This is a genomic window from Burkholderia sp. BCC0398 (assembly GCF_902833245.1).
Lineage (GTDB): Bacteria > Pseudomonadota > Gammaproteobacteria > Burkholderiales > Burkholderiaceae > Burkholderia > Burkholderia sola.
The window spans coordinates 1-225850 of sequence record NZ_CADFEM010000009.1 but is presented as its reverse complement, the minus strand read 5'-3'; the positions used below and the strand labels follow the sequence as shown (position 1 = coordinate 225850).

Annotated in this window: 201 protein-coding genes and 5 pseudogenes; 113 read left to right on the top strand and 93 right to left on the bottom strand. The window is 67.4% G+C overall.

What is annotated here, in order from left to right:
* Nucleotides 1-184: 184 nt before the first annotated feature.
* A complete protein-coding gene (locus HWX76_RS21075) occupies nt 185-1006 on the bottom strand; it encodes an IclR family transcriptional regulator (RefSeq protein WP_050013354.1) in 822 nt (273 codons plus the stop codon).
* Between the two features lie 654 nt (nt 1007-1660).
* Between HWX76_RS21075 and HWX76_RS21070 the strand changes: the two genes are divergently transcribed.
* Nucleotides 1661-2509, top strand: coding sequence for an ureidoglycolate lyase (locus tag HWX76_RS21070; protein WP_050013352.1), 849 nt, complete (start codon nt 1661-1663; stop codon nt 2507-2509).
* 139 nt (nt 2510-2648) lie between these two features.
* Here the strand turns inward: HWX76_RS21070 and HWX76_RS21065 are convergent, their stop codons facing one another.
* Nucleotides 2649-3032 carry a VOC family protein gene (locus tag HWX76_RS21065; RefSeq protein ID WP_050013351.1) on the bottom strand — a complete coding sequence of 128 codons (384 nt, stop codon included), beginning with the start codon at nt 3030-3032 and terminating at the stop codon, nt 2649-2651.
* 275 nt (nt 3033-3307) lie between these two features.
* Between HWX76_RS21065 and HWX76_RS21060 the strand changes: the two genes are divergently transcribed.
* Complete coding sequence (locus tag HWX76_RS21060; protein ID WP_235356190.1) at nt 3308-3937, top strand: ABATE domain-containing protein; 630 nt, start codon at nt 3308-3310, stop codon at nt 3935-3937.
* Nucleotides 3938-3952: 15 nt separating this feature from the next.
* Here the strand turns inward: HWX76_RS21060 and prpR are convergent, their stop codons facing one another.
* The gene (gene prpR / locus HWX76_RS21055; RefSeq protein WP_089489880.1) at nt 3953-5941 is read right to left on the bottom strand and encodes a propionate catabolism operon regulatory protein PrpR; all 1989 of its coding nucleotides are present in this window, start codon (nt 5939-5941) and stop codon (nt 3953-3955) included.
* Nucleotides 5942-6111: 170 nt separating this feature from the next.
* On the opposite strand from prpR, the gene prpB reads away from it, so the two are divergent.
* The 4 genes from prpB to prpF all read left to right on the top strand — a co-directional run bounded on the left by prpB (nt 6112) and on the right by prpF (nt 12109).
* Nucleotides 6112-7005, top strand: coding sequence for a methylisocitrate lyase (prpB, locus tag HWX76_RS21050; protein ID WP_006480320.1), 894 nt, complete (start codon nt 6112-6114; stop codon nt 7003-7005).
* A gap of 40 nt (nt 7006-7045) precedes the next feature.
* Nucleotides 7046-8218 carry a 2-methylcitrate synthase gene (gene prpC / locus HWX76_RS21045; protein ID WP_006480321.1) on the top strand — a complete coding sequence of 391 codons (1173 nt, stop codon included), beginning with the start codon at nt 7046-7048 and terminating at the stop codon, nt 8216-8218.
* Nucleotides 8219-8299: 81 nt separating this feature from the next.
* Nucleotides 8300-10894: a Fe/S-dependent 2-methylisocitrate dehydratase AcnD gene (gene acnD, locus HWX76_RS21040; RefSeq protein WP_050013348.1), complete on the top strand. Its 2595-nt coding sequence runs from the start codon at nt 8300-8302 to the stop codon at nt 10892-10894.
* A gap of 24 nt (nt 10895-10918) precedes the next feature.
* The gene (gene prpF / locus HWX76_RS21035; RefSeq protein WP_050013347.1) at nt 10919-12109 is read left to right on the top strand and encodes a 2-methylaconitate cis-trans isomerase PrpF; all 1191 of its coding nucleotides are present in this window, start codon (nt 10919-10921) and stop codon (nt 12107-12109) included.
* Between the two features lie 58 nt (nt 12110-12167).
* Here prpF and HWX76_RS21030 read toward each other — a convergent pair whose 3' ends face one another.
* The 7 genes from HWX76_RS21030 to HWX76_RS21000 all read right to left on the bottom strand — a co-directional run bounded on the left by HWX76_RS21030 (nt 12168) and on the right by HWX76_RS21000 (nt 19681).
* Complete coding sequence (locus HWX76_RS21030) at nt 12168-13106, bottom strand: alpha/beta hydrolase (RefSeq protein WP_050013346.1); 939 nt, start codon at nt 13104-13106, stop codon at nt 12168-12170.
* 38 nt (nt 13107-13144) lie between these two features.
* A complete protein-coding gene (locus HWX76_RS21025) occupies nt 13145-14299 on the bottom strand; it encodes an acyl-CoA dehydrogenase (protein WP_050013345.1) in 1155 nt (384 codons plus the stop codon).
* 37 nt (nt 14300-14336) lie between these two features.
* Complete coding sequence (locus tag HWX76_RS21020) at nt 14337-15659, bottom strand: MFS transporter (protein WP_050013344.1); 1323 nt, start codon at nt 15657-15659, stop codon at nt 14337-14339.
* A gap of 10 nt (nt 15660-15669) precedes the next feature.
* Nucleotides 15670-16722 carry a porin gene (locus tag HWX76_RS21015; protein ID WP_050013343.1) on the bottom strand — a complete coding sequence of 351 codons (1053 nt, stop codon included), beginning with the start codon at nt 16720-16722 and terminating at the stop codon, nt 15670-15672.
* A gap of 81 nt (nt 16723-16803) precedes the next feature.
* Nucleotides 16804-17601, bottom strand: coding sequence for an enoyl-CoA hydratase-related protein (locus HWX76_RS21010; RefSeq protein WP_080334222.1), 798 nt, complete (start codon nt 17599-17601; stop codon nt 16804-16806).
* Nucleotides 17598-18818 (bottom strand): CoA transferase, encoded by a 1221-nt coding sequence (locus tag HWX76_RS21005; protein ID WP_050013342.1) that lies wholly within the window; start codon nt 18816-18818, stop codon nt 17598-17600. Before HWX76_RS21005 ends, HWX76_RS21010 begins: the two co-directional genes overlap by 4 nt.
* Nucleotides 18819-18898: 80 nt before the next feature.
* Nucleotides 18899-19681 (bottom strand): crotonase/enoyl-CoA hydratase family protein, encoded by a 783-nt coding sequence (locus tag HWX76_RS21000; RefSeq protein WP_050013341.1) that lies wholly within the window; start codon nt 19679-19681, stop codon nt 18899-18901.
* A 134-nt stretch (nt 19682-19815) separates the two neighbouring features.
* Between HWX76_RS21000 and HWX76_RS20995 the strand changes: the two genes are divergently transcribed.
* From HWX76_RS20995 to HWX76_RS20980, 4 genes are all read left to right on the top strand, one after another.
* Nucleotides 19816-20580 (top strand): helix-turn-helix domain-containing protein, encoded by a 765-nt coding sequence (locus HWX76_RS20995; RefSeq protein ID WP_050013340.1) that lies wholly within the window; start codon nt 19816-19818, stop codon nt 20578-20580.
* A 160-nt stretch (nt 20581-20740) separates the two neighbouring features.
* On the top strand, nt 20741-21793 hold the full coding sequence (locus HWX76_RS20990) for a CaiB/BaiF CoA-transferase family protein (protein ID WP_050013339.1): 1053 nt from the start codon (nt 20741-20743) through the stop codon (nt 21791-21793).
* A 128-nt stretch (nt 21794-21921) separates the two neighbouring features.
* Complete coding sequence (locus HWX76_RS20985) at nt 21922-22170, top strand: type II toxin-antitoxin system Phd/YefM family antitoxin (protein WP_048023838.1); 249 nt, start codon at nt 21922-21924, stop codon at nt 22168-22170.
* Nucleotides 22160-22441 carry a type II toxin-antitoxin system RelE/ParE family toxin gene (locus HWX76_RS20980; RefSeq protein WP_050018268.1) on the top strand — a complete coding sequence of 94 codons (282 nt, stop codon included), beginning with the start codon at nt 22160-22162 and terminating at the stop codon, nt 22439-22441. Before HWX76_RS20985 ends, HWX76_RS20980 begins: the two co-directional genes overlap by 11 nt.
* 28 nt (nt 22442-22469) lie before the next feature.
* Here HWX76_RS20980 and HWX76_RS20975 read toward each other — a convergent pair whose 3' ends face one another.
* Nucleotides 22470-22913 carry a PaaI family thioesterase gene (locus HWX76_RS20975; protein WP_050018269.1) on the bottom strand — a complete coding sequence of 148 codons (444 nt, stop codon included), beginning with the start codon at nt 22911-22913 and terminating at the stop codon, nt 22470-22472.
* Nucleotides 22914-23163: 250 nt separating this feature from the next.
* Here HWX76_RS20975 and HWX76_RS20970 point away from each other — a divergent pair, with 250 nt between their 5' ends.
* Nucleotides 23164-24783 carry a methyl-accepting chemotaxis protein gene (locus HWX76_RS20970; protein WP_050018270.1) on the top strand — a complete coding sequence of 540 codons (1620 nt, stop codon included), beginning with the start codon at nt 23164-23166 and terminating at the stop codon, nt 24781-24783.
* Here HWX76_RS20970 and HWX76_RS20965 read toward each other — a convergent pair.
* Nucleotides 24756-25865 (bottom strand): AGE family epimerase/isomerase, encoded by a 1110-nt coding sequence (locus HWX76_RS20965; protein ID WP_176016298.1) that lies wholly within the window; start codon nt 25863-25865, stop codon nt 24756-24758. The genes HWX76_RS20970 and HWX76_RS20965 overlap by 28 nt on opposite strands.
* A 113-nt stretch (nt 25866-25978) precedes the next feature.
* Here HWX76_RS20965 and HWX76_RS20960 point away from each other — a divergent pair, with 113 nt between their 5' ends.
* Entirely contained in the window at nt 25979-26677 is a 699-nt protein-coding gene (locus HWX76_RS20960; protein WP_050018272.1) for an MgtC/SapB family protein, read from the top strand.
* A 123-nt stretch (nt 26678-26800) separates the two neighbouring features.
* Here HWX76_RS20960 and HWX76_RS20955 read toward each other — a convergent pair whose 3' ends face one another.
* Nucleotides 26801-27352 (bottom strand): YbhB/YbcL family Raf kinase inhibitor-like protein, encoded by a 552-nt coding sequence (locus HWX76_RS20955; protein ID WP_124631379.1) that lies wholly within the window; start codon nt 27350-27352, stop codon nt 26801-26803.
* 213 nt (nt 27353-27565) lie between these two features.
* Here HWX76_RS20955 and HWX76_RS20950 point away from each other — a divergent pair.
* From HWX76_RS20950 to HWX76_RS20940, 3 genes and pseudogenes are all read left to right on the top strand, one after another.
* Nucleotides 27566-27842 (top strand): annotated as a pseudogene (locus HWX76_RS20950) (transposase); the annotation flags it as partial.
* Nucleotides 27843-27967: 125 nt separating this feature from the next.
* The gene (locus tag HWX76_RS20945; protein ID WP_185722712.1) at nt 27968-28876 is read left to right on the top strand and encodes an AraC family transcriptional regulator; all 909 of its coding nucleotides are present in this window, start codon (nt 27968-27970) and stop codon (nt 28874-28876) included.
* 88 nt (nt 28877-28964) lie between these two features.
* Nucleotides 28965-30254: an MFS transporter gene (locus HWX76_RS20940; RefSeq protein WP_176016296.1), complete on the top strand. Its 1290-nt coding sequence runs from the start codon at nt 28965-28967 to the stop codon at nt 30252-30254.
* 109 nt (nt 30255-30363) lie between these two features.
* Here the strand turns inward: HWX76_RS20940 and HWX76_RS20935 are convergent, their stop codons facing one another.
* Both HWX76_RS20935 and HWX76_RS20930 read right to left on the bottom strand, forming a co-directional pair.
* The gene (locus tag HWX76_RS20935; RefSeq protein WP_124631341.1) at nt 30364-31047 is read right to left on the bottom strand and encodes a response regulator transcription factor; all 684 of its coding nucleotides are present in this window, start codon (nt 31045-31047) and stop codon (nt 30364-30366) included.
* Nucleotides 31048-31171: 124 nt separating this feature from the next.
* Nucleotides 31172-31540, bottom strand: a complete 369-nt coding sequence (locus HWX76_RS20930; RefSeq protein WP_176016295.1) for an H-NS histone family protein — start codon at nt 31538-31540, stop codon at nt 31172-31174.
* 610 nt (nt 31541-32150) lie between these two features.
* Between HWX76_RS20930 and HWX76_RS20925 the strand changes: the two genes are divergently transcribed.
* The 9 genes from HWX76_RS20925 (at nt 32151) to HWX76_RS20885 (ending at nt 45394) form a co-directional block, all read left to right on the top strand.
* Entirely contained in the window at nt 32151-37511 is a 5361-nt protein-coding gene (locus HWX76_RS20925; RefSeq protein WP_176016324.1) for a YadA-like family protein, read from the top strand.
* Between the two features lie 144 nt (nt 37512-37655).
* Nucleotides 37656-38807, top strand: a complete 1152-nt coding sequence (locus HWX76_RS20920) for a DUF2827 domain-containing protein (RefSeq protein ID WP_124631340.1) — start codon at nt 37656-37658, stop codon at nt 38805-38807.
* Nucleotides 38808-39011: 204 nt separating this feature from the next.
* Entirely contained in the window at nt 39012-40127 is a 1116-nt protein-coding gene (locus tag HWX76_RS20915; RefSeq protein WP_176016294.1) for an EAL domain-containing protein, read from the top strand.
* A 65-nt stretch (nt 40128-40192) separates the two neighbouring features.
* On the top strand, nt 40193-41341 hold the full coding sequence (locus HWX76_RS20910; protein ID WP_060733344.1) for a DUF2827 domain-containing protein: 1149 nt from the start codon (nt 40193-40195) through the stop codon (nt 41339-41341).
* A gap of 26 nt (nt 41342-41367) precedes the next feature.
* Nucleotides 41368-41835, top strand: a complete 468-nt coding sequence (locus tag HWX76_RS20905; protein ID WP_050012205.1) for a DUF4019 domain-containing protein — start codon at nt 41368-41370, stop codon at nt 41833-41835.
* A gap of 162 nt (nt 41836-41997) precedes the next feature.
* Entirely contained in the window at nt 41998-42495 is a 498-nt protein-coding gene (locus HWX76_RS20900; protein WP_124631333.1) for a hypothetical protein, read from the top strand.
* A 543-nt stretch (nt 42496-43038) separates the two neighbouring features.
* Nucleotides 43039-44400 (top strand): flagellar hook-length control protein FliK, encoded by a 1362-nt coding sequence (locus HWX76_RS20895; protein ID WP_176016323.1) that lies wholly within the window; start codon nt 43039-43041, stop codon nt 44398-44400.
* A gap of 175 nt (nt 44401-44575) precedes the next feature.
* A complete protein-coding gene (locus tag HWX76_RS20890) occupies nt 44576-44731 on the top strand; it encodes a hypothetical protein (protein WP_162838117.1) in 156 nt (51 codons plus the stop codon).
* A 183-nt stretch (nt 44732-44914) separates the two neighbouring features.
* Nucleotides 44915-45394: a GNAT family N-acetyltransferase gene (locus HWX76_RS20885; RefSeq protein WP_050012203.1), complete on the top strand. Its 480-nt coding sequence runs from the start codon at nt 44915-44917 to the stop codon at nt 45392-45394.
* Between the two features lie 191 nt (nt 45395-45585).
* On the opposite strand, the gene HWX76_RS20880 is transcribed toward HWX76_RS20885, so the two are convergent.
* The 3 genes from HWX76_RS20880 to HWX76_RS20870 all read right to left on the bottom strand — a co-directional run bounded on the left by HWX76_RS20880 (nt 45586) and on the right by HWX76_RS20870 (nt 49427).
* On the bottom strand, nt 45586-48663 hold the full coding sequence (locus HWX76_RS20880) for a heavy metal translocating P-type ATPase (protein ID WP_176016293.1): 3078 nt from the start codon (nt 48661-48663) through the stop codon (nt 45586-45588).
* Nucleotides 48664-48855: 192 nt separating this feature from the next.
* Complete coding sequence (locus HWX76_RS20875) at nt 48856-49179, bottom strand: toxin-antitoxin system HicB family antitoxin (protein ID WP_050012202.1); 324 nt, start codon at nt 49177-49179, stop codon at nt 48856-48858.
* Nucleotides 49176-49427, bottom strand: coding sequence for a toxin HicA (locus HWX76_RS20870; RefSeq protein WP_050012201.1), 252 nt, complete (start codon nt 49425-49427; stop codon nt 49176-49178). The genes HWX76_RS20875 and HWX76_RS20870 overlap by 4 nt, the downstream gene beginning before the upstream one ends.
* Nucleotides 49428-49731: 304 nt before the next feature.
* Here HWX76_RS20870 and HWX76_RS20865 point away from each other — a divergent pair, with 304 nt between their 5' ends.
* Together HWX76_RS20865 and HWX76_RS20860 are read left to right on the top strand one after the other, a co-directional pair.
* Nucleotides 49732-51168: a DUF1254 domain-containing protein gene (locus tag HWX76_RS20865; protein ID WP_124679824.1), complete on the top strand. Its 1437-nt coding sequence runs from the start codon at nt 49732-49734 to the stop codon at nt 51166-51168.
* 149 nt (nt 51169-51317) lie between these two features.
* A complete protein-coding gene (locus HWX76_RS20860; protein WP_050012199.1) occupies nt 51318-55151 on the top strand; it encodes a DUF748 domain-containing protein in 3834 nt (1277 codons plus the stop codon).
* Between the two features lie 60 nt (nt 55152-55211).
* Here HWX76_RS20860 and HWX76_RS20855 read toward each other — a convergent pair whose 3' ends face one another.
* Nucleotides 55212-55433 carry a hypothetical protein gene (locus tag HWX76_RS20855; RefSeq protein WP_050012198.1) on the bottom strand — a complete coding sequence of 74 codons (222 nt, stop codon included), beginning with the start codon at nt 55431-55433 and terminating at the stop codon, nt 55212-55214.
* A gap of 239 nt (nt 55434-55672) precedes the next feature.
* Between HWX76_RS20855 and HWX76_RS20850 the strand changes: the two genes are divergently transcribed.
* Complete coding sequence (locus HWX76_RS20850; protein WP_176016292.1) at nt 55673-57331, top strand: alkaline phosphatase family protein; 1659 nt, start codon at nt 55673-55675, stop codon at nt 57329-57331.
* A 78-nt stretch (nt 57332-57409) separates the two neighbouring features.
* Here HWX76_RS20850 and HWX76_RS20845 read toward each other — a convergent pair whose 3' ends face one another.
* Nucleotides 57410-58306, bottom strand: a complete 897-nt coding sequence (locus HWX76_RS20845) for a LysR substrate-binding domain-containing protein (protein ID WP_050012197.1) — start codon at nt 58304-58306, stop codon at nt 57410-57412.
* A 161-nt stretch (nt 58307-58467) separates the two neighbouring features.
* On the opposite strand from HWX76_RS20845, the gene HWX76_RS20840 reads away from it, so the two are divergent.
* The 6 genes from HWX76_RS20840 to HWX76_RS20815 all read left to right on the top strand — a co-directional run bounded on the left by HWX76_RS20840 (nt 58468) and on the right by HWX76_RS20815 (nt 63173).
* Entirely contained in the window at nt 58468-59319 is an 852-nt protein-coding gene (locus HWX76_RS20840) for an ABC transporter permease subunit (protein ID WP_050012196.1), read from the top strand.
* Nucleotides 59320-59326: 7 nt separating this feature from the next.
* Nucleotides 59327-60370 carry an ABC transporter ATP-binding protein gene (locus HWX76_RS20835; RefSeq protein WP_176016291.1) on the top strand — a complete coding sequence of 348 codons (1044 nt, stop codon included), beginning with the start codon at nt 59327-59329 and terminating at the stop codon, nt 60368-60370.
* A gap of 26 nt (nt 60371-60396) precedes the next feature.
* Entirely contained in the window at nt 60397-61485 is a 1089-nt protein-coding gene (locus tag HWX76_RS20830; protein WP_050012194.1) for an extracellular solute-binding protein, read from the top strand.
* Nucleotides 61486-61495: 10 nt separating this feature from the next.
* A complete protein-coding gene (locus HWX76_RS20825) occupies nt 61496-62326 on the top strand; it encodes an ABC transporter permease subunit (protein WP_050012193.1) in 831 nt (276 codons plus the stop codon).
* 76 nt (nt 62327-62402) lie between these two features.
* The gene (locus tag HWX76_RS20820; RefSeq protein WP_089490019.1) at nt 62403-62858 is read left to right on the top strand and encodes a TIGR00725 family protein; all 456 of its coding nucleotides are present in this window, start codon (nt 62403-62405) and stop codon (nt 62856-62858) included.
* Nucleotides 62859-62978: 120 nt separating this feature from the next.
* Nucleotides 62979-63173, top strand: coding sequence for a YqaE/Pmp3 family membrane protein (locus tag HWX76_RS20815; protein ID WP_034206306.1), 195 nt, complete (start codon nt 62979-62981; stop codon nt 63171-63173).
* 212 nt (nt 63174-63385) lie between these two features.
* Here the strand turns inward: HWX76_RS20815 and HWX76_RS20810 are convergent, their stop codons facing one another.
* From HWX76_RS20810 to HWX76_RS20800, 3 genes are read right to left on the bottom strand one after another with little or no spacing between them, the layout of a single operon-like run.
* Nucleotides 63386-63565, bottom strand: coding sequence for a hypothetical protein (locus HWX76_RS20810; protein ID WP_050012191.1), 180 nt, complete (start codon nt 63563-63565; stop codon nt 63386-63388).
* Nucleotides 63537-64544 (bottom strand): cytochrome d ubiquinol oxidase subunit II, encoded by a 1008-nt coding sequence (gene cydB, locus HWX76_RS20805; protein WP_050012190.1) that lies wholly within the window; start codon nt 64542-64544, stop codon nt 63537-63539. The genes HWX76_RS20810 and cydB overlap by 29 nt, the downstream gene beginning before the upstream one ends.
* Nucleotides 64545-64573: 29 nt before the next feature.
* Nucleotides 64574-65986, bottom strand: a complete 1413-nt coding sequence (locus HWX76_RS20800) for a cytochrome ubiquinol oxidase subunit I (RefSeq protein ID WP_176016290.1) — start codon at nt 65984-65986, stop codon at nt 64574-64576.
* Nucleotides 65987-66372: 386 nt separating this feature from the next.
* On the opposite strand from HWX76_RS20800, the gene ltaE reads away from it, so the two are divergent.
* Complete coding sequence (gene ltaE / locus HWX76_RS20795; protein ID WP_176016289.1) at nt 66373-67386, top strand: low-specificity L-threonine aldolase; 1014 nt, start codon at nt 66373-66375, stop codon at nt 67384-67386.
* A 113-nt stretch (nt 67387-67499) separates the two neighbouring features.
* Here ltaE and HWX76_RS20790 read toward each other — a convergent pair whose 3' ends face one another.
* The 4 genes from HWX76_RS20790 to HWX76_RS20775 all read right to left on the bottom strand — a co-directional run bounded on the left by HWX76_RS20790 (nt 67500) and on the right by HWX76_RS20775 (nt 70484).
* Nucleotides 67500-67712, bottom strand: a complete 213-nt coding sequence (locus HWX76_RS20790; protein WP_034205979.1) for a DUF1059 domain-containing protein — start codon at nt 67710-67712, stop codon at nt 67500-67502.
* 159 nt (nt 67713-67871) lie between these two features.
* Nucleotides 67872-68777, bottom strand: a complete 906-nt coding sequence (locus tag HWX76_RS20785; RefSeq protein ID WP_050012187.1) for an HTH-type transcriptional regulator ArgP — start codon at nt 68775-68777, stop codon at nt 67872-67874.
* Between the two features lie 103 nt (nt 68778-68880).
* Nucleotides 68881-69750: a DUF3037 domain-containing protein gene (locus tag HWX76_RS20780; protein WP_124638912.1), complete on the bottom strand. Its 870-nt coding sequence runs from the start codon at nt 69748-69750 to the stop codon at nt 68881-68883.
* Complete coding sequence (locus tag HWX76_RS20775) at nt 69747-70484, bottom strand: HipA family kinase (protein ID WP_124638911.1); 738 nt, start codon at nt 70482-70484, stop codon at nt 69747-69749. The genes HWX76_RS20780 and HWX76_RS20775 overlap by 4 nt, the downstream gene beginning before the upstream one ends.
* A 498-nt stretch (nt 70485-70982) precedes the next feature.
* Between HWX76_RS20775 and HWX76_RS20770 the strand changes: the two genes are divergently transcribed.
* Both HWX76_RS20770 and HWX76_RS20765 read left to right on the top strand, forming a co-directional pair.
* Nucleotides 70983-72053 (top strand): MBL fold metallo-hydrolase, encoded by a 1071-nt coding sequence (locus HWX76_RS20770; RefSeq protein WP_176016288.1) that lies wholly within the window; start codon nt 70983-70985, stop codon nt 72051-72053.
* 125 nt (nt 72054-72178) lie between these two features.
* Nucleotides 72179-72838, top strand: a complete 660-nt coding sequence (locus HWX76_RS20765; RefSeq protein ID WP_176016287.1) for a glutathione S-transferase family protein — start codon at nt 72179-72181, stop codon at nt 72836-72838.
* A gap of 102 nt (nt 72839-72940) precedes the next feature.
* On the opposite strand, the gene HWX76_RS20760 is transcribed toward HWX76_RS20765, so the two are convergent.
* Nucleotides 72941-73633, bottom strand: coding sequence for a phosphatase PAP2 family protein (locus HWX76_RS20760; RefSeq protein WP_124631325.1), 693 nt, complete (start codon nt 73631-73633; stop codon nt 72941-72943).
* A 428-nt stretch (nt 73634-74061) separates the two neighbouring features.
* Complete coding sequence (locus HWX76_RS20755) at nt 74062-75294, bottom strand: MFS transporter (RefSeq protein ID WP_176016286.1); 1233 nt, start codon at nt 75292-75294, stop codon at nt 74062-74064.
* 101 nt (nt 75295-75395) lie between these two features.
* On the opposite strand from HWX76_RS20755, the gene HWX76_RS20750 reads away from it, so the two are divergent.
* Nucleotides 75396-76379: a LysR family transcriptional regulator gene (locus tag HWX76_RS20750; protein WP_176016285.1), complete on the top strand. Its 984-nt coding sequence runs from the start codon at nt 75396-75398 to the stop codon at nt 76377-76379.
* Between the two features lie 30 nt (nt 76380-76409).
* On the opposite strand, the gene HWX76_RS20745 is transcribed toward HWX76_RS20750, so the two are convergent.
* Both HWX76_RS20745 and HWX76_RS20740 read right to left on the bottom strand, forming a co-directional pair.
* Nucleotides 76410-77048: a 2-hydroxychromene-2-carboxylate isomerase gene (locus HWX76_RS20745; RefSeq protein WP_089489866.1), complete on the bottom strand. Its 639-nt coding sequence runs from the start codon at nt 77046-77048 to the stop codon at nt 76410-76412.
* A gap of 145 nt (nt 77049-77193) precedes the next feature.
* Nucleotides 77194-78012 carry an IclR family transcriptional regulator gene (locus HWX76_RS20740; RefSeq protein ID WP_050012180.1) on the bottom strand — a complete coding sequence of 273 codons (819 nt, stop codon included), beginning with the start codon at nt 78010-78012 and terminating at the stop codon, nt 77194-77196.
* A gap of 172 nt (nt 78013-78184) precedes the next feature.
* Here HWX76_RS20740 and HWX76_RS20735 point away from each other — a divergent pair, with 172 nt between their 5' ends.
* From HWX76_RS20735 to HWX76_RS20720, 4 genes are all read left to right on the top strand, one after another.
* Entirely contained in the window at nt 78185-79171 is a 987-nt protein-coding gene (locus tag HWX76_RS20735) for a hydroxymethylglutaryl-CoA lyase (protein ID WP_124638908.1), read from the top strand.
* Entirely contained in the window at nt 79168-80460 is a 1293-nt protein-coding gene (locus HWX76_RS20730) for a CaiB/BaiF CoA-transferase family protein (RefSeq protein ID WP_176016284.1), read from the top strand. Before HWX76_RS20735 ends, HWX76_RS20730 begins: the two co-directional genes overlap by 4 nt.
* A gap of 83 nt (nt 80461-80543) precedes the next feature.
* Nucleotides 80544-81851 carry an MFS transporter gene (locus tag HWX76_RS20725; RefSeq protein ID WP_050012177.1) on the top strand — a complete coding sequence of 436 codons (1308 nt, stop codon included), beginning with the start codon at nt 80544-80546 and terminating at the stop codon, nt 81849-81851.
* A gap of 1 nt (nt 81852) precedes the next feature.
* Nucleotides 81853-82968, top strand: a complete 1116-nt coding sequence (locus HWX76_RS20720) for an amidohydrolase family protein (RefSeq protein WP_176016283.1) — start codon at nt 81853-81855, stop codon at nt 82966-82968.
* 15 nt (nt 82969-82983) lie between these two features.
* Here the strand turns inward: HWX76_RS20720 and HWX76_RS20715 are convergent, their stop codons facing one another.
* From HWX76_RS20715 to HWX76_RS20705, 3 genes are all read right to left on the bottom strand, one after another.
* Nucleotides 82984-83460, bottom strand: a complete 477-nt coding sequence (locus HWX76_RS20715; RefSeq protein WP_176016282.1) for an SRPBCC family protein — start codon at nt 83458-83460, stop codon at nt 82984-82986.
* 119 nt (nt 83461-83579) lie between these two features.
* Complete coding sequence (locus tag HWX76_RS20710; protein WP_124555264.1) at nt 83580-84065, bottom strand: SRPBCC family protein; 486 nt, start codon at nt 84063-84065, stop codon at nt 83580-83582.
* A complete protein-coding gene (locus HWX76_RS20705; protein ID WP_124555265.1) occupies nt 84037-84402 on the bottom strand; it encodes a metalloregulator ArsR/SmtB family transcription factor in 366 nt (121 codons plus the stop codon). Before HWX76_RS20705 ends, HWX76_RS20710 begins: the two co-directional genes overlap by 29 nt.
* Before the next feature lie 219 nt (nt 84403-84621).
* Here HWX76_RS20705 and HWX76_RS20700 point away from each other — a divergent pair, with 219 nt between their 5' ends.
* Together HWX76_RS20700 and HWX76_RS20695 are read left to right on the top strand one after the other, a co-directional pair.
* The gene (locus HWX76_RS20700) at nt 84622-85152 is read left to right on the top strand and encodes a GNAT family N-acetyltransferase (protein ID WP_124679813.1); all 531 of its coding nucleotides are present in this window, start codon (nt 84622-84624) and stop codon (nt 85150-85152) included.
* Nucleotides 85153-85177: 25 nt separating this feature from the next.
* A complete protein-coding gene (locus HWX76_RS20695) occupies nt 85178-85756 on the top strand; it encodes a hypothetical protein (RefSeq protein ID WP_176016281.1) in 579 nt (192 codons plus the stop codon).
* A 48-nt stretch (nt 85757-85804) separates the two neighbouring features.
* Here HWX76_RS20695 and HWX76_RS20690 read toward each other — a convergent pair whose 3' ends face one another.
* Nucleotides 85805-86383, bottom strand: coding sequence for a TetR family transcriptional regulator (locus HWX76_RS20690; protein WP_176016280.1), 579 nt, complete (start codon nt 86381-86383; stop codon nt 85805-85807).
* A 342-nt stretch (nt 86384-86725) separates the two neighbouring features.
* Here HWX76_RS20690 and HWX76_RS20685 point away from each other — a divergent pair, with 342 nt between their 5' ends.
* Complete coding sequence (locus tag HWX76_RS20685; RefSeq protein ID WP_089489858.1) at nt 86726-87430, top strand: SDR family oxidoreductase; 705 nt, start codon at nt 86726-86728, stop codon at nt 87428-87430.
* Between the two features lie 62 nt (nt 87431-87492).
* Here HWX76_RS20685 and fabV read toward each other — a convergent pair whose 3' ends face one another.
* Entirely contained in the window at nt 87493-88695 is a 1203-nt protein-coding gene (fabV, locus tag HWX76_RS20680) for an enoyl-ACP reductase FabV (RefSeq protein WP_089437238.1), read from the bottom strand.
* 162 nt (nt 88696-88857) lie between these two features.
* Between fabV and HWX76_RS20675 the strand changes: the two genes are divergently transcribed.
* The 6 genes and pseudogenes from HWX76_RS20675 to HWX76_RS20650 all read left to right on the top strand — a co-directional run bounded on the left by HWX76_RS20675 (nt 88858) and on the right by HWX76_RS20650 (nt 94026).
* On the top strand, nt 88858-89391 hold the full coding sequence (locus tag HWX76_RS20675) for a MarR family transcriptional regulator (RefSeq protein WP_050012168.1): 534 nt from the start codon (nt 88858-88860) through the stop codon (nt 89389-89391).
* An 88-nt stretch (nt 89392-89479) separates the two neighbouring features.
* Complete coding sequence (locus tag HWX76_RS20670) at nt 89480-90799, top strand: SDR family oxidoreductase (RefSeq protein ID WP_050012167.1); 1320 nt, start codon at nt 89480-89482, stop codon at nt 90797-90799.
* Complete coding sequence (locus tag HWX76_RS20665; RefSeq protein ID WP_089489857.1) at nt 90796-91266, top strand: DUF2269 domain-containing protein; 471 nt, start codon at nt 90796-90798, stop codon at nt 91264-91266. The genes HWX76_RS20670 and HWX76_RS20665 overlap by 4 nt, the downstream gene beginning before the upstream one ends.
* Nucleotides 91267-91411: 145 nt before the next feature.
* A pseudogene (locus HWX76_RS20660) lies at nt 91412-91834 on the top strand (DUF393 domain-containing protein); the annotation flags it as partial.
* Nucleotides 91831-93330: a TIGR01777 family oxidoreductase gene (locus HWX76_RS20655; RefSeq protein WP_050012164.1), complete on the top strand. Its 1500-nt coding sequence runs from the start codon at nt 91831-91833 to the stop codon at nt 93328-93330. The pseudogene HWX76_RS20660 and the gene HWX76_RS20655, both read left to right, overlap by 4 nt.
* 72 nt (nt 93331-93402) lie before the next feature.
* Nucleotides 93403-94026, top strand: a complete 624-nt coding sequence (locus HWX76_RS20650) for a glutathione S-transferase (RefSeq protein WP_050012163.1) — start codon at nt 93403-93405, stop codon at nt 94024-94026.
* Between the two features lie 78 nt (nt 94027-94104).
* Here HWX76_RS20650 and HWX76_RS20645 read toward each other — a convergent pair whose 3' ends face one another.
* A complete protein-coding gene (locus tag HWX76_RS20645; protein WP_050012162.1) occupies nt 94105-95523 on the bottom strand; it encodes a serine hydrolase in 1419 nt (472 codons plus the stop codon).
* Nucleotides 95524-95758: 235 nt separating this feature from the next.
* Here HWX76_RS20645 and HWX76_RS20640 point away from each other — a divergent pair, with 235 nt between their 5' ends.
* The 5 genes from HWX76_RS20640 to HWX76_RS20620 all read left to right on the top strand — a co-directional run bounded on the left by HWX76_RS20640 (nt 95759) and on the right by HWX76_RS20620 (nt 99922).
* Nucleotides 95759-96178 (top strand): HIT domain-containing protein, encoded by a 420-nt coding sequence (locus HWX76_RS20640; protein ID WP_050012161.1) that lies wholly within the window; start codon nt 95759-95761, stop codon nt 96176-96178.
* Between the two features lie 263 nt (nt 96179-96441).
* The gene (locus HWX76_RS20635) at nt 96442-96606 is read left to right on the top strand and encodes a hypothetical protein (protein ID WP_162838116.1); all 165 of its coding nucleotides are present in this window, start codon (nt 96442-96444) and stop codon (nt 96604-96606) included.
* 156 nt (nt 96607-96762) lie between these two features.
* Nucleotides 96763-97422 (top strand): isoprenylcysteine carboxylmethyltransferase family protein, encoded by a 660-nt coding sequence (locus tag HWX76_RS20630; RefSeq protein WP_124594348.1) that lies wholly within the window; start codon nt 96763-96765, stop codon nt 97420-97422.
* Nucleotides 97423-97801: 379 nt separating this feature from the next.
* Nucleotides 97802-98239, top strand: coding sequence for a hypothetical protein (locus HWX76_RS20625; protein ID WP_050012159.1), 438 nt, complete (start codon nt 97802-97804; stop codon nt 98237-98239).
* A gap of 846 nt (nt 98240-99085) precedes the next feature.
* Complete coding sequence (locus tag HWX76_RS20620) at nt 99086-99922, top strand: bifunctional allantoicase/(S)-ureidoglycine aminohydrolase (RefSeq protein WP_050012158.1); 837 nt, start codon at nt 99086-99088, stop codon at nt 99920-99922.
* An 81-nt stretch (nt 99923-100003) separates the two neighbouring features.
* On the opposite strand, the gene HWX76_RS20615 is transcribed toward HWX76_RS20620, so the two are convergent.
* A complete protein-coding gene (locus HWX76_RS20615) occupies nt 100004-100417 on the bottom strand; it encodes a hypothetical protein (RefSeq protein WP_050012157.1) in 414 nt (137 codons plus the stop codon).
* A gap of 248 nt (nt 100418-100665) precedes the next feature.
* The gene (locus tag HWX76_RS20610; protein ID WP_176016279.1) at nt 100666-101460 is read right to left on the bottom strand and encodes an aminoglycoside phosphotransferase family protein; all 795 of its coding nucleotides are present in this window, start codon (nt 101458-101460) and stop codon (nt 100666-100668) included.
* Nucleotides 101461-101700: 240 nt separating this feature from the next.
* Here HWX76_RS20610 and HWX76_RS20605 point away from each other — a divergent pair, with 240 nt between their 5' ends.
* Together HWX76_RS20605 and HWX76_RS20600 are read left to right on the top strand one after the other, a co-directional pair.
* A complete protein-coding gene (locus HWX76_RS20605; protein ID WP_176016278.1) occupies nt 101701-103830 on the top strand; it encodes a PBP1A family penicillin-binding protein in 2130 nt (709 codons plus the stop codon).
* A gap of 8 nt (nt 103831-103838) precedes the next feature.
* Complete coding sequence (locus HWX76_RS20600; protein ID WP_050012154.1) at nt 103839-104450, top strand: trimeric intracellular cation channel family protein; 612 nt, start codon at nt 103839-103841, stop codon at nt 104448-104450.
* Between the two features lie 31 nt (nt 104451-104481).
* On the opposite strand, the pseudogene HWX76_RS20595 reads toward HWX76_RS20600, so the two are convergent.
* From HWX76_RS20595 to HWX76_RS20550, 10 genes and pseudogenes are all read right to left on the bottom strand, one after another.
* Nucleotides 104482-104870, bottom strand: a pseudogene (locus HWX76_RS20595) (VOC family protein).
* 96 nt (nt 104871-104966) lie between these two features.
* On the bottom strand, nt 104967-105797 hold the full coding sequence (locus HWX76_RS20590; protein ID WP_050012153.1) for a heme ABC transporter ATP-binding protein: 831 nt from the start codon (nt 105795-105797) through the stop codon (nt 104967-104969).
* A gap of 19 nt (nt 105798-105816) precedes the next feature.
* Nucleotides 105817-106905, bottom strand: a complete 1089-nt coding sequence (locus HWX76_RS20585; protein ID WP_050012152.1) for an iron ABC transporter permease — start codon at nt 106903-106905, stop codon at nt 105817-105819.
* A gap of 15 nt (nt 106906-106920) precedes the next feature.
* Nucleotides 106921-107838 carry a helical backbone metal receptor gene (locus HWX76_RS20580; RefSeq protein ID WP_050012151.1) on the bottom strand — a complete coding sequence of 306 codons (918 nt, stop codon included), beginning with the start codon at nt 107836-107838 and terminating at the stop codon, nt 106921-106923.
* Nucleotides 107835-108926, bottom strand: coding sequence for a hemin-degrading factor (locus HWX76_RS20575; RefSeq protein WP_050012150.1), 1092 nt, complete (start codon nt 108924-108926; stop codon nt 107835-107837). Before HWX76_RS20575 ends, HWX76_RS20580 begins: the two co-directional genes overlap by 4 nt.
* Nucleotides 108927-108975: 49 nt before the next feature.
* Nucleotides 108976-111252, bottom strand: a complete 2277-nt coding sequence (locus HWX76_RS20570) for a TonB-dependent hemoglobin/transferrin/lactoferrin family receptor (protein WP_050012149.1) — start codon at nt 111250-111252, stop codon at nt 108976-108978.
* A gap of 233 nt (nt 111253-111485) precedes the next feature.
* On the bottom strand, nt 111486-111713 hold the full coding sequence (locus HWX76_RS20565; protein WP_012339294.1) for a hypothetical protein: 228 nt from the start codon (nt 111711-111713) through the stop codon (nt 111486-111488).
* 186 nt (nt 111714-111899) lie between these two features.
* Nucleotides 111900-112283 carry a DUF6232 family protein gene (locus HWX76_RS20560; RefSeq protein ID WP_050012148.1) on the bottom strand — a complete coding sequence of 128 codons (384 nt, stop codon included), beginning with the start codon at nt 112281-112283 and terminating at the stop codon, nt 111900-111902.
* 124 nt (nt 112284-112407) lie between these two features.
* Nucleotides 112408-112668: a DUF2866 domain-containing protein gene (locus HWX76_RS20555; protein WP_011548992.1), complete on the bottom strand. Its 261-nt coding sequence runs from the start codon at nt 112666-112668 to the stop codon at nt 112408-112410.
* Nucleotides 112669-112889: 221 nt separating this feature from the next.
* Nucleotides 112890-114050 (bottom strand): porin, encoded by a 1161-nt coding sequence (locus tag HWX76_RS20550; RefSeq protein ID WP_050012147.1) that lies wholly within the window; start codon nt 114048-114050, stop codon nt 112890-112892.
* Between the two features lie 310 nt (nt 114051-114360).
* Here HWX76_RS20550 and HWX76_RS20545 point away from each other — a divergent pair, with 310 nt between their 5' ends.
* Nucleotides 114361-115167, top strand: coding sequence for a MetQ/NlpA family lipoprotein (locus tag HWX76_RS20545; protein ID WP_050012146.1), 807 nt, complete (start codon nt 114361-114363; stop codon nt 115165-115167).
* Between the two features lie 151 nt (nt 115168-115318).
* Here HWX76_RS20545 and HWX76_RS20540 read toward each other — a convergent pair whose 3' ends face one another.
* The 4 genes from HWX76_RS20540 to HWX76_RS20525 all read right to left on the bottom strand — a co-directional run bounded on the left by HWX76_RS20540 (nt 115319) and on the right by HWX76_RS20525 (nt 119596).
* Nucleotides 115319-116434: a succinylglutamate desuccinylase/aspartoacylase family protein gene (locus HWX76_RS20540; protein WP_050012145.1), complete on the bottom strand. Its 1116-nt coding sequence runs from the start codon at nt 116432-116434 to the stop codon at nt 115319-115321.
* Between the two features lie 224 nt (nt 116435-116658).
* The gene (locus tag HWX76_RS20535) at nt 116659-117441 is read right to left on the bottom strand and encodes an ABC transporter substrate-binding protein (protein WP_050012144.1); all 783 of its coding nucleotides are present in this window, start codon (nt 117439-117441) and stop codon (nt 116659-116661) included.
* A 226-nt stretch (nt 117442-117667) separates the two neighbouring features.
* Nucleotides 117668-118588 carry a LysR substrate-binding domain-containing protein gene (locus tag HWX76_RS20530; protein WP_050012143.1) on the bottom strand — a complete coding sequence of 307 codons (921 nt, stop codon included), beginning with the start codon at nt 118586-118588 and terminating at the stop codon, nt 117668-117670.
* Nucleotides 118589-118648: 60 nt separating this feature from the next.
* A complete protein-coding gene (locus HWX76_RS20525; RefSeq protein WP_050012142.1) occupies nt 118649-119596 on the bottom strand; it encodes a helix-turn-helix domain-containing protein in 948 nt (315 codons plus the stop codon).
* 105 nt (nt 119597-119701) lie between these two features.
* Here HWX76_RS20525 and HWX76_RS20520 point away from each other — a divergent pair, with 105 nt between their 5' ends.
* Nucleotides 119702-120010: a DUF3817 domain-containing protein gene (locus tag HWX76_RS20520; protein WP_050012141.1), complete on the top strand. Its 309-nt coding sequence runs from the start codon at nt 119702-119704 to the stop codon at nt 120008-120010.
* Nucleotides 120007-120408 carry a CopD family protein gene (locus HWX76_RS20515; RefSeq protein ID WP_176016277.1) on the top strand — a complete coding sequence of 134 codons (402 nt, stop codon included), beginning with the start codon at nt 120007-120009 and terminating at the stop codon, nt 120406-120408. Before HWX76_RS20520 ends, HWX76_RS20515 begins: the two co-directional genes overlap by 4 nt.
* Before the next feature lie 10 nt (nt 120409-120418).
* Here the strand turns inward: HWX76_RS20515 and HWX76_RS20510 are convergent, their stop codons facing one another.
* The 3 genes from HWX76_RS20510 to HWX76_RS20500 all read right to left on the bottom strand — a co-directional run bounded on the left by HWX76_RS20510 (nt 120419) and on the right by HWX76_RS20500 (nt 123744).
* Complete coding sequence (locus HWX76_RS20510) at nt 120419-121012, bottom strand: hypothetical protein (RefSeq protein WP_124631315.1); 594 nt, start codon at nt 121010-121012, stop codon at nt 120419-120421.
* A gap of 214 nt (nt 121013-121226) precedes the next feature.
* Nucleotides 121227-122615, bottom strand: a complete 1389-nt coding sequence (locus HWX76_RS20505; protein ID WP_124638899.1) for an NCS2 family permease — start codon at nt 122613-122615, stop codon at nt 121227-121229.
* 451 nt (nt 122616-123066) lie between these two features.
* A complete protein-coding gene (locus tag HWX76_RS20500; protein WP_176016276.1) occupies nt 123067-123744 on the bottom strand; it encodes a TetR family transcriptional regulator in 678 nt (225 codons plus the stop codon).
* Nucleotides 123745-123792: 48 nt separating this feature from the next.
* Between HWX76_RS20500 and HWX76_RS20495 the strand changes: the two genes are divergently transcribed.
* Nucleotides 123793-124458: an O-methyltransferase gene (locus HWX76_RS20495; RefSeq protein WP_124555285.1), complete on the top strand. Its 666-nt coding sequence runs from the start codon at nt 123793-123795 to the stop codon at nt 124456-124458.
* Nucleotides 124459-124579: 121 nt separating this feature from the next.
* On the opposite strand, the gene HWX76_RS20490 is transcribed toward HWX76_RS20495, so the two are convergent.
* The 7 genes from HWX76_RS20490 to HWX76_RS20460 all read right to left on the bottom strand — a co-directional run bounded on the left by HWX76_RS20490 (nt 124580) and on the right by HWX76_RS20460 (nt 130881).
* Complete coding sequence (locus HWX76_RS20490) at nt 124580-125098, bottom strand: DUF3455 domain-containing protein (RefSeq protein ID WP_176016275.1); 519 nt, start codon at nt 125096-125098, stop codon at nt 124580-124582.
* 138 nt (nt 125099-125236) lie between these two features.
* Complete coding sequence (locus tag HWX76_RS20485; protein WP_089489846.1) at nt 125237-126202, bottom strand: cyclase family protein; 966 nt, start codon at nt 126200-126202, stop codon at nt 125237-125239.
* Between the two features lie 19 nt (nt 126203-126221).
* Nucleotides 126222-127337 (bottom strand): alkene reductase, encoded by a 1116-nt coding sequence (locus HWX76_RS20480; RefSeq protein WP_050012133.1) that lies wholly within the window; start codon nt 127335-127337, stop codon nt 126222-126224.
* Nucleotides 127338-127406: 69 nt separating this feature from the next.
* Nucleotides 127407-128213, bottom strand: coding sequence for a 2,5-didehydrogluconate reductase DkgB (gene dkgB, locus HWX76_RS20475; protein WP_050012132.1), 807 nt, complete (start codon nt 128211-128213; stop codon nt 127407-127409).
* A 149-nt stretch (nt 128214-128362) separates the two neighbouring features.
* Entirely contained in the window at nt 128363-129313 is a 951-nt protein-coding gene (locus HWX76_RS20470; RefSeq protein ID WP_050012131.1) for an LLM class oxidoreductase, read from the bottom strand.
* Between the two features lie 13 nt (nt 129314-129326).
* Nucleotides 129327-129650, bottom strand: coding sequence for a hypothetical protein (locus HWX76_RS20465; RefSeq protein WP_050012130.1), 324 nt, complete (start codon nt 129648-129650; stop codon nt 129327-129329).
* 28 nt (nt 129651-129678) lie between these two features.
* The gene (locus HWX76_RS20460; protein WP_050012129.1) at nt 129679-130881 is read right to left on the bottom strand and encodes an MFS transporter; all 1203 of its coding nucleotides are present in this window, start codon (nt 130879-130881) and stop codon (nt 129679-129681) included.
* Nucleotides 130882-130982: 101 nt separating this feature from the next.
* On the opposite strand from HWX76_RS20460, the gene HWX76_RS20455 reads away from it, so the two are divergent.
* The gene (locus HWX76_RS20455) at nt 130983-131924 is read left to right on the top strand and encodes a LysR family transcriptional regulator (protein WP_050012128.1); all 942 of its coding nucleotides are present in this window, start codon (nt 130983-130985) and stop codon (nt 131922-131924) included.
* 61 nt (nt 131925-131985) lie between these two features.
* On the opposite strand, the gene zwf is transcribed toward HWX76_RS20455, so the two are convergent.
* Nucleotides 131986-133461 (bottom strand): glucose-6-phosphate dehydrogenase, encoded by a 1476-nt coding sequence (gene zwf, locus HWX76_RS20450; RefSeq protein ID WP_050012127.1) that lies wholly within the window; start codon nt 133459-133461, stop codon nt 131986-131988.
* A gap of 201 nt (nt 133462-133662) precedes the next feature.
* On the opposite strand from zwf, the gene HWX76_RS20445 reads away from it, so the two are divergent.
* From HWX76_RS20445 to HWX76_RS20425, 5 genes are all read left to right on the top strand, one after another.
* The gene (locus HWX76_RS20445; protein WP_050012126.1) at nt 133663-134241 is read left to right on the top strand and encodes a TetR/AcrR family transcriptional regulator; all 579 of its coding nucleotides are present in this window, start codon (nt 133663-133665) and stop codon (nt 134239-134241) included.
* 152 nt (nt 134242-134393) lie between these two features.
* Nucleotides 134394-135269, top strand: a complete 876-nt coding sequence (locus HWX76_RS20440; protein WP_050012125.1) for an SDR family NAD(P)-dependent oxidoreductase — start codon at nt 134394-134396, stop codon at nt 135267-135269.
* Nucleotides 135270-135536: 267 nt separating this feature from the next.
* A complete protein-coding gene (locus HWX76_RS20435; protein WP_050012124.1) occupies nt 135537-136154 on the top strand; it encodes a glutathione S-transferase in 618 nt (205 codons plus the stop codon).
* Between the two features lie 99 nt (nt 136155-136253).
* Entirely contained in the window at nt 136254-138323 is a 2070-nt protein-coding gene (locus tag HWX76_RS20430) for a pyridoxamine 5'-phosphate oxidase family protein (RefSeq protein WP_176016274.1), read from the top strand.
* A 50-nt stretch (nt 138324-138373) separates the two neighbouring features.
* Nucleotides 138374-138853, top strand: a complete 480-nt coding sequence (locus HWX76_RS20425; protein ID WP_176016273.1) for a nuclear transport factor 2 family protein — start codon at nt 138374-138376, stop codon at nt 138851-138853.
* Nucleotides 138854-138928: 75 nt separating this feature from the next.
* Here the strand turns inward: HWX76_RS20425 and HWX76_RS20420 are convergent, their stop codons facing one another.
* Nucleotides 138929-139834: a LysR family transcriptional regulator gene (locus tag HWX76_RS20420; protein WP_050012121.1), complete on the bottom strand. Its 906-nt coding sequence runs from the start codon at nt 139832-139834 to the stop codon at nt 138929-138931.
* A 50-nt stretch (nt 139835-139884) separates the two neighbouring features.
* Nucleotides 139885-140922 (bottom strand): AraC family transcriptional regulator, encoded by a 1038-nt coding sequence (locus tag HWX76_RS20415; protein ID WP_124638925.1) that lies wholly within the window; start codon nt 140920-140922, stop codon nt 139885-139887.
* 65 nt (nt 140923-140987) lie between these two features.
* Here HWX76_RS20415 and HWX76_RS20410 point away from each other — a divergent pair, with 65 nt between their 5' ends.
* Nucleotides 140988-141524, top strand: a complete 537-nt coding sequence (locus HWX76_RS20410) for a carboxymuconolactone decarboxylase family protein (protein WP_050012119.1) — start codon at nt 140988-140990, stop codon at nt 141522-141524.
* A 54-nt stretch (nt 141525-141578) separates the two neighbouring features.
* Here the strand turns inward: HWX76_RS20410 and HWX76_RS20405 are convergent, their stop codons facing one another.
* Entirely contained in the window at nt 141579-142409 is an 831-nt protein-coding gene (locus HWX76_RS20405; protein ID WP_176016272.1) for an IclR family transcriptional regulator, read from the bottom strand.
* A gap of 113 nt (nt 142410-142522) precedes the next feature.
* Here HWX76_RS20405 and HWX76_RS20400 point away from each other — a divergent pair, with 113 nt between their 5' ends.
* From HWX76_RS20400 to HWX76_RS20385, 4 genes are all read left to right on the top strand, one after another.
* A complete protein-coding gene (locus HWX76_RS20400) occupies nt 142523-144871 on the top strand; it encodes a cytochrome P450/oxidoreductase (RefSeq protein ID WP_176016271.1) in 2349 nt (782 codons plus the stop codon).
* 67 nt (nt 144872-144938) lie between these two features.
* Entirely contained in the window at nt 144939-146270 is a 1332-nt protein-coding gene (locus HWX76_RS20395; protein ID WP_050012116.1) for an MFS transporter, read from the top strand.
* Nucleotides 146271-146466: 196 nt separating this feature from the next.
* Entirely contained in the window at nt 146467-147657 is a 1191-nt protein-coding gene (locus tag HWX76_RS20390; RefSeq protein ID WP_176016270.1) for a M20 aminoacylase family protein, read from the top strand.
* A 56-nt stretch (nt 147658-147713) separates the two neighbouring features.
* The gene (locus HWX76_RS20385; protein WP_089489820.1) at nt 147714-149036 is read left to right on the top strand and encodes an MFS transporter; all 1323 of its coding nucleotides are present in this window, start codon (nt 147714-147716) and stop codon (nt 149034-149036) included.
* A 34-nt stretch (nt 149037-149070) separates the two neighbouring features.
* Here HWX76_RS20385 and HWX76_RS20380 read toward each other — a convergent pair whose 3' ends face one another.
* Nucleotides 149071-149991 carry a LysR family transcriptional regulator gene (locus tag HWX76_RS20380; protein WP_050012112.1) on the bottom strand — a complete coding sequence of 307 codons (921 nt, stop codon included), beginning with the start codon at nt 149989-149991 and terminating at the stop codon, nt 149071-149073.
* Nucleotides 149992-150127: 136 nt separating this feature from the next.
* Between HWX76_RS20380 and HWX76_RS20375 the strand changes: the two genes are divergently transcribed.
* Together HWX76_RS20375 and HWX76_RS20370 are read left to right on the top strand one after the other, a co-directional pair.
* Nucleotides 150128-150901, top strand: coding sequence for a transporter substrate-binding domain-containing protein (locus HWX76_RS20375; RefSeq protein WP_089489818.1), 774 nt, complete (start codon nt 150128-150130; stop codon nt 150899-150901).
* Between the two features lie 60 nt (nt 150902-150961).
* Nucleotides 150962-152077, top strand: coding sequence for a succinylglutamate desuccinylase/aspartoacylase family protein (locus HWX76_RS20370; RefSeq protein WP_050012110.1), 1116 nt, complete (start codon nt 150962-150964; stop codon nt 152075-152077).
* A gap of 229 nt (nt 152078-152306) precedes the next feature.
* On the opposite strand, the gene HWX76_RS20365 is transcribed toward HWX76_RS20370, so the two are convergent.
* Nucleotides 152307-153092: an IclR family transcriptional regulator gene (locus HWX76_RS20365; protein ID WP_050012439.1), complete on the bottom strand. Its 786-nt coding sequence runs from the start codon at nt 153090-153092 to the stop codon at nt 152307-152309.
* A gap of 227 nt (nt 153093-153319) precedes the next feature.
* Here HWX76_RS20365 and pcaF point away from each other — a divergent pair, with 227 nt between their 5' ends.
* Nucleotides 153320-154522, top strand: a complete 1203-nt coding sequence (gene pcaF / locus HWX76_RS20360) for a 3-oxoadipyl-CoA thiolase (RefSeq protein ID WP_124555307.1) — start codon at nt 153320-153322, stop codon at nt 154520-154522.
* A 158-nt stretch (nt 154523-154680) separates the two neighbouring features.
* Here pcaF and HWX76_RS20355 read toward each other — a convergent pair whose 3' ends face one another.
* Together HWX76_RS20355 and HWX76_RS36725 are read right to left on the bottom strand one after the other, a co-directional pair.
* Nucleotides 154681-155241, bottom strand: coding sequence for an N-acetyltransferase (locus tag HWX76_RS20355; RefSeq protein ID WP_124594377.1), 561 nt, complete (start codon nt 155239-155241; stop codon nt 154681-154683).
* Between the two features lie 83 nt (nt 155242-155324).
* Nucleotides 155325-155456: pseudogene (locus HWX76_RS36725) on the bottom strand (SAM-dependent methyltransferase); the annotation flags it as partial.
* A gap of 311 nt (nt 155457-155767) precedes the next feature.
* On the opposite strand from HWX76_RS36725, the gene HWX76_RS20350 reads away from it, so the two are divergent.
* Nucleotides 155768-157312 carry a PAS domain-containing methyl-accepting chemotaxis protein gene (locus HWX76_RS20350; protein ID WP_176016269.1) on the top strand — a complete coding sequence of 515 codons (1545 nt, stop codon included), beginning with the start codon at nt 155768-155770 and terminating at the stop codon, nt 157310-157312.
* A gap of 411 nt (nt 157313-157723) precedes the next feature.
* A complete protein-coding gene (locus HWX76_RS20345) occupies nt 157724-159268 on the top strand; it encodes a PAS domain-containing methyl-accepting chemotaxis protein (protein WP_089489812.1) in 1545 nt (514 codons plus the stop codon).
* Nucleotides 159269-159383: 115 nt separating this feature from the next.
* On the opposite strand, the gene gabD is transcribed toward HWX76_RS20345, so the two are convergent.
* Complete coding sequence (gabD, locus tag HWX76_RS20340; protein ID WP_176016268.1) at nt 159384-160853, bottom strand: NADP-dependent succinate-semialdehyde dehydrogenase; 1470 nt, start codon at nt 160851-160853, stop codon at nt 159384-159386.
* Between the two features lie 90 nt (nt 160854-160943).
* Nucleotides 160944-162227, bottom strand: coding sequence for a 4-aminobutyrate--2-oxoglutarate transaminase (locus HWX76_RS20335; protein ID WP_124681046.1), 1284 nt, complete (start codon nt 162225-162227; stop codon nt 160944-160946).
* Nucleotides 162228-162353: 126 nt separating this feature from the next.
* Here HWX76_RS20335 and HWX76_RS20330 point away from each other — a divergent pair, with 126 nt between their 5' ends.
* From HWX76_RS20330 to HWX76_RS20315, 4 genes and pseudogenes are all read left to right on the top strand, one after another.
* The gene (locus HWX76_RS20330) at nt 162354-163862 is read left to right on the top strand and encodes a PLP-dependent aminotransferase family protein (protein ID WP_050017342.1); all 1509 of its coding nucleotides are present in this window, start codon (nt 162354-162356) and stop codon (nt 163860-163862) included.
* A gap of 145 nt (nt 163863-164007) precedes the next feature.
* Nucleotides 164008-165072 (top strand): selenide, water dikinase SelD, encoded by a 1065-nt coding sequence (selD, locus tag HWX76_RS20325; protein ID WP_080334371.1) that lies wholly within the window; start codon nt 164008-164010, stop codon nt 165070-165072.
* An 81-nt stretch (nt 165073-165153) separates the two neighbouring features.
* Nucleotides 165154-165419, top strand: a pseudogene (locus HWX76_RS20320) (hypothetical protein).
* 231 nt (nt 165420-165650) lie between these two features.
* Nucleotides 165651-166730, top strand: a complete 1080-nt coding sequence (locus tag HWX76_RS20315; protein WP_176016267.1) for a purine nucleoside permease — start codon at nt 165651-165653, stop codon at nt 166728-166730.
* A 223-nt stretch (nt 166731-166953) separates the two neighbouring features.
* Here the strand turns inward: HWX76_RS20315 and HWX76_RS20310 are convergent, their stop codons facing one another.
* Together HWX76_RS20310 and HWX76_RS20305 are read right to left on the bottom strand one after the other, a co-directional pair.
* Nucleotides 166954-167247: a DUF4148 domain-containing protein gene (locus tag HWX76_RS20310; protein WP_089489810.1), complete on the bottom strand. Its 294-nt coding sequence runs from the start codon at nt 167245-167247 to the stop codon at nt 166954-166956.
* Nucleotides 167248-167632: 385 nt separating this feature from the next.
* Nucleotides 167633-168319 carry a response regulator transcription factor gene (locus HWX76_RS20305; RefSeq protein ID WP_176016266.1) on the bottom strand — a complete coding sequence of 229 codons (687 nt, stop codon included), beginning with the start codon at nt 168317-168319 and terminating at the stop codon, nt 167633-167635.
* Between the two features lie 332 nt (nt 168320-168651).
* On the opposite strand from HWX76_RS20305, the gene HWX76_RS20300 reads away from it, so the two are divergent.
* Both HWX76_RS20300 and HWX76_RS20295 read left to right on the top strand, forming a co-directional pair.
* Nucleotides 168652-168969 (top strand): H-NS histone family protein, encoded by a 318-nt coding sequence (locus HWX76_RS20300; protein ID WP_176016265.1) that lies wholly within the window; start codon nt 168652-168654, stop codon nt 168967-168969.
* A gap of 266 nt (nt 168970-169235) precedes the next feature.
* Nucleotides 169236-169943 (top strand): hypothetical protein, encoded by a 708-nt coding sequence (locus tag HWX76_RS20295; protein WP_176016264.1) that lies wholly within the window; start codon nt 169236-169238, stop codon nt 169941-169943.
* Between the two features lie 18 nt (nt 169944-169961).
* Here the strand turns inward: HWX76_RS20295 and ceoR are convergent, their stop codons facing one another.
* On the bottom strand, nt 169962-170966 hold the full coding sequence (ceoR, locus tag HWX76_RS20290; RefSeq protein ID WP_089489807.1) for a putative multidrug efflux transcriptional regulator CeoR: 1005 nt from the start codon (nt 170964-170966) through the stop codon (nt 169962-169964).
* A gap of 174 nt (nt 170967-171140) precedes the next feature.
* Here ceoR and HWX76_RS20285 point away from each other — a divergent pair, with 174 nt between their 5' ends.
* From HWX76_RS20285 to opcM, 4 genes are read left to right on the top strand one after another with little or no spacing between them, the layout of a single operon-like run.
* Nucleotides 171141-172001, top strand: coding sequence for an alpha/beta hydrolase (locus HWX76_RS20285; RefSeq protein ID WP_050017334.1), 861 nt, complete (start codon nt 171141-171143; stop codon nt 171999-172001).
* 32 nt (nt 172002-172033) lie between these two features.
* Nucleotides 172034-173251, top strand: a complete 1218-nt coding sequence (gene ceoA / locus HWX76_RS20280; protein WP_050017333.1) for a multidrug efflux RND transporter periplasmic adaptor subunit CeoA — start codon at nt 172034-172036, stop codon at nt 173249-173251.
* Between the two features lie 45 nt (nt 173252-173296).
* On the top strand, nt 173297-176482 hold the full coding sequence (gene ceoB, locus HWX76_RS20275; RefSeq protein ID WP_050017332.1) for a multidrug efflux RND transporter permease subunit CeoB: 3186 nt from the start codon (nt 173297-173299) through the stop codon (nt 176480-176482).
* A gap of 10 nt (nt 176483-176492) precedes the next feature.
* On the top strand, nt 176493-178028 hold the full coding sequence (gene opcM / locus HWX76_RS20270; protein WP_176016263.1) for a multidrug efflux transporter outer membrane subunit OpcM: 1536 nt from the start codon (nt 176493-176495) through the stop codon (nt 178026-178028).
* Nucleotides 178029-178220: 192 nt separating this feature from the next.
* On the opposite strand, the gene HWX76_RS20265 is transcribed toward opcM, so the two are convergent.
* A complete protein-coding gene (locus HWX76_RS20265; protein ID WP_124681040.1) occupies nt 178221-179111 on the bottom strand; it encodes a LysR family transcriptional regulator in 891 nt (296 codons plus the stop codon).
* Between the two features lie 101 nt (nt 179112-179212).
* Between HWX76_RS20265 and HWX76_RS20260 the strand changes: the two genes are divergently transcribed.
* Nucleotides 179213-179653 carry a PACE efflux transporter gene (locus tag HWX76_RS20260; protein ID WP_176016262.1) on the top strand — a complete coding sequence of 147 codons (441 nt, stop codon included), beginning with the start codon at nt 179213-179215 and terminating at the stop codon, nt 179651-179653.
* Nucleotides 179654-179746: 93 nt separating this feature from the next.
* Here HWX76_RS20260 and HWX76_RS20255 read toward each other — a convergent pair whose 3' ends face one another.
* The 5 genes from HWX76_RS20255 to HWX76_RS20235 all read right to left on the bottom strand — a co-directional run bounded on the left by HWX76_RS20255 (nt 179747) and on the right by HWX76_RS20235 (nt 185954).
* The gene (locus HWX76_RS20255; RefSeq protein ID WP_176016261.1) at nt 179747-180598 is read right to left on the bottom strand and encodes an alpha/beta hydrolase; all 852 of its coding nucleotides are present in this window, start codon (nt 180596-180598) and stop codon (nt 179747-179749) included.
* 239 nt (nt 180599-180837) lie between these two features.
* The gene (locus tag HWX76_RS20250; protein WP_176016260.1) at nt 180838-181167 is read right to left on the bottom strand and encodes a DUF3579 domain-containing protein; all 330 of its coding nucleotides are present in this window, start codon (nt 181165-181167) and stop codon (nt 180838-180840) included.
* Between the two features lie 25 nt (nt 181168-181192).
* Nucleotides 181193-182554, bottom strand: a complete 1362-nt coding sequence (locus HWX76_RS20245) for a sigma-54 dependent transcriptional regulator (protein WP_124555324.1) — start codon at nt 182552-182554, stop codon at nt 181193-181195.
* Complete coding sequence (locus tag HWX76_RS20240; RefSeq protein WP_050017326.1) at nt 182544-184430, bottom strand: ATP-binding protein; 1887 nt, start codon at nt 184428-184430, stop codon at nt 182544-182546. The genes HWX76_RS20245 and HWX76_RS20240 overlap by 11 nt, the downstream gene beginning before the upstream one ends.
* A 159-nt stretch (nt 184431-184589) precedes the next feature.
* Entirely contained in the window at nt 184590-185954 is a 1365-nt protein-coding gene (locus HWX76_RS20235; protein WP_050017325.1) for a 2-hydroxycarboxylate transporter family protein, read from the bottom strand.
* 434 nt (nt 185955-186388) lie between these two features.
* On the opposite strand from HWX76_RS20235, the gene HWX76_RS20230 reads away from it, so the two are divergent.
* Genes HWX76_RS20230 through HWX76_RS20205 form a run of 6 tightly spaced genes read left to right on the top strand, consistent with a single transcriptional unit; the run spans nt 186389 to nt 192611 of the window.
* A complete protein-coding gene (locus HWX76_RS20230; RefSeq protein ID WP_176016259.1) occupies nt 186389-187228 on the top strand; it encodes a MetQ/NlpA family ABC transporter substrate-binding protein in 840 nt (279 codons plus the stop codon).
* A 10-nt stretch (nt 187229-187238) separates the two neighbouring features.
* The gene (locus HWX76_RS20225; RefSeq protein WP_176016258.1) at nt 187239-188657 is read left to right on the top strand and encodes an LLM class flavin-dependent oxidoreductase; all 1419 of its coding nucleotides are present in this window, start codon (nt 187239-187241) and stop codon (nt 188655-188657) included.
* 18 nt (nt 188658-188675) lie between these two features.
* Nucleotides 188676-189860 carry an ATP-binding cassette domain-containing protein gene (locus tag HWX76_RS20220; RefSeq protein WP_050017322.1) on the top strand — a complete coding sequence of 395 codons (1185 nt, stop codon included), beginning with the start codon at nt 188676-188678 and terminating at the stop codon, nt 189858-189860.
* Complete coding sequence (locus tag HWX76_RS20215; protein ID WP_050017321.1) at nt 189853-190509, top strand: methionine ABC transporter permease; 657 nt, start codon at nt 189853-189855, stop codon at nt 190507-190509. Before HWX76_RS20220 ends, HWX76_RS20215 begins: the two co-directional genes overlap by 8 nt.
* Nucleotides 190510-190560: 51 nt before the next feature.
* The gene (locus HWX76_RS20210) at nt 190561-191403 is read left to right on the top strand and encodes a hypothetical protein (RefSeq protein ID WP_050017320.1); all 843 of its coding nucleotides are present in this window, start codon (nt 190561-190563) and stop codon (nt 191401-191403) included.
* Entirely contained in the window at nt 191400-192611 is a 1212-nt protein-coding gene (locus tag HWX76_RS20205; RefSeq protein ID WP_176016257.1) for an acyl-CoA dehydrogenase family protein, read from the top strand. Before HWX76_RS20210 ends, HWX76_RS20205 begins: the two co-directional genes overlap by 4 nt.
* An 87-nt stretch (nt 192612-192698) precedes the next feature.
* On the opposite strand, the gene HWX76_RS20200 is transcribed toward HWX76_RS20205, so the two are convergent.
* Together HWX76_RS20200 and HWX76_RS20195 are read right to left on the bottom strand one after the other, a co-directional pair.
* Nucleotides 192699-194426, bottom strand: coding sequence for a YadA family autotransporter adhesin (locus tag HWX76_RS20200; RefSeq protein WP_050017318.1), 1728 nt, complete (start codon nt 194424-194426; stop codon nt 192699-192701).
* Between the two features lie 534 nt (nt 194427-194960).
* A complete protein-coding gene (locus tag HWX76_RS20195) occupies nt 194961-195806 on the bottom strand; it encodes a helix-turn-helix transcriptional regulator (protein WP_050017317.1) in 846 nt (281 codons plus the stop codon).
* Between the two features lie 256 nt (nt 195807-196062).
* On the opposite strand from HWX76_RS20195, the gene HWX76_RS20190 reads away from it, so the two are divergent.
* Together HWX76_RS20190 and HWX76_RS20185 are read left to right on the top strand one after the other, a co-directional pair.
* Nucleotides 196063-197016 carry a DUF2167 domain-containing protein gene (locus HWX76_RS20190; protein ID WP_050017316.1) on the top strand — a complete coding sequence of 318 codons (954 nt, stop codon included), beginning with the start codon at nt 196063-196065 and terminating at the stop codon, nt 197014-197016.
* Nucleotides 197013-197738: a site-2 protease family protein gene (locus tag HWX76_RS20185; RefSeq protein ID WP_050017315.1), complete on the top strand. Its 726-nt coding sequence runs from the start codon at nt 197013-197015 to the stop codon at nt 197736-197738. Before HWX76_RS20190 ends, HWX76_RS20185 begins: the two co-directional genes overlap by 4 nt.
* Before the next feature lie 66 nt (nt 197739-197804).
* Here the strand turns inward: HWX76_RS20185 and HWX76_RS20180 are convergent, their stop codons facing one another.
* Nucleotides 197805-199190, bottom strand: a complete 1386-nt coding sequence (locus HWX76_RS20180) for an MFS transporter (RefSeq protein WP_176016256.1) — start codon at nt 199188-199190, stop codon at nt 197805-197807.
* A 246-nt stretch (nt 199191-199436) separates the two neighbouring features.
* Between HWX76_RS20180 and HWX76_RS20175 the strand changes: the two genes are divergently transcribed.
* Nucleotides 199437-201014, top strand: a complete 1578-nt coding sequence (locus HWX76_RS20175; RefSeq protein WP_089489802.1) for an aldehyde dehydrogenase (NADP(+)) — start codon at nt 199437-199439, stop codon at nt 201012-201014.
* A 127-nt stretch (nt 201015-201141) separates the two neighbouring features.
* Here HWX76_RS20175 and HWX76_RS20170 read toward each other — a convergent pair whose 3' ends face one another.
* Both HWX76_RS20170 and HWX76_RS20165 read right to left on the bottom strand, forming a co-directional pair.
* The gene (locus HWX76_RS20170; protein ID WP_176016255.1) at nt 201142-201513 is read right to left on the bottom strand and encodes a type II toxin-antitoxin system VapC family toxin; all 372 of its coding nucleotides are present in this window, start codon (nt 201511-201513) and stop codon (nt 201142-201144) included.
* Nucleotides 201510-201707, bottom strand: coding sequence for a type II toxin-antitoxin system VapB family antitoxin (locus HWX76_RS20165; protein WP_006752328.1), 198 nt, complete (start codon nt 201705-201707; stop codon nt 201510-201512). The genes HWX76_RS20170 and HWX76_RS20165 overlap by 4 nt, the downstream gene beginning before the upstream one ends.
* A 185-nt stretch (nt 201708-201892) precedes the next feature.
* Between HWX76_RS20165 and HWX76_RS20160 the strand changes: the two genes are divergently transcribed.
* Entirely contained in the window at nt 201893-202447 is a 555-nt protein-coding gene (locus tag HWX76_RS20160) for a hypothetical protein (protein WP_050017310.1), read from the top strand.
* 116 nt (nt 202448-202563) lie between these two features.
* Here the strand turns inward: HWX76_RS20160 and kdgD are convergent, their stop codons facing one another.
* Nucleotides 202564-203478, bottom strand: coding sequence for a 5-dehydro-4-deoxyglucarate dehydratase (gene kdgD / locus HWX76_RS20155; RefSeq protein ID WP_089489801.1), 915 nt, complete (start codon nt 203476-203478; stop codon nt 202564-202566).
* Between the two features lie 229 nt (nt 203479-203707).
* Here kdgD and garD point away from each other — a divergent pair, with 229 nt between their 5' ends.
* The 4 genes from garD (at nt 203708) to HWX76_RS20135 (ending at nt 207044) form a co-directional block, all read left to right on the top strand.
* Complete coding sequence (garD, locus tag HWX76_RS20150) at nt 203708-205261, top strand: galactarate dehydratase (RefSeq protein ID WP_124555333.1); 1554 nt, start codon at nt 203708-203710, stop codon at nt 205259-205261.
* Between the two features lie 225 nt (nt 205262-205486).
* On the top strand, nt 205487-205879 hold the full coding sequence (locus tag HWX76_RS20145; protein WP_050017307.1) for a nuclear transport factor 2 family protein: 393 nt from the start codon (nt 205487-205489) through the stop codon (nt 205877-205879).
* 79 nt (nt 205880-205958) lie between these two features.
* A complete protein-coding gene (locus HWX76_RS20140; protein ID WP_176016254.1) occupies nt 205959-206414 on the top strand; it encodes an RbsD/FucU family protein in 456 nt (151 codons plus the stop codon).
* 192 nt (nt 206415-206606) lie between these two features.
* Nucleotides 206607-207044, top strand: a complete 438-nt coding sequence (locus tag HWX76_RS20135; protein WP_176016253.1) for a DoxX family protein — start codon at nt 206607-206609, stop codon at nt 207042-207044.
* Between the two features lie 113 nt (nt 207045-207157).
* Here the strand turns inward: HWX76_RS20135 and HWX76_RS20130 are convergent, their stop codons facing one another.
* Together HWX76_RS20130 and HWX76_RS20125 are read right to left on the bottom strand one after the other, a co-directional pair.
* Nucleotides 207158-208468, bottom strand: coding sequence for an MFS transporter (locus HWX76_RS20130; RefSeq protein ID WP_176016252.1), 1311 nt, complete (start codon nt 208466-208468; stop codon nt 207158-207160).
* Between the two features lie 321 nt (nt 208469-208789).
* On the bottom strand, nt 208790-209926 hold the full coding sequence (locus tag HWX76_RS20125; protein ID WP_050017345.1) for a branched-chain amino acid ABC transporter substrate-binding protein: 1137 nt from the start codon (nt 209924-209926) through the stop codon (nt 208790-208792).
* A gap of 622 nt (nt 209927-210548) precedes the next feature.
* On the opposite strand from HWX76_RS20125, the gene HWX76_RS20120 reads away from it, so the two are divergent.
* Nucleotides 210549-211343, top strand: coding sequence for an AraC family transcriptional regulator (locus HWX76_RS20120; protein ID WP_050017303.1), 795 nt, complete (start codon nt 210549-210551; stop codon nt 211341-211343).
* 86 nt (nt 211344-211429) lie between these two features.
* On the opposite strand, the gene HWX76_RS20115 is transcribed toward HWX76_RS20120, so the two are convergent.
* Nucleotides 211430-211693, bottom strand: coding sequence for a hypothetical protein (locus HWX76_RS20115; RefSeq protein WP_050017302.1), 264 nt, complete (start codon nt 211691-211693; stop codon nt 211430-211432).
* A 280-nt stretch (nt 211694-211973) separates the two neighbouring features.
* Nucleotides 211974-213866, bottom strand: a complete 1893-nt coding sequence (locus tag HWX76_RS20110) for a sugar phosphate isomerase/epimerase and 4-hydroxyphenylpyruvate domain-containing protein (RefSeq protein WP_124639762.1) — start codon at nt 213864-213866, stop codon at nt 211974-211976.
* 286 nt (nt 213867-214152) lie between these two features.
* Here HWX76_RS20110 and aroQ point away from each other — a divergent pair, with 286 nt between their 5' ends.
* The 3 genes from aroQ to HWX76_RS20095 are packed head-to-tail and all read left to right on the top strand — an operon-like array spanning nt 214153 to nt 216840.
* Nucleotides 214153-214608, top strand: coding sequence for a type II 3-dehydroquinate dehydratase (aroQ, locus tag HWX76_RS20105; RefSeq protein ID WP_050017300.1), 456 nt, complete (start codon nt 214153-214155; stop codon nt 214606-214608).
* Nucleotides 214605-215459, top strand: a complete 855-nt coding sequence (locus HWX76_RS20100) for a shikimate dehydrogenase (RefSeq protein ID WP_050017299.1) — start codon at nt 214605-214607, stop codon at nt 215457-215459. The genes aroQ and HWX76_RS20100 overlap by 4 nt, the downstream gene beginning before the upstream one ends.
* 37 nt (nt 215460-215496) lie before the next feature.
* Nucleotides 215497-216840: an MFS transporter gene (locus HWX76_RS20095; RefSeq protein ID WP_050017298.1), complete on the top strand. Its 1344-nt coding sequence runs from the start codon at nt 215497-215499 to the stop codon at nt 216838-216840.
* 102 nt (nt 216841-216942) lie between these two features.
* Here HWX76_RS20095 and HWX76_RS20090 read toward each other — a convergent pair whose 3' ends face one another.
* A complete protein-coding gene (locus HWX76_RS20090; protein WP_050017297.1) occupies nt 216943-218052 on the bottom strand; it encodes a 2-aminoethylphosphonate--pyruvate transaminase in 1110 nt (369 codons plus the stop codon).
* A gap of 260 nt (nt 218053-218312) precedes the next feature.
* On the opposite strand from HWX76_RS20090, the gene phnS reads away from it, so the two are divergent.
* Genes phnS through HWX76_RS20055 form a run of 7 tightly spaced genes read left to right on the top strand, consistent with a single transcriptional unit; the run spans nt 218313 to nt 225607 of the window.
* A complete protein-coding gene (gene phnS / locus HWX76_RS20085) occupies nt 218313-219404 on the top strand; it encodes a 2-aminoethylphosphonate ABC transporter substrate-binding protein (protein ID WP_050017296.1) in 1092 nt (363 codons plus the stop codon).
* A 34-nt stretch (nt 219405-219438) separates the two neighbouring features.
* The gene (gene phnT / locus HWX76_RS20080) at nt 219439-220542 is read left to right on the top strand and encodes a 2-aminoethylphosphonate ABC transport system ATP-binding subunit PhnT (protein WP_050017295.1); all 1104 of its coding nucleotides are present in this window, start codon (nt 219439-219441) and stop codon (nt 220540-220542) included.
* On the top strand, nt 220520-221440 hold the full coding sequence (gene phnU / locus HWX76_RS20075) for a 2-aminoethylphosphonate ABC transporter permease subunit (protein ID WP_027806028.1): 921 nt from the start codon (nt 220520-220522) through the stop codon (nt 221438-221440). Before phnT ends, phnU begins: the two co-directional genes overlap by 23 nt.
* On the top strand, nt 221430-222290 hold the full coding sequence (phnV, locus tag HWX76_RS20070) for a 2-aminoethylphosphonate ABC transport system, membrane component PhnV (RefSeq protein ID WP_050017294.1): 861 nt from the start codon (nt 221430-221432) through the stop codon (nt 222288-222290). The genes phnU and phnV overlap by 11 nt, the downstream gene beginning before the upstream one ends.
* Nucleotides 222287-223597 carry a phosphonoacetate hydrolase gene (gene phnA, locus HWX76_RS20065; protein WP_089489799.1) on the top strand — a complete coding sequence of 437 codons (1311 nt, stop codon included), beginning with the start codon at nt 222287-222289 and terminating at the stop codon, nt 223595-223597. The genes phnV and phnA overlap by 4 nt, the downstream gene beginning before the upstream one ends.
* Nucleotides 223594-225048, top strand: a complete 1455-nt coding sequence (phnY, locus tag HWX76_RS20060; RefSeq protein WP_089489798.1) for a phosphonoacetaldehyde dehydrogenase — start codon at nt 223594-223596, stop codon at nt 225046-225048. The genes phnA and phnY overlap by 4 nt, the downstream gene beginning before the upstream one ends.
* A gap of 4 nt (nt 225049-225052) precedes the next feature.
* On the top strand, nt 225053-225607 hold the full coding sequence (locus HWX76_RS20055; RefSeq protein WP_089489797.1) for a phosphonate degradation HD-domain oxygenase: 555 nt from the start codon (nt 225053-225055) through the stop codon (nt 225605-225607).
* Nucleotides 225608-225850 lie beyond the last annotated feature (243 nt).

The window sequence follows — 225850 nt, the reverse complement described above, 5'->3', positions numbered from 1 at the left end:
CGGCCGCGACAACCGGCCGCCGTAGTTTTTGAGAGGGCCGCTATTCTAGCGTAGCGCCGCGGGCGCCCGATGCGGCATCGCGCATCGGGCGTCGCACGGGCATCGTGGATGCGGGACCGGGACCGGGACCGGGACCGGCGCCGCTGCGCCGCGGCCTGTGCGCGTTGCCTGGAACCCGCGCGTGTCAGCAGGTCTCCGTGCGGCACATCGACAGACGGGCGGCCGTGCCGCGCAGTGCGTCGACGACCACGTCGACGGACGGCGCGAGGTGCGCATCGATCCGGCGCATGTACGGGCACGTCAGCACCGCGATCGCATGGCCGGCCGGCCCGAGGATCGGCACGGTCAGGTCGGTCACGCCGTACGCCTGGCGGCTGTCCTGGCGCAGATAGCCGGACTGCCGGATCGACTGGCACGCGTTCGCGAGTTCCTGCTCGTTCAGCGGCGCTTCGCCCTTCACCTTGCGATGCTCGGCCAGCATGTGCGCGCGTTGCTCGGCGCTCTGGAACGCCAGCATCATGCGCCCCGACGCCGTGTCGGCGAGGCCGACGCGCGAGCCGAGCCGGACCGACACGCCCCACGGGCCGGGCCCGTCCACTTGCGCGATCACGAGCAGGTTGCCGCGATCGTAGACGGACAGGTGGCACGACTGCTCGGCGGCATCGGCGAAGCGCTGCATCGGCGGCAGCGCCTCGGCGATCAGCCGGTTCATCGGCGGATGCCGGTGCGCAAGCGCGAACAGCTTGAGGCTGAGCGTGTAGCGATCGCCGCCGGTCGAACGCATCACGTAGCGGCGCGCGACGAGGCGTTCGAGCATCCGGTAGATTTCGCTCGCATTGCGGCCGAGTTCCTTCGTGATTTCGGTGCGGGTGAGTCCTTCCTTCTGCTCGGACAGGAGTTCGAGAATGTCGAGGCCCTTGTCGAGCGCGGGTGCGCGATAGCGATCAAGAGCGGCCATCGATTCCCGTGCGTCGCAGCCGGGAAGCGGGTCGTTGGTTGTCTGCATTGTCGATGTGAAGTTGGGGGATTACCGTCGATCGGTGGGCGACGCACGCTGGCCGGTTCTGCTCCGCGTATGGCAATGAAAGCCGTCCGTACGAGCTTAGCAATAAACATACAGTGTGCAATGCAGCGTCTTTTTACCGATCATTACCCGACAAGAACGGATGGGCAAACGTTTTCGATGACAGGGGCACCCCGAATAGCCAGTATTCATGCCTCGATGGCAGGCGCGCCTGCGCATGACGGCCGGTCGATCGACGTGGGCGCGGCGCGTGTTGCGAAGCAGCTTCGGCAGTCGCACCAATAGTCGGTATCCGTCGCGTGTCATTTCACGGCGCGCGACCGGTGGTACAAAGGCTTGCGGGCCAGCGACGGCGCGGCCGCGCGTGCAGCCGGCCGGCATGGGCCGGCACGCGTCGCGGATGCCGGGCCGTCGTCGCCGATGCGCAGACCGGCGGCCGCCCGTTCGATGCGTGCCGTACTGCAGTACGGCGCCACGATCGCTGCGCCCGCGCGACGCTCGCGCGTCGACGGCATGCCGCACGCGGCGCCGACGCGTGCAATTGACGATCGACGATCGACGACCAGTCCGGCGCGTGGCTGCGAAAGGCCGCGTCGGCCGGTATCCTGTCCCATTCGACAACAGAGGTTAAGCACGATGAAACTGCTTCGCTACGGCCCGTCCGGCCAGGAAAAGCCCGGCATCCTCGACGCAGCCGGCCGCATTCGCGACCTGTCCGCGCAGGTGCCGGATCTTGCCGGCGATGTGCTGTCCGACGCGGGTCTCGCGCGGCTGCGCGCGATCGATCCGGCCACGCTGCCGCTCGTGTCCGGCGAGCCGCGCATCGGTGCATGCGTCGGCCAGGTCGGCAAATTCATCGGCATCGGCCTGAACTATGCCGATCACGCGGCCGAAGCCGGCATGCCGGTGCCGAAGGAGCCGGTCGTGTTCGGCAAGTGGACGAGTTCGATCTGCGGCCCGAACGACGGCATCGACATCCCGAAGGGTTCGGTCAAGACCGACTGGGAAGTGGAACTGGGTGTCGTGATCGGCGCGAAGTGCAAGGACGTCGACGAAGCGCGCGCGCTCGATTACGTCGCGGGCTACTGCGTCGTCAACGACGTATCCGAGCGCGAATGGCAGATCGAGCGCGGCGGCCAGTGGGACAAGGGCAAGGGCTTCGACACGTTCGGCCCGATCGGCCCGTGGCTCGTCACGCGCGACGAAGTGCCCGATCCGCAGCGTCTCGACCTGTGGCTCGACGTCGACGGCCATCGTTATCAGAACGGCAATACGCGCACGATGGTGTTCACCGTCGCGCAGCTGATCGCGTATCTGTCGACCTGCATGACGCTGCAGCCGGGCGACGTGATCACGACCGGTACGCCGCCGGGCGTCGGGATGGGGATCAAGCCATCGCCGATATACCTGAAGGCCGGCCAAACGGTGCGCCTCGGGATCGAAGGACTCGGCGAGCAGTTGCAGAGCACACGCCACGCACAATAAGCGCGTGCGCGGCGCGGACCGGCCGGAGGATGCAGCTACCCGCGCGCAGCGAACGGCGACGTAGCCAAAAACCAGGGGCCCGATTCCGCGCGAGGCGGAATCGGGCCCTTGTCGCTCGTGCGTGTCCGGACGAAGCGGATCACACGACGTTGTCGAGTTCGCAGTGCGCTTCGAGCCGATAGCCGTCGGGGTCGACGACGAACGCCGCGTAATAGCCGGGGCCGTAGTGCTCGCGCTTGCCGGGCCCGCCGTTGTCCTTGCCGCCGTGCTCGAGCGCGGCGCGGTAGAACGCGTCGACCTCGACCGGCGACGCGGCCTTGAACGACAGGTGCAGCCCGGAATCGGGATCGGCGACGACAGGCCGGGCCGCGTGCTGCAACCACAGCTCGGGCTCGGTCGTGCCGTAGCCGAGCGCGCCGTCGTCGCTATACAGGCGCTTGTAGCCGAGTGCGCCGAGCGCGCTGTCGTAGAAGGTGCGGCTGCGATCGATGTGGGCAACGCCGAACGAAAGGTGGTCGATCATCTGTGACTCCTTGAACTGAGGGGGACGTCAGTGCGGCAAACCTGCTTACAGGCACCATGCCAGCCGCTTGTAGCGCAGCGCGCCGAGCGTGCTGTCGTCGTACCTGCGGCCAGTGGAGGTGTGGATAACGCTGAACGAAAAGCGATCGATCATCTGTGTCTCCTTGGATTGAACCGGCATCGGTGCGGCCAACCAGTTTTTAACCACCATGCCGGTTATGTTAGAAATCGCTCGGACGCTTGTCAACCGGCATGGTGGTTAGATACGATCGCGTCATGAGCAAAACGCAACCTTCCGTCACAACGGACTGCCTGATCCCGGCGCCGCCCGAAACGTTGAGCCTCGATTTCGCGAACACGCTGTATTGGCGCGGCAGCGACCCACCGACGGAAACCTTCGGCACGATGGACGACCTGTTCGCGTGGTGCCGCGAGCAGGCGGGCGTACCGGCCGGGCTGGCCGACGCGTGTCGTGAGCAATACCTGAACCTGAAGAAGAATGACGAACCCGCGATGCTCGCGCAGGCGCTCGCGTTGCGCGAGGCGCTATACCGGCTCTTTCACGCGCAGGCGGAGCAGCGCGAGCCGCAGGCCGAGGATCTCGCGCTGCTCGGCGGCTTCCTGGTGGAAGCATCGCCGCGCGTTGCGCTGGTGCGCGTCGACGGCCGCTATGCGTGGAGGATCGACGCGTCGGGCGCGACGCTCGCGCGCCTATTGAGCCCGGTGCTCTGGTCGGCGATCGACCTGCTCGGCGGCGCGCGGCTCGCGAAGGTCAAGCGCTGTGCGAACGACGCATGCCAGTGGCTGTTCATCGACGACAGCAAGAACGGCAGCCGACGCTGGTGCTCGATGTCGTCGTGCGGCAATCGCGCGAAGGCGTATCGCCACTATCACAAGGCCGAATGACGGCGCGGACGGAACCTATTTCGCCGACAACTTCCGCCACAGCGTCGTCTTGCTGATGCCGAGCATCGCGCACGCGCGATCGCGGTCGCCGCCGCACGCGTCGAGCACCGCGCGGATCTCGTCGGCTTCCGCGCGACGGCGCCGCGCGTGGAGCGTCCGTGCCTCGTCGCCGCCGGCGCCGGCCGCATCGGGCGGCGCGGCGAACAGCTCGGGCGCGATCACTCGCAGCGCGCCAGGGGCGAGCGCCGCGCACGCGGCGGCCGGATCGTTTTCGTCGACTTCCTCGGCCAGCTCCACCGCGATCCGCTCGACCACGTTCTGCAGTTCGCGCACGTTGCCGGGCCAGCGGTAGCGCGCGAGCGTCGCTTGCGTCGCGGCGAGCACGCGCAGCGCGTCGTCGGCGTCGCGCATGCGGTCGGCGAGACGCGGCTCGCGCCGCGCGGCCTGCACGAGCAGCGTCGCCGCGAGCGCGGGGATGTCGGCCGCGCGCTCGCGCAGCGGCGGCAGGCCGATGTTCAGGATGTTGAGCCGGTAATAGAGATCCGCGCGGAACGTACCGGCCTCGACGGCCGCGAGCAGCGGCCGGTGCGTCGCGGCGATCACGCGCACGTCGATGCGGATCGGCTCGGTCGAGCCGAGGCGGATCACCTCGCGCTCCTGCAGCACACGCAGCAGCCGGCTTTGCAGCGACGGCGGCATCTCGCCGATTTCGTCGAGAAACAGCGTGCCGCGGTGCGCGGCCTCGAACAGGCCGGTCTTGCCGCCGCGCCGCGCGCCGGTGAACGCGCCTTCTTCATAACCGAACAGCTCGCTCTCGAGCAGCGCTTCCGGAAACGCGCCGCAGTTGACCGCGACGAACGGATAGCTGCGCCGCGCGGACAGCGCATGCAGGCTCTGCGCGATCATCTCCTTGCCGGTGCCGCTTTCGCCGAGCACGAGCACGGTCGCGTCGGATTTCGCGTAGCGGCGCACGAGGTCGCGCACGCGCGTCATCGGCGCCGACGCGCCGACCACGTCGTCGAGCGCGTAGCGCGCGGCGAACTGCTGCGTGGTGGGCTGCGAGCGCAGCGCGCGATCGAGCCGTTCTACCGCGCGCGATTCCTGGAACGTCAGCACGCTGCCCGACGTGACGCCGCGATCGACCAGCGGCCCGCGATGCACGACGTAGCGCACGCCGCGCACGGTCGCGAGCGCGTCGCCGTCCTCGCCGCGCAGCGTGCGCAACTCGGGCCGCAGGTCGACGAGCGCGCGACCGACGGCCGCCGCGGGTTCGACCCCGAACGCCGATGCGAGCCGTTCGTTGATCGCTTCGACGCGGCCGTGTGCGTCGAGCGCGACCACGCCGTCGCGCAGGTGCTGCAGCAGCGTGTCGAGCCGCTGGCGGCGGAATGCCTCGGCGTGCGTCGCATACGCGACTTCGAGCGCCGTCTCGACGGCCCTGCGCACCGACGCATGCGAATACAGGAATACCGCGCCCATGCCGACGCTGGCGGCGAGATCGGTGACGAGGCCCGGGCCGACGATCGTCTCGATGCCGCGATCGCGCAGGTCGTGCACGCAGGCCTCCGCTTCCTGGGCGGACTGATATGACGCAAACTGCACGTCGAGGCCGTACGCGGCGACGAAGCGGCGCACTTCGGGCGGCGTCTCGCCGGCGCTGACGAGCGCGATCCGCGTCGCATCGCGCCGCGCGCGCGCGAGCGCCTGCATCACGTCGAAGCCGGTCGGCGACACGACCACCACCGGCACCTGCGCGCGCGTTTTCAGGAAGCCGCCGTTTGAGCCGGCCGCGACGATCACGTCGGGCCGCGCGGCGCCGGCCTCGGCGATCGCGCTCAGCGCATCTTCATAGGCGCGCGTGACGATGCGCACGTCCGCGCGTTCGTCGAATTCGCCGGCGATCTCGCGAAACAGCTCGCGCAGCCGGCTGATACCCATCGCCCAGATGCGCGGGCGCACCGTGCGGTCGGCGGGGCCGACGGGCTTGGTCGAGGAGAGGTCCATGACGGCCGATTATGCGCGCGCGATTTCATTTTTGAAACATGAAATCGCTAAATTGAAATCGCCGGGCGGTACCACACCCACGGCGGTCGCTTAAGAATCAGTGAGTTAGCGACGTTCCGCAAGCTGGCCCGGTCCTTGCTGTTATCGGGCATTCCATCAGGAGGCCGTTCATGAGCAATACGCATCTTCAGAGCGCCGGCGCGAAGTTCCGCGCGGCAGTCGCGGCCGAGCAGCCGCTGCAGGTGGTCGGCGCGATCACCGCGTACGCGGCCAAGATGGCGCAGGCCGTCGGCTTCAAGGCCGTGTACCTGTCGGGTGGCGGCGTCGCCGCGAACTCGCTCGGCATTCCCGACCTCGGCATCAGCACGATGGAGGACGTGCTGATCGACGCGACCCGGATCACCAACGCGACCGACCTGCCGCTGCTGGTCGACATCGACACGGGCTGGGGCGGCGCGTTCAACATCGCGCGCACGGTCCGCTCGTTCATCAACGCCGGCGTCGCGGCCGTGCACCTCGAGGACCAGGTCGGCCAGAAGCGCTGCGGCCACCGTCCGGGCAAGGAAGTCGTGCCGATCGACGAAATGGTCGATCGCGTGAAGGCCGCGGTCGACGCGCGCACCGACGACCAGTTCGTGATCATGGCGCGCACCGACGCGGCCGCCGCGGAAGGGATCGATTCGGCGATCGAGCGCGCGGTCGCGTACGTCGAAGCCGGCGCGGACATGATCTTCCCGGAAGCGATGAAGACGCTCGACGACTACCGCCGCTTCAAGGCCGCCGTGAAGGTGCCGATCCTCGCGAACCTGACCGAATTCGGCTCGACGCCGCTGTTCACGGTCGACGAGCTGCGCGAGGCGAACGTCGATATCGCGCTGTACTGCTGCGGCGCGTATCGCGCGATGAACAAGGCCGCGCTGAACTTCTACGAGACGCTGCGCCGCGACGGCACGCAGAAGGCGGCCGTGCCGACGATGCAGACGCGCGCCGAGCTGTACGACTTCCTCGGCTATCACGAATACGAGCGCAAGCTCGACGAACTGTTCGCGCAGGGCAAGAAGTAACGCGGCCCGCACCCCCCGATACCCATTGGAGAAGGAAAACATGAGCGAGACGAAAGACGCAGCAGCACCGGCCGCCGCAGGCGCATTCAAGCCGAAGAAGTCGGTGGCGCTGTCGGGCGTGACGGCCGGCAACACGGCGCTGTGCACGGTCGGCAAGACCGGCAACGACCTCCACTATCGCGGCTACGACATTCTCGACGTCGCCGAATCGTGCGAATTCGAGGAAATCGCGCATCTGCTCGTGCACGGCACGCTGCCGAACCTGACCGAACTGGCCGCGTACAAGACCAAGCTGCGCGCGCTGCGCGGCTTGCCGAGCGCGCTGAAGGCCGCGCTCGAACAGATCCCGGCGTCGGCTCACCCGATGGACGTGATGCGTACCGGCGTGTCGGTGCTCGGCACCGTGCTGCCGGAGAAGGACGACCACAACCTGCCGGGCGCGCGCGACATCGCCGACCGCCTGATGGCGTCGCTCGGTTCGATGCTGCTGTACTGGTATCACTTCTCGCACAACGGCAAGCGCATCGAGACGGAAACCGACGACGACTCGATCGGCGGCCACTTCCTGCACCTGTTGCACGGCAAGACGCCGTCGAAGTCGTGGGTCGAGGCGATGCACACGTCGCTGATCCTGTACGCGGAGCACGAATTCAACGCGTCGACGTTCACCGGTCGCGTGATCGCGGGCACGGGCTCGGACATCTACTCGGCGATCACCGGCGCGATCGGCGCGCTGCGCGGGCCGAAGCACGGCGGCGCGAACGAAGTCGCGTACGAGATCCAGAGCCGCTACAGCTCGCCGGACGACGCCGAAGCCGACATCCGCCGCCGCGTCGAGAACAAGGAAGTCGTGATCGGCTTCGGCCATCCGGTCTACACGATCTCCGATCCGCGCAACAAGGTGATCAAGGGCGTCGCGCACAAGCTGTCGAAGGAAGCGGGCGACACCAAGCTGTACAGCATCGCCGAGCGCCTGGAATCGGTGATGTGGGACGCGAAGAAGATGTTCCCGAACCTCGACTGGTTCAGCGCGGTGTCGTATCACATGATGGGCGTACCGACCGCGATGTTCACGCCGCTGTTCGTGATCTCGCGCACGTCGGGCTGGAGCGCGCACATCATCGAGCAGCGCATCGACAACAAGATCATCCGCCCGAGCGCGAACTACACCGGTCCGGAAGACCTGCAGTTCGTGCCGATCGAGAAGCGCTGATCGTCCGCCGCATGCGCCGGCGCCCGTGATGCGGGCGGCCGGCGCACGCGGCACGTCTTACCCCGAATTCCGCCCCACATCATGAATACCGCCAACCGCAAACCCCTGCCCGGCACGTCGCTGGACTATTTCGACGCGCGTGCCGCGGTCGACGCGATCGCGCCCGGCGCGTACGACACGCTGCCGTACACGTCGCGCGTGCTCGCCGAAAACCTCGTGCGCCGCTGCGATCCGGCGATCCTCGCCGATTCGCTGAAGCAGATCATCGAGCGCAAGCGCGAACGCGATTTCCCGTGGTTCCCGGCGCGCGTGGTGTGCCACGACATCCTCGGACAGACGGCGCTTGTCGATCTCGCGGGCCTGCGCGACGCGATCGCGGACGGCGGCGGCGACCCGGCGAAGGTGAACCCGGTCGTGCCCGTCCAGCTGATCGTCGACCACTCGCTCGCCGTCGAATGCGGCGGCTTCGATCCGGACGCATTCGCGAAGAACCGCGCGATCGAGGATCGCCGCAACGAGGATCGCTTCCACTTCATCGAGTGGACGAAGAAGGCGTTCGAGAACGTCGACGTCATCCCGCCGGGCAACGGCATCATGCACCAGATCAACCTCGAGAAGATGTCGCCGGTGATCCAGGTGCAGGATGGCGTAGCGTTCCCGGACACCTGCGTCGGCACCGACAGCCACACGCCGCACGTCGATGCGCTCGGCGTGATCGCGATCGGCGTCGGCGGGCTCGAAGCCGAGAACGTGATGCTCGGCCGCGCGTCGTGGATGCGCCTGCCCGACATCGTCGGCGTCGAGTTGACCGGCAAGCGCCAGCCCGGCATCACCGCGACCGACGTGGTGCTCGCATTGACCGAGTTCCTGCGCAAGGAGAAGGTGGTCGGCGCGTACCTGGAGTTCCGGGGCGTTGGCGCGGCGAGCCTCACGCTCGGCGATCGCGCGACGATCTCGAACATGGCGCCCGAATACGGCGCGACGGCCGCGATGTTCTTCATCGACGGCCAGACGACCGACTATCTGCGCCTCACCGGCCGCAGCGACGAGCAGGTGAAGCTGGTCGAGACCTACGCGAAGGCGGCGGGCCTGTGGGCCGATACGCTCGCCAATGCGCAATACGAGCGCACGCTGACGTTCGACCTGTCGAGCGTCGTGCGCAACATGGCCGGCCCGTCGAACCCGCACAAGCGGCTGCCGACGTCCGATCTCGCCGCGCGCGGGATTGCCGGTCAGTGGGAAGAGAAGCCGGGCGAGATGCCCGACGGCGCGGTGATCATCGCCGCGATCACGAGCTGCACGAACACCAGCAACCCGCGCAACGTGATTGCCGCGGCCTTGCTCGCCCGCAACGCGAACGCGAAGGGCCTGACGCGCAAGCCATGGGTCAAGAGTTCGCTCGCGCCGGGCTCGAAGGCGGTCGAGCTGTATCTGGAAGAAGCGAGCCTGCTGCCGGAACTCGAGAAGCTCGGCTTCGGCATCGTCGCGTTCGCATGCACGACCTGCAACGGGATGTCGGGCGCGCTCGATCCGAAGATCCAGCGGGAGATCGTCGAGCGTGACCTGTACGCGACCGCCGTGCTGTCCGGCAACCGCAACTTCGACGGCCGCATTCACCCGTATGCGAAGCAGGCGTTCCTCGCGTCGCCGCCGCTCGTGGTCGCCTACGCGATCGCCGGCACGATCCGCTTCGACATCGAGAAGGACGTGCTGGGTCACGATCAGGACGGCAAGCCCGTCACGCTGAAGGACATCTGGCCGACCGACGAGGAGATCGATGCGATCGTCGCGTCGAGCGTGAAGCCCGAGCAGTTCCGCAAGGTCTACGAGCCGATGTTCGCGCGCAGCGCCGACGCAGGCGAGCGCGCGGCGCCGCTGTACGACTGGCGTGCGCAGAGCACGTATATCCGCCGCCCGCCGTACTGGGAAGGCGCGCTGGCCGGCGAGCGCACGTTGAAGGGCATGCGTCCGCTCGCGGTGCTCGGCGACAACATCACGACCGACCACCTGTCGCCGTCGAACGCGATCCTGCCGGATAGCGCGGCCGGCGAATACCTCGCGAAGATGGGCCTGCCGGAAGAAGACTTCAACTCGTACGCGACGCACCGCGGCGACCACCTGACCGCGCAGCGTGCGACCTTCGCGAACCCGACGCTCGTCAACGAGATGGCGGTCGTCGATGGCGCGGTGAAGAAAGGTTCGCTCGCGCGCGTCGAGCCGGAAGGCGAGGTCATGCGGATGTGGGAAGCGATCGAGACGTACATGAATCGCAAGCAGCCGCTGATCGTCGTGGCCGGCGCCGACTACGGCCAGGGCTCGTCGCGCGACTGGGCCGCGAAGGGCGTGCGGCTCGCGGGCGTCGAGGCGATCGCCGCCGAAGGTTTCGAGCGGATTCACCGCACGAACCTGATCGGGATGGGCGTGCTGCCGCTCGAGTTCAAGCCGGGCACCAACCGGACGACGCTCGGCATCGACGGCACCGAGACCTTCGACGTGGTCGGCGAGCGCACGCCCCGCGCCGACCTGACGCTCGTGATTCACCGCAGGAACGGCGAACGCGTGGAAGTGCCGATGACGTGCCGGCTCGATACGGCCGAGGAAGTGTCGATCTACGAAGCGGGTGGCGTGCTGCAGCGTTTCGCGCAGGACTTCCTCGAATCGTCGCAGGCCGCCTGACCGGCGCACATTGGGAACACAGACATGGCTCACATTCCTCAAATCAGGATTCCCGCCACGTACATGCGCGGCGGCACCAGCAAGGGCGTGTTCTTCCGGCTGCAGGACCTGCCGGATGCCGCGCAGACGCCGGGCGCCGCGCGCGACGCGCTGCTGCTGCGCGTGATCGGCAGCCCCGATCCGTACGGCAAGCAGATCGACGGGATGGGCGGCGCGACGTCGTCCACCAGCAAGACGGTGATCGTGTCGAAGAGCACGCGGCCCGGTCATGACGTCGACTACCTGTTCGGCCAGGTCGCGATCGACAAGGCGTTCGTCGACTGGACGGGCAACTGCGGCAACCTGTCGGCGGCGGTTGGCCCGTTCGCGATTGGCGGCGGGCTCGTCGATCCGGCGCGCGTGCCGCGCGACGGCGTCGCGACCGTGCGGATCTGGCAGGCGAACATCGGCAAGACGATCGTCGCGCACGTGCCGATCGTGAACGGCGCGGTGCAGGAGACGGGCGACTTCGAACTGGACGGCGTCACGTTCCCGGCCGCCGAAGTGCAGCTCGAATTCATGGACCCGGCCGCCGAGGAAGAAGGCGCGGGCGGCTCGATGTTCCCGACCGGCAACCTCGTCGACGATCTGGCCGTGCCGGGCATCGGCACGCTGAAGGCGACGATGATCAACGCGGGGATCCCGACGATCTTCGTCGACGCGGAAGCGATCGGCTATACGGGCACGGAATTGCAGGACGCGATCAACGGCGACCCGAAGGCGCTCGAGAAATTCGAGACGATCCGCGCGCACGGCGCGCTGCGGATGGGCCTGATCGACACGCTCGACGAAATCGCGACGCGGCAGCACACGCCGAAGATCGCGTTCGTCGCGAAGCCGGCCGACTACGTCGCGTCGAGCGGCAAGCGCGTGAACGCGGGCGACGTCGACCTGCTGGTGCGCGCGATGTCGATGGGCAAGCTGCACCACGCGATGATGGGCACGGCGGCGGTCGCGATCGGCACGGCCGCGGCGATCCCGGGCACGCTCGTCAATCTCGCGGCGGGCGGCGGCGAACGCAATGCGGTGCGCTTCGGGCATCCGTCGGGCACGCTGCGCGTCGGCGCGCAAGCGCGGCGCGAAAACGGCGAATGGGCCGTCACGAAGGCGATCATGAGCCGCAGCGCGCGCGTGCTGATGGAAGGCTGGGTGCGGGTGCCGGGCGACGCGTTCTGAGCGTCGTCGTCGGGATCGACGCGGATGCGGGCGGCTTCGGCCGCCCGCGTCGTTTTCGTCAGCCGTGCAGGAAGCGGCGCAGCGCGTCGTGGCTCAGGCGGCGCGCCGTTTCCGAGACCCGCGCGCCGGGTACGAGGTCGAATCCGTGTACGCCGCCGGGCAGCACGTGCAGCTCGGTCGGCACGCCCGCGCGCAGCAGGCGCTGCGCGTAGTCGAGATTTTCGTCGAGGAACAGGTCGAGCGAGCCGACCGACAGGAACGTGGGCGGCAGGCCGTCGAGTCGCGTGGCGCGCGCGGCGGCCGCGTACGGCGACACGCCGTCGATGCCCGGCGCGTGACCGAGCAACGCGGTCCAGCCGAACCGGTTGTTGGCCGCATGCCAGATAAATTCGCCGGCATGCGGATGCGGCGTGCGCGTGCAGGTGCGATCGTCGAGCATCGGATAGATCAGGTGCTGGAACGCGAGCGGGAATTCGCCGCGGTCGCGGGCCAGCAGCGCCAGCGCGGCGGCGAGCCCGCCGCCCGCGCTTTCGCCCGCCGCGCCGATCCGCGCGGCGTCGATGCCGAGCGTGTCGGCGTGACGGAACACCCAGCCGAGCGCCGCGTAGCAGTCCTCGATCGCACCGGGAAACACGGTTTCCGGCGCGAGACGGTAGTCGACCGAGATCAGCGCGCAGCCGAGCTGCGTCACGAGCGACCGGTGCACCGCTTCGAGCTCCTTCGCCGCGCCGCGCACGTAGCCGCCGCCGTGCAGGTGGACGATCGCCGGCAGCGGGCGCGCATGGCCGTCGGGCAAATAGACGAGGACCGGGACGTCCGGCGCGCCGGCAGGACCGGGTACCGTGCGGCGTTCGAGCGTGCTGCCGGCCGGGTCGGGCGGCGGCAGCGGCAGCACGCGCTGGCGCGACTGTGCGAGGTTGTCGGCGCTGAGCGTGACGGTCGGCCAGGTCTCGAGCAGCGGGCGGATTTCGGGATCGACGAGAGGCAGGGTGTTCAACGCAGGGCTCCATCGTGGAAGTGGGCGGTGCGCCGCGGTCAGAGCACGCTGCGCGCGACGACCCAACGGTGCACCTCGGTCGGGCCTTCGAAGATGCGCATCAGCCGCGCTTCGCTGGCCATCTGCTGCAACGGCATTTCCTTCGTCATGCCCATCGCGCCGAGCGTCTGCATCGCATGATCGATGACGGTCGACGCCATTTCGGTCGCGAACACCTTGACCATCGAGATCTGCGTGCGTGCATCCTGCCCGGCATCCACGCGCGCGGCCGCTTCGTAGGTCATCAGGCGGCACGCATGGATCTGCGTGAGCGCGTCGGCGACCCACCACTGGACCGCCTGGCGCTCCGCGAGCGGCACGCCGAAGGTCGTGCGCTGTTTCGCATGGTCGCACAGCAGCGCGACCGCGCGCTCGGCGCGGCCGATGCACCATGCGGCCATCTCCAGCCGCCGGTTCGCGAGCCGGGCCTGCATCGGCGCGAAGCCGGCGCCTTCCCGGCCCAGCAATTGCGCGGCGGGAATGCGGCAGTCTTCCAGCACGATTTCGTAGGTCGACAGGCCGCCGATCATCGGGATCCGGCGCTCGATGACGAAGCCCGGCGTGTCGCGCTCGACGATGAACGCCGACATGCCGCCGCGCTTGCCCTTGCTGCGATCGGTCAGCGCCATCACGATCGTCCAGTCGGCTTCGGCCGCGTGGCTGATCCAGATCTTCCGGCCGTTCAGCACCCAGGTGTCGCCATCGCGCACGGCCATCGTCGACAGCGCACCCGGATCGGAGCCGGCGCCCGGCTCGGAGATCGCCATTGCCGCGCGCGTGGCGCCGCGTGCGTACGGGTCGAGATAGCGCGCACGTTGCGCCGCATCGGCCGCATCGCACAGCATCCGCAGGTTCGGCGAGTCGGGCGGCAGGATGTACGGGGTCACGGTCGTGCCGATCGCTTCGTTCACGCCGACCATCGCGACGGCCGGCAGGTCCGAGCCGCCCACGTCGAGCGGCGCGTCGAGTCCCCACAGGCCGAGTTGCCGCGAGCGCTCGTCGAGGTGCGCGCGCTCGTCGGCGAGCAGCCCGAAACGCTGGCCGTCGGCCTCGCGCGCCATCACCGCCGCTTCGAGCGGAATCAGTTCGTCCTTCACGAAACGTGCGACGAGGTCCCGGATCATCCGGTGTTCGAGTTCGAGGTCGAAATTCATGAGGGTGGGTCCGTACAGGGGGGAAGAAGGCGTGCCGTCAGCCGACGTTCGCGCGCGCCGCCGCGCGGGCGCGCAGCGTGCCGAGCAACGCGAACGCGCCGGCCGCCAGCAGCGCGGCATTGAAATAGAGGCCGCCGCGCATCGACCCGGTGGCCGTGTTGAGCACGCCCATCAGGAACGGGCTCGCGAATCCGCCGATCGCGCCGGTCATCGTGATCGCCGCGATCGCGACCGCCATCGAGCGCTTCGGCAGCGCGAGCCCCGGCAGCACCCAGAACGCGGGCAGCGCCGCGGCGTGCGTGGCGACCGCGATGCACAGCGCGATCATCAGGTGCGACGTGCCGGCGCTGCTCGCGAGGCCGGCGAGGGCCGCCGCGCACGCGAGCATCGCGACGGCGCCGTGCTTGCGCCATTCGCGCCGGCGCTCGGTGCGCCAGCCCATCGCGAGCATGCCGACGATGCCGCACAGGTACGGCAGCGCGGACAGCAGCCCGATCTGCATCGCGCCATGCAGGCCGCCGCGATGCAGGATCACGGGCATCCAGAACACGAGCGCGTAGCCGGCGGCCGCGATTGCGAAATTGGCCGCGCACAGCAGCCAGAAATCGCGATGTGCGAGTAGCGGTCGCGCTGCGTTCGCGGCCGGCGTACCGGCTTCGGCCTGCGCGTGCGCGGCGCGCAGCGCGGCCTTGTCGGCGTCAGACAGCCAGCGTGCGTCGTCCGGCCGGTCGTCGAGAAAGCGCAGCGCGACGAGGCCGAGCGCGCTGCTCGGCAGCCCTTCGACGACGAACAGCCATTGCCAGCCGCTCAGGCCGGCCACGCCGTCGAAGTACGACAGGATCGCGCCCGACACGGGGCCGGCGATCAGCCCCGCGAGGTACAGCGCGGTCATGAACAGCGCGAACGCCTTGGCGCGCTGCCGCGGCGGATACCACGCGCCGAGATAGAACAGGATGCCGGGGAAGAAGCCGGCCTCGAACACGCCCAGCAGAAAGCGGCACGCGTAGAACTGCGCGGGCGTCGCGACGAACATCGTCGCGGCCGAGCCGAGGCCCCACAGCACCATGATCCGGGCGATCGTCCGGCGCGCGCCGATCCGCGCGAGCCACGCGTTGCTCGGAATCTCGAACGCCATGTAGCCGATGAAGAAAATGCCCGCGCCGAGCCCGTAGACGGCGTCGGAGAAGTGCAGTTCGGCGGCCATCTGTGCGTGCGCGAAGCCGATGTTGATCCGGTCGATGAACGACAGCGTGTAGCAGAGGATCAGGAACGGCAGCAGCCGGCGCGAGATTCGGCGGTAGAGTGCCTGTGTCGCGCCATCGTCGACGGCGGCCGGGTGGATCGAAAGGGTCGGGGTCATGGGCACTCCGTCAGAAGCGGTGAGTGACGCCGAGCGCAAACACCTGCTCGGTGCCGCCCGGTTGCGGTGGCAGACCGGCGACGACGGTATTGCGGGCGTCGCCGCCGTTCTTCATGCAGAGATAGCGTGCGTAGAGCGATGTCCGCTTCGACAGCGGATGGTCGTAGCCGACGCCGAGCGCGGTCGCATCGTTCGCCGAACCCTTCACGTCGCGGCGCACCACCGACACGAGCACGCGATCGAGCGCGCCGACGTTGATCGACGCACCGACGCTCGCGGTCGAGAACGCGGGCAGGCGCGCCGCCGTGCCGACGCCATACAGGAACGCGGCGTACAGCTTGACGCGCGCGAACGCGTAGTTGGCCGCGAACACGTAGTGGCGGGTCGTCGACGGGGAGACGACGGGCGCCAGGTTGCCGGCCGACGTATCGCCCTGGAAGCCGGCGCCGACGTAGAGCCCGCCGATCCGGTACTGAAGCCCGGCGCCGTAGTTGCGTCCGGCTTGCGTCGAGAGTGCGTTCGGCGTCGGAAAGCCGTACGTGGCCATCACGCGCAGGCCGTTCCAGTCGGGACTCAGATACGACGCCGCCTGGTTGAAGCGCGGAATCGGCGGGGTCGTGTTGCTCGTGATCGTGTCGGTCGACGTTGCGAGCAGCGCGAGCGGCGACATCCGCTCGTTGAGTCCGAACGGATCGCCGTCGTACACGACGTAGAACGCGGGCGTGTATTGCCGGCCGAGCCGCAGGTCGCCGTAGCGCGTGTTCTGCAGCGATACATAGGCCTGTCGGTAGAACAGCGTGCCGCCCTGGAACGATCCGTCGGCTGGCGAGAAACCGCTTTCCAGCACGAATTTCGTCGATGTGCCGCCGCCGAGATCCTCGACGCCCGTCAGGCCGAAGCGGCTCGTCGACGCGCCGCCGCCGCTTTGCCGCAGGGTCGACAGACTGCCGATGCGATCGAATTCGACGTAGCTGTCGACGATCCCGTACAGCGTGACCGACGACGCGTGCGCCGGCGTGGCGCACAGCACGCACGCGCCGACCAGGAATGCTTTCCGTTGCATGAAGGTGTCTCCGTCCATGTTTTTTGGGCGCGCCCGCGTTCTGGGAGCGGTGCGCGCGGATGCTGCGGTGCGGCGCCGGGCTCAGCGGCCCTTGAACACCGGCTTGCGCTTCTCGAGAAACGCGCGGGCGCCCTCGATCCGGTCCTCGCTCGCGTAGACGTCGGGGCCGACGTCCAGCCGCAGCGCGGCGGCCACCGGCAGCCCCTGGCTGCGCGTCGCGGTTTCCTTGATGCGGCGGATCGTGAGCGGTGCGTTCGCGGCGATCGTCTGTGCCAGCTCGCGCACGGTGTCGTCGAGTGCGGCGCCGGGCACGACGCGGTTCAGCAGGCCGGCGCGTTGCGCTTCGTCTGCGTCGAAGCGGCGGCCCGTGAACAGCAGCTCCATCGCGATCGCGCGCGGCAACATGCGCGGCAGCAGCACGCTCGCGAAGTTCGCACCCATGCCGACCCGCGCTTCGGGCAGCGCGAAGGTCGCGTGAGCGGCGGCGATCCGCAGGTCGCACGCGAGCGCGATTTCGCAGCCGCCGCCGATCGCGTAGCCGTTGATGGCCGCGATGGTCGGCTTGCGCAGCTCCAGGATCAGCTCGTGCACGTTGCGTGCGAGCCCACGCATCGGCTGCATTCCGCGGATCTCGGGGTCGCCGAGATCGACGCCCGCGCTGAATGCGCGTTCGCCCGCGCCGCGGATCACGACGACGCGAATCGACGGGTTGTCGTCGAGCGTGACGAGCGCGTCGCACAGGCGGCGGATCGCGTCGGCGGACAGCGCATTGGCGACGTGTGGGCGATGGATCGTCAGCCACGCGATGCCGTCGGCGTCGTCGCGCAGGATAGACGGGGCATCGTCGCCCGCCGGTGAAGAAAAGCGCTGGGTGGTCATGACGCGCTCCCGGCCACGTCCGCCCGCGTGTCGTGCAGCACGCCGGCCTGCCGCAGCGCGTCGCGGCGCGCCGCGTCGATCCCGAACGCGTCGAGCACGGCGTCGGTGTCGGCGGCAAACGGTTGGGGCGGCCGGCGTATCGAGCCGGGCGTGCGGGACAGTTTGGCGGGAATGCCCGCGCCGGTGTACGTATCGGTATCGACGAACATCGCGTTGCGCGCCGCCTGCGGATGGCCGAACGCATCGGCCACAGTGTTCACCGGCCCCGTCGCGACGCCGGCGTGCATCAGCCGCTCGACGACCTCGTCCGCCTGCAGTTCGGCGGTCAGCTGGCCGAGCAGCGTGTCGAGCGCTTCGCGATGCGCGACGCGCTGCGCATTGGTCGCGAAGCGCGGATCGCGCGCCAGTTCGGGCACGCCGAGCGCCTCGACGAGCCGCGCGAACGTGCGGTTGTTGCCGGCGCCGGTCGCGACCGGCTTGTCCTTGCACGGATAGACGCCGTACGGCGCGATCGCGCCGTACACGTTGCCGGTCGCGACGGGCACGTCGCCGGTCGCCATCCAGCTCGTGCTGACCGGATGCAGCATCGACAGCGCGGTGCTGAACAGGTCGATGTCGACGTGCTGTCCGAGGCCGGAGCGCGTCCGCTCGACCAGCGCGACCAGGATGGTGGAGACGGCGCTCAGGCCGGCCGCATGATCGACGACCGGAAACGGCACCTTGAGCGGCATGCCGCCCGGCTCGCCGTTGATCGACATGAAGCCGGCGAGGCCCTGCGCGACCGCGTCGTAGCCCGGAAACCGCGCGAGCGGGCCGTCGGTGCCGTAGCCGGAAATCGAGCAGTGGACGAGGCGCGGAAAGCGTGCGCGCAGGCAGTGTTCGTAGTCGATGCCCCAGCGTTCGAGCGTGCCCTGCTTGAAGTTGTCGATCAACACGTCGGCCGTTTCGAGCACGCGCAACAGCACGTCGCGTCCGTCGGGATGCGACAGGTCGAGCGCGAGATTGCGCTTGTTGCGGTTGAGCCCCCAGTAGTAGCTGGAGATGCCGTTCGGCATCGCGGGCCCCCAGTCGCGCGTTTCGTCGCCCTGCGGCGGTTCGATCTTGATGACGTCCGCGCCATGGTCGGCGAGCGTCTGCGCGCAGAACGGCCCCGCGTAGACGCGGCTCAGGTCCACCACGCGCACGCCTGCAAGTGCGCCTTCGTTGCTGCTGGTCATGACGATGTCTCCTTCGATGTGGATTCGACGGGCCGGCAGGCCGGCATGCGTCGGCTGCACGGCCGCGATGCGTCGCGGGTTCAGCCGCGCGAGGCGAACAGCGCGGTGACCGCCGCGCGATGCTCGGGGCTGGCGTGCGCGAACGCCTGGTACGACGCCGACAGGTCGAGCAGCGTGTCGAGGCTCGCGTGGCGGCCTTCGCGCAGCAGCCGCTTGGTCAGGCGCAACGCGGTGCCCGAATGACGGGCGATGCGGCCGGCCAGTTCCTGCGCATGCGCGAGGAGGTCACCGTCGGGCACGACGCGCGACACGAGCCCGCAGCGCAGCGCGGCCTGCGCGTCCAGCGCATCGCCGGTGAACGACATTTCCGCGGCGACCGCGGCGCCGACGATCTGCGGCAGGAACCACGCGCCGCCGTCGCCCGGCACGAGGCCGAGCGCGATGAAACTCTCCGCGAAGCGCGCGCTGTCGGCGGCGATGCGGATGTCGCACATGCACGCGAGGTCGGTGCCGGCGCCGATGGCAGGGCCGTTGACTGCCGCGATGGCCGGCACTTCGAGATGCAGGAACGCGTGCGCGAGCCGCTGGATGCCGCGCCGATAGCCGGTCCGGATCGCGGCAGGGTCGTGCGGGCCCGATTCCATGAACGTGCGCATCGTCTTCACGTTGCCGCCCGACGAGAACGTCGTGCCGGCGCCGGTCAGGACCAGCACGCGGATCGATTCGTCGCGGTTCGCTTCGTCGCAGCATTCGGTCAGCGCGTCGATCGCATCGGTGTCCGAAATGGCGTTGCGGGTGTCGGGACGGTTCATCGTGACGGTCAGGATCGCGCCCTGCCGTTCACGGTTCAAAAAAGCTGCCATGGTGTCTCCGTGTATTCGGTGCCGCGGGACTTCACGCCGCGGCCCGAAGCCTAGTATCGTCACGACGGTCGGCGGCGGGAAATTCCGTTCCACATACGTGGAAGGCCCGTGCCGGTCTCTGCGGAGAAGGCGGGATGAGCGGAAACGTGGTCAAGAGCGCAGCGCGCGTGTTCGAGGTGCTGGAACTCTTCAGCACCTTGCAGCGGCCGCTGAGCGTGCGCGAGATCGCCACGCGGTGCGGGTATCCGGGATCGAGCGCGGCGGCGCTGCTGACCAGCATGAAGACGCTCGGCTACCTCGCATACGACGACTCGACCCACGCGTATGCGCCCACCGCGCGGCTCGTCAATCTCGGCGAAGCGCTGGTCGATTCGGCGGCCGGCAGCCGTCGGCACTGGCATGCCGTCGCGAAGCGGCTGGCGGCGCGCACGCACGAGGCGGTCGTGGTCGCGGTGCAGAGCGACCTGTACGTGCAGTACATCGATGCGGTCGAAGGCTCGCATTCGATTCCGGTGCAGTTCTATGCGCCGATCGGCACGCGTCGCGAGATCTGCATGTCGGGCCTTGGCTGGGCGCTGCTGAGCCTCCAGCCGGACAGCACGATCCGCCGGCTCGTGTCGCGCAGCATCCGCCGGATCGGGAAGTCGGGCAGGACGATCGACGAGGACGTCGTGCTCGACAAGGTCGAACAGACCCGCCGGCTCGGCTATTCGTATTCGGCGCATACCGTCACGCAGGGCGCCGCGATGATTTCGATGGTGATCGCGGACGGCTGGAACGGGCTGCCGCTGGCGATGGGCGTGGCCGGGCCCGTCGAGCGGATCGACCCGCATCGGGACGCGATCGTGCGCGCGATGCGGGCGGCGCTCGCCGAGCGTGCGTGCGACGTGGTCGGCTAGGGAACATTCCGCTGTTTGGAGAAATTCATTCGTGAGGCCAGCGCAAGCCCGTTATTCGCGTGAACAGGTCCTAACCGCGCGAAACCGGCGCGCGCAGGCATTCACATAGAATCGGGACGTTTCGCCGCTCCTGTCCCGACTGCATTTCAGCGAGGCCGCCATGCCATTAAACGCGCCGCTTTCCGGCATCCACGTCATCGAATTCGAAGGTCTCGGCCCCGGTCCGCTCGCGGGCTGGATGCTTGCCGGCATGGGCGCGCGCATCACGCTGGTCGCGCGCCCGTCCGGCCGCACCAGTGCGCCGGACGCGCTGCGGGCCCGCGACGGCGACCTGCTGCGCGAAGGCAAGACGATCGTCGAACTCGACCTGAAGGCGCCAGCCGGGCGTGACGCCGCGCTCGACCTGATCGCGCAAGCCGATGCGCTGATCGAGGGCTTGCGGCCCGGCGTGATGGAGCGGCTCGGCCTCGGGCCCGACGTTTGCGCGCGCCGCCATCCGAAGTTGGTCTACGGGCGCATGACGGGCTGGGGCCAGCACGGCCCGCTCGCGGCCGCGGCGGGGCACGACCTGAACTACGTCGCGCTGACCGGGCTGCTGTCGCTGTCCGCGCCGCGCGACGGCCGGCCGGGCGTGCCGCCGACCGTCGTCGGCGATGCGGGCGGCGCGCTCGGGCTCGCGTTCGGGATCGTCTGTGCGTTGCTCGACGTGCGCGGCGGCAGGCCGGGGCGCGTGGTCGATGGCGCGATCGTCGACATCGTGTCGATGCTTGGTTCGCTCGCGCTGTGGGCACGCGCGAACGGGCTGCTCGACGGCGCGCAGCCGAGCCTGTTCCACGACGCGCCGTTCTACGACGTGTATCGCTGCGCGGACGGCGAATGCGTGACGATCGGCGCGCTGGAACCGCCGTTCTATGCGCTGCTGGTCGAACGGCTCGGGCTGACCGACGTCGATCCCGCGTCGCAGTACGACCGGGCGCGCTGGCCCGCGCTGAAGGCGCGTTTCGCTGAGGTGTTCGCGCAACAGCCGTCCGCGCACTGGCGCGCGCTGCTCGAAGGCACCGACGCGTGTTTTGCGCCGGTGCTGAGCGTGGCCGACGCGGCCGTGCATCCGCACAATGCGGCGCGCGGCATCTATCGGACGGATGAGCACGGGAACGTGCGGGCGCGGGTGGCGCCGCGGTTTTTGCCGTTGGCGGGGGATGACGCCGACTAGGGCCGTCTTTCAGGAGGCTGCTTCCGCTCCTCGACGGTCGAGTGCCCAGCGCATCCGAGAACTAATTTTGATGCTAAATTTAGTATCAAATGAAGTGCAATCGACGCTCGATCGAAAAAGGAGCAGACATGCCCCACACCATTCTGGCGAGCGTGACGGCGAGCGTCTCGGAGCTGAAGCGGAATCCGATGGGAACCGTTGCCGCAGGCGAAGGTTTTCCGGTCGCGATCCTGAATCACAACGAACCCGCGTTCTACTGCATTCCCGCGAAGACGTGGGAGGCGATGGTCGAACGTTTGGAAGACATCGAAGACAATGCGTTGGCCGATTCGCGCGCCAAGGAGAAGGTCGTCAAGGTCAAGCTGAATGACCTTTGAACTCGCCTTTCTCGAACCTGCATTGAAGGAGTGGAAGAAGCTCGATCGCACCGTGCGCGATCAATTCAAGGCCAGGCTCGCGGAGCGGCTGGAGCATCCCCGCATCCCGTCAGCCAAATTGCATGGCCACCCGGATCGCGACAAGATCAAGCTGCGTGGTGTCGGCTATCGCCTCGTCTACGAAGTGCGCGACGCGGAAGTCATCGTGCTGGTGGTCGCGGTGGGCCGCCGCGAGCGTGATGCGGTTTATCTGGCTGCGATGAAACGCTAGCGCGGCATCAACGCTCGGCCTCGGCAACTCACGCCGTTTCCGCCGGCGCATCCGGCATCTTGCCGTCGCCGACGCGGTTGATCGTGCCTTGCGCGATCGCGACGAGCCGTTCGTGGTCGCCGTCGATGACGAACACGTGGCACTGGCAGGTCGCCTGGTGCCGGCCCGCGTAGACGAGCTTCGCGCGGGCGACGAGCGTGCCGTTCACGGCCGGCCGCAGGTAGTTGATCTTGTATTCGGCGGTGATCACGCGCGGGCCGAGCACGAGCGCGCCGGCGAACGTCAGCGCGTTGTCCGCGAGATAGCTGATGACGCCGCCGTGCACGAAACCGTGCTGCTGCCGCAATTCCTCGCGCACCGGCAGACACAGCGACACTTCGTTGTCGCCGATATGCATCAGCTGCGTGCCCAGCAGCATGCTGAACGGCTGCGCGCGCAATGCGCCGCGCGCGTGGTCCGTGATGTCGGTCATTGAACGTCCTTGGAAATGAGTGCCCGCTTGCGCTGAACTCTAGGAAGGGGGCTCCGGATAAGCAAGGAAATTCGTCCGCGTTTCGTGCAAATCCCGGCGCGATGCGACGCGATTATTGTGCCGAATACGCAAGATCTCCGCGTTTGCGGGCGATTCGCCTGCATTGGCGGCCATTCCGCCTAAAGTCCGACGAAGAAATGCCGCTAATGCCGGGGCATCGCCTCATCGTCCGCTCTTCAGGAATTCCCCCATGTTCGGAAAAATCAAGCTCGCGTCGGGTCTGCTCGGCGTGTTGACCGTGTTCTGCCTCTTCCTGTTCGCGATCGAAGCGCTCGGCTTCTGGACGCTCGCGTCGACGCGCCGCGGCGTCGACGATCTGTCGAACGTCGCGATCTCGCAGGTCGACGCGGCCAGCCGCGCGACCGAGCAACTGCTCGACGCGCGCATCAACCTGTCGCGGGCCGGCACGCGGATGGTGCGCGGCGGCCCGAAACCCGAAGACATCATCCGCCATGCGGGCGCGTCGCTCGCGGAAGCGGACAAGGCGTTCGCGGCGCTGACGGCCGCGCAGCCGGTCGACGACACCAACCGCACGCGCGTCGCGGCGCTCACCGAGCGTTATCGCGCGCTGCGCGGCGCGCTGGGCGAACTCGTGCAGTTCCTCGACGCCGACAACATCCAGGCGTTCCTCGACCAGCCGACCCAGGGCTTCCAGGACGCGTACATCGCCGAACTGCATCGCTTTACCGACTACGGCGGCACGTCGAGCCGCGCGGCGCTCGACACCATCGACGGCGGCATGCTGTGGTTCAAGTCGGTCGGCATCGTGCTGCTGGTGGCGATGCTCGCGGCGAGCGTCGCGATCTACGCGGCCGCGCGGCGCGCGGTCGTCGCGCCGCTGGAGCAGGCCGGCCGCCATTTCGAGCGGATCGCGCAGGGCCGTCTCGACGAAGCCGTGCAGGCGGGCGGCGTGTTCGAGATCGACCGGATGCTGCGCGGCCTCGCCACGATGCAGACGAGCATCGCGGGCACCGTGCGCACGGTGCGCCAGGCGTCCGACGCGATCCATCTCGGCGCCGGCGAGATCGCGGGCGGCAACGCCGACCTGTCGGCGCGCACGGGCACGCAGGCCGCGTCGCTCGAGGAAACCGCCGCGAGCATGGAGGAACTGACCGCGACTGTCCGCCAGAACACCGACAGCGCCCGCGCGGCGAGCGCGCTGGCCGACGCGGCGCTCGAAGCGACGAGCCACGGCGGCGGCGTGGTCGACAGCGTGATCGACCGGATGCGCGGCATCGCGCAGAGCTCGGGGCGCATCGCGGAGATCATCTCGGTGATCGACGGCATCGCGTTCCAGACCAACATCCTCGCGCTGAACGCGGCGGTCGAGGCCGCGCGGGCCGGCGAACAGGGGCGCGGCTTCGCGGTGGTCGCGGGCGAAGTGCGCTCGCTCGCGCAGCGCAGCGCGCAGTCGGCGAAGGAGATCAAGGCGCTGATCGAGGATTCGGTCGCGCAGATCAACGGCGGCGCGGCGCTCGTCGAGCGCGCCGGCGACGCGATGCGCACGGTGTCGGCGTCGATCACGCGCGTCGTGCAGACGATGTCGGAGATCACGGCGGCGTCGGTCGAGCAGAGCGTCGGGATCGAGCAGGTGAACCAGGCCGTCACGCAGATGGATCAGCTGACGCAGCAGAACGCCGCGCTGGTCGAGGAAGTCGCGGCGGCGGCCGCGTCGCTGAACGACCAGACCGCGCACCTGATGCAGGCGGTGTCGGTGTTCGAACTGGGCGACGGGCGCGCCGCACGCGGCGATCGCGCGGCGCCGTCGTTCGCTGCGACGGGTTACGAACCGGCCGGCAGCGCCGCGTAGGCGGTCGCGAGGTGGTAGGGCGTCGTCGACGGCATGTCGGCGCGCGACACCTGCCCGTCGGCCGTCTTGCACTCGAACCAGCCGCGCGGATGCAGGAAGCGCGCGGCGAACCGCTCGATCTGGCGTGCGAGCGGCGCGGAGGCCGGCGTGCCGCCGTGCGTCGCGAGTGCGCGCAGGTATTCGGTCTGCGCCCAGATCCGCTGCGTGCCGTCGATGCACGCGCCTTGCGCGTCGAGCGCCGCGCACACGCCGCCCGTCTGCGGATCGACGCCGTATTGCTCGGCGAACGCGAACGCGCGCGACAGCGCGGCGGGGAGCCCGGTCTGCGCGAGCCGCGCACCGGCCGCGTCGACCAGATAGAACCACTCGAACTGATGGCCGGGCTCGAAACGGTTGTCGGCCGCCCCGAGCGGCAGTTCGGCCACGCAGCCGGTCGCCGCGTCGACGAACGTGCGCTCGACGGCCTGCGCGGTGCGCGCGAGCGCATCGTCGAACGCCGGGTCGCCGAACGCATCGGCGGCCGCGAGCCACGCTTCGGTCAGGTGCATCAGCGGATTCTGCAGCGCGCCGCTGCCGGATGACGAGAAATCGGCGTGGCGCGCGGCATCGAGCAACGCGTCGCCGTGGCGCGGCGCGAAGCGGTCCTGGATCAGCGCGGCGGTGGTTTCGGCCACCGTGCGCGCAGCGGCGTCGCCCGACGCCGCATGCCATGCGGCGCACGCGAACACGATGAACGCGTGCGTATAGAGATCCTTGGTCGTATCGAGCGGCGCGCCCTGCGCGTCGACGCTGTAGATCCAGCCGCCGTGGCGCGCGTCGCGAAAGTGCCGGCACAGCGCGTCGAACAGCGTGGCCGCGTGCGCGGTGTCGCCGGCCTGCGCGAACACGAACAGTTGCCGGGCGCACGCCATTGCGCGATAACGGGTCACGGGCAGCGGCGCATGGGTGGCCGGATCGACGGCCTCGAACGGCAGTTGCAATGCCGGGTCGAACCCTGAACCCCGCCAGATCGGCAAGACGACGTGCGCGAAATGGTGGCGCAGTTGGGCGGCCTGGGCGGAAGCGGAGTCGGAAACGGGCATGGCGGGGTTGAGCGCTTGGATCGAAACGTGTCGGCGGCCCGGAGAATCGGCGCGGCCGGGGCCAAGGATAAAACATTCCGCGCGGCCGGCACCAAAAAAAGGAGATAAATCGGATGCTCAGCAACCTGGAACTCGTGATGCGGCTCGTTCTCGCGGCGGCGCTCGGGAGCGTCATCGGCTTCGAGCGCGAGCGCCTGTCGTGGGCGGCCGGCCTGCGCACGCACATGCTGGTGTGCGTCGGCTCGACGCTGATCATGATCGTGTCGGCGTTCGGTTTCGCCGACGTGCTCGGCACCAGCGACCACGTCGTGCTCGATCCGTCGCGGATCGCCGCGCAGGTCGTGTCGGGCATCGGCTTCCTCGGCGCGGGCTCGATCCTGCTGCGCGGCGAGATCGTGCGCGGGCTGACGACGGCCGCGAGCCTGTGGTCGGTCGCCGCGATCGGCCTCGCGGTGGGCGGCGGGCTCTATGTCGCGGCGATTTCGGCGACGATCATCATTTTGATCATCCTGGCCGGCATCAAGCCGCTGGAGCGGCGCTATTTCACGGTGCGCCAGCGGCGCCAGCTCGCGTTGACGGTGGCGAGCGGCACGCTGACGTTCGATTCGCTGCACGCGGCGCTCGGCCCCGACAGTGCGCGCGTGAAGCAGTTCATCGTGCAGCGTGCCGACGACACGGGCGAGCAGGACGAGGTGCGCATCGCGCTCGCGCGGGTGTCGGAAGGCGAATACAAGGCGATCTGCGACAAGCTGCGCGCGCTGCCGGGCGTCACGCGGTTCGACGGCGGGAACGGGCTGGGGGGCGACGAATAGCAGGCCTGTCAGCACGAATGCGCTGGGCGGAGGGAGTCGTCGGTCCGGGGCGTTGGTTGATGCCGTCGAGCGCGACGGCAACCTGGACGTCGCTGGTGGAATGTCGTTGGCGTAATCCAACCGTCAATCGGTAGTGGAGACGCGATGATATCTGGCAACGTACTTTGCCTGAGCGATGATTTTCCCGTGCATCTGATAAGCGACGACTGCGGGACTTGCCGCCGGCGCCACGTCGATTTTTGCCACGTTCAGGGCGGACGCCGTCACGACATATCGATGCGACGCCCCCTGAGGCGGGCAGGGCCCACCGTATCCGGATTCGCCAAAATCCGTCAATGTCTCGACAGCGCCGCTCGGCATGAGCTTCGGATTGCCGGAAGCGCCTTTTTCGATCGACGACGCCGAAGGTGGAATATTGACGATTTCCCAGTGGGTCCAGCCGAGCCCCCCGGTCGGCGCATCGGGATCGAAGATCGTCACGACGATGCTCTTCGTGCCGCGCGGAACGTGAGCCCACGAAATGCGCGGCGAAACGTTCTGACCGTGACAGCCGAAACCTCCGTACACGTGTTCGTTCGTAAAGTGCCCGCGATGGAGGTCATCGACCGTGATCGTGAACGGCTCCGCGCTGGCTCTCGCCGGGATGAACCCTAATGCCGTTGAGGTGAATAGCATCGCGGACAAAAAAAATCCTCGGTCGCATGACGTTGCTCCGTTGATGGGTGAGAGTTCAGTACAACGGTATCCACCGTATCTTGTAGCGATGCGCCCCGGAAGGCGCATTCGCGAACCACGGTGTTGCCTTGGCTGCAACGTCGACGCGTAGCTACTGTCAACGTTTCTCTCGACCTGTTAGCCCTGAGCCGTCGCGACAGCCGGATCAAGGAGATGGGCAGACGGATCATTGACGACGCGTTGTGGAACCTGATCGAGCCACTTCTACCACCGGCCAAGTCCCCGTCGGTTCAAGTATCCGCGTCGCAAGCCCGTGCTGAATCGCGCAGCGCTGACGGGCATTCTGTTCGTGCTGAAGACCTGCATTCGCTGGCGCGATCTTCCTGCCAAAATGGGATGTGGCTCGTGCGTGAGTTGCTGGCTGCTGCCGCGGGACTGGCAAGAGGCTGCAGTCCGGGATGCATTTCACGCGTTGCTGTTGACCAAACTACTGCGAATCCCTGTCGATCCTCGCTTCCCTCGAGGCCGGGCCTTCGCACTGCGAATCAATACTCGCCTTTATGGTCGAAACATGTTCCAATTATTGCAACATTGCATGCCACTTTTGATCCGATCATGGACGCCAATCCGGCCACGCAGTTTCCGTGTTCCAACGCCTCTCCCTCAGAGGGTCGCATCCTGACAGCGCTACCAGATACATGGAAAAGCGCACCAGTGGCGTCACCGTGGGATGGGATTCAAGTGCATAACTATCAGATCCGCGAAGAGGGGGAAGTCCGGGATTTGCGATTCGAATCGAACCTGCTTCTTTGCTTGTATCGAAAGCCTCACGAGCGGGTTGAGAGCCTTAATCGATTCGGCCGCTGGCAGCACGCCGACGCTTCAGATAGCAGTGTGGCGTATGGTCCACCTAATGCGGCGTTGAATTATCGATGGGGCGTCAACCTCGAGCAAAGCCATCTCATTATCAATATCGATTGGCTTCAGGGTACCTCCGGCCGGATGCCGATCCCGCTCCATGGGTGGTTTGCGGGTATCCACGATCGCATACTGGTGCAACTCATTGACGAGATCGTGCGGGACGCGTCATCGGGCACGCCTACTGGCGTCGAACATGCCGAGTGGTTGGCGCTCTCGGCGCTTTACCGCTTCACGGCGCTGGCCCGAAATACCACATGGGAGTGCAACATGGGGCTCGCGGATGCGATTATGGACCGGGCATTGCAATTCATTCACGCTGGGCTGGATTCAACGCTTCGAGTCCGAGAGATCGCTAGTGCCGCGGGCTTCGAGTCAAATTTGTATGGTTTCATGCGCCTGTTCGGAAAGTACACCGGTTTACCACCACATCAATATGTGATGGAAGCTCGCCTCGAGCGTGCGAAGAATCTGTTGCTTCAGGGGCACGGGAGCGTAACCGACGTAGCGCTGGCATGCGGATTCAACAATATGAGCCATTTCTCGACCGCTTTCAAACGCCGATGGGCTGCGTCACCATCCCAGTTGATCAAAGGAAGCCGATGATCGCCACGGCGAGATATCACGTCGAAATCCTGCTCCCGGTCGGGAACGACACACCTTCCGCCCCGTAGGCCGCCTGTACGGAAAATTTATGAAACAAGCCTACAGCCTGCGCTGGTGGGTCGTGGCGCTCGGCTGCCTCGGTACCATCATCGATTATCTGTCCCGCAACGCGCTTGGGGTGATGGCGCCGGAACTCAAGTTCATTTTGAACATGAGTACGCAGCAATACGCATACGTGGTCGGTGCATTTCAGGCGGGCTATTTAGTCATGCAACCGATATGCGGGCTGGTCATAGACTTGATCGGCTTGCGGATTGGCGTTGCCATATTCGTAGGCATCTCGTCATTTGCGGGTATCTTGCACGGCGTGGCCGGTGGATGGCTATCGCTGGCTGCACTGCGTGCGGTAAAAGGCGCCGCCGATGCTGTCGCGATTCCCGCCGGGATGAAAATCGTTGCCGAATGGTTTCCAGATCACGAAAAATCGGTTGCGGTCGGTTATTTCAACGCTGGCACATCACTCGGCTCACTTTTTGCACCGCTGGTCGTCGTGTTCCTGTCTCGCGAGTATGGCTGGCAAAGCGCGTTCACCATTACCGGCGCGCTGGGTTTCGTATGGTCGGCAATTTGGTATTTTGTCTACCGCTCGCCAGGGCAATACCAGGGGCTGGCCAAGACGAAACACGTCGAGCCTCCCGGTAAGCGAATGTCAGTCCGCACCGAGTGGCATGAAGGAATCCGGCGCATATGGAAGGTGCTTGGAATGCGCCGTTTTTGGGCAATAGCCCAGGCGCGCTTCTTTGCCGAGCCCGTCTGGCAGACCCTGATTTTCTGGGTGCCGCTGTATCTGGCAACGGAACGGCACATGGACCTGAAGCAGATTGCACTGTTTGCATGGCTACCCTTTCTCGCAGCCGACCTGGGTGGCCTTTTCGGCGGATACTTGTCGCCTTTCCTGATCAACCGCTTTCACGTGCGGCTAATCGGATCGCGCGTCGCCGGCGTAGCGCTCGGAGCCGTTTTGATGTTCGGGCCCGCGTGTATTGGGCTAGTCGCTACGCCGCTTCAAGCAATCGTTCTGTTCTGCATGGGTGGTTTTGCACATCAGATGATCTCCGTACTTCTCAATACGCTGTGTGCAGACGTCTTCGAACCGGATGAGGTAGGTACTGCAGCGGGACTGGCCGGTATGGTGGCCTCGATTGGAGGTCTTGGATTTTCGTTGCTGTTGGGTTCGACTGCCGACCGGTTTGGATATGGGCTTCTCTTTGGAGCATTTGGAGCCTTCGATCTGATTGGGGCGACGATACTCTTCATCCTTTTGCGTGGCGTGACGCGCCGGGCTCCGGTCGCCACGGAAGACAGGACCTTTCAATAGTTGCATCGATCGCAGAGTCCGGCGGCTCCGTCCGCCAACGAGCGCCGCATTCCGCCATGCGCAGCCCGGGAAGTAGACGATGCAACGGGCTCATGACTGGGCGTGCTGCTTAAACCTTCTCGAGTCTATATCCGAAGGTGTACACCGACTGCAGCCGGAGGCCATGCTCCCCATTCAGTCGCAGCTTGTTTTTCACGCGATAGATATGGGTGTCAAGCGAGCGCGAGGACGTGTCGCCTGCGTCTCCCCAGACAAACGTTATTAGGTGGTCGCGGGGAACGACGCGCCCGACATTTCTGAAAAGCGTGGCGATGATCTCGAACTCCTTCCTTGTCACTTTAACTGGCTCGTTGTTGACGAAGATATTTCGACCGCCGCGTGGAACCAGGTAATTTCCGACCAAGACGGAGTCATCTGATTCTTCAGAGATGTTCGTGCGTCGGATTACAGCATTCACTCTGGCGATAAAATCTTCTTTGCTCATCGGCATGCGGATCCAGTCATCTGCGCCAGCGTTGAGTACATCCGCGGTGGAACAGTCCGACAATACGCCGGACAAAGCCAAGACGGGAATTTGCTTGCCGAGGTTATGCCGAACCCAGCGGATGAGGTCGAGCCCCGGCATGGCCGGCACAGTCAATTCCAAGATAACGAGATCGAACATCGCTTGTTGAAGGGCGCGCACAGCCTGGGCGCCGTTCTTGACGGCGACCACATCATTTTCGCGTTGCTGACAGAGGAGGCGCGCGAGATCACCATATACTGCTCGCTCGTCCAAAAACAAAATCTTCATATATCGTTCGTGTGAAGCGAATATTTCACCTTTGTGTGGTGAAAATCAACCACCTTCGGTTGAGGTGTGGTTCTGATTCTGAGTTAATCTGATGTGTTTCAGGATCAAGTGCATTTCTGAAATGCTAATCTAGTAACGTGTGATCGCGACCCATTTGAAGGGGCGACAATAACTCACCGGAGCGGAGGCTTCTCTGAGTCTCATCGTGCGCGACCGGGCTCAGCAAAAATTCTTTCCGGTTTTTCCCTTTAATCCAGTGCGGCTCGCGACCGACTCCTGACCACGTGCATCCGGACACCGGATCGTAGTATTTGGCCCTTCTTTTTCGCTGGCGTTGATGTTCAGGGGGGAATACGTCGCGTGCGGTCAAGTTGAACAATTTCACGCACATCCTGATCTCTGATATCACGGCGTCAATCATTTTCAATTTCTCAATCTCAAGTTCGTGATCGAGCCGCTTCTTCAAATCGAGATAATTTTGATAGGTCTGCATTGACGTGTCCTAGAAAGGTGGAAGCAAATTATCTACACGGCTGACGCTTCCTCAAGCAATGGCGAGAGGTGGCGGGGCATTCTCTAAATTCACCCGGACGCCACTGCTATCAGTGCGGCCGGATATAGCAGGTGCGCATACTCGCTCATTGACTACTCCGTGCGATCAGATGTTCGTCCATGGATGTCTGTCTTTCTGAAATATTGTCACGCTTCGCCGTGCCGTGCTTTTTGAATTTTTGCGGGCCTCGTGGACGCGAAAAAAATTTGAAAACATCAGACAGAGCTACTGCCACCCGGAGAAAAGGCGGGGTTGGCGTGACGTATGGTCAGTCATTTTGGAGCGGTCGTTTGTTGCCATCGAGCGCCAATAAATTAAACGGCAGGCGATATTCGATCTGACGAACCTTGACACATATTCACCGGATTGGTGCATTTTCGTGAAAATTGTTCAGCCCTGGGCCGGGCGGTCAATTGGAAAATCGACGCTAGCCGGTGAGTGGGTTTGGCATTTAGCTCGCCGTTGAAAGGTCGACAATTTTTTAATTTGTCAGATTTATGCGGAAGATGTCTGTGACGGAAGTCGCGGCTCGATATCGACGGGGATCTAAATGAACAAGAATTACAGGACAATTTGGAACGAGGCGCTTGGCGCCTGGGTGGCCGCCTCAGAAAACGACTCGGCTCGCGGAAAGCCGAACAAGAGGAGCGTAGTTGCGCTGATGGCCGTTGCACTGATTGCGTGCCCACATACTGTTCTGGCGCAATATTCGGCTGGCCTCGGAGCGGCCGCTCAGACAGGTGCGATCGCAATTGGTGGTAATAATGGGGTAACCAATGCATCTACCGCTGGGGATATTGCAATTGGTTCAGCTGCTACAGCGAACTCGGGTTCGAGCGTACTTGGGACAATGGGGCCGGCAGTTGCCATCGGCTGGGACACTACCGCTTCGGGTCTATATGCGACAGCGCTTGGTGCGTTCACGTTTGCCAGCGCAGCGAACGCCACGGCAATTGGTGCGCATGCTACTGCGACATCTCAAGGCGCCACTGCAATTGGTTATGGAGCTACAGCTAATGCTGTTAACTCTGTGGCTTTAGGGTATGGGTCGATAGCCGATGGTATGGCTACCCCAGCGCTGGGCACGACAATTAATGGTGTCCAATATACTTTTGCCGGGATAAGCGCCTATGGGATCGTTAGCGTGGGTTCCCCTGGTGACGAAAGAGTCATCACCAATGTTGGTGCAGGGCAGATATCGTCCACTAGCACTGACGCGATTAACGGATCGGAGCTTTATGCGACGAATCAAGCGATTACTGCCGTCGCTTCGAGCGTGACAAGCCTGTCTACTGCGGCTGCTGGTGCTGTATCCGCAAGCAGTTCAATTGCGTCGCTCTCGACGGGACTCAGTTCAACCAACAGTTCCGTGACTTCGCTGTCGACGTCAACCTCCACCGGGATCAGCACCGCGCAAAGCGGCGTCACTTCGTTGTCGACAAGTCTGAGTTCGACCAAAAGCACGGTGACCTCGCTGTCGACGTCGGCGTCGACGGGGATCAGCACGGCTCAAAGCGGAGTGACGTCGTTGTCGACGGGCCTGAGCGCGACGAATAGCACGGTGACCTCGCTGTCGACGTCGGCGTCGACGGGGATCAGCACGGCTCAAAGCGGAGTGACGTCGTTGTCGACGGGCCTGAGCGCGACGAATAGCACGGTGACCTCGCTGTCGACGTCGGCGTCGACGGGGATCAGCACGGCTCAAAGCGGCGTGACCTCGTTGTCGACGGGTCTGAGCTCGACCAATAGCTCGGTGACCTCGCTGTCGACGTCGGCGTCGACGGGGATCAGTACGGCTCAAAGCGGAGTGACCTCGTTGTCGACGGGTCTGAGCACGACGAATAGCACGGTGACCTCGCTGTCGACGTCGGCGTCGACGGGGATCAGTACCGCGCAAAGCGGAGTGACCTCGTTGTCGACGGGTCTGAGCACGACGAATAGCACGGTGACCTCGCTGTCGACGTCGGCCTCGACCGGGATCAGCACGGCTCAAAGCGGAGTGACGTCGTTGTCGACGGGCCTGAGTTCGACGAATAGCTCGGTCGCGTCGCTGTCGACGTCGGCTTCCACCGGGATCAGCACCGCGCAAAGTGGCGTCACTTCGTTGTCGACCGGTCTGAGCTCGACGAATAGCACGGTGACCTCGCTGTCGACGTCGGCCTCGACGGGGATCAGCACGGCTCAAAGCGGCGTGACCTCGTTGTCGACGGGTCTGAGCTCGACCAATAGCTCGGTGACCTCGCTGTCGACGTCGGCGTCGACGGGGATCAGTACGGCTCAAAGCGGAGTGACGTCGTTGTCGACGGGCCTGAGCGCGACGAATAGCACGGTGACCTCGCTGTCGACGTCGGCCTCGACGGGGATCAGCACGGCTCAAAGCGGCGTGACCTCGTTGTCGACGGGGCTGAGCACGACGAATAGCTCGGTGGCCTCGCTGTCGACGTCGGCGTCGACGGGGATCAGCACGGCTCAAAGCGGCGTTACTTCGTTGTCGACGGGTCTGAGCGCGACGAATAGCACGGTGACCTCGCTGTCGACGTCGGCGTCGACGGGGATCAGCACGGCTCAAAGCGGCGTGACGTCGTTGTCGACGGGCCTGAGCGCGACGAATAGCTCGTTAACCTCGCTGTCGACGTCGGCCTCGACGGGGATCAGCACGGCTCAAAGCGGCGTGACCTCGTTGTCGACGGGTCTAAGCTCGACGAATAGCTCGGTGACGTCGCTGTCGACGTCGGCGTCGACGGGGATCAGTACGGCTCAAAGCGGAGTGACGTCGTTGTCGACGGGTCTGAGCACGACGAATAGCACGGTGACCTCGCTGTCGACGTCGGCGTCGACGGGGATCAGCACGGCTCAAAGCGGCGTGACCTCGTTGTCGACGGGTCTGAGCTCGACCAATAGCTCGGTGACGTCGCTGTCGACGGGTCTGAGCGCGACGAATAGCTCGGTAGCGTCGCTGTCGACGGGCGTAGCAAATTCTGTGCAGTATGACAACGCAGCGCATACGTCGGTGACGTTGGGTAGTGTCGGCGCGACTACGCCGGTCACATTGACTAACGTCGCCGCAGGCGTGAATCCAACCGACGCGGTGAACTACAGTCAGTTGAGTTCACTGTCGACATCAGCGTCAACGGGCCTTTCGTCGGCGACCAGCTCGATCACGTCGTTGTCGACGTCGACCTCGACGGGCATCAGCTCGTTGTCGACCGGGTTGAGCACGACCGACAGCACGGTGACGTCGCTGTCGACGTCGACCTCGACGGGCATCAGCTCGTTGTCGACCGGGTTGAGCACGACCGACAGCACGGTGGCATCGCTGTCGACCTCCACGTCGACGGGCCTGTCGTCGGCCAACAGCTCGATCACGTCGCTGTCCACGTCGACTTCGACCGGCATCAACTCGCTGTCGACCGGCCTGAGCTCGACCGACAGCACCGTGACGTCGCTGTCGACCTCGACGTCGACCGGCTTGTCGTCGGCCAATAGCTCGATCAGCTCGCTGTCCACGTCGACTTCGACCGGCATCAACTCGCTGTCGACTGGCCTGAGCTCGACCGATAGCACGGTGGCATCTCTGTCGACTTCCGCGTCGACGGGCCTGTCGTCGGCCAATAGCTCGATCAGCTCGCTGTCGACGTCGACCTCGACGGGCATCAGCTCGTTGTCGACCGGGTTGAGCACGACCGACAGCACGGTGGCATCGCTGTCGACCTCCACGTCGACGGGCCTGTCGTCGGCCAACAGCTCGATCACGTCGCTGTCCACGTCGACTTCGACCGGCATCAACTCGCTGTCGACCGGCCTGAGCTCGACCGACAGCACCGTGACGTCGCTGTCGACCTCGACGTCGACCGGCTTGTCGTCGGCCAATAGCTCGATCAGCTCGCTGTCCACGTCGACTTCGACCGGCATCAACTCGCTGTCGACTGGCCTGAGCTCGACCGATAGCACGGTGGCATCTCTGTCGACTTCCGCGTCGACGGGCCTGTCGTCGGCCAATAGCTCGATCAGCTCGCTGTCGACGTCGACCTCGACGGGCATCAGTTCGTTGTCGACCGGTCTGAGCACGACGGATAGCACGGTGACGTCGCTGTCGACGTCGACCTCGACGGGCATCAGCTCGTTGTCGACTGGCCTGAGCACGACGGACAGTACGGTGACGTCGCTGTCGACCTCGACCTCGACGGGCATCAGTTCGTTGTCAACTGGCCTGAGCACGACGGACAGCACGGTGACGTCGCTGTCGACGTCGACCTCGACGGGCATCAGTTCGTTGTCGACTGGCCTGAGCACGACGGACAGCACGGTGACGTCGCTGTCGACCTCGACCTCGACGGGCATCAGTTCGTTGTCGACTGGCCTGAGCACGACGGACAGCACGGTGACGTCGCTGTCGACCTCGGCCTCGACGGGCATCAGCTCGTTATCGACTGGCCTGAGCACGACGGACAGCACGGTGACGTCGCTGTCGACCTCGGCCTCGACGGGTATCAGCTCGTTGTCGACTGGCCTGAGCACGACGGACAGCACGGTGACGTCGCTGTCGACGTCGACCTCGACGGGCATCAGTTCGTTGTCAACTGGCCTGAGCACGACGGACAGCACGGTGACGTCGCTGTCGACCTCGACCTCGACGGGCATCAGTTCGTTGTCGACTGGCCTGAGCACGACGGACAGCACGGTGACGTCGCTGTCGACCTCGGCCTCGACGGGTATCAGCTCGTTGTCGACTGGCCTGAGCACGACGGACAGCACGGTGACGTCGTTGTCGACCTCGACGTCGACAACCGTCAACTCGCTGTCGACGGGATTGAGTGCGACCAACAGCAACCTGGCATCGTTGTCGACGTCCACGTCGACGGGCATTGGCTCGCTGTCGACCGGCCTTAGCGCAACCGGGAGCAGCGTCGCGTCGCTGTCGACGGGGCTGAGCACGACGAACAGCAACGTGGCGTCACTCTCGACATCCGCATCCACCGGCGTCAGCTCACTGTCGACGGGCCTGAGCACGACCAACAGCAGTGTCGCGTCGCTGTCGACGTCAACGTCGACCGGCCTCAGCTCGACAAACAGCAGTATTACCTCGTTGTCGACGGGATTGAGCACGACCGACAGTAACGTGACGTCGCTCTCGACCGGACTGTCCACAACCAACGACAGCCTGGCATCGCTTTCAACCGCAGTGGCGCCCCTCACGTCGATCAAGACCCAGACGACGGACGGTAGCACCGCCATCGGCACCGGGGCCACCGCGGCACCGAACTCGACGGCCGTCGGTCAAGGCGCATCCGCGTCCGGAGCGAACTCGACCGCGGTGGGTGAAGGCGCGGTTGCATCCGGGCAAAACTCGACTGCAGAGGGGCAGGGCGCGATCGCCTCGGGCGCTAACTCGAAGGCGGATGGTCAGGCCGCAGCCGCGACAGGAGACAACTCGACTGCATTGGGCCAGGGATCGACTGCTTCGGGAGCCAATACGACTGCGGTAGGACAGGGCAGTGTCGCGAGCGCTTCGAATGCCGTGGCAATCGGTGCGGGTTCGGTGGCTTCGCAGCCCAACACGGTGTCGTTCGGATCGCCCGGCAATGAGCGTCGGTTGACGAACGTGGCGCCTGGCATCAACGGAACGGATGCAGCGAACATGAACCAGTTGTGGGGTGTCCAGTCGACCGTCAATGAGGTAGCACGTCGTGCCTACTCCGGGATCGCCGCGGCAACCGCGTTGACCATGATTCCCGAAGTCGACCCCGGGAAGACGATTGCGGTGGGGATCGGAGGGGGGAGTTACCAAGGGTATGCAGCGACTGCGCTCGGGGTATCCGTTCGCTTCAGCGACAACCTGAAAGCGAAGATCGGGGTAGGGATCAGCGGGAGCGCCAGCACTTATGGCGCTGGCGTCTCATATCAATGGTAAAGCGTTGATTTGAGCTCCGGGCGGATGCCGATCCTGTCGGCATCCGCCCGGAGATTTCCCTGCTCAACCGCTAATAATTTTGCCTCGTCAAGTGGGGCGTTTTATGGATAGCTTTCAACTACGCCACGCATTCCGGGTGGAACCATGAGGCATTCTCCGCTCGGATGTTCCCTCAACCACAATCGCAAAAGGCTGCGCCCAGGTGTGGGCATCTCGCTGTTTGCGCGCGACGGCCAGTCGTTGTGGGAAAACGGCATTCACCAGAACATCGCGTTCCTTGCGATGATGCTCAAGCACTCGGACCGCATCGGCCCCGTCTATTTCCTGAACGGCGGGGACGCGAACGCGCTGCCGGCCGGTCTCGACCTCGACGGCCTCGACATCCCGCTCGTGAAACCCGTCGACGTCGCGCATGAGCTCGACGTCGTGATCGAGATGGGTGCACAACTGCCGGCCGAATGGCTCAGGCACGTGAAGGCGCTCGGCACGAAGCTCGTCGCGTGCTACGTCGGCCATACGTACAGTGGCCTCGCCGAAACGCCGATCTTCGAGAAGCCTTCGGGACACATCTTCAACGGCACGCAGTTCGACGAAGTGTGGGTACTCGAAAAATCGCAAAAGATCGACGTGCCGCTGCTGCGCACGCTCACGCGCGCGCCGGTCCATACGATTCCGCATCTTTGGTCGCCGTACTTTCTCGATCGCCGTATTGCCGCGCTGGCGAGCGAAGGAATGACGTTCGGCTATCGGCCCGGTCGCCGCGCGTGGTGTCTCGCGACGCTCGAACCAAACATCTCAGTTGTGAAGTCCTGCCATTACCCGATGCTTGTTTGCGACGAGTTCTACCGCGCGCATCCCGAGGCCGTGCAGCATCTGTTCGTCGTCAATTCGATACACATGAAGGCACATTCTACCTTCGTGCATTTCGCGAACAGCCTAGATCTCGTACGCCGACATAAGGCGACGTTCGAACCGCGCACCGACCTGCCGGGCTTCATGGCGCGCCATGCGGATGCCGTCGTGTCGCACCATTGGGAAAATCCGCAGAACTACCTGTACTACGACGTGTTATATGGCGGCTATCCGCTGATCCACAATTCGACGCTGCTCGGAGATGCCGGCTACTACTACCCCGACTTCGATTCCGTCGCGGGCAGCCAGGCGCTGCTCGAAGCGTGGCTGCATCACGACGAGCGGCTTGACGACTATCGCGCGAAAGCTGACCGGTTGCTGCGATCGGTCTCGATCGACAACCCCGCCAACCTGGACGCGTTCGTTGAGCGCCTGGCCGCATGAACCGGCCCATACGCGTGTCGGACGCCCATGTGCGTCCAGCGCCCGGCGAGGGCGAGCGCTTCGTCGTCGGTGTATCGCCGTTCATGCATCGCACCGGCCCGTGGCTGCGGGGCGACAGGATTTTTCGGAGCCTCGGGTTTCTGTGCCGGTTTTCGCCAAGGTTCGCGGGACGCCACGTTTTTCGTCCGAGTGTATGACGACGACATGAGCTACTGCACGAAGGCGATGGTGCAATATGCCCTTGCACGGGATACAGGATCTTACGGGACGCCGGACCTGAGAACGGCCGCCGTAGTGCTGGCTGCGACAGCTTGCGATCAATTGATGCTGTGCGCTCAGCCGATCTTGAGCGTACAAGATGGTGAACGGGTTTTGTATCACGAATGCCTGGTGCGACTTCGCGGCACCGACGATCAACCGATCACATATCCGTCGGCGTTTATTCCCAGTCTGGAACGGCTTGGACTCATGCGCTTCCTGGACCGCTATGTCATTGGCATGGCCATCGAGTTCCTGGAGTCGAACTTCAACATTCGATTGGGCGTCAATATTTCCGCGCAAAGTGCGAATGAGATCGGAGGATGGGCATCGGTTCTTCGGCTGCTTGAAGGCAGACCGGACATAGCGTCTCGTCTTGTGGTGGAGATTACCGAAACTACGCAGTTGTCACCCGTAACAGGTCGAGTATTTGTCGAGCACCTGCGGCGTATCGGCTGCAGTATCGCCCTGGACGATTTTGGCGACGGGTTCAGCGTGGAGAATCGCGCGGTGATTTCTTCGCCCGAAATCATCAAGATTTCTGGTCGAATGTTACCGACGGGCGAATACGACGCGATACATCTCGAGCAGTTCAAGAAATTGGTGACTAGTGCCCGAGACCAGGCATCACAGGTGGTGGTGGAGGGAATAGAAAGCGCCGACGCATTACGCACCGCCTCGCTGGCCGGGGCTCACTGGGTGCAAGGCTACTACACTGGCAAGCCGAGCCGGTTGAGAATGACAGAGCAGTCCGCAGGTGGATCGGTAGGGCGCTCGATGCAGCAATTCGAGCGTATCGCCAATGCGGTGATCGATCCGCACATGGACAGAAAGATACACGGCGACGCGAGGCGTGCCTTTTCGGCCGGACTTGCAAGCGCGTTGTATGGCAGGCGTTCCGCTATCGCAACGAGTATGCGCAGTTACCTGACGGACGCGATGGAAAAACAGGCGGAAACACACAATACATCATCAGTGCGACTGCTTCGGTGTTTTGCCATGCTCGGTCGAATCAATGGCCAGGAATTGGCACGCTCGATGAAATCGGGAGTCGACTTGTGAATGGTCGATATCGGAATTCTCAAGCGCCAAGCGCCCAGCGGTTCAACCTGGAGGAATAAACGGAAATGGCGACCACCAGACCAGTATCTCGCGCCCGCGGACGCCTCGTCGTCGGCGTGTCGCTGTTCGTGCGCGGCGCCGGCCAGTCGCTGTGGGAAAACGGCATTTTCCAGAACTGCCTGCTGCTGATCCTGCTGCTGCGCCAGTCGCCGCTCGTCGCGGATGCCGTGATGGTCAACGGCGGCGAACAGGTCGCCGATCCGCAGATGATGCTCGGCGAGTGGAACGTGCCGCTGCTGTCGATGGACGAAGCGCTCGAGCGCTGCGACGTGCTGATCGAGATGAGCGCGCAATTCGGCGCGGACTACCTGCGCGCGTTCCGCGAGCGCGGCGGCAAGGTCGTCACGATGCGCGTCGGCAACGACTACGTGATCGACATCGAGCGCGCGATGTTCGACAAGCCGTCGGGCTTCCTGTTCTCGGGCGCGCCGTACGACGCGGTGTGGACGATTCCCGAATTCGAGCGCTCGTGCCTGCACTACTACCAGACGGGCTTGCGCGCACCGGTCACGATCGTCCCGCACATCTGGCACCCGATGCTGTTCGACAAGGCGCGCGCGACGCTCGGCGCCGGTTTGTCGTTCGGCTATCAGCCCGGCAAGCCCCGGTGGCGCGTGACGATGTTCGAGCCGAACATCTGCATGGTGAAGACCAGCATCATCCCGATGCTCGTGACCGAGGAAGCGTATCGCGCGAAGCCGGCGTTCCTCGAATTCGTGCGCGTATGCAACACGCTGCACCTGAAGGAACATCCGACGTTCGTGCACTTCGCGAAGAGCCTCGACATCGTGAACCACGGGATCACGACGTTCGAAAGCCGCTACGCGGTGTACGAATTCATGGCCGCGTACGGCGACGCGGTGGTGTCGCACACGTGGGAGAACGCGCAGAACTACCTGTATTACGAGTTGCTGTACGGCGACTATCCGCTGATCCACAACTCGCCGTTCCTCGGCAAGGCCGGGTATTTCTATCCGGACTTCAATTGTCAGGAGGGGGGATGGGCACTCTTGCAGGCATTTTCAGAGCACGACGCGAACCTCGACGAGTACCGCGGAAAATCGAAATACGTGCTCGACTCGGTCAGCATCTACAACCCCGAGAACGTCGCGGCCTATACGGATGCAATCGCCGTTCTCTATCGCGACGCGTAATGCGCAGACCTTTCCGGACCCCGACAATGAACCCACGCCCGACCCTTACCCGCGCAAAATGGCTGAGTGGCTGCGCCGCCGCATCGATCGCGATCGGCGCACACGCGCAATCTTCCAGTGAATCGGCCGACACGCTGCTCCGCGATTCCGATGCGGTATTCAAGCAGCTCGATTCAGGCCTGTACGGCGCGGTATGGACCGACGCCGCACCCTTCCTCAAGGCGCGCATCAAGCAGGACCAGTTCACGGCGCAGATGCAGCAAGCACGCCAGTCGGTCGGCGCGGTCAGCCATCGTGGCTGGGCGCAGGTCGCGCGCATCCGCTACGAGCACGCAAGCGGGATGCCCGACGGGCTCTACGCGAACGTCGATTACGCGACGACGCTGGCGAGCGGCGCCACGATGTTCGAGAAGCTGAGCTTCCGCCTCGAACCCGACGGCCGCTGGCACTTGACTGGCTACGTACCGCGAATAGAGCAGAATTTTATCCAGTAGATCGTTGATCTTCGTGGACGGATAGATCGCTTCCCATCTGTCCCGGCGATCGAACTCGCGAAGCATCACCCGTCACGTCGACCAGAAGCCGGGAACAACTTGGGTCGCTTGCTGCATGACGCCGGCCGCCTGAGCGAGGCCGTCGCGTGTCTGAGACGTGCGTTGACGCTCGATCCTGGCCGTGTACCGACGATATTCAACCTGAACCCTGCTCCTGCTCGCGATGGGGCAGTACGAGGAGGGCTGCGGCTTTACGAGGCCGCTACCAACTCTCGTCGCATTGGGGCGCTGATGCATCGAATCACGTTACGCCGGACCTGCCTGCGCCGCGGCGGGGGCGAGACGCTCGACGGGAAGTCGCTCATCGTCTGGCCGGAACAGGGGCTCGGCGATGTCGTGCAGTTCGCGCGGTATCTGCCGATGCTGAAGCGGCGCGGGCTGGCGACGCTGACGGTTAGTGTGCCCAGCTGCGCTGACGCGCCTGTTGCATCGGTCGACAGGGTCGATCGTTGCGTAACGCTCGGCGATGTGGCTACATTGCCGGCGCACGATTATGCGTGTCGAATCATGAGCTTGCCGATGCTGTGCGAGACGACGGTCGACACGATCCCCGCGACGTTTCCGTATTTACACGTTCCGGCGCCGCTGGTCGAGCGGTAGCGCAGCAACGTGCCGGCCGCAGGCTTCAAGGTTGGGCTAGTGTGGGCTGGCGATCCGCGAGCCGGTCAAGCAAGTGCGCACGCGACGGACCGTGGGCGCTCGCGGTCGGCGACCGCGAGTGATCGTCGATACAACGGTAATGGAAAATACGTGGATATTTGCGACTAACCGAATGCTTTTTTGCCTGCCAGCTGGGATTGCCGATCGGCACGTTCGTCGCTTCAGCGATGGAGATTTCAGGGTACGTGCCGAGGCCTGCGTCGCTTGCCAGTCACACGGCGAGGCCCACTTGCAGCCCGATTTCGTTGGAGTGAGCAGCAGTCCAGTCACTTTGCCGTCGAAGACGGGTTTGTCGCTTGGTTTGAGCGCTTTGGCTTGTTTGTCGGTTAGCATCGGTTTTTGGCCCATCACGTAGCCCATCGGGGATGGCTGGACAGGCTGGATGGAGTCAGAGCAAATTGGATGGATTGAAGACGCAAGTTATTGATTTGTTGAAGAACAATAGGATTTCACTGGATGTCCCTGGACGATAATCTGGCAGACGTGACCGAATCCGTTTCCACGCCTCGCTCCCGTTCCCGTTCCGCCCGTTCGTCGGCCCGTTCGCGCCAGCGCTCGGCCGCTGCCGCAGGCAGCACGTCCGCCAGGGCGACGGCGCGATCCGGCAGCGCAGCGGCCGGCGACGCGCCGCGCGACGAACGGACGCTCGACCTGTTCGGCGATCCGGTGCTCGAGCCCGGCGAACGCATGCCGGTTGCGGTGCGCGATGAAGCGATCGTGGGAGCCGATGAGTCGGCCGGCGCCGACGACGGGCGACAGGCCACGCTGGACGGATTCAGCCCGCCGGCGGATGCGGCTGCCGCGGGGCTGGCGGAAGCTGAAGGGGCGGCGACGCTCGATGTGGCGACCGTGGTCGTTTCGACGCCTGAAGGCGGTTTGGCCGCGAACGTCAACGGTACATCTGCAGGGGATCGTGCAACGGAGGCAGCGGATTTGCCTGCCGGCGATCGCGTCGTCACGCAGGTCGACGTGCCGGTGATCGATGGCGCCGCGAAGGCGAAGACGAACACGACACTGCAAGCTGCCGATGGCGAGGCGGCGCAGGCGGCGGAATCGCAGGCGACAGACGGCGAAGTCGCGAAGCCTGCCGTCGAGGCGGCGGGCGTCAAATCCCGCGAAGGGAAATCCTCCGGTGATACCGCGAAGGAACGCCGTTCGTCTTCGGGCGGCAAGCGCCGGGCGGCTGCCGGCGCAAGCGAAGCGACGGCGACGCAGGCCGCACCGGTTCCGACGCGCATCGATTCGAAGCCGGAAGCGGCTGACTTGAACCCGCCGCCGGTCGTCGCTGCACGGGTCGAGCCGCAGACGCCGGCAGAGCCGTCCGAACCGGCGATCACCCCGCATTCCACGAAGCCCCGCGACACGACCCGGCATCCCGACGCTTCGCCGTCGCCGGTCACGCAGCCGGTGGGCTCCGCCGCATCGTTCGTGACCAAGCCCTCATCGGAGCGTACGCAACCGCCCACGCCGGCCTTCGATCCGGACACGCACCTGCGCCCGCTGACCGACCGGATCGCCGCGCTGCAGTCCGACGTGGACGGCCTGACGCGCGCGGCCGATCGCGAGATGCGCCGCGTGAACCGCCTGCTGCTCGCGCTGGCTGTCGTCGTGCTGGCGGGGCTCGTCGCGCTGGTACTGCAAACGCGCCAGATCGCGCACCTGAAGCAGGACGTCGCCACCAAGCAGCAGCGGATCGATCGCCTCGCGGCCGATCTGTCGACGCAGCAGGCCACGCTGATGACGCTCGAGGAGCACCACGAAGCGCTTCTGTCGCAAGTCGACCGGCTTCAGCGCAACGCGAACCGCGAGGCGGCCGTCGGGAAGCGGGCTCACCGCGCGCGCTGATCGTTTCGACCCCATCCTGGAAGCCCGACGCAGCAAGGATCGCCGTTCCGCGCCGGCGATCGGCTGTCGCGCGCCTGCGGCAAACCGGTGCAGCTCACTGGCAGAGTTAAGGGAAAACCCTTAGAATGGAGGTCATCCAAGGGAAAACCCTAGCTACGTCTATCAGGAGTCTCACATGAGCTTCATCTTCGCCCTGCTGCAAAAAATCGACGACCTGTTCGTCTCCCCGCACCTGCCGCTCGACGCCGAGTACTCGTACGCTGCGCGTCATGCGGAAGCCGAGCGCGTGCGCCGTGCGCACCTCGTGCCGATCGTCCTGTACCGTCGCTGATTCGCTGATTCGCTGATTCGCTGATTCGCTGATTCGCTGATTCGCTGATTCGCTGATTCGCTGATTCGCTGATTCGGCGCGGCGTTCGCCGCACCTGCCTGCCCGTTCTCCACCGCCGCATCGCGCGCCGGTGCGACTGTCACGCTACACTGGAAGTCCGCTTCCGTTCACGGCGACCGGGCCATGTTGCAGATGCGGCCGATGACGGCCGGCGAATTCCGCGCGTACCGCACGCGAGCCATCGACGGCTACGCGAGCGATCTCGTTTCCTCCGGACAAAATGCTGTCGAAGACGCGGCCGATCGTGCGCGCGCCTGTTTCGACACGCTGCTGCCGGACGGCCTGCTGACCGCCGGCCAGACCCTCGTCACGCTCATCGACGGCGCCAGCGGCGACACGGTGGGCGGCCTCTGGTACGCGATCGTCCCCGAAGGGCCGAACCGCACGCTGTTCATCTACGACCTCGACATCGTCCCGTCCCGGCGCCGCCAGGGCTGGGCCACGCGCGCGCTCGGCGCACTCGACGCCGAGGCGCGCCGCTACGGCGTCACCGAGATCGGGCTGTCGGTGTTCAATCACAACGCGGCGGCGCGCGCGCTGTATCGCGCGTGCGGCTTCGTGCCGATCACCACGACGTTGATCAAACCGGTCGTGTCGGACTGAATCCGCCGGCCGGCGATGCGTCGTCACATGCGGCCGGTTCGGCACGCCGCGTCGCCGGCCAACGTCGGCATGCGTCCCTATCCTCCCTGTTGGTCGAGCGTCGACCGCCGAACGGCCCATCCGGCCATCCGCCATTCACCGCTCACCGCTCACCGCTCACCGCTCACCGCTCACCGCTCACCGCTCACCGCTCACCGCGCGCGGCCTTTCCATCTCCGCAGCAGCAACGCGTTGGTCACGACGCTGACGCTGGAAAACGCCATCGCCGCGCCCGCGATCACCGGGTTCAGCAAGCCGAGCGCCGCGAGCGGCACGCCGACCAGGTTGTAGACGAACGCCCAGAACAGGTTCTGCTGGATCTTGCGGTACGTGCGTTTGGAGATGTCGATCGCGTCGGCGACGAGCGCCGGGTCGCCGCGCATCAGCGTGATGCCGGCCGTGTGCATCGCGACGTCGGTGCCGGTCGCCATCGCGATGCCGACGTCCGCCGCGGCGAGCGCGGGCGCATCGTTGATCCCGTCGCCGACCATCGCGACGATCCCGCCGTGCGTGCGCTTCAGCTCGGCGACGACGCGCGCCTTGTCGTCGGGCAGCACCTGCGCATGCACTTCGCCGATGCCGAGCGCCGCCGCGACGGCCGCCGCGCTGCCGCGGTTGTCGCCCGTCACGAGTGCGCTCGCGACGCCGCGCGCCGCCAGTGCCGCGATCGCGTCGCGGGCGCCCGGCTTCACGGTGTCGCCGAAGGCGATCAGCGCGAGCACCGCGCGCGGCGCGTCGGCACGCATCAGCCACGAGATCGTGTTGCCGGCGCGCTCGAGTTCCGCCGCGCGGGCGTCGAGCGCCGGCGGCACCGCGATGCCGAGTTCGTCGCGCCAGCGCGTGCTGCCGAGCGCGAGCCGCTGCCCGCCGACGTGCGCTTCCACGCCGCGCCCGGCCACCGCGCGCGCATCGGTCGCGACGGCCGGCTCCGCCGCGCCGACTTGTGCGGCCACGTCCGCTTCATGCGCGGCTACCACGGCCCGCGCGAGCGGATGGTCGCTCTGCCGCTGCACGGCCGCCGCGAGCGCGAGCGCCTCGCCGCGCGGCACGCCGACGGCGTCGAACGCGGTCACGGACGGTTTGCCTTCGGTCAGCGTACCGGTCTTGTCGAACGCGATCACGGTCGTGCGCTGCGCGAGTTCGAGCGCCTGCGCGTCCTTGATCAGCACGCCGTGCCGGGCCGCGACGCCCGTGCCGGCCATGATCGCGGCGGGCGTCGCGAGACCGAGCGCGCACGGGCATGCGATCACGAGCACCGCGACCGCGTTGAGGATCGCGGTTTCCATTCCCGCGCCGGCGATCAGCCAGCCGACCAGCGTCAGCACGGCGATGCCGAGGATCGCCGGCACGAACACCTCGCTGACGCGATCGACGAGGCGCTGGATCGGCGCCTTCTCGGCCTGCGCGGATTCGACGAGGCGGATGATGCGCGCGAGCGTCGTCTCCGCGCCGATCGCGGTGGTTTCGACGACGAGCGCGCCTTCGCCGTTGATCGAGCCGGCCGTGACCGCATCGCCGTCGTCTTTCGGCACGGGCAGGCTTTCGCCGGTGATCAGCGATTCGTCGATGTGCGAGCGGCCCGACACGATGCGGCCGTCGACGGGCACGCGCTCGCCGGGCCGGATGCTCACGTGCGTGCCGACGCGCACCTGCGACAGCGGCACGTCGCGTTCGACGCCATCCTCGACGACGCGCGCGCGGTCCGGCCGCAGCGCGTTCAGCGCGCGGATCGCCTCGGTGGTCTGGCGCTTCGCGCGCGATTCGAGCCACTTGCCGAAGCGCACGAGCGTGACGATGACGGCCGACGCCTCGAAATACAGATGGCCGGGATGCGCGGGATCGCGCAGCAGCATCCACAGGCTCAGCCCGTACGCGGCCGACGTGCCGAGCGCGACGAGCAGGTCCATGTTGCCGGTGCGCGCCTTCACCGCATGCCAGGCCGCGCGGTAGAAGCGCGCGCCGAAGCCGAACTGCACGATCGACGCGAGCACGAGCTGGAGCCAGCCGGGCAGCATCAGGTCGATGCCGAACGGCGCGGCGAGCATCGGCGCGACGAGCGGCGAGCTCAGCATGGCGGCCCCGATCACGAGGTTGCGTTCGCGGATCGCTTCGCGGCGCTTGCGGGCGTCCGGGTCCTGCGCGGGGCCGGACGGTTGCAAGTCGGCGCCGGCCGGTGCGCCGGCGGGCGACGCGGCCGGAAGCGATGCATGGTAGCCGGCTGTGGTGACCGCCGCGATCAGCGTGGCGGCGTCGAGTGCGCCGGCGCCGTGCACCGACGCACGTTCGGTCGCGAGATTGACCGTCGCGCGCGTGACGCCCGGCACGGCGGCCAGCGCTTTTTCGACGCGGCCGGCGCAGGACGCGCAGGTCATGCCGCCGATGTCGAGTTCGACGACGGTGGAAGCAGGCGTGGCAGCGGAAGTGGCGGGCGGAGCCGCGACGGCTGCCGGTGTCGCGCCGTAGCCGGCTTGCTTCACCGCGTCGACGAGCTGTGCGGCGGATACGGCGTTCGACGCGTCGACGGTCGCGCGTTCGGTCGCGAGGTTGACCGACGCGCGCGTGACGCCCGGCACCTTCGCGAGCGCCTTCTCCACGCGCGACACGCATGACGCGCAGGTCATCCCGTCGATGTCGAGTTCGATGCTTGTGGGCGCGGTGGGCAATGCAGTGGCGGCGGCCGGGACGACGGTGTCCGACGCAGTTGGCGTCGCACCATAACCGGCCTGTCTCACGGCGTCCGCCAACTGGGTGGCCGAAACACCGGCCGACGCATCGACCGTCGCGCGTTCGGTCGCCAGGTTGACTGACGCTCGCGTAACGCCCGGCACCTTCGCCAGCGCTTTTTCGACGCGCGACACGCAAGACGCGCAGGTCATCCCGTCGATGTCGAGTTCGATCGTCGCAGCAGCGGGAGGAAGCCCGGAAGCCGCGGACGGCGTTTCGTCGCGCGACGCGTGCGCCGAATGCGTGGCCGCGCCGGCTTCGATGGCCGCTTCGCGCACCGCCGCGCGATAGCCAGCCTCCCGGACGGCGCCGACGAGCTGGCCCGCCGCGACGGTGTCCTGCGCCGTGACCGTCGCCGCATGCGTGTCGAGATCGACCGCCGCATCGACGACGCCCGGCACGGCGGCCAGCGCGCGCTGCACGCGGCCCGTGCAGCCGCCGCAATGCATGCCGTCGACGCTCAGTTCGATCGTTTGCAGCGCCGCGGAGGCAAGTGGTTCAGTCATGTCGGATTTCCCAAAAGCGCGGTTCGTACCGCGAATGGTTCCAGTATCAACATTCCCATGATGGTAAGGTCAAGCGTCGGCGACGATGCGACGCATGCCGATGCACACAGGGTGTCACAACGCGGAAAAAGCGAGCGCCCGGCTTCCGGACGGACAGCCGGGCGATCGTGGCCGGGGCGGGTGGGTGCGTGCTCAGGCGCAGAGCTTGGCGCTGGCGAGGCGATTGAGACTGACGCCCTGCTCGGCGGCCTGGATGACCAGCGCGCGGTGCGCCTGCGGCGGGATGCGGACCTTGAATTCACCGCTGTAGGTTCGGTCGGCGATCGGCTCGGGCACCGTCTCGCCATTCGCCGTCATCTCGTGCACGACGTCGGCGACGAGCCGCCGAATACCGACCAGCGCGCCCTCGGGCGTTGCATCGAGCCACGAAAGAGACGGGAACTCCGCGCAGAGGCCGACGTGCTCCCCGTCCTCCGGGGACCACGTTACGCGGTACGTAAAGTGGTCTTGGTTCATGATTTCTGTTCCTTCAGTCGATCGATCGCGTCGAGAACCTGCCGCACCGGATAGGCCTTTGCCTTCCCGCGATCATTCTGGATATTCACTCGAGGATCGCCTTGCCACGGTGTCTTGAAAATAGCATGGCTGGAACCGGATTGACGGGCCGCTCCGAAGTGGGCCTCGCAGATCTTGAACAGATCGTTGAAGCGCACATTCGCGGGCTCGCGCCTCATTTGGTCGAGGATCTTCCATTCGCTTGCCATAGCCTATGGTGTCAATAGTGACACCATTTGTCAATCCTCGCCGACGATCTTCGCCTGCCAACCGTTCCAGATTTTTGCTGAATCCCATGAAATATTTCAGAATCGTTGACGGTTCGGCTAGCGTTTTACCCGTTATTCGGCATATTGGGGGATGCCCTTAGGCGCTATGATACCGGCCTGACATCAGCGCCCACCGTTACGAAGCGTCACGAACGGTCATCCGGGCACGCTGGGGTGCCTTGCTTCGCCGTTCGCGAGACGAACAAGGCGTTGACTGAAAAGAACGATATTCGGCCAGTAATCGATGATTGAAAACCAGCGAGAATCAGTTTCTCTGCGACGCGCGTGCGCGTCGCTGGCCATTGCGGCGTTGCTTGCAGGATGCGCGTCGCAACCGGATGCGATCCAGCGCAAGACCGGCTGGATGCGCGCGGAAGTCGCCGACTCCTATATCTATGCGTATCCGCTCGTGCTGATGGACGTCGCGAAGGAAGCGGCGACGGGCGGCGACGGCGCGCAACCGGGGCAGGCGCCGCTCAACACGCTGCGCCACGCGCAGGCGCTGCCGCCTGTCGGCGCGGTCAATCCGCCGCTGCCGGGCGTCGACACGCTCGACTCGACCGGCTGGCTCGACGTCGCCGCCGAACCCGTGATCGTCACGCTGCCCGACACGCGCGGCCGCTATTGGGACGCACGCGCACTCGACATGTGGACGAACGTGCTGTGGTCGTCGTCGAGCGTCGCGGCACGCGGTACGCGTGGCGCCGGGCGATCGCAAACGATTGCCTTCGCCGCGAAGGCATGGCAGGGCACGCTGCCGAAGGGCGTGGTGCGCGTCGACGTGCCGTCCGCCAATGCGTGGCTCGAAGTGCGGCTGCAGACGAGCGGCGGGCGCGACCTGACGAACGTGAAGAAACTGCAGCGCGCGATCCGCGTGGTGCCGCTGTCGGTCTACACTGGTGCCGAGCGCGGCGCGTCGGTCGCGGTCCACGCGGGCAGCGCGCCGTCCGAAGCGGTGGGCGGCGGCACGCCGGCCGAGCAGGTGGCCGCGCTTGATCCGAAGGCGTTCTTCACGCGCTTCGCGCGGGCGCTGCAGGACAATCCGCCGCCGGCCGACGATGCGCACGCGCAGGAATCGCTCGGCGACATCGGCGTGACGGCCGGCTATCCGGTGCTGTGGACGGGCGACCGTCTCACGGCCGCGACGGCCGGCGTGGCCGAGGCGCGCGCGCGGCTCGCGACGCCGCCGTCGAACCTGCTGAACGCGAACGGCTGGACCTGGATCGGCGATACGGCCGGCAAGTACGGCCAGGACTACGCGCTGCGCGCGTACGCCGCCTTCACGCAGTTCGGCACCGCGACGCGCGACGACGAGACGCTCGCGGTCACCCGCGTCGATAGCGACGGTCATGCGCTGAACGGCGCGAACCGCTACGTGCTGCATTTCGCGCCGGGCGCGCTGCCGCCGGTACGCGCATTCTGGACGCTCACGCCGTACACGACCAACGGTGCGCTGCCCGACGTCGGATCGGCGCGGCGCTCGCTCGGCGATCGCGACCGGCTGCGCCGCAACCGCGACGGCTCGATCGACATCGTCGTATCGGCGTCGCCGGGCGGCACGCATGCGGCCAACTGGCTGCCGGCGCCGCGTACCGATTTCGCGCTCGCGTTGCGGCTGTACGCGCCGAAGCCGCAGGCGAGCGACGGGTCGTGGATGCCGCCCGTCGTCGTCCGGAAATGAACGGTTGGCCGCCGCCGTTGTCCGACCGGCGGGCGCGGCGGCGCCCGACCGCCGTACCGTCACCTCCTGAGCCTATACTTTCGGGATAGCGTGCGCGGCCGCCCGGTTGGTCCGGTGCGGCCCGGCATCCATTCCCGAGGCATTCAAGCATGGCAAGCGCAGACAAAGAAACCCTACCCTCGACCCTCCATGCCCTCGGTGGCGTTGCACGCTCGCACCGGACCCGGCGTATCGGCATCGGCCTGCTGATCTTCGTCGTTTTGTTTGGACTGCTCGGCTTCTTCGCGGCGCCGCCGCTGATCCGCCATGTCGCCGAACAGCAGTTGAGCAAGCAGCTCGACCGGCCGGCCACGATCCAGCGCATCGCGCTGAACCCGTACACGCTCAACCTCGAAGCCGACGGCATCCATCTCGGCGAGCGCGGCGGCCAGGGCGACTTCATCGACATCGGCAAGCTCGTCGTGAGGCCGTCGTGGTCGTCGCTGTTTCGCGGCGCGCCGATCGTCAACGAGATCCGGCTCGACTCGCCGCGTTTTCACGTCGTCCGCTACGACGCGCAGCGCTTCAACTTCACCGACCTGATCGAGAAGTTCTCGTCGCCGTCGCCGACACCCGATAGCAAGCCGACGCAATTCTCGGTGTCGAACATCCAGGTCAACGACGGCCGGATCGATTTCGACGATCGCCTGCTGAACGAAAAGCACGTGGTCGACAACTGGACGCTCGGCATTCCGTACATCGCGACGCTGGCCTCGAAGACGGACATCTTCGTCGAGCCGAAGCTGCGCGCGCGCTTCGACGGCAGCCCGATCTCGATCGACGGCAGGACCAAGCCGTTCGCGCAGTCGCGCGAATCGGAGATCGTGCTGAAGTTCGACCGCCTCGACGTGCCGAAGCTGATCTCGTACGTGCCGGCGAAGCTGCCGGTGGCCGTGACGAGCGGGCTGCTGAGCAGCAACCTCACGGTCAATTTCGTGATGAGCGGCGAAACGCCCGCGCTGCGCGTGTCGGGCACCGTCGACCTGAACGACGCGAAGGTGACCGACCGCGCGTCCGCGCCGCTGTTCGCCGCGCGCGGCGTGCACGTCGCGGCGGCCGGGCTGGAACCGCTGCGCAACGCGATGCACTTCGACGAGATCCGGCTCGACCAGCCGGTGGTCGACCTGTCGCGCGACAAGCAGGGCGTGCTGAACGTCGAGAAGCTCGTCGCGCAACCGGCCGCCGCGCCGAAGGTCGAAGCCGGCAAGCCGGCCGCGTCGGCCGTCGCCGTTTCCGGAGCGTCCGCGGCGTCCGGCGCGACCGTCGCCGCGGCCAGCGGCGCCAGCGGTGCGAAGGCCGAAGGCGCCGCCGCGAAGGAAACGCCGCCGCTCGACCTGACGATCCGTCACGTCGCGATCGACGGCGGCACGATCAACGTCGACGACCGCGTGCCGGCGACGCCGACCGCGCTGTCGCTGACGAAGCTCGCCGCGACGCTCGACGGCTTCACGCTGCAGGGCAAGACGCCGGCGAAATACACGCTGTCGACGTCGCTGTCGCGCGGCGGCGACGTGAACGCCGAAGGCACGTTCAATCTCGCGGTGAAGCAGGCCGACACGAAGCTGACGGTCGCCGCGCTCGCGCTGCCGGCGCTGCAGCCGTACCTCGGCGAGGCGACGCGCGCGCGCGTGCTCGACGGCACGCTCGGCGCGACCGTCAACGCGAAAACCGACTGGGGCAAGACGCCGCTCGCCGCGGAAGTCGCGGACAGCACGGTGAGCCTGAAATCGCTGAAGATCGCCGCGCCGGACAACAAGGCGCCCGCGATCGTGCTGCCCGACGCGAACGCGAAGATCGCGAAGGTCGACGTCGCCGCGCGCACCGCGGAAATCGCGAGCGTCGACGCGACTGGCCTCGCGCTCGACGTGAAGCGCCTGAAGGACGGCAAGATCGATCTCGCGGCGCTGGGCGAGCCCGCGCAGGCGGCCGTGCCGCCGCGTACGGTCGCGCGCAAGGCGCAGGCCGCCGCGCCGTCGTGGCACTACCGGATCGACGCGCTGAACGTGAAGGACGCGTCCGCGAACTTCACCGACCTGTCGACGCCGCGCCCGGTGAAGCTGGCGATCAAGCCGCTCGACCTGTCGGTGCAGAAGGTGAGCGACGACCTGACGAAGCCGCTGCCCGTGCAACTGAAGGCGACGCTGAACCGCAAGGGCTCGCTGAACGTGACGGGCGACGTGACCGCGCAGCCGCTGAAGCTCGGCCTGAAGATCAACGGCAACCGCCTCGACGCGGCCGCGTTCGAGCCGTACTTTGGCAGCGCGCTGAACGCGACGATCGCGAGCGCGCTGCTCAACGCGCAAGGCAACCTGACGTTCGCGCAGGCGAAGGACACGCCGCGCGCGACCTACCGCGGCGACGTCGCGCTGGTCGACGTGCGGATGCTCGACAAGGCGACGTCCGACCCGTTCGCCGGCTGGCGCTCGCTCGCGCTGTCGAACCTGAAGGCGAACTATGACGAGAAGGGCACCGACGTCGACGCCGCGCGCGTGACGTTCTCGAACTTCTACGGTCGCGTGCTGCTCGACGCGCAGGGCCGGCTGAACCTGAAGGACGTGGTCGCGAAGGAGACGGGTCCCGCGCAGTCGCTCACGCGCGACGCGAGCAAGGGCGAGCCGGTGCCGCTGTCGCCGGGCGTGACGCCGCCGGCCGCCGCGCAGGCCGCCTCGGCCGCAGCCGCGCAGCAGGCGTCCGTGCCGGCCGCCGCGTCGGCGACGGTGGTCGTGAAGGCCGCGCCGCAGCCGCAGAACCCGGTGCGGATGCACTTCGGCGAACTGGTGCTGCAGAACGGCCGCGTCACGTACACGGACAACTTCATCAAGCCGAACTACACGGCGAACCTCGTCGCGATCAAGGGCACGGTCGGTGCGTTCGGCACGGATTCGACGACGTCCGCGCCGGTCGACGTCGCCGCGAACCTCGCGGGCAACGGGCCGATCTCGATCAAGGGCACGGTGAACCCGCTGATCGAGAAGCCGGCGCTCGACCTCACGGCCACCGCGCACGACATCGAGTTGACCAACCTGACGCCGTATTCGGCGAAGTACGCGGGCTATCCGATCACGAAGGGCAAGCTCAACGTCGACCTGCACTACCAGCTCGCGAACGACCAACTTTCGGCGAACAACCACATCTTCATCGACCAGCTCACGTTCGGCGATCACGTCGAGAACGACACCGCGACGAAGCTGCCGGTGAAGCTCGCGATCTCGCTGCTGAAGAACACGCGCGGCCAGATCGACGTGAACCTGCCGGTGTCGGGTTCGCTGTCGAATCCGGAATTCAGCGTCGGCGGGCTGATCTGGCACGCGGTGCTGAACCTGATCGCGAAGGCGGTCACGTCGCCGTTCACGCTGCTTGCGAATGCGTTCGGCGGCGGTGGCGGCGAGGATCTCGGCTACGTCGAGTTCGCGCCGGGCTCGTATGCGCTGACCGACGCGCAGCAGAAGAAGCTCGACACCGTCGTGAAGATGCTGACCGAGAAGCCGTCGATCCGCCTCGACCTGATCGGCCGCGTCGATCCGGCGCAGGACACGCCGGGGCTGCGCGACGCGTACGTCGAGCGGCTGGTGCGCCAGCAGAAGCTGAAGGACGTGATCGGGCAGGGCGAGAGCGTCGATCCGATGTCGGTGAAGGTCGACAAGGCCGAATACTCGAAGTACCTGACGCGCGCGTACAAGGCCGCCGACTTCAAGAAGCCGCGCAACCTCGTCGGCCTGCAGAAGACGCTGCCCGATGCGGACATGAAGCAGGCGCTCGCCGATCACGCGCCGGCCGACGACAACGCGCTGCGGGCGCTCGCGCAGCAGCGCGCGCAGGCCGTGCGCCAGTATCTCGACGGCAAGATCGACTCGAGCCGCATGTTCGTCGTCGCGCCGAAGCTCGACGCGAAGGGCATCTCGGACAAGGGCGCGACGACCCGCGTCGACTTCGGGCTGCAGTAAGCGTTACCACCATCCGTGATCCGCCGCCGCGCCCGCACCCGCCGGGCGCGGCGGTTTTTTTCAGCGGCTGGCGACGGCCGGCTCGCGCTTGTCCAGCTCCTTCCTCGCGGCCAGCGGCAGACGCGCGTCGTCCCACTGCGTCAGCCATTCGACTTCCTTCGTGGTGAACACCGGTCCGTGGTTGCGCAACGCGTACTGCAGCGCGTCGACGACGTGATGGCGAATGATTTCGGGGGTACGTGCATCGTCCAGCACGAACCGGAGGGCTTCCAGGGTCGACATACTCGTGCTCCGGGTCAGGGAAAACCCTTTATGCCACGCCAATAGTCGCGGGCCAACCCGAAAAAAAATCCCGGCGCACGCGACGGCCGCGCATGGCGACCGCTTCGTGTCATTTGCGATTGGTTACGTTTGACAGAGAACAGAAAGCCCCGCTTCATCCGACCGCCGCACGATCCGGCGATATTTTGCGCGCCTGATGGCAAGTCACGTAGTTCAACATCAATCGGTGAGGTGGGGTGATGATTTCCAGGTTCATCAAGCAACGGAAAACGGCGGTGATGGTGGCGGCTGCGCTGGCGCTCGTCGGCGCGGGCGTGCATGCGGCGCAACCGGACGGCAACGGCCGCGCGAGCCGCGTCGTGAAGCACGTGCTGCTGCTCAGCATCGACGGGCTGCACGAACAGGATCTCGCGCGCTGCATCGGCGCGAATACGTGCCCGAACATCGCGGTGCTCGCGAAGAGCGGCGTGACCTACGCGAATGCGTACACGCCGGGGCTGTCGGATTCATTCCCGGGCCTCGCCGCGCTGGTGACGGGCGGCTCGCCGAAGACGGCCGGCCTGTTCTACGACGTGTCGTACGACCGCAACCTGTACGCGCCGAGCGATACGACGTGCTCGGGCAAGCAGGGCTGGAACGTCGTGTTCGACGAGACGACCGGCATCGACGCGCAGAACGGCGGTGCGCTCGTGCACCTCGACGGCGGCGGCGCGTTCAATCCGCAGGCAATCCCGCATGCGAAGGTCAACGGCCAGTGCGTGCCGGTCTATCCGCACAACTACGTGAAGACCAACACGGTGTTCGAGGCCGTGAAGGCCGGCGTGCCGAATGCGCGCACCGCGTGGGCCGACAAGCACGCGTGGGGCTACGACTGGCTGAACGGCCCGTCGGGCACCGGCGTCGACGACCTGATGCGCACCGAGATCAATTCGATCGACCCGGCGACGAACACCGCCTACACCGACGTGTATTCGCACACCGCGCGCTTCGACAACCTGCACGCGCAGGCGCTGATCAACCAGATCGGCGGCCGCGATTCGACCGGCACGAAGACCGCGCCGGTGCCGACGCTGTTCGGCGCGAACTTCCAGACGCTGAGCGTCGCGCAGAAGGCGCCGGTCGCAAAGGGCGGCGGCTATCTCGACGCCGACTTCACGCCGAACGGGCAGGTCGCGAATGCGATCACGTATGTCGACGACGCGATCGGCCACGTCGTCGCGGCGCTGAAGCAGGCGAACCTGTATACGTCGACGGCCGTGATCGTCACGTCGAAGCACGGCCAGTCGCCGAGCGATCATACGAAGCTCGTGAAGAACGGCGACACGCTGACGAAGCTGCTCGAAGCGAACGACTTCATCGACCCGAACGGCAACTTCGGCCAGAACAACACGACGACGGGCAACCTGAACGACGGATCGGGCCTGGTCGGCACGGGCTTCGTGCAGACGGACGACGTCGGGCTGATCTGGCTGCGCGACCGCGGCCAGCGCACGGCCGTCGTGCAGGCGCTGAAGGCGAATTTCGGCTGCAACGCGCCGGGGATCTGCGCGGACGGCCCGCAGGCGTACGTGCTGTACGGCGCGGCGCTGGCCGACCGCTTCGGCGATCCGGCCAACGGTCGCGCGCCGGACATCGTCGTCCAGCCGAATCCGGGCGTGATCTACACGTCGAGCACGAAGAAGGACGAGGAGCACGGCGGCAACGCGCCGGACGACAGCCACCTCGGCCTGCTCGTGTCGTATCCGGGCATTCGTCGTGCGCGCACGGTGAACGATCTCGTCGGCACGAAGCAGGTCGCGCCGACGATCCTCGCGCTGCTCGGCGCCGATCCGCGCCTGCTGCAGGCGGTCGTGGCCGAGAACACGCGCGTGCTGCCGGGGCTCGGTATCGGGCGTTGACGTTGCAGGCCGGATGCCGCCGGGGGCGGTGTCCGTCGGGCTAGGGGCGCGCGCAGCCATGCGACGGTGCGCGTCGCCTTACGCGCGCCCGGCCTCGTCCAGCATCCATTCCCTGAAGCGCCGCAACGCATCGCTCGTGTCGAGGCGCTCCGGCGCGTAGCACAGGTAGTGTCCCTGCGCGGCCACGTCGACCGGCGCGTCGAACGGCTCGACCAGCGTGCCCGCCGCGAGATTGTCGAGAATCAGGAAGCGCGGCACGAGTGCGATCCCGAGTCCGGCCTGTGCGGCCTGGATCAACACCGAATACTGCTCGAAGCGCGGCCCCGCCAGCGCGTTCATTTGCGCCGCGCGATGACGTTCCGCCCATGTGGACCACGCGATCTCCGCCTGCTCGTGCACGAGGCGCGGCGCCGCCGCCGCGTCGGCGGGCACACGCAGCGCATGCCGGTCGGCGAATTCGCGCGAGCAGACGGGCACGAAGGTCCGCCCGCCGAGATAGTCGCTTCGCACGCCCTCCCATCCACCGTCGCCGTAGCGGATCGCCGCGTCGAGCCCGAACGGAAACACGTCGCCGGGCGCGAGATGACGGCGAAAACTCAACGTGACGCCCGGCGCGGCGGCGAGAAAGCGCGTGAGGCGCGGCAACAGCCACTTCGTCGTAAACGTCGGCACGCTGGCGATCGTCAGCAGGTCGCTGTTCTCGCGGGCACTCAGCAGTTCGATCGACGCGTTGCCGATTTCGCGCAGCGGCCCGACGACGCGCGCGTGATAGACCTGACCGGCACGGGTAAGCGCGAGGCCGCGCCCCTCGCGCACGAACAGCTTCACGCCGAACAGCGCCTCGAGGTTCGCGATCTGCCGGCTGACCGCGCTTGGCGTCAGGCCCAGTTCGCGCGCCGCGTACGAGAAATTCAGGTACTTCGCGGACGTGGCGAAGGCATGCAGCTCAGCCACGTTCGGATACAGATGCTTCATCGCGAGCTGTTCCGTCCTTGCACAGGTCGATGCGGGCTTTTTACGTTTTTTTCATGACGATGCCATGTCGAAACCGCACACTGCGCCGGCTTCGACAACGCCTGCGGGCCCGGCCGGCGGGCGTTGCGCGAGGTTTTTCCCGATCGTCAGCGAGTGTCTTCATGTCTGAGTCAACCGCCCCGGCCATCGCCGACGGTATTCCGATTCGTCGTAACAAACCGGCCCGGCCGCCCGTCGGGCGCCTGCTGCTGCAGGCGCTGCTCGCGGTGTTCGGCCTCTACCTGCTGTTGCCGATCGCACTGCTGCTGATCGGCGCGGTGGGCGAATCGTGGACGAACACGTTGCTGCCCACCGGCGTCACCGGGCACTGGTTCGCCGACCTGGCCGCGAACCGGAGCTTCACGCGCGCGTTCGGCGTGAGCTTCATGGTGGCGCTCGCGTGCTGCGCGCTCAACGCGGTGATCGGCCTGCCGCTCGCGTATGCGCTCCACCATCGTGCGCAGGCCGGCGGCGGGTTCGCGACGCGCGTCGTGATGCTGATGCCGGTCGCCGTGCCGGCGCTGACGCTCGGCTTCGGCTACATCGCGATCTTCAGCGGCGACACGTTGCCGTGGCTCGGCACGTTGCCGCTGATGATCGCCGCCCACGCGGTGCTGACGCTGCCGTATCTGCTGCAGACGCTGCTCGGCGACCTGCGCCACCTCGGCCTCGCGCGGCTCGAGGCCTGCGCGGCGACGCTCGGTGCGACGCCGCTGCACCAGTTCGTCACGATCGTGCTGCCGAACCTGCGGCACAGCCTGTTCTCCGGCCTCGTGATGGTGGCCGCGCTGTCGATCGGCGAATTCCAGATTTCGAACCTGATCGCCGGCTTCCGCTACCGGAACTATCCGATCGTGCTGCTGCAGGCGTTCTACGGCGCGACGGGGATGGCGTGCGCGGCCACCGTCGTGCTGCTCGTGCTTGCCGTGCTCGCGACGCTGGTCTCCGTCGGTACCGTGCAACGTCTGAAGTGAGTCATCCATGAGCCTCGAATTCGAACACGTCAGCTTTCAGTATCCGGGCGCCCGTCATGGCGTCGACGACATCACGCTGTCGGCCGCGCAGGGCGAACTGCTCGCGGTGATGGGGCGCAGCGGGTCCGGCAAATCCACGCTGCTGCGGCTCGCGGCCGGGCTGCTCGACGGCTGGCGCGGCCGCATCGCGATCGGCGGCGACGACGTGGCCGGCGTGCCCGTGTGGCGGCGCGAAGTGGGGATGGTGTTCCAGCACTACGCGCTGTTTCCGAACCTGTCGGTCGTCGACAACGTCGCGTACGGGCTGCGGATGCGAGGCGTCGCGGCCGACGTGCGGCGCCGGCGCGCGCTGGACATGCTCGAGCGGGTCGGGTTGTCCGCGCATGCGACGCGCGGCATCGCGATGCTGTCCGGCGGACAGCAGCAACGCGTCGCGCTCGCGCGGGCGCTCGTGATCGAACCGAAGCTGCTGCTGCTCGACGAGCCGCTGGCGGCGCTCGATGCCGGCATCCGTCATCAGTTGCGCGATGAGATCCGCGCACTGCAGCGCGCCTGCGGCGCGACGACGCTGTTCGTCACGCACGACCAGGACGAAGCGTTGAGCATGGCCGACCGCGTCGCGATCGTCGACGGCGGCCGCGTGCTGCAGGCCGGCACGCCGCGCGACCTGTACGAGCGCCCGGCGACCGCGCAGGTCGCGCGCTTCGTCGGGCATTCGACGCTGCTGCGCGGCCGTGTGCTCGCGCACGGCACCGTCGACGTGCGTTTCGCGACGCTGCGCGCGGAAACGGGCGAGCACCGGCCGGGCGCGGAGATCGAGGTGCTGGTGCGACCCGAACACGTGCAGGCCGATCCGCCGGGGCACAGCGCGAACCGCATCGACGGCCGTCGCGGGGACGTGCGCTATTTCGGCGCGACGCAGCGCTACGACTTCATTCCGGACGGCTCGGCCGACGTGCTGCTGTGCGAAGGGCGCGAGCCCGCCTCGCGCAGCATCGCGATCGACCCTCGCCATCTGCTCGTGCTGCCGGCGTCGCCGGCCGCGCAATGACCTCTTTCGTTCAACGGAGATTCACGATGCTTGCAGGCTCCCTTTTTGTGAAGGCCATGCGCGCCCGCGTGCTGGCGCTGTGCGCGCTCGCGGCGCTTTCCTGCGCGGCGGCGCAGGCCGCGCCGCTGTATCCGGGCGAGGACGCGCTGTACGCGAAGGCGGCCGACGAAGGGCTCGTCGTGTCGTTCGACACGGGCCCCGAATGGGCGAACTGGAAGGCGCTGTTCGCCGAATTCCGCAAGCGCTACCCGAAGGTCGAGATCACGTACAACGACATCGGCTCGGCCGCGACCGTCGTCGCGCTCGACAAGTCGCGCCGCCGTCCGCAGGCCGATACCGCGTACTACTTCGCGGCGTCGGCGCTCGATGCCGCCGGCAAGGACGTCGTCGCGCCGTTCCGGCCGGTCAACTTCGACAAGCTGCCGGGCGTGTTCCGCGCGCCCGACGCCCGCTGGTTCGCCGTGCATTCGCTGAACATCGCGTTCCTCGTCAACCGGAAGCTCGTCAAGAACGTACCGCAGCGCTGGTCCGACCTGCTGAAGCCCGAGTACCGCAACGCGGTGGTCTATCTCGACCCGCGCTCGACCGGGCAGGGCCAGGTCGCGGTGTTCGCGGCCGCGTATGCGAACGGCGGCAGCGTCGAGAACCCGAAGCCGGGCGCCGACTTCTTCGGCAAGCTGAAGCAGGCCGGCAACGTGCTGCGCGTGGAGGGCACGACGCCGTACGCGAAGTTCGTGAAGGGCGAGATTCCGATCCTGATCGGCTACGAGAACGACGGCCTCAAGGCGAAGTACGCGGACGGCATGGGCGACGCGGCCGACGTCGTGATTCCGCAGGACGGCAGCGTGTCGGCGCCGTATGCGATGAGTCTCGTGAAGAACGGCCCGAATCCGTCCGCCGCGCAGCTCTGGCTCAACCTCGTGATGAGCGACGTCGGCCAGGCGCTGTTCGCGCAAGGCTATGTGCGTCCGGCGGTGCCGGGCACGCCGGTCGCGGCGGACGTGGCGGCGAAGCTGCCGAACGCGCCGCAGGTGCGCCCGCTCGATGTCGCGAAGGCGGCGGCGCGCAAGGCCGAGGTCGACCAGTTCTGGTCGCAGGCCACGCTCGGCCAGTAAGGGGCGCGGGATGCAGGCTTCCTTACCCGAGCGCGGCGTGCTGCGCCGTTTCGGCGCGCTGCCCGCGGCCGCATTGCTCGCGGTGTGCTTCGTGCTGCCGCTGGCCGCGCTCGTCGATGCGGCATGCGCGGGCGGCGGCCGCGCGTTCGCGGCGGTGTGGCGCGATCCGCTCGTCGCCGATGCGATCGCGCGCTCGCTGGCGCTGGCGGTGGGCGCCGGCACGCTGTCGGTCGCCGTCGGCGTGCCGGTCGCGTTCGCGCTCGCCGGACAGTCGCCGGCCCGTCGCCACTGGTCGCTCGCGCTGCTCGGCGTGCCGCTGGCGTTTTCCGGGCTGGTGATCGCGTACGGGTTCATCCTCGCATTCGGCCGCGCGGGCTTCGTGACCACGCTGCTGGCCGCGCTGGGCGCCGATCCGACCGTGGTCGGCGGCGCGATCTACACGATGCCGGGGCTCGCGGTCGCCTATGCGTACTACCTGATCCCGCGCGTCGCGCTGATGATCTACCCGACGCTCGCGAATCTCGACCGGCGGCCGCTCGAGGCGGCGCTGACGCTCGGCGCGCGGCCGTGGCGCGCATGGCTCGACGTCGCGTGGCGCGAGCTGTGGCCGTCGGTCGCGTCCGCGTGGTGCCTCGTGACTGCGATCGCGCTCGGCACGTACGGCACGGCGCTCGCGCTGGCCGGCACGCAGATCAACATCCTGCCGCTGCTGATGTATTTGAAGCTGTCGGACGGGCAAACCGATTTCTCGCAGGCGGCCGTGCTGTCGATCGTGCTGACGGCCATCTGTACCTGCGTTCTTGCACTGGGGGAAGGCCTTGTTCGGCAACGGCGTCATTGAAAGCGTGTGGTCCGAACCGGCGCGCGACGCGCTCGCGCGACTCGCGCAACGGCAACGCGGCACGCACCGGCACCGGATGCCGGTCGGCGTGATCGGCCCGCGCGACGCGACGGATGAACAGATGCGCGTCGCGGAACGGATCGCGCACGCGGTGGCGGCGACGGGCGTCGCGCTCGTCGGCGGCGGCAAGCAGGGCGTGATGGAGGCCGCCGCGCGCGGTGCGCACGCGGCCGGCGGCTGCGCGATCGGGCTGTTGCCGGAAGACGATGCCGCGCTGGCGAATCCGTACCTGAGCGTCGCGCTGCCGACCGGGCTCGGCATCACGCGCAATGCGCTGGTTGCACGTGCGTCGGTGTGCCTGATCGCGGTCGGCGGCGGGCTCGGCACGCTGTCCGAAATCGCGCTCGGGTTGCAGTGGGGCAAGCCGGTGTTCACGATTTGCGGTGCGCCGCAGGTCGCGGGCGTCGAGTGCTTCGACGAAGCAGATCGGCTCGTCGCGCGCGTCGCGCAGTGGCTGGCCGATTCGGCGTAGCGAGGGGGATCGGCACGGGGTTTCGCGCGACGAGCGTCGTGGCCGGGCTTGAAACGGGGCGCGCAACCCGCCATATTGGCCGGGTGTCACCCGTTCAACGACGTACCGAGAGGATCGTTCATGCGCCTTTTGCTTGCTCTGCTGCTCCCGTGGTTCCAGTTCTTCACGATCGGCCGCCCGATCGCCGGGATCATCTGCCTGCTCCTGCAACTCACGATCATCGGCTGGCTGCCGGCCGCGATCTGGTCGGTGTATGCGCTGAGCCAGTACAAGACCGATCGCAAGATCGAAGCGGCGTTGCGCGGGCGGGGGTAGACGCGCAGTGCGCGGTGGGGTGATTCAGCCGCGTGGTTCGTATTTCGGTAGAAATCTATATATTTCGTTCACATCGGCGATGTGATTTGTATGGATTTCTGCCTAAATGGCGGATTCATGCGTTGTTCGGCTTGATGCATCCGGCTGAAGCCGCAGCCATCCACGACAAAACGGCCGCCCGGTCCATCGTTCGACCCGGGCGGCCGCTCCGCCTACTTCACCGCAAACAGCGTCAGGTTCATGAAGATCTTGAACGCATAGCCGAGCGTGACGGCGCCGATCACGCCGCCCGCCCACAGAACGACGAACCACATCCAGCCGCGCATCCGCGGCCGCGGCGCGCCGGGCTGGCCGGCGGTGGAATCAGTGGTGGTAGTAATGCTGGTCTTCATGGCGCACCTTGCCTCGGAATACCCAATAGCCCATCGTCGTGTAGGCGATGATGATCGGGAGGATAACCGCTGCGCCGACCAGCGTGAAGGTCTGGCTCGAACGCGGCGCCGCCGCTTCCCAGATCGTCATCGTCTGCGGAATCGCATACGGGAACAGCGTGACGAGCAGGCCGACGTAGCCGAGCAGCACCAGCGCCAGCGCGAGCACGAACGGCGTCATGTCGTGCCGGTCGCGCACCGCGCGCCGCATCCACGCCGCGCACGCGGCCACCAGGAACGGCACCGGCAGCAGGCGCCAGAACAACCCCGAATCGAACCAGCGCTGCGCGATGGCCGGATCCTGCAGCGGCGTCCACAGGCTGATCACCGCGATGAAGCCGAGCAGCACGACGGTCAGCGGCCACACGACGCGATGCAGGCGGCGCTGCAGGTCGCCTTCGGTCTTCGCGACGAGCCAGCAGCAGCCGAGCAGCGCGTAGGTCGCGATCAGGCCGAGGCCCGTCAGCAGGCTGAACGGCGTGAGCCAGTCGAACGCGCCGCCGGCGTACACGCCGTCCTTCACGTCGATGCCCTGCAGGAACGCGCCGAGCGCGATCCCCTGGAACAGCGTCGCGCCGGCCGAGCCGCCGATGAACGCGAGATCCCACAGCTGCTTCGTGCGCCGCGCCTTCGCGCGGATCTCGAACGACACGCCGCGGAAGATCAGGCACACCAGCATGAAGATCAGCGGCAGGTACAGCGCCGACAGCACGGTCGAATAGACGACCGGGAACACCGCGAACAGCCCGGCGCCGCCGAGCACGAGCCACGTCTCGTTGCCGTCCCACACGGGCGCGACCGTGTTCATCATCAGGTCGCGTTCCTGCTCGTCCGGGAAGAACGGGAAGACGATGCCGATGCCGAGGTCGAAGCCGTCGAGCACGACGTACATGAAAAGCCCCAATGCGATGATCGCGGCCCAGATTACGGTGACGTCCATAGGTTTTCTCGTTTGCGAATGGGGTGGGCTCAGACGGTCTCGATCAGTTCGTCGACGGCCGACATCGGGCGGCGCGCGGTGTGATCGGGGCGCGTATCGGGTTTGTCGTCGTGCTTGACGTCGGGCAGTGCGGGGCCGGCCTTCATCAGCTTCAGCATGTAGTACACGCCGGTGCCGAACACGAGGAAGTACACGATCACGAACGTCATCATCGACAGGCTGACCTGCTGCACCGACAGCGGCGACACGGCCTGCGCGGTGCGCATCACGCCATACACGACCCACGGCTGGCGGCCGGCTTCGGTCGTCACCCAGCCCGCGAGCAGCGACACGAAACCGGTCGGGCCCATCACGAGCGCGAAGCGCTGGAACCACTTCGATTCATACAGGCGGCCGCGGCGGCGCAACAGCCAGGCGAGCGCGGCGAGGCCGATCATCGCGAAGCCGAGGCCGACCATGATCCGGAAGCTCCAGAACACGACCGTCGAATTCGGCCGGTCTTCCGGCGGGAAGTCCTTCAGCCCGCGGATCTCGCCGTCCCAGCTGTGCGTGAGGATCAGGCTGCCGAGGTGCGGCACCTTCACCGCGTAGCGGGTCGTTTCCGCCTTCATGTCCGGAATGCCGAACAGGTTGAGCGCGGTGCCGCCCTTTTCGGTTTCCCACAGCCCTTCGATCGCGGCGATCTTCGCGGGCTGGTGCTTCAGCGTGTTGATGCCGTGCTGGTCGCCGATCACAGCCTGCAGCGGCGCGAGCACCAGCAGCAGCCACAGCGCCATCGAGAACATCTTCTTCACGCCCTTGTCGCGGCGGCCCTTCAGCAGGTGCCACGCGCCCGTCGCGGCCACCACCAGCGCGGCGACGATGAACGCGGCGATCGCCATGTGGAACAGGCGGTACGGGAACGACGGGTTGAAGATGATCGCGAACCAGTCGGTCGGCACGACGCGGCCGTCGACGATCTCGAAGCCCTGCGGCGTCTGCATCCAGCTGTTCGACGCGAGGATCCAGAACGTCGAGATCAGCGTGCCGATCGCGACCATCAGCGTCGCGCCGAAGTGCGCGCGCGGGCTCACGCGGTTCCAGCCGAACAGCATGATGCCGAGGAAGCCGGCTTCGAGGAAGAACGCGGTCATGACCTCGTACATCAGCAGCGGGCCGGTGACGGCGCCGGCGAAGCTCGAGAAGCCCGACCAGTTGGTGCCGAACTGATAGCTCATCACGACGCCGGACACGACGCCCATCCCGAACGCGACCGCGAAGATCTTCGACCAGAACAGGCAGAGGGTTTTGTAGTACTGCTTGCCGGTCTTCAGCCACCGATATTCGAGCACGGCGATGAAGCTGGCGAGGCCGATGCTCAGCGCCGGGAAGACGATGTGAAAGGAGACGGTGAACGCGAATTGCAGGCGGGCCAGATCGAGGGCCGAAAGTGCGGTGTCCATACCAGATGACCGAGGCTGACGATACCCGCCGGCGGGTGCCGGCGGCCCCCGGCGGACGGGCGTCGGGGTTGGCTGGAGTATGGGCTGCGATGTTGCACCGCGAAATGCGCCAACTCGTCGCAGATGTCCAGCCCGTCGTGCGTTGTTTCGCGATAAATCGTTGATTCGTATCAAGAAGGCCGTTCGCGGCGCATGCGGCCGCGGCGTGGCGGCCTGCCGCACGTGCGGCAATATGGCGCGTCGCGTCATCGGAACGACGTCGCGCGTGCGGCATCGCGGTGCGCGGCGTCGGCCGGCAGGCGCCGCCCGAATTGCGTACACTCTCAGTCTCGTTTCGGCAGGGCCGGGCGCATCGGTTCCGGCTCGCGTTTACTCAGGGCACAGCGATGATCGATTTACGCAGCGATACCGTGACACGTCCGAGCCAGGCGATGCTGGCCGCCATGACCGCCGCCGAAACCGGCGACGACGTCTGGGGTGACGACCCGACCGTCCTGCGCCTGCAGGCGGTGACGGCCGAGCGGGCCGGCAAGGAAGCCGGCCTGTTCTTCCCGAGCGGCACGCAGAGCAACCTCGCCGCGCTGATGTCGCATTGCGAGCGCGGCGACGAGTACATCGTCGGCCAGCTCGCGCACACCTACAAGTACGAAGGCGGCGGCGCGGCCGTGCTCGGCAGCATTCAGCCGCAACCGATCGAGAACGCGCCGGACGGCACGCTGCCGCTCGCGAAGATCGCCGCGGCGATCAAGCCGCTCGACAATCACTTTGCCCGCACGCGCCTGCTCGCGCTCGAAAACACGATCAGCGGCCAGGTGTTGCCGGAAGGCTATGTGCAGGAAGCCGTCGCGTTCGCGCGCAGCCGCGGGCTCTCCACGCACCTCGACGGCGCGCGCGTGTGCAACGCGGCCGTCGCGTCGGGGCGCCCGATCGCCGAGCTGTGTGCGCCGTTCGACACCGTGTCGATCTGCTTCTCGAAAGGGCTCGGTGCGCCGGTCGGCTCGGTGCTGGTCGGCAGCCGTGCGCTGGTCGAGCGCGCGCAGCGCTGGCGCAAGGTGCTGGGCGGCGGGATGCGGCAGTCGGGCATTCTCGCGGCGGCGTGCCTGTATGCGCTCGATCACAACGTCGAGCGGCTCGCGGACGATCACGCGAATGCCGCGCATCTCGCGGCCGGCCTCGCCCGCATCGATTCGGTGAAGGTGCTGTCGCATGCGACGAACATGGTGTTCGCGCAATTCCCCGAAGCCGATTGCGCGCCGCTCGAGGCGTGGCTGAAGGAACGCGGGATCCTCACGCAGATGCTGTATGCGTCGCGCTTCGTCACGCATTGCGACGTGTCGCGCGCGGATATCGACACCTTTATCGGCGCGGTCGGCGCGTATTTCGCGCAGCGTCGCGCATAACGCGTTACGCGGAATGCGCCGGCCGGCGACGGGCCGGCGCGGCGTGGCATCACGCAAGACGCAGAGGAGTGACGCGCGCGGCGCGTTGCCGGCGACCCTGCCGTGCCGGCGGATTACGCTTGCCGCGGCATGTCGGCGGGCGGTGTGCCGTCGTGAAACAGCGATTTCAGTTGCGTGCGCAGTTCGGCGCTGTCGGTGTGCTGGTGCACCGAGACCGCATGCTGAACGGCGGCCTCCAGCAGTTCGTTGTCGGAGTCGGCGGAGATTGCGACCGAGCAATGCGTCGCGCTGGGAAACTCGCGGCAATCGATATAGCGGCGGGACATGATGTTCTCCTCACATGAAAGGGAACGGCCGGACCTGGATGAGCGGCCGCGCGGCGCGTTCGCGAGGCCGATGGGAAAAGTATAGGCGGCGCGGCCGACTTTCTCGTCGCCGTGCGTACCGCGCCGGCAGCGTCGCTCACCCGCGCGCCCGCCGGCGCATTACGGCAACGGCGCGAGCAGCCTGCGCGCTGCTTCGACCACCCGCGCGGACAGCGACGCCATCGTCGGCGACTGCACGGTCCACGCGTGCCAGTACAGCGTGACGTCGGTCGGATGCGCGGGCGCGAGATCGACGAGCCCCTGCGCATCGAGCGGCGCGGCGCCGATCAGCGGCTCCGGCACCATCGCGTAGCCGAGCCCGTGCCGCACCGCCGCGAAGTGCGAATGCGTGCCCGGCACGTAGTGGCACGGGTACGCGCCTTCGGGCAAGCCGAACTTCTCCTTCAGGAATGACGATTGGAGCGTGTCGCGCCGCGAATACGCGACGACGGGCGCGTGGCGCGCGCTCGTGCGGTTCAGCCCGCGCGGAAACCAGCGCACCGCGAACGCGGCGGCCGCGAGCAGCCGGTAGCGCATCGTGCCGAGCGGCGTCGCGATGCAGCCGCGCATCGGCTTCGGCTCGGTCGTCACGCAGCCGACCGCCATCCCGCTTTCGAGCAGCGCGAACGTGTGATCCTGATCCTCGACGATCAGTTCGAACAGGATCCGCTCGCCCGCGAGCACCGACGTCAGCGCCGGCAGGAACCATGTGCCGAGGCTGTCGGAGTTGAGTGCGATCGTCACGGAAATCGGCGATTCGCGGTCGGCCGCGAGCGTGCTTTGCAGGTCGGCCTGCAGCAGCGCGACGCGGCGCAGGTGCTGCAGCACGCGCTGCCCGGCCACCGTCGGGCGGCATGGCCGCGTGCGCAGCACGAGCGGCGTGCCGAGGCTCGCTTCCAGCGCGCGGACCCGCTGCGTGACGGCGGACGCGGTCACGTGCAGGCGCACGGCCGCCTGCTCGAAGCTGCCGGTGTCGGCGACGGCCAGCAGCGCGGCGGCCTGCTTCGGATCGATCGTCATCGACATGTATTAGACAAGAGAAGGTCGGACATGAGATCCCGGCTTGGCGTCGCCAGCCACGTCTCGACATATGAGAAGCCCCGCACTGGGCGGGGCTAGTTGACAGTGGTTAGTCAGAATCGCTGGTCTCAAGGTCGGGAGTGTCTCCCGCAAACGCGAGAATACGACTGCGTTCTGTTTCACGGGCCAAGGCAATATTGCTGAGTTTCAGTTGCTCGCTGATTTCTGCGTAGGCCGCTGCCCGTGGGCCGAAGCTTTCTTTCGGGGCTTCGGCGGCAAAGAGAACATCACCCACTAGAGTCTGATCGCGCCGCAGTTTCCTGATTTTTCCAATCCAATCCCAACCATGGTCGTACAGCCGCGTTGGATCGTCATGGGCCAAGAAAATTGGCTTAATAGCTCTTACGGCATCGCCGGCAGCGTTGACGCGAACGAAGGGCAGGCGTGCCTTGTAGGTATCGTCCTTGCCTAAGGTGCGTTCCCGGTAGAGGCCCGTCAGATCTGCCGCTCGGAGGATTTGGTGAATCCTCTTCTCAACGAATCGCTCTTGATACGCTTTCGTCGCAAACGATCTACCGACATAGTGATCGAAAAGTTCTTCGAGCTTTTCGCTGGGAGGCCCATCTGTCATCACTACCCGGTCACCTTGAGCAATCACCAACCCTTCTCGCGGTTTTACGAGTTCCCGGAACGCGAAGTTTGCGAAGTCCGCACTCGGCCCCATGCTTGCTTCCGCAAATGCTCGCTCGATCGATTGTGCAATGCGGACCAACTCGGTCGCGTACACCTTTCGTGCCTTACGAAAAATGTTTGCATCGAGCTCTTCAAAGAATGCGGTGATCCGAGATACGCGCTCAATCAGCTTGTATCCGACGTACTTGGCCGTCGGACTCATCAGAACGATGCCGATGTTTGCGAATTCGCCAGTCTCTGGGTACGGCATGAAGCGCACGATGGTGTATCTGCAAGCATGTTTCATCGGCGACTCCAGAAGTCAGGCAGGTACTCCGTCAGGATTGAACGTGCGTCATCTTGGCTGAAATTGAGGGGAAGATCGTCGTCAAGCCACCACCAAGAATCGGGCATTCTATCGCAAATGCCCTCCAGTTTGCCGAGGGCGGCATGAAGCCGATCTTCATAGTGTTGGCGCTCGATCAAGTCCTCAAAGACATGATCCCACGATTCGGCGAACGCATGTGACGAAAAGAAGGTGTCGCAATCGAAGTCCGTATCAAACGCCTGATTGAAGTCAATGACGACAAGTTCCTTGCGTGTCGGGTCCCAAAGCAGGTTGGGATTGCCTCCGAGATCTGTGAGTATGCGGTCCTGATTCCTCACCCAGTAGTCGAAGATGAGGACGTCGCTCCGCACAACTAGCGGGACTTCTTGTATGTTCAGCCAAGTAAATTCCATTACGCTTTCGGCCCGTCGGGAGAGGAACACGTAGCCGGCGCCCAGGTCGGCTAGCTCAGGAGCTCCAAACTGGACGATCGCGTCGTCCACCTCGCCGACAGCGAAGGGCGCGATCGGGAGGCCGAATTCACGTGCGAGTGAGCTTCCGAGCCATTCGGATACCAAGCTCTTGCGGCCAGCAGCCCGGCCCTTTGCGTAATAAAGCGCACCATCGTCGCCTCGACACAGGAATGGTTCGGTGATCCCTTGAGGCGTTCTTCCGAGGACCTCCATCACTTGGATCACGTGATCGTTAATCATTGTTTCGGACCAGTATGGGCGGGCTCAGCGGCGGCGCTCGTAATGGTCTCCGGTGCGAGCGTTCTTGTACTTGCCTCCCTTATGGGATGACCCGTGACCACCGGCATAGTGCCCACCCCGTGCAAGGCTGATCGTAGGGGCTGCCAAAGCGATGCAGAGCAGGATTGCAGCGATTCTTTTCATATTATGGTCTCTCTCAGTATGTGTCTCTTTGCACCGACAGTCCTGGCGCGGCTAAAGCGCAACCACGCGATTATAGCTAGGGCTCGTGGTGTATGTCCCCCGGGCTAGAGTGAGAGCTGTCCGTCACAGATCGCGTGTACTCGTCATCGATATATCTACAGAATCGTCGTGCAAGTACGGTTTGAATTCGCTATTCGCTCATCATCCGCGGTACACGTTTTGATCTACGCTTTAAAGACGCGCGGTACGGGCGATACGGCCATGGCGTGCCCTTTTCCTGGCAGCCGGGGTCAACCGACAACGGAGCACCGAGCCATGATCTTCCGGCAACTTTTCGACCCGCAATCGTCGACGTACACGTATCTGCTCGCCGACGCCGCATCGCGCGAAGCGCTGCTGATCGATCCCGTGTTCGAGCAGGTGCGCCGCGACGCTGCGCTGCTCGACGAACTCGGGCTGCGGCTCGTCGCGACCGTCGACACGCACGTGCATGCCGATCACGTGACGGGCGCGTGGCTGCTGAAGCAGCGCACGGGCAGCGCGATCGCGATCTCGGCCGCGAGCGGCGCGCAAGGCGCCGACCGCTACCTGAACGACGGCGAGCGCTGCGCGTTCGGCCCGCGCTACCTGACGGTGCGCGCGACGCCCGGCCACACGAGCGGCTGCGTCAGCCTCGTGCTCGACGACGAATCGATGGCGTTCACCGGCGATTGCCTGCTGATCCGCGGCACCGGCCGCACCGACTTCCAGCAGGGCGACCCGCGCGCGCTGTATCGCGCGGTGCACGGCCGGCTCTTCACGCTGCCGGCCACGTGCCTGTTGTATCCCGCGCACGACTATCGCGGGCTCACGGTGACGAGCGTCGGCGAGGAGCGGCGCTTCAACCCGCGCCTCGGCGGCGATCTCAGCGAAGACGATTTCGCCGGCTACATGCGCAACCTCGGGCTCGCGCATCCGCGCCAGATCGACGTCGCGGTGCCGGCGAACCTGCAATGCGGCGTCGCCGCGAACGCGCCCGATGCGCAGGCGGCCGCCGACTGGGCGCCGCTCGTCTACACGTTCGCCGGCTTCTGGGAAATCGATCCGCAATGGCTCGAGGATCATCTGCCGGCCGTGCAGGTCGTCGACGTGCGCGAACCGGACGAGTTCGCGGGCCCGCTCGGCCATCTGCCGGGCGCGACGCCGATCCCGCTCGGCGAACTGGCCGCGCGCACCGGCGAAGTCGCGCGCGACCGTCCGGTCGTGACCGTGTGCCGGGCCGGCGGCCGTTCCGCGCAGGCGACGGTGATCCTGAAGAAGGCCGGCTTCGACGCGGTCGCGAATCTTGGCGGCGGGATGCTGCGCTGGCGTGCCGAAGGGCGCGTCGTGATGGACGGTCGCTCGTAGGGGCCCAGGCGGTCCGTCGAAAAAATATCGGGCCGATGTCGAAACGGCCGGGCGCCGAGCGTCGTCAAGGTATCCGATCATGCGGCGCCGCCTGACGCGGCGCCGAAACCCCAGGAGCCTCCACGATGATGCCGACGCTTTACGCCCATCCGTTTTCGTCCTACTGCCAGAAAGTGCTGACCGCGCTGTACGAGAACGGCACGCCGTTCGAGTATCGCGTGCTCGCGCACGACGATCCGAAGCCGATGCAGGAACTGACCAGGCTGTGGCCGTTGAAGCGCTTCCCGGTGCTCGTCGATGCGGGCCGCACGGTGATCGAGGCGTCGATCATCATCGAGTATCTCGGCCTGAACCATCCGGGCCCCATGCGCCTGCTGCCCGACGATCCGCACGCCGCGCTCGAGGTGCGGACGATGGACCGCTTCTTCGACAACTACGTGGCGACGCCGCAGCAGAAGGTCGTGTTCGATGCGCTGCGGCCGGAAGCCGAGCGCGATGCGCGCGGGGTGGCCGACGCGCGCGCGACGCTCGACACGTCGTATGCGTGGCTCGACAAGACGATGGCCGATCGCGAATGGGCGGCCGGCGACCGTTTCAGCCTCGCCGATTGCGGCGCGGCGCCGTTCCTGTTCTATGCGGACTGGACGCACCGGATCGATCCGGCGTTCGCGAACGTGATCGCGTACCGCAAGCGTCTGCTCGTGCGGCCGTCGTTTGCGCGCGCGGTCGACGAGGCGCGGCCGTATCGTTCGTTCTTTCCGCTCGGCGCGCCCGATCGCGACTGACGGGCGCGGCCGTCGCACGGCGCGCCGCGGCCGCGCATGGCCGGCAGCGCGCGCCGGGGCGACGGAACGACAGCAGCAGCGGCAGCATCGCGCGTCTGCCCGTCACATCGTGCGCGTGGCCGACTGCGCGAGCGTCAGCAGTTCGTCGAACTGCGTGATCAACTCGAAGCACAGCAGGAACGCGAGCGTATAGGCCGGCGCGGGGAAGCGCCGGATCATCTCCAGCACCTGCGGGGCGAAGCGCGCGCGGATCGCGTCGCGCGTCAGCAGCCACGCGATCGCGATGCCGATCGCGGCGCCGGCGATCAGGTCGGTCGGATAGTGAAAGCCGAGATACGCGCGCGGCAGGCAGATGAACACGACCGAATACAGCAGCGCGACGATGCCGACGCGGCGCGCGATGATGAAGATGCCGGTTGCGATCGCCATCCACAGCATCGCGTGATCGCTCGGAAACGAACTCCAGGTCTGCAGCGTCGCCGCGCGCAGTCCGGCCGACGGAAAGTGCAGGTGCAGGTCGGGGTTGTAGATCGGCCGCACGCGGAACGGCAGCACTTGCGCGAGCACGCGGCCGACGGCGAGCGCGATGAGCCCGCTCGCGATAGTGGCGACGACCAGCTCGCGTTGCCGCTCGCGGTTCGGGCCCCGCTGGAACCACAGCCAGCACAGCACCGGAACGAGCACGAAGCCCTTGAACGTGTAGAGGCCGGCGATCACGCGGATCGCGTGATTCATCAACGGGCCGAACGTCATGTGAGTGAGGAAGACCTGGATCGTCGTGTCGAAATTGTTCATGTCCTGTGCGACCCGGGCGAACGCGCAGCGCATGACAGGCGGCCGGCTGGATCGGAAAGCGCGCTCGCACGGAGCGCAACGGGGGGCAAGTATGTCACCCGTTATTTCGAAGAAAATGCGAAAAAATACCGGGATTCCCCTGATAAAACGGGGTTCGGTGGAGGGGCCGGATGGGAGCGCGCCGGGTGGTGCGGCAGGGACGAATCGTCCGACGTTTGCGTGCGCGCGTGCACGGACGCCGGAAAAATATTTGGGTGAACTGGACAATTCGGTCAGTCGGCGCGGACCTTGCGCCGGATGAACGATTGCGGCGTTACAGCCGCGCGAATCTGCCGGGCGGCGCAGCGTCATGCGCGCGCCGATCAAAAAATAAAAAAAAGCGGGCAAGCCCCGTGGGCCTGCCCGCCGATGTTACGCGATGCCCGACTTCAGTTGCGCCACACCCGCACGGCGAGCGCGGCCAGCGACGTCACGACGGCCAGCGCGGTCACCGCGTTCCAGCCCAGTTGCGCGAGCAACAAACTGCCGATCGCGGCGCCGGCCGCCATCCCGATGAACATGCCGACGAACAGCACCGCATTGAGGCGGCTGCGCGACGCGGGATCGATCCGGTAGACGATCGACTGGTGCGCGATCAGCGTGGCCTGCACGCCGAGATCGAAGCCGATCGTCGCGACCGCGAGCAGCACGAGCTGCGCATGCGGCGACATCAGCGGCGCGGCGGCCATCGACGCGAACGACACCGTTGCGATGCCGATCCCGATCCGCGTCACGCGCTCGGGGCCGTGATGGTCGGCCAGGCGCCCGGCGATCGGCGCGGCCAGCGCGCCGGCGGCGCCCGCGAGGCCGAAGGCGCCGGCGGCCGCGCTGCCGAGGTGGAACGGCGCGCCGTGCAGCATCACCGCGAGGGTCGACCAGAACGCGCTGAACCCGACGGCCAGCAGCCCCTGCGCGAGGGCGGCGCGGCGCAGTGCCGAATGCTCGCGCCACAGCGCGCCGAGCGAGCCGATCAGCGCGCGATACGGCAGCCGCGTGGTCGGCTCGAAGCGCGGCAACCCGCGTGCGGCCACGGCGCCGATCGCGGCGACGCTGGCGGCGGCGAGCGCGAACATCGCGCGCCAGCCGGCCGTCTCGGCGACGAATCCGGCCACGACGCGCGACAGCAGGATGCCGAGCAGCAACCCGGTCATCACCGTGCCGACGATGCGGCCGCGATGCATGTCGTGCGCGAGCGTCGCGGCGGCCGGCACGACGTCCTGCGCCATCGTCGCGGCGAGGCCGATCGCGAAGCTCGCCGCGAGCAGCAGCCCGAGCGACGGCGCGACGGCGGCCAGCAGCAACGCGGTGACCAGCGCCGCGGCCTTGATCACGATCACGCGGCGCCGGTCGAAGCGGTCGCCGAGCGGCGCGAGCAGCAGGATGCCGAGCGCATAGCCGAGCTGCGTGAGCGTCGGCACGAAGCCGATCGCCCGCGCCGACGCGCCGAGATCGGGCGCGAGCGCGCCGAGCATCGGCTGCGCGTAGTAGAGCGGGGCGACGCCGAGGCCGGCGGCGGCCGCGAGCAGCAGCACGAGCCGGCGATCGGGCATCGAATGGGCGGCCGGACGGGCCGGAGCGTGCGCCGTGCGGGGCGCGGCGTCGAGACGGGTCGGGGTGGACATCGCGTACATCCTGGGTTGAAGAATGGGATGGACGCGAGTGTGGCGGTACGCGGCCGGCGACGGTAGTGCCACCCGGCGCAGATTTGTTATACGCTCGACGAATGACCGAAAAATCCTCTCCCTCTCCCGCTGCTGGCGGGTCTCGGCGCATTCAGGCGGTGCCGGTGGACGGCGCTGGCTATCGTTTCGAGCTGATGGAAACCTTCGTGCGCATAGTCGAGGCCGGCAGCCTGTCGGCGGCCGCCGTGCAGTTGCACACGACGCAGCCGACCATCAGCCGGCGGCTGCGGGCGCTGGAAAATTCGCTCGGCATGCGGCTGCTGCAGCGCACGACCCATACGATGCGGCTGACCGTCGACGGCGAGCGGTGCTTCAAGCAGGCGAAGGAGCTGCTGGCGAGCTGGGCGGCGTTCGAGGCCGATTTGCGCGGCGCGCAGGAGGAGCCGGACGGGCTGCTGCGCGTCGCGGTGCCGCACGCGTTCGGCCAGCAGCGTTTCGTTGCGCCGCTCGCGCAGTTCCTGCGCGACTACCCGCGCGTGTCGGTCGAGTGGCTGCTGCAGGACGAGGTGCGCGATTTCGTCGGCAGCGGCATCGATTGCGCGATCCAGGTCGGCGAACCGACCGATCCGGGCGTGGTCGCGATCCGGCTGACGAAGGTGCCGCGCTTCGTGGTCGCCGCGCCGTCCGTGCTGAGCGGCGCCGACGTGCCGGCCGATCCGGACGCGCTCGCCGCGTTGCCGTGGCTCGCGTTGCGCACGTACTACCGCACCGAACTCGCGCTGACGCATGCGACCACCGGAGACACGCGACGCATTCCGATCCGCCCGCGCATCACGACCGCGAACCTGTATGCGTTGCGCAGCGCGGCGCTGCTGGGCGTCGGCGCGTGCGTCGGATCGTCGTGGATGCTGGCCGACGATCTCGCGCGCGGCGATCTCGTGCACCTCGCGCCCGAATGGCAGGCCGCGGCGCTGCCCGTCTACCTGACTTATCCGCATGCGCAGTTCTATCCGTCGCGGCTCGTGCGGTTCGCCGCGATGATGCGGGAGGCGGTGCCGGCGCTCGTCGAAGGGCGCGACGGCTGAAGCGGGCGGCGCGGTGGCGGCGGCTCGCCGTCAGCCGCGCCGGATCCCTTCGGGCAGCGCGCTGATGCGGCGCACTTCGGGCGAATCGAGCCACGCGCGCGACGTCGCGCAGTCGACGAACATGTCGGTCGCGTCCTCGCCCCAGAACAGGTCGCCGTCGAGCGCGAAGGTCGGCACGCCGAACACGTTCTCGGCGATCGCGCGATCCGTGTTCGCGCGCAGCGCGTCCTTGACCGGCTGAGCCTCGACGGCCGTCACGCCTTCCGGAAAGCCGACCGCTTCGCACAGCGCGGCGAAGCCTGCGGGCGTCGACACGTCCTGGCCGTCGCGCCAGATATGCCGGAAGATCCGCCGGATCGCGTCGCGCGAGCTGCCCATCGCGATCGCGAGACGCAGCGGCTTGATCGGGTTGAACGGGTGCGCGGGCGGCATCCGGAACGCAATGCCCAGCTTGTCCGCCCGGTATTGCGCATGCCGATAGGTGAACACGCGCTTGGCCGCGATTTCCGCCGGCGCTTTCTGGCCCCAGTGCGCGAGCAGCGCGCCGAGCACGATTGGCCGAGGCTCGAACGCGGCGGCGGGCGGCAACCGGTCGAACTGTTCCTGCTGCAGATAGGCGAACGGCGAAACGAAATCGAAATACCAGCTGGCGGTGCGCGCGGCGTTCATCGCGGGGGTCTCCTCGGGCGGGTCCGGTGGTCGGTTGCACGCATGGTGCGTCGCCTGAGAACGGCGCGCTGCGCGCATCGGCGGCCAGTGTCGCATGCGGCCGTCTTTCGCGCTGCCGTATCGCGTGCCGCGCGCAACCGGCTCCCTACGACCGGGCGGCGTCGTCTGCCGACGATGCGAGCCGCGCGAGACTGTCGCGCACGGCCGGCGCGTCGTAGCGCGCGCCCGCGCCGCCGAGTGCGACGGTCGCCTTTTGCGCGAGCGGCAGCAGCATCGCGAGCGCCGCCGTCATCGCCGGCGCGGCGGCGAGCCGCGACTTCGGGCCTGATACCGTTAGCGCACCGACGCATTCGCCGGCCGCGCCGAACACGGGCACGGAAGCCGACGCCGTTTCCGGGTCGCGCTCGCCGTACGACGCGGCCCACAGCTGTTCGCGCACGTCGTTCCAGCGGGCGTCCTGCGTGTCGGTGAAGGCCAGCAGCACCTTCCCGGATGCGCCCTGGCCGACCGGAAACTCCTCGCCGACGCGGATCGACACGCGTACCGCCCGTGCGGGCTCGACGCGATACAGCACGGAGCGCACGTCGCCCTGGCGCACATAGAACGATGCCGTTTCCCCGAGTTCGCGGCTCAGCGTCTCGAGCAGCGGCTCGACCACCGGGCCGACGCGGAACGAACGCTGGTACAGCGCGGCGAGCCGCTGCGGCTCGTGCCCGATCGCGTACTGGCCGTCGTCGAGCTTGCGCATGAAGCCGCCATGCTCGAGCGCCGCGAGCAGACGCAGGATCGTGCTCTTGTACAGCCCGGTGCGGCGCGACAACTCGGCGAGCGACAGCCGGTCGTCGGTCTGGCCGAACGCACGGAGGATCGCGAACGCGCGGTCGAGCACCGCGACGCCGCTGGACGCCTCTTCCGTCGCCGGATCGGCTGCGTCGCCGGCGTGATCTGCTGGATTCCTGGGCACGGCCTGATTCCTTCGAATGATGGTCGGCGGACTATATCGTTCTATCTGACAGAACTCAAGTTCCAGAAAAACGCGATTCCACGGGTATACCCCGCTTATCGCCCATTCGACACACGCTTAAAGTTCTGTCAAACAGAACTATGTTCTTTCAGATAGAACGATGGGATATCGAATGAAGGTTTCAGAAAACTCGAAGGTGTTGGTCAGCGAGGTCGGCCCGCGCGACGGGCTGCAGAGCATCAAGACCGTGATGCCGACGGCCGCCAAGCTGCGCTGGATCACCGCGCTGGCCGCGGCCGGCCTGCGCGAGATCGAGGTCGGGTCGTTTGTGCCGGCCACGCTGTTGCCGCAGATGGCCGACGTGCGCGAAGTCGTCGCGCACGCGCTCGCGATTCCCGGGCTGCACGTCGCCGCGCTCGCGCCGAACCTGCGCGGCGCCGAGGGTGCGTTCGACGCGGGCGTGCACAAGCTGACGCTGCCGGTCTCGGTGACGCAAGCGCATTCGCTGGCCAACATCCGCAAGACGCCCGCGCAGATGATCGACGAGGTGCGCGCGATCGTCGCGCTGCGCGACGCGCGGTTTCCGTCGGTGCAGATCGAGGCCGGCGTGTCGGTGGCGTTCGGTTGCACGATTGCCGGCGCGGTCTCCGACGACGAGACGATCGCGATGGCCGTCGCGATGGCCGAATGCGGCGTCGACGAAATCGGCCTGTCCGACACCAGCGGTTATGCGAATCCCGCGCAGGTGCGCCGGCTGTTCACGCGGCTGCAACGCGAAGTCGGCGACAGGGCCGGCGGCGCGCATTTCCACAACACGCGCGGGCAGGGGCTCGCGAACGTCGTCGCGGCGCTCGACGTGGGCGTGACGACGATCGACGCGAGCCAAGGCGGCCTGGGCGGCTGCCCGTATGCGCCGGGCGCCACCGGCAACATCGTCACCGAGGATCTCGTGTTCCTGCTCGAGGCGATGGGCGTCGACACGGGCGTCGACGTCGACGCACTGCTCGCCGCGCGCGCGATCCTGCATGCGGCGCTGCCGTCCGACGCGCTGTACGGCCACGTGCCGGACGCCGGGCTGCCGAAGGGCTTTCGCTATGCGGATGGCCGCGTGCCCGCGGCCGCGCAGCCGGAAGGATGCGTGGCGGGAGTCGCACGATGAACGATCGGCAACCGGCTTCCGCACTGCCGTACGCAGGCGTGCGCGTGATCGAGATGACGCACATGGTGATGGGCCCGACGTGCGGGATGCTGCTCGCGGATCTCGGCGCGGAAGTGATCAAGATCGAGCCGATCGCGGGCGACAGCACGCGGGCGCTGCGCGGGTCCGGCGCGGGCTTCTTCGGGATGTTCAACCGCAACAAGAAGAGCGTCGCGGTCGACGTGAAGGATCCGCGCGGGCTGGAGATCGTGCGGCGGCTCGTCGCGACGGCGGACGTCTTCAGCGAGAACTTCAAGAGCGGCACGATGGACCGGCTCGGGCTCGGCTACCCGCAGCTGGACGCGCTGAATCCGCGGCTCGTGTACGTGTCGCACAAGGGCTTCCTGCCGGGGCCGTACGAGCATCGCACCGCGCTCGACGAGGTCGTGCAGATGATGGGCGGCCTCGCGTACATGACGGGCCCCGAAGGGCGGCCGCTGCGTGCGGGCGCGAGCGTGAACGACATCATGGGCGGCATGTTCGGCGCGATCGGCGCGATGGCCGCGCTCGCGCAGCGCGAGCGCACGGGCCGCGGCCAGCAGGTGCAGAGTTCGCTGTTCGAGAACAACGTGTTTCTCGTCGCGCAGCACATGATGCAGTTCGCGGTGACGGGGCAGGCCGCGTCGCCGATGCCGAGCCGGATTTCCGCGTGGGCCGTCTACGACGTGTTCTCCGTCAAGGATGACGAACAGATTTTTCTGGCGGTCGTGTCGGATACGCAGTGGGCGCTGTTCTGCGATGCGTTCGGCCTCGCCGCGCTGAAGGACGACCCGCGCCTCGCGACCAACAACCTGCGTGTGCAGGCGCGCGAATGGCTGTTGCCGGAACTACGTTCGCGGCTCGCGCCGTACTCGGCCGCGGAGATCGGCGCGATCTTCGAATCGACCGGCCTGCCGTATGCGCCGATCACGAAGCCGCAGGACCTGTTCGACGATCCGCATCTGCTCGCCACGGGCGGCCTCGAAGCCGTGACGCTGCCAGCCGACGCGAGCAGCGCCGGGCGGCCGATCGACACGCGCACCGCGCTGCTGCCGCTGACGCTCGCGGGCGAACGCCTGCGGCTGCGCTCGGCGCCGCCTGCGCTCGGCCAGGACACGTGCGCGCTGCTCGGCGAGCTCGGCTACACGCCGGACGACGCGCGTGCGCTGATCGATGCCGGCGTCGTCGCGGGGCGGTACGGCGCGGACGTCGCCGTGCACGGCGACGGACCGGGCGGTGCGCCGTCGGCGAACGAAGTGGCGAGCGCGTAGCGCAGCCGCGATTCATCGAACGAACAAAGGCGTCCCGGCCGCGCGCCGCGCGGCAGAGGATCGCCGCATCCACGGAGACAACCATGACATCCGCTTCCCCGGCGCTGGCCGCCGATCGCGACACCGACGCGTCGATCGAGCAACGCGCGGTGCGCAAGGCCGCGTGGCGCTTCATCCCGCTGCTCGCGCTCGCGTACTTCTTCAACTATCTGGATCGCACGAGCGTCGGGTTCGCCGCGCTCACGATGAACCGCGATCTCGGGCTGACGGCGACGCAGTTCGGCTGGGGCGCGGGGATCATGTTTGCCGGCTACTGCGTGTTCGAAGTGCCGAGCAATCTCGCGCTGTACCGCTTCGGCGCACGTCGCTGGCTCGCCCGCATCATGATCACGTGGGGGCTGATGGCGGCCGCGACCGCGCTCGCGACCGGGCCGACGAGTTTCTACGCAATCCGGCTGCTGCTCGGCATCGGCGAGGCTGGATTCTTTCCCGGCGTGATCTTCTTCCTCGCCGTGTGGTTTCCGGCGAGCTACCGCACGCGCGTGCTCGCGTGGTTCACCGTGTCGACGCCGCTGTCGTCGCTGATCGGCGGCCCGCTGTCGACGTGGCTGCTGCAGCTCGACGGCACGCTCGGGCTCGCCGGCTGGAAGTGGATGTTCATCGTCGAAGGGCTGCCCGCGTGCGCACTTGGTTTCCTTGTGCTGAAGCTGCTGTCCGATTCGCCGGCGAATGCCGCGTGGCTGTCGGACGACGAACGTGCCGCGCTGCAGCGCGCGTTCGAGCGCGACGGCGCGGCGGCCGGCCGCAAGAAGCGCTTCGGCGTCGCGCTGCGCGACGTGCGCGTGTACGTGCTCGCGCTGATCTCGTTCGGCTTCACGATGGGCTCGTACGGGATCGGCATCTGGTTGCCGCAAATGCTGAAGGCGCACGGGATGTCGACGATGCAGACCGGCTGGCTGTCCGCGGTGCCTTACTTCTTCGCGACGATTGCGCTGCTGTGGTGGGCGAAGCGGGTGGACCGTCGCGGCGGCCCGATCGCGAACCTGGCGATCGGCTTGTTCATCGGCGCGGTGGCGCTCGGCGTGTCGACGCATTTCCTGACGCTCGGGCCGGCGCTCGTCGGCATCACGCTCGCGCTGATCGGCACGATTGCCGGCCGCACGATCTTCTACACGCTGCCGTCGCGCTTCCTGTCCGGCCAGGCCGCGGCCGGCGGGCTGGCGCTGATCAATTCGATCGGCGCGCTCGGTGGCTTCGCGGGCCCCTATCTCGTCGGCTACCTGAAGGACAGCTTCGGCACCTTCACGGCCGGGATGCTCGGCCTCGCGATCGTGCTGGCGATCACGACGCTGCTCACGCTGTCGCTGTATGCATTCGACCGGAGCGAATGACATGACTTTTTCGATCACGCGGCGCCGGTTGATCGGCGCGGCCGCCGCATCGTTCGCGCTGCCTGCGTTTGCCGACACGGCGGCCCATGATGGAGCTTCACGCATGACGCAAAGCAACTACCTCGCGGTTCGTCCCGACTGGCTCGCGTCGGCGCTCGAACCCGCGCTCGAGCCCGACCTGCCGATCATCGATGCGCATCATCACTTCTATGAACGGCCGGGCTGGATCTACCTGCTCGACGACTATCTGCAGGACGCGCGCTCGGGTCACAACATCCAGGCGTCCGTCTACATGCAGGCGCAGACGCGTTATCACGATTCGGGCCCGGCCGAACTGAAGCCGGTGGGCGAGACGGCCTATGTCGCCGGCGTGACCGAGCCGCTGCAGCACGGCCCGGTGGCCGTCGCGAAGGGCATCGTCGGTCACGCGGACCTGCGGCTCGGCGAACGCGTGCGCGACGTGCTGGAAGCGCATGTCGAAGCCGGGCGCGGACGGTTTCGCGGCGTGCGGCACCTGAGCACGTGGGATGCCGATCCGACGCTCGCCAATCCGCTGTCGGCGGTGCCGCGCGGGATGCTGCTCGATTCCGCGTACCGGGCCGGCGTCGCGCAGCTCGCGCCGCTCGGGCTGTCGTACGACGCGTGGCTGTTCTTCCCGCAGTTGCCCGAATTGTTCGAACTCGCGAAAGCGAACCCCGACACGCGGATCATCGTCAATCATTGCGGCGGCGTCGTGCGGATCGGCAGCTATGCGGACAAGCGACCGGAGGTGTTCGCGCGCTGGTCGGCGTCGATGCGCACGCTCGCGCAATTGCCGAACGTGTACGTGAAGGTCGGCGGCCTCGGGATGCGCATCAACGGGTTCGATTTCGAGAAAGGCGCGAAGCCGCCGTCGTCGACGCAGCTCGCCGACGCGTGGAAGCCGTGGATGATGACCTGCATCGACGCGTTCGGTCCCGGGCGCTGCATGTTCGAGGGCAATTTCCCGGTCGACAAGGGCTCGTATTCGTTCGTGAACGGCTGGAACGCGTTCAAGCGGCTGACCGCGCAGGCCGGCGCGGACGAGCGCGACGCGCTGTTTCGCGGCACGGTCACGCGCGCGTACCGGCTCGGCTGACGCGCATGCGCGGCGTCAACCGGCTTCCACCAGCGCCGCGAGCCGCGCCAGCGCCATCTGCCAGCCGGTCTCGTTGTCGGCGGCCGGCACGCCGGGCGGTACGCCGTCGTGCACCGCGTCCACGCGCGTGCCGCCCGCCTCGTCGGACAGCGTGATCGTGATCGTCATCGCGCCGCGCAGCATCGGGTCGTTGGTTTCGAATACATCGATCTCGACGATCCGCTCGTCGGGCACGAGCGTGACGAAGCGGCCGTGATAGGTGTCGGTGTGCGCGGTCGTCTTGCCGGCGCCGCCCGACGGCGCGTCGTAGCTCAGCGACACGCGCAGCGCGCCGCCTTCGCGCGTGTCGTACGCGTGCACGCGGCACGTCATGCCGTCGGGCACTTTCCATTGCTCGACCGCGTGCGGGTCGAGCAGCGCGCGGTAGACCCGCCCGCGCGGCGCGTTCAGGTGCCGGCTGACCCGGGTCGAGTGCGTGTGCGTGTGCAACATGTCGCCTCCCGCGAAGCGTGCGAGACGGTGCACGCCGGCGCCCGACGTGTCGTCATGCTTCCTTCAGGAATCCTAGGCGCGAGCGCGGCGGCATGCAATGACCGCACGCGCAGCGGCGTTCAGCGCAGGGTGGCGGCGAACGCGTCGAGCTGCGTGATGCAGGTGTTCCAGCCCTCGAAAAAGCCGAGCGCTTCGTGGCGCTCGCGCGTCGCGGCGTCGGGATGCATCACGCGCGCCTCGTAGCGGCTGCCCGCGTCGTCGTCGGCCATCGTGACGATCGCCGTGAAGCCCAGCCACGGCGTCTGCGGCCGCCAGCCGCCCGCGAGCATCGACGTGAACGCGATGTGCGATTCCGGCACGATGTCGAGGAAGCAGCCGGGGTTGTCGCTCGTGCCGCCGTCGGGGCCGCGCATGAACGTATGGAAAGCGCCGCCCGGCCGCAGATCGAATGCGCGCACCTCGGTGGTCCATGGTTTCGGGCACCACCATTCCTTCAGCAGTTCCGGGTCGGTCCAGGCGCGCCACAGCGCGTGGCGTGGTGCGCGCAGCGTGCGCGTGATGACGAGATCGTGGGCTTCAGCGGGGTCGACGTGGCTGGCTGACATCTTGCTCCTCCTGGTGACGGCGTTCGACGAATTCGACGAGACGATCGGATCGCGCTTCCCACTGCGCGCGCTGCGCGGCGAGCCATGCCTCGGCCTCGGTCAGCCGGCTGCCGACCAGCGCGCAGGTGCGCGAGCGGCCGGTTTTCCGGGTCTCCACGAGGCCGCTGCGCTCGAGCACGGCGACATGCTTCATGAACGACGGCAGCGCCATGTCGAACGGCGCGGCCAGCGCGGAGACGGTCCGCTCGCCATGGCCGAGCGCGCTGACGATCGCGCAGCGCGTCGGATCGGCGAGCGCATGGAACACGTCGCTGATGTGGAGGGGAAGGTTATCCATTCGGCTAAGTGTAGGCGATGTCGACGCCGGTGCAACGACAATTTTCGTCGCGTACGATGATGGGGCGGTAACGCGCGCCGACCGGGCACGGCGTTGCCGGGCGTCTGTCGCGGGCCGCCGTGGTGCGCGCCTCGACACCCGGCCGGCGTTCGTTCCGATCCCGCCCCATGCCGAACCCGCGCGTGCGGCCCACCTGACTACCTGATTACCGGAGATGGCATGACCGAACCTGTTACCGTCCGTCGCGTCGGCGCGAGCGAAGCGATGGCCTGTGTCGATGCGCTGGCCGACGTGCTGATCGATTGCGTCGAAGGCGGCGCATCCGTCAGCTTCATGCTGCCGATCGAGCGGGCGACCGCCGTCGCGTTCTGGACGCGCGTGGCCGAAGGCGTCGCGAACGACGAGCGCATCCTGCTCGTCGCCGAGGACGGGGCCGGGCGGATCGTCGGCACCGTGCAGGTCGTGACCGCGCAGCCCGAGAACCAGCCGCACCGCGCGGACATCGCGAAGATGCTCGTGTCGCGGCACGCGCGCCGGCAGGGCGTCGCCGCGCGCCTGATGGCCGCGGCCGAAGCGGCCGCGCGCGACGCCGGCAAGACCGTGCTCGTGCTCGACACGGTGACGGGCGGCGACGCCGAACGGCTGTACGAACGGGCCGGCTGGCAGCGCGTCGGCATCGTGCCGAACTACGCGCTGATGCCCGACGGCGCGCTGTGCGCGACGACGTATTTCCACAAGCAGCTCGCGTAACGGCATCCGTCAAACCGCTGCCTCGATGAAACGCTCCCATGTCGCTTTCGCCCTCACGGGCCTGCTGGTCGCGCTGCCGATTGCCGCGTATGCGCTCGTCAAGCCGCTGCGCGTCATCGCGCCCGCGCTGATTCCCGGCGTGTCGTGCCCGAGCGCCGACATCTGCACGGACGATGCCGCGAAGCTCGACGACGCACGGCAGCTCTATCGCGACGGCTACGCGCGCGCGGCCGCGGCCGTCGGCGCGTTCCGGGCTTCGCCGCGCGTCGTGTTCTGCTCGACGCGCGCGTGCGCCGATGCGTTCGGCCTCGGCTCGCGCGCAGCGCTGGCGCTCGGCGATTTCGGCGTGGCGATCGCACCGCGCGGCTGGCAGACCTACTTTCTCGCGCACGAGCTGATCCATCACCGGCAGGCGGAAGTGCTCGGCAACGTCGCGGTCGTGACGAAGCCGCGTTGGCTGATCGAAGGAATGGCGTATGCGCTCAGCGACGATCCGCGTCATCCGCTCGCGCAACCGTTCGAATCCTGGCGCACGCAGTTCGCCGCGTGGAATGCGGCGCGCGGCGCGCAGCCGCTGTGGGACGCCGCGCGGGTGGTGGAATAGCGGGAATGACGGCAATGACGATCGCGCGCGACCGGCCCCGCCATGCCGCTACGCCGGCACGGTCGGATCGTCCGGCTGCCCCACGAGCGTGCGCCGCCCCGCGTCGAGAATCTCGTCGGCCAGCGCCGGATCGGTGCCGGCAATCGCGCGCGACAGCACGAGCGCGCCGATCATCTGGCTGAAGACGGCGAGCGCGTCGCGGCGCGCGTCTGCCGAGCCTTCGGCGGCCAACGTCCGCTCCAGCCGGTCGAGATAGCCGGCGACGCCGCGCGTGTAGCAGGCGCGCGCCGCGTCGGTCAGCCGCGGCGCATCGCCCGCGAACCCCGACAGCGGGCAGCCGCCTTCGACGTTGTCGCGATGCGCGGTCGACAGGTAGGCTGTCACTTGCTTCGCGACGCTGCCGGCACTCGGCGAATCCGCGCGGTCCTGCATGGCTTTCTCCATCACCGCGGCGACCAGCGCATGTTTCGATTTGAAATGGTTGTAGAAGCCGCCCTGCGTGAAGCCGGCTTCCTTCATCAGTTCCGTCAGCCCGACGGCCTCGACGCCGCGCACGCGAAACAGCCGCTCGGCGGCCGCGACGATCGCGTTGCGGTTTTCCGCGGCCTGTTGTCTCGAGACGCCCATCGATCCCTCCCTCTTTCCCGCAATTGCGTCGATTGAAAAACACAATGGTGATCACCATTGACGTGTCGACCTCGCGCTGGCACCATGCTTCGCAAAGACGATGGTGATCGACATTGAGATTCAAGTGTAGCCGACTTCGCGGACGAAGCGAAGCAACCCGGCGCAGCATGGATCGAAGTCGGTCGGCGTCCAGGGTGCGGCGAGGCGCGGGCGGCGGGACGGCCCGGCTGGCGGCACCGGCGGTGCAACGGTTCGGTACGCGATGGCAGCGTGGTTTTTCACCGGATTCCGGGCGTGTGGCGAACCGGCGCGCACGGGATTCAATCTCCGAAAGGAAGGGTCATGAAGATCGAAGGTGCAGTCGTTTTCATCACGGGCGCGAACCGCGGGCTTGGCCTCGAGTTCGCGAAGCAGGCGCTCGAGCGGGGTGCGCGCAAGGTCTATGCGGGCGCACGCGATCCGGCCAGCGTGACGCTGCCGGGCGTCGTGCCCGTGAAGCTCGACGTGACCGATCCGGCGGCGGTCGCCGCGGCCGCCGAGGCGGCGCGGGACGTCACGCTGCTGATCAACAACGCCGGCATCGCGCGGCTCGGCAGCCTGACCGACGACGGCGCGGTCGATGCATTGCGCGCACACCTGGAGACCAACGTGTTCGGGATGCTGGCGATGTCGCGCGCATTCGCGGGAACGCTCGCGGCCCACGGCGGCGGCGCGATCCTGAACATCCTGTCGGTCGCGAGCTGGACGAACCGGCCGATCCTGTCGGCCTACGGCGTATCGAAATCGGCCGCATGGGCGCTGACCAACGGGCTGCGCCATTCGCTGCGCGAGCAGCGCACGCGGGTGATCGGGCTGCATGCCGGCTTCATCGATACCGACCTGACGGCCGGCCTCGACGTGCCGAAAGCGACGCCGGCCGACGTCGTGCGCCAGGCGTACGACGCCATCGAGGCAGGGGCGGAGGAAGTGTCGACCGACGAGTTCACGCGGCAGGTGAAGGCCACGCTGTCGTCGGGCGTCTATCTGGAAGAACCGGCGCCGCGTTGACGGTGCCGGTCGTGCGAATCCGCCACCCCGCGCCGAGAGCGCGGCGGCGGCGGATCGACCCGTCAGACCGTCGTGTCGATGATGCCCGGGATCTTCACGTCCGGGTTCACGTCCGCGTCATAGTCGACGCCGGCGATCTCGAAGCCGAACAGGCGCAGGAACTCGGTCTTGTAGCCCGCGAAGTCGGTCATCTCGTACAGGTTCTCGTTCGTCACCTTGTCCCACATCGCGACGACCTTCGCCTGCACCTGCGGATCGAGCTCCTTGTAGTCCGCGCGCAGGCGGCCTTCTGCGTCGACGTGCGGCGTCGCGCCGTACAGGCTGTCCTTCAGGAGCCCGTACACCTGCTCGATGCAGCCTTCGTGCGTGCCCGTTTCCTTCATCACCTTGAACAGCAGCGACAGGTACAGCGGCATCATCGGGATCGCCGAGCTGGCCTGCGTGACGACGGCCTTCAGCACCGACACGCGCGCATCGCCGCCGTGCGCGGCCAGCTTGTCGCGGATCGACAGCACCTTCTTGTCGAGATCCTTCTTCGCTTCGCCGATCGAGCCGTTCCAGTAGATGTCGTGCGTGATCTGCTCGCCGAGGTACGTGAACGCGGTGGTCTTCGCGCCGTCGGCCAGCACGCCGGCGTCGGCCAGCGCGTCGATCCACATCTGCCAGTCCTCGCCGCCCATCACCGCGACGGTGCCGTCGATCTCTTCCTGCGTCGCCGGCTCGAGCGACACTTCGCGGATCACTTCCTTGTCGGTGTCGAGCCCGCGGAACGTGACGGCCTTGCCGACCGGCTTGAGCGTCGAGCTGATGGTTTCGCCCGTCTTCGGGTGCGTGCGGCGCGGCGCGGCGAGGCTGTAGACGACCAGGTCGACCTTGCCGAGATCCTGCTTGATGGTATCGATCGTGACCTGCTTGACCTTGTCGGAGAATGCGTCGCCGTTGATGCTGCGCGCATACAGCCCCTTTTCGGCGGCGAATTTCTCGAACGCGGCGCTGTTGTACCAGCCGGCCGTGCCGGGCTTCGTTTCGCTGCCGGCGCGCTCGAAGAACACGCCGAGCGTGTCCGCGCCCGAGCCGAATGCGGCCGAGATCCGGGCGGCGAGGCCGTAGCCGGTCGACGCGCCGATCACGAGCACCTTTTTCGGGCCGTTGGCGATCGGGCCGTGCGAAGTCACGTAATCGATCTGTTCCTTGACGTTGGCTTCGCAGCCGACCGGATGAGTCGTCACGCAGATGAAGCCACGCACGCGCGGTTTGATGATCATGGGAGAACCTCTAGTCAGAAAGGCGGGGACGGCCTGAAATCGGAAAAATCCCGCGCATTGTAAAGGAAGCGGCCGATCGCGGGCGGGCACGGACGGCAGGCGTCGGATCGCCCGGTTATTTCTCTCTTGACAGAAATAACTGAAATAACTAAATTCCCCACCATGGAACTCACACCGATTGCCGAACGATTCATTCTCCACTGGGGCGAAATGGGCTCGCGGTGGGGCGTCAACCGTACTGTGTCGCAGATTCACGCGCTGCTCTACCTGGCCGGACGGCCGGTTGCGGCCGACGAGATCGCCGAGACGCTCAACGTCGCACGCTCCAACGTCAGCACGAGCCTGAAGGAGCTGCAGGCGTGGCGGCTCGCGAAGGTCGTGCACGTGCTGGGCGATCGCCGCGACCACTTCGAGACGTCGACCGACATCTGGGAGTTGTTCAAGCTGATCGTCGAAGGGCGACGGCAGCGCGAGATCGAGCCGACGCTCACGGTGCTGCGCGATTGCCTGACGAATCCGGACATCGCGAACGAGAGCCGCGAGACCGAGCAGCGCATTCGCGACACGCTGCAGTTCGTCGAGACGCTCACGACCTGGTCCGACGAAATGCTGCGGCTCAAGCCCGATACGCTGATGAAGGCGCTCGGCATCGGCGCGAAGATCAGCCAGACGGTCAGGCGCAAGCCGTCGAAGTAAGCGGTAACGGCGGAGCGGGCACGCAGCCCGCTTTTTTCGGGGTTGATATTTCTGTCTGTACAGAAATAACTGTAAATATAGGATGAGCATGAACGCAGTCTTGCCGTCTACCTCCCCGCCCGATCGCACCGGCGCACGCGGCATGACCGTGCTCGTCTGCGGCGCGAACGGCTTCATCGGGCAGGCGCTGTGCGCGCGGCTCGAAGCCGGCGGGCATCGCGTGTTGCGCGGCGTGCGCCGCGCGGCCGGCCCGCACGACGTCGCGATCGACTTCGCGCAGGACGTCGATCCGCAAGCGTGGCTCGCACGGCTGAAGGGCGTCGACGTGGTGATCAACGCGGTCGGCATGCTGGCCGATCGACGCGGCGCGACGCTCGATGCCGTGCATCGCGCCGCGCCGTGCGCGCTCTTTACCGCGTGCTGCCTGGCCGGCGTGCGGCGCGTGATCCAGATCTCGGCGCTCGGCGTCGAACGCGGCGATACGCGGTACTTCGCGAGCAAGCGTGCAGCCGACCGTTTCCTTCAGACGCTGCCGATCGACTTCCGCATCGTGCGCCCCGCGCTCGTCTACGGGGCGGCCGGCGCGTCCGCGCGGTTTTTCCGGATGCTCGCGAGCCTGCCCGTGCACATGTTGCCGGCGGGCGGCCATCAACGGCTGCGCCCGGTGCATGTCGACGATCTCGCCGAAGTCGTGGCGCGGCTCGTCGTACAGCCGGGCGATTCGCGGGCGGCCGACAGCCGGGTGATCGACGTGGTCGGCAGCGACGAAGTCGAATACCGCGAGATGCTGGCCGGCTACCGCGCCGCGCTCGGATTTCCGCCGGCGGCCCGCGTGACGCTGCCGGGCCCGCTGGTCGGCGCGGCGGCCGCACTGCTCGGCACGCTGCCGGGGGCGATGCTGACGCGCGACACGTGGGCGATGCTGCGCGGCGGCAACACCGGCGACCCGACGGCCGTCACGGCTGTGCTGGGCCGGCCGCCGCGCGGCCTCGGCAGCTTCATCGGCGCGGAAGCCGGCGCATTGCGCCGCGACGCGCTCGCGATGTGGCGGCGCCCGGTGCTGGTGGGCGCGCTCGCGATCGTGTGGATCTGGACGGCGATCGCGAGCGCGTTCATCCATCCGCTGCACGCGAGCCTCGCGCTGCTGGCGCCTGCGCACCTGACGGGCCTGCCCGCGCTGATTGCGCTTTACGCGGCCAGCGCGCTGGATTTCGCGTTCGGCATCGCGACCGTCGTTGCGCCGTCGCGGCGCCTGTGGGCCGCGCAGGCGGCGCTGATCGTCGCGTACTCGGCGGTCATCGCGGTCACGATGCCGGGCCTGCTGGCCGAACCGTTCGGCCCCGTGCTCAAGAACGTGCCGATCCTCGCCATCCTGTTGATCCTCTATTCAGAAGAAGAACACGCATGAATACCTATCTCGTCATCAAGGCGCTTCATATCCTGTCTTCGGTGCTGCTGGTCGGCACGGGGTTCGGCACCGCGTTCTACCTGTTCTTCGCGAACCGCACGCGGTCGGTGCCCGCGATCGCGGCCGTGTCGCGGCTCGTCGTGCGCGCGGACTGGTGGTTCACGACGCCGGCCGTGATCTTCCAGCCGGCATCCGGGCTGTGGCTCGCGCACACGGCCGGCTGGCCGTGGCATACGCCGTGGCTGCTCGCGTCGATCGTGCTGTATGCGGTCGCCGGTGTGTGCTGGCTGCCGGTCGTGTGGCTGCAGCTCGAACTTGCATCGATGGCGAAGCTCGCGCACGCGAACGGCGATGCCGCGTTGCCCGAGCGCTACTGGCGCTATGCGAAGCGCTGGGAACTGCTCGGTTATCCGGCGTTCTTCGCGATGCTGACCGTGTATTTCCTGATGGTGGTCAAGCCGATGTAAGTCTGTCGCCGTCGCGCGGGAGCGGCGGCGTACGCGGGACAGCAGTCAATCGATCGATTCATGATGCTTGCAATAACAAGCAGGAGTGCGAAGCATGGGATCAAGTGAAATGGTTCTCCACTTCGATGGGCGATGTCCGCTCACCCCGCGCCGCATCGTCGTGCGCTGGATGTACGCAGCCGCGATCGCGCACCTGCTGGTCGGCGCAGCCGCTCCGTGGATCGCCGGCGCATCTTGGCTCGACGCGTATCACCGCGACATCGAGTGGCATTTCTGGACGGGAGCCGCGCCCGAAGCCGCGCGCGCCCAGCAGGTCTGGTGGATGTCGCTGCTCGGCGCGACGGTGCAGTGCGCGTCGGTCTGGATGCTCGCGCTCGTCCATCTCGGCAACCGGCTGCGGAAACGGGAAGTGTGGGGCTGGCTGCTGGCCGGCCTGTCGGTCTGGGCGCCGCAGGACATGCTGTTGTCGTGGCAGGCGCAGGTGTGGAGTCACGTGGCGATCGACGTTGCCGCACTCGTCGCGATGGCGCCGCCGCTCGTCTGGCTTTGGAGGAGGGATACCGCATGAACACGTTGCCTGCTTTCGACTGGGCGCTCAACCTGCTGATCGTGCAGGGCGCGATGGGCGCATTCGACACGCTTTATCACCACGAACTCACGCAGGACCTGCCGCATAGCCCGCGCGCGCGGCTCGAGCTGGCGATTCATGCGGTGCGATCCGTGCTGTACGGCCTCGTGTTCGCGTCGATCGCGAACGTCGCGTTTCACGGCGCGTGGGTCGCGGCGCTCGCGACGGTCGTGCTCGTCGAAGTGGTGCTGACGTTGTGGGATTTCGTCGTCGAGGACCAGAGCCGCAAGCTGCCGGCGACCGAGCGCGTGCTGCATACGCTGCTGGCCGTCAACGGCGGCGCGCTGTTCGGAATGGTCGCGATGCAGCTCGCCGTGTGGGCGCACGAACCGACCGCGCTGCACGCGATCGACGTCGGCTGGCGTGGCTGGTTGCTCAGCCTGTTCGCCGTCGGCGTGACGCTGTCGGGCGTACGCGACGGGATCGCAGCATACCGCATCGCGCCACGCGCGCCGGCCGCCAACCCGTTCGCCCGGCAGCGGCCGGGCAACGTACTCGTTACTGGCGGGACCGGCTTCATCGGCGAAACGCTCGTGAACCAGTTGCTCGATGCCGGGCATACGGTCACGTTGCTGGCACGCGATCCGTTGTGCGCGGCTTACCTGTTTCAAGGCCGCGTGCGCAGCGTGACGTCGGTCGAGCAGCTGCAGCCGCACGAGCGCTTCGACACGGTGATCAATCTCGCCGGCGCGCCGGTGCTGGGCGCACGCTGGAGCAAGCGCCGGCGGGCGCTGCTGCTCGCCAGCCGCGTCGGCGTCACGCAGGCGCTGATGCGCTGGGTGGAAACCGCCGAGGTCAAGCCGCGCACGTGGATCCAGGCGTCCGCGATCGGCTACTACGGCGTGCGGCCGGGCGACGAACGGCTCGACGAGGGCAGCAGTACCGGCGCCGGCTTCATGTCCGAGCTGTGCCAGCAGTGGGAGGCGGCCGTGCAACCGCTCGAGCGCCACGGCGTGCGCGCGGTGGTGCTGCGGCTGGGCATCGTGTTCGGCCCGGGCGGCGCGTTGCGCCCGATGCTGCTGCCGCATTACGTCGGGCTGGGCGGCCGATTCGGCGACGGCGCGCAGGTGATGAGCTGGATTCACCGCGACGACGTGCTGCGGATCGTCGCGCGAGCGATGTCCAATGCGGTGATGCATGGCGTCTACAACGCGGTCGCACCGGTGCCGCTGACCCAGCGCGCGTTCGTGCAGGTCGTGACGAAGGTGCTGCGCCGTCCGGCGTTCCTGCACGTGCCGGCCGCACCGCTGCGCGCCGCGATGGGCGAGATGGCCGAGCTGCTGCTGGACGGGCAGCGCGTGGTGCCGGCACGGCTGCATCAGGACGGATTCATGTTCCGGTTCCCGACGGCCGAGCACGCGCTGCGCGACCTGACGAACCGGCCGCACACCGATTTCGCGCCCGCGGTCTGCCGTTTCCCGCGAGGTCGTGTATAAATTCGGCGTGAACGCGTTCGGCGTGTGCCGTGCGCGCCGAACGCTCCGCACCCGACCTCACAAGGAGACTGCATGCTGCACGTCCTCGGCAAGATTCCGTCCATCAACGTCCGCAAGGTGCTGTGGTTGTGCACCGAACTGAACCTGCCGTTCGAACAGGAAGACTGGGGCGCGGGCTTCCGCACGACCCACGATCCGGCCTATCTCGCGCTGAATCCGAACGCGCTCGTGCCCGTCATCAAGGATGACGATTTCGTGTTGTGGGAATCGAACACGATCATCCGCTACCTCGCGAACCGCTACGGCGGCGATGCGCTGTATCCGGCCGAGCCGCAGGCGCGTGCGCGCGTCGACCAGTGGATCGACTGGCAGGGCTCGGACCTGAACCGCTCGTGGGTCGGCGCATTCCTCGGCCTCGTGCGCAAGTCGCCCGACCATCAGGATCCGGACGCTATCGCACGGTCGATCGCGGGCTGGACGACGCACATGCGCGTGCTGAACGCGCAGCTCGACAAGACCGGCGCGTACGTGGCCGGCAACACGTTCACGCTCGCGGATATCCCGATCGGTTTGTCGGTGAACCGCTGGTTCGGCACGCCGTTCGAGCATCCGGACCTGCCGGCGGTGTCGCGCTACATCGAACGCCTCGCGACGCGCGAAGGGTTCAAGCAGTACGGCGGCAGCGCGAATCCGTAATGCAGCGCGGATAGCGCGTGAAGCGGCGGCGTCGTCACGGCCGCCGCCGTAGCGCGTGCGGCGGGCAAGCGCCCGTCGTCACGCACCGGGGGCCGGCACCGCGTCGAGCACGCGCGCGAGAAACGCCTCGTGATTCCACGCGGCTTCCGGCCGCGACAGCCCGAGCCGCACGATCACCAGCTCGCGGCTCGGCACCACGCTCACGAACTGACCTTCATGGCCGACCGCATGAAACGCGTCGACCGGCATCGCGCGCGCATGCGGATCGGGATCGTTGAACGGCTCCGGCACCTTCACCCACAGCTGCGCGCCGAATTCCTGCCGCGTCGACTGCGGCGTCGCGCGCGTCAGGTAATGCACCCAGCCTTCCGGCAGCAGCCGCTGCCCGTTCCACACGCCGTCCTGCAGCAGAAGCTGACCGAAGCGCGCCCAGTCGCGTGCGCTCGCATACAGGTACGACGCGCTGACGAGCGTGCCGGACGCATCGGGCTCGAACACCGCGCTGCGCATCCCGAGCGGCGCGAACAGCGCGCGGCGCGGAAACGCGAGGTAGTCGGCGTCGCTGCCGCCCAGCGCTTCGCGCATCACGCGCGCGACGATCGCGCTCGTGCCGCTCGAGTACGACCACTGTGCGCCGGGCGTCGCGGCAAGCGGCTTCGCCGACGCGAACCGCGCGGTATCGGGCTGCGTGAACAGCATCACCGCGACGTCGGACAGCGGGTCGTCGTAGTCCTCGTTGAATTGCAGGCCGCTCGTCATCCGCAGCAGCGCGTCGAGCGTGATGGCCGCGCGCGGATCGCCGCGGCCGCGCCATTCGGGCAGCAGCGCCGACGCGTCCGGCGACAGCTTGTGCCGCGCGACCAGCGTGCCGACCAGCGCGGCGGTCACGGTTTTCGTCATCGACCAGCCGGGCAGCGGCGTGTCGGCCGTGAAGCCGCGCGCATAGCGTTCGGCGATCACCTGGCCGCGCCACATCACGACGACCGCGCGCGTGCGCCGCGGCCGCGCCGGATCGGGTTCGTCGAACGCGCGGTCGAGCGCGGTCTGCAGCTTGCGTGCGTCGATGCCGGCGGGCGGCATGGCCGGTGCGGGTGGGTCGGGCGGCGCGACCGGCGGATCGGGGAGGGGCGGCAACGCGGCCGGCAAGGTGGCCGCCGCACCGGTCGGGGCCCCGAGTGCGAGCGTGCAGCCGAGCCCGGGTCGGAAGTCGGCTTCGCGTTCGGCGAAGCCGGCGAAGGTCGCCATCGCGCGATGATGGTCGGGATCGAGCGACGGGCGTACCAGTTTCAGCAGCGGATGGACGCCGGCCATGATGTCGACGTCGATCACGGACGCGGCCGGGCGGCCCGACACGAACACGCCCGAGCACAGCGCCTTGGCCGCATAGCCGGTTGCGATCGGCGCGAGCCGGGACAGCATGTAGCCGGTGTAGCCGATAGCGGCCACGAGGGCGAGCGCGACACCGCGCAGAATCAGCTTTTTGAGGGGGATCGTCATGCGCGAGCGTCCTCGGTGGCGTGCCGGCCGGCAACGATCCGGCAGTGTCGCAGGTTCGGGCGATGCGTTGCAATCGCGGCCGCGTGACGCGTGACGACGATCGCATGCAGTCGCGTTGTCGCCTGCTCGACGATTCGGCGCGCGTCGCGCGAGTTGATATCGGGCCGGCCGTCGGCCGATAATCGTCCGGCATTGCTGTCCCAGTCCCACTGTCCAATCGAGATCGGAAAACGCCATGTCCTACGACAACAACAACCCGTTCGCCAAAATCCTGCGCGGCGAACTGCCGTGCGTGAAGGTCGCCGAAGACGACGCGACGCTCGCGATCATGGATCTGATGCCGCAGGCCGACGGTCACGTGCTCGTGATCCCGAAGGAGCCGGCCGCGCAGATCTTCGAGCTGTCCGGCGACGCGGCCGCGGCCGGCATCCGCATGGCGCAGCGCGTCGCGGCGGCGGTGCGCGCGGCGCTCGAGCCGGACGGCGTGTTCATCGGCCAGTTCAACGGCGCGGCAGCCGGCCAGACGGTCCCGCATGTGCATTTCCACGTGATTCCGCGCTGGGAAGGCGCGGAGCTGCGGATGCACGCGCGCGACATCGCCGACGCCGCGACGCTCGAAGCGCTCGCGCAGCGCATTCGTGCCCGCTTCGTGTAACAACCCGTCCGCACCCGGCGCGGCGGCCGTCCACCGGCCGGCCGCTGCGCCGCCAGAGCCTGTTTCAGCGGTCACACCAGGTAACACGTGTAACCGCCCGGGAAACTCGGCCGGCCGGGCCCGGCGCTAGACTCCGCGCATTGTTTCATCGAGCGACAGGAGGGGCGGATCGCCTCTTCGTGCCGGCCGTCGCGTGGTGCGGCGACACGCGGCGGCGCGGTCTTCGCGAGATGCCGTTCGTCTTTCGCGCCGGGAACCGAGCCATGTCCAGACTTCTCATCACGCTTGCCCTGATCGGCGGCCTGTCCGGCTGCTATGTCGCGCCGCCGTACGGCTACGCGCCCGCGCCGGCCTACTACGGCTATGCCCCCGCGTATTACGCGCCGCCCGTCACCGTCGGCATCGGCGGCCACTTCCACATCCGCTGATCCGTCGCAGCACGCCGGCCGCGGCCATACCGGCCCGGTCGGCTGCCGTTGGCCGGACGATGCCCGCGCGTTCGCGCGCCGCATCACGGTGCTGCACGGCGCGCGGGCTGCGCGGTTCCTATACTTCACAGGAATGCGTATCCCCGCGAGGCCGTCATGACAGCCACCCCCAAGGTCATCGTTCTGTCGAGCCTGTCCACGCTCGTCTATCTCGGGCTCGCCGTGCTCGGCATCGGCGGGTTCGCTGCATTCTTCTCGCATCCCCAGCTGACCGTCGTCGCGCTCGCGACGCTCGCGATGGCCGTCACCGCGCTGTTCACCGAAGGCAACCTGAGCAGCGGCGAGCGCGAGCGTCGCGACAACCGCTGGGTGCTCGCGGCGTTCGCGGTGAGCGGCTTCCTGCTCGCGTACCTGCCCGCGCTGACCGACCGGCTCGACGTCTGGACGTTCGGCGGCGACACGGTGCGCTGGATCGGCGTCGCGCTGTACCTCGCGGGCGGCGTGCTGCGGATGTGGCCCGTGTTCGTGCTCGGCAAGCGCTTCAGCGGGCTCGTCGCGATCCAGCCGGGCCATACGCTCGTGACCGGCGGCATCTACAGCCGCATCCGCAATCCCAGCTATCTGGGCCTGGTCGTCAATTCGTTCGGCTGGGCGCTGGCGTTCCGCTCCGGCGTCGGCGTGCTGCTGGTCGTGCTGACGCTCGTGCCGCTCGTCGCGCGGATCCGCTCGGAAGAGGCATTGCTGCGTTCGCAATTCGGCGCCGAGTACGACGCGTACTGCGCGCGGACGTGGCGGTTGCTGCCCGGCGTGTACTGACCCTCTTCATCTTCTCCCTGACCGTCGTTCGGAGGCCCACGCCGCGGCATGTGCAGATGTGTTGCCACGTGTGTCTCGAATGTGCGGCCGCTTGCATCACCGGCCTGTCGCGATGCGGGGCCAGAACCGTGCCGAAGCCAATGCCGGCAAGGGTTTCAGCCGGATTCGGCGGGTGCGTTTATCGTCTGTTATTCGTAAACAACTTGTTACCACAATGTCCACGGCAGGAATGCGGGACCGGTGCTATTCTTCGCCGCAAGCTCGTTGAAATGAATTGGTCCGCGGTTCGGCACAATGCCTGCCCCGACGTCGATCGATTCAGATCGTCGTACCGAGCGGACCTCGATAACCAGAATTGCGAACAAGGAAGAATACGGGAATGTGGAAGAAAATCGCCCCCGCTCTCGTCGTCGCCGCGTTGACCGGCGCGACTGCACTGCCGGCAATGGCCGGTGACTTGAACAACGCGCTCGGCGGCGCGCTCGGCGGGGTTGCCGGCGCAGCGGTCGGCGGCGCGGTCGGCGGCAGCACGGGCTCCGTCATCGGCGGCGCGATCGGCGGCGGCGCCGGCGGCGCGGTGACGTCGAACCGTCGCGAGCGCACCGGCGCGATCATCGGCGGCGCCCTCGGCGGCGGCGCGGGTACCGCGGCAGGCAACGCGATGGGCGGCCGCACGGGCGGCCTGCTGGGCGCGGCCGTCGGCGGCGGCGCCGGCGCGGCACTCGGCGGCAACATGTCGCGCAGCTCGTACGATCGCGATCACGGCGACCGCGGCTACCATCGCCGCAAGCATCGCCACCACCGCGACTGGGACTGATCGCCGCTGGCGCGGCCCGGTGCGCGACCCGCGCACCGGCGCGCCGACGGCGTCGGCATCCCGACGCGAGCCTCAGCCCGGCGCGCTGCCGGGCCGCTTCGCCGGCCACGCCGGCGATTCTCCTCCGGCTTCATCAGCCGCTGCCATGTGCCCGATCGACGGGCCGGCAATTCTCCTTCCGCTGTTTTCTCCGTTTCTCGACGACACCCGTTGCCGCGTCCGAATGTGCGCGGGCAGGGTCGGTCGAATGCCGTCCACTTTTCCTTCGACACGTCGGCTCGTTCTGACCTGACCGTATCTCGCGGCCCTGCCGCAGCGGTCCGCTGTCGCGCACGTTTCGACTGCGTTCGATCCGCGTAACGGGATGCATCGAGACCGGCGCTTTGCATGCTGCGTTGTCGTGCACGGACCCATCGCGCGAGCGTTCGCAACCGTCAGGATTTCCCCGATAGCCGGCGCGCCCCGCAACGCTTCCCCACCGCGCATCGCGGGCGCCGGTGGGTAGTGCGAAATCGAATGCATGTCATCGCAACATTTAATTGGTCGATCGAGATCGACTTCGCTATCGTCGGCGATGCTCGCGTACCGAGTCGAACCGTGCCGCCATCCGCGCCTCGCTGCATGATCGCGAGGGCCGCGGCCTGACCGCCGGCCCGACCATCCGGGCCGCCGCGTCCGCTCGACGGACGGACCCGATGCGAAGCCTGGCCGACCGACCGAAGGCGCATGCGCTTTCAAGCCACCCCGGCAACGACGTCCCGCCGTCGTCTGCGCGTTTCACGCGCAGGCGAACCGCCCGACGCCGTTTGCGCCCGGGGCCGGACCAACCCATTGCCTGGATGCACTATGTCTAAGACAACGTATTACGCGCCGCATGGCGGCCACCCGCCGCAGACGGATCTGCTGACCGATCGCGCGATGTTCACCGAGGCGTACGCGGTGATCCCGAAGGGAGTGATGCGCGACATCGTCACGAGCTGGCTGCCGTTCTGGACCCACACGCGCCTGTGGGTGATCGCGCGCCCGCTGTCGGGTTTCGCGGAAACCTTCTCGCAGTACATCGTCGAAGTGAATCCGGGCGGCGGCAGCGACAAGCCCGAGCAGGACAAGCACGCCGAAGCCGTGCTGTTCGTCGTCGAAGGCGAAGCGGAGCTGACGCTGCAGGGCAAGCAGCACACGCTGAAACCGGGTGGTTACGCATTCATTCCGCCGGGCGCGGACTGGACGCTGCACAACGTCAGCGATGCCGCGGTGCGTTTTCACTGGATCCGCAAGCACTATCAAGTGGTCGACGGCATTCCGCTGCCGGACGCGTTCGTGACGAACGAGCAGGACGTCGAGCCGATTCCGATGCCGGGCACCAACGGCGCATGGGTGACGACGCGCTTCGTCGACATGAGCGACATGCGTCACGACATGCACGTGAACATCGTGACGTTCGAGCCGGGCGGCGTGATTCCGTTCGCCGAAACGCACGTGATGGAGCACGGCCTGTACGTGCTGGAAGGCAAGGCCGTTTATCGGCTGAACCAGGACTGGGTCGAGGTGGAAGCCGGCGACTTCATGTGGCTGCGCGCGTTCTGCCCGCAGGCATGCTATTCGGGCGGGCCTGGGCGGTTCCGTTATCTGCTGTACAAGGATGTGAACCGTCACATGAATCTGACGCTGAACCCGGCGCGCTGAAGGCACGGCGCAGGTCGGATATGAAAGCCCGTCGGTGTTTGCCGGCGGGTTTTTTTTCGCGTTCAGCGTAGGGTCAGACAGTCAGCGGATAGGCTGTCCGACAACCCGAGCCCACACCGCCCGAAGGCGTCGCGCGCGGTCTTCGAAGAGATATGACGCCGCAAGCGCCAAGAGACCTGAAATCGCACCCGTCACGATGTGCTCGACATAGGGGATGCGGTAATGACTCGTGTGCGAGTAGGCGTCGCCCAACGTCGTCAGGACGCCAACGATCAGCGCATTGCCGTATCGATGCGCGTAGAGTTTCGAGACGGGCGTGAAAGTCAGAAGTATCGCCAGGAGCCCGGTCAGCAGACCCGTATGAAAGGCGATAGTCCAGTGGGTAACGCTCATGACGTTTCCCCAGCTCCCGGGCATGCAGGTCATGCACGCGCTGGTCGGCTGCCAGAAGCGCTGGATAAACAGTCGGACGCGGTGCTTCCACTCGGTTGACATGATGCGTTTCCATCAATGCCGTCGTCACGGCCGTTGCCACTATACGTAGATGGGTCGGCGGTGCGCCGTAGAGGCCGGGTAATCACCTCGATATCGGGGAATACTACTCCACGATCGGACGGCCGCGGTTTCAAACGAGCCCGGAGTTCAGCGCTTGCGTCTATCTGTGCGGCACCGTCCGTCCGGTGGTCTTCGCCGCTTCCCCGCAGACATTCGCGATGGGCTGTTTTCATGGTCGATGCGTATCGCTACAGCCCGAGCGCAGCCGCCGCAAGCATCGCAACCTGCAGCCGCGTATCGGCCGGCTGCTCGTCCTCCATCAACCACACCGCCGACAGCCCGGCCCACGCGAGTATCCACTTCAACAACCGTCCCCGTTCGAGCCGCGCCGCATCGGCCACGACCACGACACGCCGCTCGAAACGCACCGGATCGACCGCGATCTCATGCGCAGGATTGCAGAACAGATTCGCGTAATCGAACGCGCGCTCGCCGCGCAACCCTTTCGGGTCGATCGCGTGCCAGCCGCGATCGCCGAAATGAAGCATGTTGTCATGGTGAATGTCGCCATGCAGCACGACTTCGTCGACCGACGGCCCCGCCAGCAACTGACGAGCGACCGCCGCCGAACGGCGCAGCGCGTCATTGTCGGCATCGCTCGACAGCAACGCATAGAACCAGTCATGCAGCGGCACGACCTGCGGCACCTGCGGCGCACGATGCGCGTGCAACCGAGCGACGACGTCGCACGCGATGCGCATCGTGTCGTCATCGTGGCCCGCGGCCGACAACACGGCGAGCGTCGGCGTCGGCTGCGCGCGTTCGAGCAGGATCGCGTCGCCGTCGTGCTGCCACACTTGCGCAGCGCCTTGCCCGTTCCACCACGCCATTAGCGCATTTCCGCGCCGCTCTTCGTCGCAAGTGGCGACTTTCAGCATCGCGGGCCGCGCATGCCAGACGACCGGCAGCAGGCCGCCGCTTGCGGTCAGGATTGGGCCGCCGTCGGGGACGAGGCTCCACAGGTCGAGGTATCGATCGAACATCCGACGATGGTACAAGCGAACCGGCTCGCGCGCCCGGCGCGCTCGTCGCGACGAATGCCGCAAACCCGCATACACGGGGCGAGCGGGCTCCAAAGCGCTTTCCTAAATAAAATTTAGCCAGCCAAACTTTGGCTAAAGAATGTTCCGGTTTCATGCCATCCCTTCGACAATGCGCGCCTTTCGTGACCGATCGGCGCGTGTCTCGCGCCGGCCGTCGCGGCACTGAAGAAGGAGCCCGACATGACCGACCCCACCGCCAATCCGCCTCCGCCGCCCGCGCCGCCCTCCACACCGCCGCGCCGCCGCCGCGTATGGCGCACGCTCGCGGGCGCGCTGCTCGGCCTGACGCTCGCATGCGCGGGCATCGGCGCCTGGACGATCGATCGCATCTGGACGCAACTGCCGTCCGTCGAGCACCTGGCCGTCTATCGTCCCGCGTTGCCGCTGCGGATCTTCTCGCGCGACGGCGACCTGCTGGCCGAATACGGCGTCGAGCGGCGCGAGTTCGTGCCGCTCGAACGCATCCCGCCGCTGATGCGGCACGCGCTGCTCGCGGCCGAGGACGCAAAGTTCTACGAGCACGGCCCGGTCGATGTCGGCGGCCTCGCGCGCGCAACGTTCGCGAACGTCGTCACCGGGCAGCCGGGGCAGGGCGGCAGCACGATCACGATGCAGGTCGCGCGCAACTTCTACCTGACGCGCGACAAGGTGCTGAGCCGCAAGCTCGCCGAGATCCTGATGGCGGCCAAGCTCGAACGCGCATACAGCAAGAACAAGCTGCTCGAGCTGTACATGAACGAGATCTATCTGGGCGAGCGCGCATACGGCTTCGCGGCCGCCGCGCACGTGTACTTCGGCAAGCCGCTCGACGCGTTGAGCGCGGGCGAAGCGGCCGTGCTCGCCGGGCTGCCGAAGGCGCCGTCCGCGTTCAACCCGGTCGTCAATCCGGCGCGCGCGACCGCGCGGCGCAACTACGTGCTCGGCCGGATGCATGCGCTCGGCCAGCTCGACGATGCGGCGTATCGCGCGGCCGTCGACGCGCCGATCGCGCTGGCGACCACGCCGCCGCCAGGCATCATCGCGGCGCCGTACGTCGCCGAGCGGGCGCGCCGGATGATGGTCGAGCGGTTTCATGACGACGCGTACACGCTCGGCCTCGACGTGACGACGACGATCTCGATGCGCGACCAGCGCGCCGCCGAGGCCGCGCTCGAGCGCACGCTGAGCCGCCAGTCGCGCGCGACACGCGATGCGCGCAACGGCCTCGAAGGCGCGCTCGTGTCGCTCGATGCGGCCACCGGCGACATGCTCGCGCTGGTCGGCGGCGCAGATTTCAATCGCAACGTGTTCGACCATTCGCTGCAGGCGTATCGGCAGCCGGGGTCGAGCTTCAAGCCGTTCGTCTATTCGGCGGCGCTGGAGAAGGGCTACTTCCCCGGCGTGCTCGTCGACGATACGCAGCGCACGCTCACACACGCGGAAACCGGCGCGCGGCCGTGGCGTCCGCGCAATTTCGCGAACAACTACGAGGGTTTCATCCCGGTGCGGAGAGGGCTCATGCGCTCGAAGAACCTCGTCGCGGTCAGCCTGATGCAAGCCACCGATGCGCGCTACGTGCAGCAGCACGCGGTGCGTTTCGGCTTCGATGCGCATCGCAATCCGGCGTCGCTGCCGCTCGCGCTCGGCGCGGGCGCCGTGACGCCGCTCGAACTCGCGAGCGCATACAGCGTGTTCGCGAACGGCGGCACGCGGATGGAGCCGCGCCTGATCCTGTCGGTGAAGCAGCGTCACGGCGGCGCGATGTACGAGGCGACCGTGCCGGCGGGCGAGCGGGTCGTGTCGGCGCGCAATGCGTTCGTGATGGACAGCATGCTGCGCGACGTCGTGCGTGCCGGCACCGCGCGCGGCGCGCTCGCGCTCAGGCGTGACGACGCGGCCGGCAAGACGGGCACGTCGAACGGGTCGAAGGACGTATGGTTCGCCGGCTATTCGTCGGGCATCGTCGCGGTCGCGTGGCTCGGCTACGACACGCCGCGCCCGATGGGGCGCGCGACCGGCGCGACGCTTGCGCTGCCGGTCTGGCTCGACTACATGAAGACGGCCGTCGACGGGCGCACGCCGGTCGATGCGACGCCGCCGCAGGACGTCGCGCTCGTCGACGGCGATTTCGTCTACGCCGAATACACGCGCGGCACGTGCACGGCCGACGTGCCGGCGTATATCCGCAGCCGCTTTGCGTGCGGCGGCGCGGCGGCCGTCGATGCGCCGGATGCATCGGCCGACCACGGCCAGCGCGACGAACCGATGCCGGCCGCCGTCGATGCGGCCGAGCGCGAACGCGTGCTCGACCTGTTCCGGACCGACGACTGACGCGCGCGATGCATACGCTCTATCTGATTGCGATCGTCGCAGAAGCGATGTCGGGGGCGCTGATGGGCATGCGGCGCGGGATGGACCGCTTCGGGCTTGCGCTCGTCGGCGCGGTGACGGCGCTCGGCGGCGGCACCGTGCGCGACGTGCTGCTCGGCCACTATCCGCTCGGCTGGATCGCGCATCCCGAATACCTGGTGATCACGCTCGTCGCGGCGACCGTCGCGTCATGGGCCGCGCGGCACGTCGCGCGGATGAAGACGCTATTCGTCACCGTCGACGCGATCGGCCTTGCGGCGTTCACGATCATCGGCTGCGACATCGGCGCATCGACCGGCACGGCGCCGATCATCGTCGTGCTGGCCGGCGCGATCACGGGCGTGTGCGGCGGGATGCTGCGCGATTTACTCTGCAACGAGATGCCGCTGATCCTGCGCGAGGAACTGTATGCGAGCGTCGCGTTCGCCACGGGCGCGCTGTATGTCGGGATGCAGCATGTCGACATCGATGCGGGATTCGCGACGCTCGTCGCGCTGGCGGCCGGCTTCTCGATGCGGATGCTCGCGGTGCGGCTCGGCTGGAAGATGCGGACCTTCGGCGCGGCGGACGTCGAGCATTGAGCGTTCGTGCTCATGCCTGCCGTGCCGGCATTCAGTCCGGCTGCATTACCTGAAAGACGTTCCCTTCCGGATCGACGCCGTCATACATTCGGAACGGGAAGCCATCGTAGCGCTTGGGATCGCGCACGGTCACGCCATCTCGGGCGAGCCGGTCGCGATGCGCGTCGAGATCGGCGTCGATCCTGAATACGAGTTTCACGTTGCTGGTGGTTGCGTACGCGTTCGTGTTTGCGAATGCGGCCGCATCACGGAACGCCGGCCCGGCCCGATGCAGCGCGAGTGCGATCGCGCCTGCGTCGAGCACGACCCATTCGACGTCGATTTCCCGATGACGGGCAGTGCGAAATATCGTTGGTAGAACGCCTTCAGCAACGCGACGTCGCGGACGTACAGGATGATGCGGGTCATCGGAAGCGGCACGGAGGTTTCCTCGAAAAGGGGCAGACGAACGATCTCGAGCGAACGCCGCCGCTGACGGCAGCGCACGACGCTACGATCATGCGACACACGCCCGCGCTACGCGGGCACCATCACCGGCGGCGTCCCGTCGCCGGTTTCCACCCTCTTCACCGCGAAGCCATAGCACCGCGCGATATGGGCCGGCGTCATCACGTCGCGCGGTGTGCCCTGCGCGACGATCGTGCCGTCGGCGAGCATCGCGATCGTATCCGCATGTCGCGCGGCGAGGTTCGGATCGTGGACGATCGCGAGCACGCCGAGCTGCCATTCGCGCGCGACGGCGCGTACGGTATCGAGCAGCCGGTGCTGGTGCGCGAGATCGAGCGCGGCGGTCGGTTCGTCGAGCAGCAGGTAGCGCGGGCCGGTTTCCGTCGCGTCGTGGTCCGGCCACAGCTGCGCGAGGACGCGGGCGAACTGCACGCGCGCGAGTTCGCCGCCCGACAGCGTCGTGACGTCGCGGCCGACGAGTGCGTCGGCCCCCGCGCGTTCGAGCGCGCGCCACGCGATGTCGCGATCGCGGTGCGCAACGACGTGGCGGGCGCCGCTGCGCCGCGCATGCGGATAGCGGCCGAGCAGCACGATTTCGTCGACGCTGAACGGGAACGCGGGCTGCGCGGCCTGCGGCAGCACCGCGCGCAGGCGCGCGAGCCGCGGCGCATCGATGCGCGCGAGCGGTTCGCCGTTCAGCGTGACGTCGCCCGTCACGCGCACGCCGTTCGGCGCGACGCTGCCGGTCAGCTCGCCGGCGAAGGTTTTCAGCAGCGTGCTCTTGCCCGCGCCGTTGCGGCCGAGCAGCGCGGTCACGCGGCCGGGTTCGATCGACAGCGACAGATTCCGCAGGATCGTGTCGTGCCGACGGGTGACGTCGAGGTGATGGGCAGTCAGCATGGTCGTCGTGAAGAAGGGATCAGCCGCCGAGCGCGCCGCGGTTCTTCCACAGCAGCGCGAGGAAGAACGGCGCGCCGAGCAGCGCGGTCAGCACGCCGAGCGGAATGTCGGCGGGCGCGGCGACCGTGCGTGCGGCGAGGTCGGCCGCGAGCGTCAGCAACGCGCCGAGCAACGCGGCGCCGGGCAGCACGATGCGCTGGTCGGGGCCGCACGCAAGGCGCATGCAATGCGGCGCGACGAGCCCGATGAAGCCGATGATGCCCGCGCACGACACGAGCGCGCCGACCGCGAGCGCGACCGCGACGAGCACGCGCCGCTTCAGTCGCTGCACGGGCACGCCGAGATGCAGCGCTTCGGTTTCGCCGAGCTGCAGCGCGTTCAGCGCATCGCGTTCGCGCACGAGCAGCATGCAGCCGAGCGCCACGCACGGCGCGACGGCCGCGAGCGTCGACCATTGCGCGCCGCCGAGGCTGCCGAGGCTCCAGAAGGTCAGCGAGCGCAGCTGCGCGTCGTCGGCGACGAACGTGAGCAGCCCGATCGCCGCGCCGGCCAGCGCATTGATCGCGATGCCGGCGAGCAGCAGCAGCGGCAGCGCGAGCCGGCCGCGCGACGCGGCCAGCCGGTAGACGAGCGCCGCGACCGCGAGGCCGCCCGCGAACGCGGCGACCGGCAGTGCGACCGCACTCGCGTGGGCGGCAAAGAGCGCGGGGCCGAGCACGATCAGCGTGGTCGCGCCGAGCGCGGCGCCGCTCGACACGCCGACGAGCCCCGGATCGGCGAGCGGGTTGCGGAACAGCGCCTGCATCGCGGCGCCGGTCGCGCCGAAGCCGCCGCCGACCAGCAGCGCGAGCACGACGCGCGGCGCGCGGATGTCGAGCAGCACCGCGCGCGCCTGCTGAGCGGCCGCGTCGCCGCTCAGCGCGGCCCAGGCTTGCGCCAGCGGAATGCGGTACGCGCCGACGCACAGCGCGACGACGGCCATCGCGCCCACCAGAACGGCGAGCGCGGCGAGGACGAACGGCGCGAAGCGGCGCGACGTGCCAACACGGGCGGCGCCGGCGCGCGAGGCGGGCGACGGCGCGTTGAAGGGCGAAGCGTGAGCGGGCATCGGGTCGATCCGGAATCAGGCGAGCGCATTCGACAGGCGTCGATGCAGGGTCGTGACGGCGAGCGGCAGGCGCGGGCCGAAGCCGAGCAGGAACAGTGCGTCGAGCGACACGACGCGCCGCGCGCGGCCGGCCGGCGTCGCACCGAAGCCGGGCGTCGCGAGCAGCGCGGCGTGGCCGCCGACGGCCGCCAGCCCTTCGTCGGAGATCAGCACGACGTCGGGCGCGGCCGCCGCGAGCGCCTCGGTCGTCAGCGGCTTGTAGTGCTCGAAGCCCTGCATCGCGTTGCGCGCGCCCGCGTAGCGGATCATCGCGTCGGCGGCCGTGCGCTGGCCCGCGACGAGCGCCTGGGTGCCGGTGTGGTTCAGCACGAACAGCACGCGCGGCGGCTGCGCGCCGCCGGGCGCGCGCGCGGCGACCGCGTCGCGCGCGGCCTGCCAGTCGCGATCGAAGCGTTGCAGCAGCAGGGTGCCGGCATCGCGTACGTCGAGCGCCTGCGCGACGCCGGTGATCTTCGCGCGCACCGATTCGACGTCGTGGCGCTCGTCGAACGTCGTCACCGTGACGCCGGCGCCTTTCACCTGCGCGATCGCCGTCGGCGGGCCGGCTTCCGCGGAGGCCAGCACGAGATCGGGCCGCAGCGACAGCAGCCCTTCGGCCGATAGCGCGCGCTGGTAGCCGACCTTCGGCAGGCGCTTCGCGGCGTCGGGATACGTGCACGTCGTGTCGGCGCCGACGAGCCGGTAACGCGGCGTCTCGGCGCCGCCGAGCGCGAACGCGGTTTCCGCCAGCGCGCCGCCGATCACGATCACGCGTTTCGGCGCGGCGGCAGCGACCTGGGCGAGCACGCCGGCGGGCAGTGCGCCCGCGAGCGCACCGGCCGCCGCACCGGCCAGCAGCGACCGGCGGCGCGGATCGAACGGCCGCGCGCTCACCGCGCGCCCCCGCGTGCGGCCGCCGGCAGCGTCGCGACGAGCGCGCGCCAGTCGTCGCGCTCGACCTTGCCGGGCTTGCGCTCGCCGAACAGCAGCGCGACGTGGTCGCCCTGCCGGTCGAACAGCTCGAGCGACGTGACGATGCCGTCGCTCGTCGGCTTCTTCACGACCCATGCGGCGGCGATCAGGTCCTCGCGGACATGCAGGTTGAAGCCCGGATCGAGGACGTTGATCCACGCGCCGACCTCGCGCACGTTCGCGACGGGGCCCGTATGGATCTGGATCATTCCCGCGTTGCCGACGAACACCATGATCGGCTGGCCGCTTTGCGCCGCGTGTTCGAGCACGTGGCGCAACGCATGCGCGGTTTCGACCGGATACGCGTAGTGCGGATCGGCGAGGCGCAGCGCCTGCATGCGGCTCACGCCGAAGCGCTGCGTGATGCCGAAGAACTGGTGCGTATCGGTCATCGCGTCCCATGCGGCGCGAAAGCCCGCGACGTCGATCTCGCTATCGGCGCGCTCGGGCATTTTCGGCGCGGCGGGCGCGACCTCGAGGCCCGGCTCCTGCGACTGCGCGCGCCAGCGTTCGACGAACGCGTCGTACGCGGCGTGATCGCTGTGCGCGCGCAGATAGACCTTGTGGATCGCATGGCCCTGCGCATCGAAGAACTGCAGGCTCTTCAGCGGGCCGTGCGCAGTCTCGTCGCGCACCGCGAACGCCGACACCCAGTGACGATAGAAGATGCGCAGGTCGATGTCGCCGAGCGCGAGGCCGACCGGGCCGTCGTGGCTCATCTGCGCGTATTCGCCGTCCTTTTCGTGGACGGCCGTGTCGTTGCGCGTCAGCGCCATCACGCGGCCGAGGCGCGGCATTTCCTCGAACATCGCCGGAAAGCGCGCGTCGAGCCGCACGACGTGCTCGCCGACGAACGCGGCGAGCGCCTCGCCTTCGCTGACGCCGAGCGCCTGCGCGACGTCGCGGTTGCGCAGCTGACGCTCGGTCTTGAGCTTGACGAACGCGTCGCGCAGCGCGGCGGCCGCGCGGGCCGGCGTGGCCGATTGACCGGGAAGGGCGGATTGCATCATGTCGGACTCCTTCGAGTAACGGTTGGGATGGGCGCGCGGGCGACGCGCATCAGAAATCCACTTTCATGCTGACGGCGACGGTGCGGCCGGGCGACGAATACGCGTCGAGCACCTGCGCGTCGGACGCGAGGCCGCGCACGTCCGACCAGTTCCAGTACTTGCGGTCGAACAGGTTGCGGATGCCGATCGTCGCGCTCACGTGCTTGTTGAAGCGGTAGCCGCCGTGCAGGTCGACGACGAATGAAGACGGTGGCGCGAAGCACGACGTTCTCGCCCCCGGGCACGCGTTCGCCGGGATGTCCTTGTCGCGTTTGGCGGCCTGGAACAGCAGGTCGGTCTGCACGAACCAGCGTTCGCTCGGTTCGTACCGCACGCCGAACACGGCCGAGAACGGATTGATCGTGTCGAGCGGCTGGCTGGCCGCGCCGTTGTCCTGCGTCGAGCCCTTCGTGAACGCCATTGCCGTCTTCAGCGTGATGCCGTTCGGCATCACCCATTCGGCGCGGCCTTCGAGGCCGTGGATGCGCGCGTCGGCGAAGTTCACGTACTGGAACACGAACGGGTCGACCGGCCGGCCGCTGCCGGCGATCGTCGTGCGCGAGATGAAGTTGCGGTAGCGGCCGGTGAACGCGGCCGCGCTGTAGCGCACGACGCCGTAGCCGGTGCCGGCCTTGCCGCGCAGGCCGGCTTCGAACGTGTCGCTGGTTTCTGGCTTCAGGTTCGGATTGCCGATCGACGTGTAGCCGTACACCGGGTTCGAGAAGCTGCTGTTCACCTGATCGGGCGTCGGCGCACGGAAGCCATGCGCGTACTGCACGTACGGAATGACCGCGGGCGTGATCTCGTAGAGCACGGCGACGCGCGGCGACAGTTCGTTCGCGCTCGTCGACACGGCCTTGCCGGTGAACAGCGGATCGTTTGCGGTCGGACTCAGCCGGTACGTGTCGAAGCGCAGGCCCGGCGTGACGAGCAGGCGGCCGTAACCGATCTGGTCCTGCACGAACGCGCCGAACAGCGTGTAGTCGGTGTCGGGGAACGCCTTGTTCGGAAACGCTTCGCCGACGCCCGGCACCGTGCCGTCGCGCAGGTTCGTCACGCGCGACACGCTGCCGTCCACGCCGTAGAGCAGCTTGTGTGCGAACGGGCCGGTCGCGAAGCCGCTTTCGGCGAACGCGGTGCCGCCGAACGTGCGTTCCTTGTACTGGTTGTCGCGCGAACGCGAAGCCGCCCGGCCGCGCGTCTCGAACGCGTACTGGTCCTGCTTCGCGTCCTGGTAGTAGAACTGCACGTGCGCGGTCTGGAACCAGCGGAACGCGTCGTCGCGGAAGTCGTAGTCGACGCTGAAGCGATTGCGCTCGAGCCGGTCGTAGGTCGTGAGGCCGAGCGTGGTCGGCGGGCTGATCGCCGACAGCACGTCGGTGCTCACGCGCCGCTGCACCGTTTCGGCGGTGAACTTGATCGTGTCGCGCGCGGTGGGCGTCAGCACGAGCTTGCCGAGCAGCGATTCCGAATAGACGTCCTGCGGGTTCGACGTCGTGCGCAGCGTGCTCGCCGAATTGTTGCTGCCGCGCGTGTCGACCTCGTGGCCGCGCCGGCCGTCGGCGATGATCATCCCCTGGATGCGATCGTTGCCGCCCGCGGCCGATACGGTCGCGCCGATGCTGCGGTCGGTCGAGTCGTAGCTCGGCCGGAACGAGAAGTAGTAGGGCTTTCCGTAGATCGACAGCAGGTCGCGCGGGTCCTTCGTGATGAAGTTCACCGCGCCGGTCAGGCCGTCGCTGCCGTACAGCGCCGACGCCGGCCCGCGCAGGATCTCGATGCGCTTGAGCGTGTCGAGATCGGCGTAGTCGCCGCGGCCCGCTTCGAGCGGACCGAACGAAAACGCGTTCGGCAGGCGGATGCCGTCTTCCATCAGCAGCACGCGATTGCCTTCGAGGCCGCGGATGTTGATGCTCGAATCGCCGTCGCGGCCGCCGCCGAGCGCGGCGCTGCCCGGCCGGTACGCGGTGCGGCGCACCGTGATGCCCGGCTCGTAGCGCAGCGCGTCCTTGATGTTGGTGACCTGCCGTTCTTCGAGATCCTCGTCGGTGATCACCGACACGGACGCCGCCGTGCGGCTCGCCGCAGTGGCGGTGCGGGTGGCCGTGACGGTGACGGGATCGAGCAGCGCCGCATCGCCGCGCGCGGACGCGGCGGCGGTCAGGACGGCGGAAGGCGGGTTGGCGCCTTGCGGCGACGAATCGGCGTGAGCCGGGGCAGCGGACAGGCCGAACGCGCCGAACAGCGCGGCACAGATCGGCCGCCGCGCCAGCGTATAGCAATGCACAGGTGGTCTCCCATTGACGATAACAAGCCCGAAGGCTGGCTGGGCGACGCGTTCACCTGGCTGGCCCGTTTGCGCGCGATAGGCGGCAAACGGCGATTTGAAAGGCAACTGACAACCTTGTCAGTGTAAATGAGAATTGTTATCAATACAAGAACGCAAAGCGGCTCATGCGAGTGAGCACTTGCATGCACGGCTCGGGCGAGCCGTGGCGCAAAATTTGAGAGAAACAGGCGCTAAGCCAGCGCTTCGATGCGAATCAGCAGGTTGCGCGCATGCGCGATGAACGCGTCGTGCGTCGCGCGATCGCTGTGGCTTTCGATGCCTGCCTGTTCGGCGAACGCGATCTGTTCGGTGTAGAGCTCGACGAGCGCGCGACGTGTGTCAGGGGGAAGCGCGCGGATCATCGACACGATCAGCAGTTCCTGCGCGCGAAGCATGCCGGACAGCGATTGAGCGTTCATGCTGGCCTCCTCGGACGATGCGGCGGCGAGCCGCTCTTTCCATACTAGGCGGTTGGCGTCCGCCGTGGAGGCGAGATGCGTGTGGAGCGGCGCATGGCACGCGATTCGACGGGCAGGCCGCGCACACCGACGCTCGCCGCGGGCGTGCGGCAAGCGCGAATCGAAGCGTGCACGAATGGAGTGGAATCAGCCGGCGGCGGTGGCGGACTGCGCATCGCGCACGACCTGCGCGACGCGTTCGACGAACGCGGCGTCGACGCTCGACAGCGCTTCGCGCTTGCCGTCGGGCATCTCGACCATCAGCCGATACGTGATGTCCTGCGTGGCCCACGCGAGATAGCCGACGACGACGAGCATCACGCCGACCACCAGCGCGGCGCTCGATGCGCCGATGCCGCCCGCGACGGCGACGGCCGCGCCGATCAGCGAGATCAGCGACGGCACGAGACGGTTCTTTGGAATCTTGACGACATCGACCTGGCGGATGTCACGCAGTGCGAATACCTGCCCGGCGGCCGACAGGCCGTTGCGCGTGACCATGACGCCACGTTCGTTGAATGCGTTTTCCATCGTGTGTGACGTGGACGAAAACGCGCAGCGTAGCAGGTTTCGTTGCCGCGTCAAACGAGACCGACTGCCGCACGATGCGTGCGGCGCGGCCGGCGGACGGGAAGCGGGTGGAATGGAAACGCGTTCAGAACTGCAGCCGGCCGTCGCCGTAAAGCCGGCCCGGCACGTGCGACGCGACGACCTCGGCGATCTCTTCGTCGGTCGATTCGGCCGGCACGATCTGGCGCCGCGCGGGTGCATCGAGATGCATCGTCCACTCGACGAGACGATACGGACGGCCCCATGGCCGCTGCATTTCCACCGAGACGCGGCAGCTCTGGACCGGCAGCGAGTGTTGGCACGTCAGAATCGCGTGCAGATGGCTGAAAACGGTATCTTCGATCATCGTGGCCTCCGATCCTGTCTTGTGGGCAGTTGATGGCGGTGCCGTAGGGAGTCTCAAAAAAAAAAGCCGCCGATGCTCAGGCGGCCAACAGGGGGGGTGAGAGCATCGTCTCAGCCCAGAATTAAGCGAAACTTAAAAGCGCATAAAAAAGCGCCCCGCGTGGAGCGGGGCGCTGCGTGCCGTCCTGATCCGCGCGTGACGCGGACAGTTAAGCGGATGCTTTAGAACTTGTGACGGATACCGACGCGAGCAGCCAGCTGGTTCGACGAACCGTTGCCCGACGTGTTGAAGTAGCTCGTGCTCGAACCGATCTGCGCCTGCACGTTGTTGCCCGATGCCTTCTGGTAGATGACCAGGCCGTACACGTCCGTACGCTTGCTCAGTGCGTAGTCGAGGCCCACGTTGCCCTGGTTCCAGTGCGCCGAGCTGCCGCTTTGCGTCGCGTTCGTGTACGTGTAGCCCGCTGCCGCCGACAGCGCCGGCGTGAACGCATACTTCACGCCTGCTTCGTATGCGTTGTAGAACGTGCCCGATGCGCCTGCCGCGATCGGGGTGAACTGCGTGCGCGTCCACAGCAGCCATGCCGTTGCCGGGCCGAAGACATAGCGGCCGCCGACGCCATACGTGCGCAGGTCGCGGATGTTCGTCAGCGCGATGTTCGCGATCGACGTCGAGAAGGCCGGCGTCGACTGGCTCGGGAAGCGGATGTCCGTGTACGCGGCGCCGAGCGAGAACGGGCCGTTCGCGTAGTTCAGGCCGAAGCTGTAGGCGCGCGACGAACCGGCCGTCGTCGTGGTGCCCGTCGTCGTCGACGGTGCGCCGGCGAAGTCGGTCGAGTTCGAGAAGCCGTACAACGCGCCGAACGTGAAGCCGGCGTAGTTCGCGCTCTGGAACTTCACCGCGTTGTTGATGCGGCTCGACGTCAGCTGGTCGATGTCGTTCACGTGGTAAGCGTAGTTACCCGCGACCGTGTTGCCGCCGGTCGAGTAGTTCGAGCCGAGGATGTCGGTCGAGAACGAGTACTGGCGGCCGAACGTGACCGTGCCGTATTGCGCCTGGCTCAGGCCGACGTAAGCCTGGCGACCGAAGATCGCGCCGCCTTGGCCGATCGTGCCGTTACCGCTGTTGAAGCCGTTTTCGAGCACGAAGATCGCCTTCAGGCCGCCACCGAGGTCTTCGGTGCCGCGCAGGCCCCAACGGCTGCCCTGGGCCACGCCGTCGTCGTACTTGAACAGCTTGCTGCTGCCGCCGTTGGCGGTCTTGCTGTGGTTCACGTAGCTGATACCGGCATCGATGACGCCGTACAGGGTCACGCTGCTTTGTGCGTGCGCCGTGCCGGCCGTTGCTGCGAGGGCGGCGATGGTCAACAGTTTCTTGTTCAAAGGATTCTCCGAGCGAATGAATGGCGTGTCCAGTTGCGGTTCCGGCGCTCTCTATGGAGCGCTTTCACGGACCGGCGCAACTTTATCGGCGGGCCACGTAATGAATATGACAGCGACTGTCATATGACGAATCTGTGGTGCCGATGCGACACCGAATTCTGCCCGGGTTGTATAGCGGGGGTTATACCGATTTCGGCTGAGATTCGATTCCGAACCGGAATATGCACATGAAATAAGCTTGGTTTGCCGCATCCGCGCCCCGTGCCACGATCCGTCCTCCAACAAACGACACGGGACAAGAGGACACCCCATGCGACGTTCGATTCTGACCGGCCTCGGCGCACTCGCCGCCGCGCTGGCATTCGCCGCGCCCGGCGCGCACGCCGACTCCCAAACGCTGAAGATCGGCACGATGAGCGGCCCCGACGCGCAGATCTGGACCGAGGTGACGAAAGTCGCCGCGCGCGAAGGCCTCGCGATCAAGGTCATCGAATTCAACGACTACGTGCAGCCGAACGCGGCGCTCGATTCCGGCGATCTCGACGCGAACGGTTTCCAGCACCAGCCGTTCCTCGACAGCCAGATCAAGCAGCGCGGATACAAGATCGTCAACGTGGGGCTCACCTATACCGCGCCGATGGGCTTCTATTCGACGAAGCTCAAGTCGCTGAAGGATTTGCCGGCGGGCGCGAAGGTCGGGATCCAGAACGATCCGTCGAACGGCAACCGTGCGCTGTTGCTGCTGCAGAAGTACGGGGTGATCAAGCTGAAGCCGGGCGTCGGCGCGAACGGCGTGAACGCGACGCCGCTCGACATTGCCGAGAACCCGAAGAAGATCAAGATCGTCGAGCTTGATTCCGCGCAACTGCCGCGCGCGCTGCCCGACCTCGACGCCGCGTCGATCAACACCGACTACGCAGTGAAGGCCGGGCTCACGCCGGTGAAGGATGCGATCGCGATCGAGGATCTGCGCGGGCCGTACGCGAACCTGATCGCGGTGCGCGCGCAGGACAAGGACAAGCCGTGGGTGAAGAAGCTCGTCGCGGCCTATGAATCGGACGACGTGCGCAAGTTCATCGACCAGAAGTTTGGCGGCGCGATCGTGCCGGCGTTCTGAACGTCCTTCGCGCGCAGCGCGCGGCGGCGCAGCATCGGCTGCCGACGCCGGCTCCGGAAAGCAAATCGCCCGCGCAAGCGGGCGATTTCGTTTGATGCGGCCGATGGCGTGCGATGCGCGCCGCGGCCCGGCGCGCGGGCCGCGCTCAGGCTCAGGCCGACAGCAGCGAACCGGTACGGATCGCGGTCGCGCCGGCGATGCGCGCGACTTCCATGCCGGCCGTCGCGAAGCGCACGACCTGGCGCGCGTACAGCACGCCCGACACGCTGCTCTTCAGCGTGACGACGCGATCGGTCAGCGGATCGACGATGTCGGCCACGGCCTGGCCGGCCTCGATCATCGCGCCGACCGGCGTGCGGAACACGATCACGCCCGACACCGGCGCGACGAGCGGATCGGTGCCCGCGAGCGGCGTGGCCGGATGCGCGAGCGGCGGCAGCGGCGCCGGCGTGCCTTCGACGATGCCGCGCTCGGTCAGGTAGTCGACGATCGCCTGCGCGTCCTTTTCCGCGAACTCGTACGACACGTCGCGTTCGCTGCGCAGTTCCACCGTGACGGAAATCGCGCCGTTCGGGATCGGGAAGCGGTCGCCGAAGCGGTTGCGCAGATCCGACCAGCAGAAGCTGTGGATTTCGTCGAACGGGTTGCCGACCGAATTCAGCGCGAGCAGCGACGCCTTGGCATCGAGGTAGCGCGCCAGCGGCTCGACGTCCGCCCACAGATCGGGATTCGTGTAGAGGTGCATCACCGCATCGCTGTCGCAATGCAGGTCGAGCACGATATCGGCGTCGAACGACAGCTTCTGCAGCGCAAGACGCTGCGAGTCGAGTTCGGTGCGCGGCTTCTGTTCATCGAGCGCTTCGCGCATCGCCGCGCGTACGACGGCGAGATTGCGCTGCGCGTCGTTCGTGAGGCGGCTTTCGACATGCGGCAGCACGAGCGCCGCGAGATCGTGGAAATTGCGGTTGAAGTTCTGCATCGAGCCGAGCTCGAAGCGGCCGAGGTGATCGCCGAACACGTGTTGCGACAGGCCGATCGGATTGGGCACGGGCACGATGACGACTTCGCCTTGCAGCTTGCCGGCCGTCTCCAGCGCGGCGATCTTGCGACGCAGCAGCGTGGCGACCAGCATGCCGGGCAACTCGTCCGCGTGCAGCGACGACTGGATGTAGACCTTCTTGCCGCCGCGCGGGCCGTAGTGGAAGCTGGTGATCTGGCGTTCGGTGCCGACGGCGGGGGAAATCAGCGGATGGGTCTGCGTTTGCATGATGAGGGGAGTGCGGCGCAGCCGCGAATGATCCGTGTGCGTGGAAGATCGATTGTACGTTGCCTTCCTCGCCGCCATCAAACCGGTGCCGGAGCGTTCTGTTTTCCGTTGAGAATCATCGGGTTGGCGCAGAAAAAATAACGCTGCCCGCGCCGCGCGCAAAAAAAACGGGCTCCTCGCGGAGCCCGTTCCCGTCGCGCCGAATCGCGCGTCGTTCGGCCGGATTACTTGCCGTAGACGTCGAAATCGAAGTACTTCTTCGCGATCTTGTCGTACGTGCCGTCCTTGCGCATGCCGGCGATCGCGCCGTCGATCTTCGTCTTCAGGTCGGTGTCTTCCTTGCGCAGGCCGATACCGGCGCCATTGCCGAGCGTCTTCGGATCGTCGAGGTCCTTGCCGGCGAAGTCGAAGTTCGCGCCGCGCGGCGTCTTCAGGAAGCCGATCTCGGCTTGCACCGCGTCCTGCAGCGCGCCGTCCAGACGGCCGGAGATCAGGTCGGCGTAGACCTGGTCCTGGTTCTGGTAAGGCACGACGTTCACGCCCTTCGACGCCCAGTACGTCTTCGCGTAGGTTTCCTGGATCGTGCCCTGCTCGACGCCGACCGACTTGCCCTTCAGCGATTCGGCCGTCGGCTGCAGGTTCGCGCCCTTCTTCGTGACGAGGCGCGTCGGCGTGTTGAACAGCTTCGACGAGAACGCGATCTGCTCGGCGCGCGCCGGCGTCATCGACATCGACGACAGCACGCCGTCGAACTTGCGGGCTTTCAGCGCCGGGATCATCCCGTCGAAGTCGTTTTCGATCCACACGCACTTCGCGTTGATGCGGCGGCAGATCTCGTTGCCGAGATCCACGTCGAAGCCGACGACCTTGCCGTCGGCGCCTTTCGATTCGAAAGGCGGGTAGCTTGCGTCGACGCCGAACCGCACGGTCGACCAGTCCTTCGCGTATGCACTGCCGGCCGATACGGCGAGCAGGGCCACGGTCACTGCCGCAAGAATCTTTTTCACTCGGTGACTCCTCGTTTTGTTCGATGGGTGCGCGGTTGTGCCGCGCCGTAAGCCTTCGGCCCGCCGCGGCTTCGCGTCGGACAGTCCGTTTCGCCCGCCCGATGGGGGCGCGCGACGTGCGGAAGATTATCAAGACAAAATACCGGCGGGGCGCCTAGGACAAGCCCCGATACCGGGCCCGGCGGCGGCGCGTCGGACGCGCGGCCGTTTCATACACAGGAACGATTCAGCCGAGCGTTTCGTTGACCGCGCGCTGCAGGCAGGTGGCGAAGTGCGACACGGCCGGCGTGGGCAGCAGGTCGCGCCGCGCGATGATCGACAGGTCGAAGCGCGGCATGCTTTCGTCGAGTTCGGCCGTGCGGATGCCGAGCGGCGCGACCATCGCGGCAAGCGGGCGCGTGAAGCAGCCGATCACGTCCGAGCGCGCGACGAGCCCGAGCGTCACCGCGAACGACATCGGCGAGCGCAGCAAACGTTTCGGCAGCGGCAGCCCGTGCGCCTCGAACATCCCGACCATCACGCTGTGCGGAAACTGCTCGGCGCCGACGGTGACGATCCACTCGGCGTCGAGCAGTTCCTCTAACCGGCGCGCGTGCGCGAGCGGGTGGCCGTCGCGCATCACGATCGTGAATTCGGTCGACAGCAGCGGCAATTGCGTGAAATCGCGGTCGAGCGCGGGCACATGGTGCATCGCAGCGATGTCGAGCGTGCCGTTGCGCAACTGCGCGAGCGCGTCCGGCACCGTCACTTCCTCCAGATGCAGGCTCACGTTCGGCATCGACCGGCGAAACGCCGTCACCGCGTGCGGCAACGCGGTCAGCGCGATCGACGGCATCGTGCCGACCGCGACGCGGCCCGACATCTCGCCTTTCACCTGTTCGACGGCTTCGACCGTGCGGCGGACGTCGCCGAGCAACTGCTCGGCGCGCGGCAGCAGCGCCTCGCCGCAGGCGGTCAGTTCGACGCCGCGCACGCTGCGCACGAGCAGCTCCGCGTTGAGCGCCGTTTCGAGCTCGCGGATCGTGTGCGTGATCGCCGGCTGCGTGACGCCGAGCTCGCGCGCGGCGGCGCGCAGGCTCTTCAGATGCGCGGCGGAGACGAACGCCTGGAGCTGCGCGATGTTCAGGGGATTGCGGATGCGGGTCATCGGTCGGGTCCGGTTGGCGCGAACGGGGGCGGCGGGTTCAGGCGGCGAGCCCGATGAAGGTCACGCATCGGCGCGTGTGCGGAACGCCTGCCGATAGCGCTGCGGCGACGTGCCGACGATGCGCGAGAAGCGCTCGCGAAACGCGCTGACCGAGCCGAACCCGGCTTCCGTCGCCACATGTTCGATCGACAGTTCGGTCACCTCCAGCAACTGCTGCGCATGCCTGACGCGCGCGGTCTGCAGCCATTGCCCCGGCGACGTGCCCGTCTGCTCCTGGAAGCGCCGCGTCAGCGTGCGCACGCTCGTCGATGCCTTGCGCGCGATCGCGTCGAGCGTCAGCGGCTGGCGCAGGTTCGCGTGCAGCCAGTCCATCAGGTCGTGCAGCCCGTCGCCGCCGGCCGGCCATTCGGGCGCGATGAACTGCGCCTGGCCGCCTTCGCGCACGCGCGGCGCCACCGCGTTGCGGGCCGCGTCGACGGCGACGGCCGCGCCGTAGTCGGCCTGGATCATGTGCAGGCACAGATCGAGGCCGGCCGCCGCGCCGGCCGAGGTCAGGATCCGGCCGTTGTCGACGAACAGCACGTTCGGGTCGACGTCGACGGTCGGATAGCGGCGCGCGAGTTCGGCGGCCGCGAGCCAGTGCGTCGTCGCGCGCAGGCCGTCGAGCAGCCCGGCTTCCGCGAGTACGAACGCGCCGCTGCAGATCGACGCGATCCGGCGCCCGCGCGTGGCCGCCGCGCGCAGCGCGTCGAGCACGCGGCGCGACGTCGGCGCGAGCGGCACCGACGTGCCGGGCACCATGATCGTATCGGCGTCGGCCAGCGCGTCGAGGCGAAACGGCGGGCGCAGCTCGAACAGGTCGCCGCCGACGCGCGGCTGTTCGCTGCACACGCGTACGCGGTACGCCTGTTCGACATGGGAGGCCCGCACGCGCACGAACGTGTCGCAGGCGACGCCCAGATCGAACGGGACGACATCGGGCAAGGCAAGAACGGCGACCGTGTGCATGGCGTTGCGGCCGTGGCCAGAATCCGTTGAAAGATGTCATTCTAGCCAATGGCTCGGGCCGGCACCACACGCGACAATCGCGGCGGACCACCTGGAGCCCTGCCGATGAAACAAGACGATCGCAACGCGTTGCGGAACCTGCAATACCTGTCGCTGCTGGAGGCGACCACGCTCGTCGCGCTGGTCTGCGTGGCCGTGCCGCTCAAGCATCTGGCCGGCTACCCGGTCGCGGTGTCGATCATGGGCCCGGTTCACGGCATCGCGTTCGCGATGTACGTGTGGGCGGTAGTCGTCACCGCATCGAGCGGGCTGTGGAGCAAGGGCGAGGTCGCGCGGCTCGTGCTGTCGGCCGTCGTGCCGTTCGCGGGGCTCGCGAGCGCCGGCTGGATCGCGCGCAGGCGGCACGCGCAATGATCTATCTGGTGCTGAAGGCGGCGCATCTGGCGGCCGTCGTCACGTTCGTCGGCGGGTTGTTGTTGTCGTCCGTCGCGGTCCGGATCGCGAACCTCGCCGTGCATCGCGCGGTGCGGCGCTGGGATCGCACGGTGACGGCGCCCGCGCTCGCGATCGTCTGGATCGCCGGCATCGCGCTCGCGCTGAGCGGTCACTGGTTCGGCGCCGCGTGGCTGTCGGTGAAGCTCGCGCTCGTCGTCGCGCTGTCGGTGCTGCACGGGATCCTGGCCGGCACGCTGCGGCGCATGGCGCGCGACGATCTCGTCGTCGTGCCGGCGCCGTGGCTCGGGCACGCGGCGGGCGCGGTGATCGTCGGGATGGCGCTCGTCGTCGGGCTGGCAGTGATCAAGCCGTTCTGACGTGGCGCGTTCAGGCGAGCGCCATCTCGACCGCTGCCAGCGTGCGGCGCCGGATCCAGCCGCTGCCCACTCGGATCGCGAGCCAGTACGGCGTGAACAACCAGCGCGTGCGCGCGCTCGGGCAATGGACGAAGGTTTCGGTGCGCAGGATGTGCGCGCCCGACGCGAGCCCGACGACCTCGAACCGGAGCACCAGCTTCGCGTCGCGCGGGTCGTCGTGCCGGACGAACGCGTCGGCATCGGCGACGGCGCGCACGTCGGGCGTCGGGCGCCAGAAGCGTCCGACGAGGCCGAGCGACAGCGACGTGTCGTCGCGATGGAGCGGCGTGAACGTGTCGAAGCCGAAACGCGCGCGTTCGGGGCGGGCCGGCGCGTGGCGCAGCGCGCCGACGACGGCTGCCGGGAATTCTCGCATCGTCAGCAGCGTGTCGATGACGGGATCGGCGCGCATGTCGAGCGAGGCGACGACATCGATGATGGATGCGGGCGGCGCGTCGATCGGCTGCGATTCATGCACTTCGTGGAAGCCGAACGACGGAATGAACGGCGGCTTGCGCGCCGAGGCCCGGGTGGTCGATTCGGAGACGATGCCAAGTGGGTTCATCGCGACTCCTGAAGGGGCAAAACGCGATCGTAGCACCGCGCGCGAATGAGCGCCGCGACGTTTTCGCGCCGTGCGTCGCGCTGCGTCGCACCGATAAAAAAAGCCTGGAAACTCGCGTTCCCAGGCTCGAGGCCATCAACGACGATGGTGGAGGAGACGGTATCGTCCCGATGCGCGCCGCCCTTCTGCAGGCGACGTCGCGCATGTGTCGCGCTCAGATCGCCCAGCCGCCGAGATAGAACGTGACGAGCACGGCCGCGATCAGCACGGTGCCGACGTTGAGCTTGCGGAATTCGCCGCTGGCGACGCGGCCGATCACGAGCGTCGAGAAGCCGAGCATGATGCCCGTCACGATGTTCGCGGTCAGCACGATGAACACCGCGCACACGAGGCCGGACATCGCGTCGACCATGTCGTCCATGTGCAGCTTGCTCACGCTGCCGAGCATCAGCAGCCCGACGTACATCAGCGCGGGCGCGGTCGCATACGACGGCACGAGGCCAGCGAGCGGCGAGAAGAACATCACGACGAGGAACAGCAGGCCGACCACCGCGGCCGCGAGGCCCGTCTTCGCGCCGGCGGCCACGCCGACGCTCGACTCGATGTAGGCCGCCGCCGGCGCGCCGCCGAGGAAGCCGGAGAAGATCGAGCTGATCGAATCGGCGGTCAGCGCGCGGCCGCCGTTGATGATGCGGCCGTTCGCGTCGAGCTGGCCGGCCTGGCCCGCGACCGCGCGGATCGTGCCGGTCGCGTCGAACACGGCGGTCATCACCAGCGCGAGCACGCTCGGCAGCACGGCCATCGACAGCGCGCCCTTGATGTCCATCGCGCCGATCAGCGACGCGTGGCCCGGTGCGCTCAGCGACGGCAGCGCGAAGATGCCGCGGTATTTCACGCCCGGATCGAAGATCAGCCCGAATACCGAGATCGCGATCACGACGAGCAGGATGCCGCCCGGCACGCGACGTTTTTCGAGGCCGAAGATCGCGGCGAGCCCGACGACCGACATGATGACCGGGAACGCGGTGATCTGGCCGAGCGACACCGGCAGGCCGGCGCCCGGGTTCTTGATCACGAGGCCCACGTCGTTCGACGCGATCAGCAGCAGGAACAGCCCGATGCCGATCCCCGTGCCGTGGGCGACGCCCGCGGGCAGGTTGCGCAGAATCCACGAACGCACGCCGGTGATCGAGATGCCGGTGAACACGAGACCCATCAGGAACACCGCGCCGAGCGCGACCGTCGGAGGCAGCCCCTTGCCGAGCACGAGCCCGAACGCGGTGAACGCGGTCAGCGAGATCGCGCAGCCGATCGCGATCGGCAGCTTCGCCCACAGGCCCATCAGCAGCGAGCCGAACGCGGTGGTGAGACAGACCGCGACGAACACGGCGCTCGTGTCGAAGCCGGCCTTGCCGAACATGCCGGGCACGACGAACACGGAATAGACCATCGCGAGGAAGGTGGTCACGCCGGCAATGATCTCGCGGCGTTGCGTGCTGCCGCGCGACGAAATGCCGAAGTACCGGTCGATGGCGCCGTTGGCGCCCAAGCCGGTTTCTTCCGCGCCGACGCCGACCGTCGGCTGCACCGGGGTATCACTCATGAGCTTGCTCCTTTATCAGCATGCTGAAACGGCTCGCAGCGAACCGTCGTCAGGGTGTCTCGTATCTGGTTGGATTGATCGGCAACGTCGCGGGGACGCATGACGTGCGGTGCGTGTCGTGACGGGCGAATCGAAACGATCGCGAGGGTGTCGCGTCGGACGACGCATGGTGTGGTCGACCCCGTCACGTGTGCTTTGCCGTAGCGAAGGTTAGGCGAGCGGCTCATCACGTCCCATCGGGGGAAGAGCATGCAGCGCATGTCGCAGCGCTTATATCGGCGTGCAACGGGGCTCCGTCGCGCCGACACGCGTGTATACGCCTAGTTCGAATCCGTTAAGGCGACTATTTGAATGCAGGGTCGGCGGGCGGGGGGCATTGGACGTTACGAATGGCTTTCAAGGTGGCCCGGGAGGCCGGCGCGCGTGCATGGTTTCCGTCCCGATGCGGGCTTCAACTGCGCGCGAGATGCGCGAGATACGCGCAGAACATGTCGGCCATCGCGTTCGAGTACGCGTCGATTTCCGCGGGCGTGCGCGCGGTTTCGGAGAATGCCTTGCCGCCCGTCGTGAGCGTCGTCAGGATCAGCTCGCACGCGAGCGCATGCGTGGCGTCGGGCACGTCGGGCAGCGCTTCGCGGATGAACGCGCTGAACGCCCGGTTGCCCTCGGCCTTCACGTCCTGCGCCTCGGGGGCGTCGCGATAGAGCGGAGCGGCATCGTCGAGCGCGGTCCGCATCGGCGCCTCGTCGCATTCCGAACGGATGAACGCGTGGACGGCAGTGCGCAGCCGCTCGGGCGGCGTCTTCTGCGTGTCCTGCAGGATTGCGCACAGCATGTCGTGCGTCTGCCGCCACTCGTCGTGCTGGAGCCGGAACAGCACGGACGCCTTGTTCGGGAAGTACTGGTACAGCGAGCCGACGCTCACGCCGGCCCGCTCGGCGACGCGCGCCATCGTGAAGCGCTGCGCGCCTTCGCTCGCCAAAACCTGAATAGCCGCCTGCAGGACGTCCTCGACGAGGCGGGTCGAGCGCGCCTGCCGAGGCTGCTTGCGCGTGGCGATCGGGGCGTTTCGGCGGTCGGTCATGAGCGGTTTGCCAATGCGAATAGTAAAACCTGAATAGTTCGTCATATTCTAGTCGGGTGCACTGACGCACTCAACCCGATACGGAGATATCGCATGACCACCCTGATGCTCGACCCGCTGGCTTCGCTGCTGGCGCGCCTGTTCGACGAAGCCGACGCGTCGTCGCCCGCGACGAGCCCGGCCTTCGCCAACGTGTCGCGCGACGAGCAAGCGCGGCTGATGCGCAGCAAGACGGACTACGCCGATCTGTATGCGCGCCTGAAGGACTACCCGCTTCCCGTGTCGCGCGAGACGGGTATGCTGCTGTACATGCTCGCGCGCAGCGGCGGCGCGAAGGCAATCGTCGAATTCGGCACGTCGTTCGGCATCTCGACGCTGCATCTCGCGGCCGCGCTGCGCGACAACGGCGGCGGCCGGCTGATCACGAGCGAGTTCGAGCCGTCGAAGGTCGTGCGCGCGCAGGCCAACCTGGCGGCGGCCGGCTTGGCCGATCTCGTGGAGATTCGCGAAGGCGATGCGCTGCGCACGCTGGCCGCCGATCTTCCGGATTCGGTCGACCTGCTGCTGCTCGACGGGGCGAAGGCGCTGTATCCGGAGATACTCGCGCTGGTCGAGCCGCGGCTCAGGGCGGGCGCGTTCGTCGTGGCCGACAACGCGGAATACAGCCCCGACTATCTTGCTTACGTGCGCGCGCCGGAACACGGCTACCTGTCGGTGCCGTTCGGCGGCGACGTCGAATTGTCGATGCGGCTGCGCTGACCGGACGGAGCGAGGGTGTCGACGATTTCACGCGTCCCCGCATCAAATATAGGAAAACTGATTAAGCGGAAGCGGGGCGAAAGGTGACGGGATGATCCCCGTCGCTGCGACGCCGTGCGCGTCACTTCAGGAACACATAGCGCGCGAAGTACGGGAAGCGGCCGACCGCATGCTCGGTCGTGCACGTCGCGGCCGGCGGCGTGCCGCCCGCCGTGTCGAGCCGCTGCACGAAGCGCACGCCGGCGAGCGTGCCGGTTGCGGCCGGCGTCGCCGCGAGCAGCAGTTGCGGAATGCTGGCCGGGCTGGCGCTCGGCACTTCCGCGAGCTTCCTGCCGGTAATGCGGCTGCCGTCGAGCGCTTCCCACGACGGTCCCGCGCCGTGCCGGACGACGAGCGTGCCGCCGGCATCGAACAGCAGCGCTTCGGGGTGCTGGAATGTCCACGCGAGCCGGTGTTCGGCATCGTATTCGCACGTGTAGACCTGCAAGCCGCTCGCGGTGGTCGTCAGCACCGGCGTGGCCGGCGCTGGCGCCGTGAGGCCGGCAGCCTCGTTGGCGTGCGAAGGCGCGGTAAAGGCCGCGAGGGAAAAACCGGCCGCAAGGGCCAGCAGCATGTCGCGTGTCGGGGAGCGGCTTGGCATGACGGGGCGTCCTTTCAGGTCGGGTGACGGTCGTATGGCGTCGATCCCGTCAACGTTAGACGCCGATCGCCCAGGCCGCAACTCGGAAATGACAATCGCGGCGATAGTCGCCGCGATTGCCGGAGGGCGGATGCGCGATCAGCGGATCGCGACCGGGTTGATATTGACCTGCGTGGAGCCGACGTACAGCGGCTGGCCGAGCACGAACAGGAATTCCCATGCCTTGTCGCGCACCAGCGCGCGGCTGTCGACCAGCTCCAGGTTGTAGATGCCGCGCTTCGCGAGCATGTACTGGTTGACCGGGAATTCGTCCTGCGTATGCGGATTCGGATAGACCTCCGACGCCCACGTGTCGCCGCCGAACGCGACGATCCCCTGATCGGCCAGCCACTTCGCGGCTTCCATGCCGATGCCGGGCTCGACGGCGAGGAACTGCTTGTCGTCCTTGCCGACCAGTTCGAGCCAGCCGGTGTTGAACAGCACGACGTCGCCCTTGCGCAGCGTCAGCCGCTGCTTCTTCAGCACGGCCTGGATATCGGCGACCGTGAACTCGGTGCCGCCCGGCACGATCGGCTTGCCGTAGTGGGCGGTCATGTCGAGCACGACGCCGCGCGTGACGATCGGCGGCACCTTCTCGACGCCGAGCTTCTTCACGCCGTCGACGGTCACGAAATCGGCCGCGCGGTTGCCGTTGTAGTACACGTTGTCGATGCCGATGTGGCCGATGCCGTTCAACTGCGTGCCGACGCCGGTCCATGCGTTGACGAGTTCGTCGTTGAACGTGAACTTGTTCGGGCCGAGGCTCTTGCCGGCCTGCTGGCCGACCTGCACGTTGTACAGCCGGAAGCTGCGGTGGCGGTACGCCGGCAGGTTCTTGTCCACCGGCACGGCCAGCGGATAGGTCTTGCCGGCTTTCACGAGGCCGACCGCCTGCTTGACGACGTCGGGCGTCAGCAGGTTGGCCGCGCCGATTTCGTCATCGGCGCCATAGACGGACGGATACCAGCCGGCCGCCGCCGCCTCGGACGGGGCGGCGTGGGCCGCTTGCGCGGCCGCGAACGGCAGGATCGCGGCGAGCGCGAGCCGGGCGAGCGTCGCTTTCATTCGAGACTCCTGTCGATCGTTATGCCGCGGCTTGCGCGAGCGTCGGGTAGTCGGTCAGGCCGTGGGCGCCGCCGCCGAACAGCGTGTTGCGGTCGTGCGGCGCGAGCGCGGCGCCGGTGCGCAGCCGCTCGGGCAAGTCGGGATTCGCGACGAACGGGCGGCCGAATGCGACGAGGTCGGCCCAGCCGGCGGCGATCGCCTCGCGCGCGCGCTCGGCGGTGTATGCGCCGGCATAGATCAGCACGCCCGGGAACGCGGCACGCAGTTGCTGCTTGAAGGCGACCGGCATCAGCGGCGCGTCGTCCCAGTCGGCTTCCGCGATGTGCAGGTAGCCGACGCCGAGTTCGCCGAGCAGCTTCGCGGCGGCGAGGTAGGTCGTTTCCGGATCGTCGTCGACGCAGCCGTTCAGCGTGGTCAGCGGCGCGAGGCGGATGCCGACGCGCGATGCGTCGCCGGTCCCGTCGATCAGCGCCTGCGTGACTTCGCGCAGGAAGCGCAGCCGGTTCTCCAGCGAGCCGCCGTATGCGTCGGTGCGCGTGTTCGCGTTCGAATCGATGAACTGGTTCACGAGATAGCCGTTCGCGCCGTGCAGCTCGACGCCGTCGAAGCCGGCTTCGATCGCGTGGCGGGCGGCGGTGCGGTACTGGTCGACGATCTCGTGGATCTCGTCGATCGACAGCGCGCGCGGCTCGGACGCCTGCACGAAGCCCGGCGTGCTGCCGTCCTCGCCGGCGATGAACACGTTCACGCCCTTCGCCTGGAGCGGCGACGACGACACGGGTTGCGCGCCGCCGAGCAGGCTCGTGTGGCTCAGCCGGCCGACGTGCCACAGCTGCGCGAAGATGCGGCCGTGCGCGGCATGCACGGCGTCCGTCACCTTGCGCCAGCCGGCGACCTGCGACGGCGTGTGGATGCCGGGCGTCCATGCGTAGCCCTTGCCGAGCGGCGCGATGTAGGTGCCTTCGCTGACGATCAGGCCCGCACTCGCGCGCTGCGCGTAATACGCGGCCATCAGTTCGTTGGCTTCGTCGCCGGGCTGGCTGGCGCGCGAGCGCGTCATCGGCGGCATCACGATGCGGTTCGGCAGCGTCAGCGCGCCGAGTCGCAGCGGTTGGAAAAGCGGGTCCTGGGTCATGGTGGATTCCTGTCGGTGCCGCGGCCGGCGGGCCGCGGACGGGTCATGTCGGATGAAGGCGGCGTGTGCTCAGTCCCACTTCGGCGCGAGGCCGTCCGGGTCGACTTCGCGGCCGTTGCGCTCGAGCGCGGCGATCTGCGCCATGTCTTCGCCGGTCAGGCGCAGCGTCTGCGCGAGCAGGTTGCTCGCGAGGTTCTCGCGCTTGGTCGACGACGGAATCACCGAGTAGCCGAGCTGCAGCGCCCAGGCGAGCGCGACCTGGGCCGGCGTCGCGTCGTGACGCTGCGCGATCGCGCCGAGCACCGGGTCGCCGAGCACCTTGCCGTACGCGAGCGTCATGTACGACGTCACGTGAATGCCTTCGGCGTTCAGGAACTCGACCAGCTTGCGGTTCTGCAGGTACGGGCTCAGTTCGATCTGGTTCGTCGCGATCGCGTCCTTGCCGACGGCCGCGATCGCTTCCTTCGTCAGTTCGATGTTGAAGTTCGAGATGCCGATCTGGCGCGTGAGGCCCTTCGCCTTCGCGTCCGCCAGCGCGGTCATGAACGCGTCGATCGACACGCCGTTGCCCGGCGCCGGCCAGTGGATCAGCGTCAGGTCGACGACGTCGGTGCGCAGCTTGCGCAGGCTTTCCTCGAGGCTGGCCGCCAGTTTTTCCGGCGCGTAGTTGTCGACCCAGATCTTCGTCGTGAGGAACAGGTCTTCGCGGCGCACGCCCGACGCGGCGATCGCTTCGCCGACTTCTGCTTCGTTGCCGTAGATCTGCGCGGTGTCGATCGCGCGGTAGCCGACTTCGAGGCCGTTGCGGACCGAGTCGATGACGACCTGGCCTTGCAGGCGGAACGTACCGAGGCCGAATGCGGGAATCTTGCTCATCATGTGCTCCTGAAAGAGGGGGAACGATTGCGGTATGGAAGTCATTCTGGCGCGTGAGACTGATGAGATAAACGCGTTCATCAGTCAAAAATATTTGATTTGAAGTCAAATATAGGTCGCGCCATGGGCGTCCGGACCGTGGTCGCCGCTTATGCGGCGCGCGTCTGCGGCGTCGTGTTCGGATGGAACGCGGGCAGCACGTCCGATGCGATTTCGGCCATCGTCTCGTCGAGCGGCCGCCGGTTGCGGCGGAAATGCAGGCCGATGTGCTGCACGCCCGCGTCGCGCATCGCCGCGAGTTCTTCCGTCAGCGCGATGCGCCCCGCGCGGGCGCCGAAGCGGTGCCGCTGCAGCGGTTCGTGCGGATCTTCCGCGAGGTCGAGATGGATGAAGCTCACGTACGGCTTGTCGCCGGCCACTGCGTGCCAGTTCGCGGCGCGCTGCAGGTGATCGGCCGGCGTGCCCGGATACGCGAGGCAGCCGTCCATGTGTTCGCCGATCCACGCAGGCGTCTGCTGTGCGAGGCCCGCGACGAGCAGCGGCACCGGCGAACGGGCGGCGGGCAGCACTTCCAGGCCGGGCGGCAAGTGTCCGCGCGCGCCGTCGCGCAGCAGCGCGATCTGGTCGCGGAAGTTCTCGCCGCGCGTGGCGAAGTCGCGGCCGAACAGCGGATATTCGACCGGCCGGTCGCCGCTCGCGACGCCGAGCAGCAGGCGACCGCCGCTCAGTTCCTGGATCGTCGCGGCCGATTTCAGCGTCAGCAGCGGTTCGCGCAGCGGCAGCACGACGGCCGCGGTGCCGAGCAGGATGTCGTGCGTGATTCCGGCGAGGTAGCCGAGATACGAGAACGTTTCGAACACCTGCGCGGCATCGCCGAACGACGGGTCGTACACCGGCACGTCGCGCACCCAGAGCGCGCGAAAGCCGAGCGTGTCGGCCAGTTGCGCGAGCTCCGCGTGGATGTCGAGGTCGGGCACGCCGGGGTGGCGGCCGTCATGCCGGCGTTTCGCGTTGCCGGACGGGGTCCAGTCGTTGTCGAGCGGCAGTTCGATGCCGATGCTGAAGCCGCCGGCGGCGAGCGTGTCGAGTGAAGTGGACATGGTCGGGCTCCGTTCAGATCGCGCGCAGGCTGCCGTCGAGCCGGTAGAAATCGAGCGACGGCGCGGTGAAGAACGAGCGCGACGTGCCCGCGGCGAAGTCGTCGATATGCACGACGGTGGCGCGATCGGCTTCCTGCCACGAGATCGCGTAGGTGTCGTCGGCGATGGGCTGCCACGTATAGGCCACTTCACCCTTCGCGCCCGCGTACGGGCCTTCGGTGATCTCGTAGCGCATGTGGAGGCCGTCTTCGTCGTACGCGTTGAGCGCGGTGAGGCCGTCGTAACGGACTTCGAAAGTCTTGCCGGCGAACGGCGGACGTTGGGTCGATGCGTTCATGCGGGTGGCTCCTGCAAAAGGATGACGTTCAATGGGCGAGTTCGACGGGTTCGGCCGTGCGTTCCGGCAGGCCCTGACGGCTGTCGAGACGGCCGCTCAGCGCGGTGAGCGCAAACGCGCCGAGCGTGACGACGGCGGCGATCCACGGCGTGTGGCCGAGGCCGACGTTCGCGACGATCAGGCCGCCGAGCGACGACCCGCCGGCCACGCCGAGGTTGAAGGCGGCGATGTTGAAGCCCGACGCGACGTCGGTGGCGTCCGGCGCGAAGTGGCGCGCCTGCTTGACGACGTACACCTGCAGCCCCGGCACGTTGCCGAACGCCACGGCGCCCCACGCGAGCATCGTCAGCACCGCGAGCCATTTCACGTGGATCGTGAAGGTCAGCGCGAGCAGCACGATCGCGAGCAGCAGGAAGATCCGCTTGAGCGCCTTCACGGGGCCGACGGCGTCCGCGAGCTTGCCGCCCCACACGTTGCCGACCGCGACCGACACGCCGTAGCCGACGAGCACGAGGCTGACCTGCGACGGCGTGAAGCCGGCGATCTGTTCGAGCAGCGGCGCCATGTACGTGAACGCGATCAGCGAGCCGCCGTAGCCGACCGCCGTCATCGCATAGACGAGGAGCAGGCGCGGCTGGGCCAGCACGCGCAGCTGGCGGGCGAGCGGCGCGGGCGGCGTCTGCGGCAGCCCGCGCGGCACGAACGCGACCGCGCCGAGGAACGCGACGAGGCCGAACAGCGCGACGATCAGGAACGTCGCGCGCCAGCCGAAGTGCTGGCCGATGAAGGTGCCGAGCGGAATGCCGGCGACGAACGCGACGGTCATCCCGCTGAACATCGTCGCGATCGCGCTGGCGGCCTTGTCCTTCGGCACGAGCGTGGTCGCGATGATCGAGCCGACCGAGAAGAACACGCCGTGCGCGAGGCCGGTGAGCACGCGCGCGACGATCAGCGATTCGTAGCCCGGCGCCTGCCACGCGACGAGGTTGCCGACGGTGAAGAGCGCCATCAGCCCGGCGAGCAGCGCCTTGCGCGGCACGCGGCCGGTGAGCGCGGTGAGGAGCGGCGCGCCGATGGCCACGCTCAGCGCGTACAGGCTGACGAGCAGGCCGGCGGACGGCAGGCTGACGCCGAGGTCGGCGCCGATCGTCGGGATCAGCCCGACGATCACGAATTCGGTGGTGCCGATGGCAAAGGCGCTGATGGTCAGCGCAAGCAACGCGAGTGGCATGACGGGATCCGGGTTTCAGTAGGAATGGATCGCAGTGTGCCGGCTTTACTTTTGCGAAAAAACTGGTCTATAAACCAAATTGTTTTGATTTCAAATCAACAATGAAGATCACTCTCGACGAACTCCAGGCCTTTGCCGCCGTGGTCGACACCGGTTCGATCACGGCCGCCGCCCAGCAGCTCGACCTCACCGTGTCGGCGACGAGCCGCACGCTCGCGCGGCTCGAGGAAAAGCTGAAGACCACGCTGCTGCGCCGGACCACGCGCCGGCTCGAACTGACCGAGGAAGGGCGCGCGTTCCTGCAGGATGCGCGCGCGATCATCGAATCGGTCGAGAACGCGGAAGAGCAGATGCTCGCGCGGCGCGAGATGCCGTCCGGGCGCCTGCGCGTCGACGCCGCGACGCCGTTCATGCTGCACGTGATCGTGCCGCTCGTGCGCGGCTACCGCGAGCGCTTCCCGAAGGTCGAGCTGGAGCTGAACAGCAACGAGGGCATCATCGACCTGCTGGAGCGGCGCACCGACGTCGCGATCCGGATCGGCCGGCTGAAGGATTCGACGCTGCACAGCCGGCGGATCGGCAACAGCCGGGTGCGCATCCTCGCCAGCCCCGACTACATCGAAGCGCACGGGCAGCCGCGCAAGGTCGAGGATCTGCCGAAGCACACGCTGCTCGGCTTCACGCAGCCCGAATCGTTGAACGTATGGCCGATCCTTGGCGCGGACGGCGAGCCCTGCCGCATCGAGCCCGACGTCTGGTCGTCGAGCGGCGAGACGCTGCGGCAGCTCGCGCTGGCGGGCACGGGGGTCGTGTGCCTGTCGGATTTCGTGACCGCGCAGGATCGCGAAGCGGGGCGGCTGGTGCAGGTGCTTGCGCGCCAGACGCTCGACGTCAGGCAGCCGATTCACGCGGTGTACTACCGCAATACCGCGATCTCGTCGCGGATCGCGTCGTTCGTCGACTACCTGATCGAGGTGCTGGGCGGTGGCAGCGGCGGCGATGCGCCGGCGCGGCGCAAGGCCGCGTGGATGGAGTCGCAGTAGCGACGCGGCGCTGCCTTTCCGAGTTCGGCGTGCCGCGCGGCGGCACGCCGTCGTGCGGCGATTACGCCTCTTCGGCCCAGGACATTCCGTCGCGCGCGAGCAGCGCCGACGAAGCCGCGGGCCCGAACGTGCCGGCCGTGTACAGGCGCGGCCGGTCGCCGAGCTGCTTCCAGCCGTCGAGGATCGGCTCGACCCACGACCAGGCGGCTTCGAGTTCGTCGCGGCGCATGAAGTGCGTGAGGCGGCCGCGGATCACGTCGATCAGCAGCCGTTCGTACGCTTCCGCGCGCCGTTCCGGAATCGCCTGCTGCAGGTCGAGGTTCAGGCTCACCGGCACCATGTTCATTCCGCTGCCCGGCTCTTTCGCGAGCATCTGCAACTGGATCGACTCTTCCGGCTGAAGCTGGATCACGAGACGGTTGCCGTAATTGCGCGGGCCGGTCGGGATGATCGAGAACGGCATGTCCGCGAACTCGATCACGATTTCCGACTGGCGGCGCTGCAGCCGCTTGCCGGTGCGCAGGAAGAACGGCACGTTCGCCCAGCGCCAGTTGTTGATGTGCGCGCGCAGCGCGACGAAGGTTTCCGCACGGCTGTCCGCCGGCACGTTGTCTTCCTCGAGATAGCCCTTGACCGGCTGCCCGTCGACCGCGCCGGCCGTGTACTGGCCGCGCACCGTGTCGCGCGCGACGTCCGACAGCGACATCGGCCGCAGCGAGCGCAGCACCTTCAGCTTCTCGTCGCGCACCGCGTCCGGGTCGAGCGACACGGGCGGCTCCATCGCGACGATGCACAGCAACTGCAGCAGGTGGTTCTGCACCATGTCGCGCAGCGCGCCGGTATGGTCGTAGAAGCCCGCACGGCTGCCGACGCCGACCGTTTCCGCGACCGTGATCTGCACGCTGCGGATGTTCGGCGCCTGCCACAGCGGCCCGAAGATCGGGTTGCCGAAGCGCAGCACCATCAGGTTCTGCACGGTTTCCTTGCCGAGATAGTGGTCGATCCGGTAGATCTGCGATTCTTCGAAGTGCTTGCCGACCGCGTTATTGATCGCCTTCGCGGACGCGAGATCGTGGCCCAGCGGCTTTTCGAGGACGACGCGCGAGTGCGCGTCGACGAGGTGCGCGGCCGACAGGTTGTCGCAGATCGTCGTGAACAGCTCCGGCGACGTCGACAGGTAGAACACGCGGATCGCGTCGCCACGCGCCGCTTCGGCGAGCCGCAGGTAGTCGTCCGGCGCGTTCACGTCGATCAGCACGTACTTGAACAGGTCGAGGAAGCGGCTCCACGCGTCGGCGTCGAACGCCTTCTCGTCGATGAACGGGCGCGACTGCTCGTCCATGAACTTGCGATAGCCGTCGATGCCCCAGTCGCGGCGGCCGACGGCGATGATGCGCGTCTCGGGCGGAAGATTGCAGTGCAGGTGCGCCATGTACAGCGCGGGCAACAGCTTGCGGGCGGCCAGGTCGCCGCCGCCGCCGAAGATGATCATGTCGACGGGCCGGTCGGCCGCCGTCTGGGAAGGCTGATTCGTCATGGGAGGTTCGCGGTTTGAAACGGTGAACGTGAAACGAACGTCGAGGGCAATCGGGCGCCGGATGGCCGGCGCCGGTACGGCAAAACGCAATAGTGCACCGTTTTGATGGTTTGCGTGTGCGTTCCCCCGGATGTAACAGGGCTTGCGTTCTCGTTGATGGCTCGATTATGATTGAGCGCTCACTCATTAAAGGAATCGAACGTGGCCCGACCGCGCAGTCCCGACAAGCACGAAGCCATCCTCGCCGCGGCCGCGCGCGCGCTCGCCGAGGACGGCGCGACCGCGACGACCGCGCGCATCGCGCGGCTGGCCGGCGTGGCGGAAGGCACGGTGTTCACCTATTTCGACACCAAGGATGCGTTGCTGAACGCGCTGTACGTGAGCCTGAAGGCCGACATGCGCGAAGCGATGATGACCGGGTTTCCGGAACACGCGCCGGCCGAGCAGGCGGTACGGCATGCGTGGAACGGCTATGTGTCGTGGGGCGTCGCGAATCCGGACGGCCGGCGCGCGCTGCAGCAGCTCGGCGTGAGCGGGCGCATCGACGACCCGCATCGCGCGGCCGGCGCCGAAGGCTTCGGCGCGATCCGTGCGCTGCTGCGCGAACAGGTCGCCGCGTCGGGCGCGCTGAACCGCGACGAAGCGCATGCGTTCTGCTCGGCGTTGTTTACGTCGATTGCGGAAACGGCGATGGAATCGATCGCACGCGATCCGGTGCGCGCCGATGCGTACCAGGAAGCCGGCTTTCGCGCGTTGTGGGCCGTGTTGCACGCGGTGTGAGTCAGGCACGGCCGTCGGGCGGCGCGTGCCGCGACGGCCGGCACGGAGTTTCAGGCAGGGCGATGCGGGTCATGAAGGATCGGTTTATCGTCCATATTAATGAGTGAGTAATCATTCATTTTCATCGTTTCACCACGATCAAGGAGTGGAAAATGTCGAAAGTCTGGTTGGTAACAGGGGCCGCACGCGGCCTGGGACGCGCGATTTCGGAAGCCGTGCTGGCGGCGGGCGACCGACTGGTGGCCGGCGCACGCGACCCGGCGCAACTGGCCGATCTGGCCGAACGGTATGGCGACCGGTTGCTGCCGGTCGCGCTCGACGTCACCGACGAAGCGGCGGCAGAGCAGGCCGTCTCGGCGGCACGCGCCGCATTCGGCCGCATCGACGTGCTGGTGAACAACGCGGGCTACGGCCATACGGCGCCGTTCGAGCAGATGGGCGCCGACGTGTTCCGCGACCAGATCGAAACGAACCTGTTCGGCGTGATCAATCTCACGCGCGCGGTGCTGCCGACGATGCGCGCACAACGCGCGGGGCGCATCTTCCAGGTATCGTCGGTCGGCGGGCGCACGTCGACGCCCGGGTTGTCCGCGTATCAGGCCGCGAAGTGGGCGGTCGGCGGATTCAGCGACGTGCTCGCGAAGGAAGTCGCGCCGTTCGGCGTGCGCGTGTGCACGCTCGAACCGGGCGGGATGCGGACCGAATGGGCCGCGCAGGCGAAGCGCGACGTCGACGATCTGCTGCCCGACTATCAGCCGTCGGTCGGCAAGATTCTCGAGTTGCTCGGTGCGTATGGCGGCCACGAGGTCGGCGATCCCGCGCGGATCGCGGCGTTGATCGTCGACCTGTCGCGCCGCGACGACGTGCCGCTGCGCCTGCTGCTCGGCGGCGATGCGCTGTTCGTCTGCGAGCAGGCGGAACGGCAGCGCGCGGAAGAGGCGGCGCGCTGGCGGGACGCCACGCTGTCCACGCAGTTTCCGGACGCGAAGCTGCCGGCCGGACTGGAGGCGCTCAAGGCGATCGAGTAAGGGCGGCCGCTGTCGCGGGCGGCGCGTCGATCGCGTCGACCGCGTCGCTCCCGCAAGCCGGGTCGCGTGCCGGCGCGATCGATTTCGCCGGCGGCCCGGCGCGCAAAACGCCGCGTGGGTCCGCATCGCAACGCCGGCTTTCGCCCGACCATTCGCGAAACGAGAACGATCAATTCTCCTCAGCGGGGATTCTGTCGCAACCGCCGAGTTTCTAGACTTGCCTCAAGCGATGAGACCTGCTCGTCGCACCTCCAAAAGGACACAGTCGTGAAGCTCTACGTTCATCCGCTTTCCGGTCACTCGCACCGCGCCCGCCTGCTCATCTCGCTGCTCGGCATCGAGCATGAACTGGTCGAAGTCGACCTGGCCGCCGGCGCGCACAAGTCGCCTGAATTTCTGGCGCTGAACCGCTTCGGTCAGGTGCCGGTGCTGGTCGACGGGGACACCGTGATCGCCGATTCGAATGCCATCCTCGTGTATCTCGCCCGCACGTCGGGCAACAGCGACTTCCTCCCGCAATCGCCCGTGCAGGAAGCCGCCGTGCAGCGCTGGTTGTCGGTCGCGGCCGGCGAGATCGCATTCGGGCCGGCCGCCGCGCGGCTCATCACGGTCTTCGGTGCGAAGTTCAATGCCGACGAAGTGATCGCCCGCGCGCATCGCATCCTCGCGCTCATCGACGCCGAACTCGCGGGGCGCGACTTCATCGTCGGGCCGAAGCCGACCATCGCCGACGTCGCGTTGTACGGCTACGTTGCGCGTGCACCCGAAGGCAATGTGGACCTGTCCGGCTATTCGAACGTCTCGGCGTGGCTGCGCCGCATCGAAGCGTTGCCGGGTTTCGTCGAGTTCGTGAAGACGCCGGTCGGGCTCGCGGCCGCTGCGTGATCGAGGTCGGCCCGTCGCCCGTGCGGTGACGGAGGCGACGCCGGGCGCGTCAACGCGCGCTGAAAGCGTCATGTGCAGGTTCCGTCGAGGAGACACATCGTGAGCACGGTATCGAATGAAGCGAACTCGCCGTGGCATCGGGGCGAACTCGAGCTGCAGGAAAAAACAGGCGTGATGCAGAAGATGGACAGCGTGGGACGGCGCTTCGTCAGGGATCACATGCCCGACCAGCATCGCGCGTTCTTCGCACAGTTGCCTTTCGTCGTCGTCGGTGCGGTGGCCGACGACGCAGACGTATGGGCGACCTTCGCATTCGGCCAGCCCGGCTTCATGCAGTCGCCGAACGACAAGCGCCTGCGCATCGACACCGTGTTCGATCCGAACGATCCGGCTGCCAGTGGCACGCACGACGGCGCGGCGATCGGCCTGCTCGGCATCGAACTGCATACGCGGCGTCGCAATCGCCTGAACGGCATGATCCGTCGCGGCGAGCCGCGCGCATTCGATCTCGACGTCGTGCAGAGCTTCGGCAACTGCCCGCAATACATCCAGTTGCGCGATTTCGCGTTCGTACGCGAACCCGATACGTTCTCGGAAATCGCACCGGAGGAAAGCGATCGTCTCGACGATCGCGCCCGCGCGATCATCGCGGCTGCCGACACGCTGTTCGTTGCGTCCTACGTCGGCGACGGCGCCGAGCGTCAGGTCGACGTTTCGCATCGCGGCGGCAAGGCGGGGTTCGTGCGCATCGGCGACGACGGCGTGCTGACGATCCCGGATTTCGCCGGCAACCTGTTCTTCGCGACACTGGGCAATTTTCGGGTCAATCCGCGCGCGGGCATCGTGTTCGCCGACTTCGAAACCGGCGACGTGTTGCAGATGACCGGCGAAGCCGAAGTCGACCTCGATTCACCGGAGATCGCCGCATTTCAGGGCGCGGAGCGACTGTGGCGCTTCAAGCCGCGCCGCGTCGTTTATCGCGCCGGCGCATTGCCGTTGCGCTGGACGTTCCGGGCGGAAGGCTGGTCGCCCAACTCGCTGATGACGGGGAGCTGGGACGAGGCCGCGCGCCGCCTGAGCGCCGCCGAACTGGCACGGGCGTGGCGTCCGTTCAGGGTCGCGAAAATCACCGACGAGAGCACGCTGATTCGCTCGTTCCAGCTCGACCCTGCGGACGGTGCCGGCTTGGTGCCGCACCTGGCGGGCCAGCACGTGCCGATTCGCGTGAATCTGTCGGAGGGCGGCGATCCGCTCATCCGCACCTATACGTTGTCGAGCGCGCCGTCGGACGGTGTGTATCGCATCAGCGTGAAGCGGGAAGGGCGCGTGTCGTCGCATCTGCATGACGGGGTGCAGGTCGGTGACCGCATCGAAGTGCGAGCGCCCGCCGGGCAATTCACGATCGATGCGCTCGAGCGCCGTCCCGCCGTATTGCTGGCGGCCGGTGTCGGCGTGACGCCGATGCTGGCGATGTTGCGTCACATCGTCTACGAAGGCGCGCGCAAGCGCGGCACGCGCAAGACCTGGTTCTTTCACGCGGCACGCTCCGTGAAGGAGCGCGCGTTCGGCGACGAGATCGGCCAGCTCGCGTCGGCGGCGAACGGCGCGGTGAACGTGGTGCGCGTGCTGTCGGACGCGACCGGCGCGCGCGAGGGCGACGAATTCGACGTCGTCGGCCGCATCGATGCGAACCTGCTGCGCGCGACGCTGCCGTTCGACGACTACGACTTTTACCTGTGCGGACCGTCGGGCTTCATGCAAGCGGTCTATGACGCGCTCCGCGACCTGAACGTGGCGGACCATCGAATCCACGCGGAGTCGTTCGGCCCTTCCGGGCTCAAGCGTCGAGCCGATTCGGACGCGAGTGCCCCACTGCGTGCGCCGGCGGATACGCCGACACCCGTCGCGTTCGTCAAGTCGGGCAAGGAAGCGCGCTGGCAGCCGGGCAGCGGCTCGCTGCTGGACCTGGCCGAGGCGCGCGGACTGACGCCGGAATACGGGTGTCGCGGAGGCAGTTGCGGCACTTGCCGCACGCGGATCGTCGAAGGCGCGGTGACGTATCCGGTCGCGCCGGAATTCAAGGTACCGGACGACGAAGCGCTGATCTGCTGCGCGGTGCCCGCGCATCGCGAATCGGGCGGCGGCGATCGTCTGCTGCTCGACGTGTGATTCAGAACCCTCGTCGCACGGCGACGATTCCCGACGAAAGGAGTTTGACCATGAAAGACGTCAACGTTGCCCGCCCGCCGGTTCCACCGTTCTCGCTGGACACGGCGATCGAGAAAGTGCGGCTTGCGGAAGACGGGTGGAACACGCGCAATCCGGAGCAGGTTTCGCTCGCGTACAGCGTCGACAGCGTGTGGCGCAACCGCGCCGAATTCGTGACGGGCCGTCCGGCGATCGTTGCGCTGCTCACACGCAAATGGCAGCGCGAACTCGACTACCGGCTCATGAAGGAGCTGTGGGCGTACGGCGGCAACCGGATCGCCGTGCGCTTCGCCTACGAGTGGCATGACGACGCGCAGAACGGGTATCGCTCGTACGGCAACGAGAACTGGGAATTCGGCGACGATAGCCTCATGCACCACCGCCATGCGTGCATCAACGATCTGCCGATCGCCGAGGCCGATCGCAAGTTCTTCTGGCCGCTCGGGCGCAGGCCCGACGATCATCCGGGCCTCAGCGATCTCGGTCCGTAAGGCCTGCTTGCCTACGGCGCGCGATGCTCGCTACGCGTGCCGACTCGCCGGTGCCTGCTAGGGCGTGAACACGCCCTAGGCAGACCACATCGGCGCTTGGGCCCTCAGCCTTTCGACGCAGAGATCGATGAACGCGCGCGCTTTCCGGTTCGCGTGCCGGCCCTCCCGATGCACGACGTGAACCGGGAGCGGCGCAAGTTCGTGCTCGGCCAGCAGCACGCACAGCGTGCCTTGCGCGAGTTCGTCGACCACCTGATAGGACAGCAGGCGCACGATGCCGAGGCCGGCCGTTGCCGCGGCGATCGCGGAATCGTTCGTCGTGGTCAGCAGGCGCGGCTGGATGGGGACGGTGAGCGTCTTGTCCCGCGCGCGGAAGCGCCATTCGGGCGCCGGCGTGATGCCCGTCGCCTGAATCGTGACGTGAGCCGCGAGATCGTCCGGACGCTGCGGCGTGCCGTGCGCGTCCAGATAAGCGGGAGACGCGCACAGCACGCGGCGTACCTTGCCGACCGAGATCGCCTGCAGCGACGAGTTCGGCAACTCGCCGATGCGCACGGCCACGTCGGCGCCTTCATCGACGAGATTGACGACGCGGTCCAGAAACCAGCAGTTGAGATTGACGGAAGGATGCTGCTGCAGATACTCGAGCGCGATCGGCGTCACGTAGCTCTTGCCGAACAGTACAGGCGCCGTGACGGTGAGCTGGCCGCGTGGCGTATTGCCGGTGCCGGTGGCGGAAAGCTCGGCCGCGTCGATGTCCGCCAGAATGCGCCGGCAGTCCTCGTAAAACGACGCGCCCGCATCGGTGATGCGGACCACGCGCGTCGTCCGCGTCAACAGCCGCACGCCGAGATATTCCTCGAGTTCCGTCATCACGCGGCTGATCACCGACGGCGAGACGTTCAGCTTGCGCGCCGCCGATGCGAACCCTTCCGTCTCGACCACCGTGACGAAGGTGGTCATGGCCTGGAGCCTGTCCATGTATGAAAGATATCCGGGTGAAATGAACGTGGCCTCACGCGCATCGCGTGTCAGGATGAACGCGTGTCCGGCTCCGCGATGCTCGACGATCGGATGCGCCACTTCGCCGGCGTCATGCCCACCTGCCGTTTGAACACCCGTTGGAACGCGGCCTCGGATCGATAGCCGACCGATTCGCCGATTTCGGCGACGGACATCGTCGTTTGCGCGAGCTTGCGCCCGGCAAGCGCCATGCGGATTTCAGTCAGGACATCGGTTGCCGAGCGGCTGATCGCCTCGTCGAAGTGGCGTGCGAACGTCGCGCGCGACATGTGGCAGCGCTCGGCCAGCTGGGCCAGCGTCCAGGGCTTTTCGGGCTCGTCGAACATCGCTGCGAGCGCCGGCTGCAGCCGATGACGTTGTGCCAGTGCAAGCAGCCCGCGCGGCGCGTGGCCTGCCTCGGACGCACTGCGCAGGGTCAACGCGAACAGCGCGCCGGACAGATGATCCACGACCGCGGCACTGCCGGCGCGTTGCTCCAGCGCTTCCTCGCGCATCAAGTCGATGAGCCGCGCGAGCCGCGTGGCTGCAAACGCGGCGTCGCGCGTCTGTTCGTCGCCCGCGGTTACGCTGCTCACGATCAGACGTCGCGGCAGATGGTCGCGCAGCAACTGCTGCGGGACGGCAGGCAGCACGAAGCGCCCGCACAGCACATCGGTGTTCGCATTGGTGCTGCCGTTCGTCGCAACGGTCAGGCCGTTTCGGTGCCGCTCGCGCGCCGCGCGCGGCGCCTCGCCGCTGCCGTCGTGCAGCCGATGGGCGCTGCCGGACGGAAACACGACGATGTCGCCGGCCTTCATCCGCAGCGTCGGTTCGTCTTCTCCGTCCGTCTCGCACTCGACGACGGCCTCGCCGCGCAACAGGATGTGATAGGGGAGTTCCCACTCGCTCGACTCGGGATGGTCGATGCGCCACGGCGACCCGAAGTGGCACCGCACGTCAAGCCGCCCGGTGACCGGCATCATCGACAGCAATCGGTCGAGCATTTCCATATGAGACGTTTGAGCATGGAGTTGCGGCAGTATGGCATTAAAGAAAACGTCACGCATCCCTACACTGACTCCCATGCCATACGACATGGCTAACCGTTCAACCACGAAGCAAGGAGTCGATCATGTCCCGTCTCACCACCATTCGCCCTGAAGAGGCAACCGGCGCGGCCGCTGAAGTGTTCGCGAAGATCAAGAAGGCCGTCGGCAAGGTGCCCAACGCATACGCCACCATCGGCACGCAAAGCCCCGAAGCGCTCGGCGCGGCGCTGGCGTTCGATGCGGCGGTCGCGGCGAGCACGCTCGGCAAGGCCGATATCGAAGCGATCAAGCTGGCGGTCAGCGAATACGCGGGATGTGATTACTGCGTCGCCGCTCACACGCTGATGGGCAAGCTGGCAGGCCTGACAAGCGATCAGATGAAGCAGGTGCGCGCGGGCGCGGCAACCGGCGACGCCGCGCGGGACGCGCTGGTCGCGTATGTTCGTACGCTCGTCGGCACGCACGGCACGGTCCCCGTTGCGGTCGTCGATGCGGTGCGCGCAGCGGGCTATACGGAACGCCAGCTCATCGAGATCAATCTCGCCATCGCGTCGATCACGTTCACGAACCTCGTCAATCGCGTGAACGATACGACGCTCGATTTTCCGGCCGTGGCGTAACGGCGCGGTGGATCGCGGGCAGGAAGCCCGCGTCCGCGCCGATACGCGGACGCACTACCGGCTGTCGGGATCGGCCCGGTACCCGAGCTCGCCGCTGATCAGCGCGGCCTCGTGGCGCAGTGCCGTCGCGACCGGCCCGTCGATCGATGCGTCGAAGCCGCCGGTCGCGCCCAACGCGGTGATCGCCGCACACATATGTCCGTTCGCATCGAATAGCGGCGCCGACACGGCGCTGATGCCCTTCAGGTTCGTGTCGCGGACGGTCGCGAGGCCGGCCGCGCGAATCTCGCGCTGCAATTGACCGACCGGATCGCGTCGATCGAGCTGCGCGCGCAGCTCGGCCGGCGCCGATGCGAGTTCGTCTTCCGCCAGCTGTCGCACACGCGGCTCGTCGAGCAGCGCGAGGAACAGCCGCCCGGTTGCGGACCATAGCAACGACATCACCGAGCCGGCGCGAACATTGACCGTGACCGGCAAGCCGGGCTCTTCGAAGCGCATGATCGTCGGCCCGCGGTTGCCCATGATCGCGACGAAGCACGTTACCTCCAGGCGCTCGCGCACGCGCACGAGCGACGGTTCGGCGAGCCGTATCGGGTCGGCCATCCGGATCGCTGCGAGCCCGATCGAGATGCACTGGGGCCCGAGCACGTATTGCTGGGTGGCGCGCTCCTGCGTGATGAACGCTTCCTCCATCAGGCTCGCCAGATAGCGGTGAACCTTCGCGGGATTCTCGTCGAGCCGCGCGGCGAGCGCGGTCAGCGTGGCGCGGCCGCCGCACGCGGCGAGTTCCTTCAGCACGAGCAGGCCGGTCGACGCGGACTGGACGCGTTGCCTGCGGTCGCGCTCGGCGGCCGCGGTCTTCTTCGTTCTGGCGATCTTTTCCATAAGCCGGATTCTAGCCGGACGACCGGCGGCGCCCGGCCGCCAAGGTTTACCCCAGTCGCTTGATTACGCATTGCGTATTAGATTTACGCAAAATCATAGCACGGGAGCGAATCATGTCCGTCACGGACCGCCACGCGTCATCGTCGAAATGTCCGTTTCATCCTGCGCCGGCCGCGGCGAGCGCACCGAACGGCTGTCCGGTGAGCGCCGCCGCAGCCGCGTTCGATCCGTTCGACGACGGCTACCAGCAGGACCCGCCCGAGTACGTGCGCTGGGCGCGCGAGCAGGAGCCGGTGTTCTACAGCCCCAGACTCGGCTACTGGGTCGTCACGCGCTACGACGACATCAAGGCGATCTTTCGCGACACCCTCACGTTCAGCCCGTCGATCGCGTTGGAGAAGATCACGCCCACCGGCCCCGAGGCGAACGCGGTGCTCGCGTCGTACGGCTTTGCGCTGAACCGCACGCTCGTCAACGAGGACGAGCCCGCGCACATGCCGCGCCGCCGCGCGCTGCTCGACCCGTTCACGCCCGACGCGCTGAGGCATCACGAACCGATGGTGCGCCGGCTCGCGCGCGAATACGTGGACCGTTTCATCGACGACGGTCGAGCGGATCTGGTCGACCAGATGCTGTGGGAAGTGCCGCTCACCGTCGCGCTGCACTTTCTCGGCGTGCCCGAGGAGGACATGGACACGCTGCGCGAATACTCGATCGCGCACACGATCAACACGTGGGGGCGCCCGAAACCGGAGGAGCAGGTCGCGGTCGCGCATGCGGTCGGCAAGTTCTGGCAGTTCGCGGGCAAGGTGCTCGACAAGATGCGCGAGAATCCGTCCGGGCCCGGCTGGATGCAGTACGGGATCCGCAAGCAGAAGGAACTGCCGGACGTGATCACCGATTCGTATCTGCATTCGATGATGATGGCGGGCATCGTCGCCGCGCACGAGACGACCGCGAACGCGACGGCGAACGCGATGAAACTGCTGCTGCAGCATCCGGACGCGTGGCGCGACATCTGCGAGGATCCGTCGCTGATTCCGAACGCGGTCGAGGAGTGCCTGCGCCACAACGGCTCGGTCGCCGCATGGCGACGGCTCGCGACGAAGGACGTGACGATCGGCGGCATCGACATTCTGGCGGGCTCGAAGCTGCTGATCGTCACGTCGTCCGCGAATCACGACGAAGCGCGCTTCGCGGACGCCGACCTGTTCGACATCCGCCGCGAGAACGCGAACGATCAGCTGACGTTCGGCTATGGATCGCATCAGTGCATGGGCAAGAATCTCGCGCGCATGGAGATGCAGGTCTTCCTCGACGAGTTCACGCGCCGTCTGCCGCACATGAAGCTCGCCGAGCAGCGCTTCACGTATGTGCCGAACACGTCGTTCCGAGGCCCCGAGCATCTGTACGTCGAATGGGATCCTGCGCTGAATCCCGAGCGCCGCGACCCGTCGGTGCTGCACCCGCGCGCGGCGGTGCGCATCGGCGAGCCGCCGTCGCACGCGGTGAGCCGCGCGGTCACGGTCGAACGCGTGTCGATGTGCGCGGATCGCATCGCCCACATCCGGCTCGTGTCCGCCGACGGCCGCCCGCTGCCGCGCTGGACGCCCGGCTCGCACATCGACGTGATCTGCGGCGATACCGGCATCACGCGCCAGTATTCGCTGTGCGGCGACCCGGACGAGCGCGACGTGTACGAGATCGCGGTACTGCACGAAGCGCAGAGCCGCGGCGGATCGGCGTGGGTGCATGCGAACCTGCGCGCCGGCGATGGGCTGAAGATTCGCGGCGCGCGCAATCACTTCCGCTTCGCAGCCGACGTCGACAAGGCCATCTTCGTCGCGGGCGGCATCGGCATTACGCCGATCAGTGCGATGGCGCGCGAAGCGAAGGCGCGCGGCATCGATTACGAAATCCACTACAGCGGCTCGCGACGTGCGTCGATGGCGATGCTCGGCACGCTCGCCGCGCTGCATGGGGAGCGTCTGCACGTATACGTGTCGGAAGAAGGCTCGCGTAACGACTTTCGCGCGCTGTTCGCGCAGCCGGCCGACGACACGCACATCTACGCGTGCGGCCCCGCGCGGATGCTCGACGCACTCGAAGCGAGCTGCGCGCACTGGCCGCGCGATGCGCTGCGAGTCGAGCATTTCGTGTCGACGAAGGCGGCGCTGGATCCGTCGAAGGAGCGGCCGTTCGAAGTCGAACTGAAGGATTCGGGCATCACGCTGACGGTCTCGGCGAACCAGACCGTGCTCGACGCGTTGCAGCACGCGAACATCGACGTGCAGAGCGACTGCCGAGAAGGGCTGTGCGGCTCGTGCGAAGTCCGCGTGCTGGCCGGTCGAGTCGATCATCGCGACAGCGTGCTCACGCGCGCGGAGCGCGACGCGCACGACCGCATGATGGCCTGCTGTTCGCGCGCGTGCGGTGGCGAGCGGCTCGTTCTCGAACTTTGAACGCGCGGTGGCGCCGCGAGCGCCGCTCGCCCCCCATAAACCACAAAAAAGACCGGAGACATGCGCGATGAAAAAGCGTGCCAACCTGATGTTCGCCTGCACCGTCGGCACCACGCTCGAGTGGTACGACTTCTTCGCGTTCGCCGCGTGCGCGGTGCTCGTGTTCGACAAGCAGTTCTTCGTCGTCGGCAATCCACTCGCGGCCACACTGCTCGCGCTCGCGACGTTCGCGGTCGGCTTCGTCGCGCGGCCGCTCGGCGGCATCGTGTTCGGGATGATCGGCGACCGCATCGGCCGCCGCAAGACGCTCGTCGTCAGTCTGCTGATGATGGGCATCAGCACGTTCTGTGTCGGCCTGCTGCCGACCTATGCGTCGATCGGCATCGCGGCGCCGCTGCTGCTCGTGCTGCTGCGGATCGTGCAGGGGATCGCGGTCGGCGGCGAAGCGACCGGGGCGATCCTGATGATCGCCGAATCGATGCCCGCCGCGCAGCGCGGCTTCTGGACCAGCTTCACGATGTTCGCCGGCCCGCTCGCGAACGTGCTGACCGCGTTCGTGATCGGGCTGGTGCAGCGGTTCTACGGCGATGCCGCATTCGTCGACTGGGCGTGGCGGATTCCGTTCTTCATCTCCGCGCTGCTCGTGATCGTCGGTTTCTGGACGCGCCGGCGCGTCGAGGAATCGGCGGCATTCGCCGAGCTGGCCGCCGCGCATCGGACGGTCGAGCGCGCGTCGCTGCGCGAAACGTGTGCGGGCAACTGGCGGCAGATGGCGCGTGCGTTCTTCGTGAAGGCCGCGGAAAACACGTTCCTGTATCTGTTCTCGACGTTCGCGCTCGGACTCGCGACCGGCTATCTGCACTTCAGCCGGCCGCAGGCGCTGTCCGCGCTGATGTGGGCGTCGGCGATCGAGGTCGTCGTCATCCTGATCGCCGCGCACGTGTCGGACCGGGTCGGACGGCGCCCGGTGCTGATCGCCGGCTTGCTCGGCGCGGCGGTCGCCGGTTGTTCGTTGTTCACGTTGTCGCCGGGCAGCGATTATGCGCATCTGCAACTCGCGTTGATCGCGTGCCTGGCCTGCCACGGCATCATTCTCGGACCGATGGCCGCGTACATGGCCGAACTGTTTCCGACGCGGGTGCGCTTTACCGCACTGTCGACCAGCTATCAGCTCGCATCGGTGCTCGGCGGGTCGATCGCCCCGATCGTCGGCACGCTGCTCGTGAGCTATACGGGCTCGGCGATCTTCGTCGCGGGTTACGCGATGCTGATGGCGCTTCCCGCGTTCGTCGCGGTGATCGCGTCGCGCGAATCGCGCGGTGAGGACATCGATTCACAGTCGATGTTCGCCGGACATGCGATGCGGACGAACGACCGGCCGCGCTCGACGCATGCGTAAAGAACGGCGGCCGCGTGATGCGGGCGAAGAAGCGGGTTGCGCGGCTGCGGGTCCGATCCGTCCGTATTAACCCTGATTAAAAAACCTTATCACGGTGAAAAATTCCGCATCTTATTGAACCGATATCGGCTGGATATAGTGGCTCGCTTTCCCGCACGCGCCACCGGCGTGCGCAGATAAACGCAGGAGCCCCTTGATGACCACCGATACCCGATTCACCGAAGTCGAGGATCTGATGCCCGCCGCCGGCGGGCTGCGCGAGATCCGTCACCACATCCATCACCACCCCGAACTCGCGTACGAAGAGCACGACACGGCCGCGCTCGTCGCCGACAAGCTCGAGCAATGGGGCTGGCAGGTGACGCGCGGGGTCGGCAAGACGGGTGTGGTCGGCACGCTGCGGGTGGGCGACGGCACGCGCAGCATCGGCATTCGCGCCGACATGGATGCGTTGCCGATCGTCGAGGCGACCGGCCTGCCGTATGCGAGCGGCACGCACGGCAAGATGCACGCGTGCGGCCACGACGGCCACACGACGATGCTGCTCGGCGCCGCGCAGCATCTCGCGAAGACGCGCAACTTCTCGGGCACCGTCCACCTGTATTTCCAGCCGGCGGAAGAGCACGGCGTCGACAGCGGCGCGAAGAAGATGATCGACGACGGCTTGTTCGAGCGCTTCCCGTGCGATGCGGTGTTCGGCATGCACAACCATCCGGGCGCGGCGCCCGGCGTGTTCCTCACGCGCCGCGGCCCGTTCATGTCGGCCGGCGACAAGGCGATCATCACGATCGAGGGCGTCGGCGGCCACGCGGCGCGGCCGCACCTGACGGTCGATCCGGTCGTCGTCGCCGCGAGCATCGTGATGGCGTTGCAGACGATCGTCGCGCGCAACGTCGACCCGTCGCAGCCGGCGGTCGTCACGGTCGGCTCGATGCACGCCGGCACCGCGAACAACGTGATTCCGAACGGCGCGCGCCTCGAACTCAGCGTGCGTTCGTTCAGCCCGGAAGTGCGCGCGCTGCTCAAGCGCCGCATCACCGAGCTGGCGCAAACGCAGGCCGCGAGCTACGGCGCGAGCGCGAACGTCGAGTACATCGAAGGCTATCCGGTCGTCGTCAATACGGATGCCGAAACGGATTTCGCCGCGCAGGTCGCGCGCGAACTCGTCGGCGATGCGCACGTGGTCGAGCAGACCGACCTGCTGATGGGCAGCGAGGATTTCGCGTTCATGCTGCAGCAGCGGCCGGGCTCGTTCGTGCGGCTCGGCAACGGCGAAGGCGAGGACGGCTGCATGGTGCACAACCCGAAATACGACTTCAACGATCGCAACCTGCCGATCGGCGCGGCGTTCTGGACGCGCCTCGTCGAGCGTTACCTCGGGCAGTGATCGCGGCGGCGGCGCGCGGTCGGCGCTTCCGGCCGCATTGACAGGAGAGGATAGCGATGCAGAAAGACCATCTCGCGCTGCACCCGGCGTCGGCGGGCGTGGCCGAAGCCGACACGCCTGCCGTCACGCGGCGCGGCGCGATCGCAGCGGCCGTGATCGGCAACTGGCTGGAATTCTTCGATTTCACCGTGTACGGCTTCTTCGCGGTGCTGATCGGCAAGCTGTTCTTCCCGTCGAGCGACCCGACCACGTCGCTGCTGCTGTCGGTCGCGACGTTCGCCGCCGGCTTCTTCACGCGGCCGCTCGGCAGCGTCGTGCTCGGCGTGTACGCGGACCGCAAGGGGCGCAAGGCCGCGCTGAACCTGACGATCATGCTGATGGCGCTCGGCACCGGCCTGATCGCGATCGCGCCGACCTATGCGCAGGTCGGCGTGGCCGCGCCGTTGCTCGTCGTGTTCGCGCGGTTGCTGCAGGGCTTCTCGCAGGGCGGCGAATTCGGCGCGGCGACGTCGACGCTGCTCGAACAGGGCGGCACGTCGCGCCGCGGATTCCGCGCGAGCTGGCAGCTCGCGACGCAGGGCGGCGCCGCGCTGATGGGCTCGGGCTTCGCGGCGCTGCTGTCGAACACGATGACGAAGGACGCGCTCGAAGGCTGGGGCTGGCGGCTGCCGTTCCTCGTCGGCGTGCTGATCGCGCCGGTCGGAATGGTTCTGCGTCGCCGGCTCGCGGACGACGCGCCCGGCGACCGCCATCACGGGATCGAGCGCGGCGTGCTGCACGAGCTGTTCTCGAAGCACACGCGCACGGTGGTGCTGCTGATGCTCACGGTGATGGGCGGCACGGTGTCGACCTACATCCTGACGTTCTACATGCCGACCTACGCGATCCATACGCTCGGCCTGCCGATGAAGCTGTCGATGTTCGTCGGCGTCGCGTCGGGCTGCGTGATGCTGGTCACGTGCCCGCTGTTCGGCTGGCTGTCGGACAAACTCGGCAGCCGCCGCCTGCCGATCTTCGTCGGCCGCGGCGTGCTGGTCGCGCTGCTGTTCCCGGCGTTCTGGCTGATGAACCATCATCCGACGCTGTCGGTGATCCTGCCGCTGACCGCGCTGATGCTGCTGTTCTATTCGCTCGGCTCGGCATCGGAAATGGCGTTGATGTGCGAGTCGCTGCCGCGCCACGTGCGCGCGACGGGCATCTCGATCGCGTATGCGCTCGCGGTGACGATCTTCGGCGGCACCGCGCAGTTGATCGCGACCTGGCTCGTGAAGACGACCGGCAGCAAGCTCGCGCCGGCCGGCTACGTGGCCGCATGCGTGGTGCTGTCGCTGATCGCGGTCGCGATGCTGCGCGAGACGGCGCGGGAATCGCTGGACTGACCCGGCACGCGATGCGCGGCGCGGCCGTGTGTGCTTACCGCCCGCGCACCACCCTCAGATACGACGCGAGCATCGTCGCAAGTTCCTGCGCGGCCGGCGTCAGCGGCACGGCCGCGCGTTGCAGCAGGCAGACGTCCTGCGCGTCGGCCCGTTCGCATACGGGTACTTTCGCAAGCGCGCCGGCGAACGGCCCGTGCCGCGTGATCGCCTCGGTTTCGAGCGCGAGGGAATCGGTCTGCGTGACGATCTGCAGCGTCTCGAACATCCCTTCGACGGTCGCGAGAATCCTCGGCGGCGGCTGGCCGTGCGCGTCGAAGTACGCGAGCAGCCGGTTGACGACCGGATCGGCGCTCAGGTTCGGCGAGCGCGTCGACACCCATCCATAGTCGGCCAGCTCGGCGAGCGATTGCGCGTGCATCGCCGGGTGCCCGTTGCGGCACACGACCACCGGCGCCGACGTGCGCAGCGGCGTGACCGCGAGATCGGTCGTGTCGGTCTGCTTCGCGACCAGCGCGATCGCGAAATCGACCGCGCTTTCGCGCAGCCAGCCGATCATCATCCGCGACGTGCCGGTGCGCAGGTGCACGTCCACCTTGTCGAAGCGCGCGCGGAACGCGGTCAGCACGGGCGCGAACGCGTCGATCAGCGGCTCGGTCACGAGGCCGAGCGTGACGGTGCCTTCGTAGGCGCCGCTCAACTGACGGATTTCCCGCTCGACCTGCTCGCATTCGCCGAGGATCGAACCGGAGCGCGCGAGCAGCCGCTGGCCGACGGCCGTCGGCACGATCCCGCGATTGGTCCGCGTGAACAGCGTCGCGCCGAGCGTCGCCTCGAGGCCCTGCAGTTGCTGCGTGACGCCGCTTTGCGCGAGGTCGAGCGCGCGGGCGGCCGCGCGCAGGCTGCCGTGCTCGACGACGGCCTGGAAGATGCGGAGCTGGGACAGCGTGAACGCCATGGGAAGCAGCGAAGCCGGTGATCGGAAATACCGATCATGATAAGTCAGCCGATGGTTCCGGCGTGGGCCCCGCGCTTCTACGATCGCAGGCAGTCCGGCTCATGCCGTTTGCCTCGCTTCCTGCCCATCGTCGACCATGAAACGTTTCCTCGTCCCGCTCGTTTCCCTGTGCCTTGGCCTGGCCGCCACGTCCGCGTACGCGCTCGACGCGCACGTGGTGCGGCTCGGCATCGACCCGACCTATCCGCCGATGGATGCGAAAGCGCCCGACGGCAGCCTGAAGGGCTTCGACGTCGATCTCGGCAACGAAATCTGCCGCCGCGCGCAGTTGCGCTGCCAGTGGGTCGAGCTCGAATTCTCCGGGATGATTCCCGCGCTGCAGGCGCGCAAGATCGACGCGATCCTGTCGTCGATGGCGATCACCGCGAAGCGCGAGAAGCAGATCCTGTTCTCGTCGAAGCTGTTCCGTTTCAAGTCGCGGCTCGTCGCGCGGCCCGGCAGCGGGCTCGACGGCACGGCGGCGTCGCTGGCCGGCAAGCGCGTCGGCGTGCAGTCGGGCACGCAGTTCGAATCGTGGGCGCTCGCGCACTGGGCGCCGGCCGGCGTCGGCGTGGTGCCGTACAAGAGCCAGGACGACGTGTTCGCCGATCTCGTCAACGGCCGCCTCGACGCGGCGCTGCTCGGCACCGTGGAAGCCGATTACGGGTTCCTGCGCCAGCCGCGCGGCAAGGGTTTCGCGTTCGTCGGCGCGCCGCTCGACATGGGCGATCGCGGCGTCGGCATCGGCATGCGGCAGTCGGATACCGCGCTGAAGGCGTCGATCGACGGCGCGATCGCGTCGATGCTGAAGGACGGTACGTACGAGCGGATCGCGAAGCAGTATTTCGATTTCAACCCGTACGGCGACTGAACGCCGGGCGACCTCGACGTTTCACCCGCTTCTTCGTTTTCATTTCGTTCGAGACCATCGATGCAGATTCGCACTACGCCGCTCCTGTCGCCGTCGATCGGCACGCAGCGCACGCTGACGAGCTTTCATTTCGGGCCGGCCGACAGCGGCCGCAAGATCTATCTGCAGGCCGCGCTGCACGCGGACGAGACGCCCGCGATGCTCGCGGCGTTCGTGCTCAAGCAGCGCCTCGCGCAGCTCGACGCCGAAGGCCGGCTCGCGGCCGAAATCGTGCTCGTGCCGGTATCGAACCCGATCGGCCTCAATCATCATCTGCTCGGGCAGTTCATCGGCCGTTTCGACCTCGCGAGCGGCCGCAACTTCAATCGCGGCTTCCTGCCGCTCGCGGAGATCGCCGCGAGCGCGCGTGACCGGCTCGGCGACGACGGCGCGCACAATCGCGCGATCGTGCGCGAATGCGTCGGGGCGGCGCTCGCGGAAATCGCGCCGCGCACCGAATTCGATGCGCTGCAGCTTGCGCTGCTGAAGCTGTCGCACGACGCCGACGTCGTGATCGACCTGCATTGCTCGCTTGAAGCGGTGATGCACGTGTACACGAGCGATAGCGCGTGGCCGGACGTCGAGCCGCTCGCGCGTTATCTCGGTGCACAGGTGTCGCTGCTCGCCGAGGACTCGGGCGGGCACGCGTTCGACGATGCGCATCACCTGCTGTGGTCGCGGTTGAGTGCGCTTTTGCCGGCCGGTACGCCGATGGCGGCCGGCACGGTGGCCGTGACGGTCGAGTGCCGCGGCCAGCGCGACGTGACGTACGAATATGCGCAACGCGACGCCGACGCGCTCGTCGACTATCTGGTGTGGCGCGGCGCGGTGCGCGGCGAACCCGCGCCGCTGCCGCCGCTGGCCGCGCCGGCCACGCCGCTCGCGGGCAGCGAGCAGTTCTACGCGCCGGTGAGCGGGATTCTCGTGCACCGTGCGGCGATCGGCGCGACGATCCGTGCGGGCGATCCGCTGTTCGACATCGTCGATCCGCTGACGGATGCGGTCACGACGATCTCGAGCGCGACCGACGGCGTGTTCTACATGCGCCGCGCGATCCGCTTCGTGACGGCCGGCGCGCCGCTCGGCCGCGTGACGGGCACGGTGCCGGTGCGCAAGGGGATGCTGCTGGGCGCGTGAGCGGCGGGACGGGCGCGTGTCCGAGTGGTGCCCCGCAATTTCGTTCTCGTCAAATTGACCGGGCGTGGCCGCATCCCTAAATTGATTGATGCGGAGCGCGCTCCGTGTTCCGTGAGAAGGACGTTGCAAGCAGAGTCAGAGAGTTGAGCGGGCGGCCCATGCCGCCCGTCTTTTTATCCGCGCGATCCGCGAATGACCGTCGTGCCGGTCCCGCGAGCGAAGTAACCGCTCACCCGCGCCGCGCGACCAGTTCCGACACCGTCTGCGCGGCCTGCTGCAGCGGCCCGAGAAACTCCTTCACCATCTGCTTCGCGGTATGCCGCTGCGCGTTGCCGCTGATGTTCATCGCGGCGATGATCTGCCCGCGCCGGTTGCGGATCGGCGCGGACAGCGACATCAGCCCCACTTCGAGTTCCTGGTCGACCACGGCCCAGCCCTGCTGGCGCGCCTGAGCGATCGCCGCCTTCAGCTCGCCGAGGTCGGTGATCGTGCGCGGCGTGTGCGCGCGGATGCCGCTCTGCGCGAGCGTTTCGTCGAGCGCCGCGTCGTCGAGCGCGGACAGCAGCACGCGGCCCATCGACGTGCAGTACGCGGGCAGCCGGCTGCCGATCGACAGGTTGATCGTCATGATCTTGCGGGTCGGCACGCGCAGCACGTAGACGATCTCGGTGCGATCGAGCACCGCGGCCGAGCAGCTTTCGTGGATCTGCGCGGACAACTGCTCCATTACCGGATCGGCGAGATTCCAGAACGGCATCGACGTGAGATACGCGAAGCCGAGCTCGAGGATCTTCGGCGTGAGCCGGAACAGCCGGCCGTCGGCCTCGACGTAGCCGAGCGTCTGCAGCGTGAGCAGGATCCGGCGTGCGCCCGCGCGCGTGAGGCCGGTGGCCGACGCGACCTCGGTGAGCGTCTGCTCCGGGCGCGTCGCGTCGAACGCGCGGATCACCGCGAGGCCGCGCGCGAACGACTGCACATAGGAGTCGCCGGGTTTCTGGATGTCTTCGGTTGTCATGAACGGTTGGTTTGTCGTGCAGCCGAGAAGATAGCGCATGGGGCCTGACACGCCAACCGCCCGGCGGACCGCGCGCTTGACAGGTCGTCCCCGCACTCCCTATGATGCGTTGAACGTTCGATACACGATCTTATGTTCGTATATAGAACATTTAAGCGCATCCCGGCGGGCAATGCAAGGGGCGCGCCCTGTTCATTTCCCAGCCTTCCGTGGGACCGGAGACACTGATGACCGAAGCTTTTCTGTGTGATGCGATCCGTACGCCGATCGGGCGTTACGGCGGTGCACTGTCCGGCGTGCGCGCCGACGATCTGGGCGCGGTGCCGCTCAAGGCGCTCGTCGAGCGCAACCGCGACGTCGACTGGACGGCGATCGACGACGTGATCTACGGCTGCGCGAACCAGGCCGGCGAGGACAATCGCAACGTCGCGCGCATGTCGGCGCTGCTCGCGGGCTTGCCGGAAGGCGTGCCGGGTTCGACGATCAATCGCCTGTGCGGGTCGGGGATGGATGCGGTCGGCGTGGCCGCGCGCGCGATCAAGTCGGGCGAAGCCGCGCTGATGGTCGCGGGCGGCGTCGAGAGCATGACGCGCGCGCCGTTCGTGATGGGCAAGGCCGCGAGCGCGTTCGCGCGCCAGGCCGACATCTACGACACGACGATCGGCTGGCGCTTCGTCAATCCGCTGATGAAACAGCTGCATGGCGTCGATTCGATGCCGGAGACCGCCGAGAACGTCGCGGTCGACTACAACGTCAGCCGCGCGGATCAGGACCTGTTCGCGCTGCGCAGCCAGCAGAAGGCCGCACGCGCGCAGCAGGACGGCACGCTCGCCGAAGAAATCGTGTCGGTCACGATTGCGCAGAAGAAGGGCGATCCGCTGGTCGTGTCGCGCGACGAGCATCCGCGCGAAACGTCGCTCGAGACGCTCGCGAAGCTGAAGGGCGTCGTGCGCCCGGACGGCTCGGTCACGGCCGGCAACGCGTCGGGCGTGAACGACGGCGCCGCCGCGTTGCTGCTCGCGAACGAGGCAACCGCGAAGCGCTTCGGCCTGACGCCGCGCGCCCGCGTGCTGGGGATCGCGACGGCCGGCGTCGCGCCGCGCGTGATGGGTATCGGCCCCGCGCCGGCCACGCAGAAGCTGCTCGCCCGACTCGGGATGACGATCGACCAGTTCGACGTGATCGAGCTGAACGAGGCATTTGCGTCGCAAGGTCTTGCGGTGCTGCGCATGCTCGGCGTCGCCGACGACGATCCGCGCGTGAACCCGAACGGCGGCGCGATCGCGCTCGGCCACCCGCTCGGCGCATCGGGTGCGCGCCTCGTGACGACCGCGATGTACCAGTTGCATCGTACGAACGGCCGCTTTGCGCTGTGCACGATGTGCATCGGCGTCGGCCAGGGCATCGCGATCGCGATCGAACGCGTGTGAGCGGCGTGATGCGGTGAAGCGGCCGGATACGCGCCGCTTTGCTGCTGCGCTGTTTCCCCTACGAAGGGCGGCACGAGACATCTCGCGCCGCCCTTCGTCGTTAACCACCGGCCCGCGACAGTTGCCTGAAGCGCGCGCCGCCATCCGCGCGCCAGCCGTCAGGCCATCGGCCCTTCCAGATGAATGTCGTCGGGCTCGAGCGCGTAAAGCTCGGGATCGGGCGACGCGCTGACCGTGAAGCCGAGCCGCAGGTAGAAGTCGATCGTGCGCTGCGACGGCGTGGCCGATACGTACAGCCGCTCGGCGCCCATTGCACGCGCCTGCGCGCGGGCCGTGCGGTAGAGCTGTTCGCCGAGCCCGCAGCCGCGCCAGTCGTGGCTCACGTGCAGGAACTTCAGCTGCAGCATGTCGCGTTGCGGGCCGAGCCGCCGGCTGTCGACGACCGCCGCCGCGACCAGCCGCGCGCCGTCGAACCTGCCGAGAAACCAGCCGCCGCGGTCGTGGCAGTCGAGCAGGATCGGCGTGTAGTGATCGGCTTCGCCGTCGGGCCAGCCGGCCACGTCGTAGAACTCGGGCACGAGATGCAGCGTGCCGTCGCGCAGCACGTACAGGTATTCGATGATTTCGCGCCGGTCGATGGTCCATACGAGCGGTACGTCGTCGCGCGCAAGCGGGCGGGCCGACAGCGCGTCGCGTTCGGCGGCGGTGCGGCGCGTCATGCGGCCCTCCGGTGCGCGGCGATCGTACTCGTCGGCGGCAGGCGCGGCATGCGGTCGGGCGGCGCCATCCGATAGCCGTCCGGTTCGCGTTGTCCCGGAAACCGCGTGGCGTCGCCATTCCGGAAAAACGCGGCCTGATCGCGTTGATGGCGCTCATGCGCGGCCGTCGCGGTATTCCAGGACAGCCGATTCAGCTCATGCAATGCCTTTTTCATCGAATTCGAATTCCAGTGGAATGGAGCAGGATAGGCCAATCGTTTCGCTGCACGCAACAGCGGCCGGCATTGCCAATGTCGTTCGGCGCTTCGTGACCGACAGATAAACGTGCGCGGGGATTATCGGCGGATTATTTGATCTGAATCATGGTAATGGCCGGATTGCCCGTTTTATTCGCATCGAAATTAAGGTTTGCCGGTGAATTGCCGACAGTAAGGACGAGAGTGTCGTAAAGCGAACAACCGTTTTTCGGCTACTGAGCGCGATTTCAGCGCGGCGCGGACGACAGATCCGCCTTTCGGAGCCTTGCATGCGCAACAACCAGCCCGTTACCCAACAGGAATTCGATTTTCCCGACGACGTCACGCTGATGTCGACGACCGATGCCGACAGCATCATCACCTACGCCAACACGACGTTCGCGCAAGTGAGCGGCTTCTCGACCGAGGAGCTCGTCGGCCAGCCGCACAACGTGGTCCGTCACCCGGACATGCCGAAGGAGGCGTTCGCCGACATGTGGGCGACGCTGCGGCGCGGCGAGCCGTGGACCGCGCTCGTGAAGAACCGCCGCAAGAACGGCGACCACTACTGGGTGCGCGCGAACGCGATTCCGGTGATGCGCAACGGCGCGCCGCAGGGCTATATGTCGGTGCGCACGAAGGCGCCGCACGACGAGAGTACTGCCGCGGACGCGCTGTATCGCGCGTTTCGCGACGGCAAGGCCGGCCGGCGCCGGTTCCACAAGGGGCTCGTGATCCGCACCGGGCTGCTGCGAGTCGCGTCGCTGCCGCAGACGATGTCGGTGCGTGCGCGCGTTCATGCGGCACTGTGCGTGCTGGCGCCGGCCGTCGTCGGCGCGGGATGGGCCTGCGGGCTCACCGGCGGCGGGCTCGCGGCGTTTGCCGGCGTGACGGCCGGCGTGGCGGTCGCGGCAGGCTGGTGGCTCGACGCGCAGATCGTGCAACCGCTGAAGCGGCTGCACGAGCAGGCGCTGAACGTCGCGACCGGCGAGAGCCGGCGCGGCGTACGGATGAACCGCGTCGACGAGATCGGCATGACGCTGCGCACGATCAACCAGCTCGGGCTGATGTTCCGCTGGCTCGTCGACGACGTCAGCGAGCAGGTGCACAACGTGCAGCGCGCGAGCAACGAGATCGCGCAAGGCAACAGCGACCTGAGCGCGCGCACCGAACAGGCCGCGTCGAGCGTGCAGCAGACGGCCGCGTCGATGGCCGAGATGACGGCGACCGTATCGAGCAACGCGGAGACGGCGCTGCAGGCGAATCAGCTGTCCGTTTCCGCGAGCGGCGCGGCCGAGCGCGGCGGGCAGGCGGTGAGCGAGGTCGTCGCGACGATGAGAGAGATCACCGACAGCTCGCGCAGGATCGCGGACATCATCGGCGTGATCGACGGCATCGCGTTCCAGACCAACATCCTCGCGCTGAACGCGGCGGTCGAGGCCGCGCGTGCGGGCGAACAGGGGCGCGGTTTCGCGGTGGTGGCCGGCGAAGTGCGCGCGCTCGCGCAGCGCAGCGCGAACGCGGCGAAGGAAATCAAGACGCTGATCGGCGCGAGCGTCGAGCGCGTCGAGTCGGGTGCGCGGATCGTCGACGGCGCGGGCAAGACGATGGAGGACATCGTCACGCAGGTGAAGCGCGTGTCGGACCTGATCGCGGAGATCAGCTCGTCGACGGCCGAGCAGAGCACCGGCGTCGCGCAGGTCGACCAGGCAGTCGTCCACCTGGACAACATCACGCAGCAGAACGCGGCGCTCGTCGAGCAGAGCACGGCGGCGTCGGAAAGCCTGAAGCAGCAGGCGACGCGGCTCGTCGATGCGGTGAACGTGTTCAGGTGAGGGTTGCAAGCGTGCGCGACGTGCGGATTCGATCAATGAATCCGGCATGTCGCGCACGATACATGTTCGGATTGGCGAATTCAATCGAATGACGCCAAACGCGAAATATTCGTATTTACGACTTTATCGTTACGCGCTAAATCGGGCCGAACGCATCACGTCGAACGATCGGGCGAATGGCCGTCAGGCCGTTGTCCGGCCACGCATTCTGGTTTATCCATAAACAAATCATTCGGCAAAAACACGATCATGCATCTTTAATGCATATTTACCCGAGTACGGCATCATGTTTTGGCGGAATTTGCCGAAAGCGCAGGAGTCGACTCACACGCGGGCGAATCGATCGCCATGCGTGGAGTCTCGAATCAATCGACGAACGGACGCAAGATCCGTCACCCGGAGCTCCACACCATGCGCAACAACCAGCCTGTCACGCAACGCGAATTCGAATTTGCCGATGATGCGACGCTGATGTCGACGACCGACGTCGACAGCCACATCACGTACGCGAACGCGGCGTTCATCCAGGTCAGCGGTTTTTCTCCCGAGGAGATCGAGGGCCAGCCGCACAACGTGGTACGGCATCCGGACATGCCGAAGGAAGCGTTCGCCGACATGTGGGCGACGCTCAAGGGCGGCGAGCCGTGGACCGCGCTCGTGAAGAACCGCCGCAAGAACGGCGATCACTACTGGGTGCGCGCGAACGCGATTCCGGTGATGCGCAACGGGCAGCCGAAGGGCTACATGTCGGTGCGCACGAAGGCGACACGCGACGAGATCGCGGCCGCCGAGGCGCTGTATCGCGATTTCCGCGAAGGCAAGGCCGGCAGCCGCCGGTTCCACAAGGGATTGATCGTGCGCACGGGCGCGATGCGCGTCGCGTCGCTGTTCCAGACGATGTCGGTGCGGGCCCGGCTAGTGTCGACGCTGTGCGTCCTCGCGCCGGCTGTCGTCGGCGCCGGCTGGGCGGCCGGGTTGACCGGCGGCGCGTTCGCGGCGTTTGCCGGTGCGGCGGTCGGCGTGACGGCGGCGGCCGGGCTGTGGCTCGATGCGCAGATCGTGCGGCCGCTGGGGCAACTGCGCGACGAGGCGTTGCGCGTGGCGACCGGCGAGAGCCGCAGCGGCGTGCGGATGAACCGGGTCGACGAGATCGGCATGACGCTGCGCACGATCAACCAGCTCGGGTTGATGTTCCGCTGGCTCGTCGACGACGTCAGCGAACAGGTGTTGAACGTGCAGCGCGCGAGCAACGAGATCGCGCAAGGCAACAACGATCTGAGCGCGCGCACCGAGCAAGCGTCGACGAGCGTGCAGCAGACGGCCGCGTCGATGGCCGAGATGACGGCCACCGTGTCGAGCAATGCGGAGACGGCGCTGCAGGCGAATCAGTTGTCCGTTTCCGCGAGCGAGGCGGCCGGGCGCGGCGGGCAGGCGGTGAACGAAGTCGTCGCGACGATGAACGACATCACCGACAGCTCGCGCAAGATCGCGGACATCATCGGCGTGATCGACGGCATCGCGTTCCAGACCAACATTCTCGCGTTGAACGCGGCCGTCGAGGCGGCGCGCGCGGGCGATCAGGGGCGAGGCTTCGCGGTGGTCGCCGGCGAAGTGCGCGCGCTCGCGCAGCGCAGCGCGAACGCGGCGAAGGAGATCAAGACGCTGATCGGCGCGAGCGTCGAGCGGGTCGAGTCGGGCGCGCGGATCGTCGATGGCGCGGGCAAGACGATGGAGGACATCGTCACGCAGGTGAAGCGCGTGTCGGACCTCATTGCGGAGATCAGCTCGTCGACGGCCGAGCAGAGCACGGGCGTCGCGCAGGTCGACCAGGCAGTCGTGCATCTGGACAACATCACGCAGCAGAACGCGGCGCTCGTCGAGCAGAGCACGGCGGCGTCGGAAAGCCTGAAGCAGCAGGCGACGCGGTTGGTCGAGGCGGTGAACGTGTTCCGCTGATCGCGGGAGGGGAAGGTGACGCGGGCACGGCGGAGAGGGATACCGGCCCGCGTCGGGCCGCCCGGTTCCGGCCGGGCGGCCAGGGCCTGTCGCCGAGGCGGCAGGCCCCGAACCGTCAGACGGCGAGGCAGAGGTACTTGATCACGACGTAGTCATCGATGCCGTAGTGCGAGCCTTCGCGGCCGAGGCCCGACTGCTTGACGCCGCCGAACGGCGCGACTTCGTTCGAGATCAGGCCCGTGTTCACGCCGACCATCGCGTATTCGAGCGCTTCGGCCACCTTCCACACGCGGCCGATGTCGCGGCTGTAGAAGTACGCGGCCAAGCCGAACTCGGTGTCGTTCGCGAGGCGGATCACCTCGTCGTCGCTGCCGAACTTGAACAGCGGCGCGAGCGGCCCGAACGTCTCTTCCTTCGCGACCTTCATCGCCGGCGTGACGCCCGTCAGCACGGTCGGCTCGAAGAAGCCGTGGCCGAGCGCATGGCGCTTGCCGCCCGTCACGACGGTCGCACCCTTCGCGAGCGCGTCCTCGATGTGCGCCTCGACCTTCAGCACGGCCGCTTCGTTGATCAGCGGGCCCTGCGTGACGCCCGGCTCCGTGCCGCGGCCGACCTTCAGCTGGCCGACGGCCGCCGCGAGCTTCTGCGCGAACGGGTCGTACACGGCTTCGTGCACGTAGAAGCGGTTCGTGCACACGCACGTCTGGCCGCTGTTGCGGTACTTCGACGCGATCGCGCCCTGCACGGCCGCATCGAGATCGGCGTCGTCGAACACGATGAACGGCGCGTTGCCGCCGAGCTCCAGCGACACCTTCTTGACCGTCGCCGCGCATTGCGACATCAGCAGGCGGCCGACCGGCGTCGAGCCGGTGAACGACAGCTTGCGCACGATCGGGTTCGACGTCAGTTCGCCGCCGATCGCCTTCGGGTCGCCCGTGACGACGCTGAACACGCCGGCCGGCACGCCCGCGCGCTCGGCCAGCACGGCCATCGCGAGCGCCGAGAACGGCGTCGCTTCGGCCGGCTTCACGACGATCGGGCAGCCTGCGGCGAGCGCCGGGCCGACCTTGCGCGTGATCATCGCCGCCGGGAAATTCCACGGTGTGATCGCCGCGCACACGCCGATCGCTTCCTTCGTCACGACGATGCGCTTGTCGCTCGCCGGCGTCGGGATCGTGTCGCCGTACACGCGCTTGCCTTCTTCCGCGAACCACTCGAGGAACGACGCCGCATAGCCGATCTCGCCCTTCGCTTCGGCGAGCGACTTGCCTTGCTCGGTCGTCAGGATCAGCGCGAGGTCGTCGGCGTTTTCCATCATCAGGTCGTGCCACTTGCGCAGGATCGTCGCGCGCTCCTTCGCGGTCTTCTTGCGCCACGCGGGCCAGGCGGCGTTCGCGGCTTCGATCGCGTGACGCGTCTCGGCCGTGCCCATCGCCGGCACGGTGCCGAGCAGGCCGCCGGTCGCCGGGTTGCGGACCTCGAACGACTCGCCGTTCGTTGCGCCTTGCCATTCGCCGTTGATGTACGCCTGCTGGCGGAACAGCGACGGATCTTTCAGTGCCAGGGTTTCCTGAACAGTGCTCATATGAATCGCCTGCTATGAAAAGGACGGATGAAAACGGCCGCCGCCGTCTTCACGACGGCGGCGGCGCATTCAGTGGAAGCGGACGGGCACTCAGGCCGGCACGCCGACCGTTTCCTTCAGCACTTCCTCGAGGATCACGAGCGCTTCGTCGAACACGGCTTGCGGGATCGTCAGCGGGAACAGGAAGCGCACGACGTTCGAGTACACGCCGCACACGAGCAGCAGCAGCCCGCGCTCGAGCGCACGCGTCTGCACGCGCTTCGTGAATTCGGCATCCGGCTCGCCCGAACCCGGCTTCAGGAATTCGACCGCGATCATCGCGCCCGGGCCGCGCACGTCGGCGATCTGCGGCACGTCGGCCTGCAGCGCGTTCAGCTTCGCCTTCAGCACGTCGCCGAGCTGCGTCGCGCGCTCGCACAGCTTCTCTTCGTCGATGATCTCGAGCACCGCGTGCGCCGATGCGACGGCCAGCGGGTTGCCCGCGTAGGTGCCGCCGAGGCCGCCGGGAGCCGCTGCGTCCATCACGTCCGCACGGCCGACGACGCCCGACAGCGGCATGCCGCCCGCGAGGCTCTTCGCCATCGTGATCAGGTCGGCCAGCACGTCGTAGTGCTGCATCGCGAACAGCTTGCCGGTACGCGCGAAGCCCGTCTGCACTTCGTCGGCGATCAGCAGGATGCCGTGTTCGTTACAGATCTTGCGCAGCGCGCGCACGAATTCGGCCGGCGCCGGGTTGAAGCCGCCTTCGCCCTGGACCGGTTCGAAGATGATCGCGGCGACGCGCTTCGGATCGATGTCGGCCTTGAACAGCATCTCGATCGCCTTGATCGAATCGGCGGTCGTCACGCCGTGCACGGCGTTCGGGTACGGCGCGTGGAACACGTCGCCCGGGAACGGGCCGAAGTTCAGCTTGTACGGCGCGACCTTGCCGGTCAGCGCCATGCCCATCATCGTGCGGCCGTGGAAACCGCCCGAGAACGCGATCACGCCCGGACGGCCGGTGGCCGCACGCGCGATCTTGATCGCGTTCTCGACGGCTTCGGCGCCGGTCGTGAAGAACGCGGTCTTCTTCGGGAAGTCGCCCGGCGCGCGCTCGTTGATCTTCTCGGCCAGCTCGACGTACGACGCGTACGGGACGATCTGGTAGGCGGTGTGCGTGAAGTGGTTCAGCTGATCGGCGATCGCCTTGACGATCTTCGGGTGGCGGTGGCCCGTGTTCAGCACCGCGATGCCGGCGGCGAAATCGATGAAGCGGCGGCCTTCGACGTCCCACAGCTCCGCGTTCTCGGCGCGGGCTGCGTAGAAATCGCACATCACGCCGACGCCGCGCGGGGTGGCGGCGTTCTTGCGGGCCTGCAGGTCGGCATTCTTCACGGTCATCTCCTTGATGTTCTGTCCGGTGGGTAGGAAATCGGGCGCCTGGGCAGCCCATGGAGGCGACTATAATCACATTTGGCTCTGGCAATCAGAGCCATTTCAATAAATATTCAGGAGCCAATCATGCGCGCAAGCGTGTTGTCGGACTGGCTGGCGCAGCGCCTCGTGCGCGGCGGCGAACAGCCGATCTACCGGCAGCTGCATCGCCTGCTGCAACAGGCGATCCTGTCGCGCGAACTGCCGGCCGGCACGCGCGTGCCGTCGTCGCGACTGCTGGCCGCCGAGCTCGGGATCGCGCGCAACACGGTCACGCAGGTTTACGAACAGCTTGCGCTTGAAGGCTATGTGAACTCGGCGACGGGCCGCGGCACCTTCGTCGCCGACAGCGCGCCGGACGAGATCGTCGGCGCGCCGTCCGACGCGGCGGCCGGCCCGGCCGTCGCGACGCCGTCCGCGCGGCGGCTGTCCGCGCGCGGCACGCGGCTCGTCGAAGGCGCCGGCGTGTCGAAGCGCCAGGGCGGCGCGTTCATGCCGGGCGTGCCCGATGTGTCGCGCTTTCCGGCGCGCGTGTGGACGCGGCTGCACAACAAGTACTGGCGCCGCCTGCGCCCGGACCTGCTGACCTACGCGCCCGGCGGCGGGCTCGCGCTGCTGCGCGAGGCGCTGGCCGACTACCTGCGCACGTCGCGCTCGGTGCGCTGCACGCCCGAGCAGATCGTGATCACGACCGGCATCCACCAGTCGATCGACCTCGCGGTGCGCCTGCTGACCGACCCGGGCGACGCGATCTGGACCGAAGATCCGTGCTACTGGGGCGTGCGCAGCGTGCTGAACGTGTCGGGGCTGACCACGCGGCCGATTCCGGTCGACGACGAAGGCATCGCGCCGTCGGCGGCCGATCTGGCCGAGCCGCCGAAGCTGATGCTCGTCACGCCGTCGCACCAGTATCCGCTCGGGATGGTGATGAGCCTCGCGCGGCGGCGGATGCTGCTCGAATACGCGCGCCAGCACGGCTGCTGGATCATCGAGGACGACTACGACAGCGAATTCCGCTATGGGAGCCGGCCGCTCGCGTCGCTGCAGGGCCTCGACACGGCCGGGCAGGTGATCTACGTCGGCAGTTTCGGCAAGACGCTGTTTCCGGGGCTGCGGGTCGGTTATCTGGTCGCGCCGGAGCCGCTCGCGGAGAGTTTCGCGACCGCGAGCGCCGAGCTGTATCGCGAAGGGCAGTTGCTGCAGCAGGCGGTGCTCGCCGAATTCATCGCGGAAGGGCATTTCGTGTCGCATATCCGCAAGATGCGCACGCTGTACGGGCAACGCCGCGAGGTGCTGCTCGACGCGGTCGCGCGCCGCTACGGCGATACGCTGCACGCGCTCGGCAGCGACGCGGGGCTGCATCTGGTCACGCAATTGCCCGATGGCGTCGACGATCGCGCGGTCGCGCAGGCGGCGCTCGAGCGCAACATCGTCGTGCGGCCGCTGTCCGGGTATTACGCGGATCGCTCGCGCGCTGCATCGGGATTGCTGCTCGGCTATGCGTGCGTGCCGGAAGACGAGATCGCGACCGCGTTCGCGACGCTTGCCGAGGCGATCGACGAGCGGGCGTTCGGCGGGGCCGTTGCGCTGGCTTGACGGGTGAGCACAAGCGATATCGACGCGTTGCGATTCCGTCAAAGGCCGGTCGAAGCGCGATTCTCTCCGCAACGTGGAGTGCGTATCGGGCGCGCTCGCGCCGAATTGTCGATAATAGAACGTTGTTATTCACCGGATGCCGACGATGACCGAAGCCACCCAAGCCCAGCCTGCCGTTCCGCGCCTCACGAGCCTGTCGCACGGGGGCGGCTGCGGCTGCAAGATCGCGCCGGGCGTGCTGTCCGAGCTGCTCAAGCGCGCGACGCCGCCCGCGCTGTTCCCCGATCTGCTGGTCGGCACCGAGACGTCCGACGACGCGGCCGTCTACCGGCTCAACGACGAGCAGGCGATCGTCGCCACCACCGATTTCTTCATGCCGATCGTCGACGATCCGTTCGACTTCGGCCGTATCGCGGCCACCAATGCGCTGTCCGACGTCTATGCGATGGGCGGCAAGCCGATCCTCGCACTCGCGCTGGTCGGCATGCCGATCAACGTACTGCCGCACGAGACGATCGCGGCCGTGCTGCGCGGCGGCGAATCGGTGTGCGCGGAGGCCGGCATTCCGGTCGCCGGCGGCCATTCGATCGATTCGGTCGAGCCGATCTACGGGCTCGCGGCGATCGGCGTCGTGCATCCGTCGCGCGTGAAGCGCAACGCGGCCGCGCGCGCGGGCGACGTGCTCGTGCTCGGCAAGCCGCTCGGCGTCGGCGTGCTGTCGGCCGCGCTGAAGAAGAACCAGCTCGATGCCGACGGTTACGCGCAAATGGTCGCGACTACAACGAAGCTCAACCGGCCGGGCGCCGAACTCGCCGCGTTGCCGGGCGTGCATGCGCTGACCGACGTCACCGGCTTCGGGCTGCTCGGCCATACGCTCGAACTGGCGCGCGGCGCGCAGCTCACCGCGCGCGTGCACTACGCGTCGCTGCCGTGGCTCGCGGGCGTCGAGACGTTCGTTGCCGACGGCGTGTTCACCGGCGCGTCGGGCCGCAACTGGGCCGCGTACGGCACGGACGTGCGGCTCGCCGACGGGCTGCCGCCCGTCGCGCAGGCACTGCTGACCGATCCGCAGACGTCCGGCGGGCTGCTGGTCGCGTGTGCACCGGAAGCGGTCGACGACGTGCTCGCCTGCTTCCGCGCCGACGGTTTCGACCGCGCGGCCGTGATCGGCGAGATGGTGGACGGGCCTGCGCGCGTCGACGTCGCCTGATTCCGGATTCACACGCCGGATCGTTTCGACGTCGCTGGAATCGATGCCTTCCATCGACGGTATTGATGCCATCGACGACCGATGAACGACTTCCTGTTCGGGCTGATGATCGCGCTGTCGGTCGGGCCCGTCGCACTGATGATCGCGAACTACGGCATGCGCACCGGCACTGGCTGCTCGGCGCAGCGTGCGTGTTTGCGGGCAGCCTCGCGGGGCAGCTCGTGTTCGCGTTCGGCGGCAGCGCGATCGGGCGCTTCGTGAAATCGCCGGGGTGGCTCGCGGCGAGCCACGTGGTCGCCGCATTCGTCGTGCTCGGTTACGGCGTCGCGGGGTTGATGCGCGTGTAGTGCGGCGAGAGACGGCCGACGTCGCGCGTGGCGAAGAACCCGATAGCATTCCTGATGTTTGAAAGGCCGCGGCGAACGTACGATTTTCGATCACGCAACATGCGTTCGTTCGCACGAAACACCACCCGTCGTTTCGTAGTCGGGTTCCGCATCGCGCACGCCCGTTCTATACTCCCTCGCGCAGTCTCCGACAGCCGTTCTCACCCAACACCATCGAAACAAGGAACGCCGATGCTGACTCGCTCCATTCTTTCCGCCGCTGCATTCTCGCTCGCCGCCTGTGCGACCGCGCCATCGATCGCGCAGGACAATCAGGGCAACGACGCAGGCAACGCCGCATTCGCCGAGACCGGCTCGCATGGCCGCCCGGTCAAGGTCATGATCATCACGATGTTCGGCCCGGAAGGCCAGGCGTGGCTCGACCGGCTCGGCCCGTGGCGCGACATCGCCGTGCCCGGCCTGTCGCCCGACTATCCGGCCGTCCACTGCAACAAGCAGGACGTGTGCGTGGTGACGACCGGCATGGGCTATGCGAACGCGTCGGCGACGATCATGGCGCTCACGTTCTCGCAGCGCTTCGATCTGCGCCGCACGTATTTCCTGGTCTCGGGCATCGCGGGCGTCGACCCTGCACAGGGCACGGTCGGGTCGGCCGCGTGGTCGAAATACCTCGTCGATTTCAGTCTGCAGTGGGAGCTCGATGCGCGCGAGATTCCGGCCGGGTGGAACACCGGCTTCCTCGGCATCAACACGAAGAGCCCGAGCGACAAGCCGCCGCTCGACTATCGCACCGAAGTGTTCCAGCTCAACCCGCAGTTGACCGATGCCGCGTATGCGTTGTCGCGCAACGTCGTGCTCGCCGACAGCGCACAGGCGCAGGCCGCGCGCGCGAAGTTCACGTATGCGCCGGCGAACCGGCCGCCGACGGTGATCCAGTGCGACACGTCATCGGGCAACACGTGGTTCTCGGGCACGCTGATCGGCGAGCGCGCGCGCCAGTGGACCAAGATCCTGACGGACGGCAAGGGCACCTACTGCATGACCGCGCAGGAAGACAACGCGACGTTCGAAGCGCTCAAGCGCGCGGCGAGCGTGAAGCGGGTCGACCTGTCGCGCGTGGCGGTGCTGCGCACGGGGTCCGACTTCGACCGGCCGTATGCGGGGCAGACGAGCGCCGACAACCTGCTGAACTACGCGGATCAAGGCGGCTTCGCGCCCGCGACCGAAAACCTGTATCGCGCCGGCAATCCGCTGGTGCAGGAGATCGTCACGCACTGGGGCGAATGGCGTGATGGGGTGCCGCGTCGTTGATCGCCGCAGGACGGTATCAGCGACGCGTCGACGCGAGCCTTAATGCGATTGCGGCCCGGAACGGAACGGCGTCCACACCGGCGTGGTGTCGTCCCAGTGATCGAGCGGCGAAGGAAGTTGATCGTTCATCATGTGCTCCTGTAACTCACTGATTCAGCAAAGTCGTCGATAAGGTCGTTCGAGACGCCGCGCACGGGGCAACCCGCTGCGCGGCGTCGCGCGTTTACCGGCCCCCGCCGGCGAGCTGGTTGCCTTCCGGCATCGGGCGATACGGGCCTTCGGCGAGTTCGAGCCCTTGCGGATACGAGGTCGCCTTGCGCAGGTACGCGAGCGTGCCGTCCTTGCGTGCCTGCTCGACTTCCGCGCTGACTTCGGCGCGCGTACGCGGGCCGTTGTGTTGCGAGTACCACGACGTGTTGGCGTAGTCGCCGGCGTGCGGGGTGCCCGAGTCGGCAAAGGCCGGTGCGGACACGGCAAGTGTGAGAGCGAGGGCCGAGAGAAGATGGCGGCGGTTCATGGCGTAACTCCTAGAGATGTCGGAGCTGGCGCCCGAGCGCTGACTCCGGTCCCGCCAGGCGGGATCTGTTCGATGCGCAACGAGGTGCGCGACAGGGTTTACTCTAGGTGTCCGTTCCGTCGCGATAAATGCGGCAGACGCGAATTGAATTGTCGCTGTACAGGAACAATTGGAATCCGCACACGCAGTGAGGACATGCGCGCAGCCTTGCCCGGCGGCGCCGACAGCGAGATACGGCAGGTCCGCCGGAACGCGCCGCGACGATCGGCGCGTGTTCAGCAACAGTCCATTGCGTACGGTGTCAGGATGCCGCGGCGCGCGCCGTTCATCGCGCATCGTGTCGACGGGAACGGCCGGCTGCGGTACGCGATGATGGGACGGCGAATCAGATCGCTTCGAGCCGGTAGCCCAGCGTATAGACCGCGCTGAGGCGCACGCCGTTCGACGGCTGCAGCGCGAGCTTCATCCGCAGCCGATAGATGTGCGTGTCGAGGCTGCGCGACACGCCAGCCATGTCGCGGCCCCAGAGCGAGCGAATCGGCGCGTCGCGCGGCATGATCCGCCCGGGATTGCGAAACAGCAGCACGGCGAGATCGAATTCTCGCGGCGTCAGCTTGACCGGCGCGCCATGCAGCAGCACGGTTCGCGTTCGCGTGTCGATCAGATAGCCGCCGAGCCTGAGCGTGTCGTGCCGGCCGGCGCCGCCGTGATACGCGCGCCTGAGCAGCGCGTTGGCGCGCGCCAGCAGCTCGAACTGATTGATCGGCTTGACCATGTAGTCGTCGGCGCCCGCGTTGATCGCGGAGAAGACTTCATCGTCGCGCGCGCGTTGGGTCAGGAACAGGATCGGCAGACGGCCCCCAATGCGCTCGCGTGTCCATTGGAGCACTTCGAATCCGGACATGCCGGGCACCCGCCAGTCGAGAATCAGCAGATCGACCACCGAACTCTCCAGATGGCGAATCGCCTGATTTCCGTTGCTGACTGCATGCACGCGATAGCCTGCCGTTTCCAGTATCGACGTGATCAACTCCACATAGGCGGGATCGTCCTCGAGATAGAGAACGTTCATGTTACGTACTCCTTCGATGTTGATCGTAACGATCGGGCCGTGTCGAGCGTCCGGGCGGGAAAGGGAGATCCGGCTCACGCACCCGACGATCGGCAGCACGTAATTTGCCGCGATATTCGTCTCGATGCGTCGGAAAAATTGTCAACGATTTTGAACGTGTGGAATTCATTAAGTTAGTGGTATTAATCATTTTTTTTTGGTTTGTGAAAGGGGCGCGAGGTTGGGTCTCTTTGTTGACAAAGGTTGTCAATGTCCGTGAATGGCTCGATTACGCTTGGTCGTGCCGGTAGCAGGCCGGCGCACGACAGGAATGAGCGATCCAGGGGGCGCGCATGTTGATTTACAAGTCGTTTGTGGAAAAGAAGGCGCTGCTCGAGGCCCAGCTGGAGCGGGAGCGTCTTGCCATTGCAGCGACGGTATTGACCGAAGTGCGACGTTGCATCGAAGAGTTCGGTTTCACGCCGCAGGAGATTTTTTCGGACGACGGCGGTACGCCCGGAAGAAAGCGTCGCGCGAAATACTTCAATCCGGAGACCGGACAGACGTGGTCCGGCGTCGGCCGTGAACCGGCATGGATACGCGGTCAGGATCGAAGCCGGTTCGCGATCGATGCGCCGCCTGTCGATTCGAATCAACATGAGTACTCCTGATCTCGTATGAACGATGAATCGGCATGTGGGTTCCGGCGGTGCGGTAACGCTGATGTTTCCCCGTGCGTCCCGCCCGCCTCGCAGGCCGGTCACCGACAGCGCGATCGCCGGTCGGTGGGCTGACTTGCTATGGGCCGATTACCATCATGAATGGGACCGGTTTCCAATACAAATATATTACATCCGTAGTGTGACATTTCGTGGAACTGACCAAGGTCCTGCCGGCAAGCGGGCGCGATACGGGTCGGTAGCGAGGGGAAATGCGTATGAACAATGGAACGGCCGGTCGGCATCGACGGGGGCTGGCACCCGCACCCGTGTGCGTGGGTATCGGCGTGGCGCACGAGACGCTCGAGATATGTATTTCGTCGCTGAGCGTGATTTTCGGCTACCGGAACGAGACGTTCGGCATCGAGTCGCTGGCCGATGGGATCGTCGCGTGGGCGCCGGCGCTCATCGTGCTGGAGTCGGCCGGCGGGGCCGAGCATGAAGTGGCGTGTGCGCTTCAGGCGCTGCGATTGCCGCTCGCCATCGTCAAGCCGCAACAGGCGCGGGACTGGCTCCCGGATTCGGCGACGCTACCGCTCGACGGAAAAGGGGCGCGGGCACGCGTGCTGGCGGCGCTCGCGGATGCGCTGAACCGGCATCCGTCGGGCGGGCGCCTCGTCGAGCCGCTGTCCGATCCGCAACTGGGGCACGTGCAGGCGCTGGTTCAGCGCCGACGTCAACTGGCACGCATGCAGATCGCGGAATATCAACTGCTGACGTTGTGTCACGGGAGCGTGCGCAACGGCATCGTGCAGACGATCGCGTTCCTGAAACACCAGATCGCGGTGGTCGATCGCCATTGCGCGCGGCATGTGAACACGCAGCGCGACGCGTTCGCGCGGTTGCTGGCGCACGAGGTGCGACCCGGCCGCGTCGCGCGTCACGTGCAGGTGGGCGCGTTCATCCGCAACTGGCGGGCGAAGTGACGCGGCGGTGCGCCGCGTTCAGGCAACCCACTCGTTGATGACCGGCGTATCGAGCACCGGCGCGCGTTCGGCTTCCTCGAACGTCCGCTTGCTGCACGTCGCGTCGAGGCTGCCCTTGCCGCTCAGCAGCGGGCAGCGGTCGAACACTTCGGCAATCCAGTCGACGAACACGCGCACCTTCGGCGACAGATGGCGGCTGTGCGGATACACGACCGAGATCGGCATCGGCAGCGGCTTGACGCCGGGCAGCACCTCCTTGAGCCGGCCTTCGCGCAGGTGCGGCAGCACCATGAACAGCGGCGGCTGGATCAGCCCGAAGCCCTCGATTCCGCACGTCACGTACGCGTCGGCGTCGTTCACCGACACGATGCCCTCCATCTTCATCTCGACTTCCTTGCCGTCGATCAGGAACGTCCAGTCGATCGTGCGGCCCGTGCGGCTCGAGAAGTAGTTGACGGCCTTGTGCTGGCTGAGGTCGTCGATCGTCTGCGGCTCGCCGTGGTGCTCGAGATAGTCGGGCGACGCGACCGTCACGCATTCGAACAGGCCGACGCGGCGCGCGACGAGCGACGAGTCCTGCAGCGCGCCGACGCGGATCACGCAGTCGACGCCTTCCTGCAGCAGGTCGACCGGCCGGTCGGACAGGCCGAGTTGCAGGTCGATGTCCGGATAGCGCGTATGGAATTCGCACAGCGACGGAATCACGAGCAGCCGCCCGATCGAGCCCGGCATGTCGATACGCAACTTTCCGTGCGGCTTCCGGTTGTTGGCCTGGAAGCTTGCTTCGGTTTCCTCGACGTCCGCGAGGATTCGCACGCATCGTTCGTAGTACGCGGCGCCGTCCGGCGTGAGCGACAGCCGGCGCGTGGTCCGGTGCATCAGCCGCACGCCGAGGAAGGCTTCGAGATTCTGGATGATCGTCGTGACGGACGCCCGCGGCAAGCCGAGCGTTTCTGCTGCCTTGGTGAAGCTGCTTGTATCGACGACGCGAGTAAACACCTGCATGGCCTGAAGCCGGTCCATCACAACCTCCGCAATTTAATTTGCCGCCGGAACAAGAAGGCTGCGCTACCTCGTGGGTAAACGCAGCCTCGGATTGTTCGGGGGCGTTGAATTGTGTTGCCGGATTATAGGCATTTATCCCAATGTCTGCCGGACTCAGAATTCGTTCCATCTCGAAATGGACGCTGCATCGTCATGGACGCTTCTGAATTCAGCAAATTCCTGAAAGCCGCGCTGCCCGCTCAAGCCATAGCGGGCGCGGCGCTGACGGTTGCCGAAGTGGAAATTCCCGGCTACGCGCAGGACATCGTGCTGCGCCTCTACCGCCGTCCGGACAAGACCGGGCTGCCAGTAGTGCTTTATTTTCACGGCGGCGGCTTCGTCCGCGGTTCGCTCGAAGACGCGGATTTCGCCGCGCGCTTTTTAGCAGAACGCTTACCAGCTCTCGTAGTGTCGGTCGATTATTCGCTCGCGCCGGCCTTTCCTTTTCCGGCCGCGCCGGAGGATGCGTATCGCGCCGCCGTGTGGGCCGCGACGCGCGCCCGCGCGTTCGGCGGCAACCCGAAAAAGATCGGCGTGGCCGGGCACGACGCGGGCGGCCAGCTCGCGAACTGCCTGGCCTTCATCGCCCGCGACCGCGGCGAAGTGTCGATCGCTGCGCAGGCGCTGTTCGGGCCGATGCTCGATCCGAGCATGACGCGCATCGGCGACGCCGAGCGCCTCGCGTCCGACATCACCGCGCGCGAATGCGCGGCCTGTTATCGCGCATATCTGCCGCAGGCGGCGCAGCGCATGCACCCGTACGCGGCGCCGATCGAGTCGGTGCGCCTCGCGGGGCTGCCGCCGACGCTCGTCGTCACCGCGCAGAACGACGTGCTGCACGTCGAGGCGGAGAAATATGCGGGCTGCCTGATCTCGTCGGGCGTGCTCACGCAGGTGATTCGCTATCCGGACATCACGCACGCCGCGCTCGCCACGCACGAAGCCGCATTCGAGGAAGCCGTGCGCTTCTTTCAGTGCCGCTTCCAGGCGCGCCAGCCGAATCGTTCCGAATAACCAGAACCAATCCACGCTTACCGGAGATCCACATGGCCATCCTACGCACCTCCCGCTCCCGAATCGCGACCGCGGCGATCGTCACGCTCGCCGTCGTCGGCCTCGGCACGTTCGGCGCGATGCGCGTGAACGCGAACGCCCCCGAGAAAGCGGCGGCGCCGCTGCCCGAAGTCGACGTCGCGACCGTCGTGCCGCAGACCGTCACCGACTGGCAAAGCTATTCGGGCCGCCTCGAGGCGGTCGAGAAAGTCGACGTGCGCCCGCAGGTGTCGGGCACGATCGTCGCGGTGAACTTCAAGGACGGCGCGCTCGTGAAGAAGGGCGACGTGCTGTTCGTGATCGACCCGCGCCCGTACCAGGCTGAAGTCGACCGCGCCGCCGCGCAGCTCGCGGCCGCGCAGGCACGCAACGGCTATGCGCAGACCGACTGGCAGCGCGCGCAGCGGCTGATCGGCGACAACGCGATCGCGAAGCGCGACTACGACGAGAAGCAGAACGCGGCGCGCGAAGCGAACGCGAACCTGAAGGCCGCCGAAGCCGCGCTGGAAACGGCGCGCATCAACCTCGGCTATACGCGCATCACGGCGCCGGTATCGGGCCGCGTGTCGCGCGCGGAAATCACGCTCGGCAACGTCGTATCGGCCGGCGCATCGGCCGCGCCGCTGACGACGCTGGTGTCGGTGTCGCCGATCTACGCGTCGTTCGACGCGGACGAGCAGACCTATCTGCAATACATCAACGGCGCGCGCAGCGGCCGCAAGGTGCCGGTCGAGCTCGGCCTCGCGAACGAAACCGGCTACTCGCGCAGCGGCGAGATCGATTCGGTCGACAACCGGCTCGACACGTCGTCCGGCACGATCCGCGTGCGCGCACGCTTCGACAACGCGGACGGCACGCTCGTCCCGGGCCTCTACGCACGCGTGAAGGTGGGCGGCAGCGCGCCGCACGAGGCGCTGCTCGTCGACGACGCGGCGATCAACACCGACCAGGACAAGAAGTTCGTGTTCGTCGTCGATCAGCAGGGCCGCGTGTCGTACCGCGAAGTGCAGCCGGGGATGCAGCACGGCAACCGGCGCGTGATCGTGAGCGGCCTTGCCGCCGGCGATCGCGTGGTCGTGAACGGCACGCAGCGCGTGCGCCCCGGCGCGCAGGTGAAGCCGCACATGGTCCCGATGACGGGCGGCGACGAGCCGTCCGCGCCGCTCGCGGATAACGCGAAGCCGGCCGCACCGGCGAAGGCGGATTCGTAAGCGGCGCGCCGCTTCGCATCCGCGTTCAACCAGACAGAGCAACCCATGAACATTTCCAAATTCTTTATCGACCGGCCGATCTTCGCAGGAGTCCTATCAGTGATCATCCTGCTCGGCGGGGTGATCGCGATGTTCCTGCTGCCGATTTCGGAATATCCGGAAGTCGTGCCGCCTTCCGTGATCGTGAAGGCGCAGTACCCGGGCGCGAACCCGAAAGTGATCGCCGAGACGGTCGCGTCGCCGCTGGAAGAACAGATCAACGGCGTCGAGGACATGCTCTACATGCAGTCGCAGGCGAACAGCGACGGCAACATGACGATCACCGTCACGTTCAAGCTCGGCACCGATCCGGACAAGGCCACGCAGCTCGTGCAGAACCGCGTGAACCAGGCGCTGCCGCGTTTGCCGGAAGACGTGCAGCGGCTCGGCATCACGACGGTGAAGAGCTCGCCGACGCTGACGATGGTGGTCCACCTGATCTCGCCGGACAACCGCTACGACATGACCTACCTGCGCAACTACGCGCTGATCAACGTGAAGGATCGCCTGTCGCGGATCCAGGGCGTCGGCCAGGTGCAGCTGTGGGGTTCGGGCGACTACGCGATGCGCGTGTGGCTCGATCCGCAGAAGGTCGCGCAGCGCGGGCTGTCGGCCGAGGACGTCGTGCAGTCGATCCGCGAGCAGAACGTGCAGGTCGCGGCCGGCGTGATCGGCGCATCGCCGTCGCTGCCCGGCACGCCGCTGCAGCTGTCGGTGAACGCGCGCGGCCGTCTGCAGACGGAAGACGAATTCGGCGACATCGTCGTGAAGACGACGCCGGACGGCGGCGTCACGCACCTGCGCGACATCGCGCGGATCGGGCTCGACGCATCCGAATACGGGCTGCGCTCGCTGCTCGACAACAAGCCGGCCGTCGCGATGGCGATCAACCAGTCGCCAGGCGCGAACTCGCTGCAGATTTCGGACGAAGTACGCAAGACGATGGCCGAGCTGAAGCAGGACATGCCGGCGGGCGTCGACTACAAGATCGTCTATGACCCGACGCAGTTCGTGCGCTCGTCGATCAAAGCCGTCGTGCACACGCTGCTCGAAGCGATCGCGCTGGTCGTGATCGTCGTGATCGTGTTCCTGCAGACCTGGCGCGCGTCGCTGATCCCGCTGATCGCGGTGCCGGTGTCGATCATCGGCACGTTCTCGCTGCTGCTCGCGTTCGGGTATTCGATCAACGCGTTGTCGCTGTTCGGGATGGTGCTCGCGATCGGGATCGTGGTCGACGATGCGATCGTCGTCGTCGAGAACGTCGAGCGCAACATCGAAGGCGGGATGAACGCGCGGCAGGCGACCTACAAGGCGATGCAGGAAGTGAGCGGGCCGATCATCGCGATCGCGCTGACGCTGGTCGCCGTGTTCGTGCCGCTCGCGTTCATGTCGGGCCTGACCGGCCAGTTCTACAAGCAGTTCGCGATGACCATCGCGATCTCGACGGTGATCTCGGCGTTCAACTCGCTGACGCTGTCGCCGGCGCTGTCCGCGATCCTGCTGAAGGGGCACGGCGACAAGGAGGACTGGCTCACGCGCGTGATGAACCGCGTGCTCGGCGGCTTCTTCCGCGGCTTCAACAAGGTGTTCCATCGCGGCGCGGAGAACTACGGCCGCGGCGTGCGCGGCGTGCTGTCGCGCAAGACGCTGATGCTCGGCGTGTACCTCGTGCTGGTGGGCGCGACCGTGCTCGTGTCGAAGGTCGTGCCGGGCGGCTTCGTGCCCGCGCAGGACAAGGAATACCTGATCGCGTTCGCGCAGCTGCCGAACGGTGCATCGCTCGACCGCACCGAGAAGGTGATCCGCGACATGGGCTCGATCGCGCTGAAGCAGCCGGGCGTCGAGAGCGCGGTCGCGTTCCCGGGGTTGTCGGTGAACGGCTTCACGAACAGCTCGAGCGCGGGCATCGTGTTCGTCACGCTGAAGCCGTTCTCGGAACGGCACGGCAAGGCGCTGTCGGCCGGCGCGATCGCCGGGGCGCTGAACCAGAAGTACAGCGCGATGAAGGATTCGTTCGTCGCGGTGTTCCCGCCGCCGCCGGTGCTCGGCCTCGGTACGCTCGGCGGGTTCAAGATGCAGATCGAGGATCGCGGCGCGGTCGGTTACGCGAAGCTGTCGGATGCGACCAACGACTTCATCAAGCGCGCGCAGCAGGCGCCCGAACTTGGCCCGCTGTTCACGAGCTACCAGATCAACGTGCCGCAGCTCAACGTCGATCTCGACCGCGTGAAGGCGAAGCAGCTCGGCGTGCCGGTGACCGACGTGTTCAACACGATGCAGGTGTATCTCGGTTCGCTGTACGTGAACGACTTCAACCGCTTCGGTCGCGTGTACCAGGTGCGTGTGCAGGCCGATGCGCCGTTCCGCCAGCGCGCGGACGACATCCTGCAACTGAAGACGCGCAACGACAAGGGCGAGATGGTGCCGCTGTCGTCGCTCGTCACGGTGACGCCGACGTTCGGCCCGGAAATGGTCGTGCGCTACAACGGCTACACGGCGGCCGACATCAACGGCGGCCCGGCGCCCGGCTTCTCGTCGGGGCAGGCACAGGCCGCGGTCGAGCGCATCGCGCACGAGACGCTGCCGCGCGGCGTGCGGTTCGAATGGACCGACCTCACGTACCAGCAGATCCTCGCGGGCGATTCGGCGATGTATGTGTTCCCGATCAGCGTGCTGCTCGTGTTCCTCGTGCTCGCCGCGCTGTATGAAAGCCTGACGCTGCCGCTCGCGGTGATCCTGATCGTGCCGATGAGCATTCTGTCGGCGCTGACGGGCGTGTGGCTCACGCAGGGCGACAACAACATCTTCACGCAGATCGGCCTGATGGTGCTGGTGGGGCTGTCCGCGAAGAACGCGATCCTCATCGTCGAATTCGCGCGCGAGCTCGAACACGACGGCAGGACGCCGCTCGAGGCCGCGATCGAGGCGAGCCGGCTGCGGCTGCGCCCGATCCTGATGACGTCGATCGCCTTCATCATGGGCGTGGTGCCGCTCGTCACGTCGACCGGCGCCGGTTCGGAAATGCGCCATGCGATGGGTGTCGCGGTGTTCTTCGGGATGCTCGGCGTGACGCTGTTCGGGCTGATGCTGACGCCGGTGTTCTACGTCGTGCTGCGTACGCTCGCGGGCGGCAAGATCCACGTCGCCGGCAAGGATTCGACGGGGTACGGCGTGCCGGCGCCCGATGCTTGAGGACCAGAAAATGAATAACTTGCACAACACGAACGGCCTGATGCGCTTCGCGAAGGTGGCGGCCGCGAGCACCCTGCTCGCGACGCTGCTCGCCGCGTGCGCGGTGGGCCCCGACTACCAGCGTCCGGACGCGGCGGCGCCGGCCGCGTTCAAGGAAGCGCCGACCCTCGCCGCGGGCGAGCAGGCCGGCACGTGGAAGACGGCCGAGCCGTCGGACAACGAACATCGCGGCGAATGGTGGAAGGTGTTCGGCGACCCGGTGCTCGATTCGCTCGAGACGCAGGCGCTCGCCGCGAACCAGAACCTGAAGGCCGCGGCCGCGCGGGTCGAGGAAGCGCGTGCGGCGACCCGTTCCGCGCGCTCGCAATGGTTCCCGCAGATCGGCGCCGGGTTCGGGCCGACGCGCGAAGGGCTGTCGTCGGCGTCGCAGTTCCAGCCGCAGGGCACCGGCCCGACCAACGCGACGCTGTGGCGCGCGCAGGGCACGGTGTCGTACGAAGCCGACCTGTTCGGCCGCGTCGGCCGCAACGTCGAGGCGTCGCGCGCCGACCAGGCGCAGAGCGAAGCACTGTTCCGCTCGGTGCAGCTCGCGCTGCAGGCCGACGTCGCGCAGAACTACTTCGAACTGCGCCAGCTCGATTCCGATCAGGATCTGTACCGCCGCACGGTGGAGTTGCGCGAGCAGGCGCTGAAGCTCGTGCAGCGTCGCTTCAACGAAGGCGACATCAGCGAGCTCGACGTGTCGCGCGCGAAGAACGAGTTGGCGAGTGCGCAGGCCGATGCGGTGGGCGTCGCGCGTCGGCGTGCCGCGTCCGAGCATGCGCTGGCCATTCTGCTCGGCAAGGCGCCGGCGGATTTCGCGTTCAAGGAAACGCCGATCGTGCCGGTCGCGGTGAAGATTCCGCCGGGCCTGCCGTCCGCGCTGCTCGAACGGCGTCCGGACGTGTCGGCGGCCGAGCGCGCGATGGCGGCCGCGAACGCGCGGATCGGGCTCGCGAAGTCGGCGTACTTCCCGAAGCTCTATATCACCGGGGCGTTCGGGTATGAAGCATCGACGCTCGGCAACCTGTTCCTGTGGTCGAGCCGCACGTTCCTGCTCGGGCCGTTCGCCGGCACCGCGCTGACGTTGCCGCTGTTCGACGGCGGACGGCGGGCTGCCGGTGTGCAGCAGGCGCGCGCGCAGTACGACGAGCAGGTTGCGAACTACCGGCAGCAGGTGCTCGTCGCGTTCCGCGAGGTCGAGGACAATCTTGCGGACCTGCGTCTGCTCGATGATCAGATCCGCGCGCAGGATGCGGCCGTCAACGCGTCGCGTCGGGCGGCGACGTTGTCGCGTACGCAGTATCAGGAAGGCGAAGTGGCCTATCTCGACGTGATCGACAGCGAGCGGTCGGTGTTGCAGTCGCAGTTGCAGGCGAACCAGTTGACGGGGGCGCAGGCCGTATCGACGGTCAACCTGATCCGGGCGCTGGGCGGCGGGTGGGGGCCGGCGCCGGCTGCGGTTGGCGACGCGGCGACCAGCAAGGCGGAGGTGGCTGCGCGCTGAGCGTGAGCGGCGGGCGATTCGGGCAATTCGTTGCCCGGCCGTCGGCCGCGAATCGAAGAACCCCGGCATGCAGGCTCAGGCCTGCGTGACCGGGGTTTTTTCATGGTGCGTCGAGCTGATATCGCAACTAACGGTCAAGCTCGCCCGGCACCGGCGGGCGGAGCGTGCGGCCGTGTCCCGCCGCACGCCCGATCAAGCTAGGGGGCCTTCAGCCCGCAGCGCCCGCACCAGTTCGCCGGCCGCCTTGCCGAGCCCCGAGTGCTTCGGCCGGCGCAGATACACGGGCAGCGGCAGCCCGTTGCGGATGTTCGCGAACACGAGCGGCGTGAGCTCGCCGGCGGCGACATGCCGGCCGATCAGCGATTCGGGAAAATTCGCCCAGCCATGCCCGGCCTTCACGAGCGCGATCGCGGTCGCCATGTCGGTCACCTTCCACGTGCGGTTGCCGATCACCGGGCGCACGTCGGTGAGCGGTCGCCCGGGATCGGCGATCACGATCTGCCGGAACCCCGACAACCGCTCGATCGCCTCGGGCTGCGCGGCTTCGGCGATCGACGGATGACCGGGCGCGGCGACGGCAATCAGCGTCTCGGTCCACAGCGCGTGGATCTGTTCCTGCGGATGAAGATCGAGCCCGCCGTACGCGACGCAGAGATCGACGGCGCCGCGATGCAGGGCGTCGACGATCGCGTCCTGCGGCGCGGTGACGATGCTGATCGCGAGCGCCGGATACTTCGCGGCCACGGACGTCAGCGCGCGCGCAACGGGCGCGCCGTCGAGCTCGGCCGCGAGACCGAGCCGCAGCGTGTCCTCGACGCCTTCCGACAGATGCTGCGCATGCGCGCGCAGCGCTTGCAGCCGTTCGGCGATCGAGCGCGCGTCGGGCAGCAGCGCGGCCATCGCGGCGGTCGGCGTCGGCTCGCGCGTGCCGCGATCGAACAGCACGAGGTCGAGTTCGGCCTCGAGGTTCGCGATCGCCATGCTGACCGCCGACGGCGTGCGGCCGAGCGCACGCGCGGCCGCCGAGAACGAGCCTTTGTCGATGACGGTCAGCAGCATGTCGATGTGATCGCTGGTCAGCATGGTCGGCCGCCTCCTGTCAGAAAAATTGAAACGACCTGACTTTTGCGGACGCAGTGCCCGCTGTAGTCTCGCCACCTGGTTCGAAACGAAGGTGGTCGGTCATGCAAGGATGGAAGAGACGCATAGTTTACGTCGTGATGTTCGAGGTGCTCGGCATCCTCGTCGCGTCGTCGGTGCTCGGCATGCTGAGCGGCGCGAGCGCGGCGACGAGCGGGCTGCTCGGCGTGATGATCTCGACGACGGGCGTCACCGTCAATTTTCTGTACAACCTCGGGTTCGAGGCGTGGGAGCGGCGGCGTGCGGAAACGACGCGCACCGTCGGGCGGCGTGTCGTGCATGCGATCGGGTTCCAGGTCGCGCTCGTGACGTTCCTGATTCCGCTGATCGCGTGGTGGCTCGACGTGTCGTTATGGCAGGCGTTCCTGTACGACGCGGTGCTGATCGTGTTCTTCCCGATCTTCACGTTCGCGTACAACTGGGCGTTCGACAGCGTGTTCGGGTTACCAGATGCGGTGACGCGCAAGGCAGCGTCGGGTGCGTGATGCAGACGGATGCGGAACGAGGCGGACTGCCCGCGTCGTTTCGCTTCTGCAAGAGAGAGGAAGACGGGGCGGCGCGCATGCCGCCCGTTCGCGTTACGCGGCGACGAACTCGTGCACGTAACGGTTGAACACCGCGGGGCTCGCCGCATTCATCCCGTGCGATGCGCCGGCAACCGTCTGCCGTTGCGCATGGCCGATCCACTGCGACAACGTGTCGACGTTGTGGCGGAACATTTTCGGGCTGCGCTGGCCGTCGATCAGCAGCGTGCGGCATGCGATATCGCCGGCCGTGTGCTGCGAATACGCGGGCAGCGGGTCGCGCAGCTGCTTCGGCAGCGTGCTCGCGTTGTCGATGGCCATCGTACGAAAGCGCGACGTGCTCTTCTTCCATGCACCGGGCAGGCTCACGGAATCGACGAACATCTCGAGGCCGGCTTCGACTTCGCCTTGATCGATCAGGTTCACGGCCTTCGTGCGCAGTGCGATCGCGGTGGCCGGCATCGCGGCTTCGTGCACGCCCGGCTGCTGGAGCGGGCCGCCCGGATCGGCGAGCGTCAGCGATTCGACGAGGTGCGGATGCTGGCGCGCAACGTTGAACGCGACGCTGCCGCCGCGCGAATGGCCGACCAGATGCACGGGGCCGAGATCGAGCGCGTCGATGAATTCGGCGAGTTCGTCGACGTGGTTCTGCCAGCCGAACTCGTCCTGGATGCCCGCTTCGACGGCCGGCCAGTAGTGGCTCAGGCTCGGCGCGATGCAGCGGTAATGGGCCGACAGCGCCGCGAGTTGCGGATCCCAGTAGCGGTAGTCGCACAGCGAGCCGTGCACGAATACCATCGGCGCACCGCCGCCCCGCTCGACATACGGCAGGCTGATGCCTGACGAAAGCGTCGCAAATTGCAGGTCGGGGTTCGCGAGCACGGACGGCTCGATTCGCATGTTCATGACTGAAAGACTCAAGGGTGCGTCAACACGACGCAACTATGCATCACGGCGACCTGCAAGGAAAACGCATAATTTTCATCGTCACGATCAATTTTATTGATGACTGCGCCGGAAACCCCTGTCGCAGCGTGGTCATGCATCGAAACCTTCAATCATCTGACGATTGATTGCTGCACCGAAAGGGGCGTGCGGCCGCCTGCGCGCACGCGCCTTTGCATTGAGAAAGGGAGGGTGGCGCGTCAGCGCACCGTCAACGCCGGCACGCGCTGAAGCTCGACCGGCAAATCATTATCGGCCGCGAACTGCATCGCGAACTCGAACGCATCCGCACACGCGGCGCGCAATTCGTCGGACACGAACAGGCATTTGACGCCGCCGTCGACGACCGGCATCGCGAGCCGCGACAGCGCGCACGGATAGCCGGGCCGCCGTTCGCCGACGAACAGCGTGATGACGCCCGCGAGCCGCTCGGGCCAGTCGCTCGGGCGGAAGGTTTTCCGCGCGCGCGTGACGCCGCGGATCAGGTGGCCGGCGATGCGGCCGTGCTCGGTGATGTCGATGCGATCCATGCTGTTGTGCGTGTCCTCGTGCGCGTCATTCGCCGCCGTCGGCCGCCGCGTCGCCGCGCGCGGGAATCCGCAGGTTGCGCAGCTTGTGATAGAGCGTTTTCTTCGGCATGCCGAGCGCCTCGCTCGCGTCCGCGACGTTGCCGTTGTGACGCCGCAGCATGTCCTCGATCAGCATCCGCTCGAAATACGCGAGCTGCTCCGCGAGCGTGCTGCCGGCCGTCGGCGTGCCGCCGGACGACAGCAGGCTGTCGCCGGTCAGCCCGAGCACGAAGCGGTCGGCCACGTTCTGCAGTTCGCGCACGTTGCCGGGCCACGCGTGCGTCATCAGTTCGGACACCTGCGCGGCGGTGACGACCGGCGCCGGCTGCCCGAAGCGCCGCGCGGCCGCGAGCACGAAATGCTCGAACAGCAGCGGCACGTCCTCGCGCCGCTCGCGCAGCGGCGGCAGCTCGATCTGCGCGACGTTGAGGCGATACAGCAAGTCCGCACGGAAACGCCCGTCGGCCGCGAGTTCGGCGAGATCGGCCTTCGACGCGGCCACCACGCGGCAGTCGACCGGAATCAGGTCGTTCGCGCCGAGCCGCTCGACCACGCGCTCCTGCAGCACGCGCAGCATCTTGATCTGCAGCGCGATCGGCATCGTCTCGATCTCGTCGAGGAACAGCGTGCCGCCATCGGCCCATTCGATCTTGCCGATGCGCTTCTTGATCGCGCCGGTAAACGCGCCGGCCTCGTGGCCGAACAGCTCGCTCTCGAAGATCTGCTCGGGCAGGCCGCCGCAATTCAGCGCGACGAAGTGCGCGTCGCGCCGGCCGCCGAAGTCGTGCAGGCTGCGCGCGATCAGCTCCTTGCCGGTGCCCGTCTCGCCGGTGATCAGCACCGACACCGACGTATCGGCGAGGCGCAGGATCTTCTTGCGCACGTCGGCCATCGCGGGCGACTTGCCGAGCACGAACGCCTCGATGCCCTGCCAGTTGTTCAACGCGGCGCGCAAGCCTTGGACCTCGAGCGTCAGGCGGCGCTTCTCGATTGCGCGCGCGACGCGGCCGGCGATCACGTCCGACGAAAACGGTTTCTCGATGAAGTCGTACGCGCCGACCTGCATCGCGCCGACGGCCGTCGAGATGTCCGCATGGCCGCTGATCAGCACGACCGGAATCTGCGCATCGATGGCCATCACGCGGTCGAGCAGCTGCAGCCCGTCGATGCCCGGCATTCGCACGTCCGACACGATCACCACCGGCGCGCCGGGCGCGACGTGCGCGAGTGCGTCGGCGGCCGACGCGAACGCGTCGACCGGGAACCCGGCGAGCGCGACGGCCTGCTCGACGCCGATCCGGACGTTCTCGTCGTCCTCGACGACCAGCACGCGAATCTCATCTTCCATGCTCTGTCCTTTGTTGCGGCGTCGCCGCCGCGAATTCAATGGTGAACTGCGCGCCGCCTTCGTCGCGGTTCGTCGCGGCGATCTTCGCGCCGAACGCCTCGACGATGCGCGACGTGATCGCGAGGCCCAGCCCGAGGCCCTGGCCGCGCGGTTTGGTCGTGACGAATGGCTCGAACAGGTGCGGCAGCACGTCGGGCGCGATGCCGGCGCCGCTGTCGGCCACCGTGAAGCGCACGCGGCCATCCTCGTCCGGGCCGGCCGCGTCGATGACGATGCGGCGCACCGGCGCGTCGTGCACCGCGTCGAGCGCGTTGCCGAGCAGGTTCACGATCACCTGCTGCAACTGGCTCGATTCGGCCGAGACCGTCGTGCCGGGCGCGATGTTCACGTCGAGCCGCACGCCTTCGTCGCGAATCCGCGCATCGTAGATGAGCCGCGCATGCGCGACGGCCTCGTTCAGCGACACCGCGACGCGCTCGACGTCGGGCTTGCGCGCGAAGGTCTTCAGTTCGCCGGTGAGCACGGCCATGCCGTCGACCAGCTTGCCGACCCGTTCGAGATTCGCGAGCGCCGGCGCCGGCTGGCCGCGTTCGAAGAATGTGCGCGCGTTGTCGCAGAGCGTGCGGATCGCGACGAGCGGCTGGTTCAGCTCGTGCGTGAGGCCGGCGGCCATCTGCCCGAGCACCGCGAGCTTGCCCGCGTGCACGACTTCCTGCTGCGAATCGCGTAGCCGCTGCTCGGTGCGCTCGCGTTCGTCGATCTCGCGCTGCATCCGCTCGTTCGCGGCCGTCAGCGCGGCCGTGCGCTGCGCGACGGTCAGTTCGAGCCGGTCGTTCGCGCGACGCAGCGCGTCCTGCGCGCTCAGCCGCGCGAGGATCGCCCGGCGGCGCTGGATCGCATAGCCGACCAGCAGCGCGACGATCAGGAACGCGCCGGTGACGAACACGAAAGCCGTCTGCTGCTGGCGCCGCGCGCCCGCGATGTCGAGCAGCACCATCAACGAATCGCCGCCCTGCGGCGCGGGGCGCGACATCACGAGATAGCGCGTGGTGCGGCCGGCGTGGCGCGGATCGGGGAAGGTGCCGAACCACGCGGCCGAGCTGCGGTCGCCGATGCGGCGATAGGGCAGCGCGTCGACGGTGCGGCCCGCGTACTGGCGCGACGCCTGGATGTCGCGCTGCTGCTGCGCGGTGATCGGGCGCAGCGCGGCGAATTTCCACGCGGGCTCGGTCGAGATCACGACCACGCCGTTGCTGTCGACGACCAGCGCGGCGACGCCCGGCGCACGCCACGCCGATTCGAGCGGGTCGACGCTGATCTTCACGGCGGCCACGCCGATCGGCGCGCCGTCGCTGCGCACCGCGCTCGCGAAGTAGACGCCCGGCACGCCGGTGTTGGTGCCGATGCCGAAGAAGCGGCCGCTGCCGCGCGCGAGAGCGTCCTTGAAGTACGGCCGGTACGACACGTTGGTGCCGACGAAGCTGATCGTCTCGTTCCAGTTGCTCGCGGCGATCACGTCGCCTTGCAGATCGATCACGTCGACCGCGCCGCTGCCCGCGTCGCGATTCACGGCTTCGAGGTAGGTGTTCACCGCATGCACGAGCGCGGGTGCGTCGTTCGGCGCGGCTTTCAGCATCGCGCGCACGCCGTCCTGCCGCGCGACCAGGCCGGGCAGGATCTCGAAGCGGCCGAGCTCGCTTTTCAGGCTCGACGCGTACAGGTCGAGCCGGTGCGCGCCGGCTTCCTCGAGCGCGTCGATCGCGCGTTCCCATGCGAAATCGACGGCCGCGCCGGCCACGCCGACGTACAGCACCGCGGCCGATGCCCAGCCCCACCACGGGATTCCCTTGAAGCTTTTCTGCACGTTCGCCCTCATCGAAGCCGCCACCGGCCGTCCGCCACCGGCCGTCCGCCACCGGCCGTCCGCTACCGGCCGTCCCAATCGCCCGCCCGGAACGACGCGCGCCGCGCGCCGGCTCAAGGCCGGCGGCGGCGCGTGCGAGGCAGCCGGCGCGACGGTGCGCGCGGCCGCGCGTTATCCGAAGTGCGCGACCAGGATCAGCGTCACCGTGACGACGATCGCGCCGCCGATGCGGGTGGCGATCTGCGCGAACGGCATCAACTGCATCCGGTTCGCGGCGGTCAGGATCGCGACGTCGCCGGTGCCGCCTTGCCCGCTGTGGCAGGCGTTCACGATTGCGGTGTCGATAGGGTACATCTTCAGCAGGCGGCCGACCACGAAACCGGTGCCCATCAGCGTCGCGACGGTCGACACGATCGTGACCACGTTGACGATCGTGAACGCGGCGGTCAGCTTGTCCCACGGCGTCATCGCGACGCCGATCGCGAACAGCAGCGGATACGTGACGGCGGTCGAGAAGAACTTGTAGACGACGAACGCGCCTTCCTGCAGCGGCGGCGACACCGCGCGCGCGAGCTTCACCAGCACCGCGAGGAACAGCATCGCGACCGGCGCGGGCAGGCCGAACAGCTTGTGCGCCATCAGGCCGACGAGGTACAGCGTGATCGCGGTGATGCCGGCGCCCGCGATGTGCGTGACGTCGACGTGGCCGCGGATCTCTTCGCTTTGCGGCGCCATGTCGCCGCTTTCGCCGACTTGCAGGCGGCCGTTGCCGGTCAGATGCGGCAGGCGCTTGCCGAGCATGTCGAGCGCACCCGACAGGATGATCGCGGTCAGGCTGCCGAGCATCACCGGCGGCAGCACCATCGCGAACATCTCGCCCTGCGGCAGGTGCATCAGTTCCGAATAGCCGATCGACAGCGGAATCGCGCCTTCGCCGACGCCGCCCGCCATGATCGGCACGACGATGTACAGCAGCGTGTGGCGCGCGCCGAGGCCGAGCGCGGTGCCGACCGCCGTGCCGACGATCGCGGCCGCGACCGAGCCGGCCGCGAGCGGAATGAAGATCTTCACGAAGCCCTGGATCAGCACGCGGCGATCCATGCTCAGGATGCTGCCGACGATGATCGACGCGATGAACAGGTACAGGAAGTTGGTCGATTTCGTGAATTCGACCGTCAGGTTCAGCACCGGCTTCGGCAGCACGTGGTAGTACGTGAGCGCCGACGGCACGAAGGTCGCGAAGATCGCGGCCGCGCCGATGTTGCGCAAGAGCGGCAGGCGCTTGCCGAGTTCCGCGCAGGTGAAGCCGAAGAACGCGAGCACGGCGATCGCCATCGAGATTTCGCCGGGCACCTTGCCCGTCACCGCGAAGCCGACGATCAGCCCGAACAGGATCACGTAGACCGGCAGCGGAATGATGCCGATGCGAATCTCCATCAGCTTCCACCAGCCTTCCGGCCAGAAGCGTTCGCGCGTGGCGGGACCGGCTGCCGCAATCGGCTCGGGATGGGACGGGGTATGGATAGAGGTCTGCAAGACGTGTCTCCTGATGTTTGGAATGCCTGCATTGCTTCGCGGCATCGTGTGCCGTCTATTACGCAACCCCCATGCCAGAATTCCGAAGCGCCGGAATATTTTTAGTCCATTGATTCATAAGGGATTTATTTCGTCTGCGGAAAGAGTTTTCCGTAAGGGCTGGCCGAGATTTCGGAATTCCCGCGGCGGCGAGGCCGAGATTTCGGCCTGACGGCGGCCCGGGCGCCCGGCCCTGCCAGCCGCCCGCCGTACCGCCCGCCATATCGCCGCGCGCGATTTTCTTCGCACAATCGCTTCGTAGACCGCCTTCCCGCCGCTCTCTATCATCGGCTGATCTTTTTCCGACGTGACGACGACTGTCCGGAGAACGCCCGCGCGTTCGCCGCGGCTTCGCTCATCCGTCGATACCGTCTTTGGACAGGAGAGTGGTTCCCATGCTGCATCCCGTGTTTTCCGCCCGCTTTTCCGCCGGCCGTGTGGCCCGCCTCGCCCGCCTGCTGACGGCCGCGCTGCTCGGCGTCGTGCTGCTGAACGGCGCGCGCGCCGACATCGCGCCGCTGAAGGTCGGCATCTCGACCAGCCCGCAGATCGAGGCGCTGAAGATCGCCGCGAAGGAGGCGAAGGAGCAGGGCCTCGACGTGAAGATCGTCGAATTCACCGACTGGAATACGCCGAACGCGGCGCTCGCGAACAAGGACATCGACGTCAACTACTTCCAGCACATCCCGTTTCTCGAGAACGCGAAGAAGCAGGGCGGCTACAACTTCATCTCGATCGCGCCCGGCACGATCATGAAGATCGGCCTCTATTCGAAGAAGGTGAAAAGCTTTGCCGAGCTGAAGGATGGCGCGCGCGTCGCGATCGCGAACGATCCGGTCAACGGCGGGCGCGGGCTGTTGCTGCTGCAGCGCGCGGGGCTCATCACGCTGAAGCCGGGCGCCGACTACCGCGCGACGACGCACGACATCGTCGCCAATCCGAAGCACCTGAAGATCATCCCGCTCGAAGCGTCGCAACTCGCGCGTTCGCTCGACGACGTCGACCTCGCGCAGGGCTACCCGAGCTTCATCAAGCTCGCCGGCACGACCGACCCGAACAGCGCGCTGCTGTTCGACGGCACCGAGAACAAGAACTTCGCGATCCAGTGGGTCGTGCGGCCCGAGAGCGCGAACGATCCGCGCATCCGCAAGTTCATCTCGATCTACCAGCACTCGCCGGCGGTGCGCAAAGCGCTCGACAACGCGTTCGGCTCGCTGTACGCGATCGCGTGGTGACGGAGGCGGCATGACGACGGCGAACCGCAAGAAGATCCTGCTCAACGCGTTCAACATGAACTGCGTCGGGCACATCAACCACGGGCTGTGGACGCATCCGCGCGACCGCTCCGCGCATTACACCGATCTCGACTACTGGGCCGATCTCGCGAAGACGCTCGAACGCGGCAAGTTCGACGGGATCTTTCTCGCGGACATCGTCGGCGTGTACGACGTGTTCGGCGGCGGCCCTGACGCCGCGCTGCGCGAATCGGTGCAGGTGCCCGTCAACGATCCGCTGCTGCTCGTGCCCGCGATGGCGCAGGTCACGCGGCATCTCGGCTTCGGCGTGACCGCGAACCTGACCTACGAGCCGCCGTACCTGTTCGCGCGCCGCATGTCGACGCTCGATCATCTGACGAAAGGGCGCGTGGGCTGGAACATCGTCACCGGCTACCTCGACAGCGCCGCGCGCGGGATGGGCCTCGCGCAGCAGATCGGCCACGACGACCGCTACGAGCGCGCCGACGACTACATGGACGTCGTCTACAAGCTGTGGGAACAGAGCTGGGACGACGATGCGGTGATCCGCGACGCGCAGGCGCGCGTGTTCGCGCAGCCGGGCAAGGTGCGGCGCGTGAAGCACGACGGGCCGTTCTATTCGATCGATGCGATCCATCTGAGCGAACCGTCGCTGCAACGCACGCCGGTGCTGTACCAGGCCGGCTCGTCCGCGCGCGGCGTCGAGTTCGCGGGCCGTCACGCGGAATGCGTGTTCGTGAACGGGCAGAGCAAGGCCGCGGCGCGCACGGCGGCGCTCGACATCCGTGCGGCGGCCGCGCGGCAGGGGCGCGACCCGGCGTCGATCAAGATCTTCGCCGGCGTGAGCGTCGTGACGGCCGAGACCGAATTGCTCGCCCGCGAGAAGTTCGACGAGTACCGGCGCTACGCAAGCCCTGAAGCCGGCCTCGCGCATTTCGCGAGCTCGACCGGCATCGATTTCGCGAAGTACGGCCTCGACGAGCCGATCTCGTACGTGAAGACCGATTCGATCCAGTCGGCCGTCGATGCGATCTCGCGCAAGAGCACGACCGGCACGTGGACCGTGCGCCGGATGCTCGAACAGATGTCGCTCGGCGGCCGCTATGCGCCGATCGTCGGTTCGCCGTCGCAGGTCGCGGACGAACTGCAGGCGTGGATCGACGAGACCGGCATCGACGGCTTCAACCTGACGCGCACCGTGATGCCCGAGTCGTTCGAGGATTTCGTCGACTGGGTCGTGCCCGAGCTGCAGAACCGCGGCGTCTACAAGGAAGACTACGATCCCGCGTCGACGCTGCGCGAGAAGCTGTTCGGCGCCGGCCCGCGCCTGCCCGCCTGGCACACCGGCGCGCAGCACCGGCCGGCGGCCGCAGCCGAACCCGAACCCGCGCATCCCGCGCATGCCTGAACGTGACGGAGCGAAGCGATGACGCAATTGTTCGATACGCTGGGTTTCATCGAGGCATCGGCCGTGCGCGCCGGCGCGGGCGTCGGTGCGACCGCGCATGACGAAACGGCCGTGCCGGCCGACGGCGCGGCCGTGTCGCTGGAGCAGGTCGGCAAGGTGTTCGCGACGCCGCGCGGCCAGGCCGCCGCGCTGCGCGACGTGACGCTCGACGTGCGGCGCGGCGAGGTGTTCGGCATCATCGGCCGCAGCGGCGCCGGCAAGTCGACGCTGCTGCGCCTCCTGAACGGCCTCGAACGGCCGAGCTCGGGCCGCGTGCGCGTGCAGGGCGTCGACGTCGGCGCGCTCGACGAGGATGGCCTCGTCGCGTTGCGGCGCCGCACCGGCATGGTGTTCCAGCATTTCAACCTGCTGTCCGCGAAGACGGTGTTCGAGAACGTCGCGCTGCCGCTGAAGATCGCCGGCGTGCCGAAGGCCGAGCGCGTGCGCAAGGTCGACGCGCTGCTCGACCTCGTCGGGCTCGCCGCGAAGCGCGACGCGTACCCGGCGAGCCTGTCGGGCGGGCAGAAGCAGCGCGTCGGCATCGCGCGGGCGCTCGTGCACGATCCGGAGGTGCTGCTGTGCGACGAAGCGACGTCGGCGCTCGATCCGGAAACCACGCAATCGATCCTCGCGCTGCTCGCGGACATCAACCGTCGTCTCGGGCTGACGATCGTGCTGATCACGCACGAGATGGAGGTGATCCGCGCGGTATGCGACACGGTCGCGGTGATCGAACAGGGCGAAGTCGTCGAAACGGGCCCGGTGTGGCGCGTGTTCGGCGATCCGCGCCATGGCGCGACGCGCGCGCTGCTGAGCACGCTGCAGCACGACCTGCCGGCCGAACTGGCCGCGCGCGTGCGGCCGCTGCCCGAGCAGGCCGCGCTGCCCGACGGCGCGCAGATCGTGCTCGACGTCCGCTATACGGGCGAAAGCGGCGGCGAGCCGGACGTCGGCGCGCTCGCGGCGGCGCTCGGCGGCTCCGTGCGGTTCCTGCACGGCGGCATCGAAAGCATCCAGGGACACGCGCAGGGGCGGCTCGTGATCGCCGCGACACCGCGTGCGGATGACGCCGGCCCGTCGGCCGCGCGCGGCGGCGCGGTCGCCGCGCTGCTCGAACGTGCGCGCCGTCATGCGAATCATGCGGAGGTGCTCGGCTATGTTTGAGCTCTGGTGGCCCGAACTGCTCGACGCGATCCGCGACACGCTGTCGATGGTCGCCGCGTCGGCCGCGATCGCCGCGCTGATCGGCATCCCGCTCGCGGTGATCCTCGTGACCACCGCGCCCGGCGGCATCTACGCGCGGCGCGGCGTGAACGCGGTGCTCGGCGCGCTCGTCAACGTGTTCCGCTCGACGCCGTTCATCATCCTGCTGGTCGCGCTGCTGCCGTTCACGCGCATCCTGATCGGCACGACGATCGGCGTGTGGGCGGCCGTCGTGCCGCTGTCGATCGCCGCGATCCCGTTCTTCGCGCGGATCGCCGAAGTGAGCCTGCGCGAAGTCGATCGCGGGCTGATCGAGGCCGCGCTCGCGATGGGCGCGAAGCGCCGCCACATCGTATGGCACGTGCTGCTGCCCGAAGCGCTGCCCGGCATGCTCGGCGGCTTCACGATCACCGTCGTCGCGCTGATCGGCTCGACCGCGATGGCGGGCGCCGTCGGCGCGGGCGGCCTTGGCGATCTCGCGATCCGCTACGGCTATCAACGTTTCGACACCACCGTCATGGCGACCGTGATCGTGATCCTGATCGCGCTCGTCTCGGCCGTGCAAATCACGGGCGACCGCCTGGTCCGACGCGTGACCCGGCGAACCTGAGCGACGCCACAAGCGTCCGCTCGCTTCATTCCTGATCCTGAGAGAAAAACCATGACCTTGCCCATCGGCGCGCCGCGCGAATGGAACGGACAATTCGAGGAAGCGCTGTTTCTGCAGGTGGCGCGACGCCATCGCCCGGACTTCCCCGACAAGGTGGCGACGCCGCCGCGCGAGCCGCGCAACGGCGACGAGCTGGCTGCCGTCGCGGACTACTACACGAAGATGGCGTCGCACGACCTGTTCATCGTGCAGGTCGTCGCGAAGGCGATCGACACGCTGTTCCGCGACGATCCGCATTTCCAGTTGATCTTGTCGCGCCAATTGGGCGACGACGGCGCGCACGCGGTGATTGGCCGTGAGCGCGTGACCGAACTCACGGGGCGCGACCCGCTGCCGGAAGTCGACCGCCTCGTCGCCGCGCACTGGGCGCGCATCGGCGATATCGCGGTGCGCGACGTCGCGGGCTTTCTCGCGTTCGAATGGCATTACGAGCTGCACATCCTCGCGAAGCTGTGGATCCAGCGCAAGACCGGCCGCATCGGCGACAGCGCGATGCGCGAGCACGGCGAGAACCGGATTCGCCCGGACGAGGAATGGCATCGCGTGCAGATCGTCCAGTGGTGGTTCGACACGCTGCAGGCGCTGCCGGTGGCCGAGCGCGACGCGCTGATCGATCGCGTGATCGCGGCCGACGAGGAAACCCAGGCGCGGCTCGACGGCTATCTGCACGACGAGTACGCGCATACCGCACTGGTGTTCGGCGCGGATATCGCCGACTATCGTGCGATCTACGACGACTGGCGGCGCGAGATCCTGTCGCGGCTGACCGGCCGCCGGCTTGGCGCCCTCGTCCCGCTGTCGGGCGAAACCGTTGAACAGGAAGCTGTCGCATGAACGATCCACGCGGCCCGGCGACGCTGGCGCCGGATACCGATACACCGGCTTTGGACCGCGCCGCGCTGGCACGCGCGATCGATGCGCTGCGCGTGAGCGCCGCCGAGCGCGACCGCGCCGGCGGTCATGCGGCGCAGGAGAAGCAGTGGCTCGCCGACGCGGGCCTGCTGACGCTCGCGGTGCCGCGTGCGTTCGGCGGGCAGGAAGCGGCGTGGCCCGCGATCTACGACGTGATCCGGCAGGTCGCGCGGGTCGACAGCGCGCTCGCGCATCTGGTCGGCTTCCAGTGCCTGCAGGTAGTAAGCGTCGACGTGTGGGGCAGCGCCGCGCAGCGCGAGCGCTACCTGCGCGGCACGGTCGACGGGCGCTGGTGGTGGGGCAACGCGGTCAATCCGCTCGACACGCGGCTCGTCGCCACGGCGACGCCCGACGGCGGCTACCGGCTCGACGGCGTGAAAGGTTTCTGTTCCGGCACGCGCGGCTCGCAGCGGATGACGGTGTCCGCGCATGATCCGGCGATCGGCCGCACCGTGTTCGGCGTGGTGCCGACCGATCGGGCCGGCATCACGGTCAACGAAGACTGGGATCCGGTCGGCCAGCGTCAGACCGATAGCGGCAGCGTGCGCTTCGACGGCGTGACGCTCGCGCCGGACGAAGTGCTGCACCGCTCCGAGACTGCGCCGACGCCGCGCGCGACGCTGCGCACGCTCGTGTCGCAGCTCGTGCTGACGAACCTGTTCGTCGGTCTGGCGGAAGGCGCGCTGGCCGAGGCGCGCGACTACGTGCGGCAGCATGGCCGCCCCTGGATTCACTCGGGCGTCGAGCGGGCCGAGGACGATCCGTACACGCTGCAGCGCTTCGGCGACATGCGCGTGCGCGCGATTGCCGCGGCGGCGCTGGCCGATCGCGCGGCCAACGCGTTGCAGCACGCGTGGGCGCGGCAGGATGCGCTGACGGCGGACGAACGCGCTGAAGTCGCGCTCGCGGTATCGGAAGCGAAGATCGTCGCGCAGCGCGCGGCGCTCGACAACGGCGAGGCGCTGTTCGACGCATGCGGCGCGCGTGCGACGGCCGCGTCGCTCGGCCTCGACCGCTTCTGGCGGAATGCGCGCACGCATACGCTGCACGATCCGATCGACTACCGGCTGCGCGACGTGGGCCGGTTCGCGCTGACCGCGGCGTTGCCGCAGGCGTCGCTCTATACGTGAAGGCGGCCCGCCCCCTGCGCCGTGGCGCCGATGGCGGGCCGCCCGACGTCAGGAGCAGCGCCCTGACGCGTCGCTGTCGCAAGCCGATTACCAGCGGTAGCCGACGCCCGCCCCCGCGCCGAACGAGCCGTGCCCCGACACCGCCGTCGTGACCGAGCCCTTGACGAGCCATTTCGCCGTCGCGACGGACAAGCCGACCGCCATCGCGCTTTGACCGCCGTACGTGCCGCCGCCGAGCGCGACGACCTTCTCGCCCGGCAGCACGGCTTGCGGCAGGTTCGCCATGGCGATCGCGCTCGCCGTGCCCGCATTCGCGTCCTTGCGGTACTTCGACATTTCTTCGCGCACGGAGTTGATCGCACCGTTCAACTGGCGCACGTTCACGCCGTCCGTCGGTGCGGTGCCGTCCGCCACGTTGGTCAACTGGCGCTCGGCCCCGGGCGAACCGATCGACACCGTGTTGTCCCGATCGGCAACCGAATTCGCGCCCAGCGCCACAGCATTGTTCGCGGTGGCCCGGCTGTTCGTGCCGATCGCGGTCGAATCCGTGCCGGACACGTTCGAGCCCGTGCCGATCGCCGTTCCGTTCGCCGTCGTGACTTTCGAATTCGTGCCAATGGCCGTTCCGTTCGTTGCGGTGACCGTGGAGTTGACGCCGACAGCCGTACCGTTGTCGCCCGAGACGTTCGAGCCGTTGCCGACCGCGGTGCCGTTCGTCGCGGTGACCGACGTATTCGTGCCGATCGCGGTGTCGGTCGGGTTCGTCACCGTGCCGCCCGGGACGCTCGACGAGATCTTGCCGACGGTCGTCGTGAGATTGGCCAGGTCCGCCGTCAGCGTCGACACCTGATTGGCGATCGAGAAGAGCTGCGAGCCGTTCACCGCATCGGTGCTGGTCGCGCTGATGGCGCCAGCCGCGACGTTGACGATCTGACGCTCGGCACCCGCGCTGCCGACGCTGACCACACCGACCGGCGTGCCCGCGAAGCCGCTGTAGGTTACGCCGTTGAGCGCCACGCTGTTGACGGTCGTATAGGCGCGCGTGGTCGCGTTCGAGCCCAGCGCGACGGCGTTCGCGTCGGCGGCGTTCGCCCCCTCGCCGATGGCGACCGCGTTCACGGCGGAGGCCGTCGCACGGGCAATGGCGACGCTGCCGGTCGCGGATGCCGAGCTGTCGACACCGAGCGCGACCGCATCGGCCGCACCGGCATTGGCCTGGAAGCCGAGAGCCGTACCGCCTGCTGCAATGCTGCCCTTGCCGACGGCCGTCGAGAACGTCGCGGTGGCACTCGCGTTTTGCCCGACGGCTATCGACTGATCGACTGCGAATGCACCCTGGCCGAAGGCGGACGCCGTGCCGCCGGTCGCGATCGCGCCGTTACCGACCGCCGTTGCCTGGCCGCCGACTGCGCTCGAAGCCGTTCCGATCGCCGTCGCCTGGTCGCCGGTCGCCACGGCGTTTCCGCCGACGGCCGTCGCGAACGTACCGGTCGCGGCCGCCATGCGGCCGATCGCGACGGTCTCGCTATAGGCGCCGGTCGACGAGCCCGAATTCGCGACGGCCGCCGTGCCGATCGCGATGTTGTCGCAGCCGGTTGCCGCGGCCGGATACGTGCTGCTGCCCGAAATGGCGATGTTGCCGACGCAGCCCGCGGCCGTTTCGGTCGACGTGCCGTTCTGCACATAGTCGGCTCGCGCGGGCGCGGAAGCGGCGAAGGCTGCCACGGCCGCGCTGACCGTGACGGCAAGCGCGACCTTCGATTTGCGCGGTGCGCGTTGTACGGAATTTCCCAACCCTTGATGATGCGTGTTCATTTGTTTTCCTGAGCTCGATGTAAAAATCGTGTTGTGGCTTGCATGGCCCCCGCTCGCCGTCCCGGTTGCATCGATTCGTTCGTGTCTCTTTCGTGACAGGTATCGGTTTTTCGATCTGTAAAAATGAAAGGTCTACTAACGAAATTTAACGTTCGCCGGTCTCGACGCGACGGGAGCAGGGCGCGGATTACGGCGACTTGCTTGTTTCCGTTACGGCTGTGTCAAAACTTCGCGAATCCGAAGTCCGGATCGCGACGACGCATTTTGATGGGTTCGGGTCGTGCGCATGTTTGCCGCGGCGGCTGAACGCTATGCTTCGGCAGACATTCGTTGAGTAGGGGCGTGATGAGGCAGTGAGCGATCACCGGCGCCGGGCAGCCGGGTTGCCGACGATCACGCGCTCGCTGGCGAGGAAGAGGAGACGGCGACGCTGCCTGATTGCATGTGCTCACGCGAAGGCGGCACCGGCCTTCGCTTGCCGGTCGTCCACCTGAAGACGGGATTCGTGCGCCGCGCTGCGTTGTCGGCGTGTCACTACGCCGGCAACGCGTCCGCCAGCGCCCGCATCGCCTCCACCGTTTCCGGGTTCGCCGGAAAGAACGCCTCGATCGCGAGTTCCGACAGCGTCACGTCGACCGGCGTGCCGAACACCGTCGTCGTACTGAAGAACGTCAGCTCGCCGCTCGTTGTGCGTAGCCGCAGCGGCACGGCGATATCCGCGAAATCGGTGCGCGCGTGCGAATCGTCGGGCTGCCCGGCCGGCGCCGGATACGCGGAGAGCTCGTCGCGCAGCGCATGCAGCGTGCGGTCGCCGCTCGCATCGATTTGCCGTTGCAGCCGATGCAGGATATGCGCGCGCCATTCGTGCCAGTTGACGATCTGCGACGCGAGACCGTCCGGATGCAGGCTCAGCCGCAGCACGTTGACGGGCGGCTGCAGCAGCGCCGGATCGGCCTGCGCGACCAGCGCGCCGAGCATCCGGTTCGCCGCGAGCAGCGTCCAGTGGCGGTCCACCGCGAGCGCCGGATAAGGCTCGTGTCCGCGCAGCACGGCTTCGACCGCATGACGCGCGGCATCCAGTTGCGGGTCCGAAAACGGCCGTTCGCGAAACAGCGGCGCGAAGCCGGCCGCGACGAGCAGCGCATTGCGTTCGCGCAGCGGCACGTCGAGGCGTTCGGCGAGATGCAGCACCATCTCGCGGCTCGGCTGCGCGCGGCCCGATTCGACGAAGCTCAGGTGGCGCGCGGAGACTTCCGCATCGAGCGCGAGCGCCATCTGGCTCAGGCGCCGGCGTTGCCGCCACGTGCGCAGCAGCGGGCCGATGCCGGACGCGCGGCCGGCGGACGGAGGGGGCGATGGGAGGGCGGCGGTCGAGTTCATGGGGAGGATGATAGGCAATCCCGCGCACGCCGGGCATTACCTGCGAGGTAAGCATTCCGGATCGGCGCGCGTCGCCGGGTCCGCCAGCCGGCACGCGCGGCGCCGTCTCACAGCCGCATTCCGTTGCCGGAAGCCGCTGGAAGCTGCGTTACCATAGCGCCCGTGCCACCTGAGAGGCGGTGCCGGACCCGCGACCACAACGCATGGGCCGGTCGCCGCGCACATCGACAACAAGGCATTCCAGGGGAATCCAACAATGAAAAAACGTGCCGTCCGGCTCGCCTGCGTGGCGATGCTCGCACTCGCCGCGACCAGCGGCCACGCGCAGACCGAAGCTGCGCAGGTCGAAATGAGGGCCGCCGCCGCGGCCGCCAATGAAGCGGTCGTGAAGGGGCCGACCGACATCGACGTCAAACACGAAGCCGTGCTGAAGCTGAAGGCCGGCGAATCGTTCGTGCCGGCCGCCGAAGCCGGCCGCTATCTGCGCTCGATGGGCAACGCGATCGACGAATCGAAACTGGTCGGCCTCGTGCTGCCCGACGATCCGGACGCCGACTGGATCTCGGTCGTGTCGTTCGAGCCGAGCGGCTACATCCGCGACGACGACGCGAAGGACTGGAAACCCGACGAGCTGCTGAAAAGCCTGCAGGCCGGCACCGAGGAAAGCAACCCGGCGCGCAAGGAGCGCGGCCTGCCCGAAACCGAGGTGGTCGGCTGGGCGAAGGCGCCCGCCTACGACGCGGCCACGCACCGGCTCGTGTGGTCGGCGATCATTCGCGACAAGGGCGCGGCGCCGAATGCCGCGAACGACGGCGTGAACTACCGGACGCTCGTGCTCGGCCGCGACGGCTACCTGTCGCTGACGATGGCGTCGACGCTCGCCGACCTGCCGAAGTACAAGGCGTCGGCCGACGAGTTGCTGTCGAACATTCGTTTCAACGATGGCAAGCGCTATGCCGACTTCAACCAATCGACCGACCACGTCGCCGAGTACGGGCTCGCGGCGCTGATCGTCGGCGTCGGCGCGAAAAAGCTCGGCCTGCTCGCGCTGATCGGCGCGTTCGCGGTGAAGTTCTTCAAGATCGGCGCGGTTGCGCTGCTGGCCGGCGGCGCGGCGCTCAAGCGCTTCTTCGGGCGCAAGCCGAAGGCGGCCGCGGTGCCGGCCGTCGCCGACGCATCCGCCACAGCCGCCACGGAGCGCAAGGAATGACGAAGCTGCTGCTGCTGATCTTCGGCGGCCTGAAGCTCGGCAAGGTGCTCGTATCGGCGGGCACGATGCTCGCGTCGATCGCGGTCTATGCGCTGTTCTACGGCTGGCGTTTCGCGGCCGGCTTCGTCGCGTTGCTGCTGGTGCACGAAGCCGGCCACTACGTCGCCGCGCAGCGGCGCGGGCTCGACGTCGGGCTGCCGACCTTCATCCCGTTCGTCGGCGCATGGATCCAGTTGAAGGAAATGCCGCACGACGCGGAAACGGAAGCGTACGTCGGGCTCGCCGGGCCGTTCGTCGGCACGCTCGGCGCGCTGGCCTGCTACGCGGCCGCGCGCCACACCGACAGCAACCTGCTGCTTGCGCTGTCGTACACGGGGTTCTTTCTCAACCTGTTCAACATGATTCCGCTGTCGCCGTTCGACGGCGGGCGGATCACCGCGGTGCTGTCGCCGCGCATCTGGTTCGCGGGCGTGCCGGTGCTGATCGCGCTGTTCGCGTATCGGCCGAGCCCGCTGCTGATCGTGATGGCGATCCTCGCGCTGCCGCAGTTGAAGCGCGCGTGGCGCTACGATCCCGACGCGCCGGAGAACCGCATGTATTACGCGACGTCGATCGAGACGAAAACGACCTACGCGCTCTGCTACGTCGGCCTGCTCGCGTTCCTCGCGCTGATGACGTCCGGCGTGCACGACATGCTGAGCGTCGTGCATGGGTCGACCTGACGCCGATCCGATGCAAAAAAGCGGCGGCCGCGTAAAAGGCGGCCGCCGTTTTTCAAAGGCCGAACCTCACGCGTCGCGATGACGCAGTTCGACGCGCTTGATGTCCTTCACGATCACGAGATAGCTGAACACGGTGACGAGCGCATTCAGCCCGACAAACACCAGTGCGCCGTTGAACGAGCCGCTCGCGCCGACGAGATAGCCGATCGCGATCGGCGCGACGATGCCCGCCGTGTTGCCGAACATGTTGAACAGGCTGCCCGACAGGCCGATCGCTTCCTTCGGCGCGGTATCCGCGACGACGGCCCAGCCGAGCGAGCCGATCCCCTTGCCGAAGAACGACACGGCCATCAGCATGATGACCAGCGCTTCGCTGTCGACGTAGTTGCAGCCGATGATCGTCATCGACAGCAGCATCCCGCCGACGATCGGAATCTTGCGCGCGAGCGTCAGCGATACGCCGCGGCGGATCAGCGCGTCCGACAGCATCCCGCCGAGCACGCCGCCGAGGAACCCGCAGATCGCCGGCAGCGACGTCATGAAGCCGGCCTTCAGCAGCGACATCCCGCGCGCCTGGACGAGGTAGATCGGGAACCACGTGAGGAAGAAGTACGTGAGCACGTTCACGCAGTACTGGCCGAGGTACACGCCAATCAGCATCCGGTTCGACAGCAACTGGCGCACGTAGTACCAGCCGGCCACGCGGCTGCCCTCGGAAGCGCCGCCGCCGCTGCCGCGCGCGCCGCCCGTCGACCGCACGAGGCCGCCACCCTGCTCGATATGATCGAGTTCCGCGCGGTTCACGGCCGGATGGTCGGCCGGGTCCTTCACGACGCGCAGCCACAGGAACGCGAGCGCGATGCCGGCCAGGCCCAGCCACAGGTACACATGGTGCCAGCCGTACGCATGCGTGAGCCAGGCCATCAGCGGCGAGAACACCACGGCCGCGAAGTACTGCGCGGCGTTGAAGATCGCCGACGCGGTGCCGCGCTCGGCGGTCGGAAACCAGCTCGCGACGACCTTCGCGTTCGCCGGGAACGCGGGCGCCTCCGCGATGCCGACCGCGAAGCGCATCGCGAACAGCGCGGCGACCGCGAACGCGGCGCTGCCGCCGAGGCCGATCGTGCTCTGCAGCAGCGTGAACGCCGACCACAGGAAGATGCTCGCCGCATACACGCGCCGCGCGCCGAAGCGGTCGAGCAGCCAGCCGCTTGGCAGTTGCGCGAGCACGTACGCCCAGCTGAACGCCGAGAAGATGTAGCCCATCGTCACCGGGTCGATGCCGAACGCCTTGCGGATCGGCGTGCCGGTGATCGACAACGTCGCGCGGTCCGCATAGTTGAGCGTCGTGACGACGAACAGCATCGCCAGGATCCAGTAACGCACCGCGGTGCGGCGCGCGGTGCGCGCGATGTCGAGCGGAAGATCACGAGGGGAGGACGGATTGGGCATTTTAAACGTACGTCGTCGTATGACATGGACGAAAGTGTATTGACAATGCACGAATTCAGAAACCTCGGGTTTTCCCTTTGAAGTCCGCGTCACAATATGGGAATGTCGCGATTTACTGGCCGGACAACCCACGCCGGTGTATCGTCCGCGCCCTCGCGGGCGGCGAGAATGACGCAATGCCGTCGGCAGACATCGTATCTGTTGCGTTACAATGAGCCATCCATTCCCGAACCACGGAGCACACCCATGCAACTGACAGGAGAGATGCTGATCGGCGCCGAAGCGGTGGCCGGCTCGGCAGGCACCTTGCACGCGTTCGACCCGACGAAGGGCGCGCCGATCGAGGCCCCGGCGTTCGGCGTCGCGACGCAGGCCGACGTCGACCGCGCGTGCGAACTCGCACGCGACGCGTTCGATGCGTACCGTACGCAGCCGCTCGCGGCCCGCGCGGCGTTTCTCGAAGCGATCGCCGATGAGATCGTCGCGCTCGGCGACGCGCTGATCGAGCGCGCGCACGCCGAAACGGGCCTGCCCGTCGCGCGGCTGCAGGGCGAGCGCGGCCGCACCGTCGGCCAGCTCCGGTTGTTCGCGCGCGTCGTGCGCGACGGGCGCTTCCTCGCCGCGTCGATCGATCCCGCGCAGCCGGCACGCACGCCGCTGCCGCGCTCGGACCTGCGGCTGCAGAAAGTCGCGCTCGGGCCCGTCGTCGTATTTGGCGCGAGCAATTTCCCGCTCGCGTTCTCGGTGGCCGGCGGCGATACCGCGTCGGCGCTCGCGGCCGGCTGCCCGGTGATCGTGAAGGCGCACGAAGCGCACCTCGGCACGTCCGAACTGGTTGGCCGCGCGATCCGCGCCGCGGTCGAGAAAACCGGCATGCCGGCCGGCGTGTTCTCGCTGCTGGTCGGCCCCGGCCGCGTGATCGGCGCGGCGCTGGTCAGCCATCCGGCGGTCCAGGCGGTCGGTTTCACCGGGTCGCGGCAGGGCGGGATGGCGCTCGTGCAGCACGCGAACGCGCGCCCGCAGCCGATTCCCGTCTATGCGGAAATGAGCAGCATCAACCCGGTCGTGCTGTTCCCGGCCGCGCTGGCCGCGCGCGGCGACGCGATCGCGACGGGCTTCGTCGATTCGCTGACGCTCGGCGTCGGTCAGTTCTGTACGAATCCGGGCCTCGTGCTCGCGATCGACGGCCCCGATCTCGACCGTTTCGAATCCGTCGCCGCGCAGGCGCTCGCGAAGAAGCCCGCCGGCGTAATGCTGACGCACGGCATCGCGGATGCGTACCGCAATGGCCGCGGCAAGCTGGCCGAATTGCCGGGCGTGCGCGAAATCGGCGCGGGCGAGGCCGCGCAGACCGACTGCCAGGCGGGCGGCGCGCTGTATGAAGTGGGCGCGCAGGCGTTCCTGGCCGAGCCGGCGTTCAGCCACGAGGTGTTCGGGCCGGCGTCGCTGATCGTGCGCTGCCGCGATCTCGACGAAGTCGCGCGTGTGCTCGACGCGCTCGAAGGCCAGTTGACGGCCACGCTGCAAATCGACGCCGACGACAAGCCGCTCGCGCGCCGGCTGCTGCCGATCCTCGAGCGCAAGGCCGGCCGCCTGCTCGTCAACGGTTACCCGACCGGCGTCGAGGTGTGCGATGCGATGGTGCACGGCGGGCCGTTCCCCGCGACGTCGAACCCGGCCGTCACGTCGGTCGGCGCGACCGCGATCGAGCGCTTCCTGCGGCCGGTGTGTTATCAGGACTTCCCGGACGACCTGCTGCCCGAAGGGCTGCGGGAAGGCAATCCGCTCGCGATTCCGCGGCTGCGGGACGGCAAGGCGGAGTGACGTGGCATAACCGGTGAACGCACTGTCCCGGGAGGGATGCGTCCCGGCACGTTGGAACACGGCGGCGGGGCCCACGGGCCCCGCCGCTTTTTTATTCCGCGCGGGCTTTGGTGCCGGTTTCGCTCGGTCAGTGAGCGGGGCGGGCGACGAGTTGCAAGCGTTCCGCTGCAGCCAGCAGGCGCCGGTCGCGCGTCCATAGCTTGCTGTCGCCGGTCAGTCTGGCCGACGCAAGCAGGTGGGCATCGACGTAACCGATGCCGAGCCCGTGAAGCGGGACGGCATCGATCATGCGCTGCACCTCGTCGTCGGTTGCAACGGTTGCGGCCGGAAGGTCGCGCAGCGCATCCAGCACGGTCTCGCGATTGCGCATGCTACGGAGGGCAAGCTCGCCGACGATGAACGGATGGATCAACACGCGCTCCGCTTCCAGCAATGCGGTGAGCGTCGCGTCGCCGGCCCGCAAGTGATCGATCCAGACCGAAGTGTCGACAAGGATCATGCGGGCTCCGACGGGCGGCGTGGAACCGATTCAAGGTCGGGCTCGGTGCCGCCGAGGCGGGCGAGTCGTCGCGCGCTTTCGCGGGCGATCAATGCGCGCAGCGCTTCTCTCACGAGCGCCGACTTTTCGGTGACGCCGGTCAATTGCTGCGCTTTTGCGAGCAGTGCGTCGTCGAGGGACAAGGTGGTGCGCATGGGCGGCTCCCGGGAAAAGTCGATGCATCAATTATGACATCAAGTGGTTATCATATTGATGCGCGGACGGGGCGGCGAGAGGTCGGCTTTCCTGTTGCCCGCGTTTCTCCTACAGTAGCGAAGCCTCGGGCCGTCCGGCCCGCAGGCGAGCCTGAGAGATCACAAGACCAACAAGGAACCATCCGATGACTATCAGCAAGCGTGGCGACCACCTGTTCGCGGCAGGGTTGTGGAAAACGATCGGCGACGTCGCGAAATCGGTCCGTACCCAGATCGGCGAAACCAGCGAAGGGCGCGTGCTGGCCGACGCGCTGTTCGCGCTGCAGCGCGAACTGGGCGGCAGCGAATTCGACGTGACGATCAACCAGGGGCGGCCCGTCGCGGGCTCCGATCCGCATTCGTTGATCTTCGGCAGGGCCGTCGAGCGCTTCAAGTACGACATGGAGGCCGTGGTGTTCGCGCTGAAGCATCGCCGCAGCATCGACGGGCCGAACGGCGCGGAGCGCGCCGACGCGCTCACGCAGGCCAACACGCATCTCGCGACCGCGAAGCAGTACGCGATGTTTACCGTCGGGCGCTTCTTCGATGCGGTCGTCGATCGCGACGTGCTGGAACAGATCGTGGGCGCCGAGTCGCCGGCGCGCGGCCGGCCGCTCGCGGCCCGCAAGGGGATCGACGAGACGCAGCGTACGCTCGCGAGCGTGCGGCAGCGGATCATCGGCGCGATCGCGCAGATGTAATGCAATGGCCGCGCCGGCTCGTCGAGCCACGCGGCCATTGCGCGATACGAATAGGGAGGACTGCGGGAGCCGGCGCGCCGTGCCGATGAAGGCCCTGCGCCGCCGGCGAACCCGGCTTACTGCGGGCCCATCTTCTTGATCAGCACGTCGAGTTCGGCTGCTTCTTCGTCGGTCAGGTCGACGAGCGGCGCGCGCACCGGGCCCGCGTCGTGGCCGACGAGCTTCGCGCCCGCCTTCACGATGCTGACCGCGTAGCCGGCGCGGCGATTGCGGATCTTCAGGTACGGCAGGAAGAACTCGTCGATCAGGCGGCCGACCGTCGCGTGGTCGTCGTTCGCGATCGCTTCGTAGAATGCCATCGCCGTCTTCGGGATGAAGTTGAACACGGCCGACGAGTACACCGGCACGCCGAGCGCCTTGTACGCGGCCGCATAGACTTCAGCCGTCGGCAGCCCGCCGAGGTATGCGAAACGATCGCCGAGACGGCGGCGGATCGTGACCATGCTCTCGATTTCGCCGACGCCGTCCTTGAAGCCGATCAGGTTCGGGCAACGGTCGGCGAGGCGCTCGAGCATGTCCGCATTCAGCTTCGAATTCGCGCGGTTGTACACCACGACGCCGATCTTCAGCGCGCGGCACACCTGCTCGACGTGGTCGGCGATCCCTTCCTGGCTCGCTTCGGTCAGGTAGTGCGGCATCAGCAGCACGCCGCTCGCGCCGAGGCGCTCGGCTTCCTGCGCATATTCGATCGCGACGCGCGTCGCGCCGCCCGCGCCGGCCAGGATCGGCACCTTGCCCTTGCAGGTTTCCGTCGCGACGCGGATCACGTCCGAATACTCGCGCTGCGTGAGCGAGAAGAATTCGCCGGTGCCGCCGGCCGCGAACAATGCGCTCGCGCCATACGGCGCCAGCCATTCGAGGCGCTCGGCGTAGGTGGTCGGACGGAAGCTGCCGTCGGCGTCGAAATCCGTCAGCGGAAACGACAGCAGGCCGTGGGAGATGATTTGTTTGAGTTCTTGCGGTGAAGTCATGGTTGGGTCGTCCGTCTAGCGCGAGTGCTGGTTCGTCGGAAACGGCATACGAGCCGAATTGGCGATGTCGTTGTATGTCATCGTACAACGCATGAATGAGCGACGCAAGCGGTTTGCTGGCGGGTCAGGGGTAGGGTCTTTCCGGATAAGGGTTTACGCAGCATCATCAAGTGAGGTTGAATGTCGTATGATGACTAACGATATCGCAGATAGGCTTCCAGGAATTCCGATGACTGCTTCCCCTCTCTACATCCGCGTGCATCCGGACGACAACGTCGCGATCGTCGTCAACGACGGCGGTTTGTCCGAAGGCGCGACCTTCGCCGACGGGCTGACGCTGTGCGAAGGCGTGCCGCAGGGGCACAAGGTCGCGCTCGTCGACCTCGCGACCGGCGATCCGGTCATTCGCTACAACGTGGTGATCGGCTATGCGCTGACCGACCTGCGGCGCGGCAGCTGGGTCAACGAGCGCACGATGCGCATGCCCGAGCCGCCGGGGCTCGACGACCTGCCGCTCGCGACGCGTGCCGCGCCGCCGCTCGAGCCGCTCGAAGGCTATACGTTCGAGGGCTTTCGCAATGCGGACGGCTCGGTCGGCACGCGCAACATCCTCGCGATCACGACGACCGTGCAGTGCGTGTCGGGCGTCGTCGAGCACGCGGTGAAGCGGATCAAGGACGAGCTGCTGCCGCGCTACCCGAACGTCGACGACGTGGTCGGGCTCGAACATACGTACGGCTGCGGCGTCGCGATCGATGCGCCCGACGCCGACATCCCGATCCGCACGCTGCGCAACATCAGCCTGAACCCGAACTTCGGCGGCGAAGTGATGACCGTGAGCCTCGGCTGCGAGAAGCTGCAGCCCGAGCGCCTGCTGCCGCCGGGCGCGATTCCGGTGGCCGCCGACGGCGCGACCGGCAACGGCGGCGTCGTGTGCCTGCAGGACGCCGCGCACGTCGGCTTCAATTCGATGATCGATTCGATCATGAAGATGGCCGAATCGCATCTCGAGCGGTTGAACCGTCGGCGCCGCGAAACTTGCCCGGCATCGGACCTCGTCGTCGGCGTGCAGTGCGGCGGCAGCGACGCGTTCTCGGGGCTCACCGCGAACCCGGCCGTCGGCTTCGCGGCCGACCTGCTCGTGCGCGCGGGCGCGACGATCATGTTCTCGGAAGTGACCGAAGTGCGCGACGGCGTCGCGCAGCTCACGTCGCGTGCGGCGAACGAAGCGGTGGCCCGCGAGATCATCCGCGAGATGGACTGGTACGACCGCTATCTGGAGCGTGGCCGCGTCGACCGCAGCGCGAACACGACGCCGGGCAACAAGAAGGGCGGCCTGTCGAACATCGTCGAGAAGGCGATGGGGTCGATCGTGAAGTCGGGCAGCGCGCCGATCGCCGGCGTCGTGCGCCCCGGCGATCGCGCGCGGCAGAAGGGGCTGCTGTACGCGGCGACGCCCGCGAGCGATTTCATCTGCGGCACGCTGCAGCTCGCGGCGGGGATGAACCTGCATATTTTCACGACTGGCCGCGGCACGCCGTACGGGCTCGCGCAGGTGCCGGTGATCAAGGTCGCGACGCGCAGCGATCTCGCGCGCCGCTGGCACGACCTGATGGATCTCGACGCGGGGCAGATCGCGACCGGTGCGGCAACGATCGAGGACACGGGCTGGGAACTGTTCCGGCTGATGCTCGACGTCGCCAGCGGCAAGCGCCGCACGTGGGCCGAGCAATGGAAGCTCGCGAATGCGCTGACGCTGTTCAATCCGGCGCCGGTGACCTGACGCCTGACGCGCGCGGTGGTGGCGGCAAGACGATGCGGGCGCCTTCGGGCGCCCGTTTTCTTTGCGGCGGCGTATTCCCGATTCGGCGGCGCAGGCGTGCCGCGCATGGTCGGCGCGATTTCCTTACCTCGCGCGTAATCGACCGCTTGCGCGGCCCCGGCGACGATAGCGGCACGCGGACCCGAAACGTCCGCGACATCGTCTACCGACACAAGGAGCCTCGCCATGAACACCGCTCAATCCGCTTCGTCCGTTCACGCCGACCTGATCGACCGCTACTTCGACGCGTGGAACGAATCCGACGCCGCGCGCCGCCGCGAACTGATCGACGCGACGTACGCAAGCGACGCGGCCTATCGCGATTCGCTGATGGCCGGCGACGGCCACGCGGGCATCGACACGATGATCGCCGCCGTGCAGCAACGCTTCCCCGCGTACCGCTTTCGCCGCACGACCGACGTGGACGCGTTCGGCCAGCATCTGCGGTTCTCGTGGGCGCTCGTGTCGCCCGACGGCGCGGCGATCGTGAAGGGCTCGGACTTCGGCATCGTCGACGCGTCGGGCCGCCTCGCGTCGGTCACGGGTTTCATCGACGAAATGCCGGCCGGGGCGTCGTGACGTGAACGATGCATGCACCACGGCCGCCGGGATCGGGTAACGTTATGCGATTCGTTCCCCACCCCGGAGACCCACCGACATGCTGAAGAATCTCGACCCGCTGCTGCACGCCGACATCCTGCACACGCTGCGCGCGATGGGCCACGGTGACGAAATCGCGATCTGCGACGCGAACTTCCCGGCGGAATCCGTCGCCGAGCACACGGTGGTCGGCCGCGCGCTGCGCGTCGACGGCGCCGATTCGGCGCGCGTCGTGCGCGCGGTGCTGTCGGTGCTGCCGCTCGACTCGTTCGTCGACACGCCCGCGTGGCGGATGGAAGTCGTCGGCGACGCGGCCGCGGTGCCGCCCGTGCAGCGCGAAGTGCAGGCCGAAATCGACCGCGCGGAAGGGCGCTCGGTGCCGCTGACCGGCGTCGAGCGTTTCGCGTTCTACGAGCGCGCGCAGCAGACGTATGCGGTGATCGTCACCGGCGAAACGCGCGGCTACGGCTGCTTCATCTTCAAGAAAGGCGTGCTGTTGAGCGACGCGGGCTAAACGCGTTTTTCAGCGCGCCGGGCCGCCGGCGCGGCCGCCGCAGTGTAAAGATTTGCTACAACCTTTTTCTTGGACACCGCGGAAAGACCCTCTATGCTGGCCCATTTGCCGCGCGCCCTCCCGGGCCGCGCGGCGCCGAACCGCCCGGGCGCGCCCGGCGCGGGCGGCCGAATTGCATACGAGGAGAGAGGCATGACGCGTACCGTCGATTCCGGCGTCATTTTTTTCGCACGCCTGGCGCTGGCGGCGTTGTTCTTGTGGGGCGGCATCATGAAGCTGCTCGGCTACAGCGATTTCGTCGCGTATCTGCACGGGATGAACGTGCCGTATCAACAGGTCGTCGCGCCGATCGTCGTCGCGATCGAGGGGCTCGGCGGCCTGCTGCTGATCGTCGGCTACAAGGTCCGGCCGCTCGCATTGCTGATGGCGGTCTACACGATCGTGACCGCGATGGTCGGGCACAATTTCTGGGACGCGACGAACGCCGCCGTCCAGCACGACATGGTGATTCACTTCTGGAAGAACGTCGCGATCGCCGGCGGGTTCCTGCTGCTGTTCGTCACCGGCGCCGGCGGCGCGAGCATCGACGCGCTGCGCCGGCCGAATTCGTCGTACGGCGTGCTGCGTTGAACTGAGCACACTTGGGTAGTCGTCGCGACGCCGACGCAACACAAAAGGGCCGAATCCCGCACGCCGCGGGATTCGGCCCTTCGTTCATCCGGCCGGCGCGTGCGCGCCGACGTTCAGCGTGCGTCCTTCACGTCCTTCGCATCCTTCGAGAACTGCACGGCGATCGCGCCGAGCACGCAGATCGCCGCGACGTACACGACCGGCGCGAGCGGATTCGACTTCATCATCAGCGACACGATCACCGGCGTGAGCCCGCCGAAGATCGCGTACGCGACGTTGTACGAGAACGAGATGCCCGAGAAGCGCACGACGGCCGGGAAGCTCCTGACCATCACGAACGGCACCGCGCCGATCGTGCCGACCATGAAGCCCGCGATCCCGTAGTAGAGCGGCAGCCTCGACGCATCGGCCGCGACCTGCACGAACAGCAGGTAGTAGCACGCGGCCAGCCCGATGCCGCCGATGCCCAGCACGCGCTTCGCACCGATCCGGCCCGCGAGCGAACCGGCGGTGATGCAGCCGGCCGTCAGGCACAGCGTCGCGATGCTGTTCGCGAACAGCGTGGTCGCGGGCGCCAGGTGGAACTGCTTCTGCAGCAGCGCGGGCGTCATCAGGATCACGACGACGATCGCGGCCGACAGCATCCACGTGAGCAGCATCGACACGATCACCGCGCGGCCGTGGTCGCGCAGCACCGCCTTCAGCGGAATCTCGGCCGCGAGCGCCTTTTTCGCCTTCATTTCGGCGAACACCGGCGTTTCATGCAGCCAGCGGCGCAGGTACACGGAGAACAGCCCGAACACGCCGCCGAGCAGGAACGGGATGCGCCATGCGAACGCGCCGACTTCGGCCGCGGAGTAACGGCTGTTGATGCCGGCCGCGACGAGCGAGCCGAGCAGGATGCCGGCCGTGAGGCCCGCGGTCAGCGTGCCGCACGCATAGCCGATGTGGCGCGACGGCACGTGCTCGGACACGAACACCCACGCGCCCGGCACTTCGCCGCCGACCGCCGCGCCTTGCAGCACGCGGAACAGCAGCAGCAACACCGGCGCGAGGATGCCGATCGTGTCGTAGGTCGGCAGCAGGCCCATCAGCAGCGTCGGCACCGACATCATCAGCACGCTCAGCGTGAACATCCGCTTGCGGCCGAACAGGTCGCCGAAGTGCGCCATGATCACGCCGCCGAGCGGGCGCGCGAGATAGCCGGCCGCGAAGATGCCGAACGTCTGCAGCTGGCGCAGCCAGTCCGGAATGTCGTGCGGGAAGAAGAGCTGCCCTATCGCCGGCGCGAAGAACACGAAGATGATGAAGTCGTAGAACTCGAGGGCGCCGCCGAGTGCGGCGAGGCCAAGGGTCTTGTAGTCGCTGCGCGTGAGCGCGCGTTCGGCGGCGCGAGGCACGCCGCTCAATTCGGAAGCTTGCATGGTCAGGACGATCGTTTTTCGAATGGTGTTGTCGGTGCTGCGTCTCCAGGGCCCGCTTTTCGGCATGGACTGACAAGGCGCGGCTTGCGTCGTCGAAGCGCGCCGCGTGCCGGGTGAGGCACGCAACACGCGCCGCCGCACCGGGATGGGGCACGGCGGAGACGAAGCGTCAAAGCGGGTGGGGGGATTCTACAGGAGCGCGAAATGCCCGCGCGCGGGCGCGCGCCGGGAGCGGCTTCGGACCATGCAGCCGAAGCGCGCGGCGCGGGCGGCCGGTGAGCCGCGGGCGCGCCGCGCGGGGCAGGGGCCGCGTATCGGTTATCAGTTGCCGGCGATCGTGTCGACCGGCTTGAACGCGCCGCGCTCGACCTTGTAGATCGTCACCGGCGCATCCTTCAGGTCGCCCTTCGCGTCGTACGCGATGCTGGGCGCCGACACGCCCTTGATCGACACCTTGCCGAGATACGGCGTGTACACCTTCGGATCGGTCGAGTTCGCGTCCTTCATCGCGCTGAGCAGCGCGATCGTGCCGTCGTACGAATACGGCGAGTACGTGATCACGTCTTCGTTGAAGCGCGCCTTGTAGCGTGCGGCGTAGCCGGAGAAGCCCGGCATCTTTTCCTTCGGCAGCCCGCCCATGTAGACGATCGCGCCTTCGGCCGCGTCGCCGCCGACCTTCAGGAACGTCGGCGAGCGCGACATCTCGCCCGTCACGAACGCCGACTTCATCCCGAGTTGGCGCATCTTGCGGATCATCGGCGACGATTGCGCGTCGCCGCCGCCGTAGAAGACCGCGTCCGGATTCACGCCCTTCAGGTTGGTCAGGATCGCGGAGAAATCGAGCGCCTTGTCGTTCGTGAAGTCGCGCTTGACGATCGTGCCGCCGGCCGCTTCGACGGCCTTCGCGAATTCGTCGGCGATGCCCTGGCCGTAGGCCGTGCGGTCGTCGATGATCGCGATGCGCTTGAAGCGCAGCGTCTTCACCGCGTACGTGCCGACGATGCGGCCCGCCTGCGCGTCGCTCGTCAGCAACCGGTAGGTCGTCTTGTAGCCGCGCGCCGTGTATTGCGGCGACGTCGCCATCGAGATCTGCGGCAGCCCCGCGCGATCGTACAGGTCGGACGCGGGAATGCTGGTGCCCGAGTTGAAGTGGCCGATGATCCCGCGCACGTTGTCGTCGATCAGCCGCTGCGCGACGGTCGTGCCGGTGCGCGGGTCGGCCTGGTCGTCCTGCGCGTCGAGCTGGAACGTGACGGGCTTGCCGCCGATCGTCGGATGCGTCGCGTTGAAATCGGCGATCGCGAGCTGCACGCCCTTCTGCATGTCCGTGCCGTAATTCGACTGCGGGCCGGTCAGCGGTGCGGCGAAACCGATCTTGACGACGTCGGCGGCGACGGCGTGCGCGCCCGACAGTGCGCAGGCGGCGGCCAGCGCGACGTGCGATACCTTCAGCTTCACTTTCACTTCCCCTTGATGGCGTGGTTGGGGCGCCGCGCGCATGCGGGCGGCGCCGGTAAACCGGGCGAGACGGTTCGGTCGGCAGGCCGATGCGCAGGCCATGCGTGCTCGCCGCGTGCCACGCGCGTTGTGCCGGAATCGGCGTACGCGACAGCGGATGCGGTGACCCGTGCGTGCCGATTGTGGCAGCACCGGGAGGTCGTCTCGTGACCGTGAAGCGAAGTCTAGTTAGCGAAAATGCGTGCGTCTTGCGCGTTCGATGCGCGGCCGGCGACGATATCGGCATATCGTCGATTACCCTGATATATGCCGAAATCGTCATGACGAGTGCGCAAACCCGCCAAGACGCGGGTCGTCGGCATTTTTACGATGACGGGATTCGGGTGCGTGGTGCCGGCGTGTCGATGCGCTGCGCCGGTTACGGAGAGGGCGGAACGGTCGCTAGCCCGCACACCATATGCGCATTAGTTGCGTACACAACCAGCGTCGCCCACCGATGGAGCCGATCGGCGGCGTGCGATGCCGCCGGCCACAGTCTTGTCCGCCCCGCATTCGATGCAACGCGATCGAAGGGGCGCTCCTATAATCGACGCCATCTGCCACTCGCTTCGCGGTTGCCGGGATGACGACCTTGCTTGCCGTACCGCCCATGAGCCTGTCCGATACGTTGTGCTACCAGCCCGACAACGCCGATTTCGGCGCGATGCTCGCGCATTTTCGCCTGCTTGAACCGGTGTTCGATGCGCTGCCGGACGTCGCGTTTTTCGTGAAGGATGCGAGCGGCCGCTATGCGATCGTCAATCGCACGCTGGCGATGCGCTGCGGCTACAAGGACAAGCGCGACCTGCTCGGCAAGACGGCCGACGAGGTGTTTCCGCGCCGCTTCGGCCGCAGCTATTTCGAGCAGGACATGGCGACGATCAACGCCGGCCAGCAGTTGATGGATCAGCTCGAGCTGCACCTGTATCCGGGCCGCCAGCCGGGCTGGTGCCTGACCTGCAAGGAGCCGCTGCGCGACGCCGCGGGCCGGGTGGTCGGCCTCGCCGGCATCTCGCGCGACCTGAAGGCGCACGAGGGATCGCACCCGGCGTACAGCCGGCTCGCCGACGTGGTCCAGCACATCCAGGATCATTACGTGCAGCCGCTGAACCTGAAGCAGCTCGCGCAGATGGCCGGGATGTCGGTCGCGCAGCTCGAACGCTACTTCCACAAGGTGTTCCACCTGACGCCGCGCCAGGTGCTGCTGAAGACGCGGCTCGACGCGGCCACCGCGCTGCTCGTCACGCACGACAAGGTGACCGACGTCGCCGCGCTATGCGGCTATACGGATCACAGCGCGTTCACGCGCCAGTTCAAGGCGACGGTCGGCGTGACGCCGACGGAATACCGGTTGATGCTGCAGGAGCGGGCAGGGTGACGCGACTCGCCGGGGCGGCCGGCGCGTCACAGGGATCGGGGTAAGGCGGGGTAAGGCGGGGAAACGGGAAAGGGTGAAGCGCTGGCTCAGCGGTAGCCGAGCCCTTTCAGGACGGCCGTGCCGTCTTCGGTCAGCCGGAAGCTCGGGCTCGTATCGGGGTCGAGCTTGACCATTTCGACGAGGCCGGCTTCCTGCAGCGCGGGCAATTCGGGTTTGGCGTTCGCGCCGATCGGTGCATGCAGCAGCACGAGCAACGTCGCGATTTCATGATGACTGAGCAGGCGGCGCAGCATCGTCTTCTTTGCAGGGGGCGCGGCCGGGCGGCCCGCGGGTGCTTCTACGGCGCTCATCGCTTTCCTCCTTTTCGAGATAACCATCGGGTACTGGTTGCGGATGGTGCCGTCGAAGACTTAAGCGATTCTTAAAACCGGGGCGGGCGGCGCAATGCTGCACCGCGGTACGGGTTACGGGATGTAACGGCGGGCGGCGCGCGGGTTCCGGCATGGCCGCGGCCGACCGCGCAGGCCGGTACCTGGCTGCCCGATGTGCGACGATGGCGCGCGGCGAGATCGCGCGGTCCAATCGATCGCCGAATCGCGAGCGCGCTCCGGCCCCGAACTTCTCTCATCCTTATTTCCGCCGCTGCGCTTGCGCGGCGAGCCGCACGGCCGCGTTCGCCGCGCCGTAGCCGTCATACCCGCCGCGCCGCTCGACGATCTCGAGCGAGAAGCGGTTGTCGACCAGTTCCGTATACGCATGCAGGAATTCGCCGCCGTCCTCGTCGCGGTCGTAGAGCAGGTGATGCGCGCTCAGCGTGTCGATCAGTTCGTCCGGTAGCGCATAGCGCGCGGCGAGATCGTCGTAGTAGTTGGCCGGAATGCGCAGGAACGGGACGCCGTCGGCCGCGAACGCGGCGACCGTCTTCACGATGTCGTCCGTGCGGAACGCGACGTGGTTCAGCCCGGTGCCGTGGTAGCGGTCGAGCGATTCGGCGACGGCCGTATGACGGTCGACCGACGCGTTCAGCGCGATCCGCACCGAGCCGTCGGCGCTGCGTACCGCGCGGCTGCGCATCAGCCCGTACGGGTCGGGCACGAGCCAGCTGCGCTCGGCGTCGAAGCCGAACGCCGTCTTGAAGAACAGGATCCACGTGTCGAGCGCGTCGGCCGGCAGCGCGAGGCACACATGGTCGATACCCGTCAGCGGGCCGACTTCGGTGGGGCCGTCGATGTCGGTCAGCACGAAGTCCGATTCATACAGCGTCGGCGCATCCGGCGCTTCGTCGACGAAATATTCGAGGCTGCCGTCCGGCGCCTTCACGCTCGGCAGCACGCGCTCGTTCGGCCCGACCTGGCCCGAGAACGGCGCGTAGCCGAAGCCTGCCGCGCGTTCGAACGCCACTTTCGCGTCGTCGACGCGGAACGCCGACGCGCACAGCGACAGCCCGTGCTGCTGGAAGAACGCATCGGCGAACGAGTCGCGCTCGGCGTTCAGCACGATCGATGCAGCGCCGTGCTGGAACAGCGTCACGTCCTTCGAGCGATGCCGGCCGGCGAGCCGGAAGCGCATCCGGCCGAGCCATTCGCCGACGGTCGCCGCCGCCTGCGCGTCGACCGCGAATTCGATGAACTGGAACCCGACGTGCGCGGGCGGCGCGGGCGGTGCGAACAGCGGCTGGCTGGCGGCCGGCGCGCGGCCCTCCTGGGCGAGCCGCGCGCGCGTCAGGTCTTCCAGATAGAGCAGCGAGCGATGGCCGTCGGCGGCCGTGAGCGCGGTCGGCGCCGCGCGGAAGCCATCGTTGAAGATCTCCAGCGATAGCGGCCCCGTATAGCCCGACTCGATCACGCGCGCAGTGAAGCGCGCCAGGTCGAAGTCGCCCTGGCCGGGGAACGAGCGGTAGTGGCGACTCCATTCGATCACGTCCATCACGAGCTTCGGCGCGTCGGCGATCTGCACGAAGGCGATCCGGTCGCCGGGGATGTCGGCGATCCCGTCCGGCGAATCGTCGAGCGACAGCGTGTGGAAGCTGTCGAGCGCGAGGCCGAGGTGCGGGCTGTTCACCGCGTTCACGAGCTTCCACGCGTGGCCGTACCGCTTCACGACGCGGCCCCACGCGAGCGCTTCGTACGCGGCCACCACGCCGGCCTGCCGCGCGGCTTCGGCGAGCACGCCGAGCTGGTCGACGAGCAACCCGTCGTCGGCGATCGTATCGGCCGCCACGCTGCTGCAGACGAGGATGCGATCGGTGCCGAGCGCATGCATCACGTCGAACTTGCGCTTGATCCGGTCGAGATTGCGCGCGAGCTGGGCCGCGCTCACGCCCTCGAAGTCGCGAAACGGCTGGAACAGCACGATGTCGAGGCCGAGATCGGCGGCCATGCGCCGGACGTCGGCCGGCGATCCGTCGAAGTAGACGAGGTCGTTTTCGAAGATTTCGACGCCGTCGAAGCCCGCGGCCTGGACGGCGGCGAGCTTCTCGGCGAGCGTGCCGGACAGTGACACGGTGGCGATCGAGCGCTGCATGGGGCGATTCCTGCGGATGAGCGGGGCATGACGCCGGTCTAACCGACCGTGTCTAACCGACCGTGCCGAACCGACCCTGAATGAACCAGTCGTTGAGTTCGGCGCGGGCGCCATATCCCGAATTTACTGGGCTAGTCATCCGTATTGTACAAACTAACTAGATGGTACAAATTAGCGAAAACCCGGAAAGACAGCCCGCTTGCACGGGCGCACACTAGCGCCAAATTCCGATGTCTTCGGGGCGGCGCCGATCGTGGTCCGCCCCTGTTTCAGGAGCAGAAACACGATGAGCAAGCACAAGGTACTGGTGCTGAACGGCCCGAACCTGAATTTGTTGGGCACGCGCGAGCCCCATATCTACGGCGCGGAAACGCTCGCCGATCTCGAGCAGCGCTGCCGCACGGCGGGGGAAGGGCTCGGGCTGGAAATCGACTTTCGCCAGTCGAATGCCGAGCACCAGCTGATCGACTGGCTGCACGCCGCGCGTCACGACACGCACGGCATCGTGATCAACCCGGCCGCGTATACGCATACGTCGGTGGCGCTGGCCGACGCGCTTTCCGCGATCGCGAAGCCGGTGATCGAAGTGCATATCTCGAACGTCCATCGCCGCGAGGCGTTCCGTCACCATTCGTATGTGTCGGCGCTCGCCGAAGCCGTGATCTGCGGCTGCGGTACCGAAGGCTACGTGTTCGCGCTGCAGCGCCTGGCGACGGTGTTCGCGAAGGGAGCCGCACGATGAGCCGCCCGTCGTTCCTGATCGGCCTGATCGGCCAGGGCATCGGCGGTTCGCTGTCGCCCGCGATGCACGAGGAAGAGGGGTTCCGCCAGGGCTTCGGCTACGTGTACCGGCGCCTCGATCTCGACGTGCTCGGCGTGACCGCCGACGCGCTGCCGCAACTGCTCGATGCCGCGCAGCGGATGGGCTACAACGGGCTGAACATCACGCACCCGTGCAAGCAGCGCGTGATCGAGCACCTCGACGCGCTGTCGGACGACGCGCGTGCGCTCGGCGCGGTGAATACCGTGCTGTTCAAGGACGGCAAGCGGATCGGCCACAACACCGACTGGTCGGGCTTCGCGAAATCGTTTAGCCGTGGGCTGCCCGGCGCGTCGCTCGAACGCGTCGTCCAGCTCGGCGCGGGCGGCGCGGGCGCGGCCGTCGCGCACGCGGCGCTGCAGATGGGCGCGGCCGAACTGACGATTTTCGACGTCGACGGCACGCGCGCCACCGCGCTGGCGGGCGAATTGCAGCAGCGCTTCCCCGCCGCCCGCGTCACGCCGGGCAGCGATCTCGCCGCCGCGATGCGCGCGGCGACCGGCCTGATCCACTGCACGCCGACCGGCATGGCCAAGCATCCGGGCCTGCCGCTGCCGGCCGAGCTGCTGCATGCGGGCATGTGGGTGGCCGACATCGTGTATTTCCCGCTCGAAACCGAACTGATCCACGCCGCGCGAGCGGCCGGCTGCGCGACGCTGCCGGGCGGCGGGATGGCCGTGTACCAGGCCGTCGACGCGTTCGAGCTCTTCACCGGGCGCACGCCCGACGCCGAGCGGATGTTCGATCACTTTCAGTCGCTCGTCGCGCGCTGACCCCCTTACAGACACAGAAAGAGACCAGGAGACGACCATGCAGCACACTACCCACACGAGCGCCGCGCCGGCGCAGGCGGCCGGCACGGTCCGGCGCACGTCGGCGCGCTACAAGATCCTCGCGCTGCTCGCGATCGGCACGATGATCAATTATCTCGACCGCACCGTGCTGGGCGTGGCTGCGCCGCAGCTTACCAAGGAGCTCGGCATCAACGCGGCCGTGATGGGCATCATGTTCTCCGCGTTTTCGTGGACGTACGTGGCGATGCAGGTGCCCGGCGGCCTGTTCCTCGACCGCTTCGGCAGCAAGGTCACCTATTACTGGTCGATGACGCTGTGGTCGCTGTGCACGTTCCTGCAAGGTTTCGTGCCGGGCGTCGCGACGTTGCTCGCGTGCCGGCTGGGCCTCGGCGTGACGGAAGCGCCATGCTTCCCGACCAACAGCCGCGTCGTCGCGACGTGGTTCCCGCAGAACGAACGCGCGATGGCGACCGGCACCTATACCGTCGGCGAATACATCGGCCTCGCGTTCTTCAGCCCCGTGCTGTTCGCGCTGATGGGCGCGTTCGGCTGGCGCTCGCTGTTCTGGGTCGTGGGCGCGGTCGGCATCGCGTTCGGCCTCGTCTGGTGGAAGTTCTATCACGAGCCGCGCAACCATCCGGGCGCGAACTCGGAGGAACTCGCGTACATCGAAGCGGGCGGCGGCCTCGTGCACGGCGTGCGCAAGACCGACGCCAAGAGCGGCAAGGCCGAGCAGCCGAAGTTCAGCTGGTCGATGGTCGGCCAACTGGTGAAGAAGCGCCAGCTCGCGGGCATCTGCCTCGGCCAGTTCGCCGGCAACTCGACGCTCGTGTTCTTCCTGACCTGGTTCCCGACCTATCTGGCAACCGAGCGCCACATGGGCTGGCTGAAGATCGGCTTCTTCGCGGTGATGCCGTTCATCGCCGCGTCGGTCGGCGTGATGTTCGGCGGGATCTTCTCCGACTGGCTGCTGCGCCGCGGCAAGTCTGCGAACCTCGCACGCAAGCTGCCGATCATCGCGGGCCTGCTGCTCGCGTCGACGATCATTCTCGCGAACTACGTGCAGAGCAACGAAGCGGTGATCGCGATCATGTCGGTCGCATTCTTCGCGCAGGGCATGGCCGCGCTCGGCTGGACGCTCGTGTCGGATATCGCACCGGACGGCCTGCTCGGCGTGACGGGCGGCATCTTCAACTTCGCGGCGAACCTCGCGGGCATCATCACGCCGCTCGTCGTCGGCTTCATCGTCGCATCGACCGGCTCGTTCGTCGGCGCGCTCGTGTTCATCGGCGTGATCGCGCTGGTTGGTGCGCTGTCGTACATCTTCGTCGTCGGCGACATCAAGCGGATCGAGCTGTAAGCACCCGTTCCCCGCACACACGGTGCGTTCGCCCGGCGGCCAATCGGCCGCCGGGCTTTTTTGTTTGCGGGCGCCGGCGGGCGGGCCGGCATGTACGTCACTTCATGCGTGCTGCATCGCGATGGCGAGCGATTCGACCGCAGCGGCGATCGCCGCGACCGCACGCCGGATATCGCCCGCATCGATCGCGCCGATGCAGCCGACGCGGAACGTCTCGAGCCGCGTGAGCTTGCCCGGATACAGGATGAAGCCCGCATCCCTCACCGCGTCGTAGAAGCGGCGGAAATCGTAGGCCGGATGGTCGGGCGCGTGAAACGTGACGATCACCGGCGCCTGCACGCTCGCGTCGAGGAACGGCACGAAGCCGAGCGCGCGCATCGATTCGACGAGCGTCCGGCAGTTCTCCGCATAGCGCGCACCGCGCGCCGGCTGGCCGCCTTCGGCGAGGTACTGGTCGAGCGCGGCACGTAGCGCGGCAATCACGTGCGTCGGCGGCGTGAAGCGCCATTGCCCCGTCTTGCGCAGATACGCGTACTGATCGTGGAGATCGAGCGCGAGCGACCGCGCGTTGCCTTCGCTCGCGTCGAGCGCGTCGCGCCGCACGATCGCGAATCCCATCCCCGGCACGCCTTCCAGGCATTTGCCGCTGGCCGAGATCAGCGCGTCGATGTCGCTGCCCGCCAGCGCGATCGGCAGCGCGCCGAACGAACTCATCGCATCGACGATCAGCCGCTTGCCGTGCCGCCGGCATGCGGCCGCGATCGCATCGAGCGGATTCAGGATCCCGGCGCTCGTTTCCAGGTGCACGAGCGCGACGTGCGTGATGCGCGGCTCGCGCGCGAACGCGGCCTCGACGGCCGCCGTGTCGACGGCCGCGTCCTCGCCGAACGGCAACGCGATCGCTTCGATGCCGAGCCGGCCGAGGATCTTCAGGATGCGCGCGCAATACGCGCCGTTGTCGGGCACCAGCACGACGCCGTCGCGCGGCACCAGCGTGCCGAGCGCGGCTTCGACCGAGAACGTGCCGCTGCCCTGCATCGGCACGCACACGTACGCGTCGCCGCCCTGCGCGATGGCGACGAGATCCGCGCAGACGCTGGCCGTCAGTTGATTGAAAGCGGCGTCCCACGACCCCCAGTCATGTTGCATTGCGTGGCGTGTTGTGGCGGACGTGGTGAGCGGGCCGGGCGTAAGCAGAATCGGGTCGGGCATGGCTTTTGTCTCCAGCAAAGGGCGAACGGAACGCCGGGCGGCATTTCTCGATGACTTGCATGATAGTGGCAAAATGTGTCATTTTTTGGAAATTGTGGCATTCGTCACGGCTTTGTCATCGAACGCTGTGATCCTTCGGTTGCCGCGCGACACCCAGCCCGAGCGCGGTAGCGCGGCGGCCGTTCAGCGGCCTGCCCGAAGACAACAGGAGAGCCGGATCGTGCCCCGGCCGTTTGGTGTTCCGCCTACGGAGAAGTGAGATGACACTGCAGAAACCCTCGCGCGCCGCCGCCGGCGCATTCCGCAAGCTCGCGCTGGCCGCCTGCGCCGCCGGTCTGCTGCAAGGCGCCGCGATGCCGGCGCAGGCGGCGAATGCGGTCGTGCTGTACACGGCGGACGGTCTCGAGAACCTCTATCGCGATGTGCTGCCGGCTTTCGAGAAGAAGGAAGGCGTGAAGGTCAACATCGTGACGGCGGGCAGCGGCGAGGTGGTGAACCGCGCGAACATCGAGAAGAATTCTCCGAAGGCCGACGTGATCGTCACGCTGCCGCCGTTCATCCAGCAAGCCGGCCAGATGGGCCTGCTGCAGCCGTACCAGAGCGTGAACTACAAGAACGTGCCGGCCATCGCGAAGGCCGAGGACGGCACGTGGGCGACCTTCGTCAACAACTACTTCTCGTTCGCGATCAATCCGGACGTCGTGAAGAACCAGCCGAAGACGTTCGCCGACCTGCTCGCGCCGGCCTACGCCGGCAAGGTCGCGTACTCGAACCCGGCCACGGCCGGTGACGGGATGGCCGTGCTGATCCTGACGACGTCGCTGATGGGCGAGGACAAGGCATTCGACTACCTCGCGAAGCTGTCGCAGAGCGTGAAGTTCCACACGAAGGGCACGGGCTACCTGAACGTGCTGCTGTCGCGCAACGAGATCAGCGTCGCGAACGGCGATCTGCAGATGGATCTCGACGACGCCGAACACGGCGCGCTGTCCGTCAAGCCGATCTTCCTGGCCGCGAAGGACGGCGACCGGCCGACCACGTTCCAGCTGCCGTACGGCATCGGCCTGATCAAGAGCGGCCCGAACCAGGACGCCGGCAGGAAGCTGATCGACTACCTGATGTCGACGGACGTGCAGTCGAAGGTACCGGACATGTACGGCATCCCGGGCCGCACCGACGTGCCGCTGGCCGGCAAGAACGGCGAAGCGGTCAAGAAGGCGATCGCGGGCGTGAATCTGATCCCGGTCGACTGGACTCACGTGATGGCGAAGAAGCCGGAATGGATCGAGCGCTGGAAGAAGGACGTGATCGGCAGCTCGGGCAAGCAGCTCGACGTCGTCAAGCCGAAGTGACCGGCGCACGCCGCCTGTATCAGCGAGCAAGAGGATGAACCCGGTGGATACCGCCCTGACCCATCCCGGCGCATTCGGCGCCGCCGAACCGCACGCGACGCTGCGGTCCGGCGTGCCGGGCGGCGTGCAGATCCAACACCTGAGCGTGCGCTACGGCGCACGCACGGTGCTCGAAGATCTGTCGCTGTCGATCGGCGCCGGCGAATTTCTGACCGTACTCGGCAAGAGCGGCTGCGGCAAGACCACGCTGCTGCGCTTCATCGCCGGATTCGTGAAGGCCGACGGCCTGACCGGCACGCTGACCGTGGCCGGCCGCGACCTGACCTATGCGCCGCCGCACAAGCGCAACCTCGGTCTGCTGTTCCAGAATTACGCGTTGTTCCCGCACCTGTCGGTGTTCGAGAACGTCGCATTCGGGCTGCGCGCACGCGGGATGGCGTCGTCGGAAGTGACGCGCCGCGTCGCCGATGCGCTGAAGCTCGTGCAACTCGGCGATGCGGGCCACCATCTGCCCGCGCAGTTGTCCGGCGGGATGCAGCAGCGCGTCGCGCTGGCGCGCGCGCTCGTGATCGAGCCCGACGTGCTGCTGCTCGACGAGCCGCTGTCGGCGCTCGACGCGAACCTGCGCGCGTCGGTGCGCAGCGAACTGAAGGCGCTGCACGAGCGCCTCCCGAACCTGACCGTCGTCTGCGTGACGCACGACCGCGACGACGCGCTCGTGCTGTCCGACCGCGCGCTGCTGATGCGCGACGGCCGCATCGCGCAGCTCGGCACGCCGCAGCAGCTGTACGACGCACCGCGCGACGGCTACGTCGCGCGCTATCTCGGCCCGGCGAACCTGCTGCCGCCGCACGTGATCTTCCCGCTCGGCGATCCGCGTCACGAGATACGCGGCAAGGTCGCGTGCGTGCGCCCCGAGCGCCTGACCGTGATGCCGCCCGCGGCCGGCGGCCTGCACGGCACGGTGTCGTCGGTCGAATGGCAGGGCGCGGACTTCTCGATCGCGGTCGTGATCGACGCGGCGCCCGACGAGCCCGTGCGCGTGACGATGCAACGCGGCCGCGGCGCGGCGCCCGAGCGCGGTGCGCGCGTGTCCCTGCATTGCGAGGCAGACGATGTCGTCCTTATCGAGCCCTGAAGCCGGCCTGCCGCCGCACGTGCTCGCGTCGGCTGCGGCACACGCCGCCGCCGCGCGGCGCCGCAGGCGAATGGGCGACCTGCACCTGGCCGCGCTCGCGATCGTCGTGCTCGGCCCGCTCGTCGTCTATCCGCTGGTGCGGCTCGTGCTGCTGAGCGTGTCGGGCGATCACGGGCTGAGTTTCGCCGCGTACCGGACCTTCTTCGGCAATCCCGACACGCGCAACGTGCTGCTGACGACGCTCGGCGTGCTGTTCGCGAGCGCCGGCACCGCGTCGGTGCTCGGCGTGCTGCTGGCCGCACTGCTGTTCTTCAGGCCGTTCCCGGGCGCGTCGCTCGTCACGCGCTTCCTGGAACTGTACGTCGCGTTTCCGTCGTTCCTCGTCGCGTTCACGCTGATCTTCCTGTACGGCTCGCAAGGCTCGATCAGCATCGCGCTGCAGCACCTGTTCCATCTCGAGAATCCGCCGCTCGACTTCCTGTTCGGCATCGGCGGCGTGATCCTCGCGCAGACCGTGTTCTACACGCCGTTCGTCGTGCGGCCGACGCTCGCGTCGTTCGCGACGCTCGACCTGCGGCTGATCGAAGCCGCGCGCAGCCTCGGCGCGCCCGGCTGGATGCTCGCTCGCCGCGTCGTGCTGCCGATCGCATGGCCGGGCATCGCCGCCGGCACCGTGCTGTGCTTCCTGCTGACGCTGAACGAGTTTGGCATCCTGCTCGTGCTCGGCAGTGCGCGGCTCGTCACGCTGCCGGTCGCGATTTACAGCAGCGCGACCGTCGATCTCGACCTGCCGACCGCGTCGGCCGGCGCGGTCGTGATGTTGTCGCTGTCGCTGGCGCTGTATGCGGTTTATCGCCGGGTGAACCGGCGCGCGACGGGAGGGAACGATGTCCGCTGAATTCCGTATCGGGCACGCCGTGCCCCGTCACCCGATCGGCTGGACCGACACGCTGCTCAAGCATGCGTCGCGCACCGCGCTCGCGCTGGCCGCGTTCGCGTGCTTCTGGCTGTTCGTGCTGCCGGTGATCGTCGTCGCGCTGTCGAGCGTGTCGACGCAGTGGTCGGGCACGATTTTGCCGGCCGGCTACAGCCTGCGCTGGTTCGAGCGGCTCGGGTCGCCGGAATACGACGCGCTGCTGACGAGCCTCGAAATCGGCTTCGGCGTGTCGGTTCTCGGCACGATCCTCGGGCTGTGGCTGGCGCTCGCGCTCGAAGGGCGCGACCGGCGCGGCCTCGGCGCGCTCGTCGACGCGCTCGTGATGGTGCCGAACGGCGTGCCGAGCGTCGTGCTCGGGCTCGCGGTGCTGATCGCGTATCACCAGAAGCCGCTCGACCTGTCGAGCTCGGCGGCGATCGTCGTGCTGGTGCAGCTCGCGCTGATTCTGCCATTCTGCTATCGCTGCGCGGCCGCCGCGCTGCGCCCCGAATTGACCGTGCTGCGCGAAGCCGCCGCGAGCCTCGGTGCGCCACCCGCGATGGTGCTGCGCCGCGTGCTGCTGCCGCAGCTCGTGCCGGCGTTGCGCGCGAGCCTCGCGCTCGGCTTCGCGCTGTCGCTCGGCGAGCTTGGCGCGACGCTGACGGTGTATCCGCCCGGCTTCGCGACCGTGCCGATCGTCGTGATCGGCCAGGTGGAGCGCGGCTATTACCTGCCGGCGTCGGCGCTGTCGCTGCTGATGCTCGGCGCGTCGCTCGCGGCGCTGCTGCTGATCGCCGCGCGTGTGCCGCGCGGCAAGCAGGCCGCATCATGAACGCCGCGTTCGCGTTGCGGCGCCCCGGCGAGCAAGCAGCCGCCGGCAACGGGTCGACGAATCTCGCGGGACGCTCGATCGACGTCAACGGCCGACGCTACCGGTTGCCGGTCGAGCCGACCGTCGTCGCCTGTGTCGATGGCTGCGAGTACGACTATCTCGAACGCGCGGTGGAAGCGGGCGTCGCGCCGTTCATCGGCCGGATGATCGAGCAAGGCACCGCGTGGCGTGCCGATTGCGTCGTGCCGACCTTCACCAACCCGAACAACCTGTCGATCGTTTGCGGCGTGCCGCCGTCGGTCCACGGGATCTGCGGCAACTATTTCTGGGATCCTGCTGCTGACGGCGGGCGCGGCGCCGAAGTCATGATGAACGACCCGGCCTACCTGCGCGCCGGCACGCTGCTCGCGGCGGCGTCCGATGCCGGTGCGCGAGTGGCCGTCGTCACCGCGAAGGACAAGCTGCGCCGGCTGCTCGGCTGGCGGCTGAACGGCATCTGCTTTTCGGCCGAGAAGGCCGCGCAGGCCAATCTCGCGGAAAACGGGATCGTCGACGTGCTCGACTGGGTCGGCCTGCCGTCGCCGGACGTATACAGCGCGGCGTTGTCGGAATTCGTGTTCGCGGCCGGCGTACGGCTCGCGCAGACGCGGCAGGTCGACCTGATGTACCTGTCGACCACCGACTACGTGCAGCACAAATGCGAGCCGGGCAGTGCCGGCGCGAACGCGTTCTACGCGATGATGGACGGCTACCTCGCGCTGCTCGACGCGCTCGGCTGGGCGATCGGCCTCACGGCGGACCACGGGATGAACGCGAAGCACGATCCGGCGACGGGCCGGCCGAACGTGATCTATCTGCAGGATGCGTTCGATGGCTGGTACGGCGCGCAGGCTGCGCGCGTGATCCTGCCGATTACCGATCCGTACGTCGTGCATCACGGTGCGCTCGGTTCGTTCGCGACGATCTACCTGGCGCCGGGCGTCGACCGGGCCGACGCGATGTGGCGCGTCGGCGGCCTCGACGGCGTCGAGCTCGTGCTCGACAACGCGGAAGCCGCCGCACGTTTCGAACTGCCGCCCGACCGGATCGGCGATCTCGTCGTGATCGGCCGCCGCGACATGACGCTCGGCACCCGCGAGCGCGAACACGACCTGTCGGGCCTCACGGTGCCGTTGCGTTCGCATGGCGGCGTGTCCGAGCAGGAAGTGCCGCTGCTGTTCAATCGCCGTATCGAGCGGGACGATCCCGCCCGTCGCCCGCGCAACTTCGACGTGTTCGATTTCGTGCTGAACCGGATCGCGACATGATGGCGCATCCGCGGCAGGATCATCCGTCGTTTCGTGCCGAAGCGTTGCGCTGGTGCGGCACGCGCGCGATGCGCGAGCGCACGCTCGACGTCACGGATCCGTACACGGGCACACGCGTCGGCACCGCGCCGCTCGCCAGCGTCGACGACGTGCGCGCGGCGTTCGATTACGCGATGGCCTACCAGCCGACGCTCACGCGCTACGCGCGTTCGCAGATTCTCGAACGGGCGGCTGCGTTGCTGCGCGAGCGCACCGAGGAAGCCTCCGACCTGATCACGCTCGAGTCGGGGTTGTCGAAACAGGATTCGCGCTACGAGATCGGCCGGGTGGCCGACGTGCTGAAGTTCGCGGCGGCCGAGGCGTTGCGCGACGACGCGCAGAGTTTCTCGTGCGACCTGACGCCCCACGGCAAGACACGGCGCGTGTTCTCGCAGCGCCAGCCGCTCGGCGGCGTGATCGTCGCGATCACGCCGTTCAATCATCCGATGAACCAGGTCGCGCACAAGATCGCGCCGGCGATCGCGACCAACAACCGCGTGATCGTGAAGCCGTCGGAGAAGGTGCCGCTGTCGGCGTTCTATCTGGCCGACCTGCTCTACGAGGCCGGTCTGCCCGAGCCGATGCTGCAGGTGCTGACCGGCGCGCCGGCCGAGATCGCGGACGAACTCGTCACGCATCCGCATGCGTCGCTGATCACGTTCACGGGCGGCGTCGCGATCGGCAAGGCGATTGCCGCGCGGGCCGGTTACCGGCGCATTGTGCTGGAGCTGGGCGGCAACGATCCGCTGATCGTCCTCGCCGATGCCGATCTCGACCGCGCGGCATCGCTGGCGGTGCTCGGCTCGTACCGGAATTCGGGCCAGCGCTGCACGGCCGTCAAGCGGATGCTGGTGCAGCGCTCGATCGCGCCCGCATTCACCGAATTGCTCGTCGAGAAGACGCGCGCATGGAGATACGGCGATCCGTTCGATTCCGCGAACGAAATGGGCACGGTGATCGACGAGGCGGCGGCGCGACTGTTCGAGACGCGCGTGAACGAGGCGGTTGCGCGGGGCGCGCGTCTGCTGACCGGCAATGTGCGGCGCGGCGCGCTGTATGCGCCGACCGTAATCGACAACGTCGATCCGTCGATGACGATCGTGCGCGAGGAGACCTTCGGGCCGGTGTCGCCCGTCATCGCGTTCGACACGATCGACGATGCGATCCGGATCAGCAACGGCACGGCATTCGGGTTGTCGTCGGGCGTCTGTACGGACAGCACGGCGGCGGTCGTGCGGTTCGTGAACGAACTGAACGTTGGCACGGTGAACGTGTGGGAAGTGCCCGGTTACCGGATCGAGCTGTCGCCGTTCGGCGGAGTCAAGGATTCGGGGCTCGGTTACAAGGAAGGTGTCCAGGAGGCGATGAAGAGCTTCACGAACCTGAAGACGTTTTCGCTGCCTTGGGAGTAAACGGATGGCGTTGACGGTGGAAGAGATTCACGGGCTGTATCGCGAGCATGGCCATGTGGCCTATAGCGGCGAACCGGTCACGCAGCTCGAACATGCACTGCAGAGTGGATTGCTGGCGGAGCAATCCGGGGCGGACGAAGCGCTGGTCGCGGCTGCGTTCCTGCACGACCTCGGCCATCTGCTGAATCGTCAGGGCGACACGCCGAGCGTGCGCGGGATCGACGATCTGCATCAGTATTACGTGCTGCCGTTCTTGCGGCCGCTGTTTGCCGACGCAGTACTGGAGCCGATTCGGCTGCACGTCGACGCGAAGCGCTGCCTGTGCCGCACGGACGCCGGCTACTTCGAGAGCCTGTCGCCGGACTCGGTGCGTAGTCTGGCGTTGCAGGGCGGCATTTTCAGTGAAGAGGAGACGGCAGCGTTCCTGCAGCGCCCGTTCGCGGAGGACGCGCTGCGACTGCGTCGCTGGGACGACATGGCGAAGGAGGAAGGCAAGGTGACACCGGATCTCGCTCACTATATGGAGATCGTCGCGCGCCAAGTGCGCGCGGCCCCCTGACGACGGTTCGGCTGCTTCTATATAAGGCGCCGCACGCGGCAGCGTGCGGCGCCTTATATTTTTCGCGAAACCCCTTGCGCGATTGCCGGGCGATGCATAGAATCACGCCTCTTTCGCGCTAACGGAAACGCGGCGCGGGAGGAAGGGAAGCGGTGCTGTTGGGGTTCGGTCGTAGCGAGCCTTGGCGGTACAGGAAGTTGAGCCCCGCAGTCGCAACGATGTAGTGTAAAAAGTTGTTGACGA

Excerpts from the sequence above, each read along its gene's own strand:
- HWX76_RS20685 (WP_089489858.1), top strand. The coding sequence starts at position 86,726 with ATGAAGATCGAAGGTGCAGTCGTTTTCATCACGGGCGCGAACCGCGGG.
- HWX76_RS20185 (WP_050017315.1), top strand. The coding sequence starts at position 197,013 with ATGACGAAGCTGCTGCTGCTGATCTTCGGCGGCCTGAAGCTCGGCAAG.
- HWX76_RS20875 (WP_050012202.1), bottom strand. The coding sequence starts at position 49,179 with ATGAACCAAGACCACTTTACGTACCGCGTAACGTGGTCCCCGGAGGAC.
- HWX76_RS20885 (WP_050012203.1), top strand. The coding sequence starts at position 44,915 with ATGTTGCAGATGCGGCCGATGACGGCCGGCGAATTCCGCGCGTACCGC.
- HWX76_RS20160 (WP_050017310.1), top strand. The coding sequence starts at position 201,893 with ATGACTATCAGCAAGCGTGGCGACCACCTGTTCGCGGCAGGGTTGTGG.
- HWX76_RS20210 (WP_050017320.1), top strand. The coding sequence starts at position 190,561 with ATGACCTTGCCCATCGGCGCGCCGCGCGAATGGAACGGACAATTCGAG.
- HWX76_RS20880 (WP_176016293.1), bottom strand. The coding sequence starts at position 48,663 with ATGACTGAACCACTTGCCTCCGCGGCGCTGCAAACGATCGAACTGAGC.
- HWX76_RS20965 (WP_176016298.1), bottom strand. The coding sequence starts at position 25,865 with ATGCCCGTTTCCGACTCCGCTTCCGCCCAGGCCGCCCAACTGCGCCAC.
- prpC (WP_006480321.1), top strand. The coding sequence starts at position 7,046 with ATGAGCGAGACGAAAGACGCAGCAGCACCGGCCGCCGCAGGCGCATTC.
- HWX76_RS20200 (WP_050017318.1), bottom strand. The coding sequence starts at position 194,426 with ATGAACACGCATCATCAAGGGTTGGGAAATTCCGTACAACGCGCACCG.
- HWX76_RS20820 (WP_089490019.1), top strand. The coding sequence starts at position 62,403 with ATGCCGGTCGGCGTGATCGGCCCGCGCGACGCGACGGATGAACAGATG.
- HWX76_RS20890 (WP_162838117.1), top strand. The coding sequence starts at position 44,576 with ATGAGCTTCATCTTCGCCCTGCTGCAAAAAATCGACGACCTGTTCGTC.
- HWX76_RS20520 (WP_050012141.1), top strand. The coding sequence starts at position 119,702 with ATGAAACAAGACGATCGCAACGCGTTGCGGAACCTGCAATACCTGTCG.
- HWX76_RS20695 (WP_176016281.1), top strand. The coding sequence starts at position 85,178 with ATGAAACGCTCCCATGTCGCTTTCGCCCTCACGGGCCTGCTGGTCGCG.
- HWX76_RS20480 (WP_050012133.1), bottom strand. The coding sequence starts at position 127,337 with ATGACCCAGGACCCGCTTTTCCAACCGCTGCGACTCGGCGCGCTGACG.
- pcaF (WP_124555307.1), top strand. The coding sequence starts at position 153,320 with ATGACCGAAGCTTTTCTGTGTGATGCGATCCGTACGCCGATCGGGCGT.
- HWX76_RS20565 (WP_012339294.1), bottom strand. The coding sequence starts at position 111,713 with ATGAACGCTCAATCGCTGTCCGGCATGCTTCGCGCGCAGGAACTGCTG.
- kdgD (WP_089489801.1), bottom strand. The coding sequence starts at position 203,478 with ATGACTTCACCGCAAGAACTCAAACAAATCATCTCCCACGGCCTGCTG.
- HWX76_RS20245 (WP_124555324.1), bottom strand. The coding sequence starts at position 182,554 with ATGGAAGATGAGATTCGCGTGCTGGTCGTCGAGGACGACGAGAACGTC.
- HWX76_RS20545 (WP_050012146.1), top strand. The coding sequence starts at position 114,361 with ATGCGACGTTCGATTCTGACCGGCCTCGGCGCACTCGCCGCCGCGCTG.
- HWX76_RS20310 (WP_089489810.1), bottom strand. The coding sequence starts at position 167,247 with ATGAACCGCCGCCATCTTCTCTCGGCCCTCGCTCTCACACTTGCCGTG.
- HWX76_RS20995 (WP_050013340.1), top strand. The coding sequence starts at position 19,816 with ATGAGCGGAAACGTGGTCAAGAGCGCAGCGCGCGTGTTCGAGGTGCTG.
- HWX76_RS20505 (WP_124638899.1), bottom strand. The coding sequence starts at position 122,615 with ATGAGTGATACCCCGGTGCAGCCGACGGTCGGCGTCGGCGCGGAAGAA.
- HWX76_RS20600 (WP_050012154.1), top strand. The coding sequence starts at position 103,839 with ATGCATACGCTCTATCTGATTGCGATCGTCGCAGAAGCGATGTCGGGG.
- HWX76_RS20630 (WP_124594348.1), top strand. The coding sequence starts at position 96,763 with ATGACAGCCACCCCCAAGGTCATCGTTCTGTCGAGCCTGTCCACGCTC.
- HWX76_RS20930 (WP_176016295.1), bottom strand. The coding sequence starts at position 31,540 with ATGCAGACCTATCAAAATTATCTCGATTTGAAGAAGCGGCTCGATCAC.
- HWX76_RS20775 (WP_124638911.1), bottom strand. The coding sequence starts at position 70,484 with ATGATTAACGATCACGTGATCCAAGTGATGGAGGTCCTCGGAAGAACG.
- HWX76_RS20295 (WP_176016264.1), top strand. The coding sequence starts at position 169,236 with ATGAACAATGGAACGGCCGGTCGGCATCGACGGGGGCTGGCACCCGCA.
- dkgB (WP_050012132.1), bottom strand. The coding sequence starts at position 128,213 with ATGAGCAAGATTCCCGCATTCGGCCTCGGTACGTTCCGCCTGCAAGGC.
- HWX76_RS20460 (WP_050012129.1), bottom strand. The coding sequence starts at position 130,881 with ATGCCACTCGCGTTGCTTGCGCTGACCATCAGCGCCTTTGCCATCGGC.
- HWX76_RS20720 (WP_176016283.1), top strand. The coding sequence starts at position 81,853 with ATGACTTTTTCGATCACGCGGCGCCGGTTGATCGGCGCGGCCGCCGCA.
- prpB (WP_006480320.1), top strand. The coding sequence starts at position 6,112 with ATGAGCAATACGCATCTTCAGAGCGCCGGCGCGAAGTTCCGCGCGGCA.
- HWX76_RS20665 (WP_089489857.1), top strand. The coding sequence starts at position 90,796 with ATGAATACCTATCTCGTCATCAAGGCGCTTCATATCCTGTCTTCGGTG.
- fabV (WP_089437238.1), bottom strand. The coding sequence starts at position 88,695 with ATGATCATCAAACCGCGCGTGCGTGGCTTCATCTGCGTGACGACTCAT.
- HWX76_RS20830 (WP_050012194.1), top strand. The coding sequence starts at position 60,397 with ATGCTTGCAGGCTCCCTTTTTGTGAAGGCCATGCGCGCCCGCGTGCTG.
- HWX76_RS20750 (WP_176016285.1), top strand. The coding sequence starts at position 75,396 with ATGACCGAAAAATCCTCTCCCTCTCCCGCTGCTGGCGGGTCTCGGCGC.
- HWX76_RS20055 (WP_089489797.1), top strand. The coding sequence starts at position 225,053 with ATGGCGTTGACGGTGGAAGAGATTCACGGGCTGTATCGCGAGCATGGC.
- HWX76_RS20465 (WP_050012130.1), bottom strand. The coding sequence starts at position 129,650 with ATGAACGCATCGACCCAACGTCCGCCGTTCGCCGGCAAGACTTTCGAA.
- HWX76_RS21025 (WP_050013345.1), bottom strand. The coding sequence starts at position 14,299 with ATGAATTTCGACCTCGAACTCGAACACCGGATGATCCGGGACCTCGTC.
- HWX76_RS20700 (WP_124679813.1), top strand. The coding sequence starts at position 84,622 with ATGACCGAACCTGTTACCGTCCGTCGCGTCGGCGCGAGCGAAGCGATG.
- HWX76_RS20485 (WP_089489846.1), bottom strand. The coding sequence starts at position 126,202 with ATGAAAGCGACGCTCGCCCGGCTCGCGCTCGCCGCGATCCTGCCGTTC.
- HWX76_RS20440 (WP_050012125.1), top strand. The coding sequence starts at position 134,394 with ATGTCGAAAGTCTGGTTGGTAACAGGGGCCGCACGCGGCCTGGGACGC.
- HWX76_RS20260 (WP_176016262.1), top strand. The coding sequence starts at position 179,213 with ATGCAAGGATGGAAGAGACGCATAGTTTACGTCGTGATGTTCGAGGTG.
- HWX76_RS20705 (WP_124555265.1), bottom strand. The coding sequence starts at position 84,402 with ATGGATAACCTTCCCCTCCACATCAGCGACGTGTTCCATGCGCTCGCC.
- selD (WP_080334371.1), top strand. The coding sequence starts at position 164,008 with ATGACCGAAGCCACCCAAGCCCAGCCTGCCGTTCCGCGCCTCACGAGC.
- HWX76_RS20620 (WP_050012158.1), top strand. The coding sequence starts at position 99,086 with ATGTCTAAGACAACGTATTACGCGCCGCATGGCGGCCACCCGCCGCAG.
- HWX76_RS20370 (WP_050012110.1), top strand. The coding sequence starts at position 150,962 with ATGCAGATTCGCACTACGCCGCTCCTGTCGCCGTCGATCGGCACGCAG.
- ceoB (WP_050017332.1), top strand. The coding sequence starts at position 173,297 with ATGAACATTTCCAAATTCTTTATCGACCGGCCGATCTTCGCAGGAGTC.
- HWX76_RS20915 (WP_176016294.1), top strand. The coding sequence starts at position 39,012 with ATGAGCTACTGCACGAAGGCGATGGTGCAATATGCCCTTGCACGGGAT.
- HWX76_RS20305 (WP_176016266.1), bottom strand. The coding sequence starts at position 168,319 with ATGAACGTTCTCTATCTCGAGGACGATCCCGCCTATGTGGAGTTGATC.
- HWX76_RS21015 (WP_050013343.1), bottom strand. The coding sequence starts at position 16,722 with ATGCAACGGAAAGCATTCCTGGTCGGCGCGTGCGTGCTGTGCGCCACG.
- HWX76_RS20560 (WP_050012148.1), bottom strand. The coding sequence starts at position 112,283 with ATGGAAAACGCATTCAACGAACGTGGCGTCATGGTCACGCGCAACGGC.
- HWX76_RS21020 (WP_050013344.1), bottom strand. The coding sequence starts at position 15,659 with ATGACCCCGACCCTTTCGATCCACCCGGCCGCCGTCGACGATGGCGCG.
- HWX76_RS20140 (WP_176016254.1), top strand. The coding sequence starts at position 205,959 with ATGCTGAAGAATCTCGACCCGCTGCTGCACGCCGACATCCTGCACACG.
- HWX76_RS20635 (WP_162838116.1), top strand. The coding sequence starts at position 96,442 with ATGTCCAGACTTCTCATCACGCTTGCCCTGATCGGCGGCCTGTCCGGC.
- phnT (WP_050017295.1), top strand. The coding sequence starts at position 219,439 with ATGAACCCGGTGGATACCGCCCTGACCCATCCCGGCGCATTCGGCGCC.
- gabD (WP_176016268.1), bottom strand. The coding sequence starts at position 160,853 with ATGAGCACTGTTCAGGAAACCCTGGCACTGAAAGATCCGTCGCTGTTC.
- HWX76_RS20195 (WP_050017317.1), bottom strand. The coding sequence starts at position 195,806 with ATGAACTCGACCGCCGCCCTCCCATCGCCCCCTCCGTCCGCCGGCCGC.
- HWX76_RS20400 (WP_176016271.1), top strand. The coding sequence starts at position 142,523 with ATGTCCGTCACGGACCGCCACGCGTCATCGTCGAAATGTCCGTTTCAT.
- HWX76_RS20405 (WP_176016272.1), bottom strand. The coding sequence starts at position 142,409 with ATGGAAAAGATCGCCAGAACGAAGAAGACCGCGGCCGCCGAGCGCGAC.
- HWX76_RS21070 (WP_050013352.1), top strand. The coding sequence starts at position 1,661 with ATGAAACTGCTTCGCTACGGCCCGTCCGGCCAGGAAAAGCCCGGCATC.
- HWX76_RS20855 (WP_050012198.1), bottom strand. The coding sequence starts at position 55,433 with ATGTCGACCCTGGAAGCCCTCCGGTTCGTGCTGGACGATGCACGTACC.
- HWX76_RS20355 (WP_124594377.1), bottom strand. The coding sequence starts at position 155,241 with ATGACGCGCCGCACCGCCGCCGAACGCGACGCGCTGTCGGCCCGCCCG.
- HWX76_RS20710 (WP_124555264.1), bottom strand. The coding sequence starts at position 84,065 with ATGTCAGCCAGCCACGTCGACCCCGCTGAAGCCCACGATCTCGTCATC.
- HWX76_RS20870 (WP_050012201.1), bottom strand. The coding sequence starts at position 49,427 with ATGGCAAGCGAATGGAAGATCCTCGACCAAATGAGGCGCGAGCCCGCG.
- HWX76_RS20835 (WP_176016291.1), top strand. The coding sequence starts at position 59,327 with ATGAGCCTCGAATTCGAACACGTCAGCTTTCAGTATCCGGGCGCCCGT.
- phnY (WP_089489798.1), top strand. The coding sequence starts at position 223,594 with ATGATGGCGCATCCGCGGCAGGATCATCCGTCGTTTCGTGCCGAAGCG.
- HWX76_RS21060 (WP_235356190.1), top strand. The coding sequence starts at position 3,308 with ATGAGCAAAACGCAACCTTCCGTCACAACGGACTGCCTGATCCCGGCG.
- HWX76_RS20675 (WP_050012168.1), top strand. The coding sequence starts at position 88,858 with ATGGAACTCACACCGATTGCCGAACGATTCATTCTCCACTGGGGCGAA.
- HWX76_RS20850 (WP_176016292.1), top strand. The coding sequence starts at position 55,673 with ATGATTTCCAGGTTCATCAAGCAACGGAAAACGGCGGTGATGGTGGCG.
- HWX76_RS20220 (WP_050017322.1), top strand. The coding sequence starts at position 188,676 with ATGACGCAATTGTTCGATACGCTGGGTTTCATCGAGGCATCGGCCGTG.
- HWX76_RS20990 (WP_050013339.1), top strand. The coding sequence starts at position 20,741 with ATGCCATTAAACGCGCCGCTTTCCGGCATCCACGTCATCGAATTCGAA.
- HWX76_RS20510 (WP_124631315.1), bottom strand. The coding sequence starts at position 121,012 with ATGAACCCACTTGGCATCGTCTCCGAATCGACCACCCGGGCCTCGGCG.
- HWX76_RS20670 (WP_050012167.1), top strand. The coding sequence starts at position 89,480 with ATGAACGCAGTCTTGCCGTCTACCTCCCCGCCCGATCGCACCGGCGCA.
- HWX76_RS20385 (WP_089489820.1), top strand. The coding sequence starts at position 147,714 with ATGCAGAAAGACCATCTCGCGCTGCACCCGGCGTCGGCGGGCGTGGCC.
- HWX76_RS20725 (WP_050012177.1), top strand. The coding sequence starts at position 80,544 with ATGACATCCGCTTCCCCGGCGCTGGCCGCCGATCGCGACACCGACGCG.
- phnV (WP_050017294.1), top strand. The coding sequence starts at position 221,430 with ATGTCCGCTGAATTCCGTATCGGGCACGCCGTGCCCCGTCACCCGATC.
- HWX76_RS20970 (WP_050018270.1), top strand. The coding sequence starts at position 23,164 with ATGTTCGGAAAAATCAAGCTCGCGTCGGGTCTGCTCGGCGTGTTGACC.
- ltaE (WP_176016289.1), top strand. The coding sequence starts at position 66,373 with ATGATCGATTTACGCAGCGATACCGTGACACGTCCGAGCCAGGCGATG.
- HWX76_RS20920 (WP_124631340.1), top strand. The coding sequence starts at position 37,656 with ATGAGGCATTCTCCGCTCGGATGTTCCCTCAACCACAATCGCAAAAGG.
- HWX76_RS20840 (WP_050012196.1), top strand. The coding sequence starts at position 58,468 with ATGTCTGAGTCAACCGCCCCGGCCATCGCCGACGGTATTCCGATTCGT.
- HWX76_RS20810 (WP_050012191.1), bottom strand. The coding sequence starts at position 63,565 with ATGAAGACCAGCATTACTACCACCACTGATTCCACCGCCGGCCAGCCC.
- HWX76_RS20910 (WP_060733344.1), top strand. The coding sequence starts at position 40,193 with ATGGCGACCACCAGACCAGTATCTCGCGCCCGCGGACGCCTCGTCGTC.
- HWX76_RS20330 (WP_050017342.1), top strand. The coding sequence starts at position 162,354 with ATGCGCGCAAGCGTGTTGTCGGACTGGCTGGCGCAGCGCCTCGTGCGC.
- HWX76_RS20770 (WP_176016288.1), top strand. The coding sequence starts at position 70,983 with ATGATCTTCCGGCAACTTTTCGACCCGCAATCGTCGACGTACACGTAT.
- HWX76_RS20790 (WP_034205979.1), bottom strand. The coding sequence starts at position 67,712 with ATGTCCCGCCGCTATATCGATTGCCGCGAGTTTCCCAGCGCGACGCAT.
- HWX76_RS20845 (WP_050012197.1), bottom strand. The coding sequence starts at position 58,306 with ATGAAGCATCTGTATCCGAACGTGGCTGAGCTGCATGCCTTCGCCACG.
- prpR (WP_089489880.1), bottom strand. The coding sequence starts at position 5,941 with ATGGACCTCTCCTCGACCAAGCCCGTCGGCCCCGCCGACCGCACGGTG.
- HWX76_RS20945 (WP_185722712.1), top strand. The coding sequence starts at position 27,968 with ATGGACGCCAATCCGGCCACGCAGTTTCCGTGTTCCAACGCCTCTCCC.
- HWX76_RS20555 (WP_011548992.1), bottom strand. The coding sequence starts at position 112,668 with ATGATCGAAGATACCGTTTTCAGCCATCTGCACGCGATTCTGACGTGC.
- HWX76_RS20975 (WP_050018269.1), bottom strand. The coding sequence starts at position 22,913 with ATGACCGACATCACGGACCACGCGCGCGGCGCATTGCGCGCGCAGCCG.
- HWX76_RS21075 (WP_050013354.1), bottom strand. The coding sequence starts at position 1,006 with ATGCAGACAACCAACGACCCGCTTCCCGGCTGCGACGCACGGGAATCG.
- HWX76_RS20925 (WP_176016324.1), top strand. The coding sequence starts at position 32,151 with ATGAACAAGAATTACAGGACAATTTGGAACGAGGCGCTTGGCGCCTGG.
- HWX76_RS20525 (WP_050012142.1), bottom strand. The coding sequence starts at position 119,596 with ATGCACACGGTCGCCGTTCTTGCCTTGCCCGATGTCGTCCCGTTCGAT.
- HWX76_RS20615 (WP_050012157.1), bottom strand. The coding sequence starts at position 100,417 with ATGTCAACCGAGTGGAAGCACCGCGTCCGACTGTTTATCCAGCGCTTC.
- HWX76_RS20410 (WP_050012119.1), top strand. The coding sequence starts at position 140,988 with ATGTCCCGTCTCACCACCATTCGCCCTGAAGAGGCAACCGGCGCGGCC.
- HWX76_RS20110 (WP_124639762.1), bottom strand. The coding sequence starts at position 213,866 with ATGCAGCGCTCGATCGCCACCGTGTCACTGTCCGGCACGCTCGCCGAG.
- HWX76_RS20240 (WP_050017326.1), bottom strand. The coding sequence starts at position 184,430 with ATGAGGGCGAACGTGCAGAAAAGCTTCAAGGGAATCCCGTGGTGGGGC.
- HWX76_RS20180 (WP_176016256.1), bottom strand. The coding sequence starts at position 199,190 with ATGCCCAATCCGTCCTCCCCTCGTGATCTTCCGCTCGACATCGCGCGC.
- HWX76_RS20780 (WP_124638912.1), bottom strand. The coding sequence starts at position 69,750 with ATGAAACATGCTTGCAGATACACCATCGTGCGCTTCATGCCGTACCCA.
- phnU (WP_027806028.1), top strand. The coding sequence starts at position 220,520 with ATGTCGTCCTTATCGAGCCCTGAAGCCGGCCTGCCGCCGCACGTGCTC.
- HWX76_RS20115 (WP_050017302.1), bottom strand. The coding sequence starts at position 211,693 with ATGAGCGCCGTAGAAGCACCCGCGGGCCGCCCGGCCGCGCCCCCTGCA.
- HWX76_RS20590 (WP_050012153.1), bottom strand. The coding sequence starts at position 105,797 with ATGCTGACTGCCCATCACCTCGACGTCACCCGTCGGCACGACACGATC.
- HWX76_RS20500 (WP_176016276.1), bottom strand. The coding sequence starts at position 123,744 with ATGACGAACTATTCAGGTTTTACTATTCGCATTGGCAAACCGCTCATG.
- HWX76_RS20625 (WP_050012159.1), top strand. The coding sequence starts at position 97,802 with ATGTGGAAGAAAATCGCCCCCGCTCTCGTCGTCGCCGCGTTGACCGGC.
- HWX76_RS20390 (WP_176016270.1), top strand. The coding sequence starts at position 146,467 with ATGACCACCGATACCCGATTCACCGAAGTCGAGGATCTGATGCCCGCC.
- HWX76_RS20985 (WP_048023838.1), top strand. The coding sequence starts at position 21,922 with ATGCCCCACACCATTCTGGCGAGCGTGACGGCGAGCGTCTCGGAGCTG.
- HWX76_RS20585 (WP_050012152.1), bottom strand. The coding sequence starts at position 106,905 with ATGCCCGCTCACGCTTCGCCCTTCAACGCGCCGTCGCCCGCCTCGCGC.
- HWX76_RS20415 (WP_124638925.1), bottom strand. The coding sequence starts at position 140,922 with ATGCGTGACGTTTTCTTTAATGCCATACTGCCGCAACTCCATGCTCAA.
- HWX76_RS20135 (WP_176016253.1), top strand. The coding sequence starts at position 206,607 with ATGACGCGTACCGTCGATTCCGGCGTCATTTTTTTCGCACGCCTGGCG.
- HWX76_RS20425 (WP_176016273.1), top strand. The coding sequence starts at position 138,374 with ATGAAAGACGTCAACGTTGCCCGCCCGCCGGTTCCACCGTTCTCGCTG.
- cydB (WP_050012190.1), bottom strand. The coding sequence starts at position 64,544 with ATGGACGTCACCGTAATCTGGGCCGCGATCATCGCATTGGGGCTTTTC.
- HWX76_RS20250 (WP_176016260.1), bottom strand. The coding sequence starts at position 181,167 with ATGGATCGCATCGACATCACCGAGCACGGCCGCATCGCCGGCCACCTG.
- HWX76_RS20515 (WP_176016277.1), top strand. The coding sequence starts at position 120,007 with ATGATCTATCTGGTGCTGAAGGCGGCGCATCTGGCGGCCGTCGTCACG.
- HWX76_RS20470 (WP_050012131.1), bottom strand. The coding sequence starts at position 129,313 with ATGTCCACTTCACTCGACACGCTCGCCGCCGGCGGCTTCAGCATCGGC.
- HWX76_RS20540 (WP_050012145.1), bottom strand. The coding sequence starts at position 116,434 with ATGCAAACGCAGACCCATCCGCTGATTTCCCCCGCCGTCGGCACCGAA.
- HWX76_RS21000 (WP_050013341.1), bottom strand. The coding sequence starts at position 19,681 with ATGGCAGCTTTTTTGAACCGTGAACGGCAGGGCGCGATCCTGACCGTC.
- HWX76_RS20755 (WP_176016286.1), bottom strand. The coding sequence starts at position 75,294 with ATGTCCACCCCGACCCGTCTCGACGCCGCGCCCCGCACGGCGCACGCT.
- HWX76_RS21010 (WP_080334222.1), bottom strand. The coding sequence starts at position 17,601 with ATGACCACCCAGCGCTTTTCTTCACCGGCGGGCGACGATGCCCCGTCT.
- HWX76_RS21005 (WP_050013342.1), bottom strand. The coding sequence starts at position 18,818 with ATGACCAGCAGCAACGAAGGCGCACTTGCAGGCGTGCGCGTGGTGGAC.
- opcM (WP_176016263.1), top strand. The coding sequence starts at position 176,493 with ATGAATAACTTGCACAACACGAACGGCCTGATGCGCTTCGCGAAGGTG.
- HWX76_RS20745 (WP_089489866.1), bottom strand. The coding sequence starts at position 77,048 with ATGAACGCCGCGCGCACCGCCAGCTGGTATTTCGATTTCGTTTCGCCG.
- HWX76_RS20255 (WP_176016261.1), bottom strand. The coding sequence starts at position 180,598 with ATGAACATGCGAATCGAGCCGTCCGTGCTCGCGAACCCCGACCTGCAA.
- HWX76_RS20365 (WP_050012439.1), bottom strand. The coding sequence starts at position 153,092 with ATGACAACCGAAGACATCCAGAAACCCGGCGACTCCTATGTGCAGTCG.
- HWX76_RS20960 (WP_050018272.1), top strand. The coding sequence starts at position 25,979 with ATGCTCAGCAACCTGGAACTCGTGATGCGGCTCGTTCTCGCGGCGGCG.
- HWX76_RS20380 (WP_050012112.1), bottom strand. The coding sequence starts at position 149,991 with ATGGCGTTCACGCTGTCCCAGCTCCGCATCTTCCAGGCCGTCGTCGAG.
- HWX76_RS20230 (WP_176016259.1), top strand. The coding sequence starts at position 186,389 with ATGCTGCATCCCGTGTTTTCCGCCCGCTTTTCCGCCGGCCGTGTGGCC.
- HWX76_RS20090 (WP_050017297.1), bottom strand. The coding sequence starts at position 218,052 with ATGCCCGACCCGATTCTGCTTACGCCCGGCCCGCTCACCACGTCCGCC.
- HWX76_RS20575 (WP_050012150.1), bottom strand. The coding sequence starts at position 108,926 with ATGATGCAATCCGCCCTTCCCGGTCAATCGGCCACGCCGGCCCGCGCG.
- HWX76_RS20815 (WP_034206306.1), top strand. The coding sequence starts at position 62,979 with ATGCGCCTTTTGCTTGCTCTGCTGCTCCCGTGGTTCCAGTTCTTCACG.
- HWX76_RS20100 (WP_050017299.1), top strand. The coding sequence starts at position 214,605 with ATGAGCCGCCCGTCGTTCCTGATCGGCCTGATCGGCCAGGGCATCGGC.
- HWX76_RS20865 (WP_124679824.1), top strand. The coding sequence starts at position 49,732 with ATGATTGAAAACCAGCGAGAATCAGTTTCTCTGCGACGCGCGTGCGCG.
- HWX76_RS20655 (WP_050012164.1), top strand. The coding sequence starts at position 91,831 with ATGAACACGTTGCCTGCTTTCGACTGGGCGCTCAACCTGCTGATCGTG.
- HWX76_RS20175 (WP_089489802.1), top strand. The coding sequence starts at position 199,437 with ATGCAACTGACAGGAGAGATGCTGATCGGCGCCGAAGCGGTGGCCGGC.
- HWX76_RS20455 (WP_050012128.1), top strand. The coding sequence starts at position 130,983 with ATGAAGATCACTCTCGACGAACTCCAGGCCTTTGCCGCCGTGGTCGAC.
- HWX76_RS20765 (WP_176016287.1), top strand. The coding sequence starts at position 72,179 with ATGATGCCGACGCTTTACGCCCATCCGTTTTCGTCCTACTGCCAGAAA.
- HWX76_RS20165 (WP_006752328.1), bottom strand. The coding sequence starts at position 201,707 with ATGCGCACCACCTTGTCCCTCGACGACGCACTGCTCGCAAAAGCGCAG.
- HWX76_RS20350 (WP_176016269.1), top strand. The coding sequence starts at position 155,768 with ATGCGCAACAACCAGCCCGTTACCCAACAGGAATTCGATTTTCCCGAC.
- zwf (WP_050012127.1), bottom strand. The coding sequence starts at position 133,461 with ATGACGAATCAGCCTTCCCAGACGGCGGCCGACCGGCCCGTCGACATG.
- HWX76_RS20785 (WP_050012187.1), bottom strand. The coding sequence starts at position 68,777 with ATGTCGATGACGATCGATCCGAAGCAGGCCGCCGCGCTGCTGGCCGTC.
- HWX76_RS20690 (WP_176016280.1), bottom strand. The coding sequence starts at position 86,383 with ATGGGCGTCTCGAGACAACAGGCCGCGGAAAACCGCAACGCGATCGTC.
- HWX76_RS20265 (WP_124681040.1), bottom strand. The coding sequence starts at position 179,111 with ATGCTGACCAGCGATCACATCGACATGCTGCTGACCGTCATCGACAAA.
- HWX76_RS21065 (WP_050013351.1), bottom strand. The coding sequence starts at position 3,032 with ATGATCGACCACCTTTCGTTCGGCGTTGCCCACATCGATCGCAGCCGC.
- HWX76_RS20345 (WP_089489812.1), top strand. The coding sequence starts at position 157,724 with ATGCGCAACAACCAGCCTGTCACGCAACGCGAATTCGAATTTGCCGAT.
- HWX76_RS20395 (WP_050012116.1), top strand. The coding sequence starts at position 144,939 with ATGAAAAAGCGTGCCAACCTGATGTTCGCCTGCACCGTCGGCACCACG.
- prpF (WP_050013347.1), top strand. The coding sequence starts at position 10,919 with ATGGCTCACATTCCTCAAATCAGGATTCCCGCCACGTACATGCGCGGC.
- HWX76_RS20495 (WP_124555285.1), top strand. The coding sequence starts at position 123,793 with ATGACCACCCTGATGCTCGACCCGCTGGCTTCGCTGCTGGCGCGCCTG.
- acnD (WP_050013348.1), top strand. The coding sequence starts at position 8,300 with ATGAATACCGCCAACCGCAAACCCCTGCCCGGCACGTCGCTGGACTAT.
- HWX76_RS20530 (WP_050012143.1), bottom strand. The coding sequence starts at position 118,588 with ATGACCCGCATCCGCAATCCCCTGAACATCGCGCAGCTCCAGGCGTTC.
- phnA (WP_089489799.1), top strand. The coding sequence starts at position 222,287 with ATGAACGCCGCGTTCGCGTTGCGGCGCCCCGGCGAGCAAGCAGCCGCC.
- HWX76_RS20490 (WP_176016275.1), bottom strand. The coding sequence starts at position 125,098 with ATGCCAAGCCGCTCCCCGACACGCGACATGCTGCTGGCCCTTGCGGCC.
- ceoA (WP_050017333.1), top strand. The coding sequence starts at position 172,034 with ATGGCCATCCTACGCACCTCCCGCTCCCGAATCGCGACCGCGGCGATC.
- HWX76_RS20650 (WP_050012163.1), top strand. The coding sequence starts at position 93,403 with ATGCTGCACGTCCTCGGCAAGATTCCGTCCATCAACGTCCGCAAGGTG.
- HWX76_RS20375 (WP_089489818.1), top strand. The coding sequence starts at position 150,128 with ATGAAACGTTTCCTCGTCCCGCTCGTTTCCCTGTGCCTTGGCCTGGCC.
- aroQ (WP_050017300.1), top strand. The coding sequence starts at position 214,153 with ATGAGCAAGCACAAGGTACTGGTGCTGAACGGCCCGAACCTGAATTTG.
- HWX76_RS20760 (WP_124631325.1), bottom strand. The coding sequence starts at position 73,633 with ATGAACAATTTCGACACGACGATCCAGGTCTTCCTCACTCACATGACG.
- HWX76_RS20640 (WP_050012161.1), top strand. The coding sequence starts at position 95,759 with ATGTCCTACGACAACAACAACCCGTTCGCCAAAATCCTGCGCGGCGAA.
- HWX76_RS20285 (WP_050017334.1), top strand. The coding sequence starts at position 171,141 with ATGGACGCTTCTGAATTCAGCAAATTCCTGAAAGCCGCGCTGCCCGCT.
- HWX76_RS20130 (WP_176016252.1), bottom strand. The coding sequence starts at position 208,468 with ATGCAAGCTTCCGAATTGAGCGGCGTGCCTCGCGCCGCCGAACGCGCG.
- HWX76_RS20825 (WP_050012193.1), top strand. The coding sequence starts at position 61,496 with ATGCAGGCTTCCTTACCCGAGCGCGGCGTGCTGCGCCGTTTCGGCGCG.
- HWX76_RS20300 (WP_176016265.1), top strand. The coding sequence starts at position 168,652 with ATGTTGATTTACAAGTCGTTTGTGGAAAAGAAGGCGCTGCTCGAGGCC.
- HWX76_RS20420 (WP_050012121.1), bottom strand. The coding sequence starts at position 139,834 with ATGGACAGGCTCCAGGCCATGACCACCTTCGTCACGGTGGTCGAGACG.
- HWX76_RS20860 (WP_050012199.1), top strand. The coding sequence starts at position 51,318 with ATGGCAAGCGCAGACAAAGAAACCCTACCCTCGACCCTCCATGCCCTC.
- HWX76_RS20935 (WP_124631341.1), bottom strand. The coding sequence starts at position 31,047 with ATGAAGATTTTGTTTTTGGACGAGCGAGCAGTATATGGTGATCTCGCG.
- HWX76_RS20120 (WP_050017303.1), top strand. The coding sequence starts at position 210,549 with ATGACGACCTTGCTTGCCGTACCGCCCATGAGCCTGTCCGATACGTTG.
- HWX76_RS20145 (WP_050017307.1), top strand. The coding sequence starts at position 205,487 with ATGAACACCGCTCAATCCGCTTCGTCCGTTCACGCCGACCTGATCGAC.
- ceoR (WP_089489807.1), bottom strand. The coding sequence starts at position 170,966 with ATGGACCGGCTTCAGGCCATGCAGGTGTTTACTCGCGTCGTCGATACA.
- HWX76_RS20190 (WP_050017316.1), top strand. The coding sequence starts at position 196,063 with ATGAAAAAACGTGCCGTCCGGCTCGCCTGCGTGGCGATGCTCGCACTC.
- HWX76_RS20225 (WP_176016258.1), top strand. The coding sequence starts at position 187,239 with ATGACGACGGCGAACCGCAAGAAGATCCTGCTCAACGCGTTCAACATG.
- HWX76_RS20205 (WP_176016257.1), top strand. The coding sequence starts at position 191,400 with ATGAACGATCCACGCGGCCCGGCGACGCTGGCGCCGGATACCGATACA.
- HWX76_RS20730 (WP_176016284.1), top strand. The coding sequence starts at position 79,168 with ATGAACGATCGGCAACCGGCTTCCGCACTGCCGTACGCAGGCGTGCGC.
- HWX76_RS20735 (WP_124638908.1), top strand. The coding sequence starts at position 78,185 with ATGAAGGTTTCAGAAAACTCGAAGGTGTTGGTCAGCGAGGTCGGCCCG.
- HWX76_RS20800 (WP_176016290.1), bottom strand. The coding sequence starts at position 65,986 with ATGGACACCGCACTTTCGGCCCTCGATCTGGCCCGCCTGCAATTCGCG.
- garD (WP_124555333.1), top strand. The coding sequence starts at position 203,708 with ATGACTGCTTCCCCTCTCTACATCCGCGTGCATCCGGACGACAACGTC.
- HWX76_RS20905 (WP_050012205.1), top strand. The coding sequence starts at position 41,368 with ATGAACCCACGCCCGACCCTTACCCGCGCAAAATGGCTGAGTGGCTGC.
- HWX76_RS20955 (WP_124631379.1), bottom strand. The coding sequence starts at position 27,352 with ATGCTATTCACCTCAACGGCATTAGGGTTCATCCCGGCGAGAGCCAGC.
- HWX76_RS20645 (WP_050012162.1), bottom strand. The coding sequence starts at position 95,523 with ATGACGATCCCCCTCAAAAAGCTGATTCTGCGCGGTGTCGCGCTCGCC.
- HWX76_RS20315 (WP_176016267.1), top strand. The coding sequence starts at position 165,651 with ATGCTGACTCGCTCCATTCTTTCCGCCGCTGCATTCTCGCTCGCCGCC.
- HWX76_RS20980 (WP_050018268.1), top strand. The coding sequence starts at position 22,160 with ATGACCTTTGAACTCGCCTTTCTCGAACCTGCATTGAAGGAGTGGAAG.
- HWX76_RS20940 (WP_176016296.1), top strand. The coding sequence starts at position 28,965 with ATGAAACAAGCCTACAGCCTGCGCTGGTGGGTCGTGGCGCTCGGCTGC.
- HWX76_RS20170 (WP_176016255.1), bottom strand. The coding sequence starts at position 201,513 with ATGATCCTTGTCGACACTTCGGTCTGGATCGATCACTTGCGGGCCGGC.
- HWX76_RS20605 (WP_176016278.1), top strand. The coding sequence starts at position 101,701 with ATGACCGACCCCACCGCCAATCCGCCTCCGCCGCCCGCGCCGCCCTCC.
- phnS (WP_050017296.1), top strand. The coding sequence starts at position 218,313 with ATGACACTGCAGAAACCCTCGCGCGCCGCCGCCGGCGCATTCCGCAAG.
- HWX76_RS20715 (WP_176016282.1), bottom strand. The coding sequence starts at position 83,460 with ATGTTGCACACGCACACGCACTCGACCCGGGTCAGCCGGCACCTGAAC.
- HWX76_RS20215 (WP_050017321.1), top strand. The coding sequence starts at position 189,853 with ATGTTTGAGCTCTGGTGGCCCGAACTGCTCGACGCGATCCGCGACACG.
- HWX76_RS20095 (WP_050017298.1), top strand. The coding sequence starts at position 215,497 with ATGCAGCACACTACCCACACGAGCGCCGCGCCGGCGCAGGCGGCCGGC.
- HWX76_RS20610 (WP_176016279.1), bottom strand. The coding sequence starts at position 101,460 with ATGTTCGATCGATACCTCGACCTGTGGAGCCTCGTCCCCGACGGCGGC.